At 66.7% G+C, this 227929-nt stretch carries 210 protein-coding genes and 5 pseudogenes (1 of these 215 cut by a window edge); 88 read left to right on the forward strand and 127 right to left on the reverse strand.

Translation table 11 applies throughout. From position 1 onward, the window contains the following. Positions 1-252: 252 nt before the first annotated feature. From fusA to HB681_RS08295, 8 genes are all read right to left on the reverse strand, one after another. Complete coding sequence (gene fusA / locus HB681_RS08260; protein ID WP_213954327.1) at positions 253-2352, reverse strand: elongation factor G; 2100 nt, start codon at positions 2350-2352, stop codon at positions 253-255. An 83-nt stretch (positions 2353-2435) separates the two neighbouring features. After that, the gene (gene rpsG / locus HB681_RS08265) at positions 2436-2909 is read right to left on the reverse strand and encodes a 30S ribosomal protein S7 (RefSeq protein ID WP_114968651.1); all 474 of its coding nucleotides are present in this window, start codon (positions 2907-2909) and stop codon (positions 2436-2438) included. A gap of 177 nt (positions 2910-3086) precedes the next feature. After that, entirely contained in the window at positions 3087-3464 is a 378-nt protein-coding gene (gene rpsL / locus HB681_RS08270; protein ID WP_213954645.1) for a 30S ribosomal protein S12, read from the reverse strand. A gap of 120 nt (positions 3465-3584) precedes the next feature. Beyond that, complete coding sequence (locus HB681_RS08275) at positions 3585-4754, reverse strand: D-alanyl-D-alanine carboxypeptidase family protein (protein WP_213954328.1); 1170 nt, start codon at positions 4752-4754, stop codon at positions 3585-3587. Between the two features lie 25 nt (positions 4755-4779). Next, positions 4780-5412 (reverse strand): alpha/beta fold hydrolase, encoded by a 633-nt coding sequence (locus HB681_RS08280; RefSeq protein ID WP_213954329.1) that lies wholly within the window; start codon positions 5410-5412, stop codon positions 4780-4782. A gap of 2 nt (positions 5413-5414) precedes the next feature. Further along, a complete protein-coding gene (locus tag HB681_RS08285) occupies positions 5415-5768 on the reverse strand; it encodes a (2Fe-2S) ferredoxin domain-containing protein (protein ID WP_213954330.1) in 354 nt (117 codons plus the stop codon). Between the two features lie 9 nt (positions 5769-5777). After that, positions 5778-6887: a VanZ family protein gene (locus tag HB681_RS08290; protein WP_213954331.1), complete on the reverse strand. Its 1110-nt coding sequence runs from the start codon at positions 6885-6887 to the stop codon at positions 5778-5780. 3 nt (positions 6888-6890) lie between these two features. Then, on the reverse strand, positions 6891-7328 hold the full coding sequence (locus tag HB681_RS08295; protein ID WP_213954332.1) for a CopD family protein: 438 nt from the start codon (positions 7326-7328) through the stop codon (positions 6891-6893). Positions 7329-7643: 315 nt separating this feature from the next. Here HB681_RS08295 and hemB point away from each other — a divergent pair, with 315 nt between their 5' ends. Together hemB and HB681_RS08305 are read left to right on the forward strand one after the other, a co-directional pair. Then, on the forward strand, positions 7644-8648 hold the full coding sequence (gene hemB, locus HB681_RS08300; protein ID WP_213954333.1) for a porphobilinogen synthase: 1005 nt from the start codon (positions 7644-7646) through the stop codon (positions 8646-8648). A 51-nt stretch (positions 8649-8699) separates the two neighbouring features. Continuing rightward, positions 8700-9860, forward strand: coding sequence for a magnesium transporter CorA family protein (locus HB681_RS08305; RefSeq protein ID WP_213954334.1), 1161 nt, complete (start codon positions 8700-8702; stop codon positions 9858-9860). A gap of 197 nt (positions 9861-10057) precedes the next feature. Here HB681_RS08305 and HB681_RS08310 read toward each other — a convergent pair whose 3' ends face one another. From HB681_RS08310 to HB681_RS08320, 3 genes are read right to left on the reverse strand one after another with little or no spacing between them, the layout of a single operon-like run. Next, a complete protein-coding gene (locus tag HB681_RS08310; protein WP_213954335.1) occupies positions 10058-10432 on the reverse strand; it encodes a DUF4148 domain-containing protein in 375 nt (124 codons plus the stop codon). Between the two features lie 41 nt (positions 10433-10473). Then, positions 10474-10842: an alpha/beta hydrolase gene (locus HB681_RS08315; RefSeq protein WP_213954336.1), complete on the reverse strand. Its 369-nt coding sequence runs from the start codon at positions 10840-10842 to the stop codon at positions 10474-10476. A 29-nt stretch (positions 10843-10871) separates the two neighbouring features. Beyond that, complete coding sequence (locus HB681_RS08320) at positions 10872-11009, reverse strand: hypothetical protein (protein WP_213954337.1); 138 nt, start codon at positions 11007-11009, stop codon at positions 10872-10874. A gap of 158 nt (positions 11010-11167) precedes the next feature. Between HB681_RS08320 and HB681_RS08325 the strand changes: the two genes are divergently transcribed. Beyond that, positions 11168-12082: a LysR family transcriptional regulator gene (locus HB681_RS08325; RefSeq protein ID WP_213954338.1), complete on the forward strand. Its 915-nt coding sequence runs from the start codon at positions 11168-11170 to the stop codon at positions 12080-12082. 76 nt (positions 12083-12158) lie between these two features. Here the strand turns inward: HB681_RS08325 and HB681_RS08330 are convergent, their stop codons facing one another. Together HB681_RS08330 and HB681_RS08335 are read right to left on the reverse strand one after the other, a co-directional pair. Continuing rightward, the gene (locus HB681_RS08330; RefSeq protein WP_213954339.1) at positions 12159-12842 is read right to left on the reverse strand and encodes a dienelactone hydrolase family protein; all 684 of its coding nucleotides are present in this window, start codon (positions 12840-12842) and stop codon (positions 12159-12161) included. A gap of 27 nt (positions 12843-12869) precedes the next feature. Beyond that, complete coding sequence (locus HB681_RS08335; protein ID WP_213954340.1) at positions 12870-13466, reverse strand: 2-hydroxychromene-2-carboxylate isomerase; 597 nt, start codon at positions 13464-13466, stop codon at positions 12870-12872. A 75-nt stretch (positions 13467-13541) separates the two neighbouring features. Here HB681_RS08335 and HB681_RS08340 point away from each other — a divergent pair, with 75 nt between their 5' ends. The 3 genes from HB681_RS08340 (at position 13542) to HB681_RS08350 (ending at position 15523) form a co-directional block, all read left to right on the forward strand. Continuing rightward, complete coding sequence (locus tag HB681_RS08340; RefSeq protein WP_213954341.1) at positions 13542-14288, forward strand: SDR family oxidoreductase; 747 nt, start codon at positions 13542-13544, stop codon at positions 14286-14288. Between the two features lie 22 nt (positions 14289-14310). Next, a complete protein-coding gene (locus HB681_RS08345; protein ID WP_213954646.1) occupies positions 14311-14952 on the forward strand; it encodes a MarC family protein in 642 nt (213 codons plus the stop codon). A gap of 124 nt (positions 14953-15076) precedes the next feature. After that, complete coding sequence (locus tag HB681_RS08350) at positions 15077-15523, forward strand: hypothetical protein (RefSeq protein ID WP_213954342.1); 447 nt, start codon at positions 15077-15079, stop codon at positions 15521-15523. Between the two features lie 63 nt (positions 15524-15586). Here the strand turns inward: HB681_RS08350 and HB681_RS08355 are convergent, their stop codons facing one another. From HB681_RS08355 to HB681_RS08385, 7 genes are read right to left on the reverse strand one after another with little or no spacing between them, the layout of a single operon-like run. Beyond that, positions 15587-16195 carry an HAD family phosphatase gene (locus HB681_RS08355; RefSeq protein WP_213954343.1) on the reverse strand — a complete coding sequence of 203 codons (609 nt, stop codon included), beginning with the start codon at positions 16193-16195 and terminating at the stop codon, positions 15587-15589. Continuing rightward, the gene (locus tag HB681_RS08360) at positions 16182-16667 is read right to left on the reverse strand and encodes a metallophosphoesterase family protein (protein WP_256354194.1); all 486 of its coding nucleotides are present in this window, start codon (positions 16665-16667) and stop codon (positions 16182-16184) included. Before HB681_RS08360 ends, HB681_RS08355 begins: the two co-directional genes overlap by 14 nt. Before the next feature lie 20 nt (positions 16668-16687). Next, the gene (locus tag HB681_RS08365; protein ID WP_213954345.1) at positions 16688-17353 is read right to left on the reverse strand and encodes an ABC-type transport auxiliary lipoprotein family protein; all 666 of its coding nucleotides are present in this window, start codon (positions 17351-17353) and stop codon (positions 16688-16690) included. An 11-nt stretch (positions 17354-17364) separates the two neighbouring features. Next, complete coding sequence (locus HB681_RS08370; protein ID WP_213954346.1) at positions 17365-18327, reverse strand: MlaD family protein; 963 nt, start codon at positions 18325-18327, stop codon at positions 17365-17367. Between the two features lie 10 nt (positions 18328-18337). After that, positions 18338-19132 carry an ATP-binding cassette domain-containing protein gene (locus HB681_RS08375; protein WP_256354195.1) on the reverse strand — a complete coding sequence of 265 codons (795 nt, stop codon included), beginning with the start codon at positions 19130-19132 and terminating at the stop codon, positions 18338-18340. After that, complete coding sequence (locus HB681_RS08380; protein WP_213954347.1) at positions 19129-20262, reverse strand: ABC transporter permease; 1134 nt, start codon at positions 20260-20262, stop codon at positions 19129-19131. The genes HB681_RS08375 and HB681_RS08380 overlap by 4 nt, the downstream gene beginning before the upstream one ends. A gap of 54 nt (positions 20263-20316) precedes the next feature. Then, complete coding sequence (locus tag HB681_RS08385; RefSeq protein ID WP_213954648.1) at positions 20317-21318, reverse strand: LysR family transcriptional regulator; 1002 nt, start codon at positions 21316-21318, stop codon at positions 20317-20319. Between the two features lie 111 nt (positions 21319-21429). Here HB681_RS08385 and HB681_RS08390 point away from each other — a divergent pair, with 111 nt between their 5' ends. The 4 genes from HB681_RS08390 (at position 21430) to HB681_RS08405 (ending at position 26628) form a co-directional block, all read left to right on the forward strand. Continuing rightward, complete coding sequence (locus HB681_RS08390) at positions 21430-22947, forward strand: CoA-acylating methylmalonate-semialdehyde dehydrogenase (RefSeq protein ID WP_213954348.1); 1518 nt, start codon at positions 21430-21432, stop codon at positions 22945-22947. Continuing rightward, the gene (locus HB681_RS08395) at positions 22947-23759 is read left to right on the forward strand and encodes a hypothetical protein (protein ID WP_213954349.1); all 813 of its coding nucleotides are present in this window, start codon (positions 22947-22949) and stop codon (positions 23757-23759) included. Before HB681_RS08390 ends, HB681_RS08395 begins: the two co-directional genes overlap by 1 nt. 37 nt (positions 23760-23796) lie before the next feature. After that, positions 23797-25437, forward strand: coding sequence for a GMC family oxidoreductase N-terminal domain-containing protein (locus HB681_RS08400; protein WP_213954350.1), 1641 nt, complete (start codon positions 23797-23799; stop codon positions 25435-25437). Positions 25438-25869: 432 nt separating this feature from the next. Then, positions 25870-26628 (forward strand): TSUP family transporter, encoded by a 759-nt coding sequence (locus HB681_RS08405; protein ID WP_213954649.1) that lies wholly within the window; start codon positions 25870-25872, stop codon positions 26626-26628. On the opposite strand, the gene HB681_RS08410 is transcribed toward HB681_RS08405, so the two are convergent. The 5 genes from HB681_RS08410 to HB681_RS08430 all read right to left on the reverse strand — a co-directional run bounded on the left by HB681_RS08410 (position 26620) and on the right by HB681_RS08430 (position 31965). Next, positions 26620-26934 carry a hypothetical protein gene (locus tag HB681_RS08410; RefSeq protein ID WP_213954351.1) on the reverse strand — a complete coding sequence of 105 codons (315 nt, stop codon included), beginning with the start codon at positions 26932-26934 and terminating at the stop codon, positions 26620-26622. The genes HB681_RS08405 and HB681_RS08410 overlap by 9 nt on opposite strands. Positions 26935-27103: 169 nt before the next feature. After that, complete coding sequence (gene mrdA / locus HB681_RS08415; protein ID WP_213954352.1) at positions 27104-29098, reverse strand: penicillin-binding protein 2; 1995 nt, start codon at positions 29096-29098, stop codon at positions 27104-27106. A 62-nt stretch (positions 29099-29160) separates the two neighbouring features. Beyond that, positions 29161-29682, reverse strand: a complete 522-nt coding sequence (gene mreD / locus HB681_RS08420) for a rod shape-determining protein MreD (RefSeq protein WP_213954353.1) — start codon at positions 29680-29682, stop codon at positions 29161-29163. Then, the gene (gene mreC / locus HB681_RS08425) at positions 29679-30788 is read right to left on the reverse strand and encodes a rod shape-determining protein MreC (protein ID WP_213954354.1); all 1110 of its coding nucleotides are present in this window, start codon (positions 30786-30788) and stop codon (positions 29679-29681) included. Before mreC ends, mreD begins: the two co-directional genes overlap by 4 nt. A 133-nt stretch (positions 30789-30921) precedes the next feature. Continuing rightward, positions 30922-31965 (reverse strand): rod shape-determining protein, encoded by a 1044-nt coding sequence (locus HB681_RS08430; RefSeq protein WP_213954355.1) that lies wholly within the window; start codon positions 31963-31965, stop codon positions 30922-30924. 222 nt (positions 31966-32187) lie between these two features. Here HB681_RS08430 and gatC point away from each other — a divergent pair, with 222 nt between their 5' ends. The 3 genes from gatC to gatB are packed head-to-tail and all read left to right on the forward strand — an operon-like array spanning position 32188 to position 35546. Beyond that, positions 32188-32487 (forward strand): Asp-tRNA(Asn)/Glu-tRNA(Gln) amidotransferase subunit GatC, encoded by a 300-nt coding sequence (gatC, locus tag HB681_RS08435; RefSeq protein ID WP_213954356.1) that lies wholly within the window; start codon positions 32188-32190, stop codon positions 32485-32487. Beyond that, positions 32484-34001 carry an Asp-tRNA(Asn)/Glu-tRNA(Gln) amidotransferase subunit GatA gene (gatA, locus tag HB681_RS08440; RefSeq protein ID WP_213954357.1) on the forward strand — a complete coding sequence of 506 codons (1518 nt, stop codon included), beginning with the start codon at positions 32484-32486 and terminating at the stop codon, positions 33999-34001. Before gatC ends, gatA begins: the two co-directional genes overlap by 4 nt. Before the next feature lie 48 nt (positions 34002-34049). Then, entirely contained in the window at positions 34050-35546 is a 1497-nt protein-coding gene (gatB, locus tag HB681_RS08445; RefSeq protein WP_213954358.1) for an Asp-tRNA(Asn)/Glu-tRNA(Gln) amidotransferase subunit GatB, read from the forward strand. Positions 35547-35639: 93 nt separating this feature from the next. Here the strand turns inward: gatB and HB681_RS08450 are convergent, their stop codons facing one another. Then, positions 35640-36239 (reverse strand): DUF4124 domain-containing protein, encoded by a 600-nt coding sequence (locus tag HB681_RS08450; RefSeq protein ID WP_345944646.1) that lies wholly within the window; start codon positions 36237-36239, stop codon positions 35640-35642. A gap of 88 nt (positions 36240-36327) precedes the next feature. Further along, the gene (gene pyrE, locus HB681_RS08455) at positions 36328-37005 is read right to left on the reverse strand and encodes an orotate phosphoribosyltransferase (RefSeq protein ID WP_213954359.1); all 678 of its coding nucleotides are present in this window, start codon (positions 37003-37005) and stop codon (positions 36328-36330) included. A 16-nt stretch (positions 37006-37021) separates the two neighbouring features. Between pyrE and HB681_RS08460 the strand changes: the two genes are divergently transcribed. Next, a complete protein-coding gene (locus HB681_RS08460; protein ID WP_213954360.1) occupies positions 37022-37825 on the forward strand; it encodes an exodeoxyribonuclease III in 804 nt (267 codons plus the stop codon). A 68-nt stretch (positions 37826-37893) separates the two neighbouring features. Here HB681_RS08460 and HB681_RS08465 read toward each other — a convergent pair whose 3' ends face one another. The 6 genes and pseudogenes from HB681_RS08465 to dcm all read right to left on the reverse strand — a co-directional run bounded on the left by HB681_RS08465 (position 37894) and on the right by dcm (position 45526). Next, a complete protein-coding gene (locus HB681_RS08465; protein ID WP_213954361.1) occupies positions 37894-39405 on the reverse strand; it encodes an amidohydrolase family protein in 1512 nt (503 codons plus the stop codon). A gap of 4 nt (positions 39406-39409) precedes the next feature. Continuing rightward, positions 39410-40318, reverse strand: coding sequence for a cysteine hydrolase (locus HB681_RS08470; RefSeq protein WP_213954362.1), 909 nt, complete (start codon positions 40316-40318; stop codon positions 39410-39412). Between the two features lie 596 nt (positions 40319-40914). Next, positions 40915-41999 (reverse strand): annotated as a pseudogene (locus HB681_RS08475) (IS630 family transposase). Between the two features lie 548 nt (positions 42000-42547). After that, on the reverse strand, positions 42548-43588 hold the full coding sequence (locus HB681_RS08480) for a DUF262 domain-containing protein (protein WP_213954363.1): 1041 nt from the start codon (positions 43586-43588) through the stop codon (positions 42548-42550). A 66-nt stretch (positions 43589-43654) separates the two neighbouring features. Next, positions 43655-44515: an FRG domain-containing protein gene (locus tag HB681_RS08485; protein WP_213954364.1), complete on the reverse strand. Its 861-nt coding sequence runs from the start codon at positions 44513-44515 to the stop codon at positions 43655-43657. A 12-nt stretch (positions 44516-44527) separates the two neighbouring features. Continuing rightward, positions 44528-45526, reverse strand: a complete 999-nt coding sequence (gene dcm, locus HB681_RS08490; RefSeq protein WP_213954365.1) for a DNA (cytosine-5-)-methyltransferase — start codon at positions 45524-45526, stop codon at positions 44528-44530. Positions 45527-45820: 294 nt separating this feature from the next. On the opposite strand from dcm, the gene HB681_RS08495 reads away from it, so the two are divergent. The 5 genes from HB681_RS08495 (at position 45821) to HB681_RS08515 (ending at position 49092) form a co-directional block, all read left to right on the forward strand. Next, complete coding sequence (locus tag HB681_RS08495) at positions 45821-46291, forward strand: very short patch repair endonuclease (protein WP_213954366.1); 471 nt, start codon at positions 45821-45823, stop codon at positions 46289-46291. Positions 46292-46485: 194 nt separating this feature from the next. After that, positions 46486-47727 (forward strand): MFS transporter, encoded by a 1242-nt coding sequence (locus HB681_RS08500; protein WP_213954367.1) that lies wholly within the window; start codon positions 46486-46488, stop codon positions 47725-47727. Further along, complete coding sequence (locus HB681_RS08505) at positions 47724-47876, forward strand: hypothetical protein (protein WP_213954368.1); 153 nt, start codon at positions 47724-47726, stop codon at positions 47874-47876. The genes HB681_RS08500 and HB681_RS08505 overlap by 4 nt, the downstream gene beginning before the upstream one ends. A gap of 13 nt (positions 47877-47889) precedes the next feature. Beyond that, positions 47890-48141, forward strand: a complete 252-nt coding sequence (locus tag HB681_RS08510; RefSeq protein WP_213954369.1) for a DUF2917 domain-containing protein — start codon at positions 47890-47892, stop codon at positions 48139-48141. Positions 48142-48180: 39 nt separating this feature from the next. Then, the gene (locus HB681_RS08515) at positions 48181-49092 is read left to right on the forward strand and encodes a LysR substrate-binding domain-containing protein (RefSeq protein WP_213954370.1); all 912 of its coding nucleotides are present in this window, start codon (positions 48181-48183) and stop codon (positions 49090-49092) included. A gap of 50 nt (positions 49093-49142) precedes the next feature. On the opposite strand, the gene HB681_RS08520 is transcribed toward HB681_RS08515, so the two are convergent. Continuing rightward, positions 49143-50051, reverse strand: coding sequence for a nucleotidyl transferase AbiEii/AbiGii toxin family protein (locus HB681_RS08520; RefSeq protein ID WP_213954371.1), 909 nt, complete (start codon positions 50049-50051; stop codon positions 49143-49145). Continuing rightward, positions 50048-50647 (reverse strand): type IV toxin-antitoxin system AbiEi family antitoxin domain-containing protein, encoded by a 600-nt coding sequence (locus HB681_RS08525; protein ID WP_213954372.1) that lies wholly within the window; start codon positions 50645-50647, stop codon positions 50048-50050. Before HB681_RS08525 ends, HB681_RS08520 begins: the two co-directional genes overlap by 4 nt. 339 nt (positions 50648-50986) lie before the next feature. On the opposite strand from HB681_RS08525, the gene HB681_RS08530 reads away from it, so the two are divergent. The 9 genes from HB681_RS08530 to dmpG all read left to right on the forward strand — a co-directional run bounded on the left by HB681_RS08530 (position 50987) and on the right by dmpG (position 58661). Next, a complete protein-coding gene (locus tag HB681_RS08530) occupies positions 50987-51304 on the forward strand; it encodes a hypothetical protein (protein ID WP_213954373.1) in 318 nt (105 codons plus the stop codon). A gap of 31 nt (positions 51305-51335) precedes the next feature. Next, positions 51336-51653 (forward strand): hypothetical protein, encoded by a 318-nt coding sequence (locus HB681_RS08535; RefSeq protein ID WP_213954374.1) that lies wholly within the window; start codon positions 51336-51338, stop codon positions 51651-51653. A 120-nt stretch (positions 51654-51773) separates the two neighbouring features. Further along, positions 51774-52823, forward strand: a complete 1050-nt coding sequence (locus HB681_RS08540; protein ID WP_213954651.1) for a DctP family TRAP transporter solute-binding subunit — start codon at positions 51774-51776, stop codon at positions 52821-52823. A gap of 89 nt (positions 52824-52912) precedes the next feature. Continuing rightward, complete coding sequence (locus HB681_RS08545; RefSeq protein ID WP_213954375.1) at positions 52913-53440, forward strand: PPC domain-containing DNA-binding protein; 528 nt, start codon at positions 52913-52915, stop codon at positions 53438-53440. Between the two features lie 44 nt (positions 53441-53484). Next, positions 53485-55386 (forward strand): TRAP transporter large permease subunit, encoded by a 1902-nt coding sequence (locus tag HB681_RS08550; protein ID WP_213954376.1) that lies wholly within the window; start codon positions 53485-53487, stop codon positions 55384-55386. A gap of 28 nt (positions 55387-55414) precedes the next feature. Beyond that, on the forward strand, positions 55415-55732 hold the full coding sequence (locus HB681_RS08555; RefSeq protein WP_213954377.1) for a YciI family protein: 318 nt from the start codon (positions 55415-55417) through the stop codon (positions 55730-55732). A 17-nt stretch (positions 55733-55749) separates the two neighbouring features. After that, a complete protein-coding gene (locus tag HB681_RS08560) occupies positions 55750-56541 on the forward strand; it encodes a fumarylacetoacetate hydrolase family protein (RefSeq protein WP_213954378.1) in 792 nt (263 codons plus the stop codon). A gap of 99 nt (positions 56542-56640) precedes the next feature. Further along, on the forward strand, positions 56641-57603 hold the full coding sequence (locus tag HB681_RS08565) for an acetaldehyde dehydrogenase (acetylating) (RefSeq protein WP_213954379.1): 963 nt from the start codon (positions 56641-56643) through the stop codon (positions 57601-57603). Next, on the forward strand, positions 57600-58661 hold the full coding sequence (dmpG, locus tag HB681_RS08570) for a 4-hydroxy-2-oxovalerate aldolase (RefSeq protein WP_213954380.1): 1062 nt from the start codon (positions 57600-57602) through the stop codon (positions 58659-58661). Before HB681_RS08565 ends, dmpG begins: the two co-directional genes overlap by 4 nt. 151 nt (positions 58662-58812) lie before the next feature. Here the strand turns inward: dmpG and HB681_RS08575 are convergent, their stop codons facing one another. The 15 genes and pseudogenes from HB681_RS08575 to HB681_RS08640 form a co-directional block, all read right to left on the reverse strand. Continuing rightward, entirely contained in the window at positions 58813-59715 is a 903-nt protein-coding gene (locus HB681_RS08575; protein ID WP_213954381.1) for a LysR substrate-binding domain-containing protein, read from the reverse strand. A 17-nt stretch (positions 59716-59732) separates the two neighbouring features. Beyond that, positions 59733-60437, reverse strand: a pseudogene (locus HB681_RS08580) (dienelactone hydrolase family protein); the annotation flags it as partial. Positions 60438-60553: 116 nt separating this feature from the next. Beyond that, positions 60554-61078 (reverse strand): flavin reductase family protein, encoded by a 525-nt coding sequence (locus tag HB681_RS37995; protein WP_256734887.1) that lies wholly within the window; start codon positions 61076-61078, stop codon positions 60554-60556. Then, positions 61052-62284: pseudogene (locus tag HB681_RS38705) on the reverse strand (styrene monooxygenase/indole monooxygenase family protein); the annotation flags it as partial. The pseudogene HB681_RS38705 and the gene HB681_RS37995, both read right to left, overlap by 27 nt. 21 nt (positions 62285-62305) lie before the next feature. Next, entirely contained in the window at positions 62306-63544 is a 1239-nt protein-coding gene (locus HB681_RS08590) for a styrene monooxygenase/indole monooxygenase family protein (protein ID WP_213954384.1), read from the reverse strand. A gap of 42 nt (positions 63545-63586) precedes the next feature. Then, positions 63587-64378: an SDR family oxidoreductase gene (locus HB681_RS08595; RefSeq protein WP_213954385.1), complete on the reverse strand. Its 792-nt coding sequence runs from the start codon at positions 64376-64378 to the stop codon at positions 63587-63589. A 60-nt stretch (positions 64379-64438) separates the two neighbouring features. Next, complete coding sequence (locus HB681_RS08600) at positions 64439-65212, reverse strand: SDR family oxidoreductase (RefSeq protein ID WP_213954386.1); 774 nt, start codon at positions 65210-65212, stop codon at positions 64439-64441. After that, positions 65209-65994 carry an SDR family NAD(P)-dependent oxidoreductase gene (locus tag HB681_RS08605; protein ID WP_213954387.1) on the reverse strand — a complete coding sequence of 262 codons (786 nt, stop codon included), beginning with the start codon at positions 65992-65994 and terminating at the stop codon, positions 65209-65211. The genes HB681_RS08600 and HB681_RS08605 overlap by 4 nt, the downstream gene beginning before the upstream one ends. Positions 65995-66025: 31 nt before the next feature. Beyond that, complete coding sequence (locus HB681_RS08610) at positions 66026-66778, reverse strand: ABC transporter permease (protein WP_213954388.1); 753 nt, start codon at positions 66776-66778, stop codon at positions 66026-66028. Positions 66779-66791: 13 nt separating this feature from the next. Continuing rightward, entirely contained in the window at positions 66792-67640 is an 849-nt protein-coding gene (locus tag HB681_RS08615; RefSeq protein ID WP_213954389.1) for an ABC transporter ATP-binding protein, read from the reverse strand. Continuing rightward, positions 67637-68650 (reverse strand): ABC transporter substrate-binding protein, encoded by a 1014-nt coding sequence (locus HB681_RS08620; RefSeq protein WP_213954390.1) that lies wholly within the window; start codon positions 68648-68650, stop codon positions 67637-67639. The genes HB681_RS08615 and HB681_RS08620 overlap by 4 nt, the downstream gene beginning before the upstream one ends. A gap of 60 nt (positions 68651-68710) precedes the next feature. Further along, a complete protein-coding gene (locus HB681_RS08625; protein WP_213954391.1) occupies positions 68711-69883 on the reverse strand; it encodes a nitrilase-related carbon-nitrogen hydrolase in 1173 nt (390 codons plus the stop codon). 28 nt (positions 69884-69911) lie between these two features. Next, positions 69912-70403 carry a DUF126 domain-containing protein gene (locus HB681_RS08630; protein WP_213954392.1) on the reverse strand — a complete coding sequence of 164 codons (492 nt, stop codon included), beginning with the start codon at positions 70401-70403 and terminating at the stop codon, positions 69912-69914. Beyond that, positions 70400-71629 carry an aconitase X catalytic domain-containing protein gene (locus HB681_RS08635; RefSeq protein WP_213954393.1) on the reverse strand — a complete coding sequence of 410 codons (1230 nt, stop codon included), beginning with the start codon at positions 71627-71629 and terminating at the stop codon, positions 70400-70402. The genes HB681_RS08630 and HB681_RS08635 overlap by 4 nt, the downstream gene beginning before the upstream one ends. 82 nt (positions 71630-71711) lie before the next feature. Next, a complete protein-coding gene (locus HB681_RS08640; protein ID WP_213954394.1) occupies positions 71712-72533 on the reverse strand; it encodes a GntR family transcriptional regulator in 822 nt (273 codons plus the stop codon). A gap of 1061 nt (positions 72534-73594) precedes the next feature. On the opposite strand from HB681_RS08640, the gene HB681_RS08645 reads away from it, so the two are divergent. The 3 genes from HB681_RS08645 to HB681_RS08655 all read left to right on the forward strand — a co-directional run bounded on the left by HB681_RS08645 (position 73595) and on the right by HB681_RS08655 (position 80039). Then, positions 73595-74524 (forward strand): DUF6502 family protein, encoded by a 930-nt coding sequence (locus HB681_RS08645; protein ID WP_213954395.1) that lies wholly within the window; start codon positions 73595-73597, stop codon positions 74522-74524. A gap of 8 nt (positions 74525-74532) precedes the next feature. Next, the gene (locus tag HB681_RS08650; protein ID WP_213954396.1) at positions 74533-76035 is read left to right on the forward strand and encodes a DUF5666 domain-containing protein; all 1503 of its coding nucleotides are present in this window, start codon (positions 74533-74535) and stop codon (positions 76033-76035) included. A 269-nt stretch (positions 76036-76304) separates the two neighbouring features. Next, positions 76305-80039, forward strand: a complete 3735-nt coding sequence (locus HB681_RS08655) for a Dyp-type peroxidase domain-containing protein (protein ID WP_213954397.1) — start codon at positions 76305-76307, stop codon at positions 80037-80039. On the opposite strand, the gene HB681_RS08660 is transcribed toward HB681_RS08655, so the two are convergent. The 14 genes from HB681_RS08660 to atzF form a co-directional block, all read right to left on the reverse strand. After that, positions 80040-83015, reverse strand: a complete 2976-nt coding sequence (locus HB681_RS08660) for an adenylate/guanylate cyclase domain-containing protein (protein ID WP_213954398.1) — start codon at positions 83013-83015, stop codon at positions 80040-80042. Between the two features lie 232 nt (positions 83016-83247). Then, a complete protein-coding gene (locus HB681_RS08665; RefSeq protein WP_213954399.1) occupies positions 83248-83964 on the reverse strand; it encodes a GntR family transcriptional regulator in 717 nt (238 codons plus the stop codon). Between the two features lie 9 nt (positions 83965-83973). Next, complete coding sequence (locus HB681_RS08670; protein ID WP_213954400.1) at positions 83974-84642, reverse strand: isochorismatase family protein; 669 nt, start codon at positions 84640-84642, stop codon at positions 83974-83976. A 262-nt stretch (positions 84643-84904) separates the two neighbouring features. Beyond that, positions 84905-86701 carry an ABC transporter ATP-binding protein gene (locus HB681_RS08675; RefSeq protein ID WP_213954401.1) on the reverse strand — a complete coding sequence of 599 codons (1797 nt, stop codon included), beginning with the start codon at positions 86699-86701 and terminating at the stop codon, positions 84905-84907. Between the two features lie 18 nt (positions 86702-86719). Then, positions 86720-87433, reverse strand: coding sequence for an isochorismatase family cysteine hydrolase (locus HB681_RS08680; protein WP_213954402.1), 714 nt, complete (start codon positions 87431-87433; stop codon positions 86720-86722). A gap of 462 nt (positions 87434-87895) precedes the next feature. Further along, on the reverse strand, positions 87896-88816 hold the full coding sequence (locus HB681_RS08685) for an ABC transporter permease (RefSeq protein WP_213954403.1): 921 nt from the start codon (positions 88814-88816) through the stop codon (positions 87896-87898). Continuing rightward, complete coding sequence (locus HB681_RS08690; protein WP_213954404.1) at positions 88813-89898, reverse strand: ABC transporter permease; 1086 nt, start codon at positions 89896-89898, stop codon at positions 88813-88815. The genes HB681_RS08685 and HB681_RS08690 overlap by 4 nt, the downstream gene beginning before the upstream one ends. Before the next feature lie 13 nt (positions 89899-89911). Next, the gene (locus HB681_RS08695; RefSeq protein ID WP_213954405.1) at positions 89912-91018 is read right to left on the reverse strand and encodes a BMP family ABC transporter substrate-binding protein; all 1107 of its coding nucleotides are present in this window, start codon (positions 91016-91018) and stop codon (positions 89912-89914) included. A gap of 80 nt (positions 91019-91098) precedes the next feature. Next, positions 91099-92562 carry an AtzE family amidohydrolase gene (locus HB681_RS08700; protein WP_213954406.1) on the reverse strand — a complete coding sequence of 488 codons (1464 nt, stop codon included), beginning with the start codon at positions 92560-92562 and terminating at the stop codon, positions 91099-91101. Beyond that, positions 92559-92765, reverse strand: a complete 207-nt coding sequence (locus HB681_RS08705; protein ID WP_213954407.1) for a DUF4089 domain-containing protein — start codon at positions 92763-92765, stop codon at positions 92559-92561. Before HB681_RS08705 ends, HB681_RS08700 begins: the two co-directional genes overlap by 4 nt. A 313-nt stretch (positions 92766-93078) precedes the next feature. Continuing rightward, on the reverse strand, positions 93079-93912 hold the full coding sequence (locus HB681_RS08710) for an ABC transporter ATP-binding protein (RefSeq protein ID WP_213954408.1): 834 nt from the start codon (positions 93910-93912) through the stop codon (positions 93079-93081). Continuing rightward, positions 93909-94748: an ABC transporter permease gene (locus tag HB681_RS08715; protein WP_213954409.1), complete on the reverse strand. Its 840-nt coding sequence runs from the start codon at positions 94746-94748 to the stop codon at positions 93909-93911. The genes HB681_RS08710 and HB681_RS08715 overlap by 4 nt, the downstream gene beginning before the upstream one ends. Before the next feature lie 2 nt (positions 94749-94750). Beyond that, on the reverse strand, positions 94751-95746 hold the full coding sequence (locus HB681_RS08720) for an ABC transporter substrate-binding protein (protein ID WP_213954410.1): 996 nt from the start codon (positions 95744-95746) through the stop codon (positions 94751-94753). A gap of 43 nt (positions 95747-95789) precedes the next feature. Further along, positions 95790-97514, reverse strand: a complete 1725-nt coding sequence (gene atzF, locus HB681_RS08725; RefSeq protein WP_213954652.1) for an allophanate hydrolase — start codon at positions 97512-97514, stop codon at positions 95790-95792. A gap of 213 nt (positions 97515-97727) precedes the next feature. Between atzF and HB681_RS08730 the strand changes: the two genes are divergently transcribed. Beyond that, positions 97728-99161 carry a hypothetical protein gene (locus HB681_RS08730; protein ID WP_213954411.1) on the forward strand — a complete coding sequence of 478 codons (1434 nt, stop codon included), beginning with the start codon at positions 97728-97730 and terminating at the stop codon, positions 99159-99161. A 21-nt stretch (positions 99162-99182) separates the two neighbouring features. Next, complete coding sequence (locus tag HB681_RS08735) at positions 99183-99821, forward strand: MBL fold metallo-hydrolase (protein ID WP_213954412.1); 639 nt, start codon at positions 99183-99185, stop codon at positions 99819-99821. A gap of 109 nt (positions 99822-99930) precedes the next feature. Here the strand turns inward: HB681_RS08735 and HB681_RS08740 are convergent, their stop codons facing one another. Both HB681_RS08740 and HB681_RS08745 read right to left on the reverse strand, forming a co-directional pair. After that, entirely contained in the window at positions 99931-101097 is a 1167-nt protein-coding gene (locus HB681_RS08740; RefSeq protein WP_213954413.1) for a DUF3089 domain-containing protein, read from the reverse strand. A gap of 148 nt (positions 101098-101245) precedes the next feature. Beyond that, positions 101246-102457 (reverse strand): DnaJ C-terminal domain-containing protein, encoded by a 1212-nt coding sequence (locus HB681_RS08745; protein WP_345944647.1) that lies wholly within the window; start codon positions 102455-102457, stop codon positions 101246-101248. 174 nt (positions 102458-102631) lie between these two features. Here HB681_RS08745 and HB681_RS08750 point away from each other — a divergent pair, with 174 nt between their 5' ends. Continuing rightward, complete coding sequence (locus tag HB681_RS08750; RefSeq protein ID WP_213954415.1) at positions 102632-103180, forward strand: SRPBCC family protein; 549 nt, start codon at positions 102632-102634, stop codon at positions 103178-103180. A gap of 55 nt (positions 103181-103235) precedes the next feature. On the opposite strand, the gene HB681_RS08755 is transcribed toward HB681_RS08750, so the two are convergent. The 4 genes from HB681_RS08755 to HB681_RS08770 are packed head-to-tail and all read right to left on the reverse strand — an operon-like array spanning position 103236 to position 107724. Further along, positions 103236-104888 (reverse strand): rhodanese homology domain-containing protein, encoded by a 1653-nt coding sequence (locus HB681_RS08755; RefSeq protein ID WP_213954416.1) that lies wholly within the window; start codon positions 104886-104888, stop codon positions 103236-103238. A gap of 24 nt (positions 104889-104912) precedes the next feature. Continuing rightward, positions 104913-105521, reverse strand: a complete 609-nt coding sequence (locus HB681_RS08760) for a cysteine dioxygenase (protein WP_213954417.1) — start codon at positions 105519-105521, stop codon at positions 104913-104915. Then, complete coding sequence (locus HB681_RS08765) at positions 105518-106507, reverse strand: ABC transporter substrate-binding protein (RefSeq protein WP_213954418.1); 990 nt, start codon at positions 106505-106507, stop codon at positions 105518-105520. Before HB681_RS08765 ends, HB681_RS08760 begins: the two co-directional genes overlap by 4 nt. Continuing rightward, positions 106504-107724 carry an acyl-CoA dehydrogenase family protein gene (locus HB681_RS08770; protein WP_213954419.1) on the reverse strand — a complete coding sequence of 407 codons (1221 nt, stop codon included), beginning with the start codon at positions 107722-107724 and terminating at the stop codon, positions 106504-106506. The genes HB681_RS08765 and HB681_RS08770 overlap by 4 nt, the downstream gene beginning before the upstream one ends. Before the next feature lie 128 nt (positions 107725-107852). Between HB681_RS08770 and HB681_RS08775 the strand changes: the two genes are divergently transcribed. The 8 genes from HB681_RS08775 to HB681_RS08810 all read left to right on the forward strand — a co-directional run bounded on the left by HB681_RS08775 (position 107853) and on the right by HB681_RS08810 (position 116099). After that, complete coding sequence (locus HB681_RS08775) at positions 107853-108860, forward strand: ABC transporter substrate-binding protein (protein ID WP_213954420.1); 1008 nt, start codon at positions 107853-107855, stop codon at positions 108858-108860. A gap of 30 nt (positions 108861-108890) precedes the next feature. Continuing rightward, on the forward strand, positions 108891-110012 hold the full coding sequence (locus HB681_RS08780; protein WP_213954421.1) for an LLM class flavin-dependent oxidoreductase: 1122 nt from the start codon (positions 108891-108893) through the stop codon (positions 110010-110012). A gap of 37 nt (positions 110013-110049) precedes the next feature. Further along, positions 110050-110874 (forward strand): class II aldolase/adducin family protein, encoded by an 825-nt coding sequence (locus HB681_RS08785; protein WP_213954422.1) that lies wholly within the window; start codon positions 110050-110052, stop codon positions 110872-110874. A gap of 13 nt (positions 110875-110887) precedes the next feature. Beyond that, positions 110888-111889, forward strand: coding sequence for an ABC transporter substrate-binding protein (locus HB681_RS08790; protein ID WP_213954423.1), 1002 nt, complete (start codon positions 110888-110890; stop codon positions 111887-111889). A gap of 110 nt (positions 111890-111999) precedes the next feature. Then, positions 112000-112989 (forward strand): ABC transporter permease subunit, encoded by a 990-nt coding sequence (locus HB681_RS08795; RefSeq protein WP_256354217.1) that lies wholly within the window; start codon positions 112000-112002, stop codon positions 112987-112989. Next, positions 112983-113765 carry an ATP-binding cassette domain-containing protein gene (locus tag HB681_RS08800; RefSeq protein WP_213954425.1) on the forward strand — a complete coding sequence of 261 codons (783 nt, stop codon included), beginning with the start codon at positions 112983-112985 and terminating at the stop codon, positions 113763-113765. The genes HB681_RS08795 and HB681_RS08800 overlap by 7 nt, the downstream gene beginning before the upstream one ends. 58 nt (positions 113766-113823) lie before the next feature. After that, on the forward strand, positions 113824-114981 hold the full coding sequence (locus tag HB681_RS08805; protein ID WP_213954426.1) for a cytochrome c: 1158 nt from the start codon (positions 113824-113826) through the stop codon (positions 114979-114981). A 164-nt stretch (positions 114982-115145) separates the two neighbouring features. Further along, a complete protein-coding gene (locus HB681_RS08810; protein ID WP_213954427.1) occupies positions 115146-116099 on the forward strand; it encodes an ABC transporter substrate-binding protein in 954 nt (317 codons plus the stop codon). A 220-nt stretch (positions 116100-116319) separates the two neighbouring features. On the opposite strand, the gene katG is transcribed toward HB681_RS08810, so the two are convergent. Further along, on the reverse strand, positions 116320-118569 hold the full coding sequence (gene katG, locus HB681_RS08815; protein WP_213954428.1) for a catalase/peroxidase HPI: 2250 nt from the start codon (positions 118567-118569) through the stop codon (positions 116320-116322). Positions 118570-118763: 194 nt separating this feature from the next. On the opposite strand from katG, the gene HB681_RS08820 reads away from it, so the two are divergent. Beyond that, positions 118764-119696: a CysB family HTH-type transcriptional regulator gene (locus HB681_RS08820; protein WP_213954429.1), complete on the forward strand. Its 933-nt coding sequence runs from the start codon at positions 118764-118766 to the stop codon at positions 119694-119696. A gap of 153 nt (positions 119697-119849) precedes the next feature. Next, complete coding sequence (locus tag HB681_RS08825; RefSeq protein WP_213954430.1) at positions 119850-120275, forward strand: DUF1801 domain-containing protein; 426 nt, start codon at positions 119850-119852, stop codon at positions 120273-120275. 33 nt (positions 120276-120308) lie between these two features. On the opposite strand, the gene HB681_RS08830 is transcribed toward HB681_RS08825, so the two are convergent. From HB681_RS08830 to HB681_RS08840, 3 genes are read right to left on the reverse strand one after another with little or no spacing between them, the layout of a single operon-like run. Next, positions 120309-121178, reverse strand: coding sequence for an ABC transporter permease (locus HB681_RS08830; protein ID WP_213954431.1), 870 nt, complete (start codon positions 121176-121178; stop codon positions 120309-120311). Next, complete coding sequence (locus HB681_RS08835) at positions 121175-122071, reverse strand: ABC transporter ATP-binding protein (RefSeq protein ID WP_213954432.1); 897 nt, start codon at positions 122069-122071, stop codon at positions 121175-121177. Before HB681_RS08835 ends, HB681_RS08830 begins: the two co-directional genes overlap by 4 nt. Beyond that, positions 122071-123096 (reverse strand): ABC transporter substrate-binding protein, encoded by a 1026-nt coding sequence (locus HB681_RS08840; RefSeq protein WP_213954433.1) that lies wholly within the window; start codon positions 123094-123096, stop codon positions 122071-122073. The genes HB681_RS08835 and HB681_RS08840 overlap by 1 nt, the downstream gene beginning before the upstream one ends. A 239-nt stretch (positions 123097-123335) precedes the next feature. Between HB681_RS08840 and HB681_RS08845 the strand changes: the two genes are divergently transcribed. From HB681_RS08845 to ugpC, 5 genes are read left to right on the forward strand one after another with little or no spacing between them, the layout of a single operon-like run. Continuing rightward, positions 123336-124292, forward strand: a complete 957-nt coding sequence (locus HB681_RS08845) for a TauD/TfdA family dioxygenase (protein WP_213954434.1) — start codon at positions 123336-123338, stop codon at positions 124290-124292. A 25-nt stretch (positions 124293-124317) separates the two neighbouring features. Beyond that, complete coding sequence (locus HB681_RS08850; protein ID WP_213954435.1) at positions 124318-125664, forward strand: extracellular solute-binding protein; 1347 nt, start codon at positions 124318-124320, stop codon at positions 125662-125664. Further along, positions 125661-126599 carry a sugar ABC transporter permease gene (locus HB681_RS08855; RefSeq protein ID WP_345944648.1) on the forward strand — a complete coding sequence of 313 codons (939 nt, stop codon included), beginning with the start codon at positions 125661-125663 and terminating at the stop codon, positions 126597-126599. The genes HB681_RS08850 and HB681_RS08855 overlap by 4 nt, the downstream gene beginning before the upstream one ends. After that, positions 126586-127530 carry a carbohydrate ABC transporter permease gene (locus tag HB681_RS08860; protein WP_256734867.1) on the forward strand — a complete coding sequence of 315 codons (945 nt, stop codon included), beginning with the start codon at positions 126586-126588 and terminating at the stop codon, positions 127528-127530. The genes HB681_RS08855 and HB681_RS08860 overlap by 14 nt, the downstream gene beginning before the upstream one ends. Positions 127531-127551: 21 nt before the next feature. After that, complete coding sequence (gene ugpC, locus HB681_RS08865; RefSeq protein WP_213954436.1) at positions 127552-128628, forward strand: sn-glycerol-3-phosphate ABC transporter ATP-binding protein UgpC; 1077 nt, start codon at positions 127552-127554, stop codon at positions 128626-128628. 41 nt (positions 128629-128669) lie between these two features. Here ugpC and HB681_RS08870 read toward each other — a convergent pair whose 3' ends face one another. Further along, the gene (locus HB681_RS08870; RefSeq protein ID WP_213954437.1) at positions 128670-133049 is read right to left on the reverse strand and encodes a hypothetical protein; all 4380 of its coding nucleotides are present in this window, start codon (positions 133047-133049) and stop codon (positions 128670-128672) included. Beyond that, on the reverse strand, positions 133046-133789 hold the full coding sequence (locus HB681_RS08875; RefSeq protein ID WP_213954438.1) for a RusA family crossover junction endodeoxyribonuclease: 744 nt from the start codon (positions 133787-133789) through the stop codon (positions 133046-133048). Before HB681_RS08875 ends, HB681_RS08870 begins: the two co-directional genes overlap by 4 nt. A 585-nt stretch (positions 133790-134374) precedes the next feature. Between HB681_RS08875 and HB681_RS08880 the strand changes: the two genes are divergently transcribed. From HB681_RS08880 to HB681_RS08895, 4 genes are all read left to right on the forward strand, one after another. Next, positions 134375-134899: a universal stress protein gene (locus tag HB681_RS08880; protein ID WP_213954439.1), complete on the forward strand. Its 525-nt coding sequence runs from the start codon at positions 134375-134377 to the stop codon at positions 134897-134899. A gap of 158 nt (positions 134900-135057) precedes the next feature. Beyond that, positions 135058-137133, forward strand: a complete 2076-nt coding sequence (gene acs, locus HB681_RS08885) for an acetate--CoA ligase (protein WP_213954440.1) — start codon at positions 135058-135060, stop codon at positions 137131-137133. 2 nt (positions 137134-137135) lie between these two features. Further along, positions 137136-137444: a DUF485 domain-containing protein gene (locus HB681_RS08890; protein ID WP_213954441.1), complete on the forward strand. Its 309-nt coding sequence runs from the start codon at positions 137136-137138 to the stop codon at positions 137442-137444. Beyond that, entirely contained in the window at positions 137441-139225 is a 1785-nt protein-coding gene (locus HB681_RS08895; protein ID WP_213954442.1) for a cation acetate symporter, read from the forward strand. Before HB681_RS08890 ends, HB681_RS08895 begins: the two co-directional genes overlap by 4 nt. 32 nt (positions 139226-139257) lie before the next feature. Here HB681_RS08895 and HB681_RS08900 read toward each other — a convergent pair whose 3' ends face one another. The 5 genes from HB681_RS08900 to HB681_RS08920 form a co-directional block, all read right to left on the reverse strand. Beyond that, complete coding sequence (locus tag HB681_RS08900) at positions 139258-139902, reverse strand: peroxiredoxin (RefSeq protein WP_213954443.1); 645 nt, start codon at positions 139900-139902, stop codon at positions 139258-139260. A 45-nt stretch (positions 139903-139947) separates the two neighbouring features. Further along, positions 139948-140580: an alkylhydroperoxidase domain protein gene (locus tag HB681_RS08905; RefSeq protein ID WP_213954444.1), complete on the reverse strand. Its 633-nt coding sequence runs from the start codon at positions 140578-140580 to the stop codon at positions 139948-139950. Further along, complete coding sequence (locus tag HB681_RS08910; protein WP_213954445.1) at positions 140577-141245, reverse strand: CMD domain protein; 669 nt, start codon at positions 141243-141245, stop codon at positions 140577-140579. Before HB681_RS08910 ends, HB681_RS08905 begins: the two co-directional genes overlap by 4 nt. Further along, the gene (locus tag HB681_RS08915) at positions 141242-142330 is read right to left on the reverse strand and encodes a putative FMN-dependent luciferase-like monooxygenase (RefSeq protein ID WP_213954446.1); all 1089 of its coding nucleotides are present in this window, start codon (positions 142328-142330) and stop codon (positions 141242-141244) included. The genes HB681_RS08910 and HB681_RS08915 overlap by 4 nt, the downstream gene beginning before the upstream one ends. A 126-nt stretch (positions 142331-142456) precedes the next feature. Then, positions 142457-144094 carry a rhodanese-like domain-containing protein gene (locus tag HB681_RS08920; RefSeq protein WP_213954447.1) on the reverse strand — a complete coding sequence of 546 codons (1638 nt, stop codon included), beginning with the start codon at positions 144092-144094 and terminating at the stop codon, positions 142457-142459. Between the two features lie 203 nt (positions 144095-144297). Here HB681_RS08920 and HB681_RS08925 point away from each other — a divergent pair, with 203 nt between their 5' ends. Continuing rightward, a complete protein-coding gene (locus HB681_RS08925) occupies positions 144298-145245 on the forward strand; it encodes a fatty acid desaturase (RefSeq protein WP_213954448.1) in 948 nt (315 codons plus the stop codon). 416 nt (positions 145246-145661) lie between these two features. Here HB681_RS08925 and HB681_RS08930 read toward each other — a convergent pair whose 3' ends face one another. From HB681_RS08930 to HB681_RS08975, 10 genes are all read right to left on the reverse strand, one after another. After that, a complete protein-coding gene (locus HB681_RS08930; protein WP_213954449.1) occupies positions 145662-146549 on the reverse strand; it encodes a VOC family protein in 888 nt (295 codons plus the stop codon). Between the two features lie 12 nt (positions 146550-146561). Continuing rightward, on the reverse strand, positions 146562-147320 hold the full coding sequence (locus tag HB681_RS08935; protein ID WP_256354219.1) for an ABC transporter ATP-binding protein: 759 nt from the start codon (positions 147318-147320) through the stop codon (positions 146562-146564). 98 nt (positions 147321-147418) lie between these two features. Next, entirely contained in the window at positions 147419-148291 is an 873-nt protein-coding gene (locus tag HB681_RS08940; RefSeq protein WP_213954451.1) for an ABC transporter ATP-binding protein, read from the reverse strand. Continuing rightward, positions 148275-148853 carry an OsmC family protein gene (locus tag HB681_RS08945; protein WP_213954452.1) on the reverse strand — a complete coding sequence of 193 codons (579 nt, stop codon included), beginning with the start codon at positions 148851-148853 and terminating at the stop codon, positions 148275-148277. The genes HB681_RS08940 and HB681_RS08945 overlap by 17 nt, the downstream gene beginning before the upstream one ends. Positions 148854-148876: 23 nt before the next feature. After that, positions 148877-150706, reverse strand: coding sequence for an ABC transporter permease (locus HB681_RS08950; protein ID WP_213954453.1), 1830 nt, complete (start codon positions 150704-150706; stop codon positions 148877-148879). A 23-nt stretch (positions 150707-150729) separates the two neighbouring features. Next, positions 150730-151899, reverse strand: coding sequence for an ABC transporter substrate-binding protein (locus HB681_RS08955; protein ID WP_213954454.1), 1170 nt, complete (start codon positions 151897-151899; stop codon positions 150730-150732). 167 nt (positions 151900-152066) lie between these two features. Next, positions 152067-152426, reverse strand: coding sequence for a hypothetical protein (locus HB681_RS08960; RefSeq protein WP_213954455.1), 360 nt, complete (start codon positions 152424-152426; stop codon positions 152067-152069). An 11-nt stretch (positions 152427-152437) separates the two neighbouring features. Beyond that, the gene (locus HB681_RS08965; protein WP_213954456.1) at positions 152438-153265 is read right to left on the reverse strand and encodes a MetQ/NlpA family ABC transporter substrate-binding protein; all 828 of its coding nucleotides are present in this window, start codon (positions 153263-153265) and stop codon (positions 152438-152440) included. A 33-nt stretch (positions 153266-153298) separates the two neighbouring features. Then, positions 153299-153961 carry a methionine ABC transporter permease gene (locus tag HB681_RS08970; RefSeq protein ID WP_213954457.1) on the reverse strand — a complete coding sequence of 221 codons (663 nt, stop codon included), beginning with the start codon at positions 153959-153961 and terminating at the stop codon, positions 153299-153301. Further along, positions 153954-154832 carry a methionine ABC transporter ATP-binding protein gene (locus HB681_RS08975; protein ID WP_213954458.1) on the reverse strand — a complete coding sequence of 293 codons (879 nt, stop codon included), beginning with the start codon at positions 154830-154832 and terminating at the stop codon, positions 153954-153956. The genes HB681_RS08970 and HB681_RS08975 overlap by 8 nt, the downstream gene beginning before the upstream one ends. A 223-nt stretch (positions 154833-155055) precedes the next feature. Here HB681_RS08975 and HB681_RS08980 point away from each other — a divergent pair, with 223 nt between their 5' ends. Together HB681_RS08980 and HB681_RS08985 are read left to right on the forward strand one after the other, a co-directional pair. Further along, positions 155056-155865 (forward strand): MetQ/NlpA family ABC transporter substrate-binding protein, encoded by an 810-nt coding sequence (locus HB681_RS08980; protein WP_213954459.1) that lies wholly within the window; start codon positions 155056-155058, stop codon positions 155863-155865. A 16-nt stretch (positions 155866-155881) separates the two neighbouring features. Beyond that, complete coding sequence (locus HB681_RS08985; RefSeq protein ID WP_345944649.1) at positions 155882-156859, forward strand: ketopantoate reductase family protein; 978 nt, start codon at positions 155882-155884, stop codon at positions 156857-156859. A 207-nt stretch (positions 156860-157066) separates the two neighbouring features. Here HB681_RS08985 and HB681_RS08990 read toward each other — a convergent pair whose 3' ends face one another. From HB681_RS08990 to HB681_RS09020, 7 genes are all read right to left on the reverse strand, one after another. Further along, complete coding sequence (locus tag HB681_RS08990; RefSeq protein ID WP_345944655.1) at positions 157067-159004, reverse strand: family 2A encapsulin nanocompartment cargo protein cysteine desulfurase; 1938 nt, start codon at positions 159002-159004, stop codon at positions 157067-157069. 54 nt (positions 159005-159058) lie between these two features. After that, positions 159059-159991: a family 2A encapsulin nanocompartment shell protein gene (locus tag HB681_RS08995; protein ID WP_213954460.1), complete on the reverse strand. Its 933-nt coding sequence runs from the start codon at positions 159989-159991 to the stop codon at positions 159059-159061. A gap of 60 nt (positions 159992-160051) precedes the next feature. Beyond that, on the reverse strand, positions 160052-160324 hold the full coding sequence (locus tag HB681_RS09000; protein ID WP_213954461.1) for a helix-turn-helix transcriptional regulator: 273 nt from the start codon (positions 160322-160324) through the stop codon (positions 160052-160054). Positions 160325-160498: 174 nt separating this feature from the next. Next, positions 160499-161425, reverse strand: coding sequence for a serine O-acetyltransferase EpsC (gene epsC / locus HB681_RS09005; protein WP_213954462.1), 927 nt, complete (start codon positions 161423-161425; stop codon positions 160499-160501). A 33-nt stretch (positions 161426-161458) separates the two neighbouring features. Further along, positions 161459-161938 (reverse strand): rhodanese-like domain-containing protein, encoded by a 480-nt coding sequence (locus tag HB681_RS09010; protein ID WP_213954463.1) that lies wholly within the window; start codon positions 161936-161938, stop codon positions 161459-161461. 155 nt (positions 161939-162093) lie between these two features. After that, positions 162094-163056 carry an aliphatic sulfonate ABC transporter substrate-binding protein gene (locus HB681_RS09015; protein ID WP_213954464.1) on the reverse strand — a complete coding sequence of 321 codons (963 nt, stop codon included), beginning with the start codon at positions 163054-163056 and terminating at the stop codon, positions 162094-162096. Positions 163057-163061: 5 nt separating this feature from the next. Next, positions 163062-163247 (reverse strand): hypothetical protein, encoded by a 186-nt coding sequence (locus tag HB681_RS09020; protein WP_213954465.1) that lies wholly within the window; start codon positions 163245-163247, stop codon positions 163062-163064. Between the two features lie 271 nt (positions 163248-163518). On the opposite strand from HB681_RS09020, the gene HB681_RS09025 reads away from it, so the two are divergent. After that, positions 163519-166140: an autotransporter gene (locus HB681_RS09025; protein WP_213954466.1), complete on the forward strand. Its 2622-nt coding sequence runs from the start codon at positions 163519-163521 to the stop codon at positions 166138-166140. A 5-nt stretch (positions 166141-166145) separates the two neighbouring features. Here HB681_RS09025 and HB681_RS09030 read toward each other — a convergent pair whose 3' ends face one another. The 6 genes from HB681_RS09030 to HB681_RS09055 form a co-directional block, all read right to left on the reverse strand. Further along, positions 166146-167024, reverse strand: coding sequence for a TauD/TfdA family dioxygenase (locus tag HB681_RS09030; RefSeq protein ID WP_213954467.1), 879 nt, complete (start codon positions 167022-167024; stop codon positions 166146-166148). Between the two features lie 61 nt (positions 167025-167085). After that, on the reverse strand, positions 167086-167232 hold the full coding sequence (locus HB681_RS09035) for a hypothetical protein (RefSeq protein WP_213954468.1): 147 nt from the start codon (positions 167230-167232) through the stop codon (positions 167086-167088). A 136-nt stretch (positions 167233-167368) separates the two neighbouring features. Then, positions 167369-168811 carry a hypothetical protein gene (locus HB681_RS09040; RefSeq protein WP_213954469.1) on the reverse strand — a complete coding sequence of 481 codons (1443 nt, stop codon included), beginning with the start codon at positions 168809-168811 and terminating at the stop codon, positions 167369-167371. Then, a complete protein-coding gene (locus HB681_RS09045; protein ID WP_213954470.1) occupies positions 168808-169080 on the reverse strand; it encodes a hypothetical protein in 273 nt (90 codons plus the stop codon). Before HB681_RS09045 ends, HB681_RS09040 begins: the two co-directional genes overlap by 4 nt. Further along, positions 169077-171428 (reverse strand): phospholipase D-like domain-containing protein, encoded by a 2352-nt coding sequence (locus HB681_RS09050; RefSeq protein ID WP_213954471.1) that lies wholly within the window; start codon positions 171426-171428, stop codon positions 169077-169079. The genes HB681_RS09045 and HB681_RS09050 overlap by 4 nt, the downstream gene beginning before the upstream one ends. A gap of 3 nt (positions 171429-171431) precedes the next feature. Then, positions 171432-174887 carry a type VI secretion system Vgr family protein gene (locus HB681_RS09055; RefSeq protein ID WP_256354199.1) on the reverse strand — a complete coding sequence of 1152 codons (3456 nt, stop codon included), beginning with the start codon at positions 174885-174887 and terminating at the stop codon, positions 171432-171434. A gap of 277 nt (positions 174888-175164) precedes the next feature. On the opposite strand from HB681_RS09055, the gene HB681_RS09060 reads away from it, so the two are divergent. Further along, positions 175165-176109: a hypothetical protein gene (locus tag HB681_RS09060; protein WP_213954472.1), complete on the forward strand. Its 945-nt coding sequence runs from the start codon at positions 175165-175167 to the stop codon at positions 176107-176109. A gap of 9 nt (positions 176110-176118) precedes the next feature. On the opposite strand, the gene HB681_RS09065 is transcribed toward HB681_RS09060, so the two are convergent. Beyond that, a complete protein-coding gene (locus tag HB681_RS09065) occupies positions 176119-176964 on the reverse strand; it encodes a M48 family metallopeptidase (RefSeq protein WP_213954473.1) in 846 nt (281 codons plus the stop codon). 36 nt (positions 176965-177000) lie between these two features. On the opposite strand from HB681_RS09065, the gene HB681_RS09070 reads away from it, so the two are divergent. Continuing rightward, a complete protein-coding gene (locus HB681_RS09070; protein ID WP_256354200.1) occupies positions 177001-178431 on the forward strand; it encodes an MFS transporter in 1431 nt (476 codons plus the stop codon). 47 nt (positions 178432-178478) lie between these two features. Here HB681_RS09070 and HB681_RS09075 read toward each other — a convergent pair whose 3' ends face one another. Further along, positions 178479-179582 carry a mandelate racemase/muconate lactonizing enzyme family protein gene (locus HB681_RS09075; RefSeq protein ID WP_213954474.1) on the reverse strand — a complete coding sequence of 368 codons (1104 nt, stop codon included), beginning with the start codon at positions 179580-179582 and terminating at the stop codon, positions 178479-178481. 196 nt (positions 179583-179778) lie between these two features. Between HB681_RS09075 and HB681_RS09080 the strand changes: the two genes are divergently transcribed. From HB681_RS09080 to HB681_RS09110, 7 genes are all read left to right on the forward strand, one after another. Continuing rightward, on the forward strand, positions 179779-180783 hold the full coding sequence (locus tag HB681_RS09080; RefSeq protein ID WP_213954475.1) for a GntR family transcriptional regulator: 1005 nt from the start codon (positions 179779-179781) through the stop codon (positions 180781-180783). A gap of 190 nt (positions 180784-180973) precedes the next feature. Continuing rightward, a complete protein-coding gene (locus HB681_RS09085; RefSeq protein ID WP_213954476.1) occupies positions 180974-182167 on the forward strand; it encodes a beta-ketoacyl-ACP synthase in 1194 nt (397 codons plus the stop codon). Further along, on the forward strand, positions 182164-182997 hold the full coding sequence (locus tag HB681_RS09090) for a beta-ketoacyl synthase chain length factor (RefSeq protein ID WP_345944650.1): 834 nt from the start codon (positions 182164-182166) through the stop codon (positions 182995-182997). Before HB681_RS09085 ends, HB681_RS09090 begins: the two co-directional genes overlap by 4 nt. 10 nt (positions 182998-183007) lie before the next feature. Beyond that, positions 183008-184651, forward strand: a complete 1644-nt coding sequence (locus HB681_RS09095) for an NAD(P)/FAD-dependent oxidoreductase (RefSeq protein WP_213954477.1) — start codon at positions 183008-183010, stop codon at positions 184649-184651. Positions 184652-184723: 72 nt separating this feature from the next. Continuing rightward, positions 184724-185437 carry a response regulator transcription factor gene (locus HB681_RS09100; protein ID WP_213954478.1) on the forward strand — a complete coding sequence of 238 codons (714 nt, stop codon included), beginning with the start codon at positions 184724-184726 and terminating at the stop codon, positions 185435-185437. A gap of 25 nt (positions 185438-185462) precedes the next feature. Then, a complete protein-coding gene (locus HB681_RS09105) occupies positions 185463-186647 on the forward strand; it encodes an ATP-binding protein (RefSeq protein ID WP_213954479.1) in 1185 nt (394 codons plus the stop codon). Between the two features lie 45 nt (positions 186648-186692). Further along, on the forward strand, positions 186693-187961 hold the full coding sequence (locus HB681_RS09110) for an O-antigen ligase family protein (RefSeq protein ID WP_213954480.1): 1269 nt from the start codon (positions 186693-186695) through the stop codon (positions 187959-187961). Between the two features lie 29 nt (positions 187962-187990). Here HB681_RS09110 and bla read toward each other — a convergent pair whose 3' ends face one another. The 3 genes from bla to HB681_RS09125 are packed head-to-tail and all read right to left on the reverse strand — an operon-like array spanning position 187991 to position 190013. Beyond that, on the reverse strand, positions 187991-188848 hold the full coding sequence (gene bla / locus HB681_RS09115) for a class A beta-lactamase (protein WP_213954481.1): 858 nt from the start codon (positions 188846-188848) through the stop codon (positions 187991-187993). Next, complete coding sequence (locus tag HB681_RS09120; protein ID WP_213954482.1) at positions 188845-189060, reverse strand: zinc-finger domain-containing protein; 216 nt, start codon at positions 189058-189060, stop codon at positions 188845-188847. Before HB681_RS09120 ends, bla begins: the two co-directional genes overlap by 4 nt. Positions 189061-189065: 5 nt before the next feature. Further along, entirely contained in the window at positions 189066-190013 is a 948-nt protein-coding gene (locus HB681_RS09125) for a branched-chain amino acid transaminase (protein WP_213954483.1), read from the reverse strand. Positions 190014-190206: 193 nt separating this feature from the next. Between HB681_RS09125 and HB681_RS09130 the strand changes: the two genes are divergently transcribed. Next, complete coding sequence (locus HB681_RS09130; RefSeq protein WP_213954484.1) at positions 190207-191178, forward strand: recombination-associated protein RdgC; 972 nt, start codon at positions 190207-190209, stop codon at positions 191176-191178. 33 nt (positions 191179-191211) lie between these two features. Here HB681_RS09130 and HB681_RS09135 read toward each other — a convergent pair whose 3' ends face one another. Next, positions 191212-191646 (reverse strand): glycerate kinase, encoded by a 435-nt coding sequence (locus tag HB681_RS09135; RefSeq protein WP_213954485.1) that lies wholly within the window; start codon positions 191644-191646, stop codon positions 191212-191214. A gap of 137 nt (positions 191647-191783) precedes the next feature. Here HB681_RS09135 and HB681_RS09140 point away from each other — a divergent pair, with 137 nt between their 5' ends. Next, positions 191784-192272 (forward strand): hypothetical protein, encoded by a 489-nt coding sequence (locus tag HB681_RS09140; protein WP_213954486.1) that lies wholly within the window; start codon positions 191784-191786, stop codon positions 192270-192272. 60 nt (positions 192273-192332) lie between these two features. Here HB681_RS09140 and radA read toward each other — a convergent pair whose 3' ends face one another. Beyond that, positions 192333-193724: a DNA repair protein RadA gene (radA, locus tag HB681_RS09145; protein WP_213954487.1), complete on the reverse strand. Its 1392-nt coding sequence runs from the start codon at positions 193722-193724 to the stop codon at positions 192333-192335. 118 nt (positions 193725-193842) lie between these two features. Here radA and hpaR point away from each other — a divergent pair, with 118 nt between their 5' ends. From hpaR to HB681_RS09210, 13 genes are all read left to right on the forward strand, one after another. After that, a complete protein-coding gene (gene hpaR, locus HB681_RS09150) occupies positions 193843-194280 on the forward strand; it encodes a homoprotocatechuate degradation operon regulator HpaR (protein ID WP_213954488.1) in 438 nt (145 codons plus the stop codon). Positions 194281-194309: 29 nt separating this feature from the next. Further along, the gene (locus HB681_RS09155; RefSeq protein ID WP_213954659.1) at positions 194310-194912 is read left to right on the forward strand and encodes a fumarylacetoacetate hydrolase family protein; all 603 of its coding nucleotides are present in this window, start codon (positions 194310-194312) and stop codon (positions 194910-194912) included. Next, the gene (locus HB681_RS09160) at positions 194909-195664 is read left to right on the forward strand and encodes a fumarylacetoacetate hydrolase family protein (protein WP_213954489.1); all 756 of its coding nucleotides are present in this window, start codon (positions 194909-194911) and stop codon (positions 195662-195664) included. Before HB681_RS09155 ends, HB681_RS09160 begins: the two co-directional genes overlap by 4 nt. Beyond that, complete coding sequence (gene hpaE, locus HB681_RS09165; protein WP_213954490.1) at positions 195661-197121, forward strand: 5-carboxymethyl-2-hydroxymuconate semialdehyde dehydrogenase; 1461 nt, start codon at positions 195661-195663, stop codon at positions 197119-197121. The genes HB681_RS09160 and hpaE overlap by 4 nt, the downstream gene beginning before the upstream one ends. Further along, positions 197118-198089 carry a tripartite tricarboxylate transporter substrate binding protein gene (locus HB681_RS09170; RefSeq protein ID WP_213954491.1) on the forward strand — a complete coding sequence of 324 codons (972 nt, stop codon included), beginning with the start codon at positions 197118-197120 and terminating at the stop codon, positions 198087-198089. The genes hpaE and HB681_RS09170 overlap by 4 nt, the downstream gene beginning before the upstream one ends. A gap of 1 nt (position 198090) precedes the next feature. Next, positions 198091-198426, forward strand: a complete 336-nt coding sequence (locus tag HB681_RS09175; RefSeq protein WP_213954492.1) for an aromatic ring-opening dioxygenase subunit LigA — start codon at positions 198091-198093, stop codon at positions 198424-198426. Positions 198427-198439: 13 nt separating this feature from the next. Further along, on the forward strand, positions 198440-199258 hold the full coding sequence (locus tag HB681_RS09180; protein ID WP_213954493.1) for an extradiol ring-cleavage dioxygenase: 819 nt from the start codon (positions 198440-198442) through the stop codon (positions 199256-199258). A gap of 2 nt (positions 199259-199260) precedes the next feature. Next, entirely contained in the window at positions 199261-199665 is a 405-nt protein-coding gene (locus HB681_RS09185) for a 5-carboxymethyl-2-hydroxymuconate Delta-isomerase (RefSeq protein WP_213954494.1), read from the forward strand. 5 nt (positions 199666-199670) lie between these two features. Next, positions 199671-200474, forward strand: a complete 804-nt coding sequence (hpaH, locus tag HB681_RS09190) for a 2-oxo-hept-4-ene-1,7-dioate hydratase (protein WP_213954495.1) — start codon at positions 199671-199673, stop codon at positions 200472-200474. Between the two features lie 58 nt (positions 200475-200532). Then, complete coding sequence (locus HB681_RS09195) at positions 200533-201342, forward strand: HpcH/HpaI aldolase/citrate lyase family protein (protein ID WP_213954496.1); 810 nt, start codon at positions 200533-200535, stop codon at positions 201340-201342. Between the two features lie 149 nt (positions 201343-201491). Next, positions 201492-202481 carry a Bug family tripartite tricarboxylate transporter substrate binding protein gene (locus HB681_RS09200; protein WP_213954497.1) on the forward strand — a complete coding sequence of 330 codons (990 nt, stop codon included), beginning with the start codon at positions 201492-201494 and terminating at the stop codon, positions 202479-202481. 152 nt (positions 202482-202633) lie between these two features. Then, a complete protein-coding gene (locus HB681_RS09205) occupies positions 202634-203413 on the forward strand; it encodes a class II aldolase/adducin family protein (RefSeq protein WP_213954498.1) in 780 nt (259 codons plus the stop codon). A 1-nt stretch (position 203414) separates the two neighbouring features. Then, the gene (locus tag HB681_RS09210) at positions 203415-204392 is read left to right on the forward strand and encodes a 2-dehydropantoate 2-reductase (protein ID WP_213954499.1); all 978 of its coding nucleotides are present in this window, start codon (positions 203415-203417) and stop codon (positions 204390-204392) included. A 26-nt stretch (positions 204393-204418) separates the two neighbouring features. On the opposite strand, the gene HB681_RS09215 is transcribed toward HB681_RS09210, so the two are convergent. Beyond that, entirely contained in the window at positions 204419-205138 is a 720-nt protein-coding gene (locus HB681_RS09215; RefSeq protein ID WP_213954500.1) for a hypothetical protein, read from the reverse strand. A 22-nt stretch (positions 205139-205160) separates the two neighbouring features. Continuing rightward, positions 205161-206252 (reverse strand): alanine racemase, encoded by a 1092-nt coding sequence (gene alr / locus HB681_RS09220; RefSeq protein ID WP_213954501.1) that lies wholly within the window; start codon positions 206250-206252, stop codon positions 205161-205163. A 200-nt stretch (positions 206253-206452) separates the two neighbouring features. Here alr and lplT point away from each other — a divergent pair, with 200 nt between their 5' ends. The 3 genes and pseudogenes from lplT to HB681_RS09235 all read left to right on the forward strand — a co-directional run. Further along, entirely contained in the window at positions 206453-207757 is a 1305-nt protein-coding gene (lplT, locus tag HB681_RS09225) for a lysophospholipid transporter LplT (RefSeq protein ID WP_213954502.1), read from the forward strand. A 103-nt stretch (positions 207758-207860) separates the two neighbouring features. Continuing rightward, positions 207861-208349, forward strand: coding sequence for a glutathione peroxidase (locus tag HB681_RS09230; protein WP_213954503.1), 489 nt, complete (start codon positions 207861-207863; stop codon positions 208347-208349). Positions 208350-208398: 49 nt separating this feature from the next. Then, positions 208399-209301: pseudogene (locus tag HB681_RS09235) on the forward strand (haloalkane dehalogenase); the annotation flags it as partial. 16 nt (positions 209302-209317) lie between these two features. On the opposite strand, the gene HB681_RS09240 reads toward HB681_RS09235, so the two are convergent. The 8 genes and pseudogenes from HB681_RS09240 to HB681_RS09275 form a co-directional block, all read right to left on the reverse strand. Continuing rightward, positions 209318-209716 carry a carboxypeptidase regulatory-like domain-containing protein gene (locus tag HB681_RS09240; RefSeq protein ID WP_213954505.1) on the reverse strand — a complete coding sequence of 133 codons (399 nt, stop codon included), beginning with the start codon at positions 209714-209716 and terminating at the stop codon, positions 209318-209320. Between the two features lie 90 nt (positions 209717-209806). Next, positions 209807-211048 (reverse strand): glycolate oxidase subunit GlcF, encoded by a 1242-nt coding sequence (gene glcF / locus HB681_RS09245; protein WP_213954506.1) that lies wholly within the window; start codon positions 211046-211048, stop codon positions 209807-209809. 6 nt (positions 211049-211054) lie between these two features. After that, positions 211055-212158 carry a glycolate oxidase subunit GlcE gene (gene glcE / locus HB681_RS09250; protein ID WP_213954660.1) on the reverse strand — a complete coding sequence of 368 codons (1104 nt, stop codon included), beginning with the start codon at positions 212156-212158 and terminating at the stop codon, positions 211055-211057. Positions 212159-212166: 8 nt separating this feature from the next. Then, complete coding sequence (locus HB681_RS09255; protein ID WP_213954507.1) at positions 212167-213672, reverse strand: FAD-linked oxidase C-terminal domain-containing protein; 1506 nt, start codon at positions 213670-213672, stop codon at positions 212167-212169. A gap of 10 nt (positions 213673-213682) precedes the next feature. Then, positions 213683-213853, reverse strand: a pseudogene (locus HB681_RS09260) (L-lactate permease); the annotation flags it as partial. Beyond that, positions 213798-214022, reverse strand: coding sequence for a hypothetical protein (locus HB681_RS09265; RefSeq protein WP_256354202.1), 225 nt, complete (start codon positions 214020-214022; stop codon positions 213798-213800). The pseudogene HB681_RS09260 and the gene HB681_RS09265, both read right to left, overlap by 56 nt. A 140-nt stretch (positions 214023-214162) precedes the next feature. Beyond that, positions 214163-215050: a LysR substrate-binding domain-containing protein gene (locus tag HB681_RS09270; RefSeq protein ID WP_213954508.1), complete on the reverse strand. Its 888-nt coding sequence runs from the start codon at positions 215048-215050 to the stop codon at positions 214163-214165. A gap of 4 nt (positions 215051-215054) precedes the next feature. Further along, positions 215055-215978, reverse strand: coding sequence for an SMP-30/gluconolactonase/LRE family protein (locus HB681_RS09275; RefSeq protein ID WP_213954509.1), 924 nt, complete (start codon positions 215976-215978; stop codon positions 215055-215057). A gap of 112 nt (positions 215979-216090) precedes the next feature. Here HB681_RS09275 and HB681_RS09280 point away from each other — a divergent pair, with 112 nt between their 5' ends. Beyond that, positions 216091-217107 carry a tripartite tricarboxylate transporter substrate binding protein gene (locus HB681_RS09280; protein WP_213954510.1) on the forward strand — a complete coding sequence of 339 codons (1017 nt, stop codon included), beginning with the start codon at positions 216091-216093 and terminating at the stop codon, positions 217105-217107. A 75-nt stretch (positions 217108-217182) separates the two neighbouring features. Here the strand turns inward: HB681_RS09280 and HB681_RS09285 are convergent, their stop codons facing one another. From HB681_RS09285 to HB681_RS09300, 4 genes are all read right to left on the reverse strand, one after another. Continuing rightward, positions 217183-218586: an FAD/NAD(P)-binding protein gene (locus HB681_RS09285; protein WP_213954511.1), complete on the reverse strand. Its 1404-nt coding sequence runs from the start codon at positions 218584-218586 to the stop codon at positions 217183-217185. Positions 218587-218863: 277 nt separating this feature from the next. Beyond that, on the reverse strand, positions 218864-220414 hold the full coding sequence (gene amt, locus HB681_RS09290; protein ID WP_256734868.1) for an ammonium transporter: 1551 nt from the start codon (positions 220412-220414) through the stop codon (positions 218864-218866). A gap of 34 nt (positions 220415-220448) precedes the next feature. Beyond that, entirely contained in the window at positions 220449-220787 is a 339-nt protein-coding gene (glnK, locus tag HB681_RS09295; RefSeq protein ID WP_213954512.1) for a P-II family nitrogen regulator, read from the reverse strand. 71 nt (positions 220788-220858) lie between these two features. Next, entirely contained in the window at positions 220859-221743 is an 885-nt protein-coding gene (locus tag HB681_RS09300) for a TorF family putative porin (protein ID WP_213954513.1), read from the reverse strand. A 223-nt stretch (positions 221744-221966) separates the two neighbouring features. On the opposite strand from HB681_RS09300, the gene HB681_RS09305 reads away from it, so the two are divergent. Further along, complete coding sequence (locus tag HB681_RS09305) at positions 221967-223511, forward strand: YifB family Mg chelatase-like AAA ATPase (RefSeq protein ID WP_213954514.1); 1545 nt, start codon at positions 221967-221969, stop codon at positions 223509-223511. A gap of 12 nt (positions 223512-223523) precedes the next feature. On the opposite strand, the gene HB681_RS09310 is transcribed toward HB681_RS09305, so the two are convergent. Together HB681_RS09310 and HB681_RS09315 are read right to left on the reverse strand one after the other, a co-directional pair. Continuing rightward, positions 223524-224882, reverse strand: a complete 1359-nt coding sequence (locus HB681_RS09310; RefSeq protein ID WP_213954515.1) for a M20/M25/M40 family metallo-hydrolase — start codon at positions 224880-224882, stop codon at positions 223524-223526. A 75-nt stretch (positions 224883-224957) separates the two neighbouring features. After that, positions 224958-225902: a LysR substrate-binding domain-containing protein gene (locus HB681_RS09315; protein WP_213954516.1), complete on the reverse strand. Its 945-nt coding sequence runs from the start codon at positions 225900-225902 to the stop codon at positions 224958-224960. A 114-nt stretch (positions 225903-226016) separates the two neighbouring features. Between HB681_RS09315 and HB681_RS09320 the strand changes: the two genes are divergently transcribed. Then, positions 226017-227396, forward strand: coding sequence for an amidohydrolase (locus HB681_RS09320; protein ID WP_213954517.1), 1380 nt, complete (start codon positions 226017-226019; stop codon positions 227394-227396). Between the two features lie 22 nt (positions 227397-227418). Continuing rightward, a protein-coding gene (locus tag HB681_RS09325; protein WP_256734869.1) for an MFS transporter crosses the window boundary here: on the forward strand, positions 227419-227929 show its beginning. Its footprint extends 695 nt past the window's final position; only the first 511 of its 1206 coding nucleotides appear in the window; the start codon lies at positions 227419-227421; its stop codon lies off the right edge, out of view.

A 227929-nucleotide genomic window follows, 5' to 3' on the forward strand; every position in this document is an offset into this window, starting at 1 on the left:
ACCTTTTGCCATTTTTCAATCCTTGAAAGAGCATGCCCGTGTGGGGGTTTAACGTCTGCATCGCACTGCGGGTTCCCTTGCCACGGGCAGCGAGGGGCGTGTGATCGCAGACAGATTCAAAATTTCAAATACGGGTACCGGACGCAGAGGACGCGAAGGTTCCGCGAAGGACGCAAAAAGAAAACCAAAAATGAATCTGGATTCTTTTGCGTCCTTTGCGTTTCATCGCGCCCGGTCAAGTCCGATTTATTCTTACTTCGCGCGGGCGGCGACAATGGCTTCGGCGACGTTGCGCGGAGCTTCGGCGTAGTGCTTGAACTCCATCGTGTACGTGGCGCGGCCTTGCGACATCGACCGCAGCGTGGTCGAGTAGCCGAACATTTCCGACAGCGGCACTTCGGCCTTGATGGCCTTGCCGCCACCGATCATGTCGTCCATGCCCTGCACCATGCCGCGACGGCTGGACAGATCGCCCATCACGTTGCCGGCGTAGTCTTCAGGCGTTTCCACTTCGACGGCCATCATCGGCTCAAGGATGACCGGGCTGGCCTTGCGGCAGCCTTCCTTGAAACCGAAGATCGCGGCCATCTTGAATGCCATTTCGTTCGAGTCCACGTCGTGGTACGAACCGAAGTGCAGCGTGACCTTGACGTCCACCACCGGGTAGCCGGCGAGCACGCCCTGGCCCAGCGCTTCGATGACGCCCTTTTCGACCGCGGGGATGTATTCGCGAGGAACCACACCGCCCTTGATCGCGTCGACGAACTCGAAGCCCTTGCCGGCTTCCTGCGGCTCGACCTTCAGGATCACGTGGCCGTACTGGCCCTTGCCGCCCGACTGGCGCACGAACTTGCCTTCAGCATCTTCCACCGTCTTGCGGATGGTTTCGCGGTAGGCCACTTGCGGCTTGCCGACGTTGGCTTCCACGCCGAATTCGCGCTTCATGCGGTCCACGATGATTTCGAGGTGGAGCTCGCCCATGCCCGAAATGATGGTCTGGCCCGATTCCTCATCGGTCTTGACGCGGAACGAAGGATCTTCCTGCGCGAGACGCTGCAGGGCGATACCCATCTTTTCCTGGTCGACCTTGGTCTTCGGCTCGACGGCCTGCGAGATCACCGATTCCGGGAACACCATGCGCTCAAGCGTGACGATCGCGTCCGGATCGCACAGGGTTTCGCCCGTGGTCACTTCCTTCAAGCCGACGCAGGCAGCGATGTCGCCGGCGCGGATTTCGCTGACTTCTTCGCGGTTGTTGGCGTGCATCTGCACGATACGGCCGATGCGCTCTTTCTTGCCGCGCACCGGGTTGTAGACGCTGTCGCCCTTCTTCAGCACGCCGGAGTAGACGCGCACGAAGGTCAGCTGGCCCACGAACGGGTCGGTCATCAGCTTGAACGCGAGGGCCGAGAATTTTTCGCTGTCGTCGGCCTGCCGCACCACCGGGTGCTCGTCGTCATCGGTGCCCGAGACCGGCGGAATGTCGGTCGGTGCGGGCATGTATTCGATGACGGCGTCGAGCATGGCTTGCACGCCCTTGTTCTTGAAAGCCGAGCCGCAGAGCATCGGCTGGATCTCGCCAGCGATCGTGCGCGTGCGGATGGCCAGCTTGATCTCTTCCTCGGTCAGCTTTTCGCCTTCGAGGTACTTGTTCATCAGCTCTTCGCTGGATTCAGCGGCGGCTTCCACGAGCTTCTCGTGGTATTCGTTGCAGACGTCGACCAGGTCGGCCGGGATCTCACCGTAGGTGAAGGTCACGCCCTTGTCTTCGTCCCAGATGATGGCCTTCATCTTCACGAGGTCGACGATGCCCTGGAACTTGTCCTCGGCGCCGATCGGGATCTGGATCACAACGGGGTTGGCCTTCAGGCGGTCGATCATCATCTGGCGAACGCGCAGGAAGTTGGCACCGGTGCGGTCCATCTTGTTGACGAACGCGAGACGCGGAACCTTGTACTTGTTGGCCTGGCGCCAGACGGTTTCCGACTGGGGCTGCACGCCGCCGACGGCGTCGTACACCATCACGGCGCCGTCGAGCACGCGCATCGAGCGCTCGACTTCAATCGTGAAGTCCACGTGGCCCGGGGTGTCGATGATGTTGATGCGGTGTTCCTGGAAATTCTGGCCCATGCCCTTCCAGAAACAGGTGGTCGCAGCCGAGGTGATCGTGATGCCACGCTCTTGCTCTTGCTCCATCCAGTCCATCGTGGCGGCGCCGTCATGCACTTCACCGATCTTGTGGTTCACACCGGTGTAGAACAGGATGCGCTCGGTCGTCGTGGTCTTGCCAGCGTCGATGTGCGCCGAGATACCGATATTGCGGTAGCGCTCGATGGGGGTATTGCGTGCCATGAAATTACTCCGTTAACGGCGGAAAGCCCGCCCACCACATGGCAGGTCGGGCCTCAAGCCTGGTCTGATTGAAAAGACGGTGCTTAGAAGCGGAAGTGGCTGAAAGCCTTGTTGGCTTCTGCCATGCGGTGCACTTCGTCACGCTTCTTCATCGCGCCGCCACGGCCTTCCGTGGCTTCCATCAGTTCGTTGGCCAGACGCAGGGCCATCGACTTCTCGCCGCGCTTGCGGGCAGCTTCCTTGATCCAGCGCATCGACAGGGCGAGGCGACGGACCGGGCGCACTTCGACGGGCACCTGGTAGTTCGCGCCACCGACGCGGCGCGACTTCACTTCGACCATGGGCTTCACATTGTTGATGGCCATGGTGAAAGCCTCGACCGGGTCCTTGCCCGGGTTCTTCTTTTCGATCTGTTCGAGCGCGCCATAAATGATGCGTTCTGCAACAGCCTTCTTGCCGCCTTCCATGATCACGTTCATGAATTTGGACAGCTCGACATTGCCGAACTTCGGGTCCGGCAGGATTTCACGTTTGGGGACTTCGCGACGACGTGGCATTTTTCTAACCTCTTTGCTTCAGTTGGCACCGTTTCCGGCACCGCGAGAGCTAACAAAAACTCTCACTTACTCGACCCGAACCTGGGTCACTACGTCCGATGCACCCGCCAAGGCACGCCGAACACCGCTGAATGAGAACGACAGAAGGACGAATCCTTCAAAAAAACAGAGGACCTATCAGGCCTTCTTCGGGCGCTTCGCGCCGTACTTGGAACGCGACTGCTTGCGGTCTTTCACGCCTTGCAAGTCGAGCGAACCGCGCACGATGTGGTAGCGCACACCGGGCAAGTCCTTGACACGACCGCCGCGAACCAGCACGACGCTGTGTTCCTGCAGGTTGTGGCCTTCGCCGCCGATGTAGGAGATGACTTCGAAGCCATTGGTCAGACGGACCTTGGCAACTTTGCGAAGCGCCGAGTTGGGCTTCTTTGGCGTCGTGGTGTAGACGCGGGTGCAGACACCGCGACGTTGCGGCGAGTTCTGCATGGCAGGGCTCTTGGAGTTGACTTTCTCAACTTCGCGACCCTGACGCACCAATTGATTGATGGTTGGCATGAATGAATAGTCCAAAAATTCTGCAGTGTGGACCCCTGTCGTGACACAGGGACTGCAGATGACGAAAACGTGAAACCCTTCGGAATTTTCCGAAAAGCCCACGATTATAGCAGGCGCGCTCTACTTGATCCAGAGGCGCATGGCATCCCAGGCGCGGCCCGTGATGCCGGCCTGCTCGACGCCCTCGAGCGCCACCAGAGGAACCTCCGTCACCGGCTGGTCGCCCAGCGTGACCCTAAGCGAGCCGATCGCCTGGTTCCTGGCGAAAGGGGCCACCAGCGGATCGGGACGCGCGATCTGCGTCTTGATCTTGCTGGCCGAGCCCGAAGGCACGGCCACGACGATGGGCTCGACGCGGCCGATCTTCATCGTGTTCTGCTTGCCCTTCCACACCGCTGGCGTGGCAACGGGCTGACCGCCGTCGAACAGGCGGACGGCGTCATAGGCCGTGTAGCCCCAGTTCAGCAGCTTTTGGGATTCGTTGGCCCGTGCGTTTTCGCTGGAAGCGCCCAGCAGGATGCTCAGCAGGCGACGGCCACCGGCGAGGTTGGGGAAATCGCGCTTGGCCGTGACGATCATGCAGAAGCCGGCCGCCTCGGTGTAGCCGGTCTTCAGGCCGTCCACGGTCGGGTCGCGGAACAGCAGCAGGTTGCGGTTGGTGTCGTTGGTCGAGGGCGTGCCGGGGTAGCGGTACTTCTTGATCGCGTAGTACTTCACCTCGTCCGGAAAGTCGCGCAGCAGGCGCGTCGCGAGGATGCCGAGGTCCCTTGCGGTCGTCGTGTGGCCGGGCGCGGTCTGGCCTTCCGGATTTTTGTAGGTGGTGTTCTTCATGCCGAGCGCCTTGGCCTGCTCGTTCATGAGTTCGACGAAATGCTCGACGGTGCCACCCACGCCTTCGGCCAGCGCCACGGTGGCGTCGTTGCCCGACTGCACGATCAGGCCCTTGATCAGGTCTTCCACCGGCACCTGCATCTTCGGGTCGATGAACATGCGGGAGCCGGGCATCTTCCAGGCGCGCTGGCTGACCGGCAGGGTCTGCGTCAGGGTGATCTTCCTGGCGCGCAGCGCGTCGAAGACCACGTAGGCGCTCATGAGCTTGGTCAGCGAAGCCGGTTCGACGGGGCTGTCGATGTCCTTCTGCGCAAGGATCTGGTTGGCGGTGAGGTCCAGCAGGAGGTAGCTGCGGGCCGCGACATCCGGCGGCGCGGGAACCTGGGCGGATGCCGGGATGCAGAACGGCAATGCGACAGCGAGCAGAAGCGCACGCAGCGCATTCGAAAAACGGGTCATGGAGGGACGGGGAGCGAAGGGAAAACTAGCCCGGGCGCAGATGGCGGGCGACGAGATTCTTGAGCAGCGGCAATTGTCCGTGAAAGAAATGCCCGCCTCCGGGAACCACCATGACAGGAAGTGACTGCGGGCGTGACCAATCCATCACTGCGGCGAGCGAAACCGTGTCGTCCTGTTCGCCGTGGACCACCAGCACGCGCTCGTGCGACGCGGCGGGTATCGGCGGCGGCGGCACGCGCTCGACGCTCGGGCCGACCAGTGCGATGCGCTGGATGTCGCGTGAACCCCAAAGCGACTGCAGCGCATTGATGGCGACGAAGGCGCCGAAGGAGAAGCCGGCGATCGACAAGGGCCCGTCGGGCGCGACTTGCTGCACCACCGCCAGCATGTCCTCGGCCTCGCCGCGCCCCTCGTCGTGCCCGCCTTCGCTGGCGCCGACGCCGCGGAAGTTGAAGCGCACGGCTGTCCACCCGGCGCCGACGAATGCGCGCGCCAGCGTCTGCACCACCTTGTTGTCCATGGTGCCGCCAAACAGTGGATGGGGATGCGCGATGACGGCAACGCCCTGGGGCGCCGTGCCGGCGGCCGGCGCATCGCGCAGGGCCTCGATGACCCCGGCGCCGCCGTGCAGCTGGATTCTTTCGGTCCGGGGGTTCACCTTCAGCGCCCCACGCTGGGCGGCAGCAGCAGGCGCTCGACGACCTGGCCGTTCTTCAGGTGCGAGTCAACGATCTCGTCGATGTCTTCCGTGTCGACGAAGCTGTACCAGACCGCGTCCGGATACACCACGGCCACCGGACCGCCCGCGCAACGATCGAGGCAGCCCGCCTTGTTCACGCGAACCTTGCCCTGGCCGGCCAGTCCGGCCTGCTTGACGCGCATCTTGCAGTGGTCGAAGCCGGCCTGCGCGTTGTGCTGGGAGCAGGAGTCTTCGCCGTTCTTGCGTTCATTCAGGCAGAAGAAGATGTGGCGGGCGTAGTAGCCGCTCTGTGCGGGGGGCGGAGGCGTGGGCATCGGACGATTCTAGGTTTGGCCGCCGCGGCGCGAGAGCGCCAGCACCACGTAGCCCAGCGTGGCGAAGGGCCAGAGCCAGCCGAGCCACTGCGCCAGGCCGTTGAAGCGTATGAAGCGACCCTGCTCCCAGGTCGCCAGCGTCTGGGCGAAATAGGCGCTCTCCGGCGCCTGATTGAGCAGGCTCAGGTGCACGACCAGCGCCAGGATCAGCAAGCCGCCGCACAGGCGACGCGGCGCCCACAGCAGCGGCACGCCCATCACAACGGCCGCCGCGATACCGACTTGCACCGGCAGGCTGAGCCAGGACCAGGCATGCGGCGGCCCGTAGCTCAAGGCCGCCGACAGCGCGCTGCCGGCAATTCCGGCCAGCAAGGTCAGCGACAGCAGCAGCGCGCGCTGCGCCACCGCGCGTACCACGAAGAAGCCCAGCAGGCAGGGCACCAGAGCGCCCAGCATCACGCAGAGCAGTTCGACGCCCGGCACCAGCGGCTGCAACTCGAACTGGCGCACCGGCATCCAGTCGAGGAAGGGAGTGTCCATCAGGAGTTCGGAGATGGCCGCCTCGACGCGCTCGAACACCTGCCCCAAGCCGAAGGTCACCGCCGCAGGAAACAACAGCGCGACCGGCCAGAGCGCGATCAGCACCAGCGCCCCGCGCGGCTCCTCGACGAACCATTTCGAACGGGCGGTGTGCCAGTGCGCAATCACGCCCAGGCGTTCCAGGCCGGCCGCGAGCACCGCGCCGACCAGCGCGCCGGCCGAATTCAGGCTGAGGTCCACGTTGGAAGGCACGCGCACAGGCAGGTAGCTTTGCAGCGTCTCCATGGCAAACGAGATCGCCACGCCGGCGAGCGTGGCGCGCAGCACGGCGCCGGGTGCCCCCAGTCCCGTGCGTGTGCGCATCACGGTCAAGGCGGACAGGAACCCGAAAGGGACGTAGCCCACCACGTTGACGGCGAAATCGAACCCGGTCCAGTACTTCGGCCACGGCGCGGCCAGGTAAGCCCAGGGCGCGATCCCCTGGTCGCGCCAGTCGGCAAACGGATACAGGCTGGCGTAGACGATCAGCGCCGCATAGGCCAGCGCAAGGGGGAGAGCGGTTGTCTTGTGGGCGGCCAAGGATCAGAACGGGCGCACGACCACCAGCAGGACGATCGCCAGCAAGAGCAATACTGGCGCCTCGTTGAACCAGCGGTACCAGCGATGGCTGCGCCGGTTCTCGCCGGCCTCGAAGCGCCGCAGCAGCACACCGCAGCCGTGGTGGTAGCCGATGACCACCAGCACCAGCGCGAGCTTGGCATGCAGCCAGCCATTGCCCGGCCCGCGTCCGGCGCCGAATCCCAGCCAGAGCCACAGGCCGAGGACCAATGCGGGAACGGCCAGCACGGTGGTGAAGCGCATCAGCTTTCGGGCCATCAGGAGGAGCCGCGCCCGTTCGGCGATCGACTCCGGCGGCACCATGGCCAGGTTCACAAAGATGCGCGGAAGGTAAAAAAGACCGGCAAACCAGCTTGCGACGAAGACGATATGCAGTGACTTGACGACGTTGAACCAGAGCATCCGGCGCAGTTTAGTGGGCGCACGCTCCGATGCGAGCGGGCAAAAAAAAGCCCGGCGTCAAAACGCCGGGCCAGGAAGCCCTTTTGCTGTCACACATCAAGGCACCCGCTCAGGGAGGAAAAGCGGGGGACGACAAGTCGCCCAAGACAGAATTTAACAAAGCCTTCCGACCCTTTCAACCCAGTGGTAACTATTTTTTGACGTTTGTGGCGCGCAAGATACAACCAAACGTTTCATCTCGTCGAAATCCCCGGACGAACGGTCGTGCGAAAACAACAAGCCGGCGCCGACATCACTTCAGGCACAATTTTCGGCATGACCCCCCTCGCCCCCTTCCCCGCCGGCCGGCCACGCAGGCTGCGCCGCGACGCCTTTTCGCGCAACCTGGTGCGCGAACATGCCGTGACCGCCCATGACCTGATCTACCCCGTGTTCGTGCAGGAGGGCCAGAAGAAGCGCGATGCCGTGGCCTCGATGCCGGGCGTCGACCGGTTGAGCCTGGACTTGCTGCTGCCGGTGGCGGAGGAATGCGTGGCGCTGGGCATCCCGGTGATGGCCCTGTTTCCGGTGATCGACAGCAGTCTCAAGACGCCGTCGGGCGATGAAGCCTTCAACCCGGATGGCCTGATCCCCCGCGTGGTCGCCGCACTCAAGTCGCGCTACCCCGAACTGGGCGTGATGACCGACGTGGCGCTGGACCCCTACACCAGCCACGGCCAGGACGGCTTGCTGGACGACACCGGCTACATCCTCAACGACGAGACGGTGGAAGTGCTGACGAAGCAGGCACTCACTCAAGCCGAAGCCGGCGTCGACATTGTGGCGCCCAGCGACATGATGGACGGGCGGATCGGCGCGATCCGCGACATGCTCGAAACCGACGGCATGATCCACACCCGGATCATGGCCTACAGCGCCAAGTACGCCAGCGCCTTCTACGGCCCCTTCCGTGACGCGGTCGGCTCGGCCGCCAACCTCGGCAAGAGCAACAAGAAGGTCTACCAGATGGACCCGGGCAACAGCGACGAGGCGCTGCGGGAAGTGGCCATGGACATTGCCGAAGGCGCGGACATGGTAATGGTCAAGCCCGGCATGCCGTACCTCGACATCGTGCGCCGCGTGAAGGAAGAGTTCCGCGTGCCGATCTTCGCCTACCAGGTCAGCGGCGAATACGCGATGCTGAAGGCCGCTGCGCACAACGGCTGGCTCGACCACGACGCCGTGATGCTGGAAAGCCTGCTCGCCTTCAAGCGCGCGGGCGCCGATGGCGTGCTGACCTACTTTGCGCTGGACGCCGCCCGCCTGCTCCAAAAACAATAGCGCCGTCTGCCCGATGCATGGGCAAGGGCGGGTTCGGCTCACGGAATACCGATGCGCAGCTTCGAGATCAACAGCACCCAGGTGCGCGAGCATGATGCCTTGGCGCCACTGGCCCTGCCGGGCGCCTGCGGCGGCGACAGCTACCTGTGGATTTCCCTGACGCGGGAGGAATTCCGGTCGCAGCTCGACACGGTGCAGGACGTCCTGCAAAGCCTCTGCGGCACGCAACTGGTCGACCTGCACGTGCTGGACCTGCTCAACGAGCAGTTGCCGTCTCACTACGACTACACCTCGATCTACGACGTGCTGGTGATCCGGCGCCTGGCGACGAGCCCGGGAAGCATGGGCGCTGCCGCGCAGGCGCCCGCGCCAGACAACCCGACCGCCGTGCCCGATGGGCCGTCGCTGCTCAAGCGCATCGAGACCCGCCCGGTGGGCTTTGCCGTGTTCGACCGCGTCCTGCTGTCGGTGCACCCGGAAGACGGCGCGGTGCGCGACGCCTACGCGGCCAAGCTGCTGGCCACGGGCACGCCGGGCGTGGCCACATTCGCGCCCTCCCCCGCTCCAGATGGGCGACCGGCGAGCAAGCGCCTGCCGACCGGCCCGGCCGACCTGATGCTGCGGCTGGTCAACCAGATCGTCGATGGGTACCTGGACCTGCGACGCGAGATGACGCGCCAGATCGACCACTGGCAGGCGGAACTGATCGACGTCAAGAGTCGCTTCTCCAATTGGGGCGCGCTGATGCAGGCGCGCCAGTCCCTGCATCGGCTCGACGAGATCTGCGAGGACCAGCGCGGCGCGGTGCAGGACTGGATCGACGCGCTGGAGACGCTGCCCACGCCCGACGACCCGGCCGAGCGCCGCGAGCGCGAACTGGTGATGATCCGCAGTCGCGACGTGCACGAGCACATCGAGCGCGTGCTGCACCACGTCCGCCGGCTGGAGCAGAACGCGGAGACCGCGGTGCAGATGCATTTCAGCGTGCAGAGCCATCGCACCAACGACATCATGCGGGTGCTGACGGCGCTGACGGCGGTGTTCCTGCCGCTCAATCTCATCGCAGGCATCTTCGGCATGAACTTCGAGTTCATCCCGCTGGTGCACAAGGCTGATGGCTTCTGGATCGCGATGGGGGCGATGGGGGTGATCGCGGTGGTGCTGGTGGTGGTGTTCTGGCGGAAGCGGTACCTCGCCCGCACCGCTCGTTAGGAAGGGGTGAATCTTCCTACTGCGGACGCCGATCTCGGGCCTGTGCTGCTCACCGCACGGGAGTGCGGTTCCGCTGCTCGACCCGACCTCGGCGCCCTCGCTACGGAATCTTCACCCCTTCCGGCCGGCGCTTGACTGAAAAAAAGGGCCGGGTGGTGCTGCGCACCTACCCGGCCCTTCATGCGTCCTGCGGACTCTTACATCCGGGTCGAGTTCCTGCGGACCAGCTCTGCGCGGACGTCGACCGGGTTGCCCATCGTCGACACGAGCTTGCTGTTGACGCGCGAACTTGCGTTCACGTTCTGGTCCGGGGCGGCCGCGGTGCGGACGGCCTCGGCCTTCACCACGCTGCGATCACCCGAGACCTCGACGGTCTCCGCACCGCGCGAACCGCGCGTCACGTTCTGGTCCGGAGCGCGGGCCGCACGCATGGCCTCGCCCTGCACATCCGCACGATTGAGACCGGACCGAGGCGCTTGAACACCTTCGTAGGTCTCTGCCTGGGCGCCCGTCGCAGCGATGAGCCCGACGGCTGCGAACACGACAGATGCGAAAAGATTGGAGGCTTTCATGGGAGTTCCCGGATCAGGTGGTGTGGCAGCGTGGGGACGGATCACAGCGCGGCTTGGCGCTGTGCCGCCGGGCGACGGACCGCCAGCGAACCGTTGGTGTACTGCGCCGGCACGGTGTCGCGGTAGAAAGCGCGGCGGTCGAGGCTGGCCAGCGGGTCATGCGCCTTGGCGAAGGCTTCGGCACGCATCACGGCGCGATCGACGGTGCTGTTGGTGGCAGCGACCACGCCGTCATTGGCACCTTCGGCGTAGGGGTTGGCCGAGTGGGCGGCGACGGTCGCTTCTGCCGCGACTTCGGCGCGGGCGCGCTGGTTCGTCGGCGCTTGCACGCCTTGATAGGTTTCAGCCTGGGCGCCAGCGGCGGCAAAGAGAGCGATGGCAGCGGCGGCGAGGATGTTCGAGGTCTTCATGATGATGTTTCCTTAGGTTGGGACTGGACTTACAGACGAGACGTCAACGATGCCGTGCCGGCAGCAACGGGCATCATGTGCAGCGCGCGTGCTGCGGCATACGTTTCTGCTTGCACGCGGGTGACAGTCAGCAGGGCCCTGAGTACGTCGATGAACTTGGCGGTCATTTCTTTTTTCCTTTCGAGGTTTCAACAAGAATGGATTTCTCGTCCGGTCCTTGTTTTGTCGGATTGGCAGTAGTGCGGCTCCGTGCATCGAATTTTGGACGCATTGCCTAGGTAAAAACCCTCGAAAATCGAATCACCGCGTTCACGAACTGGAAACAATGGACAGCCTTGACCTCATCAAGACCTTCAGGGAAGTGGCGGCCTGTGGCAGCTTCTCCAAAGCCGCCGCCAGGCTTGACATGTCCAAGGCCACGGTCAGCAAGTACGTGGCCGAACTGGAGACGCGCTTCGGCGTGCGCCTGCTGAACCGGTCTACGCGCTCGGTCAGCCTCACCGACGCCGGCGCCCTGCTGCTGGAGCGCAGCAAGCCGGTGCTGGAGATGGTCGAGTCGACCCAGGCCGAGATGCAGGGCCTGGCCGAAAAGCCGCGCGGGCGCCTGCGCATCTCGGCCACCCACGGCATGGGGCAGGGCAACCTGCCGGGGTTGCTGGCGCAATTCATGGGTCACTACCCTGATGTGCACATCAGCCTGCAATTGACAAACCGCACCGTGGACATGGCCGAGGAAGGCATCGACCTGGCCCTGCGCTTCGGCCCCATCACCGACGACAACCTGATCGTGCGTCGGTTGCTGCTGATGGACCTGGTCGTCTGCGCTTCACCACGCTACTGGAAGAAGCACGGCAAGCCCGTGCTCCCGTCGGATCTCGCACATCACGATGCGCTCACCAACTTCAACCAGGGCCAGCATCCGCAGTGGGGCTTCGTGGTCGATGGCAAGCCGGTCACCGTGAATGTGAAGAGCCGCATGGACGCCACCGAGGGCGCACCGCTGATCGAGGTCGCGCTGCATGGCTACGGCGTGCTGTACCTGCCTGCGCTGCTGGTGCAGTCGCACATCGACCGGGGCGAGCTGGAGCCGGTGCTGCAGACCTACGTGCGCAGCGACATGTGGCTGTCTGCGGCCTACCTGCAACGCCGCCACAACAGCGCCGCGTTGAGGGCGCTGCTGGACTTCCTGGAGACGCGGATCAAGGGGCCGGCCAGGATCGTGCGGCCGAAGAAAGCCTGACCCAGGCTCCAGCAACTGCCGGTCGCCCCGGCATGGGGGCGCGCGTTGGCGATGACGGCCTTGACGCCGTTACTCGTCAGCCGACGTGCCGGGCAAAGAAGGCCAGCGTGCGCTCGAGCGCGAGCTTGGCCGCCACGGCGTTGTACGAACCGCGCTGGTCGCAATTGAAGCCGTGGCCGCATTCGTACACGTGCACCTCGACCTCGGGGTGCGCGGCGCGGAAGGCATCGACGGTGGGCATGGGGATCCAGTGGTCGTTGTTGCCGAAATGGACCAGCACCGGCACCTTGGGTTGCAACGCGCTTTCTTCCGGCGTGGTCATGCCGCCGCCGTAGTAAGGCGCGGCGGCGGACAGGCCCGACACCACGGCTGCCGCGCGCCAGGTGAGCAAACCGCCCCAGCAATAGCCCACGATGCCGACCTTGCCGGCCTTGCCCGCGTAGTCGACCGCGGCCTGGATGTCCTGCAGCACACCCGGCGGCGGCAGGGCTTCCACGGCCGTCTTGAGCGCGAAGCCGGCCTTCATGTCGTCCTCGGTGTAGCCGAGTTCGACGCCCTGCTTCACGCGGTGGAAGGTGGCGGGCGCCACGGCGAGATAGCCCGATGCCGCATAGCCGTCGGCCACGGCGCGGATGTGCGAGTTGACGCCGAAGATCTCCTGCACGACGACGATGGCGCCCTTCGGCTGGCCCGCGGGCTCGGCCACGTACGCCGGGAAAGTGAAGCCGTCCCTGGCAGTGAGATCGATGAATTGGCCCATGGTCATTTGCTCCGTTGGTGGTGATGGTTATTGCAGCGCGCTGGCGAGGAAATCGAGCCGGTCCTGGCCCCAGAAGATCTCACCGTCGACAACATAGCTCGGCGCGCCGAAGACGCCGGCGTCGATGGCCTCTTGCGTGTACTGCTCGTAGGCTTCCTGCGCGGCCTGGCTTTGCGACTGATCGATGAGGCGCGCGGGCAGGCCGCATTCGACCACCAGCCCTTCGAGGTGCTTCGGGTCGGCGATGTTGAGTTGCTGAACCCACACCGCCGCGAATATCGCGCTGCCCAGCTTCATCGCGGCGTCGGTGCCATGGTGGAGGTCGGCGGCGATGATGAGCTTGGACGCATCGTCGGTGGCCACCGGGAAGAACTTGGGCTTGGGCACCAGCGGCATGCCGAGATGGCGCGAGAAGCGTGCAAGCTCCACCAGTCGATAGGCCTGTCGTTGTGGCGCACGCTTGCCGAGCGGCAAGCCGCCCGACACCGGGAATACCGCGCCCATGTCTATGGGCCGCACGCGCACGGTGGCGCCCGCGGCCTTCGCGATGGCGGCCAAACGTGCATGGCCGAGGTAGGTCCACGGACTTTGCGGGGTGAAGTAGTAGTCGATGGTTCGACTCATGCCGTCTCCTCGATGATGTAATCGGCGCTCGAGGGGGTTTTAACTGAGGCACGGATTCTGTGCAGGAGATGGGCTTTGAACAAGGTGCTATTGATCACTGGCGGCAGTCGCGGCATCGGCGCGGCGACGGCCCTTCTCGCCGCGCAGCGCGGCTGGGCCGTGGCGGTCAACTACGCCAGCCAGGCGGCGGCGGCTGACGAGGTGGTGCAAGCCATCCGCGCTGGCGGCGGCACCGCGATGACCGTGCAGGGCGACGTCGGCGACGAGGCGCAGGTGATGGCGATGTTCGCCCGGGTGGACGCCGAACTCGGCCCGCTCGCCGGCCTGGTCAACAACGCCGGCGTGGTCGACATGCAGGCGCGCGTCGACGAGATGAGCGTGGCGCGGCTGGAACGCATGATGCGCATCAACGTGATCGGCAGCATCGTCTGCGCACGCGAGGCGGTGAAGCGCATGAGCACGCGGCACGGCGGCAAGGGCGGCGTGATCGTGAACCTTTCGAGCGCTGCGGCGCGGCTCGGCTCGCCGGGCCAGTACGTGGACTATGCGGCGAGCAAGGGCGCGATCGACAGCCTCACCATCGGCCTGGCCAAGGAAGTGGCCGACGAAGGTATCCGCGTGAACGCGGTGCGCCCGGGCTTGATCGACACCGAGATCCATGCCTCGGGCGGCCTGCCCGACCGGGCCAGGCAACTCGCGTCGACAGTGCCGATGAAGCGCACCGGCAGCGCCGAGGAGGTGGCGCACGGCATCGTGTGGCTGCTGTCGGACGAGTCCAGCTACACCACGGCGACGATCCTCGACGTGACCGGAGGACGCTGACGTGGCCACCGCATCGCAGACGATGGACCTCATCAAGCCAATGATCTCGCTGCTGGCCATCGTGAACCCGTTGGCCATCGTGCCCTTCTTCATCCACTACACGCAGGGCTTCACCGACGGGCAGCGGCGCAGGACGATCCTGGTGTCGTCGTTCAGCGCGTTCATCGTGATCGCCACCTGCGCGTTGCTCGGCTTGCAGTTACTGGACTTCTTCGGCATCTCGATCGCAAGTTTCCAGGTGGGCGGTGGCTTGTTGCTGCTGATGAGTTCGCTGTCGATGCTGAATGCGCAACCGGCCGAGATGAAGACCACGACCGAGGAAATCCGCGCGACCGAGGTGAAGGCCTCGCTGGGCGCATCGATCGCGGTGGTGCCGCTGACCATTCCGTTGCTGACGGGGCCGGCCACCATGTCGACGGTGGTGATCTATGCCGAGAAGACGCGGCACATCTGGGAACTGCTGCTGCTCGTGGGCTACGGCGCGGTGATCGCCCTTGCAACGGCAGCCGCCTTCTCGCTGGCCCAGCCGATCGCTCGCGCATTGGGCAGGACGGGCATCAATGTCATGACGCGGCTGATGGGATTGATACTTGCGGCGCTGGCGGTGGAAGTGATGGCGGACGGGTTGGGCAAGCTTTTTCCTATCCTGCTTCGCACGCCCTGAGGCCGTCGCACGGCGGCGGAGTTAGTTAGCACTCGGCGCCTACATCGTCAAGCCCCGCAGCGGGCATTACAGTCAGTGATCCCGATGCCCATACTGGCCTTCTCTTTCCAACGAGGAGAAGTCCATGAACCTGCGTCCAATCGCGTTGAGCATGTCCGTCGCGCTACTGGCGGCATGCGCCGCGCCCCCATCCAAGGCGCCGTTGCCGCCTGACGTCAGGATCGAGGCGCCGAACGACTCCCTTGCGCCGGATATCAAGGCGTTCTCCGGCAAGTGGACCGGCAGGTGGATCAACAGCCTGACCCAGCTCGACCACACGCTCGTCGTCGAGAAGATCGATGCAACGAAGGCGACGGTCATCTATTCGGTTGGAGAGCCGACCACTTCGAACGTCAACATCACGCCCCAGTGGCGAAGGGTCACGGCGACCGTGAGCCCCGGCACACTGGAGTTCAAGTTCCCCAATGGCACGGCGGTGGTCTACAAGCTGCAGGCCAATGGCACGCTGGCCGGCACCTACACGAGCAACGGCTTCAACACGACCGCAACCCTGACACGCGCGCCGGCTTGAAGCGCAGCGCGCCAGGGAGACTCCGAGCGACGCCATGAAGGGGCTCAGCTGTTCGGAGTCTTTCTACAAGTCCAGCCGCGCGAGTGCCTCGCGCACGTCGGCCGGCGAGCGCACCTGCACCGCCTGCAACCCGGCTGCCACCGCGCCAACCACGTTCTCGACCAGGTCGTCGAAGAACAGGATGTTCGCGGGCGCGACGCCGATGGCATCGGCGATGTGCACGAAGGCTGCCGCCTCCGGCTTGCGCATGCCGATTTCGGAGGACACGAACACGCGGTCGAAAGTGGCCGCGATGCGCGGATAGGCTGCGTTCCAGGCGCGCTGGTGTTCCGCGTTGGTGTTGCTGAAGGCGTAGCACGGACAGTGCTTGCGCGCCTGCGCAACGACGTCGAGGGTTTCGCTGATCTCCACCCCGAAGATGCGATTCCAGCCTTCTGCGATCTGGGCGTCGCTCGCGCTGAGTTCGAGGTTGCGGCGCAGGCCATCGAAGTAGGCGGCCGGCGTGATCTCGCCGCGTTCGAACTGGCGGTAGGGCTCGTCGTGGCCGAAGCGCTCGCGCAGTTCGCGCAATGGAAGTGCGGAGAGCGGCGCCCAGTGCCGGATCGCATGTTCGAAGTCGAACTCGAACACCACGTTGCCCAGGTCGAACAGAAGTGCCTCAACGCGCGGCACGGGCATCCCTCGAAGTCTCCAGGTCGACGATGCGCGGCTTGATCGTGCCGCCCTCCACGATGAGTTCGCCGATCGAGATCGGCAGGCTGAATCGACGCGGCCCGGCGCTGCCGGGGTTGATGTAGAGCACGCCGTGGCGCGACTCGATCTTCGGACGATGCGAATGCCCGGTGAGCACCACTTGCACGCCGGCCGCGGCGGGGTCGATGTCGAGGTCCTCGAGGATGTGCAGCGCGTAGATGAAGATGCCGCCGACCTCGACCATGTCGGTGTCGGGCACGGCGTCGGCCCAGGGCTGGCGGTCGTTGTTGCCGCGCACGGCGGTGAGGGGCGCGATGGCGGCCAGCCGGTCCAGTACTTCGGGGCCGCCGATGTCGCCACCGTGCACGATGTGGTCGCAGCCCTTGAGGAAGGACAGCGCCTCGGGCCGCAGCAGGCCGTGGGTGTCGGAGATGAGGCCGATGCGTGTCAATTGCTTTGCTCGATGTGCTGCTACTTCAGGCCGTCGACCCATTGGACCATGTCGTTGACGGCAGCATCGGTGGCGGCGGCCAGCGCCTTGACGCCGCCAGGGGCATCGGCTGTCGCTGCCGGACGCTGCACGGTGAAGGTCTTCTGGCCGCGCACGCGGTCGCCGCCCGGCGCGCCGGTGATCAGGGTAGCCCGCAGGCGCACCAGGCCGGCGCTGGTCGAAGGCGTGTCGAAGACCTGGCTGAATTCCTCCAGCGTCACGCGCAGGGTGTCGGGCGCCTTGCCTTCGGCGCGGGTCATGCTGGCGTTCTCTTCGGCATTGAGCACCAGGCGGTGTTGCGACAGGCCGTTGCGCAGCCGCTGCCGCACCATCTGCGTCGGCGCCATGCTCCAGCGGGCCTGGCCGTAGGGGCGCAGTTCGTTGGCGTCGGCATAGCCGAGGCGGTAGAGGATCTGGGTGCCGTCCAGGCGCGGGTTGGTCTCGGGTTCGGTGAGCGCGATGGTCGGCAGCGTCGGGGCGGCGACCGGCGCGGGCGCGGTGTCGCCGGGGCCGAAGTCGTACAGGGTGATGCGCGAGGGCTTGTCGGGCAAGGCACCGCAACCGGCGAGCACGGCGCTGATGCCCAGGAAGGCGGCGGCAGCCGTGCCGCGAGCGCGATCGAAAAAGGTCTGGATGGCAGGGGTCATGCGTGTCACCTTCAGGGTCGCGCGGTCGCGGGTGGCGCGGAGAAGCCGGGCTCACCCGGGCCGGGCGCGACGCCGCCGTTGCCGTACAGCAGCGACTGCGGGTTGTCGTTGATGTTGTCCGCCGTTCGGCCAAGCCGGCGCACGGTGCGCGAGGCGTCGTCGGCCACGCGGTTGATGCGAGGCATGGTCGTGCCGCTGAAGTTCTCGACCGCGACCGCAAGCGACTTGGCGCCATCGCCGACACGCGTCAGGGCGCCGTCGGGCTGGTTGAGCCGCGCGACCGTGGTGTTGAGGTTGTTGGCCACGCGCGAGACGTCGCTGGCGGCCTTCTTCACACGGTCGAGCGTCTCGGGCATGCGCTTGAGCGCTGGGCTCAGGTCGGCCTTGATCGTCTTGTCGAGCGTCTGCGTGAGGCGATTGGCGCCGGCGGCCGCCTGCGAGATGTTCTCGAGTGCATCGCCGATGCGCTTCTGGTTCTCGTCGGCGAGCAGCACGTTCGCGCGCTTGGCCGCCAGCTCGACCTGGTTGAGGATGGCCTCGCCGCGTTCCTGCAGCGCCGCCAGCAGGGAGGGCCGCAGTGGAATGCGCGGCGGGTTGTCGTTGTTGGGCGCGAGCGACTCTTGCGACTCGCCCTTGTCGTCCAGCGCGATGAAGGCCAAGCCTGTCACGCCCTGGTAGCTCAGCGACGCGAAGGTCGACGTGGTGAGCGGCACCTTCTCGTCGACGCTGATGCGCACGCGCACATTGCCCTTCACCTTGGGGTCGAAGTCGATCGACGCGACCTTGCCGACCGCGATGCCGCGGTAGCGCACCATCGCTTGCGGCTGCAGCCCGCTGACGGCATCGCGCGTGGAGAGTTCGTAGATGTTGCGCACCGTGTCGTCGCGCGTGAGCCAGACTACCAGCGCGACGAGCGCGGCCAGCAAGCCGATCACGAACGCGCCTGCGGCAATGGCATGGGACTTGTTTTCCATGGCGACCTCGCTATCGTTTCTCGTGCAGGGCTTCCATGGCACGCTGGCCACGGCCGCCGAGGAAATACTCGTGGATGAACGGATGCGGATAGGCGATCACGTCGCGCGCGCTGCCGGTCACGATCACCTTCTTGTCGGCGAGCACGGCAATGCGGGTGCTCAGGTCGAACAGCGTGTCGAGGTCGTGCGTGACCATCACCACGGTGAGCCCCAACTCGCGGTGCAGGCCGCTGAGCAGGTCGCAGAAACCATCGGCGCTTTCGGGGTCGAGGCCGGCGGTGGGCTCGTCGAGCAGCAGCAGCGGCGGGTCCATGATGAGCGCACGCGCCAGCGCCACGCGCTTGATCATCCCGCCCGACAGGTCCGACGGGCTCTTGGCCGCCTGCTGCGGATCGAGCCCCACCATCTGCAACTTGACCAGCGCCGCGTCGCGGATCAGTTCGTCGGGGAAGACCTTCAGCTCGCGCAGCGGAAACGCGATGTTGTCGAGCACGCTGAAGGCGGAGAACAGCGCGCCGTGCTGGAACAGCATGCCGACGTTGGCTGCGGCCATGCCGCGGAAGTGGCCGGGCGGCCGGCCGAGCACGCTGACCTCGCCCTTGTCCGGATGCTCCAGCCCCAGGATCTGGCGCAGCAGCACCGTCTTGCCGGTGCCCGAGCCGCCCACCAGCGACAGCACCTCGCCGCGGCGGATCACCAGGTTGAGATCGCGGTGCACGACCTGGTCGCCGTCGGGCGACTTGAAGACGGTCCAGAGATTGCGGATCTCGACCACGTTCTCGACTGTGTTGGCCGGCCCCATCATTGGCGCAACCCGAAGCCCTTGAAGAGCACGGCGAACAGGGCATCGACAAGGATCACGATGGTGATCGAAGTCACCACCGACGATGTGGTGCCGCGCCCCAGGCTCTCGGTGTTGGGCTTCACCTTGAGCCCGAAGTAGCAGCCGATCAGCGCGATCAGGATGCCGAACACCGCCGACTTCGACAGGGCAATCCAGAGGTTCGACAGCGGCACCGCGCGCGGCAGCGCCGTCAGGAAATAGATGGGCGAGATGTCGAGCGCCGCGTTGGCCGCCATCATGCCGCCAATGAGCGCGGCCATCGAGGTCCACATGCTGATCAGCGGCATCGCGATGGCGAGCGCCAGCACGCGCGGCATGACCAGCCGGAAGCCGTGCGAGATGCCCATCACGCGCATGGCGTCGAGTTCTTCCGTCACGCGCATCACGCCGATCTGCGCGGTGATGGCCGAGCCGGAGCGCCCGGCGATCAGCACTGCCGCCAGCACCGGGCCGAGTTCGCGGATGAGCGACAGCCCGAGGATGTTGACGATGAAGGCCTCGGCGCCGAAGTTGCGCAACTGTTGCGAGGTGAGGTAGGCCAGCACCACGCCGATGAGCAAGCCGACCAGCGCGGTGATCGGCAGCGCGGTGGCGCCGAACTGGTAGAGCTGGCCCGAGAAATCGCGCCACGGCGCGCGGTGCGGCGCGCGGAAGAGCCGGACGATGTCGAGCGTGAGCTGGCCGATGATGCGCAGGAAATCGCGCGCCACGAACAGGACGCGCGGGCCGGTGTGCGCGAAGGCCCGGACGCGGTCGGCCAAGCTCTTCGGCGGCTCCTCGGGCATGCTGCAGGTGTACTGCGCGACCTGGTCGAGCACGGCCTTGTGCTGCGCGTCCATTTCCAGTTGCGCGGGCCATGCCTTGCCCCAATGGTTCCAGAGCACCTGCGCGCCAACGTGGTCGAGCGCATCGATGGGCCGCAGGTCCCAGGCCGTCGCGGAACGCGTAGAGGCCAGGCCTTGCAGCAGCGTCTGCCATGCGTTCGGCTGGGCAATCGCCATGGCGGTCCAGCGGCCACTGGCCGTGACCGTGCCGGACGTCTGTTCGACGCGCGGTGCGGTGTCAGGCGCGGGAGGCGCAACGGCGGGCATGGGCTCGATGTGTTCCGGGAAGCGCGCTGGTTGGGAGGGGTGTCAAGGCTCGCGTCATCGTAACCGCTGGGGCTGCGCGCGCGGTGTAGGAACGACCCCCACCCGGGCACCGCTGCCGAAGCCACCCGCCAGCGTTTCGCGCAGCCAGGCGACGAAGGATGCGACGGCGCGCGGCACATGGGTCGCATACGGGCGGATGGCGTAGAGCCGATCGCCGAAGGCACCGACGGGTTGCCACTGCGGCAGCACCTCGACCACCTTGCCGGACTGCAACGCGGCCTGCGCGCTGAAGTCCGGCAGCAGCGCGATGCCGAGGCCCGCGATGGCGGCATCGCGCAGCGCTTCGCTGTTGTTGGCGGCGAGCGGGCCGGTGACCGCCACCGTGACGCGCGGGGCATTCACGGGGGTCCGTCCTGTCGCCCTGGCCTCGAAGTGCCAGGCGGGCGTGTCCTGTGCGCGTGGGTAGTGCAGGCAATCGTGATCGGCGAGTGCCTGCGGTGTGTCGGGATTGCCACGTCGGCGCAGATAGGCGCGGCTCGCGACCAGCACGGAACGCGTGTCGCACAGCGTCCAGGCGACGTGCGTGTCGGGCGGCGCAGCGCTGTGGCGCACGGCGAGGTCGAAGCCTTCCATGGCGAGGGAACTGAGACGGTCGGAGAGGTCGAGTTCGATGCGCACTTCAGGCTGTGCGCGCAAGAAGTCCGCCAGCCGCGGCACCAGTTGCTGCCGCGCGAAGGCGACCGGCGCCGTCACGCGCACCAGCCCGCGCGGCACGCCTGCGAGGTCGCGCACGCCCGCGAAGCTGTGGGCGATGTCCTCGAACGGCTGCCGCATGTCTTCCACCAGGTGCCGGCCGGCGTCGGTGAGCCGCATGCTGCGGGTGGTGCGCTGCACCAGCGGCACGCCGGCGGCGCGCTCGAGTTCGGCGATGCGCTGGCTCATCGCCGCCTTGCTCACGCCGAGCCGCTGCGCCGCCGCCGTGTAGCTGCCTTGCTGGGCCAGGACCGTGAGCCAATGCAGGTGCATCCACAGCGATTCGATTTTTTGTTGCGCCATGCCTGCATTGTTCATGATGACGAACAATCAATTCAGCTTTTCATGGCTTGGCGCGCTCGGCCGGCATGCCTAAACTGCCCGCACTTCATCGACACCACCAGAGACATCGCCATGCAAATCATCAAGGCTCCGATCGATCACTTCATCAACGGCCGCATGGTCGCCAACACCTCGGGCCGGACGCAGGACGTGACCAATCCCGCCACCGGCACGGTGACCGGGGCCGCGGGCCTGGCGAGCGCAGTCGAGGTCGACGCGGCCGTGGCGGCGGCCAAGGCGGCCTTTCCGGCCTGGGCCGACACGCCGCCGATCCGCCGCGCGCGCGTGCTGTTCAAGTTCCTCGAATTGCTGAACCTGCACAAGGACGAACTGGCCCACCTGATCACCGCCGAGCACGGCAAGGTCTTCACCGACGCACAGGGCGAAGTCACGCGCGGCATCGACATCGTGGAGTTCGCTTGCGGCATCCCGCAATTGCTGAAGGGAGATTTCACCGACCAGGTCTCGACCGGCATCGACAACTGGACGCTGCGCCAGCCGCTCGGCGTGGTGGCCGGCATCACGCCGTTCAACTTCCCGGTGATGGTGCCGATGTGGATGTTCCCGGTGGCCATCGCCGCTGGCAACTGCTTCATCCTCAAGCCGAGCCCCACCGACCCGAGCCCCTCGCTGCGCATCGCCGAACTGCTCAAGGAAGCCGGCCTGCCGGATGGCGTCTTCAACGTCGTGCAAGGGGACAAGGTCGCTGTCGATGCGCTGCTGGAACACCCCGACGTGAAGGCCATCAGCTTCGTCGGCTCGACGCCCATCGCCAACTACATCTACGAGACCGGCGCGCACCATGGCAAGCGCGTGCAGGCGCTGGGCGGCGCGAAGAACCACATGGTCGTGATGCCCGATGCCGACATCGACCAGGCCGTCGACGCGCTGATCGGCTCCGGCTACGGCTCGGCCGGCGAGCGCTGCATGGCGATCTCGGTGGCGGTGCTGGTCGGCGACGTGGCCGACCGCCTGCTGCCCAAGCTCGTCGAGCGCACGCAAACGTTGAAGGTGCTCGACGGCGAGAACCTCGCGGCCGAGATGGGCCCGATCGTGACCAAGGCGGCGCACGAGCGCATCACCGGCTACATCGGCGTGGGCGAGAAGGAAGGCGCCAAGCTGCTGGTCGACGGCCGCGGCTTCGATGCGAAGAAGGCCGGCGAAGGTTGCGACGACGGATTCTGGATGGGCGGCACGCTGTTCGACCATGTCACGCCCGAGATGCGCATCTACAAGGAAGAGATCTTCGGCCCGGTGCTGGGCTGCGTACGCGTGCACGACCTGGCCGAAGCGGTGGACCTCATCAACGACCACGAGTTCGGCAACGGCGTGAGTTGCTTCACCCGCGACGGCAACGTGGCGCGCGAGTTCAGCCGGCGCATCCAGGTCGGCATGGTCGGCATCAACGTGCCGATCCCGGTGCCGATGGCCTGGCACGGCTTCGGCGGCTGGAAGCGTTCGCTGTTCGGCGACATGCATGCCTATGGCGAGGAAGGCGTGCGCTTCTATACGAAGCAGAAGTCGGTCATGCAGCGCTGGCCGGAGAGCATCGGCAAGGGCGCGGAGTTCGTGATGCCGACGGCGAAGTGATGGATGCTTCTTCCGCGCCGGTAGCGGCTGTGTTCGACCCTGTCGAAAAGGTTAGGGAAGTTCTCTTCTTTGCAGCCTCAATTCAGAACAATCCAAAGAAGAATTTTCTCTATCTCGCTCTTGACGGAAAAGCGGAGACACTTCTCGGCGACGCGGCGGTCGTCCTCAATGAAATTTTCGTTTTTGAATTCAAAAGAAATCTGTCAAATATTCACAGTGAACTCAAGAAATTTGGTATCGAAGCGCGAGAGAACGCTCACGCTGAGTTCAAGAAAATGATTGAGCGACCGCCTCCGGAGATCGGCAATGATTTCTTCAGGAGTGCAACGAATTGGAGGTATGCGGCGGCCCACACGCTTGTCACATTGGATCTCAGCGACAAGACTGACGAGATCTCGTTTAAGTGCCCGCTATCTGAGACAACTTTTCAAATGTGCTCTTACCTCCCTGGACTCATGTCTGATGACGCGCCGAGGCGAGGCATGCTTGGAGGCATCGCTAAGTCCGGCCTATTGAAGTTCGTGGAAGGCATGGGGTTCGAACCACCGATAGGCCGCGCCTACTTCGAATGGCTTGGGAAGTTGAAAGCCAAGGCCAAAGGTACTCTGGCGGCCGGACTAGATAACACGCCGTACGCCTGCTTCGTTGTCAAAGACGATGGAAATTTGGGAGTCGCCAATGTTGTCGGTCTCTCGAATCTCTTAGGTCTCTTCGACAAGATTGAAAGCCACAACGCGCCTCACCTGCGTCCTTCGGACTATGAGACGCAAGAAGACGAAGTGACCACGCGCATCGAGCAGCCGAAAGGCTGATAACAATGAAAAAACGACCTTGGTGCGACCGATTCAAATGACCGACACCACTTTCGACTACATCGTCATCGGCGGCGGCACCGCCGGCGCGCTGCTGTGCAACCGCCTCACGCAGCAAAAGCAGAAGCGCACCCTGCTGATCGAGGCCGGCCGCAAGGACGACTACCACTGGATCCACATCCCGGTCGGCTACCTCTACTGCATCGGCAACCCGCGCACCGACTGGCTCTACAACACCGAGCCCGACGCCGGCCTCAACGGGCGCAGCCTGCGCTATCCGCGCGGCAAGACGCTGGGCGGCTGCTCCAGCATCAACGGGATGATCTACATGCGCGGCCAGGCGCGTGACTACGACCAGTGGGCCGCACTCACGGGCGACGACGAATGGCGCTGGGACAAGGTGCTCCCGGCCTTCAAGAAGCACGAGGACTACTACCTCGGCGCCGACGACCTGCATGGCGCCGGCGGCGAGTGGAAGGTGGAGAAACAACGCCTGCGCTGGGACATCCTCGACGCCTTCGCCGAAGCCGCCGTGCAGGCCGGCGTCCCGCATTCCACCGACTTCAACCGCGGCACCAACGAAGGCGTCGGCTACTTCCAGGTCAACCAGAAGAACGGCTGGCGCTGGAACACGGCCAAGGCCTTCCTGCGGCCGGCCTGCTACGGCCGGCCGAACTTCGAGATGTGGGTCAATGCCCACGTCACGAAGCTGATCGTCGAGATGCAGCCCGACGGCAGCCAGCGCTGCACCGGGGTGGAGGTGTGGGACGGGCACCAGATGGTCACGGCGCATGCCACGCAGGAGGTGATCCTGTCCGGCGGCAGCATCGGCTCGCCGCAGATCCTGCAGCTTTCGGGCATCGGTCCGGCGGACTTGCTGCGGCAGCACGACATTCCGGTGGTGGCCGACCTGCCGGGCGTGGGCGCCAACCTGCAGGACCATCTGCAGATCCGGGCGGTCTTCAAGATCGACGGCGCGCCGACGCTCAACGTGCTGGCTTCGTCGATATTCGGCAAGGCGAAGATCGGCCTCGAATACCTCATGAAGCGCACCGGGCCGATGAGCATGGCGCCATCGCAGCTCGGCGCCTTCACGCGAAGCTCGCCCGCGTACGAATGGCCGAACCTGGAGTACCACGTGCAGCCGCTGTCGCTCGACGCCTTCGGTGAGCCTCTGCACGCGTTCCCCGCGTTCACCGCCAGCGTGTGCAACCTCAACCCGACGAGCCGAGGCACCGTGCGCATCAAGACCCCGCGCTGGCAGGACGCGCCGGCCATCGCGCCCAACTACCTGAGCACCGAGGAAGACCGCAAGGTCGCCGCCGATTCGCTGCGCGTCACGCGCAACATCGTGGCGCAGCCGGCGCTGGCACGGTACAAGCCGCAGGAATGGAAGCCCGGCGTCCAGTACCAGAGCGACGATGAGCTGGCCCGGCTCGCGGGCGACATCGCCACCACGATCTTTCACCCGGTTGGCACCACCAGGATGGGCGCCGACAGCGATCCCATGGCGGTGCTCGATTCGCGACTGCGCCTGCGCGATGGCCGCGGCGGCTTCATCGCGGGGCTGCGCGTAGTCGATGCCGGCGCCATGCCGACCATCACCAGCGGCAACACCAACAGTCCAACCTTGATGATGGCCGAGAAGGCCGCGGCGTGGATTCGCGCGGCGGCCTGATCGAGCGCGCACCAGCAGCGTCGCGAGAAGCTGCTTGCACGGCGGGAACCGTCGAGCATCCGCCTCTGCACGGCGCAAAGCCCGATGCGGCGGGTTGTTAACATTTGCGAACGAAAGACACAAACCTAATGCCGACGTTGCCACTGAGCAACGGGTATCCCCCAATGCACTCCGAAGGTGCTAACGCTAAAGTCTCGCCACTCGCAACGGGCCATGCCCGCTGGGCGGGGCCGAGGAGACAAAACTTCGCGACCAAGTACAACAAAATTAAAAAAGGCCTCCGTGCATTGACACTGTGTGCCGCACCTTGATAAAGCGCCGCTAGCCGGCGCTTTTTTTATGCCCGGGCGCCCTGGGCGGCCATGCACGGGCCTCATTTGCTATCAATTCGATAGCAATTCGATAGCAATTCACGGTGAGACAATGCCCGCGATGGAAATGCTGGTGGTCACGGGAGCGTCCCTCCTCGGGGGATTTGTCGATTCGATCGTGGGCGGTGGCGGACTCATTCTGGTGCCGGCGCTTTTCGCGACCTTCCCCGGTGCACCGCCGGCGACGTTGCTGGGCACCAACAAGAGCGCTTCGGTCTGGGGCACGGCGGCTGCGGCAGCCCAGTTCGGCCGAAAGGTTCAACTGCAATGGGCGTCGCTGCTGCCCGCCGCCGCGGTCGGCTTTGCAGGATCGTTGCTCGGAGCCTGGGCGATCACCGTGTTCCCGGGCGAATTCCTGCGGCGCGCGCTGCCCTTCATCCTGCTGGCGGTCCTGGGCTACACCCTGGCCCGCAAGGACATGGGACGCCACCATGTGCCGCGCTTCGCGGGCAGGCACGAGATCCTGGCCGCCTGCGCGATCGGCCTGCTGATCGGGCTGTATGACGGCTTCTTCGGTCCCGGCACGGGCAGCTTCCTGGTGTTCCTGTTCGTGCGCTGGCTCGGCTACGACTTTCTCAACGCGTCCGCCTCGGCCAAGTGCATCAACGTCGCCACCAACCTCGCCGCCTTGATGCTGTTGGCGGCCAAGGGGCACGTATGGTGGCACTACGGCCTGGTCATGGCGGTGGCGAACGTCGCTGGCAGCGTGCTCGGCACGCGCGTGGCCCTCAAGCACGGCGCGGGCTTCGTGCGCGGCGTGTTCATCGTGGTGGTGAGCGCGTTGATCCTCAAGACGGGGTACGACGCATTTCTACGTTAGGGACTTGATCAGAGTCTCCATGGCGATTGCGATCCGCCGCAGGTTCACCGATCTACACCGTGCGAGCGACGGATAACAACAGGAATCCCCAAGCAGTTCACGAACATTTTTTACAGTGAGGCGCGTGCTGGAACGATCATCGAAGGCGTTCAAAAGGGATCCATAAAAATGCGCACTCAACTCAGCACCGTCCGCACGCCAGCCGTCGCTCAACAACGGACCCCCCTCGCCGCAGCCGTGGCACGCCGGTTCGACCTCCTCTCGGCTCACCGCAGTCGCGTCAATGCCCAGCGCCGGCAGGATCATCTTGCGCACCTGGACCTGGACCAGCGCGTGCGTGAAACGGGGGAGTGGTAAACCGGCCCACCTCCGAGAGGGCGCACCCAGCGGCCCGGCAAGGGCGGTTCCGCGGGTGCTTATGGGCCTGCGTATAAATGGAGAGCGACAGTTCGGCGCAAGGCCATCAAACGCAATGTCAGGGCGTAGCGGCGGGCGCGCTGGTCGATGTACCACCTGGCGTTGACGCCGGCACAGGCCACGCGGCCTCGCTTGCCAGCCGGGGCTTGCCGATGGGCGCAGAGGCCTTGCCCAACTTGATGGCCGCCATGTCGGCCTCGCTCGGATACTGGCCGAGCAGCCAGTAGTCGAACACCCGCCGCGCGATCGGCGCTGCGGCGCCCGCACCCCAACCCGCGTTCTCCACGATCACCGCCACCGCGATCTTCGGATCGTTGGCCGGCGCGAAGGCAATGAACAAGGCATGGTCGCGCTGATGTTCCTCCAGCGCCTTGGCGTTGTACTTGGTGTTCTGCGCCTGCGTCACGGCCTGGGCCGTCCCGGTCTTGCCGGCCGCGACGTACCCGGCGCCAACGAACACGGCACGCGCCGTACCGCCGGTGATCACGGCTTGGAGGCCTTCCCGCACCACGGCCACGTTGGCCGGTGCGAAGTGGAGGTCGATGGTCGGCGGCGGCTCGACCGGCGTGGTCTTTCCGGTGACGGTGTCGCGCGTGGCGACCACCAGGTGCGGCTGATGCTTGCGGCCGACGTCCGCGATGATGGAGGTGGCCTGCGCCATTTGCAGCATCGTGAAGCTGTTGTAGCCCTGCCCGATGCCCAGGGAGATGGTCTCCCCGGCATACCACTTCTTCATCTCGGGGCGCTTGTAGGCGTTGCGCTTCCATTCGGTGCTGGGCAGCACGCCGCGCACCTCGCCGCCCAGGTCGATGCCGGTGATCTGGCCGAAGCCCATCGGCTTCATGAAGTCATGGATCAGGTCCACGCCCATCTCGTTGGCCAGCGAGTAGTAGTAGATGTTGCTCGACAGCTGGATCGAGCGGCGCATGTCGACGTTGCCGATGTTGCCCTCGGGGCTGCCGAAGCGGTGGCCGGCGAAGTTGTAGAAGCCCGGGTCGTTGATCTGCACGCTGGGCCCGCGCTTGCCGGTCTGCAGCGCGCCCATGGCCATGAAGGGCTTGTAGGTGGAGCCGGGCGGATAGGTGCCGCGCAGCGCCCGGTTGAGCAGCGGCTTGTCGATGGACTCGCTGAGTTCCTTCCAGCTCTCGCTGTCGATGCCTTCGACGAACAGGTTGGGATCGAATGTGGGCTTGCTGACGAAGGCCAGCACCTCGCCGGTCTTGGGGTCGAGGGCTACCATCGCGCCACGGCGCTCGCCGTACATGTCCTCGACCATCTTCTGCAGCTTGATGTCGAGCGACAGCATCACGGTGTTGCCGGGCGTGGCCGGATGGCCGTTGAGCCGGCGCACCGCGCGGCCGCCGGCGGAGGTTTCCATCTGCTCGACGCCGGTCAGGCCGTGCAGGGTCTTCTCGTAGCTCTGCTCGATGCCGAGCTTGCCGATGTACTCGGTGCCCCGGTAGTTGTCGTAGTCCTCGTCGCTCCAATCCTCCATCGCGGCCTTTTCGGTCTGGTTGATGCGACCGATGTAGCCGAGCACGTGGCTGGCGATCTCCCCGTGCGGATAGTTGCGGAACAGGCGCGCCTTGATCTCCACGCCGGGGAAGCGATAGCGCTGCGCGGCGAAGCGGGCCACTTCCTCGTCGCTCAGGCGGGTGCGGATGGGGATGGAGTCGAAGCTGCGTGAATCCTCGCGCAGCCGCTTGAAGCGCCGCCGGTCACGCGGCCCGACCTCGATCACGGTGGCCAGGCCGTCAATGGTGTCCTCGAGGTCGGCCACCTTGGAGGGCGTGATTTCCAGCGTGTAGGCCGAATAGTTGGAAGCCAGCACGATGCCGTTGCGGTCGAGGATCAGGCCGCGGTTGGGCACCACCGGCACGACCGCGGTGCGGTTGTTCTCGGCCTGTTCTGCCAGGTCCTCATGGCGCACCACCTGCAGGTAGGTCAGTCGCAGGCCGAGCAGGCTGAAGGCCGTCAGCACGACGAGGCCGATCGCGATCACGCGACGCTTGAAGCGCGCGATGTCGGCGGCGACGTTGCGGATTTCAGTCATCGAGGGGGCTAGAGCTTAGGCTTGTGGGATATCAATGGCAACGTCCCGCGACGGCATGCCGATCACAAGGGCCGGTTGGCGTCCGGCTCCGGCGTGCGACGTTGCGGCGCGAGCAGCAAGGCACTGACGAAGGGCCAGAGCACCGCTTCGATCAACGGCGCCAGCGCAAGGTTCCAGCCTGGAAACACGCCGCCGCCGATCATGCGGATACCGAGCTCGACGAAGTGCGACAGCGCGAACAACGGCAGCAACTGCAGCGCCTGCGAGATCACCGGGTACCACAGCAGGCGCCGATGCATCATGATCGCGAAGAAGCTCAGCGCCGTGTACGAGAGCGCGTGCTGGCCAAGCATGGCGGCCTGGTGCACGTCCATGAAAAGCCCGAACACGAAAGCCACGCCGATGCCGATGCGCGTGGGCTGGTGCACGCTCCAGAACACGATGGCCAGCGCCATCAGGTCAGGGAACCAGGCGATGCGGCCGAGCGGCAGCATGTTCAGCAGCAGGGTCAGCAGTAGGCTGCCCCAGATGAAGAGCGGGCTGACGGGCAGCAGGAGTTGCTGCTGGCCGGGACGCATGATCATCGCGCGGCTCCTTTCTCTTTGCGGTCGGCCTTCTCTGCCGCCTTGTCGGCGGCCTTGTCCGCGGCCACGTCTGCCTTGTCGGGCGGGGGCGGCGCGGCGGCCTTGGCCGGCTTGTCCGCCTTGTCGGCCTTGTCGACAGGGGCAGCCTTGTTCGTCTTGTCCGCCTTCTCGCCCTTGGCCGGCTTGTCGCCCTTCTTCTTCGCGGGAGCGACCGGCGGCGCCACGACCGGCGCCGGCTTGGGCGGCAGATTCACGTTCGCAGGCACCAGCACCATCACGTAGCGCGCGGCCGCCACGCCGCCCGCCGGCACGCAATGGATGCGCGCGAAGGCAGAATCCGCGCGTCGCTCGATGCGGTCGATCTTGCCGACCGGCAAGCCCGCCGGGTAGACACCGTCCACGCCGCTGGTCGTCAGCACATCCCCTTCCTGCACATCCGAGTTGGCCTGCATGAAGCGCAATTCCAGCCCGCCCCCATAGGCATTGGCCTCGCCGAAGGCCACGCTGCGCGCGCCCGTGCGGGTGTTCTGCACCGGGATGGCCAGGTCGCGGTCGGTCACCAGCGTGACCTCGCTCGTGAACGGCTGCACCTGCGTGACCTGTCCGAGCACGCCGCGCTCGTCGATCACCGGCGAGCCGGGCAGGATGCCGTGCGTCATGCCCTGGTCGAGGATCAGCTTGCGGGTGTAGGGGTCGGCCGCGTCATAGAGCACCTCGGCAACGCGGCCCGGCGTGGTGGTGCTGGCCCGCAGTTCGAGCATCGAGCGCAGCCGCGCGTTTTCCTGGGCGAGGGCGTCGGATTGGCTGGCGCGCTCCGACTGCAGCGCGAGCGATTTGCGGGCCTCGGCCTCATTGCGCTGAGCCGTTTGCAGGTCCTCGACATAGCGGGTGCCGCCGAGCACGAACTGCACCGGCTTCATCGCCACCCATTGCACCGGGTACAGCACCGCACCAATGGCCGCGCGCACCGGCTGCACGATGTGGAAGCGCGCATCCGCCACCATGAGAAACAGTGACAACGCGCTGAAGAAGATCAGCTTGCTGAGCGCCGACGGCCCCTGGTTGAAGAGGGGCGGCGCGGTGCGATCGAGGGTGCCGAGTGGCATGGAGGAGTTTTACGCCAGAAACGCCCGAGTTCGTGAGGTGCCGCGAAAACCGGCGCCTGCCGGCTCGCTGGCGCCACCCCCACATGGCGGCGGGAGCGCCGCAGAATGTACGCCCGCCGGAAGCGGGCCGCACTCACTCGCTCGTGAAGATGCTTCCGAGACGGTCCATGCGCTCCAGCGCGATGCCGCAGCCGCGCACCACGCAGGTCAGCGGGTCTTCGGCCACCAGCACCGGCAGGCCGGTTTCTTCCGCCAGCAGGCGATCCAGGTCGCGCAGCAAGGCGCCGCCGCCGGTCAGCATCATGCCGCGCTCGGCGATGTCTGCGCCGAGTTCGGGCGGGGTCTGTTCCAGCGCGTTCTTGACGGCCGAGACGATGTTGTTGAGCGGATCGGTCAGGGCTTCCAGCACTTCGTTGCTGCTGATGGTGAAGCTGCGCGGCACGCCTTCGGACAGGTTGCGGCCCTTGACTTCCATTTCCTTGACCTCGGAGCCGGGGAAAGCCGAACCGATGGTCTTCTTGATGACTTCGGCCGTCGGCTCGCCGATCAGCATGCCGTAGTTGCGGCGGATGTAGTTGATGATGGCCTCGTCGAAGCGGTCGCCGCCGACGCGCACGGAGCCCTTGTAGACCATGCCGCCGAGCGAGATCACGCCAACTTCCGTGGTGCCGCCGCCGATGTCGACGACCATCGAGCCACTCGCTTCGCTGACCGGCAGGCCGGCGCCGATGGCCGCGGCCATGGGCTCCTCGATGAGGTAGACCGAGGTGGCGCCAGCCGCTTCGGCCGCGTCCTTGATGGCGCGGCGCTCGACCTGGGTGGAACCGCAGGGCACGCAGATGATGATGCGCGGGCTCGGCGTGAACAGCGAGCGCGGGTGCACCATCTTGATGAACTGCTTGATCATCTGCTCGGTGATCACGAAGTCGGCGATCACGCCGTCCTTCATCGGGCGGATGGCTTCGATATTGCCGGGCACCTTGCCGAGCATGGCCTTGGCCTCCGCACCGACCGCCTGGATCACCTTCTTGCCGTGCGGACCGCCTTCATGCCGGATCGCCACAACCGAAGGCTCGTCCAGCACGATGCCCTTGTTGCGCGCGAAGATCAGGGTGTTGGCTGTGCCCAGGTCAATGGCAAGGTCGGTCGAGAAATATCGACGGAAAACTCCAAACATTTTGCGGAATCCTTGTGGCACGGCATGCGCTTCGGCATGCGGTCGCCTGTAATCTTGTGGGTCGACTGACGGGGATGAATAGAGGTTTTTGCGGCAAAAGCCGGCGCGTTCGCGGGGGTTGCGGCAAAGGCGGGATAATAACCGATCCCCTCCGCCTCGCGCGCCAGCACCCCTGCCGCAAGTGCGATTGCGGCGGTTTCCCTCCCGATTCCAGACCTTTCCATGTCCCTTACCGATTCCGATATCGCGCGCATCGCGTCGCTCGCCCGGCTGCAGCTCGGCAGCGAGGAGAGCACGCGCATGCTGGGCCAGATCAACGGCTTCTTTGCGCTGGTCGAGCGCATGCAGTCGGTCGATACAACCGGCGTCGAGCCGCTCGCGCATCCCGTGGCAACCATTGAAGACATTTCGTTGCGACTGCGCGATGACGTCGTGAGCGAGCCGAACTGCCGCGAGGCCAACCAGCGCAGCGCGCCGGCGGTGGAAGCGGGACTCTTCCTGGTGCCGAAGGTGATCGAATGAGCCGCCCCGACCTGCATCAGATGGGTGTCGCCCAACTCGCGAAGGCGCTCGCTGCGCGCGAGGTGTCGGCGAATGAAACGGCCCAGCACTTTCTGGGGCGCATCGCATCGCATGGCGCGCTCGGTGCGTTCGTCTCGCTCGATGCGGACGTGACCCTGGCCCAGGCCCGCGCGGCGGATGAGCGACTCGCCGCAGGCGGCGCACCCGCGCTGGCGGGCGTACCGATCGCGCACAAGGACATCTTCGTCACGACCGATTTCCCGACCACCGCGGGCTCGAAGATCCTCGCGGGCTATCGCTCGCCCTTCGACGCGACGGTGGTGCGCAAGCTGGCCGAGGCCGGCGCGGTCACGCTGGGCAAGCTGAGCTGCGACGAGTTCGCGATGGGCTCGTCGAACGAGAACGTCGCGGTGCCGGCGGTGGGCTTCGATGCCGCGACGCCGGTGCGCAATCCGTGGGACGCGTCGCGCATTCCCGGTGGTTCGTCGGGCGGAAGCGCCGTGGCGGTCGCGGCGCGACTGGCGCCCGCCGCGACGGGCACGGATACCGGCGGCTCGATCCGCCAGCCGGCTTCGTTCTGCGGCATCACTGGCATCAAGCCGACCTATGGCCGCGCCTCCCGCTACGGCATGGTGGCCTTTGCATCGAGCCTCGACCAGGCGGGGCCGATGGCGCGCTCCGCGGAGGATTGCGCGCTGTTGTTATCGGCCATGTGCGGCCCGGACGTGGACCGCGATTCGACCTCGATCGACCGGCCTGCCGAGGACTTCTCGCGCAACCTCGACGGCTCGCTCGAAGGCCTGCGCATCGGCGTGCCGAAGGAGTTCCTGGGCGATGGCGTGGCGCCGGGCGTGCGCGCGGCCATTGACGCCGCATTGGCGGAATACGAGAAGCTCGGCGCAAGGCGCGTCGCCGTTACCTTGCCGCGCACCGAACTCTCGATCCCGGTCTACTACATCATTGCCGCGGCCGAAGCCTCCAGCAACCTGAGCCGCTTCGACGGCGTGAAGTTCGGCCACCGGGCCAAGGACTTCTACGATCCTGCGAACACGAAGAAGAGTGCGCTCGAACAGATGTACGAACTGACGCGCGAAGAAGGCTTCGGCGACGAGGTGAAGCGCCGCATCATGATCGGCACCTACGTGCTGAGCCACGGCTACTATGACGCGTATTACCTGCAAGCGCAGAAGGTGCGCCGCATGATCGCTGACGACTTCCAGCAAGCCTTCAAGGAATGCGACGTGATCGCCGGGCCGGCCGCGCCGACCGTGGCATGGAAGCTCGGCGAGCACGGTGACGATCCGGTGGCCGACTACCTGGCCGACATCTTCACGCTGCCGGGTTCGCTCGCCGGACTGCCGGGCATGAGCCTGCCTGTCGGCTTCGGCGAAGGCAACATGCCGGTGGGACTGCAGTTGATCGGCAACTACTTCAACGAAGCGAAGTTGCTGAATGCGGCGCACCGGTTCCAGCAGGCGACAGACTGGCATGCGCGGACGCCGGAAGGCTTTTGACCGTCGCTGCGGCTGCCCCGCAAGAGAACATGAGTTGGAGCAACAGAGATGAGTGATACAGCAGTCGTGAACCCATTCGCCGAAGCGCAAGCCGGCCGGCCCACGGGCCCGCTGGTGCAGGGCTTCGAAGTCATCATCGGCTTCGAGACGCACGCACAGCTTTCGACCGAGAGCAAGATCTTCAGCCGTGCCTCGACGGCGTTCGGCGCGGAGCCGAACACACAGGCCTGCGCGGTGGACCTGGCGCTGCCCGGCACGCTACCGGTGATGAACAAGGGCGCGGTCGAACGCGCCATCAAGCTGGGCCTGGCATTGGGCTCGCACATCGCGCCCCGCAGCGTGTTCGCACGCAAGAACTACTTCTACCCCGACCTGCCCAAGGGCTACCAGATCAGCCAGTTCGAGATTCCCGTGGTGCAAGGCGGTACGGTGAGCTTCTTCGTGGGCGATGAGTCGAAGAGCGTGCGACTGGTGCGCGCGCACCTGGAAGAAGACGCCGGCAAGTCGCTGCACGAGAACTTCATCGGCCAGTCGGGCATCGACCTGAACCGCGCCGGCACGCCACTGCTGGAGATCGTGACCGAGCCCGACATGCGCTCCACCGCAGAGGCCGTGGCCTATGCGAAGGAACTGCACAAGATCGTGACGTGGATCGGCATCTGCGACGGCAACATGCAGGAAGGCAGCTTCCGCTGCGATGCCAACGTGTCGGTGCGCCGCCCCGGCGAGCCGCTCGGCACGCGGCGCGAGATCAAGAACCTCAACAGCTTCCGCTTCATGCAGCAGGCGATCGACTACGAGATCCGCTGGCAGATCGGCGAGATCGAGGATGGCCGCAAGATCCAGCAGGCCACCGTGCTGTTCGACCCCGACACGGGTGAGACGCGCGCGATGCGCACCAAGGAAGACGCGGCCGACTACCGCTACTTCCCCGACCCGGACCTGCCGCCGCTGGCGATCGCGCAGGAGTGGATCGATCGCGTGAAAGCCGGCATGCCCGAGCTTCCCCGCGCGATGGCCGAGCGCTATGTGCGTGACCATGGGCTGTCGGAATACGACGCGGCGCAGCTGACGCAAAGCGTGGCGCTGGCGCGCTACTTCGACGAGGCTGTGAGCAAGGGCGCGACGCCCAAGCTGGCCAGCAACTGGATCACCGGCGAGATTGCGCGCCGCCTCAACGCGCAGGACCTCGGCATCGAGGCCGCGCCGGTGAAGGCCGCGCAACTCGGCCAGCTGATCGCGCGCATCAGCGACGGCACCATTCCCAACAGCGCGGCGCGCGTGGTGTTCGATGCGCTGTGGAGCGGCGAAGGCAGCGATGTCGACGCGATCATCGTGGCGAAGGACCTGAAGCCGATGAACGACACCGGCGCGCTGGAGAAGATCATCGAAGGCGTGCTGGCCAGCAACCAGAAGAACATCGACGAATACCGCGCCGGCAAGGACAAGGCCTTCAACGCGTTGGTCGGCCAGGTCATGAAGGCCAGCCAGGGCAAGGCCAATCCGGCGCAGGTCAATGCGCTGTTGAAGTCGAAGCTGGGGTGATTGGGGGCTGAGGCAGCGGCGACTTTGGAGGTCGCTTGCCCTCACCCCAGCCCTCTCCCCCCAGGGGAGAGGGAGCAAATGCAGGGGCGCGTTCTACTTGCGGATGACTTCTGGTGCCCAGAGCTGCTTCAAGCGGACGCGCTCGTCATCGAAACGCTGGTTGACGCGTTTCTTCTCGTCTTCCTGCTCGCCGATGAAGCGGCTCTGCACCGCGATGCTCTGGTTGCTCTCCTCGACCTGCCGCCGCAACGAGGGCGGCGCCTTGTTGAGGTCGTTGCGGTAGAACTCCAGTTCGGCGTCGAGCTTCTTTCGTTCTTCGCCAAGTTCGCCCTGCCGCTTGCGTGCAGACTGGATCACCGCGTCGATCTGGCCGATGGCTTCGGTGCGGTCGCGCTCGTGGGCGGCGTCATTGGGATAGCGCATGAGCAGCGCGCGCTCGCGCCGGCGTTCCTCGATCTGCCTGGAGGCCGCGATCTGGGCTTGGCGCGCGCGCTCGTCGCGCTCGGCCTGTTCCCTGGCCGTGTAGCTGGGCTCGACGCGGCGGCGCACGGTGCCGCTGGAGTTCAGCTCGCGCTGCTCGCGGTCGAGGCAATCGGGAATGGGACGATCGGAGGTGATGGTGCGGCCAGAGGCATCGACGCAACTGAAGATGCCCGCGGGGTTGGCCTGCTGCTGCGCCGGTTGCGCTTGCACGGCGGACGCGGCGAGCCCGAGGGCCAGTGGCAATCCTGCAAGAACAAAGGCAAGGCGCACAGCATCGACCCTTTTGATGCGACCCTCCTCAGACAGCGCCGTAGCGTGCCCGGTAGGCCAACACTCCCTCGCGATGGGTGTCCAGCGAGTTGTCCGGACGGCCCGAGAGGTAATGTAACAAGTCGCCGAGCGTTGCGATGGCCATGACCTGCAGGCCAAGCTGGTTCCGGACATATTGCACAGCGCTGTGGTCCACGTCGACGCCGTTCTCGGTCGCCTTCTCCTGCCGGTCGAGCGCGATGGCCACGGCATGCGGCGTGGCACCGGCGGCTTCGATGATGGCGATGGATTCGCGCACCGCGGTGCCGGCCGACATCACGTCGTCGACGATCAACACGCGGCCCTTGAGCGGCGCGCCGACCAGGCTGCCGCCTTCGCCATGGGCCTTTGCTTCCTTGCGGTTGTAGGCGAAGGGCACGTTGCGGCCGCGCCGCGCCAACTCGGCCGCGACCGTGGCGCCGAGCGGGATGCCCTTATAGGCGGGGCCGAAGATCATGTCGAACTCGAGGCCGCTTTCGAGCAGCCGCTCTGCATAGAATTCGGCCAGCCGCGCCAGCTTGAGGCCGTCGTCGAACAGGCCCGCGTTGAAGAAATAAGGGCTGATCCGGCCCGACTTGATCTTGAACTCGCCGAAGCGCAGCACGCCTGAATCGAGCGCGAACTGCACAAAGCGCTGGGCCAGATCTTCTCCACCCTTTTCTGCCATATCGGGAATCCCTTTCGTGTTCAAACTGACCAGCCTCAACCTCAACGGCTTGCGTTCCGCCGCCACCAAGGGCGTCGCCGACTGGGTCGCCGAACTGGCGCCGGATTGTATTTGCATGCAGGAGATCCGCGTCCAGGCGAGCGACATCGAGGGGCGCTTCGAGGAGATGGCGGGGCTGAAGGGCCACTTTCACTTCGCCGGGAAGAAGGGCTACGCCGGCACCGCGATCTACACGAAACATGCGCCAAGCGATGTGGTGGTCGGCTGGGGCGACAGGGAGTTCGATGCCGAGGGGCGCTATCTGGAGCTGCGCTTCGACACGCCGCAGCGCAAGTTCTCGGTGATCAGTTGCTACTTTCCGAGTGGGTCGTCGGGCGAGGAGCGGCAGGCCGCGAAGTTCCGGTTCCTGAAGGGGTTCTTCCCGCACCTGATCGAGTTGAAGAAGACGCGCGAGTTCGTGCTGTGCGGGGACATCAACATCGCGCACCAGCAGGCCGACCTGAAGAACTGGCGGGGCAACCAGAAGAACAGCGGCTTCCTGCCGGAGGAACGTGCGTGGATGACGCGGCTGCTGGATGCGGGCGCGGAAGGCGCGGGGCTGGTGGATGTGTACCGGTTGCTGAAGCCGGACACCACCGAGGAGTGCTACACGTGGTGGAGCAACCGTGGACAGGCGTATGCGAAGAACGTGGGGTGGCGGCTGGACTATCACCTGGCGACGCCGGAAATCGCCGCGCTGGCGCGCCATGAGGCGATCTACAAGACGATCAAGTTCAGCGACCATGCGCCGATCACGGTGGATTACGAGTTCACGTTGTGACGAATCGTCGTCACCAGCGCGTTCTCCGGCGTGCTCGATTGGCCTGACTGGCGGCGACCGGCAAGCCGTCAGGTGCAGCAGTCGCCCATCCCGTCGCGATAGAACGGCGCAAGGTCTTCTCCTAGCGCGCGCACGGTGTCGAGCCAGGCCGGGTGCCTGGCGTCCGCCGCGAGAGCGGCGCGGGCGCTCGCAATCAATTCCGCGCGCAGCGCCGGCTCGTCGATGCCTTGCACGCGACCGGCCTCCACCACCGTCCTGCCGCCGACGATCACCTTCGCGATGTGCGTGCCGTTGGCGCGCGCGAGCAGCAGGTCGAGCGGGTCGACGTCGGGGAACAGCATGTCGTCGTCGAGCTTGTCCCAGTCGAGCACGACGATGTCGGCGGGTGCGCCGGGAGTCAGGCGGCCGGTGGCGATTGCGCCTGACCCACTGACGCTGCGCACGCCGTTGCAGGCTGCGAAGCGCCACAGCTGCTCGCGCGTCATCGTCCGCTCGAAGCCCCAGCCGCGGTGCAGCTGGTAGGCGATGCGCATCTCGCGCAAAGCGTCGTCGTCTTCGTCGAAGCCGGTGCTGTCCAGGCCCATGGCTACGCGGCAGCCTTGGCGGAGCATCTCGGGCACTGGTGCGATGCCGGACTTCAGGTAGAGGTTGGAGCTGGTGTTGACCGCGATCGTCACGCCGCGCTCGGCCAGCAACGCGAGTTCGTCAGGGCGCGCCATGGCGCAGTGCGCGAGCGTGAGGCGGGGGCTGAGCAGGCCGATGTCATCGAGGAAGCGGACCATGCCCTGCGGATGGTGCTTGTCGGCCCAGACGCGCTGGTACGGGGTTTCGAGGCAGTGCATGTGGATCGGGCGACCGGTGTCGGCCGAGGCGCGCGCGATCGCTTCGAGCAAGGGTGTGCTGCACCAGTGCACTGCCGCCGGGCCGTATTGGGCGGTGACGTGGTCGGTGTAGCCACCCTCCTCCAGCATCCGGGCCACCTCGTCGACCTGTTCGAGGTACTGTGCGGGAGGGATGGTCTTGACGGAAAGGCGGCCTGCGACCGCGTCGCGGATGCCGGGTCGCAGCGCCTGGAGGACGGACGCGTTGTCGGCATAGGCGATGCCGTTGCGTTCGCGGATGGAGACGGCGAAGCCGATGCGCACGCCGACGTCCTTTGCTGCGCGTGCAACGTGCCTGGCCTCCTCGACGTAGGGCATGCCGCCCTGCACGCCGGTGTAGTGGACCATGAGGTTGGCCACGCCGTGCCGCACCGAGCGGGCGAACGATGTGGCGGCGCAGATGTACGGGTCGAGCCCGGGCACCGTGCCGAGGAAGGGGAGCCAGCTTTCGAGCGGCTTGTCGAAAGCGCCGAGGGTGGCGCTGCGGAAGGTGCGGCCGTGGTCGTGGGCGTTGGACAGCGCCGGCAGTGCGAGTTGGCGTGGGCCGGGGGCCTTGGCGCCGATGGGCGCGATCGAGGCGATGCGGCCATCGGCGCCGATGGCGATGCGCATGTCGGCCTGCGCCGCTTGCGCTCCCGGGTCCTGCAGCAGCCAGGCGCAGTCGATTTGTTGCGCTGTCGTTGTCGTGGCGGTCGTCATCGGTTCAACGGGCCTTTGCGGTTCGGGTGCCGAGTGCGGCGATCAGCGATTCTGCGGTCGCCACGAAGCCATGCAGTTGCTGCACGATGAAATGGATGCCGCGCGTGACGTAGGCCGGCGACGGCGTGCTGCACGCATCCTTCAGCAGCACGCAGTCGTAGCCGAGGAAGGCCGCGTCCTGCAGCGTGGAGAACACGCAGCGGTCGGTGTTGATGCCGGCGAACATCAACGTGGTGACGCCTTGCTGGCGCAGCAGCGTGTCGAACTCGTTGTCCCAGAAGCCGCTGAGACGGTGCTTGTTCACCGTGATGTCGGTGGGCGCGACGGCCAGTTCGTCGATGACCTGCGCGCCCCACGATCCCTGGACCAGCGAGGGACCGTGGTCGATGGGGGAATGTTCGGCATAGCCGACCCCGTCGGCGCTGCGCTTGCCCTTGAACTGGATGGTCGGGCTCAGGTTGCGCTTGTCGGCGCGGATGCCCCAGTTGCACCACACGACCGCGCCGCCGGCCTTGCGCCATGCTGGCAACAGTTGCGCCAGTGTCGGGATGGGCTTGCGGCAGGGCTTGATGTCGATGCCCTTCTGCGCGAACCAGCCCTGGGGGTGGCAGAAATCGTTCTGCATGTCGATGACGACGAGGGCGGTGCGGGCGAGGTCGAATTCGATGGATTGCGGCAGCGCGGGAAGAGGCACCGGCCGGGGCCGCTTCGGTGCGCGCACGAGGCTGACGGTGTCTCCTTCGAGGGTCCATGCGTTGTGGGCTGCGGGGCCGCAGCGCGCGGGAGCCTTGGCCTTGCGTGCTGGCGCGTCGGTGGCTTTTTTCGCGCGAATCTCGCTGGCGGCCCTGGCCAGGGGCGCGGCGCCGATCGGGGTCTTGGAAGCGGTACGGAGTGCGGCGGTCTTGGGTGTCATGCCCGCAAGCATGCACTGCGCGTGCCAGCAGGCATTGCGCATCGGCTTGCGGACTCGCCGGACCGCGTCGGGAAGTCAATCCCTGCTGTTGCACCGCCGACACTCGTCATGGCTGGACCGCGATCCCCGGCGCCGCAGCCGGTGCGGTCGGGCACCCACCAGCGCCTGCATGGCCATCGTGCCGGACTGCTCCGCCAGCTTGGCAACAGCCTCCACGCCGAGCCCGCCGTAGCGGACGCTGCCTTGCACTAAAGGCGGCTGGCCGTCGGACAAATGGTCGCTGTGCGCGCAACGGGCGCGGGCCAGGACGCGCGCAAGCAATCGCAATAACGCATGCACTGATGGCGCCAGTCGAAGGCATCGACGCAGGCACGGTGCGCGTGCCGGGTCAGACCGCAGGGTGCCATCGGCTGGCCTGCCGACCGCCAGATGGTGACCAATCGCCTCGCTCGCCTGCCGCTGCGGTTCCTGCCACAGGCCGGGCGACCCGGGGGTCGCAGGGACGCACTGACGCCTGTAGCCATGCAGGTCAGCGGCACTCGCGTGCGGCTGGGCAGGCTTGCGGTCCCGGACCCATGACACTGGGCACGGAGGTGCTAGTGCAGTGTTCCATTCTGTTTGGAACTTAAGCGGCGATTTGCACGGATGACCTTCTGTAGGATGTCGCGAGCGCTCGTGGTCCAGATGAATGGCTTGGGGTTGGTGTTGTGATGTGCGACGTACTCATCAATGGCGGCGACGAGTTCGGGCACGCTGGTGAACACGCCCCGGCGCAGCCGCTCGGTGGTGATGTCGCGGAAGAACCGCTCGACCATGTTCAGCCACGACGCCGAGGTGGGCGTGAAGTGCATGTTGAAGCGCGGATGCTTGGCCAGCCACGCCTGCACGGCCGGATGCTTGTGCGTGGCGTAGTGGTCGGCGATCAGGTGCAGCGTCTTGTTCTTGGGCGTCTCGCAATCGATTTGGCGCAGGAACTTCAGCCATTCGATGTGCGTGTGATGCTGCTGGCACTGTCCGATGACCTGGCCGTCCAGCACGTTGAGCGCGGCAAACAAGGTGGTGGTGCCGTTGCGCTTGTAGTCGTGCGTCATGGTGGCCGCACGCCCCTTCTTAAGACGCAGCCCCGGCTGTGTGCGGTCCACCGCCTGCACCTGGCTCTTCTCGTCGCAGCACAGCACCAGGGCATGCTCGGGCGGCGACATGTACAGCCCCACGATGTCTTCGAGCTTCTGCACGAGCTGCGGATCACGCGACACCTTGAAGCCGCGCACGATATGCGGCTTCAATCCGTGGGCGTGCCAGTGGCGCATGACGGTGCTGGCACTCACCCCCAGCTCGGCAGCCATCTTGCGCGTGCTCCCGTGTGTGGCCGCCGCAGGCGTGCTCTGGGTCGTCAACTCCACCAACCGCGCCGCGTCCACCTTCACCGGCGGCGCGCCGCGCGGCAAGTACGCTCGATGCCGCTCAGGCGCGCCTGCACAAAGCGCTCACGCCAACGTGCGACCTGAACGCGTCCGATGTCCAACTGTTCGGCGATCTCCTTGTTCTGCGCCCTATCTGCGGCCAGCAGAACGATGCGCGCGCGTTGCGCCAGCCTCACGCTGGTGAGCTTGGAGCGAACCAGCCCCGTCAGGTCGGCGCGCTCCTCATCGCTCAACACTACTTCGGGGGCAACTCGCATGGGCTCTCTCCAACCGGGGGTGGCAGTAGAGCATGGGAGATGCCTGATTCATATAGGTTCCTTCAAGAATGGAACACTTCACTAGTCTCCGGGTCGCTGCAATGGCGCCACGCTGGCCGGCAGCATGTGAGGGTCGACCCGTCATCCGACCCGCTCGGGCATGTACGCGACGCGGTCCCCGAAGGCTATGCGCAGGGGCTTGGCGGCGGGTCGCTCAGTCCCCACTAGGGCAGCAACCTGCAACTCGACGTGCAGGCGCGCGTGGTAGATGGCTGTTCGCTCGACTCACGGACGCCGCACTCTGCGCGCACGACGTGGAGGTTCTGTTCCTCGTTCCCATGACGCGCGAGTGCGGTTCGTCGCGTGAATGCTTCGCTCTGGCGATCGCCATCCAAGGGATGAATTACCGATTAATTTCTAGAGCTTTTGGACACGACCTCGACGGGCATAAAAGAGTCTTAGAAAGAAAGCTCTCAAGAATTAATTACCGACGACTCACACTTCGGCAACATCGAAAGGGCATTTTACGCCACAAAGATCTCCGATTGTCAACGGCGCCCGGGCCGCCTGAATTCTGCGAACCTCTTTCTGAAAATTTTATATCTAGTTTCCAAACTTGATTGATCATTGGTTGTCCGAGCGGCGGTGTAGTACGCATTTAGTTCTCGGCTACCAGCGTCAGGATCGGCTCGCTGCACTCGCACATTCTCCAAAAGTGCAGCCGAGAACTCAAGAATGAAATCCCTCAATTCATTAATCCACCTAGGCTCTTCCCTTGCAATCCAATAGTAAATTGGAATTTCTCCTTGACGCGCGAGCATCCTATCGTTCTCCTCAAATTCACCGCTCAATCGCTCGAGGACAACATATGCCTTGTCACGAGCCGCGTAGTATGGATTGCTAGGTAGCTCGTCAACATTATCTTGGGCGTCAAACCAAGTTGCAGCCTGCTTTGCAAAGTCATCCAGGTTTTTTGCTTTTGAATCAGCAAAGCCATCTTTGAATTCAAACAACAGGATTTTTGCGATTAAGTTGTGCTCCTGCATTCGCTTTGTAGTAAAGCGAATTTTCTTAACAAAAAAAGGATGCAGACTTAGCTCTCTAGTGATGACAGGGATCGGCCCCCCCATCGCGTTTCTCCGCTCTGCCCCGGTTGTAGCCTCCCCCATGTTTAGTCTAACAAAAAGCTCCTCAAGCTTGTGCTCCGTCTCCGCTGCCACATCCATTACCGTTGGCAAATATTTATCCACCTTATCGGCAATAGCGGGATATCGTGAAACCAGATCGCTGTACTTCATTCCTCCAAGCTTGATGGACGGATCGTCATCCAAAACACAAGTCGGATTCAACGGCAACTGATCGGCAAAAAACTCGAATATTGCCCCCATTCTTTGCTTTCCATCAATAATCGCATATGCGCTCTTTTTTTGATTCAGCCCTTGCGCTACTCCAACAGAAAAATTGGCAATGTAAAATTTGGGGATGTCAAAATCATTGATGATTGAATCGATCAAATGACTTTTTTTCCATTTGCTCCATATATCGGCCCGTCGTTGATAGGTGGGACTCATGTCGATGCGCTTGTTCAAGTATTGCTCATACCACCAACGTAGTCCGCGAGGCTCGTGCGAAGTCACTTTTAACATCATTAAACCCTAAAGCCGCGCAAGCGTTTTTATTTCCATCGCAAGACCATGCATATCCGGATAGGAAACTGAATCCGTGTAGCCGAGATGGAGAAGCAATTTGAGCAACGCTCCAATTTTCTCCTTCGGAATAATAAATTTAATCAAAGATTCGCTTGCGTGCTTGAATTTCCGAAATTGCTCTTCCATCGACCCGGTTTCCCTGCCAAAAATCGTAAACACCCCACGCTGAGCGAACATCCGCGCGTTATTTGCGATCCCCACGCAGCAAGCGCACTGTTCGTTCAAGGTCGTCATTGCAGTAGGCTCCAACCTGTCGCCGACAAAGAGTTTTCGCGGGCCATAGCCCTTTACAGCGTCTCTTGATGAAAGTGCGCCCGCATCGCCGTGAGAACTGTGCTCCAAAGCAATGGCGTTCCATTTGACCGGATTAAGGACCCAAACAGCGGCATCGTGGGAATAGCCAGCAGGAGAATTGTCGGGGTGAGCGGATGTCAGCGCGAAATATAATGCGATAAACGGATTATTACTCCAGTCAAGCAATCGGGTTGGCACACTATAATGCTGCATATAAAAGAGAGCCCGCAGGTCATTGTCATCGCCATGAACGGCCAGTTCGGACGGCATCAAAACCCCTTGCCGGCGAAAGTCCTCCAACATCTTCGCCTCAATTGTAATTAGCTCCTCAATATTCCTTAGATTTGGATGTCTAAAAAGACTCGGCACAAGCGTATGAGCCACACTGCCAATCCCGCGGTACCAATGACCCTGGAATATTGAACCGGTAGCAATTGCTTTCTCGACGTGCAACTCGGTGTGCTTAGTAAACTCCGCAAGTGTGGAAATTTTGATGGTTTTTGGATCGGCCATGAAGTTTCCCCCTCAGCCGCAAATCTTTAAAAAATCCGCGATTGACGAAGCCACGGCGTGAGCCATTACTGGTGGCACTGCGTTTCCGATCTGATGGACACTGCGCGTAGCCGCAAAAGGAAAGACAAAATTATCTGGGAAAGTTTGCAGCCTCGCGCACTCTCGAACGGTAAGTCTCCGCGGTAGCTCATAGTGAAACTGAACGCGCGATTTGGCGTTAGCCCTAACCGTATAGCCGGGCGAATCTCGGGGGCTAATTTCATCGCCCTGGCCGTGACCTCTTTTAGCCACTGCGGCTCTAAAATATTGGCTTTGATTAGGCACACTTTCGTCACATATTTCCAAAAGATCAGCGATTGCCCACTCAACCGTCGGGCCATTAATCAAATGGATTTTCTTAGGCGGTTGCGGACTGCCCTTTATGTCGGAACGAACAAACACCAGTATTACTCTGTTCCTGGCTTGCGGCACTCCATAATCCGGAGCGTACAACCGCCAGACAATGCCGCGATAGCCCGCATTAGCGAAGGAACGCAAAATCCCTTTTAGATCAGCCCCTTCGTTTAGTCGCGTCAAATGTGAAACATTTTCGGCGACTACAATTTTTGGTCGCCAATGCCGAGCGTATCTTGACATCGCTTTAAACAACATGCCACGAGCACTTTTAGTGCCGCCAAGGGGCCCGCAAATTGAAAACTCTTGACACGGGAAGCCGCCGATCAGAACGTCTGCGGCAGGCATCCGCTTAACGTCGGCTCGCGACAGATCTAAGAGCTCAAACGGTGGCTTAAGATTTTTTTCGTAAGTGGCCTTGCAGTACTGATCAATATCGTAGGCCTTCAAAATCCTGAATGCGTGGCGCGTGTAACGTTGATCTCTATATTGAAATCCGCCTTCAAATCCTAAATCCAACCCTCCGCAGCCCGAAAAAAACGAAATGACGCTGGCACGTGATTTTTCATCTTCCAGTGTAGTTACGTCGTCTTCTTCAAGTGTTCGTTCTCGCCCCATCTCCACCTCTTAGATTTGTTTAAGATCACATTGTGACCGCAGTAGGTGGCCAAGCGGTGAGGAATATCGTCTCTAGGAGAGAGGATGTAAGAGCGACGTGCCTTCATTCGAAACGACTCAAGCACTACTCTGCCGCGTCGGAAGGTGCCCCGCAGATACTGCGAGCAGACCTTGTCGGGTCAGTTTCTAAAACCCCGTTGACACGGGGTCAGCGCCAAGGCGCCGTTGCCATACCCAGCATCTCTCAGCCGTCGTTGGGCACGCATCGGACATTTCCCTCAACGGAGTGACACCGTGGACAAACTCTCGAAGGAGCAGCGCTCTGCAGTCATGCGGCAAGTTCGGCGCATCAACACCGCGCCGGAACTGGTAGTACGACGAGGATTGCACCACCGCGGTCTACGATTCAACGTGGGCGACAGTAGCCTGCCTGGCTCACCAGATATGTCGTTCCCGCGATTCCGGGCGGTCGTGTTCGTCCATGGCTGTTTTTGGCACGGGCATAGGTGCCGTGACAGCCTGAGTCCGCGCTCCAATGCAGAGTTTTGGAGCGCCAAGATCACAGCGAATCAGGTGCGAGATGCCAAGAAGGAAGCACTTTTGCTTAACAGCGGTTGGCGGGTATTCACCGTGTGGGAATGCTGCTTGGTGCCGGGCGTCAGCTGTGATCAATTGCTGGACAACCTTGCCTGCGCCATCAGAAATGAAGCTGCCTTCCTTCCACCCAAGCATTCGCGAATGGCGCACGTCCCCATCGGCGAATGAAGAAGAGCGAAGACTGTGCCGCTCCACCTCGCTAACCGCAATTGCCATTCCGATATAGGCGCCGTTGAGGAAACCTGGCAGTCCAGACCCTCATGGCAGCCCTGCAAAGAAGTCGGGCCACGACCGGCCCGGCCTGGGTTCAATCGTCGATACGCGGGACGCCGACGGCGCCGCGAAATCGAAAGGAACTCCATATGCGCCACGCCAGCAAAGGCGGTCCCGGCAACATCCTCTGGGCAGTCATCTGTGGCGGCTCGATCATGGGCGCCGCGCTCGGCGCGCGCCACGTGCAGGGCCTGTTCCTCGTCCCCATGACCCTGGACCGCGGCTGGTCGCGCGAATCCTTCGGCGTGGCGATCGCGCTCCAGAACCTGGTTTGGGGCGTCGCACAACCGTTCACGGGCATGCTGGCCGACCGCTTCGGCTCGGTGCGGGTCATCGCGCTGGGGACGCTGCTGTATCTGGTCGGCCTGGTCCTGATGTCGCTCTCCGTCACGCCCACGCAACTCACGCTGAGCGCGGGCTTGCTCATCGGCGTCGCGCTGTCGTGCACGGCCTTCGGCACGGTGTACGGCGCCATCAGCCGCATCGCCGAGCCGTCCCGGCGAAGCTGGGCGCTGGGCATCACCGGCGCGGTGGGTGGACTGGGGCAGTTCGTCATGGTGCCGGTGACCCAGGGGCTCCAGCACTGGCTGGGGTGGGCCGCTGCGCTGGTGGTGCTGGGCCTGGCGATCGGCTTGCTCGGTCCGCTGGCCTTGGCCCTGGACGACAGGGCTTCGACTTCATCACCCGCATCGGCAGCGCCCGTCCGCGTGCAGTCGATCCGCGAAGCGGTGCAGGAAGCCTTGCAGCACCCGGGCTTCTGGTTGCTGAACGCGGGCTTCGTCGCCTGCGGATTCCAGCTGGCCTTCATCGGCACGCACCTGCCGGCCTACCTGCTGGGCCGGGGGCTGCGCGCGAGCGACGCGGTGGCGGGGCTGGCGATCATCGCGCTGGCCAACACGGTGGGCACCTTCGCCTGCGGCTACCTCGGGGACTTCTACCGCCGCAAGTACCTGCTGTCGGGCATCTACCTGGCGCGCTCGACAGCGATGGCGGCGTTCTTCCTGCTGCCGCTGAGTGCCGCCAGCCTCTATGTCTTCTGCGCGGTGATGGGCCTGCTCTGGCTGGGCACGGTGCCGCTGACGAGCGGGCTCATCGCGCAGGTGTTCGGCGTGCGGTACATCGCGACGCTGTTCGGCCTTGTCTTCTTCGGTCATCAGGTCGGCTCGTTCCTCGGCGTCTGGCTGGCGGCCCACGTCTTCGACGTGACGAAGTCCTATGACCTGATCTGGGTCGGCTCGATCGCACTCGGCTTGCTGGCCGCGGCGCTGCATTGGCCCATCGACGATCGGCAAGTGGCGCGTGGCGTCGTTCCCGCAGGGGTGATGGCATGAAGACCTCGACGACAACAACGAGACGCGGGCTGGCGCTCGGCGGCGCGGCCGTGCTGGCCGCCGTTGTCATTGCATGCATCGCGCTGCGCCTGTGGCTCGAACCATCGCGCGCCGTTGCGCTCGTGGAACTCGTTTCGTTCTGCCGATGAGGAGGCACGCACCATGAAACCGAACGACCTTCCGCACGACGTTCTCACCGTCGTCTACCGGCAGCCGCGCAGGATCGAACCGCTCCGCGAAACCGTGTGCGTGATCTGCCAGTCGGGCACGGCATGGATCACGATCGAGGGGCAACGCGATGACGTGATCCTGGTCGCTGGCGACTTCCATTGCGTGCAGCCCGGCCAGAAGGCGCTGCTGGCCGGCATGCCGGAGTGCCGCGTGGTGATCGATGCGGGAGGCCGCATGCAATGAGGCGTGCGGGGCCGGCTATCGCTGGCTAGACTGCCACGCATGTCCGTTCCGCTCGTCCGGCTTTCCTCGCTCGACCTGATCCGGGGCTTTGTCGCAGTCGGCCGTCGCATGAGCATCACGCAGGCGGCGGACGACCTGTGCCTGACGCAATCGGCGGTGAGCCGGCAGGTGCGCGCGCTCGAAGAACAACTCGGCGTCACGCTGCTGGAGCGCAAGAGCCGCGGCGTGCAGTTCACTGCGGCGGGTGAGCGCCTGTTCCGCAGCGCCGACGGTGCGGTGCAGCAGTTGCAGGACGTGCTCGGCGAGATCCGGCGCGACAGCGCGCAGCAGCAGGCCGTGACCATCTCCGCCAGCATCGGCATCTCGGGCCTCTGGCTGCTGCCGCGGCTGGGCCGCTTGCAGCAGGCGCATCCCGGCATCGAGGTGCGCCTGTCCGCGACCAACGAGGTGGTCGACATGACGCTCGGCCAGGTCGACCTCGCGTTGCGCTACTGCCCGCGCAGCGTGGCGCCGGCGGGCGCCGTCTGGCTGTTCGGCGAGCGGGTGGTGCCGGTGGCGCATCCGTCGCTGGGCCTCCGGTCGTTGCAAGGGCCGGATGCGCTGCGCCAGGTGCACTTGCTCGAGTTCGACGACTCGCGCCCATGGCTGCAATGGCGGCCCTGGCTGCGCGAGCGGGGATGGCAACAGGCCAGGCCGCGCGGGGTGCTCCGCTTCAACCAGTACGACCAGGTCATTCACGCGGCGCTCGCCGGCCAGGGGATTGCGCTGGCCAGGTTCGAACTGGTGCGGCCATTGATCGACAACGGCCAACTCATCGCCGTGGCCGCGCCGCCCGACAAGGCGGAGACGCCGATTGCCTATTGGCTGATCCGCGCCGAAGCCAAGCCGCGCGAACAGGTGCAGCGGGTGGCCGCGTGGATCGAGGCGGAAGCGGCGGCGGTGCGGGGTTGACGGGGCGCGGTTGACGGGGCGCGTGGCCTGGGCACGCAAGCTTGCGCTGCTCAGTCCGTCCAGGTCGCGAGCAATGGAATCCATTCCTGGGCGCCCTTGTCCGCCTTCTTGGCGGCCGCCTCTGTTGGGAGCCAGAGCAATCGGCCGAGCAGATTGACTACGTCGCCCAGCGAACCCGAGGTCAAGCGGTTCTTGGTCAGGAAGGCCAGCCATTGGCGCTCTTTGACGGGGTCATCACTGAACACCGTTGTCAGCGCAAGCGGCTTCGTTGTCGGCAATGCCGTCGAGCGCCGCGCAAAGGTTGCCGCGATGGCGTCACTCAACGTGGCGAGGTCCAATTCCGTGCGCCGGGCGATCACCGCCAGATCGTAGAAGTCCTTCAGGCGCGTGTTGGCCTGCCCCAGCATCACCATGGCCTGGTACTTCTCGGCAATGACGGTGTAGACCGGATAGGCGCGGAGCACTGGCGCGTCGAAACCGTCCAGCAATGTCGGGAACGCAACCGCTTGCGCCGCAGGCGTCACGGCGTCGCCGAAGCCTACGTCGATTTGCAATCCACAGCGCGCCGAACCAAGCCTCGCCTGCAAGGTGATGCGCATGCCGCCGTAGGCGTTGTCTTCGCGAATGACCTGGGCGCGCACCGAACGGGGATCGAAAACGATTCCGTCATCCTCGACCATCGCCGCGAGATCGCGGAAGACGGCGGTGAGGCTCTCGGCGTCGGCGGGACCAAAGCCAAGCAGGTCCGCATCGCGGGTCGGGCGATGCGGTTCGTCGTACCAGAGCGCAAACAGCAGCGCTCCCTTGAGAAGGAACCGATTCGCATGCGCGGAGGTGCTGATGCGGAACAACAGGCGTTCCAGCGCGAACCGGTTCAACAGCAGGTTGTAGTCGTCCCCCCGCTCCTTCGCCAGCGTCAGCAGGCGCGCCAGGATGGACACAGGCAGGCCTTTGCTCATGCGACGATGGCCTCGAGGTAAGGCTGCATGACTCTTTCGACCCGATTGATCTTGGCGAAGTGCGCAATCCCGGTCATGTCGACCTTGCGTTCACGCCATGCGTCCTTCAGTGCTTCCATTGCCACGTCGAGCCCGATCTTGTTGCGAAACTTGAAGCAGTCCGTCACCGTCTTGGCGGCGCTGTAGACGCGAATCGGCGCGCCATGCTCCAACACGGTCAGGACGCCCTCCGTGTAGGCGTCCCCTCGCAGGCGCGCGATGCGCAGTGACGGATAGCCCAGCGCCGGTGCTTGCGTCCCTTCGGGCAGCGCGATCCAGACCTGATGAGGCGCCTGCGTGCCGATCTCGTGAAACTGCAGTGCGGACAGCAGGCAAACCACGGCTTTCGGCACGCGCGCACAAACTTCCATGAGCGTCTGGTGCTCGGTGATTTCGACATCCAGCAGGCTGTAGACGCCGCGGGCAACGCGTTGCAATTTGCCGGCCTGATGCAGGCTGATCAACTGCTGGGGTGACCAACCGTGCTCCCGAACGTCGGCGGCGCGCAGCATGCGCCGACGCTTGGCAAGCTCAAGAATCTGGTCTGCGTCTGTCATTTGGTGTATTTTAGTATCCGCATTACTTTTTCTCAAATAATGCGTATTTCAAGATGCGCATTGACCCGAAGCCACGGTCCCCTGCCCTGCCGTGCGCAAGGGCAGATGTGGCCGCTATCACGCAACAGCGGGGAGCCGACGGCCCTGTCGAGCACCCGCCCAAGTCCATTGGTGTTTTCCCACCATCCCTTGGCACTCGCGGAATGGCTGATATCTCCGTTTGACGCTTCCTCGCGCGGCGCGCTGTTTCTAAGCTTGGCTTGTCAATTTCGAATAGGTCGAAGTTGCAGCGGCAAGGCCCGATTCGCCAGCCGCCATCAACATGAATGAGGACATCCAATGCCGTTGTTTCTGAATGAAGTCTGGTTGGGCGACATGACGCCCTCGGTCATGGCGGAAGCCGTCGAGTTTTTCGGCAACCTGAGCGTCGGCTCCAAGCCCGACAACCTGCCCAACGATCTGCGGATGGTGGCGGGCCCGTGGCTCTCGGCTGAGGAGACCAAGGTGATGTTCGTCTTCGAGATCAACGACCCGTCGGACATGTTCGACGCCTATGCGGAGCGGGTCGTCAGCGGTCTTTTTTCGCATCGCAAGCTCACGCTGCTTTCCAGCTGGGAAGGCATGAAAGCCTATTCCGACCGCGTCAACGCGATCTAGTTCTTTCCCCCGAATTCCAAGGAGAAATTCAATGCCGGTTTTTTTCAATGAAGTGTGGCTGAAGGACATGAGTCCGCCGGTCATGAAGGGCGTGACCGATTTCCTCGGCAAGCTGCGCGAAGGCGTCAAGCCGCACAACCTGCCGGAGGACCTCAAGCTCCTCGCAGGCCCCTGGCTTTCCAACGAAGAGGCCAAGGTCTATTTCGTCTTCGAGATCGACGACCCGACGAAGACCTATGAAGCGTTCGCGGAACGCGTGGCGGAAGGCCTCTTCCTGCGCCGCAAGCTGACGCTGGTGCAGAACTGGGCCGGCGCCCGCTCCTTCGCGGCGCACCTGGCCCGCAAGTAGACAGCCTGCCGGTCCTTGCCGATGCGCAGCCGACAACCCCGATAACGAACCGACAGAGACAACACCGTGACCCAGACAAATACCAACCCAGCGCCCTTCACCGCACCTGCCTCGGACACGGTGGCACACGGAGGCCCGACCTCTCATGCGAGGCGCCAGTCGTTCCGGCAGTTCGCCGCGCTCGGCGCCGCGGCGCTCGCGCCCTCGCTGCTGCTGAAACCGTCCACGGCCAACGCCGCAGGCGCAGAGTTCTCGTACAAGCTCGGCATCGCCCTGGCCCCGTCGCACCCGACGACGGCCGGATTGCAGGAGGCCTGCGCCACGATCCTGCGCGAGTCCAAGGGGCGGCTCTCGATCGAGGTGTTCCCGAACAGCCAGTTGGGCAGCGACACCGACATGATTTCCCAGGTCCGCTCGGGCGCCATCGATTTCGTGAGCACGGCCGGCCTCATCTGGGGCACGCTGATCCCCGGCGCTTCGATCAGCGGCGTGGGCTTTGCCTTCCCCGACTACGACACCGTCTTCAAGGCCATGGATGGCGAGTTGGGCGCGCAAATCCGGTCGGGTTTCGCCAAGGCCGGCCTGCTGCCCCAGGCCCGGATCTGGGACCACGGCTTCCGCCAGGTGACCAGCAGCGGCCGGCAGATCAAGACGCCGCAGGACCTCGCCGGGTTCAAGCTGCGCGTGCCCCTCAGCCCGGCGCTCACGTCCCTGTTCAAGGCGTTCGGCGCCGCCCCCGCGGGCATCAACATGGCGGAGGTCTACACCGCGCTGCAGACCAAGATCGTCGACGGCCAGGAGAACCCGCTGACCATCGTCGACACGGCCAAGCTGTACGAAGTGCAGAAGTTCTGCTCGCTGACCTCGCATGTGTGGGATGGCTTCTGGCTGGTCGCCAACCTGCGCAAGTGGAACGCGCTGCCGGAAGACCTGCGCCAGCTGGCGTCCACCACCTTCGACGCGCAGGCCCTGCGCCAGCGCCAGGCGATCCGGGCGCTCAACGTGCGGCTGGGCGATGAGCTTAAGAGCAAGGGCATGACCTTCAACACGCCGGACCTCGCGCCCTTCCGCGAAGAACTGAAGAAGTCGGGTTTCTATGCCGACTGGAAGAAGAAGTTCGGCCCCGAAGCCTGGGCCACGCTCGAGAAGTACGCGGGCAACCTGTCCTGATCCAACTTCAGCAAGCCGTTCGTTGACGTGGTGCCTCCGGCACCCCGTCGGCGGGTGCCTGCGCCATCCCACAGAAACGAGACATGCACATGAAACCGATCCGACTCCTCGGCCTCGCCGCAGCCCTGGCTGCGCTGGTGGCCACCGCCCTCCCTGCACGCGAAGCACAGGCCCAGGACCTCAAGGGCAAGTACGTCAGGACGCCGACGGGCTACCTGATGGTCCTGCGCAACGGCGACGACGTCATCGCGAACCTCGAGCGGCTGGCCGTGGTGGAGCGGATACCGAGCGCCAGCTTCGTCGGCATCGGCTTCATGCGCGAAGCGACGTTCGGCTTCTACGACTTCAGCCGCAAGGCCTTCGATCCCAAGACCTTCAACAACGTGGAGGTTGCCAACCTCACCGGCACCATCGCGTGGAAAGAGGGCAAGCCTTCCATCCACGCGCACGGCCTGGTCACCGACGGCAGCTTCATGGCCAGCGGCGGGCATCTGCTCGGCCTGACGGTCGGTACCGGCTCCTCGGAGATCACCGTGCTGCTGCACCCGGAGAAGTACGAGCGCTTCGTCGATCCCGCCATCGGCGCGAACGTTCTCGGCCTGCCGGGGCACCAATGAACACCGCGGCCATCGTCCGGTCCACGTTACATCCAGGAGGCTCCATGCACAGCCAACCGCAGGCCATCGTTGCGCCCATCCCGGAGCTCCCGGGCCAGGACGCTTCCACCGCGTCGAGTCCGGCGTGGCTCGCCCGGTGCGAGAAGTTCCTCGGCCATCTCACCGAGATCCCGGCGGCGCTGCTCGTGCTGGCGGAGATCTGCGTGCTGTTCGCCGGCGTCACGAGTCGCTACCTGTTCCACACGCCCATCATCTGGGCCGACGAGCTGGCCTCCCTGCTGTTCCTGTGGCTGGCCATGTTCGGCGCCGCCGTCGCGTTCCGGCGCGGCAGCCACATGCGGATGACGGCCTTCGTGGACAAGGCCTCGCCAGGCACCCGGTCCCGCCTGGACCTGTTCGCGGTGGTGGCGGCGCTGGCCTATCTGGTGCTGATCGCGCATCCGGCCTACGAGTTCGCGGTGGACGAGATGATGGTGACCCTGCCGGCGATGGACATCTCGAACGTCTGGCGTGCGGCGGCCATCCCGGTCGGCGTCGTGCTGATCATGGCGATGGCCTTGCTGCGGCTGGCCAGCTTTGCCAACCGCAAGCAGGCGGCGCTGGTGGTCCTGGCCGTTGCCGTGCTGGTCGGCGCGTTCCTGGCCGTGCAGCCGATGCTGGCGAGCCTGGGCAACCTGAACCTGCTGATCTTCTTCGTGGGTGTCGTCGGCTTGCTGGTGTTCTCCGGCGTGCCGATCGCGTTCGCATTCGGGTTGGCGACGCTGGGCTACATCGGCCTGACGACCTCGACGCCGGTCGGCGTGGTGATCGGGCGCATGGACGAGGGAATGTCCCACCTGATCCTGCTGTCGGTCCCGATGTTCGTGTTCCTGGGCCTGCTGATCGAGATGACCGCCATGGCCAAGGCGATGGTCGACTTCCTGGCCAGCCTGCTGGGGCACATCAAGGGCGGCCTGTCATACGTGCTGATCGCCGCGATGTATCTGGTGTCGGGCATCTCGGGATCGAAGGCCGCCGACATGGCCGCGGTCGCCCCCGTGCTGTTTCCGGAGATGAAGCGCAGGGGCGCCAAGGAGGGCGACATGGTGGCCCTGCTGTCCGCCTCCGGCGCGCAGACCGAGACCATTCCGCCCAGCCTGGTGCTGATCACCATCGGCTCGGTCACCGGCATCTCGATCGCGGACTTGTTCACCGGCGGCCTGGTCCCCGGCGTCGTGCTCGCGATCATGCTCAGCGCCGTGGTGTGGTGGCGCTACCGGTCGGGCTCGCACGCGGTCGATCGCAAGGCGGCATGGCGCGTCATCGGCAAGACGCTGGTCATCGCCGCCCCGGCGCTGGCATTGCCTTTCGTGATCCGGGCCGCGGTCATCGAGGGCGTGGCGACGGCGACCGAGGTGTCGACCATCGGCATCGTCTACTCGGTGATCGTGGGCTTGGTCATCTATCGCAAGTTCGACTGGCGCCGGGTCGGTCCGGCGCTGGTGGAGACGGCTTCGTTGTCGGGCGCCATCCTGCTCATCATCGGCGCGGCGACCGGCATGGCATGGGCGCTGACGCAGTCCGGGTTCTCGCGGCAACTGGCGGAAGTCATGACGCACCTGCCGGGCGGCGCCGCGGGCTTCCTCGCGGTCTCGATCGTCGCCTTCATCGTGCTCGGCAGCGTGCTCGAAGGGATTCCGGCGATCGTGCTGTTCGGGCCGCTGCTGTTCCCCATCGCCAAGCAGTTGGGCATCCACGAAGTGCAGTACGCGATGGTGGTGGTGCTGTCGATGGGCATCGGCCTCTTTGCACCGCCCTTCGGCGTGGGCTACTACGCGGCTTGCGCGATCAGCCGCGTGAGTCCCAGCGAAGGCATCAAGCCGATCGCCGGCTACATGCTCGCGCTGCTCGCCGGAACCATCCTGATCGCCGTCTTCCCGTGGTTCTCCATCGGCTTCCTCGGCTGATCGCTCTTCTCCATTTCAAAGGACTCCCATGAAGTTTTCCTGCTGGATCACCTACGCCCCGGATGCGGCAACGGTGGCCGAACTGCGGCCCCGACACCGCGCCTATCTCGCCAGCCTGCTGGCCCAGGGTGAGCTCGTGCTGGCCGGCCCATTCGCCGACGGCAGCGGTGCCCTGTTCGTCTACGAGGCAGCGGACGAAGCCGCCGCCATGCACCTGATCGGCCAGGACCCCTTCTTCACCGGCGGCGTGTTCGCGCAGGTGCTGGTCAAGCCCTGGACCGCCGTGTTCTGCAACCCCTCTGCCTTGCAGCCAGCGCTCGCCTCGGCAGCGCTGGCCTCCTCCTGAAAAGAAAGCGATAGCACATGACCACCATGCCTCCGTCGATCGCCGACATCGCCACCCGCCTCCGGGTCGCGGCCCAGACCGGCATTGCCATACCGCCCATCCGCGATGAACTGAAAGACGGTGGCGCCGATGCGGCCTACCAGATCCAGGAAGCCAACACCCTGTTCCACCTGGGCCAGGGTCGGCGGCTGGTCGGGCGCAAGATCGGACTCACGTCCAAGTCCGTGCAGTTGCAGTTGGGCGTCGACGCGCCCGACTTCGGCATGCTGTTCGCGGACATGGAACTGGATGCCGGCGAGGAAGTGGCCCTCGGCCGCGTGATGCAGCCGAAGGTGGAAGCCGAGGTGGCCATCGTCCTGAAGCGCGACCTCTCGGACGAAGGGCTGACGCTGTCCCGGCTGATGTCCGCCGTGGCCTACGTGCTGCCTGCCGTCGAGATCGTCGGCAGCCGCATCCAGAACTGGGACATCCGCCTGCTCGACACGATCGCGGACAACGCGTCATCCGGCCTCTATGCGCTCGGAACCGAGCCGCGCAAGCTCGACCAGGTCGACCTGCGGCTGTGCGGCATGGTCATGGAGCGGCGCGGCGATGTGGTCTCGGTCGGCGCCGGCGCCGCGTGCCTGGGCCATCCGCTGAACGCCGCGCTGTGGCTCGCCAGGAAGATGGTCGAAGTCGGAAGGCCGCTCAAGGAAGGCGACGTGATCATGAGCGGGGCGTTGGGGCCGATGGTCGCGGTGGCGCCGGGCGACTCGGTGGTCACCACCATCGGTGGTCTTGGCAGCGTCACCACCCAGTTCGCCGCCTGAACGCGTGGCTTGAACTCGCCACTGAATTCGCTGCCTGCATTCGCCGCCTGAAGCCACGCCAGCTTCACGCCCCAATCATTCATTTGTTAGGAACCAACCATGCCTCCACACAAGCTCAAGGTCGCGATCATCGGCCCGGGCAACATCGGCACCGACCTGATGATCAAGGTCATGCGCAACAGCCAGCACCTCGAGATGGGTGCGATGGTCGGCGTCGACCCCAAGTCCGATGGCCTCGCGCGGGCCGAGCGCCTCGGCATCGCGACGACGGCCGAAGGCATCGAGGGCCTGCTGCGCCTCGATGTCTTCGAGGACATCGACATCGTGTTCGATGCCACCTCCGCGAGCGCCCACAAGCACCACAACGCGCTGCTGCAGGCGCACGGCGTGCAGGTGATCGACCTCACGCCGGCGGCCATCGGCCCGTATGTGATCCCGGCCATCAACCTCGAGGCCGAGAACGCGAGCAACATGAACATGGTCACCTGCGGAGGCCAGGCGACCATCCCGATGGTGGCGGCCGTCTCGCGCGTGGCGAAGGTGCACTACGCGGAGATCGTGGCATCGATCTCCAGCAAGAGCGCGGGGCCTGGCACGCGGGCCAACATCGACGAGTTCACCGAGACGACGAAGGCGGCCATCGAGAAGCTCGGCGGGGCCGAACGCGGCAAGGCGATCATCGTGCTGAACCCGGCGGAGCCGCCGCTGATCATGCGGGACTCGGTGTTCGTGCTGTCCGAGCTGGCCGACCAGGCGCTGGTGGAAGCCAGCATCGAGAAGATGGTGGCGGCCGTGAAGGCCTACGTGCCGGGCTACCGGCTGAAGCAGCGCGTGCAGTTCGACGTCATCGCGCCCGAGCATCCGTTGAACGTGCCCAGGCTCGGGCCGCGCCACGGCCTCAAGACCTCGGTCTACCTGGAGGTCGAGGGCGCCGCGCACTACCTGCCGTCGTATGCCGGCAACCTCGACATCATGACCTCGGCCGCGCTGGCCTGCGGCGACATGATGGCCCAACGACGCATCGCCAGCGGCATCGCCCGCGGCCTGAAGGAGACAACATGAATCCCGGCAAGAAGCTCTACATCAGCGACGTGACGCTGCGCGACGGCAGCCACGCGATCCGCCACCAGTACAGCATCGCGCACGTCAAGGCGATCTCGGCGGCGCTCGATGCCGCCGGCGTCGACAGCATCGAGGTCGCGCATGGCGACGGGCTCGAAGGCTCCAGCTTCAACTACGGCTTCGGTGCCCACACGGATGTGGAATGGATCGCGGCGGTGGCCGAGACGGTCAAGACGGCGAAGGTGGCGACGCTGCTGCTGCCGGGCATCGGCACCACGCACGACCTGCGCAATGCCTACGACGCCGGCGCGCGCATCGTGCGCGTGGCCACGCACTGCACCGAGGCGGACGTCTCGCGCCAGCACCTGGAATACGCACGCGAACTCGGCATGGACCCGGTGGGCTTCCTGATGATGAGCCACATGACCACGCCGAAGAAGCTGGCCGAGCAGGCGCTGCTGATGGAAAGCTACGGGGCGACCTGCGTGTACGTGGTCGATTCCGGCGGCGCGCTGGGCATGGGCGACGTGCGGGACCGCTTCCGCGCCTTCAAGGAAGTACTCAAGCCCTCGACGCAGACCGGCATCCATGCCCATCACAACCTGAGCCTCGGCGTGGCGAACTCCATCGTGGCGGTCGAGGAAGGCTGCGACCGCATCGATGCAAGCCTGGCCGGCATGGGCGCGGGTGCCGGCAACGCGCCGCTGGAAGTGTTCATCGCCGCGGCCGAGCGCCAGGGCTGGCATCACGGAACGGACCTCTACCGGCTGATGGACGCGGCGGACGACCTGGTGCGGCCGCTGCAGGATCGCCCGGTGCGGGTCGACCGCGAGACCCTGGCGCTCGGTTATGCGGGCGTGTACTCGAGCTTCCTGCGCCACGCGGAGGCGGCCGCCAAGAAGTACCGGCTGAAGACGGTGGACATCCTGGTTGAGTTGGGCGCACGCAAGATGGTGGGCGGGCAGGAGGACATGATCGTGGACGTCGCGCTGGACCTGCTCAAGCGCTCGGCGCATGCGCACGACCATGCACAGCCGGAGATGAGCGAAGCGGCGTGAAATCAACCCACCCCCGAATGCGCCGGCGGCGCCTCCCCCTCAACGGGGCGCACCCGGCGGCTCGGCAAAGCGGGTTCCACGGGTGCCCACGAACATGCTTCGCTGCGCTTGCACCGGCTCCATGCGGCGCGGGTGGCGCGCTTCGCCGGCGTCAGTCCTGTTTCAGCTCCCGGCCGATTTCGCGAATGAGCGAAGCCACGGCCCTGCTGGCCAGCGTCATCGGCCGGTGCACGCTGGTGGAAAGCACCAGCGTGCGCGTGAGGGCGGGCTCCACGATCTGGGACACCTGCAGGCGCTTCTGCGCCAGCTCGAAATGCACGGCTTGCCGGGTCAGGATCGTGTAGCCGGAGCCGCCGGCCACGATCTCCTTCATGGCCGTGAGGGAGTCGACTTCCACGGCCACGTGGATCGGAACCTCGAATTTCCTGGCCGTCTCGGCCAGCATCAGGCGCAGCCCGTCGGGGATGCCGGGCAGCACCAAGGGCAGGTTTGCCAGGTCGGCGAACTTGATCTGCGGTTGTGCGGTGAGCAGGTCGCCCGCCGGTGCAACCAGGTAGAGACCGGCGGTGTTCAGCGCTTCGTCGGTCCTGGCGGCATGGACTCCCTCGTAGCGGGCGAGCACGCCGACGTCGGCTCGGCCGTTGGCCAGCCACTCCTCGATGCTTCCAGAAAAGCCCTCCATCAACCTCAGCTCGACTTGCGGATAGTCCCTGAGCACCCGCTGGAACAGCGCACCGACGACGAACTGCGTGATCGAGGTCTGCATGGCCAGGCGAACGGGGCCGCTGGGCACCCCGGCATGCGCGCGGATCTCGTCCCTGAGCGCATCCGCCTCGGACAGGATGCTGCCGACGCGCGGCATGATCGCCTGCCCGAATTCCGTCAACACCAGACCGCGGCCCGTGCGATGGAAGAGCTTGGCGTCGAAGTCGCGCTCCAGCGCCGCGATCTGCTTGCTCAACGCCGACTGGGCGATGCCCCGCGCGGCGCAGACCTTGCTCAGGCTGCCCGCTTCGACCAGGTCCACCAGGAGCTGAAGCTGCTTCAGGTCCATGGAGGCCGGCGCTATTGCGGCCCTATCGCCGCCCGCAACGCATCACGGGTGCGCTGGTTCGCCAGCGTCGCGGCAGCCTCGTCGAAGTGGTCGCCGCCCACACGCGCGAACGCATGGTCGACGCCGGGGTACGAGAACACCTCGATCCGCTCGCGCCCGGCCAGCGCCTTCTTGATCGCCGCCTGCGCTTCGGGCGGGCAGAACTGGTCCTTCTCGGCGATGTGCAGCACCAGCTTGCCGCGGATCTTGTCGGCCTCGCCGAGCGCGCTCTCGATGCCGACGCCGTAGTAGCCCACGGCGAGGTCGACATCGGTGCGGCAGCCAGCCAGGTAGGCCAGCTTGCCGCCGAGGCAGTAGCCGAGCGTGGCGGTCTTGCCGGGCAGCGTTTCCGGCCGCTTGCGCAAGGCATCCAGCGCCGCCTGGATGTCTTCCACGCCCTTGGCTTCGTCGAAGCCCTTGTAGTAGCCGAAGGCGCGTTGCCAGTCGGCCTCGGTGTAGCCCAGTTCCACGCCCGGCTCCTGGCGCCAGAACAGGTCCGGCACCAGCACGGTGTAGCCCTCGGCGGCATAGGAATCGGCAGCCTCCTGCATCGTCGAATTCACGCCGAAGATTTCCTGCGCCAGCACCAGGCCCGGTCCCTTGCCGGCCGGGGGCACGGCGAGGTATGCACGAAAGCTGCCGCTGCCGTCCGCGGCGTCAACGTTGATCCACTGTCCAGCCATCTGAAATCCTTCCAGGTTGATGTCGATTGAAAGCCCCCCGGGGCCGGGCCTTGCCCAGCCCGCCCCCCCGAGGGGGTCAAGTCGAGATGGCAAAGCCACATCGACTTGAGAGGGGCTCATTGTGGGAGTTCCGGGTGCCGCGTGGCCACCCGATAGAACCCGGAGTGAAAAACCAGCGGCTCGCCGTCGAAGCGCTCGTAGTGCTCGACTTCGCCGATGAAGATCAGGTGGTCGCCGCCCTCGTACTGCTTGACGTTGCGGCAGACGAAGCGGGCGATGGCGCCGTTGAGCAGCGGCACACCGCCGATGCCTTCGCAGCAGTCCACGCCGCTGAACTTGTCGGGCAGCGCGGTGGAGAACTGGCGCGACAGGTGGTGCTGGTTCGCGGCCAGCACGTTGATCGCGAAGTGGCTGCCGCTGGTGAAGTCGGGCAGGCTGGCCGCTTCCTTCGCCAGGCTCCACAGCACCAGCGGCGGGTCCATCGACACCGACGAGAAGGAGTTGGCTGTCATGCCGATGCGCCGGCCGTCGATGGCACGGCTCGTGATGACGGTCACGCCGGTGGCGAACTGGCCGAGCGCCCTGCGGAAGTCGCGCCGGTCGAAGCGGTCGCCCGCCGCTTCCCTTGCCTTGGTGTCCAGGAAGCGGTCTGCCTCCAGCGCATCGAACCACCAGGGATGGAAGATGCGCGGATCGTCGAAGCCGTTGACGATGGTGCTCGCCACCGCGGGCGCGCTGGCGGCGCTTTGCAGCAGCTTGAGCACGTGCGGGGGCGGCGCGCCAAGGAGGCTGTTGGTCCACTCCGTCGCCCAGGCGGCATAGCCCTTCCAGTAGCGGTCGAAAGTCTGCTGCATCCACTCGGTGTTGAAGGAATCGCCTTCGTGGTCGAGGATGCTCTTGAGGTAGATGTCCGCGCACTTGGCGGCATTGTTCGAGCCCTGGCCGGTGATCGGGTCGTTCAGCACCAGCGTGTCGGCCATGCCGAGCACGCAGCGCCCCGAGGGCAGCCTGGCGACGGGCTTGCGCACGGTGGGCGTGAAGCGGCCGGTGAGGATGCCGTTGTCGTCGGTCAGCGCGATGTCCTTGCAGCGCTCGGCCTCCCAGGGCAGGAAGGTGTCGAGGATCCACTTGCTCTTCGCGAGGTGCTCTTGCGGTGTCCTGACGTCGTCCCAGCAATCCATGGGGCCGCCGGGCACGCCCTCGAACACCATGATCTCGCAGGGGCCGGTGGTGGTCAGCGCCGGGAAGACGAAGTATTCGCCCACGCCGGGAATCAGGTTGAAGCACACGCGCGGGTACGGCTGCGCGGGCTTCATGCCTCTGACGTAGGTGAGCGCGAGCGCACGCTGCGGCTTGTCGAAGAGCGACTTCGCGGCGTCGCGTTCGAACAGCCCGCTGATCTCGCCCTTGCCGCTGGCCACGATGACGAGGTCGTGCGTCTGGCCGTAGGCCTCGATGTCGGCGATGCCGGCCTCCTGGATGACCAGTTCACCGCCGCGCTGCTCGAACTCGGCCATCCACGCCGGGACCTTGAGGCGTTGGTCGACGGACTTCGCGGGGCTGTCGAGCGGCGCAGCCCAGTCGATGGCCTTGCCGCCGCCGGGCGCGGGCACCGCGAGCCCGATGCCCTCGACCGGCGGGCAGTCGTCGTTCCACCAGTCGAGGCCGAGTTCGCGCTCGGCCTGCAGCGCGGTCTCGAACATGCACTGGCTCGACATCACCGGCCCCAGGCGGATCTCCTGCGCGCTGCGGTTGGAGACGACCGTGACTTCATGTCCCGCACCCAGCAGGCCCAGCGCGAGTTGCATGCCGGACTGGCCGGCGCCGATGATGGCGATGCGCTTCATGTCCGCTGCTGCCGCCGGCCTCTACGCGGCAGCCGCCCACTGGCCGATGAAGCGCTCCGACTCGGCCGGGTCGGCAAACCACGGGAAGAAGGTGCGCGGGTCGTCGAAGCCGTTGACGATGGCGGTGGCCAGCGGCGGAATGGCGCCAGCGGCGCCGAGCAGGTTGAGCACGTGCGGCGGTGGCGGCAGCAGCAGCATGTTGGTCCACTGCGTGACCCACTGCGAATAGCCGTACCAGTAGCGGTCGAAGGTGTGCTGCATCCAGACGTGGTCCACCGGCTTGTCGCCATGCTCGACGATGCTCTTCAGGTACACGTCGGCGCACTTGGCCGCGTTGTTCGACCCCTGGCCGGTGATCGGGTCGTTCAGCACCACCACGTCGGCCATGCCCATGATCTTCCTGCCCGAGGGCAGCGTGGCCACGGGCTTGCGCACCGTCGGCGGAAAGCGGCCGGCCAGGATGCCGTTGTCGTCGGTGAGCTGGATGTCCTTGCAGCGCTCGGCTTCCCACGGCAGGAAGGTGTCGAGGATCCACTTGCTCTTGGCCAGGTGCTCCTCGGGGGTCTTCACGTCGGCCCAGCAATCCATCGGGCCGCCGGGGATGCCTTCGAACACCATGATCTCGCACGGCCCGGTGGTGGTCAGCGCGGGGAACACGAAGTACTCGCCCACCGTCGGGATCAGGTTGAAGCACACGGCGGAGAAGGGCTCGCGTGGGCGCATGCCGGTCACGTAGGTGAGGGCCAGCGCGCGCTGCGGCTTGTCGAAGGTGGACTTGGCGGCGTCGCGCTCGAACAGCTTCGATATCTCACCCTTGCCGCTGGAGACGATGACGAGGTCGTGGCTCTTCGCATAGGTCTCGAGGTCATCGACGCCCGCGTCCTTGACGATGAGCTCGCCGCCGGCCTTCCTGAAGGCGTCCATCCAGCCGGGGATCTTCACGCGCTGGTCCACCGACTGCGCGGGCGAGCGCAGGCGCGCACCCCAGTCGATGAGCTTGGCGCCCTTCTGCTCCGGGTTGGGCACGACGAGCGAGATGCCGTCGACGGTCGGGCATTCGCGCTCCCACTGATTGAGGCCGAGGTCCCGCTCGATCTGCAGCGAGGTGTGGAACATGCACTGGCTGGACATCACCTTGCCGGTGCGGATGTCCTCGCCCGTGCGGTTGGTGACGAGCGATACCTCGTAGCCCGCGGCCAGCAGGCCGAGCCCGAGTTGAAGTCCGGACTGGCCGGCACCGACGATCATGATCTTGCGCATGCGATTTCTCCAGCAGGGATTGAGAAGCGGGGTTCCTGGGATTCAGGACATCAGCTTGGGGATGGCGGGCTCATGGGACTCCGGCCCCATCGCCGAATAGCCACCGTCGACCGCATAGTCGGCGCCGGTCACGAAGCTGGCCAGGTCCGAGCAGAGGAACAGCACCACGTTGGCCACCTCCTGCGGGTCGCCCACGCGGCGCAGCATGTGGAAGGGCGCGGCCACGCGGTCGGTCTTGGCGCGGTCGCCGTTGGTGAGCTGGTTCATGATGGCCGACCAGGTCCAGCCGGGCGACACGCTGTTCACGCGGATGCCTTCGGTGGCCAGGTCCATCGCCATGTTGCGGGTGAGCTGCACCATCGCGGCCTTGCTCACCGGATAGAGCCAGCGGCCGGTCTGTGCGCACTTGGACGAGATGCTGGTGAAGTTGACCACCGCGCCCTTGCCCGCCTTGTTCATGTGCGGCCGCACCGCCTTGAGCATCATCACCGCGCTGGCCACGTTGACGTTGAACGAGGTCTGCCAGTCGGCGCGCGAAGCGTTGATGCCGTCGTCGACATAGGAGCAGGCCAGGTTGACCAGGATGTCGACGCCGCCATGCAGCTGCACCGCTTCGTCCACGCAGGCCTGCACCTGCGCGTCGTCCGTGATGTCCGTGTGGCGGAACACCACGCCGCCCGGCACGCTGGCCGCCACGGCCTTGCCGCCTTCCGCGTCGATGTCGGCCACCATGACTTTCGCGCCGGCCTGCTGGAACGCGCGCACGACACCGGCGCCCAGCAGCGTGGCGCCGCCCGTCACGATCACACTCTTGCCCGTCAATCCGCTGAACATGGGAATCTCCTTCTTTGGCTGTTGTTGCTGTGGTGTTGATTTGTATGTTCGACCCCGCGCCTAGCTCGCAATCGAAAACCCGCCCCCGGAGACATCGAGCAGTGCGCCGGACACGAAGGACGCGGCATCCGAAGCGAGCCAGAAGATGGCCTCGGCCACCTCTTCCGGCTGCGCGACGCGGCCCATGGGGATCGAGCCGGCGATGCGCCGGGCATAGGCCTCGTCGTGCGCGAAGGCGCCGAGCATTGGCGTTTCAGTGGCTCCGGGCCGCACGGCGTTGATGCGGATCTTCTCCGGCGCCAGTTCGCGCGCCAGGCCCTTGGCCAGGCCGTCGACCGCGCCCTTCGACGCGCCGTACACCGTCTTGCCGACCCGCCCGCCGATGGTGGCCGCCATCGACGACACCAGCACGATGCAGCCCCCCGCGCCGCCGCCGCTCGTGCCCATGCGGCGCGCGGCCTCGCGACAGCACCACATGGTGCCGAGCACGTTCACGCGGACGATGCGCTCGACGTCCGCATCCTCGATCTTTGCGATGGACACCGGCCACGCCGTATCGACGCCGGCGGAATGCACGAGCGCATCGACGCGGCCGAATTTCGCGATCGTGGCGTCGAACAGGGCCGCGACCTGCGCGGGGTCCGAAACGTCGGCTGCCAATGTGATGCATTCGCCGCCGGCATCGCCGATGTGCGCAGCCACTGCCCGGGCGGCGCTGTCATCGCCGACACAGTTGATGGCCACCTTGTAGCCCGCCCCGGCCAGGCGCCGCGCGGCGGCCGCGCCGATGCCCGAGCCGCCACCTGTCACCAGGGCGATCTTCGGCTGCGTCATGGCCGCAGGGCCTCAGCGGGCACGGGCTGCGGATGTTGCGCCAGGTACAGCGGATTGCGCGTCGGCGAGATGACGATCTCGTTGACGCAGGCGCGCGCCGGCAACTCCGCCACCATGCGGATCACGCGGCCGAGGTCTTCGGGCAGCAGGAAGGACTGGCGCTCCTCGTCGGTGGGCGGCCGGGGCCGCTGGTCGAGGAAGGGCGTGGACACTTCGGCCGGGCAGATCGTGCAGGCACGGATGCCGTTGACGCACTCCTCGACGTTGATCGCCTCGGTCAACGCGACGACGGCATGCTTGGCCGCGGTGTACGCGGCGCCCGCGGCACGCACCACGTGCTTGCCGCCCCAGGAGGCGATGTTGACGATCAGGCCGTCGCGCTGCCTGCGCATGGCCGGCAGCACGGCCTGCGCACAGTACAGCGCGCCGCTCAGATTGACGTCGAGCATCCTTTGCCAGTCCGCGACATCGAGTTCGTGGAGGAAGCGGCGCGGCACATTGAGCCCCGCACAGTTCACCAGGATGTCGACCGCGCCGTGCCGCCCGAGGATGGCCTTGCCCGCGGCTGCCACCGCCGCGGCGTCCGCCACGTCGAGCAGGACCGAATCGCACATCGCACCGTCGTTGCGCAACGCGCGGGCGGCGGCCTCGAGCGCGTCGGCCTGGTTGCCGCTGATGACGACCTTGGCACCGCCGTCGGCGAGCGCCTTCGCGGTCGCGAACCCGATGCCGGTGGCGGCGCCGGTGATCCACGCCACCTTTCCGTGAAGACTCTCGCTCATCTGCATCTCTCCGAGGTTTGGAAGCCGTGCTTCATTGCCATGCCAGCAGCCTGGCTTCGAGCCGGTTCATGCTCCACGTCACCAGCGAGCCGACCAGCGCCAGCAGGAGCAGCAGCCCCATCACGCCGCTCATGTCGAAGGTAGAGGTGAGGTAGGCCACCTGCTGACCGAGGCCGTGTTCCGACGCGAGGATCTCGGCGCCGACCACGCCGAGCAGCGAGTACACGAGTCCCAGCCGCAGGCCGGAGAACATGACCGGCGTGGCGCTGGGCAACGTCACCTTGAAGAACAACTGCCCCGGCCTGGCGCCCAGCGTGCGCGACAGCGTCAGCCAGTCGGCGCTCACGGCGCGCATGCCGGCGATGGTGCTCGACAGCACGATGAAGAAGGTGAGGCTCACCCCCACCGCGATCTTCGAGCCGATGCCCAGGCCGAACCACAGGATGAACAAGGGCGCCAGCGCGATGCGGGGCATGGCGTTGATGGCCGAGAGGTACGGCTCGCAGAACTTCTCGATGGCCGGGAAGTTGATGAACAGCAGCCCGGCCAGCACGGCCAGCAGGCTGCCCGCGATGAAGGCCAGGAAGGTCGCGCCGAGCGTCCAGCCCAGGTCGACCAGCAGGCTGCGGGAGACGAACAGGCCGTCCCACAGGAACAGGAAGATCGCGCTCGGCCGGCCGAACGACGTCGGCGCGAGCCATCCGGCCCGCGACGCGTATTCCCACGCGCCAAGGAACACGGCGAGGAACACCGCGTGCGCGGCGGGCATCCGAAAGCGGTTCATGTGCTGCTTCTCCTCAGTGCTCGGCGCCATGCATGGCCTGGTCGAGCGTGTTCCACAGTTCCGCATAGAGTTCGTGGAAGCGCGGGCTGGATTGCAGCTCGCGCACGGAGCGCGGGCGCGGCAGGTCGATCTTCACTTCTCGCACGATGCGCCCGGGGCGTGGCGTCATGACGATCACGCGGTCCGACAGGGTGATCGCCTCGGCCAGGTCGTGCGTGATGAAGACCACCGTGCGCTTCTCGCTGTCGTACAGGCGCATCAGCGTGTCGTGCAGCATGATCTTGGTCTGCGCATCGAGCGCACCGAAGGGCTCGTCCATGAGCAGCAGCGGCGAATCGAGGCAGAAGGTGCGGGCCAGCGCGACGCGTTGGCGCATGCCGTGCGACAGGGCCTTGGGCAGCGCCTTCTCGAACGAGGCCAGGCCGACCTGCGCGAGCAGGTGCCGCGCCTTCTGCTCGGCCTGCGCGCGCGGCACGCCGCGGATTTCCATGCCGTAGCAGGTGTTGTCGAGCGCCGTGCGCCAGGGCAGCAGGCAGTCGCGCGCCAGCATGTACGACACGGCCGGATTGCCCAGCGCCGGCTTCTGCCCGAACAGGCTGATGCGGCCCTCGTAGGGCTTGTCGACCAGCCCCGCGAGCAGGTTGAGCAGCGTGGTCTTGCCGCAGCCGCTCGGCCCGATGACCGACACGAACTCCTGCTGGGCAACGTTCAACGAGGTATCGGCGAGCGCCTGCACGCCGTTGCCGAAATCGAGCGAGACGTGATCCACCTCGACGGCATGCGGGCCTGTCGCCGGCGCGCGGCCCGGCCTGGCATGCGCAGCGGAATCGATGGGTACCACCTTGAGGGCCGCCGTGTTCATCGCGGGTCGAGCAGGAGGGTGGTGGTGTCGAAGCGCTGCGGCAACTGCTTCTTGTTCAGCAGGTGATCGGCATTCGCCTGCAACGCGACCTTGTCGAGCTTGAACACGGCCGCCGGCACCGACGCCTTGATCGCGGCGGCCAGGATCTTGTCGCCCTGCGGCTGGTTGAGCTTGAAATACTGCTGGTGGATCTTCAGCACCTCGTCGAAATTGGCCGGGTCCTGGTAGAAGGTTTCGGCATCGGTGAAGGCGCGGCGCAGCGCCTCGATCACCTGCGGTTTCTCCTTGGCGTACTGGGCGCGGATCCACAGGGGCGCGGCGGCGCCGTTGAGCTTGCGCAGTTCGGCGCTGCCCTCGCCGCGCCGCATGTCCACCACCATCCTGCACGTCTTGAGCACTTCGCAGAACGCGGCCAGCGGCTCGAAGCTCAGCACCGCGTCGACCTGGTTGTTGGTGAGCGCGGGGTAGGCGGTGTCGGGCGCGCCGACCGCGACGAAGGTGACATCGGTGTTCGCCATGCCCGCGCCGGCCAGCAGTTCGACGAATTGAAGTTCGGCGCCCGAGCCGCGCGCGGTCACGCCGATCTTCTTGCCCTTGAGGTCGGCCATCACGGCCGGGTAGCCTTTGGCCAGGTTCGGCAGGTTCACCGTGTTGTTGGCGACCAGGAAGAAGTTGGTGTCGCGCAAGGCATTGCCGAGCACCTTCAGGTCAGCACCCTTGGCCGCCGCCTGCATGCCGACCTCGGCCGCCGCGCCACCCACGTCGATGCTGCCGCCGATGAGCGCTTGCAGCACCAGCGGTGCACCGGGGATGGTTTGCAGCGTGCACTTGAGCCCGTACTTCTCGCACAACTGCTTGGCCACCACGACGCGGGCCAGCGGATTGCCGACGCCCGGGTAGTCGTTGATGCGCACCGTTTCGCCGCCGCCCAGGTTGGCTTGCGCCATGCACGTGGCCGCTGCTGCGAACAGGCCGAAGCCGGCAAGGATCGAACGCGAATATTTCTTCATGACATGTCCCTCGGTTCAGTTGTGCGTGGCCCATCGCCCTCGGGCGCGGGCTTCGTCGAATCAGCTGGCGCGCGCCTTCGGCGAGCGCTTGGCGTGAGCTTTCGCCTTTGAAGGCGCCTTCGACGATGGCGATGGCTTCGCGGCAGGTGTCGGCGCCGGCTCTTGTGGCTCCAGCGCCGAGCGCGTGAACACGCCGCGCGCTTCCAGCTTGCGCACGGTCTGCGTCATCACTTCCTCGGCGGCTTCGCGCCGCATGTGCTTGGTCTTGAGCGTCATGTTGGCCGGCCACACGCTCTTCTCGTAGATCAGGCGGAACAGCTCCGAGCGGATGTGCGGGATCCAGTTGAAGTTCTTCGCGTTGCTGCGGTGGTAGCGCAGCGCCTCGATGTTCAGCGGCGCCGACACGAAGCAGTCGTCATGCGAGTCGTTGAGGTGCATCAGCGAGCCGCGGTAGTCGACGATCATCGACTTGCCGCCGCAGAAGAAGCCCTGGCTCTGCTTGTCGTCGATGAAGTGGCGGCCGGTGTTGGGCGCGAGCACGTAGCAGGCGTTGTCGAGCGCGCGCGAGCGGTTCTGGATCTCCCAGGCGCCCTGCGTCGTCTTGTTCTCCATCGAGCTGGGGCGGTAGATGATCTCGGCGCCGTTCATGGCCACGCCGCGCGCGGTCTCGGGCAGGTTGCCTTCCATGCAGATGCAGGCGCCGATGTTGCCGATGGGCGTACGCGCCACCGGGAAGAAGGCGTCGAGGTCGTCGCCGAACATCTCCACCCACTGGTCGTACACGTCGTGCGGCGTGGTGCTGTGCTCGATGGTGAAGATGATGTTCTTGCGATGCTGGTGAATGATCTTGCCGGCCGGGTCGATGATGAACATCGTGTTGAAGAAGCGGTCCGGAAACTCGGGCATGCGCGCCTTGGCCTGCGCAATGATGTAGATGCCCCACTTCACCGCGCGCTCGGCCAGCACGTCGGTCACGGGGCCGGGAATGTCGATGGCGCCGCGTGCGGCATAGGCGGCGGTATCCCAGTCGCGCAGTTCGTCCGGAAAGCCCTGGATCGCGCCTTCGGCCAGCGCCAGCAGCTTCACCGGGTTCTCGATCGACGACAGCACCGCCACGTCGATCATGTTGCAGATGTGGTCGAGATTGCGCTTGAAGTTGGGCGTGTCGCTCAGCGAGTACATGCAGTCGAAGGTGCGCGTCTGCAGGCCGATGGCGGTGTAGATGGGGATCATGTCGTGGGTCCTTGCGAATCGTTGTCTGTCAGGCGGAGGCGCTGCGGGCGGGGCCGTGCACGCGCTGCGTGCCGGGCGCGAGTTCGGCGGTACTTTCGATCTCGTCGGCATCGAGCAGGCGGATGGTCATGGCCTCGGGGTCGATCTCGACCATGGCGCCATGCGCGATCTGCGCGGTGATGTCGCCATCGAAGCCGGCCAGCATCGTCACGTCGCCGAGGGCCGCACCCTGCGCGAGGATGGTGTTGACGGTGTTGAAGACGATGGCCACCGGCGCCATGTGACGCGAGCGCATCTCGTGCAGCATCCACGCGGTGGCCACGCCGCCCTTGGCGGTGTCGAGCACCAGCACGCGGTTGACATAGGACTGCCCTACCAGCTTGTGCGCCGGCCGCGAGAACACGCCCTGCAGGCGGTTGAGGTCGTAGCGCGCGGAAAAGCCGTCATGCGCGACCAGGGCCTGGCCGACGACGCGGCGCCCCATCGCATGGCGCGCCTTGAACACGGTGTTGCTGCTCATCGGAGGACCCCTGTTTCTGCAGCCTCGACGCAGCTGCGCATGGAGGCGAGCATCGGCACGTAGCCATAGCCGCCGAGGATGTTGACCAGCTTCGCGCTGTTGGTGGCCAGCCGCTTCCATCCCTTGGCCTCGCTCATCTCGCGCGCATACGACTGATAGAAGCACATGCCCGACAGCACGCTGCCACCCGCGTCCTCGATCGCCTCGGTGTAGCCGAAGCGGTCGCAGTCGGGCTTGACCTGCGGGCTGGTGACGGCGAGCAGCGGTCGCTTGAAGCGCCGGCCTTTGCACATCGCGGCCAGTTCGCGCAATTCGTAGATGCTCAACTGCGGCGCGGAGAACACGACCACGTCGATGGCGTCGTCCACTGCATAGCTCTGGCGCAACGCAACGATGTCCGATTCACCGATGCGATGCGCAACGGGCAGTTTGTCGCCGCCGACATCCGACAGGCGCTGCGCCTCGGGCGTGATGCCGACCAAGTGGAACAGCGCGGTCGAGCCGAAGCTCGCCATGGCCGCGCCGAAGTGCTTCAGCTCGTCGGAGGTTGGCGCGCGATCCAGTCCTTCGACCACCGGCACGGCCCAGTAGTTGCCTGCCAACCGGCCAATGACGCCGCCGAGCGCGCCCCAGTCGTTCAGCTCGCGCGGCGTCCAGTCGAGCCGTATGCGCAGCGTGGCCTGCCGCTGTGCGTCCAGGTGATAGCCGTAGCGCGGCGTGCGGCCGGTGAGCCCGGCCGCCAGCGCCGACGGACCGCCTTCGAAGTTGGAGCGCGCACCACCGACGGAATTCGAATAGATGACCACGCCGGTGTCGCCGAAGGCCACGTGCTCTCCGCGCGTCGCGGCCAGCACGGTCTGGTAGTTGATGCAGGTGTCCGTCATGCTGACGCCGAGGCGCTTGAATGCGCCGATCGCGCGCTGTTCGAGTTCGAGCATCCAGTCGGCCTGGCCCAGCATCGAGGCCTTCGAGAAGTCGGTGCCGCGCGGATCGGTGATCGTCGGGATGCGCACGCCGCCTTCTCGCGCGTCGGCCAGCTTCTCGAGCCAGACCACGCCGGCCTGCCCCAGGCTTTCGGTGTCGGCCATGATGTGCGCCTGCGTCACCGGCACGAAGTCGCGCGCGCCGAAGAAGTTACCGACCTTGATCTGGTGCTCGATGGCGGTCCGGGCCACGGTGCCGGCCTCGCCGGCGAGCATGGCCTTCTCTTCGTCGTTCAGGGTCATGGCGCCTGAACCGGGCGGGACGGCCCGGCGTGGCTGATCGGGCGGCGCGACGCCGCGCTGTAGGACTTGTGCATGCAAGGGCTTATCTCCTGGCGGTGCGCGGTGCGCGCGTGGGGTGTGAAGCTGCGACGGATGCGCCCGGCGCGGTGGGCCGCAGTGCGCTGGTCAGTTCCATCGGGCCCGGCACACTGAGCTTGAAGGTGTAGCGCTCCGGCACGATGTGGATGCGCATGTGTTCGCACGCCGCGCCTGTCACCGAGTACGACGTCCTCTGCATCAGCATCACGTGGCTGCGGGCGTCGAGCCCCAATTCGGCCGCCACCTTATTGCTGGCCCGCGCGCACTGGATCGACACATCCGCGCTGCCGATGCGCACGCCCAGGAACTGCTGCAGGATTTCGTAGACGGCCAGTTGCTTCGCGCGCTCCTCACCCAGCTGGGCCGCTTCGGCCGGCAGGTAGGCTTCGACGACGGCGAAGGGCTCGCCGTCGACACAGTAGCGGCGGCGCAGGCGCACCGGCAGGTCGAGGCCCTGCGGCAGGTCGCGGTCGACACGCCCGCTGGAGGCGGAGAACTCGAGCAATTCGGTTTGCGGCTTGATGCCCTGGCTGCGCAGCGCATCCTGGAAGCCCTGCAGCGTGCTGAGGTCCTGCTGGATGGCGGCACGCGTCACGAAGGTGCCCTTGCCGCGATGGGACACCAGCTGGCCATTGCCGGTGAGCAGCTGGATGGCCTGCCGCACGGTGACGCGGCTGATGCCGTACGTGGCCATCAGTTCCGCCTCGGTCGGCACTTTCTGCCCGGGCGCAAGGCGCGCGCTCGAAATCTCGTCGGCCAGGCGGTTCGCCAACTGCACGTAGAGCGGCTCGTGGCTCGACGCCTCGAGGGGCCGCGTATCGGGCATGGAAGAGCGAAGGTTGGCCGCGGACACTGGTAAGTTGTATTAAATCGTCTTAATACATTGAAGCACAACAACATCCGATGAGCATCCGGGTTTCACCTGACGCGTCTTAGACCGTCGTCTCCGCCGTCTTATCTCGCCGTCTCTTGCTGCGCCGGGCGCTTCGCCTTGCGCCTGCCTCCATTCCGGATCAGAGGTGCCCGGGAGCGTCGTTGGCGTTGTGGCCAGGTGCGTCGTCCGCGGCATGGCCGACACCATGAGGCGCTGCGTTGGCGGCGTCGTGACCTGGCGCGTCGTCTGCGGCGTGACCCACGCCATGAGGTCCCGGGGCGTTGGCGTCATGGCCCGGTGCGTCGTCTGGCGCATGGCCTACGCCGTGACCGGCCCCCTGGGCTGCGCCGTGGCCGCCGTGGCCGGTTCCTGCATTGCTCGCGCTGGCGCTGCTGCTTGCGGCAGCGCCCGAACCGCCGGACGATGCTCCGGCTCCGCCCGAGCCCGAGCCTGAGCCTGAGCCTGAGCTTGAGCTTGAGCCCGAGCCGGACCCGCCTGACCCTGACCCAGAGCCGCCCGATCCGGCCGAGCCGCCGGAGCTACCCGACCCACCGGATCCACCAGCCCCCGCGGATCCACCTGAACTGCCTGATCCACTCGACCCGCCCGATCCGGCTGAACCACCCGAGGCGCTCCCGCCTGCAGAGCCACCCGATCCACCGGAGGAACCCGACCCGGCCGAACCGCCCGATCCACCCGAGCCTCCTCCGCCCCCGCTACCCCCGCTGCCTCCGCTACCTCCGCTACCGCTTCCACCGCCACCGCCCCCACCACCGCCGTGCGCCAGTGCCGCACTCATGGTCATACCCAACGCCAATGCCACGATGCCGGCCGAGGCCGTCCTTCTGAATTTGTCCATGCTGCTCTCCATCAAGGTTGATGACGTGTGAAATTTACCCACGCCTGAATCGGAGACTATGTGGGAAATTTACCCACGTCAATCTTTTGTGTGATTATTTCCCACGAGTTTCAACTAGACTCATTTGCCGGCCCTGCCTTGTTCTCCTGTGCCCATGCCCGAAGACACCCCCCCTTCCAACGTCACGCCACCGCGCGCATTCGTGCAGGCGCTGCGCCATGCGCTGCGGCCTCTGGTCAAGCTCATGCTGTCGCGCGGCGTGACGTTCACCTATGCGAGCGAACTGTTGAAGTCGCTGTTCGTCGAGGTGGCCGACCGCGATTTCCGGCTCGATGACAAGGTGCCGACGGACAGCCGCGTGAGCCTCGTATCCGGCGTGCATCGCAAGGAGGTGAGCCGCCTGCGTCTGGCGATGGAGTCCGGTGAGGAGACCATTCCCGAAGTGGTCTCGCTGGGTGCGCAGGTGGTCGCGCAGTGGATGGGCGCGCCGCCGTACATCGACGAGGCCGGCGCACCCCTGCCGCTGGCCCGGTTTGCTAGCGAAGGCGCCGAACTGTCGTTCGAGGCGCTGGTCGCGCGCGTGAACCGCGACATCCGCCCGCGCGTGGTGCTGGACGAGTGGCTGCGCCTGGGGGTCGTGCACATCGACGACGCGGGCCACGTGTGCCTGAACGCCGGCGCTTTCGTGCCGACCAAGGGCTTCGATGAAATGAGCTTCTACCTGGGACACAACCTGCACGACCACGCCGAGGCGGCAGCGCACAACCTGATGGGGGGCCAGCCGCCGTTCATGGAGCGCAGCGTTCATTACGACGGGCTCGGCAGCGAGGCTGTTTCGAAGTTGGCAGAGCAAGCAGGCACGCTGGGGATGCAGGCGCTGGTCGCGGTCAACAAGAGCGCGCTGGCATCGGCGAAGCGGGCCGGCGGCGGCGATGCTTCCACGCGGCAGCGCATGACTTTCGGGGTGTACTTCTATGCCGAGGATTCGGCGCCCGCGGTTGCACCGCCCGCAGCTGCTGCGCTGGCGGCATCGGCTGCATCGGCTGCATCGGCTGCGAAGAAAAAAGCAAAGGGTCCGAAATGACCGGGCGCATGCCTCGCTCGCTTGCAGCGGGTGCGCTGCTCGGCCTGGCGCTGCTGCTGCCGGTCGTGGGAGTGCATGCGCAATCCGCCAACATCTGCGAGCGCGGTGCATCGTTGGTGAACCCGACCGCGCGCGCTTCGCTTGCGTCGGGCGGCGACAGCGGTGACAGCGGCGGCAGCGGCGGCATAGGCGGCATAGGCGGCATAGGCGGCACGGGCATCACGGCACGCGCCAGTGGCGAAGGTGCCACGGGTGGCATCGGCGGCACGGGTGTCACGGCCCGCGCGGGCGATCCGACCGGCGGCATCGGCGGCACTGGCATCGTCGGCGTGATCACGGGCTTCGCGAGCATCTGCGTCAACGGCGTCGAGGTGCAGTTCGACACGCGCACGCCGGTCTCTGACAACGGCCAGTCGACGAGCGCGCGCGAATTGGCCGTGGGCCAGGTGGTCGCGGTGCGCGCGACGGGCGCGGGCAACGACATGCGTGCCCAAGGCATTGCGGTGATGCACGCGCTGGTCGGGCCGATCGAAGCCATCGATGGCGGCGCGGGAACGGTGCGCGTGCTCGGGCAGACGGCAAGGGTGCGTCCGGCCGACGCGCTGAACGGCAAGCGCATCGGCGATTGGGTGCGGCTCAGCGGACACCGGCAGTCGGACGGCCTGCTCGTGGCTTCACGGATCGAAGTGCGGGCCGCCACCGTCATGACCCGACTGGCGCAGGTCGCGGGTCGTGTGGAGGCGGTCACGCCCGATGCCATGCAGGTCAGCGGCACGCGCGTGCGGCTGGATGCGCGCGCGGCACCACGCAATATCGAGCGCGGCGCCGAAGTGCTTGTCACCGGCCGCTGGATCGGCGACGCGCTGGTGGCGCAACACGTGACGGTCGACCCGACGGCCAACCAGTTGGGACAGGTGCGCGACGTCGTGCTCGAAGGCTATGTGCGGGAACTCGGCGGCGGGTCGATGAGCCTCGACAGGGGCGGCAGCCTGCAACTCGATGCACAGGCGCGTGTGGCGGGGGGTAGCCCGGCTGATCTCGTGGTGAATCAGTTCGTGCGCGTGACGGGCCGCATGGATGCGCAGCGGCGCATCGTGGTGAGTCAGGTCTTGATCGAGGCGGGCGGGCCGGGCGGAGGGGCTGGCGGCGGCTCGGGTTCATCCAGCACTTCCGGTTCGTCGAGTTCGGGGCATGGGTCGAGTGGGTCGAGTGGGTCGAGTGGGTCGAGTGGGTCGAGTGGGTCGGGTGGTTCGGGTGGTTCGGGTGGTTCGGGTGGTCCGGGCAGTGACTCCAGCGGCTCTGGCGGCTCTGGCGGCTCTGGCGGCTCTGGCGGTTCAGGAACCTCGGGCGGATCGGGAAGTTCCGGCGGTTCCAGCGGCGGCAGCGGCAGCGGCGGTGGCGGTGGCAGTGGTGGCAGTGGTGGCAGCGGTGGCAGCGGTGGCGGCGGTGGCGGCGGTGGTGGCGGCGGTGGTGGAAGCGGAGGCGGCGGAGGCGGCGGTAGCGGCAAGTAGCTGACCATCCCCACCCCGGCGCGACGATCCGGCGCACGCCGACCTCCCCCGCATTGGGGGTGCCATCACCGATGCCTTGTCCCACCATGTCACCCCGCCGTCCGTCACCAACCGATCCGCACGCCCGCCTCCCGGGAGCCTCGTCATGGGCTTCCGCCATTGACGAGCGCCGGCTTTGTCACGACAACTGCGGGACACCACAGGGGGTCATGCGCGACCGTGCAACCCGTCAAGACGACGGCGCGGCGCGCACCACAAGGAGCGCGGAAATGGGGCCAACAACGATCAAGCGAAGCACCGTCCTTGGCGGCATCACCAACCTCTCGGTGCTGGCGCCGGTCAAGAAAGGCATGGTGATCGGCTTCGAGCCCATCAGCTATCTCGAACGTTTGCGCAAGGTGCTCGACGCGCTGTACTCGGCGCGCCAGAACGTGCGCGAATCGGAGCTGCTGCAGCCGGTGTTCCCTGATTCGGTCGGCCAGTTCGGCATCATCGACCACTTCCGCTATGCCCTGGTCCCGCCGGTGCCCGGCCTGCCGCTCGACGAGGCGCAGCCGGACGACGGCACCTGGCGCCTGTCGCTCAACGTGACCTTCGACGGCGGCTGGGAGCCCTACATGCGGGTGATCTACCGAGACCTGGGCGAACTGCTCGACCTGCTGTTCTGCAACTGCGACGACTACCCCGGCTCCAAGACCTCGCGCTACGAGGACTATTGCGCCTGGGTGCGGCGCAACGAAGTCGCGGGCGGCACCTTCTATGCCGATTCGGTGATGCCGCTGGGCGACCACGAATACCTGGCGGAAGTGGAGAAGGCGCAGCGCGAAGGCGGCGGCGACGCGACCACCGACGCAGCCATCGCCAGGCTGGCCCTGGCCTCGGAGCCGAAGGCGCGCAAGGACGCGCAGGACCGCGCGCTGAGCGGCGGGCTGAAGACCGTCGTCAGCGCGCTGGTGCTGCCCTTGCGCACCCTCACCGGCCTGTACCGGCTGTCCGTCTACTTCCCGCCGGGCGACGCTGCCAACCACGATGGCGACCGGGGCACGCTGCGCCGTTTCGCCCAGTCGGTGCTGCGAGGCTCCATCGACCTGATGACCTTGCTGGACAAGCCCAGCACCCCGGGACATGCCGATTGGGTCGCTGCCCAGGCCAAGCTGGTGCCCTACGCCGACCAGCTGAAGTGGCTGCTGGGCGCGTCCCCCGCGACCTTGCCGGCGCCCGCCGACCCGCCCTTCGATCCGGCGCGGATCCAGAGCCACATCCTCACCAACAAGGAACCCGTCACGCATGCCTGCGTCGTGTTGCTGCGCGTGAAGGACCCCGCGCTGGCGCGCAGCTCGCTCTCGGCGCTCGCGCCCCGCTGCGGCGTGCTGGCCGGCACCGGCATCGCCTTCACCGTCGGCTTCACGCATGCGGGGCTGGCGGCACTCGGGATCGCGAAGTCCCGCCTCGCGGGCTTTCCGCAGGAATTCGCCGAGGGCATGGAGGCGCGCAGTTCGCTGCTCGGCGACGTGCGCGCCAACCATCCGGACCGCTGGAACCGGCCGCCGGCCTGGCGCCATGAAGACAGCGGGAACCGGGTCGACATGAAGGCCGTGCACGTGCTCGTGCACCTGCGGCTGCGGGACCCGAAGAATTCCTCGTTCGGGTTGCACCCGCTGCTGGCGGCCGAGGTGGACGCACTGGATGCGAAGTCCGGCTTGCGTGTGCTCGCCGTCCAGCCGACCTTCGCCGTGCGCAATGCGCAGGGCGAAATGGCGGGCCACCTGAACTTTGCCGATGGCATCAGCCAGCCGAGGATCGACCCCACCATGGCCCCTGCGGCGGACCCGCCCCCGCCATTCGACGATCGGGTCTGGCCCGGCGAAGTGCTGCTCGGCCATGCCAACAACCGCAAGGACCCGGCGAACCCGGGCATCGACCCGTTGCGGCTGGACGGCACCTTCGTGGCGGTGCGCAAGCTGCGCCAGAACATGGACACGCTGGACGCCGCCATGTCCTTGCACACGCAGGCCGAGCGCGACGACCTGCTGAGCCGCATGATGGGTCGGCAACGCGACGGCACGCCGCTGGTGCCGCTGCCGCCCGGGGCCGGCCAAAACGACTTCAACTACGACAAGGCCAGCGACGCCTGCCCCTATCACTCGCACATCCGTCGCGCCAACCCGCGCGACCGCCGGCAATACACGCCACGCATCATCCGCCGGGGCATGTCCTATGGCCCGCCGGTGGCCGCCGACCCGTCCGCGGAGCGCGGCCTGGTGTTCATGGCCTATTGCGCCAGCCTGTCGGAGCAGTACGAGACGCTGCAGCGCTGGATCACCGGCGGCAACAGCAGCGGCGTGGGCTCGGCGCAGGGCGACGCCTTCCTGCGCGTGCCGCAGATCGGCGAGAAGTACACCTTCCGCTACCTCGACAAGAACGGCAACGTGGCCCGCTTCGTCCTCGATGACAAGCCGCTGGTGCACCTGGAGTGGGGCCTGTATGCGTTCGTGCCGTCGCTGGCCGCACTGTCGACGCTCGATGCCTGGCAGGCGGAACTGCCGAAGGCCTGCAAGCCCGCCGATCCGCCCCCGCCGACCGCGGAGCAGCTCGAAGAGGCCGAGCGGGAGCAGGTGCGGCAGCGGCTGGACGACCCGGACAGGGCGCCGGCCGCCTGGAAGCTCGTGCGCGAGGGCGCCAAGGACGCCCCGACCTGCACGGCCTACGGCCACCTGCTCGGCACCTACGCCGAGGTGCTGGACGTCATGAAGGACGATGGCGTCCGCTACTCGGTCCAGGGCTACGGCGATCGCATGGATCAATCGATCGGCCTCAACCTGCTGGGCCTGGACGGCGCCAGGCACACGGCGCAACTGGCCCTCAACACGGCTGTCCTGAACATCGATGAAAAGACCGCCTACAACCGGACACTCGCCGTGGTGAAGGGCCTGCTCGCCGACGCCACGAAGTTCCCGGACCTGCCCTCGCCCCTCAAGGATGACGTGGTCCGGCGACCGGTCGACACGTTGACCCTCGCAGACTACGTGATGGCCGCGCTGTGCACCCACTGGATCGGGCTGCCGGAGGCGCACGGCACGTACATGGTCCCCGGCGGCCGCGTCGAGGAGAACCCTCCGACGCCGCGTTGCCCGGGCAACTTCGCCACCGCATCGCGCTACATCTTCTCGCCGCAGCCGCGCGAGGGGGTGGAGAAAGAAGGCCGGGCCCAGGGCGAGGCGGTCCTGAAAGCCGTGCAGGACTGGCTCCGCGAAAACGGCGCCGCCGGATTGGGCTCGCTCGCCCAGGAGATCCTCGCCGGCCTGAACAAGACCTCCACCACGCCGGTTTCCGTCACCGATCCGATCTTCGCGCTCAACCTGGCCGGCGTGCTGCTCGGCTTCCCGCCCACGGTGGAAGGCAACTTCCTGCGCACCATGGAGACCTGGATCAAGGAAGAGACCCTGTGGGAATTCCAGCAGGCGCTGTTCGACGCCACCGGCGGTGCGGAACCCAGCTACGACCAGGCCAACGCGGCGCTGCGCAAGCCGCTGCTGGCCACCATGCGCAAGCGGCCCGTGCCGGAGATGCTGTGGCGCTGCTCGGTCGACGCCAAGGGGGTGGTCGACAAGCAGCCGAAGAACCACGTCGTGCTGGGCCTCACCTCGGCCTTGACGGACCCCGCGGCGCCCGATGCGCTGATGTTCGGCCGCAACCAGCCCGACGAGGCCGGCGGCAGCCCGTGCGCGCCCAACGAGACCGTGCATGGCTGCCCCGGCTACTACATGGCGATGGGCGTGATGCTGGCCATGTTCGCGGGCCTGCTGAACGCCGGCTCCCTGCGGCCGACCGGCTCGCCGGTGCTGCTGATCCTGACGCCGAAGCCGACGCCGACGCCGACCCCGCCGCCCGCCGGGTTGCCACCGACGACCGCACTGGTGGCCGAATTGGTATCGCTGGCCGCATCCGCACCCGCCATGGGCACGACTTCCGCCGCAGCCGATGAGACGCCTACCGACTGCTGATTAGCTGGCCGCGCTCAGGGCCGCCCCGGCGGGCGCCGTCTCGCGCTCGTCGCGCTTGCCCGCCTCCATCGCCGACTGCAGCCACAGCGCTTCCGCGAGGTGCCAGCGCATGCCCATGCGCTCGAACCCGGCGATGGCAGCGTCGAGCAGGGCGTTCTCGCGCTGGCCGCGATGCTGCCAGGCGATCTCGGCGGCGCACAGTTGCGTGACCGCGATCTCGTGCGCCGAATCGCGTGCACGCCCCGCCTGCATCGCGCGGTCGAGGTAGTGCTGCACGCGCTCCGGGCGGTGCGCCGAGACGCCGCGGGCCAGCGCGCGGTAGCTCATGGCCGCGCCCAGCAGGTCGCGCTGGCGGCTGCGCCGCAATGCCAGCGCGGCATGGCGGCGGACCTCGGCATGGCGTCCCGCATGTGTCAGGCCTGCGGCCAGCCAGCCGTGGTTGAGCGAACGGAACAGGCCGCTCTGGCGCGGCTGCAGCCACGCCGTCACGTCGATGATGGTCTGCAGGCATTCCGGCCGGCGCGTCAGCATCCAGCTGGCGAAGGCATCCATGGCGCGCGCCACCGACAGCTGCGTGAGGCTGCGCGTAGCCTCGGCAAAGCGCCCGGATTCCCTGGCAGCGGCGCTCGCTTCCTCCCAGCGTCCCTGCCACAGCAGGACGGCGGCGTGCAGGCCATGGACCGTGTTGCCGATCTCGTGGGTGATGCCGGTGATGGAGCCCAGCGCTTCGTCGAAGCATTCATGCGATTCGGCGAACTGCCCGCGATCGCCGAGCAGGAAGCCCCGGCAGGACAGCGAGAAGGCCAGCCCGACATTGACGTGGCGGCTGCTGCGGTGCTGCTTCTTCACCGCGATGGCCTCGTCCAGCAGCGCCAGCGCGCGGTCGTAGTTGGCGGCGGCGTGGTGCGCTTCGCCGAGCGCGGCCACCACCTGCACCACGAGCTTTTCGTCCTGCGTCGCCCGCGCCTCGACCAGCGCCCGCTCGCAGTGCGCGACTGCCGCGCGGCCATCGCCCAGCCCATAGCTGATGTAGCCCAGCCAGTAGTGCGCGTGCCCGATGATCGACGCGTTGCCATAACGCTCGGCCAGTTCCACCGCGCGCACGTAAAGGGCCAACTCGCTGCGCACCGGGTCGAACACGCAGACACGGCCCAGCCGGTGCGCGATGGAGACCCAGTGCAAGGCCACCGCCGGGCTCTCCGGCAGGCGGTCCAGTGCGGCCAGCGCCACCCGGTACAGCGCGCGGGCGCGGTCGAGCGCGGAGGCCGACAGCGCCTTGTCGCCCGCCAGCTCGGCATAGCGGGCCGCCTGCACCGCATCGCCGCCGGCATCGAAGTGCATGGCCAGCGCCTCCAGGGCCTCGTCCTGCGCTTCTGTGGCGCTGTGCGCCTGCATGGCCTCCGCGATGCGCAGGTGCAGCGACTGGCGCAGATGCAGGCCGACCGATTCGTAGATGATGTCGCGCGTGATGCCGTGCTTGAAGCGCAGCGTTCCGGCCCGCTCGCCGGGGAAGATGAAGTCCTGCTCGGCCAGGCCCAGTTGCAGGGGGCCATCCGCGCGCTGCCCGGTGATGCTTTCAAGCAGCCAGGCGGGGATCACGTTGCCGATCACCGCGGCTGCGCGCACCAGCTCGATCTGCGGCGCCGACAAGTGCTGCACGCGCGATTCGACCAGCCGGTTCAGCCAGCCGGCGCCCTGCGCCCGTCCCAGGCGCCGCCCGCCATCGCCGCGCGCGGCGGAATGGCACAGCTCTTCGAGGAACAGCGGGTTGCCATTGGCATGCCGGCAGATCTCCTCGGCCACGAACGGGTCGAGCACGTGCAGCCGCGCCGCGATGGCGCGCCGGGCTTCATCGTCGGACAGCGGCGCCAGCTCGATGGTCTGGTCGGCCGCGACGGGCGCATTGGCAGCCGATGTGATGCGCGTGGACAGTACGACCAGCAAGCGGCTGTCGGTGCGCTTGCGCAGCGCGGCCAGCACCTGGTGCGAGGCATCGTCGGCCCACTGCCAGTCGTCGACGAACAGCAGCAGCGGCCGTTGCCCGGCCAGCCGGGCGAACAGGGCATCGAAGGCGTCCGGCGTGTGGGGCTGCGCCTCGTCGGCCACCGCCTGCAGCATGTGGTGGAAGGGCTGCAGCGGCTCGGCGCCGAGTGCGCTTTCGCAATAGCCGCGCAGCACGGTGCACCCGCGCTGCACCACCCGGCTCAGGAAGTGCTCGACCAGTCGCGTCTTGCCCATGCCCGGCGGCCCGGCCACGGCCACCGAACGGGTGCGCCCCTCCATGGCGTCGTCCATGGCGCGTTCCAGCAACGCGAGTTCCGCGCGGCGTCCGACAAAGGCGGTGGACCCGTGGCGCGACGAGGCGCTGAAGCTCTCCGCCAGGCTGGCGCGGGCGTCGACGCGGTACACCAGCAGGGGTGCGGCGCGGCCCTTGACCTGCAGCAGTTGCGGCGGCCCGGTCACGAAGAAGCGACTCGCCGGACCGAGCGTCTCCTCGCTGACCAGGATCTCGTGCGGACCCGCGGCATCGGACAGGCGCGAGGCGACGTTGGGCACAGGCCCCAGCAGTTCGAAGCGACCCAGCTCGACGTCGCCGGTGCTCATCAGCACCAGCCCGGAATGGATGCCGGTGTGCAGGCAAAGGTGCCGCCCGGCCGGCAGGTAGGGCCGCAGGTCGCGGATGCGCTGGTGCATCTCGAGCGCTGCCGCGACGGCGCCGCGCCCGTCGTCCTCGCGCGTGACCGGATAGCCGAACATGGCCAGCAGGCCGTCGCCCTGCACGCGCACGACGATGCCGCCATGGCGCGGGATGGCATCGTGGTAGACCTTGCGCACGGCGGCGAGCACGGTCGCGTAGTGCTCGGCCTCCATGATCTCGGCCAGTTCAGTCGACTGGGAGAGGTCGGCAAACAGCAGGGTCAGGTAGCGCCTGCCCAGGGCCATGCCGGCCTTCTCCCCATGCGCATCGTCTTTCATCGGAATCGGTATCCCACGGCTTCGGTGCAACGGTCGAATGGATCGACCGCCCGGCACGCTGTTGCTTGTTGCGCCAAGGGTCCGCCGGAATTTGCCACAAGTCAATCGGCTGTGCATCCGGCGTTTCGCGAGTCCGCGTCGGCGCAAGCCAGTTCGCGCGCGGCGCAGAAGGTGTGAAGATTCCGTAGCGAGGGCGCCGAGGTCGGGTCCGCAGTAGGAATATTCACACCTTCTACAAGGCGGAGTGGCGGGCTAGGTGTACCTGATGCAAGGTGATCTTGCGCACCTCGGCCTGGCTGGTCTCGATGTGCGCGCGCAGCAGCATCGCGGCCTGGTCGCCGCGGTTGGCGCGGATGGCCTTGAGGATCTTGGCGTGTTCGTCGTAGGTGGCTTCGATGCGCGGCTGCATGGTGAAGTCGAGCCTGCGGATGATGCGGATGCGGTCGGTCAGGTCGCGGTGCACGCGGGTCATCTCGGCATTGCCGGCGGCCGCCACCAGCGCGCAGTGGAAGGCCTCGTCCCATTCCGCGACCTGGGCGTTGTCGGAACTGCGTTGCGCCTGCGGCACCAGCCAGATGGTGCCCAGCGCGCTGAGCATCTGGCGGTTGATGCGGCGATCGGTCTCGCAAAGGCGGTGCACGGCCGTGGTCTCGAGCACCATGCGCAGGTCGTAGAGCTGCTCGAACTGGTCGAAGTCGAAGGGCAGCACGCGCCAGCCGCTGCGAAACAGCACTTCCACGAATCCCTCTTGCTGCAGCCTGAACAAGGCCTGCCGCACAGGGGTGCGCGAAACGCCCAGGCGCTCGCTGATCTCGTTCTCGGTGAAGCGATCGCCGGGGACCATGCGGAACTCTGCGATGTCGCGCTTGAGTTGCGCATAGACCTCGTCGGCGCGTGTGCGGAACACGACGACGTCGGTGTCTGCGGTGGAGGCGTAGACGGCGGTCACCGAGGGATCTTAGGCGGGGTTCCGCAGGGCAGCCAGCAATGATTTGCTCGGCGCCGTCCAGCCGACGATGGCGCCTTGCGCGCGGATCATCTCGACGGCGGCGGCCTTGAATTCGGGGAAGTAGCTTTCGGTGCAATCCTCGAGCAGCAGGCTGTCGTAGCCGCGATCGTTGGCTTCGCGCATGGTGGTCTGCACGCACACTTCGGTGGTGACGCCGGCGAACAGCAGGTGGGTGATGCCGCGCGCCTGCAGGATCTCGTGCAGGCCGGTGGCGTAGAAGGCGCCCTTGCCGGGCTTGTCGATGACGAGCTCGCCGTCGATGGGCGCGAGCGCGTCGATGATCTGGTTGCCGGGTTCGCCCATGACGAGGATGCGGCCCATGGGCCCTTCGTCGCCGATGCGCAGCTTGGGATTGCCGCGACCGCGCTTGGCGGGCGGGCAGTCGGACAGGTCGGGCTTGTGCGCCTCGCGGGTGTGGACGACGAGGCCGCCGGCCTGGCGCCACGCTTGCAGCACGGCCTGCGTGGCGGGCACGATGGCTTCGAGGAGCTTGACGTTGTTGCCCAGGGTTTCGCCAAAGCCGCCGGGCTCGATGAAGTCGCGCTGCATGTCGATGATGACGAAGGCGGTCTTCTGGATGTCCAGGGGATACGGGAAGGGAGCGGCTTCGATTTGCACTTTCGTCCTTTGGAGGTGGTCAGGCGGGCTGGTCAGTGGCGCGGCGATGGTTCAAGGTGCGGTCGCTGTTCCATGTGACGTTCGGGTGCGGTGAGGCTCGGGGTGCGGGGACTGGGGTCAGTGACGTTTGGGGGTACAGGGACCGGGGGCAGTGACGTTTGGGGTGCGACGGCGGGCGGCATGCGAAGTGCTCCGGGCGCCTTCACTGTGCGGCTGCCCTGCAGTGCTCGCGTCCGGCGGGGTCCACATGAACTCGCTTCGCTCAGACAGCATGTGGCCCTGATCCGCCGAACGCTGCGCGCTTCGGCGGCACAGAGGCGGCGCCCGGAGCACTTCGCATGCCACCCGCCGCCGTGGGTACGCTCGTGGGTGTTACTCCGTCTCCCTCCGGGAGAGGGCTGGGGTGAGGGCCGGGGCCGTCGGCCACCACGGCGCCGTGATGTTGATGTTCCCCACCGCCCATGTGCGCGCCGAGCACATGCCGCTCGGCCGTGGCGGCATCCGTCTCGTACACGATGCGGCCCTCGCTCATCACCACGATGCGGTCGGCCAGCTCCAGCAGTTCGTCTATGTCCTCGCTGATCAACAGCACGGCGCCACCCTTCTCGCGCACCTGCACGATGCGGGTGTGGATCTCGGCGACGGCGGCAAAGTCCAGGCCGAAGACGGGGTTCGCGGCGATCAGTACGTTGATGTCGCCGGCGAGTTCACGCGCCAGCACGGCGCGCTGCACGTTGCCGCCGGAGAGGCTGCGGATCGGCGCGCCCTCGCCCTGCGTCTTGACGCCGTACTCCGCGATCCACTCGCGTGCGCGGCTGCGCCACTTCGGGAAGCGCAGCATGCCGCCGCTGGCCAAGGGGGGCTGGTCGAAGTCGCGCAACGCCATGTTCTCGGCCACGCTGAGGTCGCCGACGCAGGCGTTGCGCAGCGGTTCCTCGGGCAGGCTGCGGACCTTGAGCCTGCGGTTCTCCTCGCGCTTCGCGTCATAGCGTTGGCCGCGCACCGTGACCTTGCCGGAGAGGCGCGGGCGCTGGCCCACGAGCGCCTCGACCAGTTCGCGCTGGCCGTTGCCCGACACGCCGGCCACGCCGAGGATCTCGCCGGCGCGCACCTGCAGGCTCAGCTCATGCACCGCCAGCGTGCCTCGGTCGCCCTGCGCGACGAGCTTGTCGACGCTCAGGGAGATCGCTGCATCGGCGGCCACGGGCTTCACGCCGTGGATCGCGCGGCCGCTGAGCGCGGCCTTCTCGCCCTCGTCGCCGAGGGCCAGTTCGGGTGGCGGCGCATCGCTCTCGCCCATCATCGCGGCGGCCAGTTGCTTGGGGCTGGTCTCGGCGACGCTGCAATGCTTGACGGCCTTGCCACGGCGCAGCACGGTCACGTTGTCGGCATAGGCCATCACCTCGCGGAACTTGTGCGTGATGATCAGGACCGTGCACTGGCCGCTGCGCGCGAACTCGCGCACATGGCCCAGCACCTCGTCGGCTTCCTGCGGCGTCAGCACGGAGGTGGGCTCGTCGAGGATCAGCAGGCGCGGCTTCAGGTAGAGCTGCTTGAGCAGTTCCAGCTTCTGCTTCTCGCCGGCCGCGAGCGAGGACGGGGTCACGTCCAGGTCGAGGCTGAAGGGTGTGGTCGCGAGGAATGCCTTGAGCTCCGCGCGCTTGGCCTTCCAGTCGATCAGCGCGGGCGTCTTGCCGCCGGCCAGCAGCAGGTTCTCGGCCACCGTCATGCCGGGTGCCAGCGTGAAGTGCTGGTAGACCATGCCGATGCCGAGCTCGCGCGCGATGATCGGGTTGTTGATGTGTTCCTCGCGGCCATCGATCAGCACCGCGCCCTCTTCGGCCACCTGGAAGCCGGCCACGCATTTCACCAGCGTGCTCTTTCCTGCCCCGTTCTCGCCGAGCAGCGCATGCACGGTGCCGGGCTCGACGCGCATGGTCACGCTGTCCATCGCGGTGAAGGCGCCGAAGCGCTTGGTGAGCTGGAAGGTGTCGAGCGCAAGCGCACCGGTGCCGCGGGGCAAGGCGCCGATGGGTTGGGTGGGGGTGTCGTCAGCCATGGTGTCCTTCAGTCTTGGTCACGCGACGACCGCCAGCAGCGCGGTGGATTCGGCATGTGCGCCGAAGACTCCGCCCTGCATGGTGATCATCTTCAGCGCGGCGAGGTGGTTGCCGTGGTCGGTCGCGGCCGTGCAGTCCGACAGCAGCAGGCATTCGAAGCCGCGGTCGTTGGCGTCGCGCATGGAGGTGTGCACGCAGACGTCGGTGGTGATGCCGGCGAGGATGAGGTTCTCGGTGCCGCGCGTGCGCAGGATCAGCTCCAGGTCGGTCGCGTAGAACGATCCCTTGCCGGGCTTGTCGATGACGACCTCGCCGGGCAGCGGCGCGAGCGCGGGGATGATGTCCCAGCCCGGTTCGCCGCGCACGAGGATGCGGCCGCACGGCCCGTCGTCGCCGATGCCGACGCCGTTGGCGCCGATCTGCCGCGAGCGCCAGCGCTTGTTGGCGGGCAGGTCGGCCAGGTCGGGACGGTGGCCTTCGCGCGTGTGGATGATGGTGTAGCCCAGCGGCCGCAATGCCGCGAGCGTGCGCGCGATGGGCTCGATGGGTGCCTGCACCAGGGACAAGTCATAGCCCATCACGTCGACGTAGCCGCCCTTGCCGCAGAAGTCGGTCTGCATGTCGATGACGATGAGCGCGGTGTTGTCGGGGCGCAGGTCGCCGTTGTACGGCCACGGGTAGGGTTGCGCGGCGACGTGCCGTTCGGTGTGGATCGCGGTGATGGCGTTCATGGCGTGGTCGTCACTTCATCGGGTTCGCGCGCGGCCATGTCCAGGTCGTCGGTGTGAAACGGAAGCGAGTTGCGACCGGGGCGAGTGCCGAGGGCACTGGGTATCCCCCTCCGCGAATGTCCCCCGGCCTGCGGCCTCCTCCTTTATTTCGCTGCGGGGGACACCCAGCACCCTCGGCACAGGACACGTCGCGCCATGCCGGTCGATCACCGACAGCGCGTATGGATCACGCCGATGGTGTGCTCCCCGCAGCGAAATAAAGGAGGAGCCGGCAACCGCAGGTTGACGGCGGGGGACATTCGCGGAGGGGAGTACGCCGTCGGCGTGATCCCGCCCCCAGTCCGCAACCGAATCCGAATCCGAATCCGAATCCGACAACATAGCCAAGCCGAGGGGCCGCCTCACGTCAAGGCCCCCTCGAAGGGAGTCCGGCCAAGCGAAGCGAGCAAGCATCGCGCAGACCTATCGCGTCGACGACAACTCGCCCGGGCTGCCGATCGCCACGCTGCCGGGCTTGCAGGTCAGCACAAGGATCACCAGCGTCAGCACATAAGGCACGGTGTTGAACAGGTGATAGCCCCAGCCCACGCCCACCGATTGCAGGGCCGGCCCGAGCGCGCCCGCGCCGCCGAACAGCAGCGCCGCGCCCACGCAGCGCAGCGGACTCCAGCGCGCGAAGATCACCAGCGCCACGGCGATGAGGCCCTGGCCGCTGGAGATGCCTTCGTTCCAGCTGCCCGGATAGAACAGCGTGAGCGATGCGCCGCCGAGCCCGGCGATCGCGCCGCCGGCGGTCGTCGCCGCGATGCGGATGCCCGACACCGAATAGCCCAGCGCCCGCGTCGCATTGGCCGAATCACCCGCCATGCGCACCAGCAGCCCGGCACGCGTGCGCGCGAAGGCCCACCAGAGGAAGACCGCGAGCACGATGCCGATCGGCACCAGCGCATTCACCTGCAGCGCGGCGCGCACGGCCGAGTTGTCGCTCCAGTCGCCCAGCGGAATCGCCGGGATCTGCGGCGCCTGTGGCTGGATCAGCGGCTTGCCCAGGTAGAAGGCCAGGCCGGTGCCGAACAGCATCAGCGCGATGCCGGTGGCCACGTCGTTGACGCGGTCGAGCGAGCACAGCAGGCCGTGCAGCAATGCGAGCGCCGCCCCGGCCGCCGCGCCGATCAACACGCCGAGCCAGGGCGAGCCGGTGAGATACGCACCGCCAAAGGACGACATGGCCGACAGCACCAGCACGCCTTCGAGGCCGAGGTTGATGCGGCCCGACTTTTCCGTGAGGCATTCGCCCAGGCTCACGAACAGGAAGGGTGCGCCCACGCGCAATGCGCCGCCGACGATGCCCGCAACAAGCGCAATCCATTGATCGGCGGTCATGCGTGGCCCTTCAGTTTCAAGAGCTTCGGTTGCATCGGATGCGGCATCCGGTTCTTGATGAGGTTCTTCCAGTCCACCAGGCGCAGACCCTCGCTCGCGAGGATCAGCACGAAGGCGATGCCCTGCAGCACCTGCACCGACGCATCGGGCAATCCGAGACGACGTTGCAGCAGGCTGCCGGCCGCGCCGAACCCGCCGAACAGGATGGCCACCGGGATGATCGCGATCGGGTTGTGCCGCGCGATGAAGGCGACCAGGATGCCGGCGTAGCCGTAGCCCGCGATGAGCGATGCGTTGGCATTGGTGTGAACCGCCGCCACTTCCACCGCGCCGGCCAGGCCCGCGCAGGCGCCGCCGACGGCGCACGCGCCGAGGATGAGTTGCGTCGCGGGCAGGCCGACCAGCTGCGCGGTGCGCGGGTTGCCGCCCACCACCCGCACCGAGAAGCCCGATGCCGTGACGCGCAGCCACAGCCCCAGCGCCACGCAGGCCACCACGCCGATGGCCAGGCCCCAGTGCACGTCCGAACCCATCATGCCGCCGATGAGCATGCCTTCGTTCAATGGGTAGGTGGAAGGCTTGTTCAGGCTGGACGGATCGCGCAGCGGCCCCTCGACGATGTGCTTGAAGATGCCGATCGCGATGTAGGCCAGCAGCAGGCTGCTGATGGTCTCGTTGATGCCGCGGTACTGGCGCAGCCAGCCGGCCAGCATGATCCACAGCGCGCCGGCAATGGCGCCTGCGATGCAGACCAGCACCGTGCCGATGATGTTGCCCGGCAGCGGCACCGCATGGGCCAGCGCCGCGCAAGCCAGCCCGCCCAGCACCAGCGCGCCTTCGCCACCGATGATGATGAGGCCGGCGCGCGCCGGTATCGCCACGCACAGCGCGGTGAGCATCAAAGGCGCCGCGCGCTGCAGGGTGTTCTGCCAGGAGAACCAGTCGCCGAACGCGCCCTTGAACAGGGTGACCCAGACGTCGACCGGGCTCACGCCGGCAAACCACACGAGGATGCCGAACAGCAGCAGCGCCGCCGAGATGGCGATCGCCGGCAGTGCGATTTCCTTCAACCAGTTGGGCATGGCTTCTCGTCGCTCAGAGGCTGCCCAGGACGCCGTCGACCAGGTAGTTCATCTTCTCGAGCTCGAGGTCGGTCTGCTTCAACGTCTTTGGCACCACGACCGTGCCCTTGCCGTCCTTGAGGCCGGCCGTGAAGATGTCGAAGTTGCCCGCGATCATCTTGGCCTTGATGTCGTCGGCCTGCTTCTTCGCGGCGTCGGTCACCATCGGGCCGTAGGCCGACATCTTCACGTAGCCTTCCTTCAGGCCGCCGCGCAGGAAGTTGGGATGCGGCTTGTCGTTCTGCGCCGCGTCGATGATGGTCTTGTAGGCGGTGAGCCAGTTCCATTCGGCGCCGGTGAGGTACGCGTTCGGCGCCAGCTTGGCCTGGCTCGCGTGGTAGCCGCAGACCATCTTGCCGCGCTTGGCGGCTGTCTCGACGATGACCTTGGGGCTGTCCACGTGCATCGTGAAGACATCGCAGCCCTGGTCGGCCAGGCTATTGGTGGCTTCTGCTTCCTTCACGGGCATCGACCAGTCGCCGGTGAAGATCACGTTGCAGGTGATGGCCGGGTTGACCGAGCGTGCACCGAGCGTGAAGGCGTTGATGTTGCGCAGCACCTGCGGGATTGGCTTGGCCGCGATGAAGGCGATCTTCTTGCTCTTCGTCATGTGGCCGGCGATCACGCCGTTCAGGTACTGGCACTCGTCGATGTAGCCGAAGTAGCTGCCGACGTTCTTCGGATGCTTGCCTTCGGTCCACATGCCGCCGCAATGCGAGAAGCGCACGTCGGGGTTCTTCGGCGCGAGCGCGAGGATGTGCGGGTCGAAGTAGCCGAAGGAGGTGGGGAACAGCACCTTGGCGCCATCCTGCGAGATCATGCCGGTCATGGTCTTCTGCACGGCCGCGGTCTCGGGCACGTTCTCTTCCTCGACCACTTTCAGGCCGGGCATCTTCTTCACTTCGGCAGCGGCCTGGGCCTGCGCCTGGTTGTAGCCGTAGTCGTCACGCGGGCCGACGTAGATCACGCCGATGGTCAGCGGCTTCTGCGCGCCCGCCAGTGAGCTCAGGCCGCCGAGCGTGCCGGCGGCGCCGAGTGCGGCGAGGGTCTTGATCGATTCGCGACGGTTCAGTTGGGACATGTTGGGCTCCAGTAAGTGAAGGAGGTATCCGTTCTTGGATACAAGACGGTGTGCATAAACCGTACCAACCGGGGTTGGGACTACACCAGCGCGGCGACGGGCGCATGCACGACACCCGCTGCCTCCAATGAAGCGGCCACGCGCAGCACGTGGTCCTCGCGCCAGGGCGCACCGATCACCTGCACGCCGATCGGCAGGTGCGCATGCGCGCCCCACACCGGAACGGCGCAGACCGGCAGGCCGATGCACGAAATTGGTTGCGTCAGAAGCCCCATGTTGGGCCGCACCGGCAGGCGCTGGCCATGCAGTTCGAACCATTCGGCGCCGATCGGCGTGGCGGCGCAGGGCGTGGCCGCGGCGAGCAGGATGTCGAAGCGCTCGAACACGCGGGCCACGGCTTCGGCATAGGCGCGGCGCACGCGTTGCGCACGCGCGACCCAGGCGGCGGGCAGCAGCGCGCCGGCGAGGAAGCGGTCGCGCGAGAGCGGCTCGAAGTCTTGCGGACGCGTGCGCAGGTCGTGCAGGTGCAGCGCGGCGCCCTCGGAATTGGTGATGAGGAAGGCGGCGGCGCGGCCGGCCTCGACCAGCGGCAGCTCGACCGCGCGGGTGGCGCCGAGGGCCTCGGCCACGCGGTCGACGGCCAGCAAGGCCTCGGGCTGCACATGCTCGCGGAAGTAGCCGGTGAGCACGCCGATGCGCAAGCCGCTCGTGCCGAGCGACAGCAAGGGCGTCACGGCTTCGATGGCGCGCTGCGCGCAGCCGGGATCATGCGGTCCCGTGTCTTCCGGGCCTTGCATCGCGTCATAGCAAAGCGCGAGGTCACGCGCCGATCGCACGAAGGGGCCGAGATGGTCCAGGCTCGACACGAAGGGGTAGCTGCCGGTGCGAGGCAGTCTTCCGAAGGTCGGCTTGAGCCCGAACACGCCGCACAGTGAGGACGGCACGCGGATGGAGCCATTGGTGTCGGAGCCCAGCGTGATCGGCACCTGTCCCGCCGCCACCGCCGCGCCGGAACCACCCGAGGAGCCGCCCGCGATGCGCGTCAGGTCGTGCGGATTGTGGGCCGGGCCGACGTGGCTGTTCTCGGTCGTGAAGCCGTAGGCGTACTCGTCCATGTTGAGCGCGCCGACCAGCACCGCGCCCGCGGCTTCGAGCCGGTGCACCAGAAGTCCATCGCGCACCGCCGGGGCCGCGCCGCGCTCGATCCTGGAGCCGGCCAGGGTCGGCAGGCCGGCCACGTCGAACAGGTTCTTGACGGCGAAGGGCACGCCGAGCAACGGCAGCGCGCGCGTTCGATCGCCGGAAGACGAAGCGAGCGACGCATCGGCCTGCGCGGCACGCCGCAGCGCCCGCTCGCGCACCACGTCGGTGAAGGCGTTGACGCGCTTGTCGGTGGCGTCGATCCGGTCGAGGCTCGCTTGCACCAGCGCGGTGGCAGTGGTCGCGCCACTGCGCACCGCGTCTGCCATGGAGGCAGCGTCCTGGGCCAGCAAAGTGTCAGCCAGCGTGCCCGGTGGGCGTGTGCGATCCGGCACTGCGCTCATTGCTCCGGCTCCTGCGCTTCGACCGGCACAAAGGTCGTCGCCGCCTCGTGATGCGGCTGCAGCGGCACCGCGTCGACGATGTCCGCGAACTCCGACGCGAGCGTGAAGTAGCGCAATACGCCGGGTCGATGGTCATTGCGCAACCGCAAGCCGAGCGCGGCGGCGGCGGCGTCGACGTACGCTGAGACTTGTGCAGGGGTCATGTCAGTTGCTCCGGGGCGTGGGCCGAGGACATCGGGTATCCCCTTCCGCGAATGTCCTCCGGCCTTCGGCCTCCCCCTTTATTTCGCTGCAGGGGACACCCGCTGCCCACAGCCCCGGACACGCCGCGTCGTGCGGGGCCGATCGACCACTGCGCGTCAGGATCACGTCGATGGTGTGCTCTGCGCAGCGAAATAAAGGAGGAGGCCGAAGGCCGGGGGACATTCGCGGAGCAGAGTACGCCGTCGGCGTGATCCCGCCCACCAACTATGGACCGCAGACTCTTTCGGAGGTGGGCTTGATCCAAGGAAGGATTCACCGCCGTACCTCGCGTTGAAAGATGTCGAGACTGAGCTTCTTCATCGCCACGAAGCTTTGCGAACTCAGCGTGTCGAGCGTCCGCGGGCGCGCCTCGCCGTAGCGCAGGATCTCGGCCACCCTGGTCGGCCGCTTGGTCAGCAGCAGCACCTGGTCGGCCAGGTACACCGCTTCCTCCAGGTCATGCGACACCAGCAGCATCGTGGTGCCGGTCTGGATGAAGACCTCCTGCAACTTCTCGCGGATGAACAGCGTCATCTCGAAGTCGAGCGCGGAGAAGGGTTCGTCGAGGAACAGCACCTCCGGGTTGGGCGCGAGCGCCCGCATGATCGACGCGGTCTGCTGCTGCCCGCCGGAGAGTTCGTACGGGTAGCGGTTCAGGTCGAACTTCACGTCGAAGGACGCGACCAGTTCCGCCATGCGCCGGTCGACCTCGGCCTTGCTGCGGCCCTCCAACTTGAGCGGATAGGCGATGTTGTCGATGGTGCGCATCCACGGGAACATCGCCTCGCGGTAGTTCTGGAACACGTAGCCGATCTTGGTGTCCTTCAGCGACTTGCCGTCGAACAGGATCTCGCCCGCATCGATCGGGACCAGCCCCGCGATCATGTTGATCAAGGTGCTCTTGCCGCAGCCGTTGGGGCCGAACACCGAGACGATGGCGTTCTTGGGGATGTCGAGGTCGAAGTTCTCGTAGAGCGGCCAGCCCGCGAAGTATTTGGTCAGGCCGCGGATCGTGATGTGCGTGCCCGAGGGGCCGGGAACGAACAGGGGCTTGGGCACATCGGCATACACCGGGCCGTTGAGGACGACGTCGGAGGTGGCTCTCATCTTCCACTCCAGTGCACGATGCGGCGCTCGGCGACGAGAAACAGGATGTTGAGTGCGTAGCCCAGCGCACCGGCGGCCAGGATCGCCGCATACATGCTCTTGACGTTGAGCACCTGTTGCGCATCGATGATGCGATGGCCGAGCCCCGCGTCGGAGCCGATGAACATCTCGGCCACGATGACGATCACCAGCGCCATCGACACCGCGGAACGCAGGCCCACGAAGGACGGCTGCAGGCTTTCCCAGATCAGCACGTCCTTGAACACCTGCCAGCGCGAGGCGCCCATCACCTTGGCCGCCATCACGCGCTGCTTGCGCGCGTTGATGACCCCATAGGCGCTGTTGAACACCACGATGAGGAAGGCGCCGAAGGCCGCGATCGCGATCTTGTTGATGTCCGACACGCCGAAGATCAACAGGAACAGCGGGATCAAGGCCGACGATGGCGTGGAGCGGAAGAAGTCGATCAGGAACTCGACACTGCGGTACAGCCGCTCGTTGCTGCCGAGCAGCACGCCCAGCGGCACGCCGACCACGGCCGCGATCACGAAGGCCTGCACCGTGCGCCACACCGTGACCGCGAAGTCGGTCAGCAGCGGCCCGCCGGCCAGGCCGGTGATGAGCGTCGACACCGTGTCGGCCGGCGCCGGCAGCAGGATCGGCTTGATGAAGCCGAGCCGCACCACCAGGTCCCAGAGGATGAACAGCACGATGGGGCCGATGGCGGGAATCCAGCGCTCCCATTGCGGCTTCTTCGGCACGGCGCTGGCGGCGCCAGCGGTGGCAGCGGGCGGCGCCCAGGGGGCGGCGGCGGTGGTGGCGGCGGGCTCGGCCATGGCTAGGCCTTGTAGAGCAACGGATCGACAGCGACCTTCTTCTCGAAGATGCCCTTGTCCGTGAACAGGTCGTAGAACTTCTGGAAGTAGGCCACGTCGCTCGGCTTGAACTCGTGATGCAACATGTACGAGGCCAGCGGCACTTCGGCGGTGAGCGGGCCTTCGATGGCGGTGTAGCCCTTCATGTACTGCCGCGCCTCGTCGGGCTTGGTGCGCACCAGCTCGACGCCGCGCGCATAGGCGGCGATGTACTTCTTCGCCGCGTCGGGGTTCTTCTTGATGAACTCGCTCGTGAGGCTGGCGGCGCCGCCATGCCACGGGGCCATCGGGTCGCCGAGGATGTACTTCGCCACCACACCCGCCTCGATGACGCGCGTGGTGCCGTTCATGCGGCCGATGGTGCCGGTCGGCTCCAGCGTGTAGCAGGCGTCGACCTGGCCCGCGACCAGCGCGGCCACGTGCTGGCCGATCGGCAGTTCGCTCACCACCGCGCCCTTGGCGCCGGCGCGCTCCAGCATGGTCTTGGCCAGCGTGACGTTCTGGATGCCGGGGCCGGAGGCGACCTTTTTGCCGGCGAGTTCGGCCGTCGCCTTGACCGGGCTGTCCTTGGCGACGATGAATTCGTCGAGCACGAACTTGGCATTGCTCGGGTTGGTGCAGAAGATCTTGAACAACCCCGGCTGCGCGATCTCTCCGATGGCCAGGTTGGCCGAGCCGGTGCCGTTGGAACTGCCGTCGCCGCGGCCCGAGAGCATCGCTTCCATGACCTGCTGCGCGCCAGCGAACTTCAGCGGCTCGACATCGACGCCGGCCTCCTTGAAATAGCCGCGCTCGATGGCCGCGAAGAAGGGCAGGCCCGCTGCCACGGGCCAGTAGCCGATGCGGATCTTCGTGGCGGCCTGCGCGCGCACGATCGCGGGCGCGGCGAGCACGCCGAGTCCGGCAGCGCCGGCCTGCAGCAGCTTGCGTCGCGAGGTGGAGGGAGAGGTGTTGCGCATTGAAAGCTCCTGCAAATGGAATGAACGAGGGACGTTGCGGGCATCACCCCGCAGGGGCTTGTCTCGATGCGATGTACCGGCGCCAGCCGCCGTGATGGGTGATGTCTTCCGCGCCCTCGAGCGCCAGCGGCTCGCAGACGAAGCCCTGCACGCTGCTGCCGTCGGCCAGCGTCACGGTGCCGATGCCCAACGGCGCGGGAATGAGCGCGACGAAGCTGCCGTAGTGGCTGCTCGGCATCTCCCACACTTCCAGCCGGATCGCGGCGCCCGCGCCCGGTGCGACGCGCAGCATGCCGGGCTTGGGCGGAACCGTGCCGGCCAGGGCGTAGAGGCGGTAGTCGGGCGCGGTCTCGGTCTCGACCAGAAAGCGTGCACCGCGCTCGCGCAGCTGGCCATTGAGCGGCATGCCCGACAAATGGGCGCCGACAACGGCGACGCGCACCATGTCGGCCCCGAGCGGCAGCGCCATCGGCGGCGGCAACGCGCGGCCCGTGGCGCCGAGCGTGAGGCCGGTCGCATGGTGGAAGCGCTGACCCAGCTCGGCCAGTTGCAGGTCGCTGCCGCAGGGCGCGATCAGGGTGATGCCGAAGGGCAGGCCGTCGGGCCGGATCGAGCTGGGCACCGACAGCGCCGCATGGTCGAGCAGGTTGACGAAGTTGGTGTACGCACCGAGTTCGCGATTGCGCACAACCGGGTCCGCACGCATCTCGTCGATGGTGCAGTGGCAGGGCGCGGTCGGCACCAGCAGCACGTCGATGGTGCGCCACATCGGCGCCACGCGCTGCGCGATCTCCCGCAGGCGCAGTTGCGCGTCGAACAGGTCGGCGGCGCTGTACTGGCGGCCGCTCGCAAGGATGCCGCGCACCGGCTCCATCACTTCGTCCTGGTGCGCGTCGAAGAACTCGCGCACCGCAGCGTAGCGCTCCGCCACCAACGCGCTTTCGTAGAGCAGCGAGGCGGCTTCGGCCAGCGGCGCGTAGTCGATGGCCACGCGCTGGCCGCCGAACGATTCCAGGCGCTCGATGGCCTCGTCGAAGGCCTCGGCCGCGAGCGCGTCGCCGAAGAATTCGAGCGTAGCCGGCACGCCGAAGTTGAAGCGCGCAGGAAAGGGCATGCGCCGCAGCTGCAGGTTGCGCGAGAAGGCGTCCTTTGCATCGAAGCCCATCGCCGCGTGCAGCACCTTCACCGCCATCGCGACCGTGGGCGCGAAGATCGACACGCAATCCACGCTCTGCGCCGCCGGCACCACGCCGTGCGTGCTCAGCAGGCCCTTGCTCGGCTTCAGCCCGACGATGTTGTTGAGGCCCGCCGGCACGCGGCCGGAGCCGGCGGTGTCGGTGCCGAGCGCGAAGTCGACCTGCCCCGTGGCGACCACGTAGGCCGAGCCCGAACTGGAGCCGCCCGACACATAGCGCGAGTCGAAGCTGTTGGGCACCGCGCCGTAGGGCGAGCGCGTGCCGTTGAGGCCGCAGGCGAACTGGTCGAGGTTGGTCTTGCCGAGCAGCGCCGCACCGGCATCGAGCAGGCGGCCCACGACGTGTGCGTGCTGCGCAGCGGTGCGCGCGAAAGCGGGGCACGCAGCCGTCGTCTCGACGCCGGCCACGTCGATGTTGTCCTTGGCGGCGAAGCGCAATCCCGCCAGCGGCCCGCCGGCGACCGCGCCCTTCATCGGCGCATCGAAGCGCGTGATCCAGGCAGCAGCAGGCGTTGCGTCGGTCGCCTTCGTCGTCGAATCGGGCTCGGCCAGCGAGACCTTGTCGTGCACCATCATCAAGCATCCTGTCTTGTGTACAAGGTGTGATGCAAACGGCGTGCCAGAGGCAAGGCAATGCATTCGCGCATCCGGCTGCTTTTTCCGGGATGATGCGAACCGTCGGTCCCAAGGACGGAGAACGCATGACCCAACGCCGGTGGTGTCTCGCTGCGCCCAAGCTGGCCCGCGCTGCCATCGGGTTCCAGTTCCCATGGCGTGGAGCGGTCCATGGATGAGGCCGTGCGGGCGCGCCAACGCTGGACCTTCACGGTGCAAACGCCGCTCGGCGAGACGCATTCGACCTACGCCATCACGGACGTCGCGCTGATCTACGAATCCGACGATCCGCTCGCGGGCGACGGCGCCGCCGTGCGCTGGAGCACCATCCGGGAGGGCAGCACCGCCGCCATGGAAGGCATGGGCGGCCGCGGCGGGCCGGACCTGCCGACCTGGGTGCCGGCACAGATGGAATGGCTGGTGCTCACCCGCATCGACGAGGTGGAAAGCAGCTTCATGCGCCGCCTGCCGCCGCCCGGCGCCGACCGCGAGGCCCTGCTGGCCGCCGTGCGCGAACGCCTGGGCACGCGCTGGCTCGGCGAAGGCCTGCCGCTGAAGGAGGCGCAGCAGCGCATGGGCACGCATTCGCAGGAATGGAGCGGGCTCAAGGTGGCCGGCATCGTCGTCGCGGTGCTCGGCATGCTGGTGCTGGCGATCCTGCTGCTGGCGCTGCTGCTCACGCCCTTCGTGCTGGTTCCCGCGGGGCTGGTGGCCGGCGGCTGGCTGCTGCGCCGCGGACTGCGCATGCTGCGCGATGCCAAGGCGGCAGCGGGCATGGCGGTGGCGCAGGTCGGCCGGGCCAGGATCGGCCTGGTGCACATCGAGGCGCCCGCCGAAGCGGCCACGCCGACCCGCGCCGCCATCACCGGACGCGCGTGCGCCTGGTGGGACGTGGCGGTGTGGGTCTGGTACGAGAGCGACAGCGAGGACAGCGGCGGCTGGCGACGCGTGGCCTCGCGCCATGGCGGCAGCGCCGAGTCGATCGACATCGGCGATGAGACGGGCAGCGCGACGGTGTGGCTCAACGGCGCGGAACTGCTGCTGGAGTTGCGCAGCTGGGAATCTGACAAGGGCGACAAGGACGACAAGGACGCGCTGCCACCGCGCGGCGTCGCGCTGCTCGACACGCTGGGCTTCCCCTGGCGGGGCGGGCAACGGCTGCGCGTGACCGAGGAGTGCGTGGAGGTCGGCGCCACGCTCTACGTGATCGGCACGCTCGACCTGCGCCGCAACGTGCCCGAGTCGCAGGCGCCCGGCTGGCTGGAGCGCACCGTCGACGCGATCCGCACCGGCGCATGGCGGCGCAACGTGGTCGCTGCCGCGCCTGCGCCCATGCGCGTGGTGCTGGCGGTGTTCATCGGCTTCATCGACATGTTCACCGGCATCGGCGCGGCGCGCATGCGACCGCGCACCTCCCGCGACGGCCCGCCACCCGCGCTTTCGCCCAATGCGCGCATGGTGTGGAAGGGCCACGGCGACCGGCCCTTCATCGTGTCGGACCGTCCGGAGCAAGGCGCGCTCGCGGCCTTGCGCAAGCGCGCGTGGATCACGGGCGGCATCGGCGCGGCGATCCTCTGCTTCGTGCTCTATGAGCTGGTGTCCTGACCGTGCATTTACGATCGAAGGATGCTCCGTTACCAGACCGTCCCCGTCACCCCCTTCCAGCAGAACTGTTCCATCGTGTGGTGCGACGCCACGAAGAAGGCCGCGATCATCGACCCCGGCGGCGACCTCGACCGGCTGCTGGCTGCCATCGACAAGCTCGGCGTGACGCTCGAGCAGATCTGGCTCACCCATGCGCACATCGACCTTGCCGGTGGCACCGGCGAACTCGCGAGAAAGCGTGGGCTGCCCATCGTCGGCCCGCACCCGGGCGACCAGTTCTGGATCGACGGCCTCGCGCAGCAGAGCCGCATGTTCGGCTTCCCGCCGGCCGAGCCCTTCGTGCCGACGCGCTGGCTGGCCGATGGCGACACGGTGTCGATCGGCGAAGAGACGCTGTCGGTGCGCCATTGCCCGGGCCACACGCCGGGCCATGTGGTGTTCCATTCGGCGAGCGCGCAGCGCGCCTTCGTCGGCGACGTGCTGTTCGCCGGCAGCATTGGCCGCACCGACTTTCCGCAGGGCAACCACCAGCAGCTGATCGACAGCATCACGCAGCGGCTATGGCCGATGGGTAATGAGACGGTGTTCATTCCGGGGCATGGCCCGGAGAGCAGCTTCGGGCGCGAGCGGCGCAGCAATCCTTACGTGGCCGGGACCTGAAATACGACTTTGCAATCAGGCGCAGAACAAGGCGGAGCGCCGCAGACAGTGCTGTAGCACGGCAAGGCGATCCAACGCAGTTATGCGTTTGATTGCGAAGTCGTATGAATCACTGGCGCGCGAGGTAGGCCGCCGTCTGCCGCTCCAGCAAAGCCAGCAGGTTGCCCAGCGTGAGGTTCACGTCGACCAGGTGCAGGCCCCAGCCCTTGAGCACAACACCTGCCACGACGACATCGCCAGGGATGTGGTCGATGCGCTGGTCGACGGCGTCGGCATGGGTCGTGACGGCCAGGTAGTCGCCCTGCGCGTTCGACACGCATTCGGCGCTCAGCAGGCCGGGCGTGGTGACGAAGGGCGTGCCCAGCTTGTCGCCGTTCTTCAGCCACGAAGTGACGCGCGACGGCACGCCCGTGATGTCGACGTCGCCACTCGAGAAGTACGGCATCAATGCGCCCTCGCCTCCCGCGAGCGCCGCGGGGTTCACGCAGGCCGCGACCTGCCCCGGTGCAGCGACCTTGCCGAACAGCGTGCGGTCCGGCGGCGGCGATTCGGCCCTGAAGCTCGCGTAGGCCACGACGCAGCCGGTCTGCGTCAGCTTGCGGCACAGCGGCACGTGCTGGAACGCACCACCCACGTCAGCGCCCTTGGGCACCGCGAGGTTCGTGCCCATCAGCAGCGCCGACACCATGTGCGACTGCACCGGCTGGCCGTCGATCTCCTCCCGGATCAGGCGCGTGAGCCAGCGCGCGCCCTGGCTGTGGCCGATCAGGACGAAGCCGCGGCCCTGGTTGTCGCGGGCCAGGTAGTCCTGCCAGGCGGCCTTCACGTCGGCGTAGGCCACGTCGCCCTCCTCCTCGAGCCGCTCGCCGAACACCGTGGTGACGAGGGCATGCAGCGTCAGCTGTCGATACAGCGGCGCGTAGAGCCTGCAGCGCGAGGCGAAGCGGGCGAACTGCTGGTTGGCGACTTCGCGTTCCGCCTGGGTCGCGGCCAGCGCGCTGTTCATCGTGCGCTCGCGGCTCACCGTCGGGTAGACGTAGAAGCAATCGATGGCCGGCGCTGCGGCGGGTTGGAAGGGCTCGATGGTGCGTCGTCCATCCGCTTCGACGCGCGTAGCGATCTGGTCGCGGCTGCAGGCATCCGTGCGGCCGGGACGGCAGAGCCAGGATGCGTCGGCCTTGTAGTCGACCCCGGCGGCGACGGCCGGCTGGGCGCTGGCACCATCCGCACCGAAAAGCACAACCCACAGCGATATGAAGAGGAAGCGCTTCGTCATTCGCGCACTGTAGTGCGCAAGCAGAACGCGGCCAATCGGTCTGGCCTCGCGCGCGCAATGCCGATTCGCTCGAACTCGTCCGTGGCGAAGATTCGCGAAGACCCGAGCCGAAGTCGCGCAGTCCGCGACAGACCTGTTCAGGCTCGCGTCAAGGCGCGCGCTTGGACATCCCGCGCTCCCACGCGCGCAATTCGCTGTTCCATGCACGCAGGCGCTTGTCCGATGCGGGGCCGCCATCCCCCGACGTCGTCGCCAGCAGCTGGTCGAGCAGGATCTCCTGGTCGGCGGTGAGGTGATCCGGGAAGATCGGCTGCACCGTCACCTGCTGGTCGCCGCGGGGACCACCGCGCGACACGGGAAAGCCATGGCCCTTGAGGCGGTAGGACACCTGGTCGCGCTTCAGCTTCATCGATTGAAGGCCGGCCACGGTGGGCACCTGGATCGAGCGGTTGGCGATCCATGCGAAGCCGTCTACCGGGATCTCGCAGTGGATGGTGCCGTCGTCCTCGAGCCTGAAGAATTCGTGCTCCGCGAACTCGACGCGGATCTCGAGGTCCGCCGGCGCACTGCCCTTGCTCGCGCGCCGTGCATCGACATGCAGGAGGTCGCCCGACCGCACGCCCGCCGGAATGCGCACGCCCACCTTGTAGGGCTGCGGCGTCGCCTTGCCGGCGCCGGCGCAGGCCTTGCAGGGCCGCCGCGCGATACCGCCGCCCAGGCAGTCCGTGCATTCGTAGTAGCCGGTGGGCCAGCCGAAGAAGGAGCGCTTGGGCATCGCCCCCGAGCCGCCGCACTGGGCGCAGTTGCCGCCCAGCACCTGGTGCCCGGCGCCGGCGCAGACCGCGCAGGTCTCGGTGATCTTGCCCTGCATGACCTTGATGCAGCCGACCGCGGCTTCTTCCAGCGTCAGCTTGACCTTGCGGAAGATGGGGCGCCGCTGCGGGCCTGCATCGGCTGTGCTGTCGGATGTATGGCTGGATGCATTGCCGGACGCATGGCCGGATGCACTGCCGGAAGTAGCGCCGGATGCGTTGCCCGACGCGGCATGGCCATTCGCACGCTGGCCCGTCTTCCTGTTGTCGTCCGCGGCAGATGCGCGGGTGGACTCTTGCGCGGGCTTCCTGGGCTTGGCGCTCTCGGCTGCCGTCGAAGCGGGGCGGGTGGCGTGCGCCGGGCGCGGGCCGGCATTGCGGATCTCCTCGAATGCCCGGTTGATGCGTTGCATCCGGGCCACCGCGTCGGCGCTGCTGTTGCGATCCGGATGCCACTGCGAGACCAGCCGGCGCCAGGCAGCCTTGACCTCCGTGTCGGTCGCGTCAGGTGCCAAACCCAGTTCGGCGAATGCGTTGTCGGTGCCCACAGTATCCAAATCCTCGTCCAGGCCAGCCATTCGGGGCGGAATCCCGACACGGGCGACGGCCTCAGGTGTGAATGTTAGCTGCTGCCCGCGCAAGAAATACGCCAACGGAAGCCGTTTTCTGCCAAGAATGCGAAGGGCCGCGGGCCGTGGGCCGCGCCCGCATGGAGGTCGATCATGGAACGCTCGACGTCTCGCGCCTGGAAACGATGGGTCGGCGCCGCCCTCGTGGTGGCGGTGCTGGTGGGGGCGCTGTTCGTGCCGATGCCTGCGGGCGTCACCCGCATCGTGTCCGTCGTCGACATCGCGCGGCCTCCGGCGGAGGTCTACGCCTATGTGACGACGCCCGCCAAGTGGCCGCTGTGGCATCCGTCCTCGCTGGCGGTCAGCGGCGACGCGGGCCATTCGCTGAATGTCGGCGAGACCGTGGGCGAAGACTTCCAGGTCGCCGGTCGGCGCGGACGCACGACCTGGCGCGTCACCGCGCGCGAGCCCGACCGCCTGTGGCGCATCGCTGGCCAGATCAACGGACGCGACGCCGGCATCGTGAGCTATTCGGTCTCGCCCATCGCCGGCGGTGGCACGCATTTCGTGCGGGAGTTTTTGTACGAGGCGCACAGCCTGCTGTTCGCGTTTCTCAATGCGGTGACGCTGCGGCGACAGATCGAGGACGAGTCGGCGCAGGCCGTGCGGCAACTCAAGGCGAATCTGGAACGCGAAGGCTGATGCCCGCTACGCGCCACCCGCGCCGCCGCAGACGCATTCGGGGGTGGGCTTCACTTCACAGCACGTTGAAATGGTGCGTGCCGTCGCGCGCCAGTTGCGCCACCAGGCCGAACTCCCAGTCCAGGTAGGCCTGCATCGCCTCGGCCGGCGCGTCGGTGCCTTCGTAGGGACGGCGATAGCGATCCGTGCGCGGCGTGGCGAGGCGCGTGTCGCCGGTCTCGGTTGGCAGGCCGGCAGCGAACCATGCGGCATTGCCGCCGGCGAGCACGCGCACGTCGGCATCGGGCTGGCCACGGGCGTCCAGCGCGGCGCGCAGGTCCGCCGCGGCATAGCGCGCGAGCAGGCTGCTGCCGCAGGTCAGGACGTAGCGCGACGCGGGCGGGATGCGGTCGAGCGCCTGCGCGAACTGCGCACGGATCGCGAACCAGGCGCCGGCGATGTGGCGCTTCGCGTAGTTGACGCCGGTCGTGACGTCGATGACGGCCGTGCGTTGCAGGCTGTCGGCCAGTTCGGCGACGCCGATGGTTTCGTGCGATGGCGCGGACGGATACGCGGCGGCGGGCTGGCCCTTCTCGACGAAGTCCCGGCGCGCGCTGTCTGCGTCGACCACATGCACGTCCCAACCCATCTGCGCGAGCCACGAGGCGGTCATCGGCGCGCGCACGCCGTCGTCGTCGACCAGCACGATGCGGGCGCCGCGCACGGGCACCTGGTGATCGGTCTCCTGCACCAGCTGGCCGCCGGGCGCATTGGCGAAGCCGGGCAAGTGCGCTGCCTCGTATTCCTCGGGCGTGCGCACGTCGAAGCGGTACAACGTGCGGCCCGGTTCGCGCAAGGACGGCAAGGCGTCGAGCGCGATCCATCGAACGCCGGCGCGCTGCGCCACGCTGCGTGCGTCGGCCTTCGCGCGCGCGAGGTGGGCTTCATCGACCAGCCCGGGCGCGCGGCGTACGGCGCCGTGGTCCAGCACCTGCCCCGCGAGCTTCCAGCCGATGGTGCCGTTGCGCAGTGCCGCGACCGGGTTGGGAATGCCCGCGTTCACCAGCGACTGCGTGCCGATGATGCTGCGCGTGCGGCCCGCGCAGTTGACGACGACCTGCGTGGCCGGGTCGGGCGCCAGTTCGCGCACGCGCAACACGAGTTCGGCGCCGGGCACGCTGGTGGCCGACGGGATGCTCATGGTCTGGTACTCGTCGAAGCGGCGTGCATCGACGACCACCACATCGGCCTTCGCATCGATCAGCGCCTTCACGTCCTGCGCCGACAGCGAGGGCGTGTGCCGCTCATGCTCGACCAGTTCCCCGAAGGACTTGCTCGGCACGTTCACGTCACGGAACAATTCGCCGCCGGCATCGCGCCAGCCGTCGAGGCCGCCTTCGAGACGGCGCAGCTGGGTGTAGCCCAATGCCGAGAGCGTGGCTGCGGCGCGCGGCACCAGGTCTTCGCCGTCGAGCTCGCCGTAGAGCACGATGAGCGCGTCGCGCCGCGGGATGCGGCGCCACGCGTCGAGCTCGATGCGCGAGAGCGGCAGGTTGGCGGCCCACAACGGATGCGACTGCGCGAACGGGTCTTCCTCGCGCAGGTCGATGAAGGCGGTTTCCTCGCGTGCCAGCAGGCGGGCGCGCACGGCGGCGGCGGAGATGCCTGGCAAAGGCGGCGCGGCGCGGGCAGGGACGGGCCGGTCGGTCAGGAGTGCAGAGTCGGTCATGTGGAGGCGGTTACGTAAAAGCAGTCATGCGGGGCTTCGGAGTTCGGCGGAACGGTCCCAGAGATTGGGCAGCACGGTGTTGGAGTAACCGGAGATGAAGGGCTTGCGGCCGCCTTCGTCGGGATAAGTATGGCGCCGCACCGCGCCGATGTTGGCGCCGTACACGTGGATGCTGATCGACACGCGGTCGTCGAAGGCATTGCGCACGCGGTGCACGTCGCCGATGGTGGGCGACACGGCCTCGACCTCGCCGGGATCGAGCCGCACTTCCTCCGCGTGCGGATACAGCAGCCCGCCATGCGCCGAATAGCCCTGGCTGAACTCCGCGCCGCGGAGCATGCCGATCAGGCCCCACACGGTGTGGTCATGCACCGGCGTGGCCTGCCCCGGGCCCCAGACGAAGCTCACGACCGAGAAGCGCTCGGTGGAGTCGGCATGCAGCAGGTACTGCTGGTAGCGCAGCGGGTCGGGCTGCGCGAAGGCCTCGGGCAGCCAGTCGTCACGGGCGACCAGCCAGCGCAGCATGGCGCCGCCGTCGCGCAGCACGCGGCCTTCGTCGGGGCGGTTGTCGAGCAGGCGGCCGAAGGCGGTGACGAACTCGCGCAAGGGTGCGATGCCGGGCGCTGCGCTCATGCGGGACGCCGCCACAGCTCGGCATCCGTGATGGCGCGCACGTCCACCCGCACCGGCAGGATGCCATCACGCGCCGAGCGGTCGGCCACGTTCTGCAGCGCGGCGATGTCGGCCTCGCTCACCGGGCGGCCGGCCACGGTCGAGCGCGCCGTGATGATTCGCGACGCTTCGATCGGCAGGCGCGTGAGTTGCGTGTAGGCCTGTGCATAGGCCTCGGGGTTGGCGAGGGCCCAGTCGCCGGCGCGGGCGAGGCGGTCGAGGAACTGCACGATCGCCGTGCGCTTCGCCGGGTCCGCGAGCGCGGCCTCGCTGGCGGTGATGAAGCCGAGCCCCGTGTTGATGCCGCGACCATCCCGCAGGATGCGCCCGCCCTGCTGCGTCGCGATCGTGTAGTACGGGTCGAAGACGGCCCAGGCCTCGATCTGCTTCGAGGCGAATGCCGCCGCCGCATCGGTCGGCAGCACGAACTTGATCGTCAGGTCCTCGCGCTTGACGCCGGCCTCCTCCAGCGCGCCGTAGAGCTGGTATTGCGAGATGCTGCCGCGCGCCGACGAGACGATCACCGTCTGCCCGCGCAAGTCTGCGACGCTGCGGATCTTCGATTCCGCCTGCACCACGATGCCGAGCGACTCGGGCTTGCCGACGCGCGTGGCGACGATCTTCAGCGGCGTCTTGCCGACAGCTGCGGCCAGCACCGGCAGGTCGCCGGCCATGGCCGTGTCGACCGCGCCGCTGCGGTGCGCCTCGAACAGCGGCGCCGCACCCTGGAAATTGGCCCAACGCCAGGCGAAAGGCGCGCCTTCGAGCGTGCGCGAGGCTTCGAACAGGGCGCGCAGGCCGCCGGCCTGGTCGCCGAGGACGAGCGAGGTTTGCTGCAACTGCGGCTGCGCGAAAGCGGGCCGCGAGACGAGGCTCGCCGTGCCGATGGCCGCAGTGGCCTGGAGCAGCCTGCGGCGGGAGAGTTTGCGGGCGTCGTAGGGCGTCATGCGGTGGCTTTCTGCAAGGCCCGCTTGCCGGCCGCGACCAGAACCGCATCGTTCTGCGGCGTGTGGATGCGGCCGCACAGCACGTCGCGCAGATGGCGCTCCAGCGGGTTGTGGCGTGTGAGGCCGTGATTGCCGCTGAGTTGCAGCGCGAGTTCGACCGCGCGGATCGCGTTGTTCGTCACCGTGTATTTGAGCAGGCCGCTGTCGACGGCCGATGGCGTGCGGCCCTGGTCGACGGCAGTGGTCGCGTGATCGAGCAGCACGTGGTTGACGTGCAGCAGCGCATCGATCTCGCCGACATGCTCCTGCACGCGCGGCAGGCTTGCGAGCGGCGCGCCGAGGCCGCTGGGCGCGCGCTGGTTCAGGAAGCCGACGAGCCAGTCGCGCGCCGCGTGCGCGACCGCGTCGTAGAGGCTGCCGAGCAGCACCACCATCCAGGCCTGCTGCGTGGCGTGGGCATCGATGTCGGTCTGGCTGCCGGCATCGGGGGCCCATTCGGCGGGTGCGCGCAGGTCCACGGCATGGGCCAACGGGATCGCCACATCCTCGAAGATGACTTCATGGCTGCCAGATGCGCGCAGGCCCAGGTGGTCCCAGCTTGCGACGATTCGAACACCCGGTGCATCGCGTGGCACGAGGAAGGTGCCCACGCGTGGCTCGGGTTCGTCGGTGCGGCCCCAGACCGCGAGCCAGTGCAGGCCCTCGATGCCGGTGGTGTAGAGCTTGTGGCCGTCGATGCGCCACCCGTCGCCTTCGCGGCGCGCGACTGTCGCGGGCAGGCCGCCGCGTGCGGGCGAGCCGAGCAGCGGTTCGACGCGCAGCGCGTTGATGAGCGCGCCATGCGCCACCGCATCGCGCGCCACGCGCTCGCGCAGCGCGCTCGGCCAGCGGTTGTCGCTGCGGCCGAGCGCATGGTGCTGCAGGTAGGTCATCGTCAGGATCAGCGCGGTGGCGGGCTCGCCGCGCGCGACGGCGGCGATCACGCTGCGAGCGGCTTCGAGGCTCGCACCGCCGCCGCCGAATTCGCGCGGCGCGACGAGCGCAACCAGGTCATGGGCCTGCAGCACTTCGAAGTTGGCATGCGGATACGCACCGCTGCGATCGAAATCCTCGGCAGTGCTCGCGAACTGCTGCGCGAGCTTTTCAAGCAGCGCCGCATCGGGGGCGATGGACGCGGGGAGATCGGGCGCCGAGCGGCGCAGGGGTAGTGCACTCATGCAGCGAAGTTAAGCGGGCATGGCGCGCAGGCGAACGACCGATCCCGCATATCCAAACTCGTTTTTCTGCGTTCGCTTCCGGCGTGCCGGCCGGTACGGTTCACCCTCCTCAACGTCCGACAGACCGCATGAACATTGCATCCTTCAATCGCCGCGAGTGGCTGCAGGCCGCAGCCGCCTTCGGTGCGGCGGGCCTCGGCGCGACCGCATCGCGCGCAGCGCCGTCGCAACAACGGCAAGACCTCAGCGGCGTCACGCTGCGCGTCGGCACGTACAAGGGCCTGTGGCGCCCGCTGCTCACGGCATCGGGGCAAGCCGACACGCCCTACAAAATCGATTGGCGCGAACTCAACAACGGCGTGCTGCACATCGAGGCGATCAACGGCGATGCGCTCGACCTCGGTTCCGGCAGCGAGATCCCGGCGGTGTTCGCGGCGCGGCAGAAGGCGCATGTGCGCTTCGTCGCGGTCACCCACGAAGACCTCAACAACCAGGCCACGCTGGCGCGCACGGACGCGCCGATCAAGTCCATCGCCGACTTCAAGGGCAAGCGCATCGGCTACGTGCGCGCCACCACCTCGCACTACTACCTGGCCAAGCAACTGGCGGAAGTCGGGCTTTCGTTCAACGACATCACGCCGGTGAGCCTGACGCCGGCCGATGGCCTCTCGGCCTTCGCGCGCGGCGACCTGGATGCCTGGGCCATCTATGGCTACAACGGCCAGTTGGCGCGCACGCAGTACGGCGCACGCACCATCAAGACGGGCGTGGGCTACCTCTCCGGCAACTTCCCGATCTATGCCAACCCCCGCACGCTCGATGACGCGCCTCGGCGCGCCGCCATCGCGGACCTGCTGCAGCGGCTGCAACGCTCTTTCGCGTGGATCAACAGCAACTACCTGGCCTATGCGCGTGCGCAGTCGGCCGAGACGCGCGTGCCGGTCGGCGACATCGTCGAACTCTTCAACGGCCGCAGCGGCGACTACAGCCTGGCCGCCATCGACGACAGCGTGATCCGCAGCCACCAGGACGTGGCCGACACCTTCCAGAAGCTCGGCGTGCTCGACGGCCCTGCCAACGTGCGGCCGCTGTGGGACCGCAGCTTCGAGACCCTTCTTCGCGCGCACGGCGCCTGAGCCTTTACTTCTTCACCAAAGGAACTTCACATGAGCCAGCCACAACACCACAACGACGTCGAATTCATCGGAATGATCCAGGGCCAGAAGGTCTCGGAGATCCATGCCGCCAAGGGCCCCGCGATCGACCGCGACTACGTGCGCGCCTTTGCGCAGGCGCACGAGCAGGCCGGCTTCGACCGCGTGCTGGTGCCCCACCACTCCACCGGCCCCGACGCCACGCTCACCGTGGCCTATGCCGCCTCGGTGACCGAGCGCATCCACTTCATGCTGGCACACCGGCCCGGTTTCGTGGCACCGACTTTGGCCGCGCGCCAGTTCGCATCGCTGGACCAGTTCAGCGGCGGACGGCTCGGCGTGCACTACATCTCCGGCGGCTCGGATGAAGAGCAGCGCCGCGATGGCGACTGGCTCGACCACGACCAGCGCTATGCGCGCACCGACGAATACATCGACGTGCTGCGCAAGGTGTGGACCAGCGACAAGCCTTTTGACCACGAAGGCGCGCACTACCGCTACCAGGGCGCCTTCTCCGAAGTCAAGCCGGTGCAGACGCTGAACGGCAAGCCGCATGTGCCGGTGTACTTCGGTGGCGCATCGGAGGCCGCGATTCCCGTCGCCGGCAAGCATGCCGACGTGTACGCGCTGTGGGGCGAGTCGCTCGACCAGGCGCGCGAACTGACCTCGCGCGTGCGGGCCGAGGCGGCGAATCACGGGCGGCAGGTGCGCTTCTCCGTCTCGTTCCGGCCGATCCTGGCGGAGACGGAAGAACTTGCTTGGGAGCGTGCGGATCGCATCCTGGCCGAGACCAAGCGACTGCGCGTGGTGCAAGGCTTCGGCCGTGGGGGTCCGCAGCAGAGCGAGGGCGCGAAGCGGCTGCTCGCAGCTGCGGAGAAGGGCACTCGGCTCGACAAGCGCCTGTGGACCGCGGTCGCGCAGGAGATCGGCGGCCGCTCGAACAGCACCGCCCTGGTCGGCACGCCGGACCAGGTGGCCGACGCGCTGCTCGACTACTACGACCTCGGCGTGACCACCTTCCTGATCCGCGGCTTCGACCCGCTGGAGGACGCCATCGACTACGGCCGCGCGCTGATCCCGCGCACGCGCGAACTCGTCGCGCAGCGCGTCGCCTCGCAGCGCAAGGCGGCTTGAGCCGTTCATGCACCCACTCGCCATCAAGAGAGACCGAATGAGCGCTGTCCTTTCCATCGGCCGCGGCGCGAGCACGCGCCTGCAACTCAACCCGAACCCGCAGCAGAAATACTGGTTCGATCCGCCCGAGGAACGCACCAGCGTCGAGGCGGAACGCCGCCACCGTCAGGAGCGCCTCGCAGGCGCCGTCCGCCTGTTCGCGCGCTTCGGTTTCGCGCAAGGCCTCGCGGGCCACATCACCGCGCGCGATCCCGAGCTGACCGACCACTTCTGGGTCAACCCGCTGGGCATCCACTTCTCGCGCATCAGGGTGTCGGACCTGTTGCTCGTCAATGCGAAGGGCGAGACCGTGATCGGCGACAAGCCGCTCAACAAGGCCGCCTTCGCGATCCATGCGGCCATCCACGAGCACAACCCGAAGATCATCGCCGCCGCGCACACCCATTCGACGTATGGCAAGGCCTGGTCGACGCTGGGCCGAAAGCTCGACACGATCACGCAGGACAGCTGCGCGTTCCACGGCGAGGTGGCGCTGTTCGACGACTTCACCGGCATGGTGGTCGACGAGAACGAGGGGCTGCGCATCGCGAAGGCGCTCGGCGACGGCAAGGGCGCGATCCTCAAGAACCACGGCATCCTGACCGCCGGCCCGACGGTCGAGGCCGCGGCGTGGTGGTACATCGCGCTCGACAACGCTTGCCACACGCAACTGTTGGCAGAGGCCGCCGGCACGCCGCAACCGATCGACGAGGACGTCGCGCGGCACACGCACAGCCAGATTGGCGGGCCCGACGGCGCGCGCCATGCCTTCGAGAGCCTCTACGAAGGCCTGGTCGAAGCCGAGCCCGAACTCCTGCAGTAAAGCGAGCAACACCATGAACACTTCACTTTCACGCCGTGGCGTGCTGGCGCGCGGCGCCGGCGCTGCGGCCGTCCTCGCCTCGAGCGGCCTGCTCGCCTCGCGCGCCTGGTCGCAGCCGCGCAAGCTCACCTTCGCCTGGAACGCGACGGCCTTCTGCCTCTCCCCGGTGGTGGTTGCGCAGGAGCGCGGCATCTTCGAGAAAAACGGGCTCAACGTCGAACTGATCAACTACACCGGCTCGACCGACCAACTGCTGGAGTCCCTGGCCACGGCCAAGGCAGATGCGGCGGTGGGCATGATCCACCGCTGGCTGAAGCCACTGGAGTCGGGCTTCGATGTGAAGATCGTCGGAAGCTCGCACGGCGGCTGCGTGCGCATGGTGGGCGTGAAGGAAGCGGGCGTGACCGACCTGAAGAAGCTCAAGGGCAAGACCATCGGCGTGTCGGACATCGCGAGCCCGGGCAAGAACTTCTTCTCGATCCTGCTGAAGAAGAACGGCATCGATGCCGACACCGACGTGACCTGGCGCCAGTACCCGGCCGACCTGCTCGACATCGCGGTGAACAAGGGCGAGATCCAGGCCATTGCCGATGGCGACCCGACGCTCTACCTGATCGAGAAGCGCAACAAGGGCCGCTATGTGGAGCTGGCCTCGAACCTGTCGGGCGAATACAAGGACAAGGTCTGCTGCATCGTCGGTGCACGCGGCGAACTGGTGCGCAACGACAAGCCGACCGTGGCCGCGCTGGTGCGCTCGATCGTGCAGGCCTCGGACTATGTGGCCGAGAACCCCAACGAGTCGGCGAAGCTGTTCGCGAAGTATTCGCCGAAGGTGCCGGTGGAGGACCTGCAGGCGCTGCTCGGCACCTTGACGCATGCGCACCACCCGACCGGCAAGAGCCTGCGCGACGAGGTCGAGTTCTATGCGCGCGACTTCAAGTCGGTCGGCGTTCTGAAGAGCACGACCGACCCGGTGCGGCTGGCCAACCATGTGTCGGTGGATGTGCTCGCATGACGACGGTTGACGACGTCCTGGGCGCGCCGTTGCAGCGTTCATCCGCGGCTGTTGCGACGCGGCCTGCGGCGGCGCCAGCGCCGCGCTCGCAGCGTGCAACTATTGCCAGCATGGTGCCTGCCTCGCTGCAGGAAGCGCCTTTCACTGGGATCTGGCGCACAGGCATGATCGCCTCCGTGGCGTGGGCTGGGCTCGGCGTGCTGACGCTGGCATGGCCCAACAAGGAGGTCGGCTTCAGCGACTGGAATTTCACACGCGAGTTCGGCATCTCGGCGCTCGTCGTGGCGGCGCTGGTGCTCGCCATTGCCTTGCTCGGTGGACGCGCGGGCCGCGTGGGCCGGACGCTGCGGCCTGCGGGGCAATGGCTGGTGGCCGCACCGTTGCTGCTCGCGCTGTGGGAGCTGGCCACCGCCAAGCTCGGCCTGCTGCCGCCGCCCTTCTTCGCGCCGCCGCAAAGCCTGGTCGACGTGGCCGTGGAAGACTGGCAAAGGCTGGGCCTGTCGACCGCGCATTCGCTGCGCCTGCTCGCCCATGGCTTCGTGCTCGGCACGCTGGTCGGCTTCGGAACGGGCGTGTGGATCGGCTGGTCGCGCATCGCGGGTTACTGGGTGCATCCGCTGCTGCGCTTCCTCGGGCCGGTGCCTGCTTCGGCGCTGCTGCCGCTGGCATTCTTCTTCGCGCCGTCGAGCTACGCGGCGGCCGTGTTCCTCATCGGCCTGGCCACCTTCTTCCCGGTCGCGGTGCTGACCTGGTCGGGCGTGGCGTCCGTCAACAAGAGCTACTACGACGTGGCGCGCACGCTGGGCGCGAGCGAATGGTTCCTGGTGCTGCGCGTGGCCATACCCGCCGCATTGCCGCAGGTGTTCGTCGGGCTCTTCATGGGATTGGGCGCATCGTTCTCGGTGCTGGTGACGGCCGAGATGATGGGCGTGAAGGCGGGCCTCGGCTGGTACCTGCAATGGGCGCAGGGCTGGGCCGCCTACGCCAACATGTACGCGGCGCTATTGGTGATGGCGGTGCTGTGCTCCAGCCTGATCACGCTGCTGTTTACGGTGCGCGACCGCGCGCTGTCGTGGCAGAAGGGGACGGTCAAGTGGTAGACCTTGCAAACCCCGTCGAGACGGGCGCGCGCATTGGCGTGCACAACGTCAGCCACTGGTTCAAGCAGCAGAGCGGCGTGCTGCAGGTGCTGGACGACATCAGCATCGATGTGCGACCCGGCGAGTTCGTCGCGCTGCTCGGGCCGAGCGGCTGCGGCAAATCGACGCTGCTGCGACTCGTCGCCGGCCTCGAGCCCGCGACCGCCGGCACCATCACTCAGGACGACGCGCCGATCACGCGACCCGACCCTTCGCGCATCGTCGTGTTCCAGGACCCGACGCTCTTCCCGTGGCGCAGCGTGTGGGACAACGTGGCGCTCGGACTGCAGGCGCGCGGGCTGCTGAAGTCGCAGCGTTCACGTGTCGACGATGCGCTCAGGCTGGTCGGTCTCACCGAGTTCGCGAAAAGCTTTCCGCACCAGTTGTCGGGCGGCATGGCGCAGCGCGTGGCATTGGCGCGCGCGCTGGTGAACGACCCGCAACTGCTGGTGCTCGACGAGCCGCTCGGCAAGCTCGATTCGCTCACGCGCATCGCGATGCAGAGCGAGTTGGTCAACCTGTGGCAGCGCGCGGGCTTCTCGGCCTTGCTGGTCACGCATGACGTGGAGGAGGCGCTGTTCCTCGCCAACCGCGTGATCGTGCTGAGCGACCGGCCGGCGCGCATCACGGCGGAGTTGATCGTCGACCTGCCCTATCCACGGCACCGCGGACATCCGCGACTGGCGGAGTTGCGGCATGAGGCGCTGCGGCACCTCGGGCTCGACGCGACCTGGTGACGAGCGCTCGGCCCAAGGCCGTTGCGGGCGGCCTTGCGCAGCGGCCCCGGCCTGAACCATGAACATCCCGAGCGCCGATTGGGTCAACCCGCTGATCCAGCTGCTGGAGGCCGTGCAACTCGCCGTGCTGCGGCTGTTGTCGTGGGCGGGTCTGGCAGGCGCCAGCGAGGGCCAGGCGGCATGGCCATGGACTGTGCGGCTGACGGGCGAGAACCTGCTGATCGACCTGGGACAGGCGCGGCGCCTTGCATGGACGCTCGGGTTGCTGGCGCTTGCTTTCATCGTGCTGCTGCTCGCGCTGCTGTGGCGGCGGCGTCGGTGGTGGCTCATCGCCACGGTGCCCTTGCTGCTGCTGATCGCGCCCTGGCCCGACGCCGGCGTGCTGCTGTCGCCCGCGCAGCCGACGAGCTTTCATCGCTCGCCCACCGGCTTCAGCGCGGCGTCGATATCGCAAGGCCGCGCGCTCTATGCGCAGCACTGCGTGGCATGCCACGGCGCAGACGGCCGCGGCGGGCCGCTCGCGTCGGCGCAACCCGTGTGGCCGCCGAACCTTTCCGGCCCGCTGCTGTGGCGGCGCGCCGATGGCGATGTGCTGTGGCGCATCCTGCACGGCACGCACGACCGGCGCGGCCACGCGACCATGCCGGCCTTCGCCGACAGCCTCGATGCGCAGGACGCGTGGGCGCTGATCGATTTCATGAAAGCCAATGCCGCCGGCCAGAGCCTGCGCGCGACCGGCGCATGGGCACAGCCCGTCGCCCTGCCCGGCACGACGGTGCGCTGCGACGGCCGTGCGCCGAGGGCGCTTTCCAGCTGGCGCGGCCAGCGCGTTCGCATCGTGCTGGCCGATGCATCGAGCGCACTGCCACTCGAAGACCCGCGCCTCGCAACCGTGGTCGTCCGCACCGCGCCGCGCTTGCCTTCGACGCCAGCAGCCGACTGCGAAGTCGACGATGCCGAGCTACGCGACGCCCTCGCGCTTATCGCCGGCAGCGACGCGCTCCCCGGCCTGCAACTGATTGCCGACCGCGATGGATGGCTGCGCGCACGCAGCGGGCCGGGCCAGGCCGCATGGTCCGAAGACGACTTGATCTGCCGCACCGATCTCGCACCCCGGGCCGCCGAACGCGCACCCGCCAGCGATGGCCTGGGCGCACTCATCGCACGCATCGATGCCGAGCCGGTGCGTTTCGTCAAGGGCGGGTTCATTCACTAGAAGTCATGAATCTTTCTACTGCGGCCACCGATCTCGGGCCCGCGGTCCTCACCGCACGAGAGTGCGGTTCCGGTCCGCAGACCCGACCTCGGCGCCCTCGCTACGAAATCTTCACGACTTCTGCCGCTTCCACTTTCACTTGCACTCAACCAAGGACTTCGCACATGACTTCATCCAGCCACACCTCGCGCCGCCACTTCATCGCCGGCACCGCCGCCGCGCTCATCGCGTTGCCCACGCTGCATGCCCAAACCCGCCCCGTGCTCAAGGCCGGCGATCAGAAGGGCGGCCTGCGCGCGTTGCTCGAAGCGGCCGGCGGCCTCGAAGGCGTGAGTTATGACATCCAGTGGTCGGAGTTCCCGGCCGCCGCGCCGCTGGCCGAGGCGCTGAACGCCCAGGCCGTCGACTCCGGCCCCATCGGCGATGCGCCCTTGATCTTCGCGCTGGCGGCCGGCACCCGCGTGAAGGCCATCGGCGCGAACCGTTCGGACTCCTATGGCACGGCAGTGCTGGTGCGGCCCGATTCGACGCTCAAGACCGCCGCCGATCTCAAGGGCAAGAGCATCGCCACCAACCGCGGCTCCATCGGCCATTACGTCACGCTGAAGGCCATCACCTCGGCGGGCCTGAAGCCGGAGGACGTGAACATCCGCTTCCTCGCACCCGCGGATGCCAAGCTGGCGCTGACCCAGGGTTCAGTGGATGCTTGGGCAACGTGGGAGCCCTACACCGCGCTGGCCGAAACCAGCCAGCATGCGCGCGTGCTGGTGAGCGGACGTGGCCTGCTGCCGGGCCTGAGCTACCTGGCCGCGACCGATGCGGCCATCGCGTCCAAGCGTCCGGTGCTGCAGGACTTCCTGCAGCGCGTGGTGAAGGCGCAAGTCTGGTCCTACCGCAACGTCGATGCCTACTCCAGCACGCTGGCCCGCATCATCGGCATCCCGCCCGAGGCGGCCAAGCTCCAATTCGAGCGGCGCCAGCAGCAGTGGATCGCGATCGACGCCAAGGTGATCGCGGACCAGCAGGCCACCGCCGACTTCTACGAGCAGGTCGGCCTCATCAAGCAGCACCTCGACGTGCGCGGGACCTTTGATACGGGCTTCGGGACCAGCGCATAAGCGACAAGTCGAGATGGCTCTGCCTTTCCGACCAGATCTCGCGCCGGCCCCGAGGGTAGGAAGATTTCGTAGCGAGGGCGCCGAGGTCGGGCCGCGGAGCGGAACCGTACTCCAGTACGGTGACAACGCAGTTGCGGCGAGGCTGACAATTGCGCGAAGCGCTTGTCATGCCGGAGCCAACACCACAGGCCCGAGATCGGTGGCCGCAGTAGAAATATTCCTACCCTCGAAGGTCGAAGCGGTCCAGGTTCATCACTTTGGTCCAGGCCGCCACGAAGTCATCGACAAACTTCTCCTTGGCGTCCGCACCGGCATAGACCTCGGCAACAGCGCGCAGCACCGAGTTCGAGCCGAACACCAGGTCCGCGCGCGTCGCGGTCCACCGGGTCTGGCCTGATTTGCGGTCACGCCCTTCGAACTCGTCCTGGCCGCCAGCGACCGCCTTCCACTCCGTCGCCATGTCGAGCAGGTTGACGAAGAAGTCGTTGGTCAGCGTACCCGGCTTCTGCGTCAGGACGCCGGCCTTGGACCCCCCGGCATTCGCCCCGATCGCACGCAGCCCGCCAACCAGCACGGTCATCTCCGGCGCCGTCAACGTCAGCAGTTGCGCCCGGTCGACCAGGAACACTTCCGCCGGCACGCCGTAGCGCACGCTCGTGTAGTTGCGGAAGCCATCCGCCACCGGTTCCAGCGGCGCGAAGGACTCCACATCGGTCTGCTCCTGCGACGCATCGGTGCGTCCTGGCGTGAACGGCACCTTCACTTCGCGGCCCGCGGCCCGCGCCGCCTGCTCCACACCCGCGCCACCGGCCAGCACGATCAGGTCGGCCAGCGAGATCTTCTTGCCGCCCGCGCCGTTGAACCCGCTGCGGATGCCTTCCAGCGTCTGCAGCGACTTGGCCAGCTGCGCCGGATCATTCACGGCCCAGTCCTTCTGCGGCGCCAGCGCGATGCGTGCGCCGTTCGCGCCGCCACGCTTGTCGGAACCGCGGAAGGTCGAGGCCGACGCCCATGCCGTCGACACCAGCTGCGCCGGCGTGAGGCCCGAGTCCAGCACCTTCTTCGTCAGCGACGCGACATCCTGCGCATCGACCAGCGGATGGTCGACCGCGGGCACCGGGTCCTGCCAGATCAGCTCTTCCTTCGGCACTTCCGGCCCGAGGTAGCGCGCACGCGGCCCCATGTCGCGGTGCGTGAGCTTGAACCAGGCCCGCGCGAAGGCATCGGCGAACTGGTCGGGGTGCTCCATGAAGCGGCGCGAAATCTTTTCGTAGGCCGGGTCCATGCGCAGCGACAGGTCGGTGGTCAGCATGGTCGGCACCAGCTTCTTCGATGGATCGTGCGCGTGCGGGATGGTCGCGCCTGCGCCCTTGGCCACCCATTGCTGCGCGCCGGCGGGGCTCTTGCTCAGTTCCCATTCGTAGCCGAACAGGTTCCAGAAGAAGTTGGTGCTCCACTTCGTCGGCGTGGTGGTCCAGGTGACTTCCAGGCCGCTGGTGATGGTGTCGCCGCCCTTGCCGGCGCCGAAGCTGTTGTGCCAGCCCAGCCCTTGCGCCTCGATGCCGGCCGCCTCGGGCTCCAGCGCCACGTTCGATGCCGGTGCCGCGCCGTGGGTCTTGCCGAAGGTGTGGCCGCCGGCGATCAGCGCCACGGTCTCCTCGTCGTCCATCGCCATGCGGGCGAAGGTGTCGCGGATGTCATAGGCCGCCGCGATCGGGTCGGGGTTGCCGTCCGGGCCTTCGGGGTTCACGTAGATCAGGCCCATCTGCACGGCGCCCAGCGGGTTCTCCAGGTCGCGCGAATGCTTCACCTCGCTGTCGTCGTCCTTCACGAGCACGCCGTGAGCCTCGTCGACGCCAGGCGATCCCCTGGAATAACGCACGTCACCGCCCAGCCATTTTTCCTCGCGGCCCCAGTAAACGTCCTGGTCGGGCTCCCACACGTCGGGTCGGCCGCCGCCGAAGCCGAAGGTCTTGAAGCCCATGGTTTCCAGCCCGACGTTGCCGGCGAGGATCATCAGGTCGGCCCAGGAGATCTTCTTGCCGTACTTCTGCTTGACCGGCCAGAGCAGGCGCCTCGCCTTGTCCAGGCTCACGTTGTCGGGCCAGCTGTTGAGCGGCGCAAAGCGTTGCTGGCCGCGGCCACCGCCCCCACGTCCGTCGCCGATGCGGTAGGTGCCAGCGCTGTGCCAGGCCATGCGTACGAACAGCGGGCCGTAGTGGCCGAAGTCCGCCGGCCACCAGTCCTGCGAGTCGGTCATCACGTCGGCGAGATCCTTTTTCAGGGCGGCGTAGTCCAGGCTCTCGAACTCCTTCGCATAGTCGAAACCATCGCCCATCGGGTCCGACTTGGCGGAGTGCAGGTGCAGCAGGTCGACGCGCAACTGTCGGGGCCACCAGTCGCTGTTCGTCGTGCCGCCACCGGCTGCCTGGCTGAAGGGACACTTTGCCTCGGTCTTCTCATTGGCCATGGAATCTCCTGTTGTTGCATGAGGGGGGATTGATTCTGTGGCAGACGCCGCGCGAGGGGAATAGAGCAAATCAATGTTGGCCATAGCGTGCCGACCAAGGGTTTGTCATCTCCGTGCCAAAGACATTTCGCTCATTTGGAATCAACAAATCGTTCGTTCCTGAAATGAAGCGCGCCCGCCAGAATCGCCCCATCATGAATTTCCAACAACTTCGCTCGGTGCGAGAAGCCGTGCGAAGCGGCTTCAACCTGACAGAGGCCGCGCAGACACTGCACACCTCGCAACCCGGCGTGAGCCGCCAGATCCGCGAACTCGAGGACGAGCTTGGCATCGAGCTGTTCGTGCGCGCCGGCAAGCGGCTGACCGGACTCACCGAGCCCGGCGGCCATGTGCTGCCGATCATCGAGCGCGTGCTGATGGAGAGCACCAACCTGCGCCACGCAGGCCAGGAGTTCGTCGCACAGCAGAGCGGCGTGCTCTCGGTCGCGGCGACGCATTCGCAGGCGCGCTATGCGCTGCCCGTGGCGGTGCAGGAGTTTCGCGCGCACTACCCCAACGTTCGGCTGCACCTGCACCAGGGCTCGCCGAAGCAGATCGTGCAGATGCTGCTGGAAGGCGAGGTCGACGTGGGGATCGCGACCGAGGCGCTGGCCGACTATCCGCAACTGCTCGCCCTGCCCTGCTACCGCTGGACCCATTCGGTGATCGTGCCGCCGGGCCACGCGCTGCTGGATGCGCCGCTGACGCTGGACGCGTTGGCGCAGCACCCGCTGATCACCTACGACACCGGCTTCACCGGCCGCACGCGCATCGACGATGCGTTCGCGCAGCAGGGCCTCACGCCCAACATCGCGCTGGCCGCGATGGATGCGGACGTGATCAAGACCTATGTGGGCCTGGACATGGGCGTGGGCATCGTGGCCAACATCGCCTACGAGGCGGAGCGCGACACGCAACTGCGCGCGATCGACGCAGGGCACCTGTTCGGCATCAACCTGACCAAGCTGGCGGTGCGGCGCGGGAGCTACCTGCGCGGGTATGTCTATGCCTTCATCGAGTCGTTTGCGCCGACCTTGACGCGCGCTGTGGTGGACCAGGCATTGAGCGACGAGGCCACGCTGGCATAGAGCCCTCCGTCGATACGGGTGCTTCCTGCGCGTGGAGAGCCTGGCGCTTCTCGCTGGACCGGACCGGCCTTAACATCGCGCCTCCGAACTCTTACAGCACCATCCGTCATCGTCTTTCAGGCGCAAGGCGGGTGAGCATTCCAGGATGCGCGCATGACGAAAAAGCCCGCCGCGAGTGAAGGGGCCTCGGCACCCGAACTCATCTCCAAGCGAATCGCCGAACTCGGTGACTGGCGCGGTGAAACGCTCGCGCGGATGCGCAAGCTTGTTCACCAGGCCGACCCGGACGTGGTCGAGGAATGGAAGTGGATGGGCACGCCGGTCTGGGAGCACGACGGCATCATCTGCACGGGCGAGTCGTACAAGGACAAGGTCAAGCTGACCTTTGCCAAGGGGGCGCATTTGAAAGACCCGGCCAAGCTCTTCAACTCCAGCCTCGACGGCAACCTGCGGCGCGCGATCGACATCGCGGAGGGTGAGGAAGTGGATGCAACTGCCTTCAAGGCGCTCGTGCACGAGGCGATCGCGCTGAACAAGCTGAAGCCGGCGAAGAAGACGAAGGCCAAGGCAAAAGCCTGAGCCGTCGGCAGGCCCGATACGGCCTGCCCGCCCTCAGCGCTGCTGCCCCCACTTCCGCACTGTCAACCGCTCCAGCGTCGCGAACCCCAGGCTCTCCACCAGCAGCCCGATCAGCACCACCATCGCAAGCCCCGCAAACACGCGGTCGGTGTACAGCTCGTTGCGGTTCTGGAAGATGTACCAGCCCAGCCCGCCCTTGCCCGACGACGCGCCGAACACCAGTTCCGCCGCGATCAGCGTGCGCCACGCGAAGGCCCACCCGATCTTCAACCCCGACAGGATGGCCGGCAGCGCAGCGGGCACCAGGATCTGCAGCACATAGCGCAGCCCCTTCAAGCCATAGTTGCGCCCCGCCATGCGCAGCGTCTCCGGCACGCCCTGGAAGCCCGCATAGGTGTTGAGCGCCAGCGGCCAAAGGACAGAATGGATCAGCACGAAGACCAGGCTGCCGCGCCCCAGCCCGAACCACAGCAGCGCCAGCGGCAGCAGCGCAATCGCGGGCAGCGGATTGAACATCGAGGTCAGCGTGCCCAGCAGGTCGCGGCCGATCTGCGTCGACACCGCCAGCGTGGTCAGCGCGAAGGCGAGCAGCACGCCGGCGACATAGCCCTGCAGCAGCACCGCCATCGAGATGCCGACCTTCTCGACCAGCTCGCCGCTTGCCAGCCCTTCGACCAGCGCCTTCGCGGTGGCCGTGAAGGTGGGCAGCAGCAGGTCGTTGTCCTGCCAGCGCGCGGCCAGTTCCCACAGCACGGCCAGCACGACGAGGATCAGGCCCTTGCGCAGCCAGCCCTGCGCCCACAGCCGCGTCGCGAAGGGCAATGCACGCTCGACCGGCAGCTCGGTGAAGGGCGCGAGCTTCAGTTCGTATTCCGGCCGCACGGGCGGGATCAATGCGCTCATGAAGCAGCGCCCTCTTCCTCGAACAGCATGCGGTGGATGCGTTGCGCGGTCTGCTGGAAATCCGCGCCGCCCAGGCTGTCGAGCGAGAAGCCGTGGCTGTTGATCTCGGCGCGCATGCGGCCCGGATGCGGCGACAGCAGCGCGATGCGGTTGCCCACCACCAGCGCCTCCTCGATCGAGTGCGTGACGAACAGCAGCGTGAAGCGCACCTCGTCCCACAGCGCCAGCAGTTCTTCCTGCATCTTGCGCCGCGTCAGCGCGTCGAGCGCGGCAAAGGGCTCGTCCATCAGCAGCACGCGCGGCTGCATCGCCAGCGCACGCGCGATGGCCACGCGCTGCTTCATGCCGCCCGACAGCTGGTGCGGATGCACGTCGGCGAACTTCAACAGGCCCACCTTGTCGAGGTAGTGCAGCGCGCGTTCGGCGGCCTCCTTGCGGCCCAGCGTGCGCGAGGCCAGCAGCGGGAACATGACGTTCTGCTTCACCGTCTTCCACGGCGGCAGCTGATCGAACTCCTGGAACACCACGATGCGGTCCGGCCCTGGCGCGGTGACGGCGCGGCCATCGAGCCGGATCTCGCCTTCGACCGGCGCGATGAAACCGGCGATGGCCTTGAGCAGTGTCGACTTGCCACAGCCGGATGGCCCGAGCAGCACGAAGCGATCGGCGGCATGAAGGTCGAAGCTCACGCGATGCGTGGCGCGCACCACGCGTTCCGGCGTGCGGTATTCGAGGCTGACGCGGTCGACCTGCAGCAATGCGCCTTCGCTGGTTGCCAATGTGCCAGATGCCGATTCGCCATCGGAAGCATCGAGAGACCGAGCCGGCCGCACCGGCGGCGCAACAGCTTGCGGCGCAAACGGCGCGCCGACCCGCAACGCGCTTTCCGCCATCAATTGCCCGCCGCGTTCTGCGCGTCGTCGAAGAAGTAGTCCTTCACCGAGGCGGGCTTGTTCTTGATCGCGCCGACACGATGCATGAACTCGGCCAGCTGGAAGGTGTTCTGCGGCGTCGTCTTGAACTGGACCTCGGGGCTCTTGATGATCTTCAGCAGCAGGTCGCGGTCGATCTTCGCATTGCTCACGCGGATGTAGATGTCGGCGGCCTTGTCGGGGTTGGCGGTGACGAACTGCGCCGCGTCGTTCAGGCCGTCGATGAAAGCCTGGTAGGTCTTCGGGTTCTCGTTGCGGAATTTCTCGGTGGCGTAGAGCACCGTGGCGGACGCCGGCCCGCCGAGCACCTCGTAGGAGTTGAGCACGATGTGCGCGTTCGGGTTGCCGGCCAGCTCCTGCTCCTGGAACGGCGGGTTGCCGAAGTGGCCGGTGATCTCGGTGCCGCCCTTGATGATGGCGGCGGCCGCGTCGGGGTGCGGCAGCGCGACGCTGATCTTGTCGAGCTTCGCGAACTCCTTGTCGCCCCACAGCTTGGCCGATGCGAGCTGCAGCACGCGCGACTGCACCGACACACCGACGGCCGGCAACGCGATACGGTCCTTGTCGGTGAAGTCCGCGATGGTCTTCACGCTGGGGTTGTTGCTGACCAGGTAGTACGGGAAGTTGCCAAGCGAGGCCACGCCCTTCACGTTCTGCTTGCCCTTGGTGCGGTCCCACAGCGTGAGCAGCGGGCCGACGCCGGCGCCGGCGATCTCGATGTTGCCGGACAGCAGCGCGTCGTTGACGGCCGGGCCGCCCGAGAGCTTGACCCATTCGACCTTGGCGTCGACACCGGCCGCCTTGGCCCGCTTCTCGATGAGCTTCTGGTCCTGCGCCACGTTGAGCAGCAGGTAGACGATGCCGAACTGCTCGGCGATGCGCAGCTGCCCTTCGGCGTGTGCGGCCAGGCTGCTGCCCAACAAGCCGATGGCGGTGACGAATGCGGCGGCCTGGCGGCTCCACGGGCGGGTATCCAAACGGGGCATGGTGTTGTGTCGACTCAAGGACGAAACGATCGACTCTAGGGCGACGGCAGCGCGAACGGAACGAATGATTCGTGGGTTGCTTACTACTCAAACATCTGAGCTTCGATGGTGCGTTCGCATGCGCGAAAAGCGAATTTGGTTATCTGGATTGCTTCGTAGCAAAGCGCGTTCTTCAGCGACTCGCGCCCATAGCATTCGTGCCCCATACCGATCCCACGCATCCGCAGGAGCACAAGACCATGAGCACGCAGACCCCGTCCGCCATCGACGACACCTTCAACGCCTTCAAGGTCCGCCGCGTGGCCGGCAACATCGGCGGCGAGGTGCTCGACCTGAATCTCTCGTCCACCTTGCCCGACGCCACGCAGGACGAGATCACGGCCGCGCTGGTCAAGCACAAGGTGCTGTTCTTCCGCGGGCAAAGCCAGCTCGACGACAGCGAGCACCAGGCCTTCGGCGCGCGCTTCGGCAAGACCGTCGCGCACCCGACGGTGCCTTCGCCGCAAGGCACCAAGCTGTTCGAACTCGACGCATCGAAGGGGGGAGGACGCGCCGATTCGTGGCACACCGACGTGACCTTCGTCGATGCCTTCCCGAAGATCTCGATCCTGCGCGGCGTGACGATCCCGGCCTATGGCGGCGACACCGTCTGGGCCAACACCGCCATCGCCTACGAACGCCTGCCCGACAACCTGAAGCGCCTCGCCGATTCGCTCTGGGCCGTGCACAGCAACGACTACGACTACGGCGCCGACCGCGTGCAGGTCGAGGAAGAACGGCTGCGCCATCACCGCAACGTGTTCGTGTCGGCCGTGTACGAGGCCGAGCATCCGGTGGTGCACGTGCATCCGGTGTCGGGCGAGCGCGCGCTGCTGCTGGGGCACTTCGTGAAGAAGCTGGTCGGCCTGTCGAGCACCGAGTCGGCGCGCATCTTCGAGCTGCTGCAGAACCGTGTCACGCGGCTGGAGAACACCGTGCGCTGGAACTGGCGGCAGGACGACGTGGCGATCTGGGACAACCGCGCCACGCAGCACTTCGCGATCAACGACTACGGCAAGCAGCCGCGACTGGTGCGGCGGGTGACGGTGCATGGCGAGCCGGCCGTATCGGTCGACGGCCAGCGCAGCCGCACGCGCAGCCGGCCCGAGGCGACGAATGACGAGCGCATCGACGAGCTGATCACGGCAACAGCCTGAAGCCCATCACGCACGCGAGGCAAACATGCACAACGATTTCAACAACGGCCGCCGCGGTCTTCTCAAGGCCGGCGCGGCACTCGGCGCAGGCGCACTCCTTCCCGGCCTGGCCGCAGCACAAGGCGGCGCGAAGAAGTTCGACGGCGTCACGCTCAACGTCTCGACCTTCAGTGCCGCCTACCCCAAGCTGCTGCAGCAATGGCTGCCCGAGTTCGAAGCGCTGACGGGAGCAAAGGTCAACTACGACGCGCCCTCCTTCCCCGTCTACAACCAGCGCGCGGACCTGGAGCTGTCGACCAAGGGCTCGGCCTACGACGTGGTCAACGTGACCTTCATCTATTCGAGCCGCTGGATCAACTCGGGCTGGCTCACGCCGCTCGACGACTACATCAGGAATCCCAACCTCACGCCGGCCGACTTCGACCTCAACGACTTCCTGCCCGGCGCCCGCGCGCCCGAGACCGGCAAGGACGGCAAGCTCTACGGCGTGCCGTGGACCGCCGAGGCGCTGCTCACCGGGTCGTCGCGCTTCGACCTCGTGCAGAAGGCCGGGCTCGCCTTCCCCGACACCACCGACGACCTGGTGAAGGTGCTGCGCGCCGTCAACAAGAAGGAGCGCGTGGCCGGCTTCGTCGCCGACAACCACTACGGCTGGACCTTCGTGCCCTACCTGCATGCCTTCGGCGGCGATGTTTTCCGCAAGGCGCCCGACGACCTGTTCCCCACGCTCGACACGCCCGAGGCAATTGCCGCCGGCGAGTACTACGCCAACCTGCTGAAGGAGTTCGGCCCCGACGGCGCCGTGACCTACCAGCCCGACCAGGTGACGCAGGCCCTCAAGCTCGGCCGCGTGAACTTCACCGATGCGGGTCAGCTGTACCTGGCGCAGCTCGGCGATCCGGCCACGAGCAAGACGATCCAGACAGTGAAGTTCGGCCTGATCCCCAAGGGTCCGGCCGGGCGCTTTCCGGGTACTGCGGTGCACGCCCTCGGCATCCCTGCCGGCTCGAAGAAGAAGGAGGCCGCGTGGGCCTTCATCCAGTGGGCCCTGAGCAAGCAGACCACGCGCCGCGCAGTGGCAGCAGGCTACGGATCGCCCGCGCGCCGCTCCGACATCGACTCGCCCGAGTACCGCCAGAAGCAGGTCATCAACGGCAGCGACCTGGCCAAGCTTTCGCTGGAATCGATCGACCTTGCCGCGAAGACCGGCCACATGAAGTACCGCACCGTGTCGGTCTATCCGCAGGTCGACCAGCAGCTCAACAAGGCGATCGAGTTGATCGTCACCGGGCAGCTGTCGGCCAAACAGGCGTTCCAGCAGGCGCAGGCCCAGTCCATCGCGGAACTGAAGCGGGCAGGCCTGAACCTGTGAGCGCCATTGCCGTTGCACGCGGTGGCCGCACGGCCGGCGGCAAGGACGGAAGCTGGGAGGCCGAGCGCCGCCGCGCCTTCCTGATCGGGCTGTCGCCTTCGCTGCTGGTGCTGCTGGCGATCACGCTGGTGCCGGCCGTGGCGCTGCTGGTCGCGAGCCTCACGCCGCTGAGCCTGACCGATCCGGCCAACACCTTCCGCTTCGACGACCCGCTCGGCAACTACCGGCACCTGCTGGAAGACAAGCGCTTCCTCGCGTCGATCGCGGTGCAGCTCAAGCTGTCGGTGGTCAGCGTGGCGCTGCAGCTCGGCGTGGGGCTGGGGCTGGCATTGCTGCTCAACGGCAAGTCGAAGGTGCTCGGCGCGACGCGCACCGTGTTCCTCATCCCGATGGTGCTGCCGCCGATCGTCGTCGCGCTCATCTGGAAGATCATCTACACGCCCGACGTGAGCCCGATGCACAGGCTGCTGGAGGCGGTCGGCCTGCCGGTGCGCTCCCTCATCGCCAACCCCGACACGGCGCTGTGGGCGCTCACGGTGGCCGACACCTGGCAGTGGTTCCCTTTCACGATGCTGATGGTGCTGGCCTCGCTGCAGATGATCCCGGACGACCCGCTCGAAGCGGCCAGCCTCGACGGCGCCAACCGCTGGCAGCTGTTCCGCTTCATCGTGTTCCCGTACATCCGGCCGGTGCTGGTCGTGTGCGGCCTGTTCCGCCTGATCGACAGCTTCAAGGCCTTCCCGCTGATCTACGTGCTGACCAACGGCGGGCCCGGCTCGGTCACCGAGGTCACCAACTACTACGGCTTCATCCAGGCCTTCAACTTCTCCTACTGGGGCTATGCGAGCGCGATCGCGATGGTGATCCTCGCGGGCGTGTTCATGCTGAGCTGGCTGGTGGGAAAACTCGGGTGGAACGACCATGCAGAGCGGTAGCCACGCGATCGATGGCGGCATGCTGGTGGGCGGGCACGACGAGGGCGTGTTGCTCCCCGTTGCGCCCGCGCCCACGACGTTGCGGCCTGCTGCGACACGGCGCCGCACGCACACGAAGAAAAAGTCGTGGCTGCGCCGTCATGCGCGCCCCATCGTCGCGGTGCTGCTGATGCTGCTCGTGCTGTCGCCCTTCCTCTGGTTGGTGCAGCTCGCCTTCAAGCCCGCGGCCGACATCTTCGAGGACAGCCTGCTGTTCGTGCCCACGCTCGACAGTTTCAGGAGCCTGCTGCAAGGCAACTTCCTCAAGTCCTTCGGCAACAGCCTGCTGGTGAGCACGCTCTCGACCGGCATGTCGTTGCTGATCGGCGTGCCGGCCGCCTATGCGCTCACGCGCTGGCAGTTCAAGGGCCGCGACCGCATCGCGCTGTGGATCCTCGTGACGCGCATGGCGCCGCCGATCGCCTTCACGATTCCGTTCTTCCTGGCGTACCAATACCTCGGCCTGCAGGACACAGTCATCGGCCTCGCGATCGTGTACCTCACCTTCAACCTGGCCATTGTGATCTGGTTGATGCAGACCTTCTTCGAGGCCGTGCCGGTCGCGCTGGAGGAGGCCGCGTGGATCGACGGCTGCGGCATCTGGCAGGCCTTCTGGCGCATCACGCTGCCGCTCAGCGCGCCGGGGCTCGCAGCCACCGCGGTGCTGTGCTTCATCTTCTCGTGGAACGATTTTTTCTACGCGCTGATCCTCACGCGCACCAACGCCATCACGGCCCCGGTGGCGATCGTCAACTTCCTCCAGTACGAAGGCTGGGAGTGGACCAAGATCGCCGCGAGCGGCACGCTGGTGATGCTCCCGGTGATCGTGTTCACGGTGCTGGTGCGGACCTACCTCGTGCGCGGCCTCACGGCCGGCGGCGTGAAAGATTGATTGATTGAACGAAAAGAAGCCATGTCCTCTTCCATCAGCATCCGCAACCTCGTCAAGGACTTCGGCAGCACGCCCGTGCTGCGCAACATCGACATCGAGATCCACGAGGGCGAGTTCCTCGCGCTGGTCGGGCCATCGGGCTGCGGCAAGTCGACGCTGCTGCGCATGATCGCGGGGCTGGAGAGCATCACCAGCGGCGAGATCCGGCTGGGCGACGAGACCATCAACGACGTGGCGCCGCGGGACCGCAACATCGCGATGGTGTTCCAGAACTATGCGTTGTATCCGCACATGACGGTCGCGGAGAACCTGGGCTTTGCGCTGTCGATGCAGGGCATCGACCGCAAGGAGATCGCGCAGCGCGTGGGGCACGCGGCCGACATCCTGGGCCTGGGGCGGTTGCTGGCGCGCAGGCCGAAGCAGCTGTCAGGCGGCCAGCGCCAGCGCGTGGCGATGGGCCGCGCGATCGTGCGCCGGCCCGAGGCCTTCCTGTTCGACGAGCCGCTGTCGAACCTCGACGCCAAGCTGCGCGTGCAGATGCGGACCGAAATCAAGGCACTGCATCAACGGCTAGGGACGACGACCGTGTATGTCACGCACGACCAGGTCGAGGCGATGACGATGGCGGATCGCATCGTGGTGCTGAAGGACGGCGTGGTGGAGCAGGTCGGCGCGCCGCTGGCGCTGTATGACCAGCCGCGCAATGCGTTCGTCGCAGGGTTCATCGGGTCACCGGCGATGAACTTCATTCCGGGGCGCTTGCAGCTGGATGGGGCTTCACCGCCGCATGTGGTGACGGACGACGGGCTGCAGTTGCCGCTGGCGCGGCCTGCGCGGGGGGCGCATGGGGATCGGGTGCTGTATGGGGCGCGGCCTGAGCACTTCACGCTGGATGCGAGCCGTGGGGCGGGGGCTGATGTGATCGTGGTGGAGCCGACGGGGTCGGAGACGCAGATCGCGGCGCGGTTTGCGGGGCAGAACGTGATTGCGGCGTTTCGGGATCGGATCAGTGCACGGCCGGGGGATCGGCTGCCGCTGTGGCCGCTGGGGGAGGCGGCGCATTTGTTTGATGCGGGGAGTGGGGTGCGGTTGAATTGAGGTGGTTGCACGTTCGAACAATCGGCGGCTCCAGACTGATCTCAGTCACTCACGTCAGTAGCCGAACGGCAGCGATGCACCCGCGTCGCAGCCTTGGCACAGCTTGAAACGTCAACGACACAGATTTCCGGCTGCGGGCCCGAAAGCGATGACTCCCGGATCGTTGCCGCCAAAGCGCGCAGCCGCTCTACGACGGCCTCGAAGTTCAGGAACGTTCCGTCGGTCAGTTCCCATCCTTTCGGCCGCCGCGTCTGATGCACGAGTAAGAGGATGCCTTCTCGGCCATCTTGGGCGCGCAGATATTGGCCGCAGAGTTGTTTGACGAGGGCGTCTTTAAGCTGTGGCAGCGTCCAACTTTCCGCCACCTTGATCTCGGTTGCGACGTTGGCATCGCTGGCCTTAGCCCTGAAGCGCAGGTCCGGCTCCTTCTCTTCGGCGACGTGCGGCTCGCGCTCAATCGAATAGGCCGTTCCTTGTACGTGTCGAAGCCGGTCGGCCAACCAGTTCTGAACTGCAGGTTCGTCAGGTAGAGCGCTCAAGGTTGTACCCTGCCGAAAATCACCATGGATCAGGTCATGCTCCAGGTCTTCCAAGCGTTGCAGTGCGACGAGCTGCAGTTCCCGTCCCGTAACGGGCGGGCGCTCAAACCGCTCTTCAACCTGGCGCGCTTCTCCTGCTGTCCATGCGGTGTGCTCGGCGTCTTCTGCCGCGCGATCGTGTACCAAGGCACGCAGGCGCGATGCCGGTATCGGGAACCCAGGCGTGTCTATCAACCGCAGGATCGCCTCGAAAGTCGCGGCCCCGGGCATGCTGACCAATGCCTTGAATGCCGCCGATCGCGCCTCCTGGGCTTCGTCCCGTTCGTCCGGTGAGTACACCCCCTTCTTGGCGCGATCACGGTCATCTTCGATCCGCACGATGCGGTATGCCAGCAGGACGAGGCGTTCCAGTGTGGCAAGGTCAAGTGCAGCAGCCGATGGTTCTGAGCGCCCCCAACGCGAGCCGACTATCTGAGGTAGGGCGCGTTCGACGAGAGCTGTCTTCTCAGCTTCGCCAAGTCGGTCAAGCTTCGCGACCAGGGCGTCCGTTGCGCCTTGCGCGTTGATCGCATAGGCCGCGCCGAGATACTGCGCGCAGACCTGGGGATCGTCGGTGCCCTGAAACCTATAGAGAACAAGCGTGTACAGATCACCTTTTTCAACTTCGGGCAGACCGCGCACGAGGATGGGCAGCAAGGGTCGCAGGGCCAGTTGGTTCAAACCAGGCCTGGTCTGCAGCTCGCGCCATAAGGCGAGGGACATCAGTCGCGCGAGGTTTTCCGGGCCACGATATATGTCTTCCAGGGTTTGGTAGTGGACGCCCGGCGTTGGGTTGTCGAGATCACTGCCCGCTTCCTTGGCGAGCACCTGTTCGACGGCGGCGGGCCAAGCCGCGGCCAATGCTCCAATCCACTTGGGAAAGCCGTTGATTTCGAGTGTCGCGTACTCGGTGGCGCGAACGGCTTGCTCTTTAGTCAGCTGTGCTGCCCAGTTCGGCCGCGATGCCGCTTCGATTGAGACGCCAGCGATGCACATGCTATCGATCATGCCGATCTGGTTGCGCTCGTTCGGTGCGCGTTCGCTATGCAGCGTTGGCTTCCAGCTTCGCCAAATTTCGGCAAGCCTGTCGGCAAATGCTGTCGCGACTTCCTGCCCAGCAATCTCGGCGATAGGAGCGACGGTGTCGATGGCGTAGTGCGAACTGCCGCGAACGGCCTGGCGCAGCAGTTGCCATAGGTCATACACCCGTCCGTCAACGGTATTGGGTGCCGTGGGCAGGAGCTGCTGCAGCTTCACCGGATCAGCGCGCATTTCGGTGACGAAATCGACCCATGACTGTTCCCGCTGGGCCTGCGCTTGCTTGCCTGCCCGCTCGGATTTAGCCAGCTCTTCCTCGCTCTTGATCTCTTCTGCAGACTTGACTCGCGGCGTAATCCACTCGGTGTAAGCCGCCTGCATGTCGCTGTCGGAGGCGGCAACAGCAGCAATGCGCGCCTTCAGCGCCTCATCTTGTTGGTCTTCGTTGAACCACAGGCTGAGTGCTGCGTTGATTGCCAGCTGCCGTTCTGTAGCGCGGTCCCTGCCAGGTGCATCGGCGAGCAGCCAGTCGATATCGACTAGAACAAGTCCCGGCGGCCAGCCGAGGAACTTCATCTGGAAGGCATGGAGCAGCGGACGACCAGTAAGGATTCTGTGATTGCCGAGACGGTCGGCTGCCCGCCAGAAGGCCGCACGCCGGCGCTCCGGCGTCCGGTGCAGCTGCTCAACAGCGTCCGCTCCCTTCTTGAGCCGCCGTTGTGTCCGATCGAAGCGGCGATCGCCGATTCGCAGCACGGCGTCGATTGCTGCCTCGGGTGCGGCGTTCGGCGGCGACAGTTCGAGCAGTTGCTCCGCCGAGGTTGCAAGCGTTGTCGCGTATTGCGCGTCTCGCGATGAACTGTCGTCGGCGTCAGGATCGGGCGGCTCCGGTGCCAGCTGACTCAAGAGCCCGTCGATCAGCTTGGTTAGATCGGCAGCGGTTGCCAGTTTCGCGGCGAGGTCAGCGCCGTGCCAATCCAGATTGAAACCGCCGCCCTCACCATCACCAAGGTGCACGACCGCAAGAATGGCGAGCAAGTCATCGACATTGATCAGCCGCGGGAACAGGTCTTCCACGGCCTCCCATACGACGGTAGCCGGGATCGATGCACAGTTCCGCCTGACGTATTCGGCGTAGTTCGTTCGCTGACGATCGTCGCCGGCCGCAAGCAGCGCCCGGCCAGCCGTGATTGCGGTGTAGAGATCGGGAAATTGGCCGAATGACGCGGCCTCCGCGATGCCGGCGCATTCACCAAGTTTGCCAAGCCAGATCAACCGGAGGACGAACCGGCGAATTTCAGCGTTGCCCTTATCGGTCTCCCAGATGGCGCGCAGCGCGGGCGCGATATCCGGCTGGGTGAACCGTGCCAAGCTGCCGATGCCCAGCAGCGGGGTTTCCTCATCCCTGCGCATCCGCTCGATAAGTGCCGTCAATACGGCCTGGCGCGTCGCCGGAGGCAGGCTTGCCGGGTCGCCAGCGGTGAAGAGCAGAAAGGGTGCACGACGTATGACTTCGGTTGCCACGCTCTCATCCCAGAGGCTCAACCAAGCCGCTGTTTCGAGCATGGAGGGCTTGATCAGCTCGACCCCGTAGGTTCGCGAAAACAAGAAATCGTGCAGCCGGCGCCGAGGCAGATTTGCTTGTCGCAGTCGGTGCAGCCAGCGTGCAGCAAGATAGGCGCGTACTACCCCCTCGTTGTCGTTGTGCAGCCTGGCACGCCCGAACGTGGCCGGGTCGAATGCCGGTCTTGTCAACAACTGCAGCCGGTCTTCGCTCGGCCAGTCCGGCAATACGTCATCGATCGTGGCCGCAGGTCGGGCATCTTCGAGCGGCGCATCCCTGTCCGGTATGGCGATGGTGGTCTGCCGACCGAATACCAGTGCAGCCCCGATTCGTTCCAGCCCGCGATGCGCACGCTCGGCATCTAGAGAATCGCGACGAGCGCGGTCGGGGTCCACTTCCCGCACACGCTCACGCAGGCTGGCCTCGATCATCGCCATGAAGCTGCCGAGGCGGCCGTGGTCGCGCCAGTTGCGCACGATCCAGTCTAGGTCTAACGGCCGTCGCGCGAAGTCCCACATGTTCGCCGCTTGAATCGCATCGATGAGGCTATCCATCTCAGGCGCATTCTTGGCGGCGGCATATGTCCGCACCTTGTCGGCATCGAGCGAGGCCATTACGACGATCAATGGCGTCTCTGCCGGTGTCGGCTCCGGTGGCTTCTCATGGCGCAGCACGCGGCGGATCAGCTCATCGAGCGGTGGAACGGGTTCGGCCACGCTCTCACGTGGTAGTGGCAACTCCTCGTTCAGCCGGCGTGCGTCGCGGGCGAATTCCCAATCGGTGTGACGGCCGGAGAGCACGATATGAGCACGGCCCTCCGCGCCAACTATTCCGTTGGCGATCTGTCGCAGGGCGCGCTCAAGCCGAATGTTGTCGAGCTTTGCTTCGTCAATCGAGTCGATGAAAAACCAACCCGATTCGCTGCTGGAACGCCAGGCGTTCAGACGCGCCCCGTCGGCCGGGCGCAGGGCGCTTTCGAGCCCCTCTCGGCCAACATCCTGAACAGTCGCATAGAAGGCAAACTTGCCTGCGGCAGTTTGCAGGCACGCTTGCTCTGTCAGCTCTTCGGTCTTGCCGCTGCCGGCTTCGGCCAGGATGACGACGCGGCGCTTTGCGAGCAGGTCAGGCCATCCGAGCCTGCCATCCGAAAGGCCGGCGGCTGCGCGGTATCGCGAATGGGCAAGCCCATCGGCATCTTCGCGCCATTCGTAGAACCGGCGATCAAGCGCTACCGTGGTCACTTGTCAACTTGCTCTGCGATTCCGGGGTCGTGCAGTGTCCAGGTCTTGAGTGGGACAAGCTCAAATCCCGACTGCTCGACTCGCGTGCGATGGAAGCCCATCAAGATCGGCGACACGTACTTGCCGTGCTGGAAAGCGCGGAACTGCGGCAGACCGGCCTGACGCAGTTCGTGACGCAGGGTCCGCTTGCGCCGGGTCATGTCCGCCAACGCGTGCGCCAGGTCAAAGGTCTGTTCCACCGAAACGGCTTGCAGCCCTTCCGTCGTCCATGCCTGTTCAGACAGCGGGTAGTACAGGCCGTCCGGCATCTCATAGAAGCGCAGGGGCAACGGCATGAAGTCGTCTGGCGAGGCCTTGATCGCCATCTCAAAGCGCGCGCCACGTGGCACATCGACCCATGAAATGTCGATGTGCTGGACTTGGCAGTCGTCGATCAGCAGACCGCCGTGGCCCTTGATCGTGTCGAGCAACTGCTTGGCATGGTTGTCGATATCGCCATAGGACGGCGTTTCGAGCATCTTCTGTTCATCGAGGTAGAGCACAACTCGAAGCGAAATCTCGCCGACGAAGACGTACTTGTTGGTCAGCTGCTCGCGGACCATTGCCTTGAACGCGGCGCGGGCGTTGCCAGCGTTAGCGTATGAGACTGGCTCAAGGTCGAAGGTCTGCTGCCACTCTCCGAACATCGGGTCGATACCCGCGGCTGCGCCTCGGCGCTCAATCTCAAATGGCTCGTCCATATCGTCCTCAACTGCTACCCCTCGTATGCGTCTCTTTACCAGGGCAAGTCGCGGTGCGATCGCAGCTTCGCGCTACGCCGACGTACCAGGCCAAGATTGCCATGCGCGAATTGTGCCGTGAATGGGGTCGGATGCGGGGCTTAAAGACCGGCAAGTAGTTGATTCATAAGACACGAGCGCCGCGCCGAAAGTCTCATAAGCGCTTTGAACGGCCGGTGTTCTCGCAAGCGGTCAGCAGAGACATCGGGTCCGAGCGACAGCCGTCGCTGCATACCTGCCGCCACATAGTCATGAGTACAACGGAACGGGGCCCGGTTCCAATCGCGCGCCGAAACTAGTCCCGCCAACGCACCTCGCCACGCCCCGCAGGTCCGGAGCCCCCTCGCCTATCCGGCTGTTGCAGCGAATCGATCACGTGCAGCATTCCGTCGAAGTTGCGGCCAGATGCTGGCCCGACAGGTGATGGTTGCGCAGATCAACTCTTCGGGTCGATGAAAAGACGGTGCCAGCCGCCCCAACTCGGTATCCCACCGCACAGATCCCCCCGCCCAACAAGCCTACAACCGAGTGTTCCCAGGAGCACTCATGTACCAGCGAATCCTCGTCCCCCTCGACGGAAGCCCCACCTCCACACGCGGCCTGCAAGAGGCCATCCGTGTAGCCCAACTCACCAAGGGCCGCCTGCGGCTGATGCATGTGATCGACGAGCTTTCGTTCGCGTTGGGCATGAGTGCCTATGCAGGCTACGGCGGCGACTGGCTCGGCCTTCTTCGCGAAGCCGGGGCGAGCGTGCTGGAACAGGGCAAGTCGGCCGTCGTGGCCTCGGGTGTCGGCGTCGAAACGCTGCTGGAGGACCACCTGGCGGGCCCGGTGCACGTCATGGTGACGGCCGAAGCCATCCGCTGGCCGGCGGACCTCATCGTGCTCGGCACCCACGGGCGGCGCGGCATCGGGCGCACGGTGCTGGGAAGCAGCGCGGAAAACATCCTGCGTTATTCGACCGTGCCGGTGCTGCTGGTGCGCGATCTGCCGGAGGCCAAGGCGGCTGCCGCGGCTTCGGGGGAGAGCGTGCGCCTTCACGCGCCCTCTGGCGCGGTCGCCATGCAATAGCCGGTCGCGCCAGCCGCGCGCGCCATGCAGGCGCCGGGGTGCGATGCCGCTCGGTGTGCCACCGCACAGACCGCGCAGCAAGGTGGGTTCAGGGTAGGAGGCAGCCAGGAGACAGGGAGGAAGGCGGATCCATCCATCCACAGAGAAAAGACATCACCATGAAGACAATCAGCCACGACGCTGCGGTCGCGCTCGGCGGCAAGGTCCCGCGCTTTGCAGCGAACGACAACAGCGACGACGACAGCAGCACCGCCAACCCGGCCCATGCGGCCGCAGGCAAGATCCATCTCCACCCCGTGCCGGAGTCCATCCTGAAGCGGGCGTACGTATCCGGCATGCCTGCCTACCAGAAGCTGGTGGCGGAAGCCGATGCCGACCACGCCGCCTACTGGGCCCGCCTCGCGCGCGAGTTCGTCACATGGAAGACGCCCTTCGCCCGCTCGCTCGATCACACCAAAGCGCCCTTCTTCAAGTGGTTCGAGGACGGCACGCTGAACGTCTCGTACAACTGCCTCGACCGCCAGGTCGAGCGCGGCCTCGGCGACAAGGTCGCCATCCGCTTCGAGGCCGACGATGGCCAGGTCAGCCGCGTCACCTACAGCGAGCTGCTGGCGCGCACGTGCCGCCTGGCCAATGCGCTGAGAGCGCGCGGCGTAAAGAAGGGCGACCGCGTCGTCATCTACATGTCGATGAGCATCGAGGGCGTGGTCGCGATGCAGGCCTGCGCCCGCGTCGGCGCCACGCATTCGGTGGTGTTCGGCGGCTTCTCGGCGCAGAGCCTGCGCGATCGCATGGAAGGCGCCGGCGCGGTGATGGTGATCACGGCCGACGAGCAGTTGCGCGGCGGCAGGCAGCTGCCGTTGAAGGCAATCGTCGACGAGGCCATCGCGCTCGGCGGATGCGATGCGGTCAAGGACGTGATCGTCTACCGCCGCACCGGCGGCAAGATCGAATGGCACCCGTCGCGCGACTGCTGGATGCATGAAATCACCGCCGACCAGGCCGACACCTGCGAGCCCGAATGGGTCGGCGCCGAGCACCCGCTGTTCCTGCTGTACACCTCGGGTTCCACCGGCAAGCCCAAGGGCGTGCAGCACTCGAGCGGCGGCTACCTGCTGCATGCGGCGGTCACGACGAAGTGGACCTTCGACCTGCACGACGACGATGTGTTCTGGTGCACGGCCGACATCGGCTGGGTCACCGGCCACACCTACATCGCCTACGGCCCGCTGGCCATCGGTGCGACCCAGGTCGTGTTCGAGGGTGTGCCGACCTACCCCGACGCGGGACGCTTCTGGCGGATGATCCAGGACCACAAGGTCACGGTGTTCTACACGGCGCCGACGGCGATCCGGTCGCTCATCAAGGCATCGACCGCCAACGACGAGGTGCATCCGAAGTTCTACGACCTGTCGAGCCTGCGCATCCTCGGCTCGGTCGGCGAACCGATCAATCCGGCCGCGTGGGAGTGGTATCACGCGAATGTGGGCGGCGGCCGGTGTCCCATCGTCGACACCTTCTGGCAGACCGAGACCGGCGGCCACATGATCACGCCGCTGCCCGGCGCGACACCGCTGCTGCCGGGCTCCTGCACCCTGCCCTTCCCCGGCATCGCGGCGGCGATCGTGGACGAAGCCGGCAATGACATGCCCGATGGGCAAGGCGGCCTGCTGGTCGTCAAGAAGCCGTGGCCGGGGATGATCCGCACGATCTGGAACGAGGAGGAGCGCTTCAAGTCCAGCTACTTCCCCAGCGAACTCAAGGGCTACTACCTCGCGGGCGACGGCGCCATCCGCAATGCGGACAACGGCTACTTCACCATCACCGGCCGCATCGACGACGTGCTCAACGTGTCGGGCCACCGGATGGGGACCATGGAGATCGAATCGGCCCTGGTGTCGTGCACCGAACTCGTCGCCGAGGCAGCCGTGGTGGGCCGCCCGGACGAGACCACCGGCGAGACCATCTGCGCCTTCGTGGTGCTCAAGGGGCCGCGTCCGACCGGCGATGAGGCGAAGCGCATCGCGATCGAACTGCGCAACTGGGTCGGCAAGGAGATCGGACCGATCGCCAAGCCAAAGGACATCCGCTTCGGCGACAACCTGCCCAAGACCCGCAGCGGAAAGATCATGCGGCGCCTGCTGCGCCTGATCGCCAATGACGAGCCCATCACGCAAGACATCTCGACGCTCGAGAACCCGGCTGTCCTTGAACAGCTGATGGAAAGGAACTGACCATGCAAGACGACCTCACGACGCGCATCCTGCGCGATCCGAACTACCAGGAGCTCAAGTCGACGCGCTCGCGCTTCGGCTGGTGGCTGGCCGGCGCGATGATGATCGTGTACTACGGCTTCATCCTGCTGGTGGCATTCGACAAGACTTTCCTGCTGACGCGGCTCGGCGCAGGCGTCACCACGATCGGCATGCCGCTCGGGCTCGGCGTGATCGTCTTCACCGTCGTCATCACCGGCATCTACGTGCACCGCGCCAATGGGCGCTACGACGCGCTGACGGCCCTCATCGCAAAGAAGGCGCGGACATGACCCACCCCCGAACGCGCCTGCGGCGCCTCACCCTCGAGGGGGCGCACCCAGCGGCCCGGCAAAGCCGGTTCCGCGGGTGCCCACGAACATGTTTCGCAGCGCTCGCACTGATTTCCTCCTTCGCGCAAGCAGCCGGGGCGGACTTGGGCCAGCTCGAGAAACAGCCGACCAACTGGACCGCGATCAGCATGTTCGCGGCCTTCGTCGTCGGCACCTTGTTCATCACCAAGTGGGCGGCGGCGAAGACCAAGAGCGCGGCGGACTTCTACACCGCGGGCGGCGGCATCACCGGCTTCCAGAACGGCATGGCCATCGCGGGCGACTACATGTCGGCCGCATCCTTCCTCGGCATCTCGGCCGCGGTGATGGTGGGCGGCTTCGACGGGTTGATCTACTCGATCGGCTTTCTCGTCGGCTGGCCGGTCGTCACCTTCCTGCTGGCCGAGCGGCTGCGCAACCTGGGCAAGTTCACCTTCGCCGATGTGGCGGCCTTCCGCTTCGGGCAGACGCCGGTGCGCGTGTTCGCGGCGTCGGGCACGCTGGTGGTGGTGGCCTTCTATCTCATCGCGCAGATGGTCGGCGCGGGGCAGCTCATCAAGCTGCTGTTCGGGCTGGAGTACTGGATCGCGGTGGTGATCGTCGGCGCGCTGATGATGGTGTACGTGCTCTTCGGCGGCATGACGGCCACGACGTGGGTGCAGATCATCAAGGCCTGCCTGCTGCTGGCGGGCGCCACCTTCATGGCCTTCATGGTGCTGTGGAACTTCGGCTTCAGTCCGGAGGCGATGTTTGCCAAGGCGGTCGATGTCAAGACCGAACTTGCGACGGCGGCGGGCCAGTCGAAGATGGACGCGGCGACCTCGGGCTTCTCGATCATGGGGCCGGGCGGCTTCATCAAGGACCCGATTTCGGCGATCAGCTTCGGCGTGGCGCTGATGTTCGGCACCGCGGGGCTGCCGCACATCCTGATGCGCTTCTTCACCGTGCCCAATGCCAAGGAGGCGCGCAAGTCGGTGCTGTGGGCGACGACGTGGATCGGCTACTTCTACGTGCTGACTTTCATCATCGGCTTTGGCGCGATCACCTTCGTGCTGACCGACACGCAGTTCCTCGACCCCAAGGGCGGGCTGCTCGGCGGCGGCAACATGGCGGCGGTGCACCTGGCCAAGGCGGTGGGCGGCAACGTGTTCCTGGGCTTCATCTCGGCGGTGGCCTTCGCGACGATCCTGGCCGTGGTGGCCGGCCTGACCTTGTCGGGCGCGTCGGCGGTGTCGCACGACATCTACGCGACGGTGGTCAAGAAGGGCAAGGCCGACAGTGCGTCGGAACTGAAGGTGTCACGCATCACCACGGTGGCGCTGGGCATCGTGGCCGTGGTGCTGGGCATCGTGTTCGAGAAGCAGAACATCGCGTTCATGGTGAGCCTGGCCTTCGCGATTGCCGCGTCGGCCAACTTCCCGGTGCTGCTGATGTCGGTGCTGTGGAAGGACTGCACCACGCGCGGCGCAGTGATCGGCGGCTTCCTTGGACTGATCTCGTCGGTCGTGCTGACCATCGTGTCGCCGGCCGTGTGGGAAGCGACGCTGGGCCATCCCGCAGGCTCTGCGCTGTTTCCGTATGCATCGCCTGCGCTGTTCTCGATGACGATCGGCTTCGCGGGGATCTGGCTGTTTTCCATCCTGGACAAGAGCGCGCGCGCCGTGAAGGACCGCGGGGGCTTTCTGAGCCAGCAGGTGCGGTCTGAGACGGGTATCGGCGCGGAGGGGGCGTCGGGGCATTGAGGCCGAGTGGCTTCAGGCGCCAGCGGCCTTCATCATCTGTTGGGTTGCGGCGTGATGCGCAGGTAGGACCGCACCGCCGTGTAGCCCTTCGGAAAGCGCTGCGCAATCTCCACCGGATCCTGAAGGCTCGGCACGATCACCACGTCGTCCCCATCGCGCCAGTTTGCCGGTGTCGCGACCTTGTGGCTGTCGGTGAGTTGCAGCGAATCGATCACGCGCAGGATCTCGTCGAAGTTGCGGCCGGTGCTGGCCGGGTAGGTGATGGTCGTGCGGATCACTTTCTTCGGGTCGATGATGAAGACGCTGCGCACGGTCGCGGTGGTGGACGCGTTCGGGTGAATCAGGTCGTACAGGTCGGCCACCTTGCGGTCGGCGTCGGCCAGGATCGGGAAGTTGACCGTGGCGTTCTGCGTGTCGTTGATGTCGCCGATCCACTGCTTGTGCTTGTCGACGGGGTCGACGCTCACCGCGATGGGCTTCACGCCGCGGCGGGCGAACTCGGTGCCCAGCGCCGCGGTCTTGCCCAGCTCCGTGGTGCACACCGGCGTGAAGTCGGCCGGGTGCGAGAACAGCACCACCCACGAATCGCCCGCCCAGTCGTAGAAGTCGATGGGGCCGTCGCTGGAGTCTTGCGTGAAGTCGGGCGCGGTGTCGCCGAGGCGAAGTGTCGTGGTCATGGAGATGCTTCCGGTTGCGTTGAACGAGTGAATGGACAAAAAAGTTCAGTGCGATGGCGATGCCGGCTCGCCCAGCGACAGCATCAGCCGGTTGGCCCAGTTGAAGAAGGCCGCGCCCTGGATCACGTCCGCGATGGCAAGGTCGTCCAGGCCCGTCGCGCGCAGCCGCGCGACGTGCGCCGGCCCGAAGGTGATCGGCGTGGCCGACAGCGCCACCGACGCTTCGACGATGGCGTTCCAGCGCTCGCCGTCTTCCTCGTCTTCTCCGAAGTGCACCTTTGTCACGCCTTCATCGAGCAGGCGCTGCACGTCCTCGCTTCGCTGCGAGAAGTGCGACGCGAAGCGCGCATGCACCGACGCGCAATAGATGCAGCCGTTGAAGCGCGAGGTGGCGGCAGCGGCAAGCTCGCGTTGCGCGCGTGGCAGTCCCGCCTCGGGGTTGTAGAAGATGTCCTTGTCGGTGCGCGTGCGCGCGCCGAGGATGTCCGGGTCGCGCGCCAGCAGCATGAAGTACGGCGACTTCGCGCGCGAGGCATCCACGAGGCCGGCGTGGTGCCGCTCGGTCAGCTCGCTCTCGGGCAGCGGCGCCAGCCAGGGCAGCCATTCGAGTTCGCGTTGCGTGAAGGCGTTGGGCGGCACGTTGGCCGGGTGGTCGATGGTGGTCGTCGTCGCGCTCATGATGCAAGCGCCTCCGCCGCCGGCGATGACGCCGCGGCTTCGTCGTGATCGCTGCTGCGCTTCAACACCTGAAGGCCCACGACCACGCGCAACTGGAACGCCAGGAAGGACACCAGTTGCGAGAGCGTGACGATGTCGGTCTCGGACCAGCCGGCATCGAGCAGCGCCTGCAAGGCCTGCGCACTCGCATCGCGCGGATGGAACACCAGCAGGTGCGCATGGACCAGCGCTGCAGACAGCCTTGCGCCCAGCACGCCGGCCGATGCCTTGCTCACGCCGTATGAAAGCCCCGGCGCATCTTCCACGCTCAACGGGCCTTCGGGGTATCGCCCGTAGGGCCCCGATGCATCACCAGCCGCCGCCTCGGCCGCGATCGCATTGATCAGCTCGCGCGAGGCGCCGTGGCTGGCCAGTCCGTCGGCATAGAAGCGCGTCGCCTGCGACTGCCCATGCAGCAGCGCCACGAAGGTCGCGACGGCAAAGCGCTGCACCAGCGTGAAGGCGTCGGCGGGCGGCGGCGATGCGGGCTCGAACAGCGCCAGGTAACTCTGCTGGCTGTGGAGGCGCGCCTGCGCGCGTCCGGCGCGCGTCGCGTCGAGCGCGTGGCCGGGCACGATGCCCGCCAGCTGGTCGATCACATCGGGTCTGGAGAGTGGGGTGGTCATGCGGCGAAGGGTTGGAGTGAGGAGGGTTGAGACAAGGAAGCGTCGGTGGGCGACTGGCCGGTCCAGCCGAGCGCAGGCGCCACGCGCGTGGCGATCAGTTCGATGCTGCGCAGGATCAGCGGATGCGGCGGGTCCACCGAATGCACCTGGAACACCATGTCGGTCACGCGTTCCAGGGCGCTGTCGGCACGCAACGATGCGATCACGTCTTCGGGCGTGCCGACGTGCACGTCGTAGCCGGCGATCAGTTCCTGCAGGCTCGCCTCCGGGCCCGGCCGGGTCGGATCGGCCAGGCGTGCCACGCCGTTGCGCAAGCCCAGCTCGGCGTAGCGAAGTGCCTCGCGACGATCGTCCGCGACGAAGACCGAGCGCGAACCCATGATGCGCGGCGCGCGGCCTTCGGGCAGTTGCTGCAGGTAGGCATCGATGATGGGATGCTGGAGTTCCGACAGAGTCGCATGCGGCGCATCGGCCGTGCGCGGCTGCGTCCGCGAGAGCATCAGGCCATCGCCGGCCGCACCCGCGCGCGCACCGCCGGCCACCGAGAAGGTGGCTTGCCAGATGCGGTCGAGTAGCTGGGGCGACGAGGGGTAGATCTGGTCGCCACCGGGCAACGGCCGCCCTGCCCATGCGTCACGCACCAGCGACAGGTGTGCGGCGAACACCTCGGCCCGCTTCTCGCTCGTCTGGCCGAAGGCAGCAAAGGCCGATGGCGTGCCGCCGGTGCCCACGCCGAACTCCAGCCGATGGCCCGACAGCAGGTCCAGCACCGCCGCGTCCTCCGCGACGCGCACCGCGTTCTCCAGCGGCAGCGTGACCACGCCGGTGCCGATGCGGATGCGGCGGGTGAGTGCGGCCACGTGCGCGAGGAAGACGAAGGGCGATGGCAGGCCGCCTTCGGCCTCGTGGAAATGATGCTGCGCGACCCAGGCCGAATCGAAGCCGAAGCGCTCGGCATGGGCGATCTGCTCGGCGACGAGGCGGTAGCGTTCGGCGGCCGGCGCGTCGTCGAGCAGGCGGCTGAAGAAGCCGAGCCGTCGGGGCGCGCGCGGGGCTGCGTGAGGGTGTGATGAAGGAGCGGGCAAGAGCAGGTTCTCGGTGGAGGCGCGCAGGCGGCGCCGCTCGCAAAAATGCTACCGGGATCGGGCCTGTTGCATGCATCGAATTGGTCGCATGGATATCTGGTGAACAGATATGCGATGCGGGCGCTGCTATGAGGCGCGCGACGTGCCTGCGGGGTCGGGGAAGTTGAAGCGGACGGTGGGGTCGCGCATGACGCGTGCGGACAGGGCGCGCTCCCATGCGAGGTAGTCGCGCCATGCGGATTCGCGCTGGTCGGGGCGGACGCGCATGGTGGAACCCCAGTCGTCGTCGAAGGGGGTGAGCAGGTCTTGCGGCGTGTGGTCGGAGGTGGTGGGCCTGGCTTGCGCTGCCCAGGCTTGGATGCCGCCGACGAGCCAGTGGAAGGCGCGTGAATCCGGCCACGCGCGCCTGGCATCGCGGGCCGCGATGCGCGATGCGGCGCCATCTTCTGAAGTGAAAACGATGGGGCGGCCTTGCGCGACCAGCGGCGCGAGCGGGGCCATCGACGCGGGGAGCAGGTAGCGGGCGCCGGGCACATGCCGGCGTTCGAAGTCCTCGCTGGGGCCGACGTGGACGACGATGACCTCGTGCCTAGCGAGCCGGTCCTGGAGCGCTGGCGCGTCGATGCCTTGAGATACGGCGTCGTCTTCGGCTTCGCGCGTGATGTCGACTTGCGCAGGCCGGGGCGGCGCCTCGCCATCGAGCACCGCGACCTCGCATTGGTTGAACTGCCGCAACCAGAAGGCCGTGACCGCCGCACGCAGGCCATGTGTATCGTCCACCAGCACGACGCGTGCGTTGCGCGTGCCGACCAGTTGCTCGAAGTGCATGAGCACCTGGCCACCGGGCACGTGGCGCACATCGCCGGCCGCCGCGCTCGCCGCGGAGGGCACGGGGCGCACGTCGAACAGGTAGAGCGTGCGCTGCGAGTCGGCGCGCCAGCGGGCGAGTTGCGCGCCGTCGATCACCTGCAGGCCGGCGCGCGCGCGCAATCGGGCGGCGCGTTCGGCCAGCACTGGCGCGGGGGCAGGCGGCAGGTCGGCCGCCGCTTGCGCATGGCTCGCCACCGCGCCACCGTTCAGGCGCCACGCCATCACGCCGTCCTCGACGAATGCGGCATGGCGATGACCGAGCACCGCCAATGTGGTGGCGCCCAGGAGCCCTCGGGTGCGGCTGAAGCATTGGATGGCCCACAGCGGGCGATCCGCGCTGCCGTCGTCGATCGCGAAGTCCCGCAGCGCCAGCTCGGTACCGGGATGGTTGCGTGCGCCCTCGATCGACAGGAAGGCGAACTCATCGGGCGGTCGCACATCGACGACTGCGATCTGCGCGTCCGATGCGCGCAGCGCCTGCAACGCAGTCACGGACAGGACGCGCGTGGCGTAGTGCAGTCGCACGCAGTCGCCAAAGGTCTTGATCAGCGTGTTCCATCCATCGATCGACGGCAGGCCCTGCGCCGTCCAGGCCTCGAGGCCGCCTTGCAGCACGCGGACGTCTTCATGGCCGAGTCGCTGCAGCAGCGCGCAGGCTCGGTCGGCCGCCGCGCCCGGCTGGCCTGCATCGTCATACACCACGACCGTCGCGCTGCGCCGCGGCACGAAGTCGGGGACCTGCAGTTCCAGCCCGCTCAGCGGCGCGCAGCGCGCGAGGTTCAAATGCCCCGCATGAAAGGCACGCGCCTCGCTCACGTCGAGCAGCGCCAGCTCGCCATCGGCCAGGAGCAGCGCCTGCAACGCATCGGGGGCGATCGTGGGCGGGTCGGTCACTTATGCACTCTATGAGCAGCGACGCGGATCGGTCGAGCGATTTCCGCATATCCACATGCGCATTGGTCGCATGCAAACCGCGACGGGTTTCCTACCATCGACGCGCGCCCCCCTCGCTTGCCTCCTTTGCTTGACGCGCTTGCTTGAAGCCTTCGCATCCGGTCAAGCCCGATCCCGCATTTGCAGTTCCTCATCAGAGACACATGACGACCGCATCCACCGACTCGGCAACTCCTCCTCGCCAAGCACGCCCTGCCCGCCTGGTCTGGTGGCGCCACTACGAAGCGCCGACGCTGGCATTGGTGGCCGCCTGCTATGCCGCGTGGGCTGCATTAGTCTGGTGGCACGCATCGCTGCCGGGCTGGCTGCTGTTCGTGCTGGGCGGCTATGTCGCGCAGCTTCATTCGTCGCTGCAGCACGAGAGCATCCACGCGATGCGCAACCTGCCGCGCTGGCTGCGCCAGGCCATCGTGTGGCCGCCGCTGAACCTGTGGCTGCCGTATGCGCTGTATCACCGCGGGCACAGCGCGCACCACGTCAACTTTCACCTGACGCATCCGGACAAGGACAGCGAGAGCAACTACCATTCGGCGCCGGCGTGGCAGCGCTACGGGCCGTGGCGGCGTGCGCTGTACTCAGCAAACCAACTGCTGTCATTCCGCCTGCTGGCGGGGCCGGCGATGCGCCTGTGCACGCTCGTGCGCGGCGAGTGGCGCCGGGTGCGCGCGGGCGACTTCTCGCATGCGCGGATGTGGCTGGTGCACGCGCTCGGCGTGGCGGGCGTATTCGCCTTCGTGGTCGGCGTGTGCGGCATGAAGGTCTCGACCTACCTGCTGTGCGTCGTCTACCCTGGCATGATGCTGGGCCTGCTGCGAAGCTTCACCGAGCACCGCTGGAGCGACACGCCGCACGCGCGCGTGGCTATCGTGGAATCGAACTGGTGCGTGGGGCTCATGTACCTCTACAACAACCTGCATCACGTGCACCACCGCGCGCCGAGCATGCCGTGGTATGAGATCCCGCCGTACTTCCGCCGGCACCGCGCCGAGGTGCTGCAGGGCAACGGGCATTTCTACTACCGGGGCTACGGGGAGATCGTGCGGCGGTTCCTGTTCCGGCCGGTGTTCGCGCCTGTGCATCCGAAGTGGTGAAGGTGCCGACGCCTTTGTGACGGCGGCGGGCTTTCGGTTTTTCACGACGGGATAGCACGATCCGCGATGTACGGAACTCGAAAGACGCAGGTGCTGGGTTCAGCAGTGCGTGCCGAGGACACCGGGTATCTCCCTCCGCGAATGTCCCCCGGCCTTCGGCCTCCTCCTTTATTTCGCTGCGGGAGACACCCGATGCCCTCGGCACGTGGAACTGTTCGTTGCGTTCCTGAATTCGGTCGATCAACCGCAGCGCGTCTGGATCACGTCGATGGTGTGCTCTGCGCAGCGAAATAAAGGAGGAGGCCGAAGGCCGGGGGACATTCGCGGAGCAGAGTACGCCGTCGGCGTGAGCCTGCTCGCAACGCCTCCTGTTCAGTGCCACGACAGGCACGGAACGTCGCGTTCGTCGTCAGCATTCAAGCCGGTTCAGCAAGCGCGGCAGCTTGTGCGAAATGAAGGTGGGAAACCGCCGCAGCGCCTTCCAATTCGAACTCGATGCTGGCGCCGTGCGTGCGCGCGAAGGCGGGCGTTGCCGCATCTGCACGCGTGGTGCGCAGCGTCAGGTGGAACGGGCCTTCGCCGTGCGCGGCAAGCCGGCGCGCGATGGGGTCGCCGTCTTCGTCTTCGGTGCTGTCGTCTGCGTTGACCGCGCGCCGGGTCGAACTCAGCACTAGCGTGCTCTCGCCCAGGGTGATCAGCGCGATGCGGTCGTGCCGCGCATGCAGCGTCACGGCGCGGCCGACGTGCGTTCCTTGCGCCTCGCCGAGCAACGCGCGGTAGCGTGCGAGGGTTGCGTCCAGGTCCTGCACCGCGATGGCGAGGCTGGCGACGCCTGTTGCGCCGTTGGCATGCACGCGGGCATCGCCTTCGGGCACGCGCAGCGCACGGGGCGTGATGTCACCGCAAAGGAAGGGCAGGTCGTGAGTGGTGGGCCGCGCGGTCTGCCACACCAGGCGCTCGCCATCGGGACGCAGGCGGCCGCCGTCGAGCGGGCCTTCCAGCTTCAGGCCACGCTGCGCGGCCTGCGCCACCGTTTCGCCTGTGTCGGCAGGCAGCAGCGCGAAGTCGACGAGGCCTTCGCCGCGGCGCTGCAACAGTTGCCACCAGCGCTCCTGCGGCGCCGGGGACTTCCATGCGATGAGCTCCAAGTAGCTACCGTCTGCGAAAACGACCAGCGCGTTGTGCGTGCTGCGGCCCGGATGGTCGCCGCCGCGCTGCACGTTGAAGCCCAACGCGGCGTAGTCGGCGATGGTGGCCTCCAGGTCATGGACGGCGATGACGATGTGGTCGAGTCTGAGTGACATGGATGTTGGCTTTCAGGAAGCGGTGCTGGCGGCATCGCCACCACCGAGATAGGCGTCACGGATGCGCGTGTCGGTCAGCAGTTGCGCGGCCGGGCCCTGCAGCACGATGCGCCCGGTCTGCAGCACATAGCCGTAGTGCGCGATCTGCAGCGCGAGGCTGGCGTTCTGCTCGACCATGAAGACCGACACGCCCTGCCGGTTGATCTGCGCGATGAGCTCCAGCACCTTGTCGACGTAGAGCGGCGACAGGCCCATGGTCGGCTCGTCCATGCAGATGAGTCGCGGCCGGCCCATGAGGGCGCGCGCCATCGCGACCATCTGCTGCTCGCCGCCGGAGAGCGTTCCGGCCTGGAACTCGATGCGCTCTGCCACGCGCGGGAAGAGTTCGAGCATGCGCTCGAGGTCTTCCGCGATCGCCTTGCTGTCATTGCGCGCATAGGCGCCCATCAGCAGGTTCTCGCGCACCGTCATCGCGGGGAACAGTCGCCGCGCCTCCGGCACGGAGCCGATGCCGCGGCGGATCACCTGCGGGGTGCTGAGGCCGAGCGTGGACTGGCCGGCAAAACGCACCTCGCCGGAGCGCGGCTTCTGCAGGCCGAGCACGACTTTCATGGTGGTGGACTTGCCGCTGGCGTTGCCGCCGAGCAGGCTCACGATCTGGCCGGTGCGCACTTCGAGGTCGAGGTCGAAGTGGGCTTGGACGGGGCCGTAGAAGGTGTTGACCTTGCGGAGTTCGAGCAAGGGGTGCGACGTGGAGGGGCCCTGGATCATCGCCGCGGCTTCTCGGCGCGGCGTGCCCTCACCCCAGCCCTCTCCCCGCAGGGGAGAGGGAGCGGGGAAACCGGTGCGGGCGACGGTCGAGAGGATCGTCATGCGGCGAGTGCTTGCGGCGCGGGCGCAAGGGCCTTCGCCGCGATGGTCTGGCCGACGTTGCGGCTGCCCAGGTAGGCCTCGATCACCTTGGCATCGTTGCGCACATCCTGCGGCAACCCTTCGGCGATCTTGCGGCCATCGTCCAGCACCACGACGCGGTCGGACAACTGCATCACCAGGTCGAGCTTGTGCTCGATCAGCAGGATGGTCTGGCCGCGCGACTTGAGGGTGCGGATGATCTCCAGCATCTCGGCGGTCTCGCTTTCGTTCATGCCGGCGGTCGGCTCGTCGAGCAGCAGCAGGCGCGGCTGCAGCGCCAGCGCACGGGCGATCTCGACGCGGCGGCGATTCGCATACGACAGGCTGTACGCGGGATGGTCGATGCGCGGCGCCAGGCGTTCGCCGAACAGCGCGATGATCTCCAGCGCTTCCTCACGCAGCTGCGCTTCCTCTCGCGTGACCGATGGCGGTTGCACCAGGGCCAGCGCAAGTTCGGCCAGTGCGCCCACGCCCGGCACGCCGCCCAGGCGCGGACGCACCGCGCGCAGCCGCGTGTGCGCGCCGACCAGCACGTTGTCGAGCACCGTGAGGTTGGCGAACACGCGCCCGTGCTGGAAGGTGCGCGCGAGGCCGCGTTGCGCGAGCTTCGGCGCGGGCCATCCCGTGATGTCCTCGCCTTCGAAGCGCACCGTGCCGCCGTCGGGTTGGTCCAGGCCGGTGACGAGGTTGAACAGCGTGGTCTTGCCCGCACCGTTCGGGCCGATCACGCTCACCAGTTCGCCCTCGCCTACCGCGAGGTCGACCGCGTTGACCGCCGTCAAACCGCCGAAGCGCCGCGTGAGGCCCGAGACTTCAAGCAGCGAGGGCATCCGCGTCCTTGGTCGCCGCGTTGGCGGCGGTCGCTTTCGAATTGACCAGCTTGACCTCGGCGCGGATCGTCTGCGGATTGCGCAGCAGGTTGAGGATCGGGCAGGTGCGCTCCACCGCTTCGAACAGCGCGTCGATGTCTTCGCGCGGCGCCGGCGAATCGATGTTCACCGTGTAGGCGATCTCGTGCGGCCAGATCGGCGTCTGCTCATGGCCGGGCTTGCCGCCGCGCGGGTCGATGATGCCGGTCACTTCCACGTCCAGGCTTTCCAGCGGCACCTGCCGTTGCGCTGCATGGATCAGGAAGATGTGCGTCACGCAGGTGCCCAGCACGCCCAATTGCAGTTCTGGTGAACTCGGGCCGAGGTTGTAGCCGGCGAAGTCCGGCGGGCTGTCGCTGATGACCTGATGGTCGCGGATGCGCAGTCGCCGCACGCCGCTGCGGCCTTCGGCGCGCACGTTGGCCTTCAGTTGCAGCGGCTGGGCGGTGCCGGCCTCGATGGCGGCATCGCGTGCGAGCACGGCGGCGCGTTTCTCGGCGAGATAGTCGTTCAGGTGGCTCATCGAAATTTCCTTTGCATGAAGGTTCAAACAGTGCCCAGCAGGCCCTGCGGACGGAAGCGGATCAGCAGCAGCAACGCCACGCCATAGATCAACATGCGGTACTCCGCCGTCACGCGGAACAGCTCCGGCAGGCTGACCAGCGCGACCGCGCCGAGCAGCGCGCCGCTGATGTTCCCGAGCCCGCCCAGGATCACCATCGTCAGCGCGAGGATGGAGATCTGCGAGGTGAAGGTCTCGTGGTTGATGTACGAATACAGGTGCGCCGTGAAGGCCCCGCTCACGCCGGCCGCGAAGCCGCCGAAGCCGAAGGCCATCGCCTTGTAGCGATCGGGGCTCACGCCGTAGGCACGCGCGGCCACCTCGTCCTCGCGCACCGCGCGGAAGGTGCGGCCCAGGTGCGACCGCAGCAGCCGCCATTGCAGCAAGGCCAGCAGCACCATCGCGGAGAAGGAGGCCCAGTAGAACGAAGCGTTGGACGAGGCGTCGTGCCCGAACAGCGACAACGGCGGAATGCCCGAGATGCCGATCGGCCCGCGCGTCAGGCTTTCCCAATTCAGGATGGTGAGCGCCACGATCTCGCCGATGCCCAGCGTCGCGATCGACACATAGTGCCCGCGCAACCGGAACGCCGGAAAGATCAACGCGGTGCCGATCAGCGAAGTCAGCAGCCCCGCCACCACGATGCTCGTGCCCACCGGCAAGTGCAGATCCAGCACCAGCAGCGACGACGCATAGGCACCGATGGCCAGCAGCCCCGCATGCCCCAGCGAGATCTGCCCGATGGTCCCGGCCACCAGCGTCAGGCTCAGCGCCAGCGCCGCATAGAGCCACGAGTTGGTCAGCACCTGCAGCAGGTAGGGGGAAGGGTTGAACAGCGGCAGCACCGCGGCGATCACGAACAGCGCGGCCAGCAACGGCGGCGGCACGCGCCACGGCTTGCTCGGCGCGATGAAGGTGCCGGTCAGCGGCTCCGGCGGCAACGCGCGCTTGCGGCCGAACAGGCCGTTGGGCTTCCACACCAGGATGAGCAGCAGCAGCACGAAGGCGAACAGGTTGCGGTACGGCGTGCCGAACATCGCCACGCCATAGCTTTCGGTGAGCCCCAGCAGCATGCTGCCTACGACGGCGCCCGGCACGTTGCCGACGCCGCCCACCACCGTCGCGACCACGCCCTTGAGCGTCGCCTGGAAGCTCATGGCCGGGCTGATGTTGTTGTAGTACATGCCCACCAGCACGCCCGACAGGCCGCCCAGCGCGGAGGCGATGGCGAACACGCTCTGGTTGACGCGGTTCACGTCCACGCCCATCTGCTGCGCGGCGTCGCGGTCCTGCGCCGTCGCACGCACGGCCCAGCCCAGCTTGGTGAAGCGCAGGAAGCCGAACAGCAGCGCGGCGCTCGCGATGCCGATGCCGGCGATCAGCAGGTCCAGCGCGCCGATGGTGCCAGTGCCGATCTGCAGGCGCCAGTCGGGCAGCTGCGTCGGCAGCGCGCGCGGGTCGGGGCTCGCGAAGAGCTGCACCAGGATGTCGAGCACGAAGCTGATGCCGATGGTCGCGAGCAGCGGCGCGATGCGGGCAGACCCTTGCAAGGGCCGCAGTCCGACACGCTCGATCAGCATGCCGAGTGCGCCGGAGCCCAGCACCACCAGCAGCAACGTAATGGGCAGTGGCGTGTGCAGGAAGGTGATCGATGCCCAGCCGATGTACGCACCGACCGTGTAGACAGACCCGTGCGCGAAGTTGATGAGGTGCGACACCCCGAAGATCAACGCGAGGCCGACGGCCAGCATCGCGTAGATGTTGCCGATGATCAGGCCATTGACCGTGTAGTCGAAGAACGAGGTGAAGCTCATGCGCGCTCAGGGGTCGCAGTGCTTCAGCGGGCCGAAGCCACCGAGGCCTTGCCCTTCACGTCGCTGAGCGCCCACTTGCCATCCTTCACCACCAGGTCGACGCTCTTCACGCCGATCACGCGGCGCGACTGCGGATCGAAGTTGGCCTTGCCGAACACCACGCTCGGCACGTCCTTGATCTTGTAGAAGGCATCGCGCACTGCGGTGCGATCGCCCGTGGGGCCGGCCTGGTTCAGCGCGGCGGCGGCGATCTGCACGGCGTCGTAGGCATAGGCATTGAAGGCGTCGGGCTCCTTGCCGAACTTGGCCTTGAAGCGCGTGACGAAGGCCTGCACCTCGGCGCGCGGCTCCTCAGGGAAGAAGGCGGTGTTGCTGTAGACGCCGTTGACCGCCGCGCCGCCGAGCTCGATGAACTTGGGCGAGTAGACCGAGCCGCTCGCCGCGATCGGCTGCTTCAGGCCGACGTTGCGCACCTGCCCTGCGATGAGCGCGCCGTCGGGGTAGTAGGAGATCAGCACCAGGCCATCGGGGTTGGCGTCGCGCACGCGCACCAGCGTCGAGCGGAAGTCCTTCTCGTCGGGCTGGTAGCCCTCGGCGATGACCACCTGCGCACCACGCGCCTCGGCCGCCTTCACGAACACGTCGCGGCTGGTGCGGCCCCAGTCGGTGTTGAGGAACAGCACCGCCACGCGCTTGAAGCCCAGCGTGGTGACGGCCAGGTCGGCCAGCAGCGGCTGCGAGTCGGCCTGGCTGATCGAGGGGCTCCAGATGTAGTCGCCGCCCTTGGTGTAGTCGGGGTGCGAGTTGGTGAAGCCGAGTTGCACCAGGCCCGCGCGCTGGTAGATGGGCGAGGCGGCCATCGAGGCCGGGCTGGAGAAGTCGCCGAGCTCGATCTGGATGCGCTTGTCGTTGACGAACTTCTGCGCGAGGCCGACGGCCTGGCGCGGGTCGCTCTGGCTGTCCTCGAAGGTGTAGGCCAGCGGCCGGCCGTGGATGCCGCCCTTGGCATTGATGTCGTCGAGCGCGAGGTCGAAGCCGGCCTTCCACTGCGCGCCGTACTGCGCGTTCTGGCCGGTCAGCGGGCCGCTGACACCGAACCAGACGGGCTCGCCCGTGGCCGGTGCAGCGCTCGCGAGCATGGGGGCCAGCAGGATGACGCCGGCGAGGCGAAGGAAGAGTTGGCGGCTAAGCATGAGAGTGCGCTCCAGGGCAACAGGAAGACCTTGATTCTTCGATCCGCGCGCCTGCAAGGGAACGAAGAAAAAGGAGCAGGCTTAGTTGCTATCCGACTATCCGTTGCACCTCGGAACTGCAGCATCGCGGCATTGGTTCACTGCTGCATCGCCGCACCGCTGCAGCGTCACTCGTCGTCTGCGGACTCGTTGCCGGTGAGTTCGAGCATGGTCTCGATGAAGGTGTCGAGCGAGGGGAGGTCCGGCCATGCGCCGAGCGGCTTGTCGCGGCCCGGCGCGGGCGCATTGCCGGCCTTGGCTTCGATCCAGTCGCCGGGCTCGCAGAGCACGCCGGCAAAGCCGTCGCCGGCGCGCAGGTAGAGCAGGCGCGTCTTGGCGAGTGCGGCATCCGACTGCTGCCTCGCGCGCCGCCGCGCACGCGGTCGCCACGCAGCGCCCAGCTCGGCCAGGCAGCGCGCGATCTCGCTGTCGCACACATGGGTCTCGCCCCAGTTCCCTTGGGCGTCGAAGCTGACGAGTACACCCATGGCTGCCGCGCCTACTGCAGGAAAGTCGGCTTGGCGTAGCCCTGGAATTTGCTGTCCACCACGGTCTGGAAGTCCTTCGAGTGGTATGCCTCGACGATGTCCTTGGCCCACGGCGTGTCCTTGTCGGCGCGCTTCACGGCCACGACATTGAGGTAGTGGTCCGGTGTCTTCTCCAGCGCCACCGCTTCCGTCAGCTTGAGGCCCGACGAGATCGCGAAGTTGCCGTTGACGATGGCGTACTCGGTGTCGTCCAGCGAGCGCGGCAGCTGCGCGGCTTCGAGCGGGATGAACTTCAGCTTGCGCGGGTTCTCGGCCACGTCCTTCTCCGATGCGCGGATCGGGTCGATGCCCGGCTTGAGCGTGATGAGCTTGTTCTGCTCCAGCAGCACCAGCGCACGGGCCAGGTTGCTCGGATCGTTCGGCAGCGTGACGCGGTCGCCCTCCTTCGCCTCCGCGATGGTCTTGCGCTTGTGCGAGTACACACCCAGCGGTGCGATCGGGCCTTGCACCAGTTCGACGATGTCGAGCTTCTGGTCGGCCGCGAACTTCTGCAGATAGACGCGATGCTGGAAGAAGTTGGCGTCGAGCGAACCTTGGGCGAGCGCCTGGTTGGGCTGCACGTAGTCGTTGAACTCGACCAGCTTCACCTTGTAGCCCTTCTTCTCGAGGATGGGCACGATACCGGCCTTGAGCTGGTCGATGTTGGAGCCGGCGGTGCCGCCGATCACCAACTCCTTCTTGGTGGCGGGTTGTGCGTGGGCCTGCAGCGCGAGGCCGCCGACAGAGAGCACGGCGATGGAGAGGGCGAGGACGGAGCGGCGGAGGAGCGAGGTGGTCATGGAAGATCCGGTGATTGAAAGGGAATAGAGGGTTCAGCGCTTGTCGAGCCGGCGCGCCGCCGTGTTGCCGACGAACTGCAGGATCTGCACAAGCACGACCAGCAATGCGACGGTCAGCACCATCACGTCGGTCTGGAAGCGGTAGTAGCCGTAGCGGATCGCCAGGTCGCCGATGCCGCCACCGCCCACCACGCCGGCGATGGCGGAGTACGACAGGAAGCTCACCGATAGCACGGTGAACGCGAGCACCAGGCCCGAGCGCGCCTCGACGATCAGCACGCGCCAGATGATCTGCAGCTCCGACGCGCCCATCGCATGCGCCGCCTCGATGACGCCGCGCGGCACGTCGCGCAGGCACTGGTCGACGAGACGCGCGAGGTAGGGGATGGCTGCCACCGACAACGGCACCGCTGCCGCGAGCGGGCCGATCGACGTGCCGGCGATCACCCGCGTGAACGGCACCAGCGCCACCAGCAGGATGATGAAAGGAAAGGAGCGCACGGTGTTCACGATCCAGTTGAGCACCAGGAACACCGGCCTGTTGGCAAGCGACTGGCCGGGGCTCAGCAGGAACAGCAGGATGCCCAGCGGGCCACCGATCAGCAAGGCGGCGCTGAGGCCGATGCCCAGCATGAGGAAGGTCTGGCCGATGGCGATGCCCAGCTCGGGCAGGATGGCGGCGATGTTCTCAGGCATACGCCACTCCTTGCTGCGGTGCGATGTGGCGTTGCACTGCCGGGCGCGTGGCCTGCTGCGCTGCTTCGCGTTCGCGGCGGCGCACCAGTTCATCGATCTCCCGGCCCAGTGCCGTGGCACGTTCCGCCGCCGGCGGTGCATCGACCTCGAACTGCTCCACGAGCCGGCCCTGCTCCAGGATCGCGACGTGGCGGCACAGCGCCTCGACCACCGACAGCTCGTGCGTCACGATGACGATGGTCACGCCGATCTTCTGGTGGATGTCGCGCAGCGTGTCGAGCAGTGCGCGCGTGGTCTCGCTGTCGAGTGCCGACGTGGGCTCATCGCACAGCAGCACCTTCGGCCGCGGCGCCAGTGCGCGTGCGATCGCGACGCGCTGCTTCTGCCCGCCCGAGAGCTGCGCCGGGTAGCTGTCGATCTTCTCGGCCAGGCCCACCAGGTCGAGGCACTCGCGCACGCGCGCCCTGATCTCCTCGCGTGAGTGACGACCATGGATCTTCAGCGGGAAGGCCACGTTGTCGAACACCGTCGCGTTCTGGATCAGGTTGAACTGCTGGAAGATCATGCCGATCGACTGGCGCGTGTCGCGCAGTTCGCGGCGCGACAGCGTCGTGAGGTCGCGTCCGTCCACCAGCACCTTGCCGGCGTCGGGGCGTTCGAGCAGGTTGATGAGGCGCAGCAGCGTCGACTTGCCCGCGCCGCTCTTGCCGATGAGGCCGAAGATGTCGCCTGCGTGGATGTCGAGCGAAAGCGAACGCACGGCGTCGAACACCTCGCCGTTGGGGAGCTTGAAGGACTTCTGGACGGCTTCCAGGCGGATGACGGGTTGCTGCGTGCCCGGAGGGGCTTCGGCGATGGATGCGGATGTCATGAGCGATGCGGCCGCACGCTGTGCGGGCCATGCAAAGCCGCGAGTATCGGAACGCAGCGTCGGAATGGGAACGACGCAATTGGCGGGTGCTTATCTGGTCAGCGCATAAGCGGCCATGCCGCGATCGCCAAAGTTTTCCGCATATCGCTGCGCGAATTTCTTCGTTCGCGCAGGCGGCATGCGCGCGCAAAGTCGCCGCTCCATCTTCAACGATCCGTTCGCCATGCACTTCCCCTTCCGCCGCCGCACCGCCATCGCCGCCCTCTCTCTCGCCTTCGCGGTCGCGCTGCCCCTCCATGCCCAAGACAGGAAGACCGTCAAGGTCGGCGTCTCCGTCGGCAACGGCGAGCAGATCTTCGAAGTGGTGAAGAAGGTGGCGGCGCGCGACGGCCTGGCGCTCGACGTCATCGTGTTCAACGACTACCAGTTGCCCAATGCCGCGCTGGCCGCGGGCGACCTCGATGCCAACGCCTTCCAGCACCAGCCCTTCCTCGACAACCAGAACAAGGCGCGCGGCTTCGACATCGTGCCGGTGGCCCTGACCATCACCGCGCCGCTGGGCTTCTATTCGCACAAGATCAAGGCTATCGATGCGCTGCCCGACGGCGCCTCGGTCGGCATCCAGAACGATCCGTCCAACGGCAACCGCGCGTTGCTGCTGCTGCAGCAGGCCGGCCTCATCACGCTCAAGCCCGAGGCGGTGAAGAACAACACCGCCACGCCGCTCGACGTCGTGACCAATCCGAAGAAGCTCAAGCTGGTGCCGCTCGATGCCGCGCAGCTGCCACGCTCGCTGGACGACCTGACCATCGCCTCCATCAACAACGACTATGCCGAGAAGTCGGGCCTGTCGTTCGTGAAGGACGCGGTGATCAAGGAATCGCCGAAGGGGCCCTATGCCAACCTCATCGCGGTGCGCCGCGTCGACAAGGACAAGCCATGGGCGCAACAGCTGGTGAAGGCCTATCACTCGCCCGAAGTGAAGACCTTCATCGAAACCAAGTTCAACGGCGCGCTGGTGCCGGCCTTCTGACAGCGCACGCAGCCTTATGTCCAAGACGTCCGACATGAAGTTCCTCGTGGTCGGTGCCGGCGCGGTCGGCAGCTATTTCGGTGGCCGCTTGCTGCAGGCCGGGCACGACGTGAGCTTTCTCGCGCGGCCCGGCCGTGCGGCGCAGCTGGCCGCGCGCGGGCTTGCGATCCGCAGTCCAACGGGCAACCTGCAACTGCCCTCTCCAACCGTTCTCGCAAGCCGGCAGATCCAGCAGCCATACGACGTGGTCATCGTCGCCTGCAAGGCCTACGACCTCGAGGCGGCCATGGTCGACTTCGCGCCCGCGGTTGGCGCGGACACCGCCATCCTCCCGCTGCTCAACGGCATGCGCCACCTCGACCTGCTGGTCGAGCGCTTCGGGCGCCGCAGCGTGCTGGGCGGAGCCTGCGTGATCGCTGCATCGGTCGACGAGACGGGAGCCATCGAGCATGCCGGCCCGGAGCACACGCTGTTGTTCGGCGAACTCGAAGGCGAGCGCACCGCGCGCATCGACCGCATCGCGCAGGCCTTCGGGCAGGCCCGCTTCGAAGGGCAGGCCAGCGACCGCATCGTCCAGGACATGTGGGAGAAGTGGATCCACATCGCCACGCTCGCCAGCCTCACGGCGCTGCTGCGCGCCAACGTGGGCGACATCGTCAGCGCCGGCGCGCAGCACATCGCGCTGGACCTGCTCGACGAGTGCTGCCGCATCGCCGCCTTCAACGCGCATGCGCCGCGAGAGAAGGCCATCGTACGCACGCGTGCGGCCCTGTGCATGCCGGGCTCGGTGCTGACGGGATCGATGTACCACGACATCGAACGTGGCGAGCCCACCGAGAGCGAGCACATCCTCGGCGACCTGCTGCGACGCGGCCGCTGGTCCACGGCGGACACGCGCCTGCTGCCCGTGGCCTATGCGCAGTTCAGGAGCCATGAAGCGCGCCGTGCACGCGAGGCGCAGGAAGCAGCGCGACCCCGGCGCCTGGTGGCCTGAACGGAGCCCACCGCCAAACGCGCCTGCAGAGCGCCGCTCCTCAGCCATTCAAGGGGCGCGTGTGGCGAACGGTGAGCCCGGCCCATCCCTCTTCGCATGAAGCCGCACGTCGGTGCTGGCAACGTCTTGCGCGACCTCAAGAAAAAGCGGGGCCCGCAGGCCCCGCAAATCGTCGCGCACGAGCGACGAGGAGACAACCCCAATCCTTCAGCGTTTCAAAGCCCTGTGTCCCGACAGCCGCCGCACCACCGCCACCATCCGGTCGATCTCATCGAAGGTGTTGTAGAACGCCAGCGAAGGCCGCACCGTGGTCTCGACGCCGTTGCGCCGCAGGATCGGCTGCGCGCAGTGGTGCCCGGTGCGCACCGCGATGCCTTCGTCGTTCAGCGCATGGCCCACTTCCTCGGTCGTGTAGCCATCCAGCACGAAGGACATCACGCTCGCCTTGTCCGCCGCCGTACCGATCAGCCGCACGCCCGGAATCGCGCCCAGTTCCCGCATGCCGTACACCAGCAGCTCATGTTCGTAGCGCGCGATGTTCTCGATGCCGATCCTGTTGACGTAGTCGATCGCCGCGCCCAGGCCCACCGCGTCGGCGATGTTGCCGGTGCCAGCCTCGAACTTGCTGGGGATCGGCTGGAACACGGTCTTCTCGAAGGTCACGTCGGCAATCATGTTGCCGCCGCCCTGCCACGGCGGCATGTCTTCCAGCACCTCGCGCTTGCCCCACAGCGCGCCGATGCCGGTCGGGCCGAACACCTTGTGGCCGGAGAACACGAAGAAGTCGGCGCCGATGTCCTGCACGTCGACGCGCATGTGCGAGACCGACTGCGCGCCATCGACCAGCGCCACGGCACCGGCGCGATGCGCCAGCTCGACGATCTCCTTCACCGGCACCACCGTGCCCAGCGCATTCGACACCTGCGTGACGGCGACGATCTTGGTGCGGTCGTTCAGCAGCTTGCGGTATTCGTCGAGCAGCACCTGCCCCGAGTCGTCTACCGGAATCACGCGCAGCTTCGCGCCCTTGGCGGATGCGAGCTGCTGCCACGGCACGATGTTGGCGTGGTGCTCCAGATGCGACACGATGATTTCGTCGCCCTCGCGCACATGCTGGCCACCCCAGCTCTTGGCCACGAGGTTGATGGCCTCGGTGGTGCCGCGCACGAAGATCACCTCGTCCACTTCCGGCGCGTTGATGAACTTGCGCACCCGCTCGCGCGCACCCTCGTAGGCATCGGTCGCGCGCGCCGCCAGTTCGTGCGCGGCGCGGTGGATGTTCGAGTTCTCGTGCTCGTAGAAGTAGCTGATGCGATCGATCACCGATTGCGGCTTGTGCGTGGTCGCGGCGTTGTCGAACCAGACCAGTTGCCGGCCGTTCACGCGCTCCTGCAGCACAGGGAAATCGCGCCGCACGGCATGCACGTCGAAGGGCTGTCGCTGGCCTGCGGTTGCCACGGGCACGTCGCCGCCGTGCGGTGATGGCTTGGCAGGCGTGACGTAGCCGCTGGACAGGCGCACGGCGTCGACGAAGTAGTACTTCGGCTCGGTGGAAGGCGTCGGTAGCGAAGGTGCCGATGGCGATGGCTTCGCCAGCGAGCCCTGCACGTCGGCACCCTGCGGCTGCGCGAACGGGAAGTACGCCAGTTCATCGCTGATGCGCGGCGCGCTGTCGGTGCCCCGGCCGCCAGGCGATGGCTGGCCGTAGGTGTCCCCGAGGAAATAGAACGGCGATGCGCCGGCACCGGGGTGCGTCGCCGCTTGCGACGGCGTCACCGCTGCAGCCTCCGGCACGCCGATGGCGGCGGTCGCCAGGCGCGGCTCATACGCCGGCAGCGCAGCGAACACGTTGTCCGGTACGCCATTGCCGGCCACCGCATTCGGCAGTTGCGACGGCAGGCGGTTCGCGAGCGACGGCAGTTGGGTCGGCGAAGCCGGCAGCAGGTTGCTGCCCGGCACCTGGCCTTGCGGGATCGGCGTGCCGGGCACGCTCGGTCCGAAGCCCACGGGGCTCACCAGCGGCGAACCCGGCGGCGCGAGTTGCGATGGCGCCTGCGCGCCCGGCGGCACGTAGTGCCCCGGCAAGGCCGCGAACAACTGGCTCGCCATGCGCGCCAGCACCTCGGGATCGAACGGCGCCTCCACGCCGTGCGGCAGGCCGGCGCCGGTGGGGGGAGAGATTGGGCTGCTCACCGCGGCCTACTTGTAGGTGTCGGCGTAGTCGTGGTACTTGCCGACCTCGACATCGTCGAGCACGGCCAGCGCATCCGTCGTCAGAACCGCGAGCGAGCAATACAGCGAGATCAGGTAGGACGCGATCGCATGGTTGTTGATGCCCATGAAGCGCACCGACAGGCCCGGGCTCTGCTCGCCGGTGAGGCCCGGCTGGAACAGGCCGACCACGCCCTGGCGCTTGTCGCCCACGCGCAGCAGGATGATCTTGCTCTTGCCGTCGGCCACCGGCACCTTGTTCGACGGGATCAGCGGAATGCCACGCCAGGTGATGAACTGCGAGCCGAACAGGCTCACCGTCGGCGGCGGGGTGCCGCGGCGCGTGGCTTCGCGGCCGAACGCCGCGATCGCGAGCGGGTGGGCGAGGAAGAAGGCCGGCTCCTTCCAAACCTTGGTGAGCAGCTCGTCGAGGTCGTCGGGCGTGGGCGCGCCGGTCAGCGGAAAGATGCGCTGCTCTTCCGTCACCTGCGCCAGCAGGCCGTAGTCGGGGTTGTTGATGAGCTCGCTCTCCTGGTTCTCCTTGATCGTCTCGATCGTCAGGCGAAGCTGCTCCTTGATCTGGTCGTGCGGGCTGCTGTAGAGGTCGGAGATGCGGGTGTGCACGTCGAGCACGGTGCTGACCGCGTTGAGGAAGTATTCGCGCGGGTTCTCCTCGTAGTCGACGAAGGTGCGCGGCAGCTGGTTCTCTTCCTCGCGCGATGTGCAGGTGACCTTGATCGACTCGGGGTTCTTGACCTTGTTGAGGCGATAGATGCCTGCCTCCACCGGGACCCATTGCAACAGGTGCGTGAGCCAGCGCGGACTGATGGTCTCGAGCTGGGGGACGGTCTTGGTGGCATTGGCGAGCTGGCGCGCTGCGTTGTCGCCAAGGGCGGTGGTTCCACCGACTGTTGCACTCATGGGGGGCTCCGTGGGTTGAGGAAAGGACGAAGCCAGTGTCCTGTTGCCAAGGGTTATCCCTCAACAGGCTATAGCCATCAAATTGATGCGTTTGGCCAACACCTGCGACTCCAGCTCCTCGCAGCGCGCGAGCAGGCCCGAGGTGTTGAGCTTCAGCGCGTCGGCCAGCTTGCGGGCAGTGACGATCGACGGAATGACGCGGCCCCGCTCGATCTCGCCGACGTAGGACCGGTTCAGGTCGGAGTGCTCGGCCAGTTGCTCCTGCGACCAGCCCTGCTGCTCGCGCAACCGCCGCACCGCGACGCCGAAACTCTCGATGAGCGCTGCGGTCATTTGCGCCCCCACGCTCGGCACTTCGTGTCCTCGCTGCCCCCCGAGGGGGCGCGAGCTTGCTTGGGGCGGCCCGGCGCTGCGCTCATTTGCACCCCCACGCTCGGTACTTCGTGTCCTCGCTGCCCCCCCGAGGGGGCGCGAGCTTGCTTGGGGCGGCCCGGCGCTGCGCTCATTTCAAGCCCGCAACGCCAGCCGCGGCTGCGGCGCGTTCTGCAAGCTGGCCTGTGTCACGCTCGTGCCGGCAGGCACGTCGTCGGTGACCCAGACATTGCCGCCGATCGTCGCCCCTTTGCCGATGGTCACCCGTCCGAGGATGGTGGCGCCGGCGTAGATCACCACGTCGTCCTCCACCACCGGGTGCCGCGGCAGTCCCTTCTGCAGGTGGCCGGATGCATCGGTCGGAAAGCGCTTCGCGCCCAGCGTCACGGCCTGGTAGACGCGCACATGCCGCCCGATCACCGCCGTCTCGCCGATCACGACGCCGGTGCCATGGTCGATGAAGAAGCCGGGCCCGATCCGCGCGCCCGGATGGATGTCGACGCCGGTCTGGCCATGCGCCAACTCCGCCACGATGCGCGCCAGCAGCGGTAGCCCCAGCGTGTAGAGCGTGTGCGCCAGCCGGTGGTGGATCATGGCCAGCACGCCCGGATAGCACAGCAGCACCTCGTCCACGCTGTGCGCGGCCGGGTCGCCCTGGAATGCAGCCACCACGTCGCTGTCGAGCAGCCGGCGGATGTCGGGCAAGGCATCGCCGAATTCCCGCACCGCCTGCGCAGCGCGCGCATCGACCTCGTCCGCCGCGGCAGGGGCATGCCTGCCGACGTACTGCAACTCCAGCCGGGCCTGGTCCAGCAGCGTGTGCAGGGCCGCGTCGAGCGTGTGCGCGACGTAGTAGTCCTCGCCGTCCGGGCGCAGGCTGGGCGGCCCCAGGCGCAGCGGAAACAGTGCGCCCTTCAACTGCTCGACCACCACTGCGAGCGATTCGCGCGACGGGAACTCGCGTCCCGCCGGCTCGCGTGAACGCTTCTGCGCATCGCGCCATTCGCTGCGCACGCCGCGCAGGGAACTCGCGATGCGGTCGATGTCGAGGCGTGCGGGCATGGCGTCCTTTACGTTCGTTGGCCGGGATGCCGGTCAGTCCTGCACCCAGGGCAGTTGATGAAAGCGCCAGCCGTCGGCCACGCCGCGGTGCTGGTGCGCATCGATCTCGCCCTCGAAGCCTTCGAGGACGTTGTAGACGTTCGCAAAGCCGGCCTTGGCAGCGGCCTCCGCCGCCAGCGCCGAGCGCTTGCCGCTGCGGCACAGCAACAGCACCACCGCCTCCTTGCCGCCCTCCTTCGCCACCTTGGCTTCCAGCTCGCGCACGAAGCGCGGGTTGCGCGTGAGCGCGGTGCCCGTGGCCCATGGCACGTGCAGGCTGTCTGGCACATGGCCGACGAACTTGCGTTCTTCGCCGGAACGCACGTCCACAAGCACGGCCTGTGCCTGCTGCACCAGTTGCCACGCCACGAACGGCGTCACGCCGCCCGCATAAGGAAGGTTCTGCTGCGCCGCGAGGTCACGGGCCTGCTCCAGGGCGTGGGGCAATTCAAGGGTTGCTGCATCGAAATTCATGAGGGAGGTCTCCGCTTTCTTGTGGGGATCGAGGACTCGCCGCGATGATGGCGATAGACAACTTTAGGTTGGGTGCCTGCCAACTCAAACGACTGAGAATTCAGTTCTTAAGCACCGAACTGTCTATGACCGCGTTGGTGCCACGCGGCGCACATTCAAGCGCCGGGCTCGAACAGCGTCACGGCCAAGGTGTCGACGCGACGCGGCAACAGCTTCTCGGCAAGGAAGGCATCCGCGATGCGCTGCTGCTCGGCCAAGCCTGCGTGCACCACAGGGCGCACCTGGTAGCTGCGCCGCGCATTCGCCTGCTCGATGGTCGCCGCGTCCAGGCCCCACACCGGTGCGAGCACGGCGGCCGCTTCGGCCGGGTTCTGCTTGATCCAGCGACCGGCCTTCTCCAGCTCCGCGTAGACCGCGCGCAGCACATCGGGCCGCGCCTGCGCATAGCGCGTGCGTGCGAGGTAGTAGCGCTGGTACGACGCAATGCCGGTGCCGTCGGCCAGCACGCGCGCCTGCGTCTGGCGCTGCGCGGCGGCGAGGAACGGGTCCCACACCACCCAGGCGTCGATGGCGCCGGTCTCGAAGGCCGCGCGACCGTCCGCCGGCGTGAGGTAGGCCGGCTCGATGTCCTTGAACGACAGGCCGGCCTTCGCGAGCGCGGCGATCAGCAGGTAGTGCGAGCCGGCCGCCTTCGCGAAGCCGACCTTGCGGCCCTTGAGGTCCGCGACCTTCCTGATCGGCGAATCGGCCCGCACCAGGATTGCCTGCGCCGACGGCGACGGCGCCTCCTGCGCGACGAAGGTGAGCTGCGCGCCGGCGGCCTGCGCGAACACCGGCACCGTGTCGGCCACATCGGCGCTGAAGTCGAGGTTGTCGAGGTTCAGCGCCTCCAGCAAGGGCAGCCCGCTGGTGAACTCATGCCAGCTGAGCTTCACGCCCAGCGGCGCGAGGCGTTTCTCCAGCGTGCCTTGCGCCTTGAGCAGCGCGATCAGCGTCGATGATTTCTGATAGCCGAGTCGCAAGGTGTCGGAAGCCCCACCCGCCTGCGCCAGCGCCTGCGTTGCCGCGAGCGAACCCAGCAAGCCGAGCACGCCCCGGCGCGTGAATGCGTGCGCCATCGCCGTCACCACGAGTGCGCCAGCAGCACGTGCGACGGTGCGTTCGCGGGCGCATTGAAGCGCAGGCGCTTCAGCATGCGGATCGATAGCGAACGACGCGGCGCACGCGGCGCCACATGCCAGGCCGATGCCGTGACGGCAATCACCCGGTGTGCCCGGTCGACGGGCGAAATCTCTGCAAGCTGTGTCATCGTGACTTCCACCTGAAGCGGGCCGGCGGCCCGCGCGTCACGAGATTCTGCGAAGGTGCGCCCGCAAAGCCAAAGAAGGAATTCGGCTATGCAGATTCGGTTTGCGAGGGTCGTCGGGGGCGGCAAGCAAAGCATTCGGTTACCGTTGCGGAGGGCCCGGGCGAGCGGGTTTTCGCTCTACATTCGTGGCCCCTGGGCCGAGTCGGCGCGCTGGCCAGCCAATGGCCGCCGCTCGCCGTGACCCTGGGCCATGCCAATTGAAAAGGGTTCGATGAACAAGAAGTCCGGGCGCATTGCGCTCGCCATCCTTTCGGGTCTCGCGGGTGCGACGCACGTCTTGCCGGTCGGTGCGCAATCCGCCGCACCACCAGGCAACTACGCGAGCGATCGTGCGGCCGGCAAGGTCGCGAGCGCCGAAGCCATCGGGCGCGAGGCTGGCTGGCCACGCACCATCAAGACCGCGGGCAACGTCACGCTCATCGTCTTCGAGCCGCAACTGGACAGTTGGGACGGCGCCAACCTGGTGGGTCGCTCGGCGGTGCAGGTCGAGATCGGCACCGACCGGCCGGAAACGCGCTACGGCATCGTCAGCTTCAATGCGCGCACGCTGACCGACAAGGGCACGCGGGTGGTCACCGTCGACAGCGTGCAGTTCGCCAAGGTGGACTTTCCCTCGTCCACCGCGGCGCAGACGAAGGCATGGAGCGATGCGATCGCGAAGGACCTCACCGGCCGCTCGCGCACCATCGCGCTGGACCGGCTGGAGGCCGCGTTGTCGATCACCGAGGAACAGCGGCCGCAGCAACGACAGCCGCTGCGCAACCAGCCGCCGCGCATCGTGTTCTCGAGCGTGCCGGCGATCCTCGTTTCCGTCGATGGCGAGCCGCGCTACGGCGCGATGCAGGGCACGCCGTTCCAGCGCGTGCTCAACACCCGGCCGCTGGTGCTGCGCGACAGCACCGGCACGCACTACCTCAAGGTGTTCGACGGCTGGATGAGCGCACCGGCGCTGGCCGGGCCGTGGCAGGTGCTGAACGCGCCCGCCGCCTCGCTCGCCCGCGCCTTCAAGCAGGCCAGCGACGCGCATGCGATCGACCCGCTGACGGGGCAGAGCACGGCCGACCGGCCCGCGCCATCGCTGTCGGGGCTGGTGCCGTCGATCGTCGTGGCGCAGTCGCCCACCGAACTCATCGTGACCGACGGGCCCGCGCGGCCCGTGCCGCTGGCCGGCACGCAGCTGCTCTACGTCGAGAACACGACCGGCAACATCTTCAAGGACATGCTCGACAACCGCACCTATGTGCTGGTCGCGGGTCGCTGGTTCCGTGCGGCATCGGAGGCGGGCCCGTGGGAATACGTGGCGGCGAATGCCTTGCCACCGGAGTTCGCGCAGATCCCCGACGACAGCCCGAAGGAGAACGTCAAGGCCTCGATCGCCGGCACCTCGCAGGCGCGCGAGGCGGTCATCGCGGCATCGGTGCCGCAGACGGCGGCGGTGAAGGTTTCAGGCACTGCGCTGAAGCGACCCATCTTCGACGGCGCGCCGGTGTTCAAGCCCATCGAAGGCACCGCGCTGTCCTACGTCGCCAACTCGCCCACCGCCATCATCCGCGTGAGCGACAACGCCTTCTACGCGGTCGAGAACGGCGTGTGGTTCACCAGCGGCTCGGTGACGGGGCCATGGTCGGTCGCGCGCTCGGTGCCGGCGGCGATCTATGCGATCCCGTCGAGTTCACCGCTGCACTACGTGACCTTCGTGCGCATCTACGAGGCCACGCCCGACGTCGTCTACACAGGCTACTCGCCGGGCTACATGGGCTCGTACGTGGACCCGGTCAGCGGCGTGGTGGTGTACGGCACGGGCTACTACTACGACCCGTGGATCGGCAGCTACTGGTATGGCGCGCCGGTGACCTACGGCTATGGCGCCGCGGTCGCGTACACGCCGTGGACCGGCTGGGCGGTGGCCTTCGGCCTGGGCTGGGCCTGGGGCGCAGCGACCGTGGCGACGGGCTGGGGCTGGGGGCCCTACCCCTACTGGGGGCCGTGGGCGGCGCCGGTGTGGGGCGGCGCGGCTTTCGGGCCGCGCGGGGGCGCCGTCGCGTGGGGGCCGGGCGGATGGGCGGGCTACTCGGGGAACATCTACAGCCAGTGGGGATCACGGGCCAGCGTGTCGCGCGTGGGCGGCGGCTACAACGCCTGGACCGGCAATGCCTGGGCCGGGCAGGTCGGATCTTCCTACAACTCGCGCACCGGCATCGCGTCGGCGGGGCAGCGCGGTGCGGTCGGCAATGTCTACGCCGGGAACTACGCGGCAGGTGCGCGCGGCGTGGCGGCCGGGCCGGGCGGTGCTGTCGCGGTCGGGGGGCGCGGCACGGCGGGCAATGCGTACACGGGCAACGAGGTGTCGGGCGGGCGTGGCGCGGTCTACAACCCCAACACCGGCAATGTCACCGGCTACGCACGTGCCACGGGCGAAGGCGGCGGCACCGTCGCGCGCGTCGGCAACGACGTCTATGCGGGGAAGGACGGCAACGTCTACCGGAACACCGGCGATGGGTGGCAGCAGCACACGCAGGGTGGCGGCTGGTCGTCGGCGAGCGGACCGGCCATGCGCGAGGGCGGTGCGGGTGCTGCGGGTGCTGCGGGATTTGCTGGCGCGGGCGGCGGGGCCGGCGGGACGGCTGCGGGAGGTGCGGGCGCCAACAGTGCCCGCATCGAGCAACTCAACCGCGACCTCAACGCCCGCGACTTCGGCGGGCAACGCGCGCAGAACCTGCGCCAGTCCTCCATGGGCATGGACCACTCATGGGGCGGCGGCGGCGGGCAGTTCCGTGGTGGCGGCGGTGGCGGCTTCCACGGCGGGGGTGGCTTCCGGGGCGGTCGTCGCTAGCGGGGCTAGTACGGCAGATCGCCCTGGATCGTCGTGCGATACAGCTTCCGCCGCAGTTCATCCGGCGTGCCCGCCGCGAGGTGCATCAGCGAGCGGTTGTCCCAGAACACGAGGTCGTGCGGCTTCCATTGGTGGCGGTAGACGAACTCGGGCTGCACGCTGTGCGCGAACAGTTCGGCCAGCAACGCATCGCCCTCATCCCTCGGCAGGCCGACGATGCCGGTCGTGAAATGCTCGCTGACGAACAGCGCCTTGCGGCCGGTCTCCGGATGCGTGCGCACCACGGGCTGGATGGCCGGCGCGACCTTGTCGATCTGCTCCTGCGAGAGCTTCGGCCGCCACGGGTTTTTTGAGCGCAGTTCCTCGTACTTCGCCAGGTAGCTGTGCTCGGCCTTGAGCGGCAGAAGGCGTTGCTGCATCGACGGGCTCAAGGCTTCCCAGGCCAGATGCTGGTCGGCGAACAACGTGTCACCGCCTTCGCTCGGCAACTCCTGCGCGTGCAGCAGCGAGCCGAGGCTGGGCTTGTCCTTGTACGAGATGTCGGAGTGCCAGTACGCGCCCGCGTCGCCGAGGCCGATCGGCTCGCCGTTCTCCTTGATGTTGGAGACGATGAGGATCTCGGGATGGTTCTCCAGGTGGTACTGGTGCAGCACATGGATCTCCAGCGGGCCGAAGCGGCGGCTGAAGGCGATGTGAGCCTCGGGCGAGACGTCCTGGTCGCGGAACACGACGACATGGTGATCGAGGTGCGCGCGGTGGATGCGGGCGAAGTCGGCGTCGTTGATAGGCCTGGAGATGTCGAGGCCGATGATCTCCGCGCCCACGGGCGCGTCGAGCCGGCGGACTTCGAAGGCCTGCGCGGGGATGGAAGCAATGGCGGTCATGCGGGAAAGTCTAAGGCGGCAGCGCGCTGGCTGCCGAGGGACGCGGGACTGCGCGGCTTGCTTACACGGTGCCTGAGAGGAAGCCCCCGATCAACGCGGCGGCCGCGACGACCAGGATGCTCAGCGCCAGGTCGCGCAACGCGGTGCCCAACGAATGGCGCTCCTGCGGATCGGCGGCGAAGTCTTCGGTGCGAACGGGGGAAAGCATGGGCGGATTCTGCGGATGGCCGGGACTTTGGGGAACGATGGAGTTGTCAGTTGCATATAACTGAAACGACCGAGGCGAGGGCTCCACGTGCAGGGGACGATGGCCCTGTGGCCCGCTGGCCCGGTGCACGCTTGGCCTATCTTGGGGCCGATGGCAACTCAGGGTAGGCCCGCATGGCCCACGCATCAAAGTCAAAGGCCTTGAAGAATTCCTCCTTGGTCTTCCACTTCACCACCCCGTCAGGGGTGCCGTAGGCCATCTCGGCATCGTCCAGGCGCTCGTTGCGCATGGCCGAGCCAAGCTTGGTATTCCAGCCAATGGCGACCAGCTCGGGATTGCCGGCATCGTCGTAGTCCCAGACGCGATAGTGGAGCTTGTTGGTCTTGACTTTCAAGCCGACAAGGCCACTCAGCCTTTCATCGTAGAAGCCGCCGCTGTTCTTGTACTTGCCGACAAAGCCGAGATTGATGACGCGCTTGAGCCTGCCTTGGTCATCGTATTTTTCCTGGCGAATGGTTCGGTCGAAACCGGTATAGAAGCGCTCGCGCAGAACATGCACGTTTGCCGGATAGAACTCCACCAGCTTGACGCCTGAAAGCACATCTGTTTCGCGCCTGCGGTCATGCCGGTAGAGTTGCTCCATGTCGGTGAGAACCGATGCCGGGACCGGCTGCTTGGTGAAGTAATACTCGATGGGAGGCAACTTGCCACTGTCATACGGGTACTTGGTGTTGTCGCTTTGGTCTTTGGGCCCAACTCGCACACCACCCAGGATTTCTACCAAGCCCTTGCCTGATTCGACTTTGGCGTAGCCGGTGTAGGGCTGCGCATCGTCTAAGGGACCGACAAAATCAATTCGATCTTCCCACGTGCCGTCTTTGCTGGCGTAATGCTGCTGCGCCCAAACAGTCACGGGCTCGCCCTTGTAGTCGGCATAGCGAAACGCGCGCCAATAGTCCTTGAGGTCAGGATCACCCGTGGGGCAAACGTCGCGCGTGTTGGCCGCAACGTAGAGCAGTAGTTGGTTTTTTACGTTGTAACGAAAGCATTGACGGTCAAATGTCTCCGTTGGCAAGGGCAACACTTTGAAAGTCTCCTGAATTCTCCCAACCTTGTCATATAGAAAGACCGTTGCACTCCCAAAATAGTGAGACTGCATAAGCGGGCGCAGACTCGCATTGCCGGATTGGTACTTCGCCGTTTGAGCGATCTTCAATGGATCCGTCGACTCATCCCTCGCACGCCACTTCTCTTGGCGGCAAATTCTCCAATTGCCTTTCGAATCAAGTTCGTAATATGAAATCCAGCCTTCCGTGTTCGCGGGCAACGTCCCATCGCTCCTTTCGAGCATTTCGGGGGGCGGTGGGGGAGCAAAAGGTTGGAAGTTCTGGCCACTGGAAGGATCGCCTGCAAACTGTGTACCAGATAACGACTGTTGATATCCGATCAGCATCTTCACTCCTACCTTGGGTGATTCCAACCAATTTGCCGGATTGTTGCAGGCCGCCATCACGGGGCCGCAGATCAGCATCACTGCGATCGCAGCCAACTTGAAAAAAATGCCGATTGTTGCTCTCATGTGTGTCCGCCCTCCCGAGGCAAGGTCTGGTGGTTGTCCTGGGCAATGTCGATGGACTTGTACTTGAAGACACCGCCGTCCACGTCTGCGCCTTCCCCCCAATTGAGCGGCATCAGAACAAAGAAGCCGCAAACGTTGCTCTTTAAATGGCCGATCGCCTTGTCGATGTCGTGCACTGTCCTGCGTTCGTAGGTCACATAGCGATGGGCGAAATCGCTTTTTGGTATGCGAAGGCTCTCTCGCTGGTTCGGCATCAAGTTCGAGGTCATAGCGGGGGCACCACGCCACGAAACTCCTCGCTCATGCGCTCGATCTGGACTTCGATTCGCTGGAGAATTGGTCTATTGGTCGCTGACCCGATGCCCAATGAACGCGCACTTTCCTTTGGGGGCTCCCATGTCGCTCGTTGCTTTTCGTAGACATTCAATCGATCCAGTGCGTCACCTGCTGCTGCTGCCGGATAGGGTTGGTTGTAGCAGGCCAAGACATCCTCGAATCCGCGCATGCTGTTGCGAGGTATTTGCGGAAAGACAGCTTCGAAGGCACGAGCGTTGCCTTCGGCAATCGTCTGAATGGCTTTCACAGATGCCGGGTGACACGGCCTATCTAGTACTGTTTGCCAGTCGACGTCCGTGGTATCCCTGAATTTCTTTGGTGTGGTTTTCAGCTTCGGAGGATTCTGCTGAATCGGCTCCAAGTTCAAATTCTCACGCTCTGCACGCTTGGTTGATTCGAAGTATTTTTTGTCGTCCAAAGCAAACCCGAAGTGCTTCTCCCACAAACTGCGCCGCAGTTCCCTCGCAAACTTGCGCGTCGGTACTGTGTGAGCTCCGCCCAGATCCTTGACTTCTATGCCATCGTTGTCCACGACAACAGCAGCGATTTCCGTATCGCCATTGCCCGTCAGGCTGCGATCATTTATGTTGGCACTTCCTACGATGGCGACCGCGTCGTCAACGATCAGCAGCTTGGAATGGATGTAGACCTGCTCGGTGATGACGTACCGGCCAATCTCGCGCGAGAAGTCCTCGCGCCACGTCTTCGGGTCTCGCGCATATTGCACCGCTACCCCATAACTGCGCATGTTGAGCACCGTCAGGTAGCGATTCCAGCCCTCGTTCTGGCCGGTATGTTTCTTGATCGCACGCTTGATCTGCCCGATGAGACTCTTTTCGCCGTGGTGGATCGTTGCGAGCGCCAGCCAGTGTTGTTTCCAGACCGAGCCATCCGTAATTGCGCCTTCGGGATGCACCGGCAGCACCAAATACACATGGAACGGGGTGCCCGCGGCGATGTGCGCCTCGATGCGCTCCGCAAGCACATCCACGATGGTGTTTTTGATCCCGTCGTTCTCATTGCCGGCCTTGCTGCTGTCGACCTTGCCACCGCATGCAGTACCGAACCTGGAGATAAAGAACTGGGTTTCGATATAGACGTAGCAGTCGGCGCTGCGGATGCAGTTGACCATCGCATTGAGGATGTTGGCCTGATGCTCGGTTCGCCACTCCAAAATTCCTCTCCCCACTCGTGCGCCCAAGGTCTTGTCCTGAAACAGTTGGACATCGTCAGGGACACCCTCCAAGGATTCCTGTGCCAGATGCCGATTGGACACTGACCGCACGATTTGCACCGTCGCCCCGCCCGGCTTGGAATTCTGCGAGTCGCGAAGCAAGCCAGCGCCGCCGCAGGCTTCGAGCCAAGCAATATCGATCCGGCCGGGCTTGCTGACGGACTCGCGCTTGAAATCAGGCAAGGCAGAACGGCCGACCGATCTGCCTCGCGTGAAATAGGCGCCGACACCGACACGGGCGTTCCACCGTCTCACAAAATTTCGATGCATGTCCACGACCGCCGGTCCCACGAGCTTTATGTGCACGTCCTGCCATGGCATGCGCGGTTGGCACCCTTCGTCGATCAGGTTCTCGTAGGACTTTGAAAAACCTTGCGCTACCAACTCCTCCTCATGAGGAGCCATGCCGCGGAGCTTGGTCGCACACGGGTTGTACATCTCGTTCAGCACATAGCGGGATGGGTCAACCACGACGTCAAACTCTGGTGTCGAATAGCGGCCGTAACTCAGATCAATGCCGCCGATAAATCCTGTATTGCCATCGATGACTACAAATTTCTGGTGATGGGAATAGTCGATCGAATCCTGCTGGGCGCTTGTCGGAGCCTGAAGCAATACGATGACCTTGCCTGGATAGCTGTTGTTGTTGATTGCGTTGATCTGGCTCGAGACCATGCCATCGCGAGTGCCCGGCGCCATCGCGTCCGCAAAGCTTCTATAGAGCAGCACCCGTATCTGCACTGGCTTGGTTTGGACGATGCTTTTGATGACTTCGATCAATCGCCCCGGGTGACCCTTTTCGCCACGCTGAGCCAGTTCGACATCAAAGGCCATCTGCCAGTCGGCGATCCAGATGAACCGTTCCGCTGACTTCATTGCTTTCAGGATCTGCGCGAACGCCTCAGCGCCGGAATCCAGGCGTTCCACCTTGTTGCCAGGCATCGGCAGGGCAAACTGCCGTTCGTTGCAAAAGTACTGACCTGAATCGGCCAATTTGGTATCGAGATCGAGCGACAGGGTCGCCTGCTGGGGCAGTGGTGCATTCATGCGTCAGGCCTTGATTTCGGTCTTCGGGGCCGCCCTGAGCGAACACTCGTAGTCTTGCTCGACCCATGCACGGGAAACTTCTTTCTGAACATCGGATTGAAGTTCTTGCGACGTGGGTGCGTAGTTGAGGGCGTCCAGGATCTTTCGATGTTCCGTGTCACCGAGACCGCTTGTGAACGAGTCAAAGGCAAGCGGCGTTGCATTGGCGCCCGACACCAGCCACACCGCGCCGCTCCCACGTTGCACAGCGGCCCAAATGCTCTTTCTCTGGTACTCGTTCAGCACGCATTCGCCCTGCGCTGTCGACACGCCGTTTGCCATCGACTCGCGCCACATTTTTCGGTTCAAGGCCATGAGCCTGTCCTCAGGGTCAACCGCCCCTTTCAGCAAGACCACCGACCACTCACGATCCGGCAATGGAACTCCTTGCTTGCCGGGGATGTCCTTGAGAGTCAGGCCGAAATTTGGCTTCTCTGGCGGCAACCCGCTTTTCGAGAAAGACGGCAATGAATAGGCCTTGTTCGTCGGCCCAGCCAACTTCCTTTGCAAGGTGTAGTACGTAATCGTCCCCGGGCACTGAAACGTGATGTCCCCGTTCTCCATCACGATCGAAGCGCCTTGCGCGGTCGCCACCCTGATCTTCTTCTTGGCAGCGATCTCCACGGTCTTCGACGTGCTGGCGATCTTCAGCTTGTCTTTCGCCTGCACCTTGAGTTCATCGTGCTGGGCCTGGAAGTCCAGGTCGTCCTGGGCCGCGATGATGGCGAGCCCTGCCTCCGCATCGGCCTTCTGCGCACCCGCGAGGACGCCGATGGCCTGGCCACTGTGGATGCGCAGCACGTCGGTCAATGCGAAGTTCAGGTCGCCTCCCGTCGCGAGAGTCGCGGTCTCGCCGGCCACCATCTGCACATGCTGCCCGGCTACCATCGCCAGCCCGCCCTTGGCCGCCATCGCGATCACCGCGTCCGTGGCATGCGGGACCTTGTCCTTGCCCGTCGATGTGTTCTTGTCAGCCGCGTCGGCGCTGGCATCTTCCAGGCTCTGGCCGGCCACCATGCCGCTGACGGCCTGCTGCATGGCCGCGAAAGGGGCCCTGGCCTTGTCGAGGATGGATTCGTCGGGCTTCGTCGCGCCGACGTGGCCGGCCATCTGCACGGTGAGGTGGGTCTTGGCGGCACCGCTCAGGGCCTGGCCGAGTTGGCTGACCTGCTTCATCAAGGCCATGCCGGGGGCGAAGTCACCGGTGGGTTCCAGCGTCGTGCCGCCCTGGCCGTGGTAGGTGCTCAGCAGGACGCCCTTGCCGCCTCGCAGCGACGCGTAGGCATCGGTGCGCAGTTCCAGGCCCTGGCCGCGGAAGCTGCCGCGGTAGTTGTCCTTCTGGTGGATGAGGTGGCCCAGGTTCAACTGGCTGTGGGCGGTGCTGGCGTGCAGTTGAATCCGCAACTGGCTGTCGGAGTCGTCGAAGACGAGTTGGCTGAAACCCGCGCCGCCGAATTCCTTGGTCTTGAAGCCGGTGAGCGCTGCCGTATTGCGGTGTCCCTTGGCGTCGGCGCTGGCGCCGTGCCAGGCGGGCGCGTTGCCGGTGGACTCCCCGTTGGCGAGGTTGGCCTGCCCGCTCGCGGCGGCGTCGCTGGCCTGGGCGAAGACGCTGGTACTGCCTTCCGCCTTCGCTTCGCCTCCGGGGGAGGGAGCGGCGCCGCCTTCGCCGCGGCCGTTGTAGACCCCGCCGACGACGATGGGCTGATCGATGTCGCCGTCGACGAAGCGCACGAGCGCCTCCTGGCCGATGCGCTGGAGCCACTGCCAGCCCATGCCGGGGCCGGCTTGGCGCTGGGCGCTGCGGACCCACCGGGTGGTCTTGTTGTCGTCGCGGGCTTCCTCCGGGCGTTGCCAGTGGAAGCGAACGCGGATGTCGCCGCGGGCGTTGCAGTAGAGCTCGTCGGCGCCGCTGGGGCTGGTTTCTCCAGCGGGGCCGACGACGATGGCGCTCTGGACGCCGTGCACGGTCGGCTTGCTGTGCAGGCGGGCGCCGTTGGCGGCGAGGACTGCGGGACGCCAGGGGCGGGCTTCGTGTACGCCGGTGAAGGCGTTGGCGTAGCCGGTGGTCTGGGCAGTGGCGAGGGAGCGGGGGTCGGGCTGGATGTCGGGCAGGGAGTTGACCTGCAAGTTGGGCCGTGGACGGGCTTCGCTTGGGTCGGATGACTGGACCTTACGGCCCATGGGTACGAGGCCGAAGATATCGGCTTCAGCGGTGACGCCATGGAGTGCGTGCGTGTTCGTCCCCGGTGTATCGAAGACAAGGTACGGCAGCAGGCCGCCGAGCTGAGCGGCAATCGACGCGGCGGTGTCGCGCGGCAGGTTGTTGATGCCCACGTGTTCCACGGCATCGAGCAGCAGGTGCGGGGGCTTGGCCAGGCCCAGGGCGGGGGCCTGGGTGATCTCGATGCGGGTGCCCGCGCGCATTGTGCGCACGGTGCTGTGGCCCAGCAGCATGTCGGCGCGGCATTCGGCGGCTTCCATGAGGAGGTCGGCGTAGCGCTGCACCGTGCGGCCATCGTTCCAGTTGCGGGCCTGGTCGTTCAGGCCATGGACGTCGTCGTATTCGAGGCGCGGGGCGTGCGGGCCGCCGACCGGATATCGGGTGGGAGCTGCGCCGTTGATCTGGCGCTTGCTGTCGACGTGCCAGGTGCTCAGGTGGACCTGCGCGACAGGTTGGCGCAGGCGTCGTCCCAGGGCCTGGATGGCGTCGCTTTGTTCCTGGGAGCTTTTGCGATGGAAGCGGATGGGGGAGGAAGGGTCGGCCGGTTGCTCGTTGGCAGAGAAGATGATGAGCTTGTGGCCCAGGGGGGCGGACGGGTCTTCCTCGATACGCCAGGCCAGGCCTTCTTCGGCCAGCAGGCGGGAGAAGAAGTCGAAATCGCTTTCCCGGTATTGGGTGCAGTACGTTCGTTCGGGTGCGTCGGCGAGGAAGCCGTGTGCTTCGGGGGAAAAGTCCCAGGCGAGGTCGCTCGCGTAGGGGGCGAGGATCTGCTCGATGATGTCGCCCACCGTGCGGCGCTGGAAGACCTGGCTGCGCGCTTGCTGGGTGGCCAGCCAGAGGGCGGGCACGACGGTGAGGCGGTAGCGGGCCAGGCCCCCGTCTGCGCCGAGCGATTCGGCCGCGCGGATGAGACCGCTGCGGCGCACCACCTGGCCGTTGGCCAGGACGCTGAGGAGGGTGAGCGATTCGCCGACGAGGGCCTTGTGGGCGAGGTGCGCGTCCAGGCTCAGGCAGACGATACGCAACTGGAACAGGCCGCTGATGGCTTCGCGCTGGACCCAGCCTTCGACGCGCAGTGCATCGATGGAGGTGGACTGGTTGCTGCCGCCGGATTCGAGCCGGTACAGGCGGTTGGCCTGGCTGAGTTCGGCCCAGACGCTCGCAACGTCAATGCCGGCCACTGGCATCGGCTTTTGCATGACTTCTCTCCCTGATACGCACGGTGCCGGGGGCGGCCCGTGTCTTGGAGGCTGAGTCTAACTTCGCGGGGAGAGAACCTTTTGCCTCCTTTTGAGGAGGCGCCGAACCCGTTGCGCAGAAGTACCGGGAATTTGCAGGCGGGCAGCCTGCGCCCCTCCGGCCAGCCCCTTGATGGGTCTTACCACCCCGGCACGCGCGCCTCGATTAACCCCGTTCAACAGGCCCGCCCGTACAAGCTCCCACGGTCAATGTCGACCGGCCTGCGAGGAGCCCTTCATGTCCCATCCTGTCGCCGCCCTGCCGCCCTGCGCGGCCGGCCTGTTGAACCGCCGCCTGCTGCTCGGCCTGCCCGCCGCGGGCCTGCTGGTGGCCTGCGCGATGCCGACATGGTCGCGATCGCAACCGGATTCGAGCTGGCTGCGCGTCGAGGTGCAGGACCGCGACAGCGGCGCAACGCTCCCGGTCTACACAGCCGCCGACGGCCAGCGCTACGTGGCCGGCCGGACCGGTGCGCGCTACGGCGTCACGCTGCGCAACCTGCGCGGCGAGCGCATCCTGGTCGTGATGTCGGTGGACGGCATCAACGTGCTGAATGGCAAGACCGCCGGATGGGACCAGGACGGCTACGTGCTGGGCGCGCGTGCCGCCGGCCAGATCGACGGATGGCGCAAGAGCGATCGCGAAGTCGCGGCCTTCGAATTCACCGCGCCCGGCGACGCCTATGCCTCGCGCACCGGACGCCCGTTCGACCTCGGTGTGATCGGCCTTGCGGTGTTCGGCGAGCGGCGGCCCGAGCCGCGCCCGATGCCCAGGCCACCGATGATCCCGGCCCCGATGCAAAAGGACAGCAGCGCCGCAAGCGAGGCCGCGCCTTCTGCACGCGCTGAAGCACCGGCCGGCGCCCCCCAGCCATCGGCCGCTGGCGCCGCCAACGACGCGGCTGCGCCTTCCACGCTGGCCCGCCGCGATCGCGCACCGCTGGAAGACCAGAAGCTGGGCACCGGCCACGGCCAGCGCGAGGAATCCATCGTCACGCACACCCGCTTCGTGCGCGCACGCAGCACGCCCGACGAGGTGATTGCACTGCGCTACGACAGCCGCGCCAACCTGATCCGCATGGGCGTGATTCCCGGCCCGGACGACCGCCAGGCGCGCCCGCCGCGGCCATTCCCGCAGAACCCGCAGGCGAGCTACGTGCCCGACCCGCCGCCGCGTTATTGACCGGGGTGCTCAGCGCTTTGCAGCGCGGTAGAGGCCTTCGACCTTCGGCACGTTGGCTTCGAGGATCTTGATGCGGTCGGTGCCGCTCGGGTGGGTCGACAGGAAGCTCAACCCGCCCGACGACTTGCTCGCCTCCGCCATCTTCTTCCACAGCGTGATCGAGGCCTTCGGGTCGTAACCGGCGCGCGCCGCGATCTCGAGCCCCACTAGGTCGGCATCGGTCTCGTCATTGCGGCTGAACTTCAGCGTGATGAGCTGCGTCGCGCCGCGCGCCGCCAGGTCGCCCATCTGGCCCAGGCCCAGCAGTTGCGCGCCGATCGACAGCGCCGCGCCCGTACCCGCGTTCTTCGCCATGCGCGCCCGGGCGTGCTCGCGCAGGGCATGCGCCATCTCGTGACCCATCACCATCGCGATCTCGTCGTCGGTGAGCTTCAACTGGTCGATGATCCCGGTGAAGAAGGCAATCTTGCCGCCCGGCATGCAAAAGGCGTTGATCTGCTTGCTGCCGATCAGGTTGACTTCCCATTTCCACTGACGGGCGCGCGGATTCCACTGGCCGACAAAAGGAATCAGCCGCGCCGCAATGGCGCGCAGGCGCTGCAATTGCGGATTGCCGTCACCGGCCAACGCGCCCTTGGCACGAGCCTGCGCCATCAACTGGCTGTATTGCTGCGTGCCGGCCTGCTCGATCTCGTCCGCCGACACCAGGTTGCGCGCCATCGATGCCTCGCCGACATTGACCTGCGCGAGCGCGGGCCCGGCGATGGAGGCACCTCCCGCGAGCAGGAATGCGCGGCGCGCGAACAGCGGACCTTCGGGATTGCCGGTGGAATTGAAATGGCGGCGTGAACACATGCGGGAATAATAGTCAGCACGCCCTGCTCGCCATTCATGTCCCTACCTTCCGCCGACCCCACCCTTCCCGCTTCACAAGTCGATGTGGCTTTGCCATCGCGACTGGATCCCCCGCGAGGGGCGGGCCGGGCACAGCCGGGCGCTGGGGGCTCGGAAGATCGCAAGCTCCCTTGGCGCGACACCCTCAAGGTCTACCTCGAACCGGCCACGCTGCGCATGCTCGCGCTGGGCTTCTCGGCGGGGCTGCCATTGCTGCTGGTGCTCGGCACGCTGAGCTTCCGGCTGCGCGAGGCCGGCATCGACCGCGCCACCATCGGCTTCCTGAGCTGGGTCGGTCTGGCCTATGCCTTCAAGTGGGTGTGGGCGCCGCTGGTCGACCGGCTCCCGCTGCCGCCGCTGACCACGCTGCTCGGCCGGCGCCGAGGCTGGTTGCTGTTCGCGCAGGGGCTGGTGGTCGCCGGCCTGGTCGGCATGGCGCTCAACGACCCGCGCGACGGCTTGCATCCCCTGGTCTGGTGCGCGTTGCTCGCGGCCTTCGGGTCGGCCACGCAGGACATTGCGCTCGACGCCTTCCGCATCGAATCGGCCGCCACGCGCAAGCAGGCCGCGCTCGCCGCGGCCTACCAGACCGGCTATCGCCTCGCGATGATCTGGGCGGGTGCCGGTGTGCTGTGGGTGGCGGCATGGGCCGAGGCGAGCGACGCCGCCGGCTACCAGAACGCCGCGTGGCGCACCGCCTACCTGGTGATGGCGGCATCGATGTCGGTGGGCGTGCTGACGGTCCTGTTGTCGCCCGAGCCGGCGCCCCGCGTGCTCGCGCCGACGAAGAATGCCGCCGAGTGGCTGCAAAGCGTATTGATCGAACCCTTCGCCGACTTCATCCGCCGCTACAAGTGGCAGGCCGCGCTGATCCTGTCGCTGATCGCCATCTATCGCATCAGCGACGTGGTGATGGGCATCATGGCCAACCCGTTCTACGTCGACATGGGCTTCACCAAGGACGAGGTGGCCACGGTCAGCAAGATCTTCGGCGTCATCATGACGCTGGTGGGCGCATTCGTCGGCGGCGTGCTGTCGATGCGATTCGGCGTGATGCGGGTGCTGATGCTCGGCGCGGTGCTCAGCGCGGCCAGCAACCTGCTGTTCGCCTGGCTGGCCACGCGCGGGCACGACCTGCGGGCGCTGGTGGCGGTGGTGTCGGCCGACAACCTCGCGGGCGGTATCGCGTCGGCCGCGTTCATCGCCTACTTGTCGAGCCTCACCAACATCAACTATTCGGCCACGCAGTACGCGCTGTTCAGCTCGATGATGCTGCTGCTGCCCAAGTTCATCGCGGGGTATTCGGGCGTGTTCGTCGACAGCTACGGGTACTCGACCTTCTTCACCGCCACCGCGCTGCTGGGCGTGCCGGTGCTGGTGCTGGTGGCGCTGGCTTCCAGGGCGCGGACCGCTTCCGAAAAGGGCTGATCAGAGCGTCCAGCCGCCGTCGATCCGCAGTAGAAAGATTCGACCCTTCAGCTGTGCAGCTTGCGGTGGACGGTGTGGTGCTGCAGCTTGTCCCAGTCCCAGTCGATGCCCAGTCCAGGCTCGCTGGACGGAATCGCCTGCCCGTTCTCCACGCGCATCCCGGTGTGCGTGACCAGGTCCAGTTGCGGGATGAACTCCAGCCAGCGGCTGTTGGGCACGGCGCAGCACAGCGCCACGTGGATCTCCATCAGGAAGTGCGGGCACACCGGCACGTTGAAGGCCTCGGCCATGTGCGCCACCTTGAGCCACGGCGTGATGCCGCCGATGCGGCCGACGTCGGTCTGCACGATGGAGCAGGCGCCGCTTTGCAGGTAGTCCTTGAACTGCGACAGGCTGTACATCGATTCGCCCACCGCGATCGGCACCGTGGTCGAGGCGCACAGGCGCTGGTGCGCCAGCACGTCGTCGGCGTGGATCGGCTCCTCGAACCAGGCGATGTCGTAGGGCTCGAAGCAGCGCGCGCGGCGGATCGCCTCGTCCAGGCTCAGGCCCTGGTTGGCGTCGGTCATCACGTCCCAGTCGTTGCCCACGGCCTCGCGCACGGCGGCGATGCGGCGCACGTCCTCGCCCACATGCGGCTTGCCGACCTTGAGCTTGGTGCCGCCGAAGCCGGCTTCCTTCGCCTTGAGCGCCTCTTCCACCAGTTGCGCCTGCTCGATGTGCAGCCAGCCGCCTTCGGTGTAGTAGAGCGGAATGCTGCTCTTGGCGCCGCCCGCGACGATGTGCAGCGGCAGCTTGGCCTTGCGGGCGCGCAGGTCCCACAGCGCCGTGTCGATGGCCGCCATGGCGATCGAGGTGATCGCGCCCACGGTGGTGGCGTGCACGCGATAGAACATGTCGCGCCAGATCTTCTCGACCTCTCCGGCTTCGCGGCCGAGGAGCATCGGCGCCAGATGGTCGTCGATCAGCTTGATGACCGACGAGCCGCCGGTGCCGATGGTGTAGCTGTAGCCGGTGCCGACCACGCCGTCCGCGTCGCGGATGCGCACCATGGGCGTCTCCTGGCACTCGAAGCTCTGGACGGCATCGGTGCGGACGACCTTGGGCTTCAGGTCGACCTTGAGCACCTCGATGGAAACGATCTTGGCCATGGAGACGGTCCTTTGCGGAATGAATTCTGGAGTAAACGTACTTTACATGCCATGTACGTTTACATCAACGCTTCATGAGCCAGAGTTGTCCTCTGTACAAAGTCAAGAGACCAGCGTATATATTGGATTCAGCGTGCAAGATACAAAACCAAGCCCCTCACTTCGACGGACTTCGCTCCCACCGCGGCGTGCCCCCGTGACGCCACCCGAAAGTTCGTCCGCTCCGCTGCTGGCAGACACCGTCTACCGCGTGCTGCGCCGGCACATCGAGGAGCGCCGCCTGCCCGAGGGCCTGGTGCTGGGCGAGGCCAACATCGCCAAGGAGCTCTCGGTGAGCCGCACGCCGGCGCGCGCAGCCTTGCAACGGCTGGCTGACGATGGCCTGTTGGTGGCGCATGACGGCCGCGGCCTGTTGGTGCGCTACGACGCGCCGTCGCCCGAGGCGCTGCGCATGGACTTGCGCGAAGCCGGGCTCAGCCTGGTCACGGCCGACGAAGACCACCTCGACTCATCGACCACGGCAGACCGCATCTATCCGAGCGTCGAGAAGGCGATCGCATCCTGCATGGCCTTCGGCCGCTTCTGGGTCAACCAGACCGCCCTGGCCAACCACTTCGGCATCAGCCGCACGGTGGCGCACGACGTGCTCACGCGGCTGGAGAAGGTGGGCGTGGTGTCGCGCGACCGCAATGCCCGCTGGTATGTCGAGCCGCTGACCCCAACCAAGGCGCAGGAGCACTACACCTTGCGCGCACTGCTCGAACCCGAGGCCCTGCTGCTGGCGTATCCACGCATGGGCAAGGCCCGCATCGAGGAATGCTGGCAACGGCTCATCGCCTCCATCCAGGCGCCGGCCACGCTCGACGCCGCCGGCTTCGACCACATCGAGCGCGACCTCCACGTCGACCTGATCCACCTTTGTCCGAACGCCCAGATGGTCAAGGTGATCCAGGAAAGCCAGATGCCGCTGATCGCCACGCACTACACGATCGAGCGCTACGGCGATTCGGAGCAGATCGGCCAGTCGATGCTGCAGCATCTGTCGGTGCTGACGCCCCTGATGGAGCAGAACCCCCAGCGCGCGGCTGAGGCGCTGCGCTACCACCTGCAACAGGCCGCCGAGGTGACGATCCCGCGAATCGCCAACCTGCCCGCCTTGCGGCCGGACCAATACCCGGGCTACCTCTCCCCCGCAGCCTGAAACCCACCTCCGAACGCGCCTTCGCCGCGCTCGCACTGGTTTCATGCGCCTCGGAAGAGGCTCGGCATCATGGCGCACTGATCGGGAGCCCGGGGCCTTGGGTATGGCAAAACACCCACGCAGAAAGCCTTCGTGAACTGGTACCCTTTCGGGCTACCTCCCTCCGGCTTTCCCCTTTACCTCCTACCTCGTGCCCTCCAGGATTCCGCCACTTCACATCAGCGCCTTCACCGCCACCTCGGCGCTCGGCGTCGGCAAGGCGCCGCTGCTCGCCGCGCTCGAACAAGAGCGCAGCGGCCTGCGCGCCAATGACTTCGGCGATGCCCCGCTGCCCACATGGATCGGCCGCGTCGACGGCCTCGAAGACATCCGCCTGCCCGAGCCGCTCGCGGCCTGGGACTGCCGCAACAACCGGCTGGCCTGGCTCGGCCTGCATGCCGATGGCTTCATGGAGGCAGTGGCCGCCGCGCGCGCGCGTCATGGCGCGGCGCGCATCGCGCTGATCCTCGGCACCTCGACCTCGAGCATCGGCGAAACCGAGTTCGCGTACACCCAGCTGACCGCAGACCGCCAGTTCCCGCCCGAGCAGCGCCGCGCCGCCGTGCACACGCCGCATTCGCTGGCGATGTTCGTGCAACAGGTGCTGGAACTCGAAGGTCCTTGCGAAACCATCTCGACCGCCTGTTCGTCCAGCGCCAAGGTGTTCGCCTCCGCGGAACGCCTGATCCGCCTGGGCCTGGTCGATGCGGCCGTGGTCGGCGGTGTCGACACGCTCTGCGGCAGCGTGCTGTTCGGCTTCAACTCGCTTGAACTCGTGTCGCCGCAGCCCTGCCGTCCCTTCGACGCCGCGCGAAACGGCATCAGCCTCGGCGAAGGCGCGGGCTTCGCGCTGCTGGAGCGCGGGCCGGGCGCGCTCGAATTGCGCGGCTATGGCGAATCGAGCGATGCGCACCACATGTCGACGCCGCATCCCGAAGGGCTCGGCGCCGAACATGCGCTTGACGACGCACTGGCACGCGCCGGCGTCGGCACCGACGCCATCGACTACATCAACATGCACGGCACGGCCAGCATGAAGAACGACGAGGTCGAGGGCGCGCTGGTGTCGCGGCGCTTTCCGGCGAGCGCCCATGCCAGCTCGACCAAGGGCTTCACGGGCCACACGCTCGGCGCCGCCGGCATCGTGGAAGCGGTCATCAGCCTGCTGGCCATCGAGACCGGCCTGAAGCCCGGTACCGTCAACTGCAAGGAACTGGGCACCGGCTTCGGTCCGCAGATCAAGCGCGGGCCTGAGCACGGCGACGTCCGGTATGCGCTCTCCAACTCCTTCGGCTTCGGCGGCAACAACTGCGCGCTGATCTTCGGCAAGGGAGTGGCAGCGTGAGCGAACCCATGAACGGCGCAACGGCCATCACGCCGCCCACCCTCTACATCGAAGGCCCGGCTTTCTGGGCGCCTACCCTGCCCGGCTGGGATCTGGCGCGCGCCGCCTTCCGCGAGGAAGGGGCGCTGACGGATCCGCCAGCGAAGCGGCCGTCGCCGCAAATGCTGGCACCCGCCGAACGCCGCCGCGCGCCCGACACCGTGGCGCTCGCGCTCGAAGTCGCGACCGCTGCAGTCGCCGCCTCCGGCCGCGACGCGAAAGCGCTGCCCTGCGTCTTCGCCTCCGCGCATGGCGACCTCGGCATCAACGACTACATGTGCAGCACGCTCGCCACCGATCCGTCGGTGCTGTCGCCCACCAAGTTCCACAACTCGGTGCACAACGCCGCCGTCGGCTACTGGAGCATCGGCACCGGCTGCATGGCGGCCAGCAACTCGGTGAGCGCCTTCGAAACCAGCTTCGCCGCCGCGCTGCTCGAAACCGCCACCCAATGCGCGGCGGACCAGCAAGCCATCCTGCTGGTCGGCTTCGACGTGCCGGCCGTCGGCCCGCTGGCTTCGGTCACCACCAGCCGGGGCCTGATGGCGACGGCATTCGTGGTGTCGCCGGTGCGCACCGAGCGCGCGGTGGCTTCGTTCGACTGGTCGCTGGAGCCCGGCCCCTCGCAGGTGCCCGCGCTGCATTCGCCTGCCGCGAAAGTCCTGGACACCAACTCCATCGCCGACGCGCTCCCGGTGTTCGAGGCGCTGGCGCGCGGCAGCACTGCCCCGCTTCGACTGCCGCTGGCGCCGACGATGTCGCTGCGCCTGCTGCTTCATCCCCTGGACTGAGACACACCCCATGACCCCAGGCGCCCACCCGATACACGACGTCGTGATCATGGGCGGCGGCCTGGCAGGCCTCACGCTGGCCTTGCAACTCAAGAACCGCTTCGAGGACCTCGACGTGCTGGTGCTGGAGCGGCGCAGCCATCCGGTGCCGCTCGCGGCGCACAAGGTGGGCGAATCGTCGGTCGAGATCGGCGCGCACTACTTCGACACGGTGCTGGGCCTCAAGCCCCACATGCAGCAAGTGCAGTTGCGCAAGTTCGGCTTCCGCTTCTTCTTCAGCGAGGGCCGCCGCGACATCGACCGCGTGACCGAAATCGGCGCCAGCCGCTTCCTCTCGGTGCCGAGCTACCAGATCGACCGCGGCATCTTCGAGAACTACCTGGCGGAGGAGGCCGCGCGCCGCGGCGTGCGCTTCGTCGACGGCGCCGTGGTCGGCGGCGTCGACCTGGGCGGCAGCGACGATACGCCACACCGCCTGCACTGGACTGTCGACGGCGTGACCTACGTCGCGCGCACGCGCTGGCTGGTCGACGCCTGCGGGCGCGCCGGACTGCTCAAGCGCAAGCTCGGGCTCGCGCGGCCCAATGCGCACGACGCCAATGCCGTGTGGTTCCGCATCAGCGAGCGCATCCATATCGACGAGTGGAGCGACGACCCCGCATGGCGCGCGCGCTGCGACCCGCAAGCGCGCTGGCTGTCGACCAATCACTTGGTCGGCGCGGGCTACTGGGTGTGGCTGATTCCGCTGGCCTCGGGCTCGCACTCGGTCGGCATCGTGGCCGATCCGAAGCTGCATCCGCTCGACACCATGAACACCTTCGACAAGGCGATGGACTGGTTCAGGACCTGGCAGCCGCGCCTCTACGACGAACTCGACGGCAAGCGCGACAAGCTGCAGGACTTCATGTTCTTCCGCAAGTTCTCCTACGGCTGCAAGCAGGTGTTCTCTGCGCAGCGCTGGGCCCTGACCGGCGAGGCCGGCCTGTTCCTCGATCCGTTCTATTCGCCCGGCAGCGACTTCATCGCGCTCAGCAACACCTACATCGTCGACCTCGTCGCACGCGACCGCGCCGGACTGCGGCTGCAGGCGCGGGCGCAGCTCTACGACCAGATCTACCACTCGTTCTACGAAAGCACCCTCACGCTCTACCAGGACCAGTACCCGCTGTTCGGCGACCCCGAGGTGCTGCCGGTCAAGGTGATCTGGGACTACACCTACTACTGGGGCGTGTTGTCGCAGATGTTCTTCCAGCAGAAGCTGACGCACCTCGCCCTGCTCGGCGAACTCCGGGAAGACCTGGTGCACTGCCAGCGGCTCAATGTCGCCATGCAGGCCTTCCTGCGCAACTGGTCGGACGTGAGCGAGAAGCGCAACCCCGCCGTGATGCTCGACCAGGCCGCGCTGCCCTGGTTCGCCGAACTCAACCGCAGCCTGAACGACAAGCTCGACGACGACGGCTTCCGCGAGCGCGTGCGCGCCTCGACGGCGTTGCTGCATGCGCTGGCGCGCGAGATCGTCGAGCGCGCGGTACAGGCCCATCCCGGCCTCGACAGCGGCGGGCTCGGCCGCCTGCTGGACGAAAGAAAGGCCGGCGCACCGGACGAAGCTGCTCGGCCCGCCATGCTGTTCCTCGCCGATTCCGCAGTGGGTTAGCCTCGCGTTTCGGTTTACGCAACTTTACCCAGCCTACAAGCCCGCTTGGCCGGGCTGCACCACGATCCTTCCATGAGCAATCCGCAACTCCTGATGATCGAAGACGACGCCCGGCTGGCGCAGATGGTGAGCGAATACCTCACCCAGTCCGGCTTCGGCGTCGACCACGCGCTGGACGGCATCACCGGCATGGACCTGTTGCAGCAGCATGCGCCCGACCTCGTCATCCTCGACCTGATGCTGCCCGACATCGACGGCCTCGAGGTGTGCCGCCGCATCCGTTCGCTGCCGGGCCCGCTGTCGAAGGTGGCGGTGCTGATGCTCACCGCCAAGGGCGACCCGATGGACCGCATCATCGGCCTGGAGATCGGCGCCGACGACTACCTGCCCAAGCCCTTCGAGCCACGCGAGCTGCTGGCCCGGATTCGCGCGGTGCTGCGCCGCCGCAGCGAGCCCGGCGCCGCCAGCGCGGCCGCCACGGTGATGCGCTTCGGCACGCTGGAGATCGACCGCAACGCGCGCACCGTCACCGTGGGCGGCGCGCTGGCCGACCTCACCTCCTACCAGTTCGACCTGCTGGCCGCGATGGCCGAGCGCGCCGGCCGCGTGCTCACGCGCGACCAGATCATGGAAGCCGTGCGCGGCCGTGAACTCGAAGCCTTCGACCGTTCCATCGACGTGCACATGGGCCGCATCCGCGCGGCGATCGAGGTCGACGCGAAGAACCCGAAGCGCATCCTCACGGTTCGCGGCGTCGGCTACGTTTTCGCCAAGCAGCAAGACTAGGCCTGTCCGAGCCCTGGAAGTCCCGGTGATCAACCTCTATTCCCGCCACCTCTACGTCCGCATCTGGCTGGCGGTGGTGGCGGGCGTGGTCATCCTCACGCTCACTGCGAGCTGGATGGTGCGCTGGGCGGCGGACAACGAGCGCGAGCGCCTTTCGACGCTGCCGCGCACGGTGATCGTGCGCGATGCGGACGATCGCATCATCGGCACCGGCCAGGCCACGCGCGTGCCCGGCCAGGGCATGGAGTTCGACCTGACCCTGAGCGACGGCCGCGCGCTCACGCTGCAGATGCCGCCGCGCGACCAGAACCCCGGCCCGGCCGGCCGTGCGCCGCCGCCACCATGGCGCACGCCGTTCGGCTTCACCTGGATGATCGTGCTGGTCGGGCTGGCCGTGGCGTTGGGCGTGTACCCGATCGTGCGACGCCTGACGCAACGGCTGGAGACGCTGCAGCGCGGCGTGCAGCGCTGGGGCGAAGGCGACCTGTCGGTGCGCGTGCCCGAACAGGGCCAGGACGAAGTCGCCGACCTGTCGAAGAACTTCAACGCGGCGGCGGCCCGTGTCGAGACGCTGGTGCGCTCGCACAAGTCGCTGCTGGCCAATGCCTCGCACGAATTGCGCTCCCCGCTGACGCGCATCCGCATGGGCCTGGAACTCGGTGCCGCCAACGGCGCGGCGAAAGAAGAGATCTCCCGCAACATCGCCGAGCTCGACCAGCTCATCGACGAGATCCTGCTGGCCAGCCGGCTCGACGCGCACGAAGCCGACATCGGCACCGTCGAGTCGGTCGACCTCACTGGCCTGGCGGCAGAGGAATGCGCGCGCGTCGGCGCCGAACTCGACCTGGCCGACGGCACCAGCAGCAACAGCCTCAACGTGCCCGGCGTGCCGCGCCTGCTGCGCCGTGCCGTGCGCAACCTGCTGGAGAATGCGCGCCGCTACGGTGCAGGCGAGATCAGCGTCGAGTTGAAGACCGATGCGCGCAACGCCGAAGTGCGCGTGGGCGACCGCGGCCCGGGCGTGCCGGCGGCACTGCGCGAACGCATCTTCGAGCCCTTCTACCGGCTGCCCGGCGCGAGCGAACGCAACGGCGGCGTCGGGCTCGGCCTGGCGCTGGTGAAATCGATCGTCGAGCGGCACGGCGGTAGCGTGCGTTGCGAGTCGCGGGTTGGCGGCGGCGCCAGCTTCGTGATCGCATTGCCCCGATAGGTGACAGGCGTACGCGCGTCGGGCCGAGTCCTAGAATCGCGCCCCATGCTCAGGACACGACTTGTCCGCTACACGGCGGCCTTCTGGGGATTCGTGGTCTACATGCCGGTGGGCGTGAACTACGGCGCCACGGTTTTTCTTTTTCTCGCGATGCTGCTCGGCGGCAGCTTGCGCGAGCGCGGGGCCCGGCTGCGCGCCAGCCCGATGTGGTGGCCGATCGTCATCTACCTGGCCTGGACGCTGGTGGTGCTCGCCGTCGGCCAGCACTATCCAGAGACTGCCGAGAACCTGTTCCACGGCATCCGCATCGCCTCCACCATGTTGATGGCGATGGCCCTCACGCGCGTGGAAGCGGTGTGGGCGCTGCGCGGCTTCCTGCTGGTGTCGATGATCAATCTGGTGCTCATCGTGCTGAACGAGGCGCACGTCCTGCCCGACCAGCAGATCTGGCGCGCCGTCGTCTCGCTGCAGGGCAACAAGTCGATCAACGACGCGCTGCTGTTCACCGTGCTGGGCGCGTCGACCGCCGTGCTCGGCCTGGCGCACCTGGCCGATGCGCGACGGTGGCACTGGGCCGGCCCGGCCTTCGTCTTCACCGTGCTGATGGCGCTGATCGTGACGCTGGTCCTGCCTTCGCGCACCTCGCTGGTGGCGATGCTGGTGTGCGTGGTCGCGGCCTGCGTGCACCAATGGCGCAGCCATCCGCGCCTGCTGGCCGGCGCGTTGGCTGCGGTGTTCGTGGTGGCAGGCTTGCTGGTCTGGCAGGCGCCGGCTGCGATGAAGGAAAAATTCGAGCTCGGCCTGCACGAAGTCGAGCAGGCGCAGGCCGGTGAAGTGTCGGAGGCCAGCATGATCACGCGCTACATCATGTACCGCGAGACCACCGCGATGATGCTGGAGAAGCCGGTCATCGGCCTGGGCATCGGCGCCTGGACGAGCGAGTGGAAGAAGCGTGGTCCGAAAGTGCTCGACTACAAGAACATGCCGCACAACGACTACCTCTGGATGGGCTCGCAGGGCGGCATCCCGGGCTTCCTGTCCTTGCTGTTCATCATGGTTGCCGGCGTGTGGGTTTGCTGGCGCCGCCCCGACCTGACCGGGCGGCTGGGCTTCGTCGCGATGCTGACCCTGCTGATCGCCGCGAGCCTCAATTCCGCCTTGCGCGACGCGCAGATCGGCCTGTGCCTGCCGTGGATCTGCTTCCTCTACCTGCGGCTGGCCGAGGAAAGCGGCAGCCCGTGGCGCGAGGTGCTGCCGCAGCGCCTGTCAGGCGTGTTCGTCAGCGCGGACGGCAGTCCCACGCATTCGCTCTGAAATCAAGCCCGCCCCGATGCGATTCGACTTCAGGCCGTGAGCGTGCGAACCGCGATGCGGGCCGCAGAGGCCACCACCTCGTTCCGGGTGGTCGCGTCCTTGCGGTCCTGCGTGTAGTAGATCGCCAGCACCAGCGGCGCGCGGTTGCCCGGCCAGACCACACCGAGGTCGTTCGTGGTGCCGTAGTCGCCGGAGCCGGTCTTGTCGGCCACCGTCCAGTTGCCGGTCGCGGCGCGGATGCGCTGGCCGCCCGTGGTGTTGTCGCGCATCCAGGCCTCCAGCTGGCTGCGTTGCGCCTGCGGCAGGCCGTTGTCGAGCACCAGGCGCTGCAGGTTGCGCGCCATGTCGCCGGGCGTGCAGGTGTCGCGCGGATCGCCGGGCACGGCGGTGTTCAGCGCGGTCTCCCAGCGGTCCATGCGGAAGGTCTCGTCGCCAAGGGTCCGCGCGAACGCCGTCACCGCCTCCAGCCCACCCGCCTGGCGCGCCAGCAGGTTGCCCGCAGTGTTGTCGCTGTACTGGAGTGCGGCGGCGCACAGTTCCCCGAGGGTCATGCCGTCGCCGACATGCTTTTCGGTGATGGGCGAATAGCTGACCAGGTCCAATCGCGCAAAGCGCACGCGGCGCTGCAGCAGGCCGGGTTCGGTCACGCTCTGCCGCAGCACGGCAGAGGCGGCAAGCACCTTGAAGGTGCTGCAGAAGGCGAAGCGCTCGTCGGCCCGATGCTGGATGCGACGCCCGGTGCCGGTGTCGATGCCCATGACGCCGAGGCGCCCGCCGACATCGCTTTCCAGCTTGTCCAGTGCTGCCTGCGGCGCGTCGAACACGGCGCACGCACTCAGCACGGGCGCAGACAGGGCGCCGAGCAGCAACGTGCGCCGCGCGGTCAATGCCGGTGCCCGGCGGTCTCGCCGGCCTTCAGACGATAGACCGTGCCGCAGTACGGGCACTTGGCCTCGCCGGTGCGGGCCACGTCGAGGTAGACCTTCGGATGGTTGTTCCAGATCGGCATGTCGGCCTTGGGGCTCGGGCAGTACACGCCGCCCTGATGGTTCAGTTCCTTGCCGAGCAGTTCGACGACGGCGACGGGAGTGGTGGCCATGGTGTTCAGACTTTCGTGAGCCAGTGGGCGTATTTGGGATTGCGGCCGTTCACGATGTCGAAGAACGCGCTCTGGATCTTCTCGGTGATCGGGCCGCGCGAGCCTTCGCCGATCTCGATGCGGTCAAGTTCGCGGATCGGCGTGACTTCGGCGGCGGTGCCGGTGAAGAAGGCTTCGTCGGCGATGTAGACCTCGTCGCGCGTGATGCGCTTCTGGATCACCTCGAGGCCGAGGTCCTTGGCAATGTGCAGGATGGTGTTGCGCGTGATGCCGTTGAGCGCACCGGCCGACAGGTCCGGCGTGTAGATCACGCCGCCCTTGACCACGAAGATATTTTCGCCCGCACCCTCGGAGACGAAGCCGCTCGCGTCCAGCAGCAGCGCTTCGTCGTAGCCGTCGTCCAGCGCTTCCATGTTGGCCAGGATCGAGTTGCTGTAGTTGCTGACCGCCTTGGCCTGCGTCATCGTGATGTTGACGTGGTGGCGGGTGTAGCTGGAGGTCTTGACGCGGATGCCGCGCTTCATGCCTTCTTCGCCGAGGTAGGCACCCCAGGCCCAGGCCGCGACCATCAGGTGGATCTGGTTGCCCTTGGGGCTGACGCCGAGCTTCTGCGAGCCGATCCAGGTGAGCGGGCGCAGGTAGCAGCTTGCCAGCTTGTTCTCGCGCACCACCGTCTTTTGCGCCTCGTTCACTTCTTCCTTGCTGAATGGGATCTTCATGCGCAGGATCTTGGCGCTGTTGAAGAGGCGCTCGGTGTGCTCCTCCAGACGAAAGATGGCTGTGCCGTCGACCGTGTCGTAGGCACGCACACCCTCGAATGCACCACATCCGTAATGCAGCGTGTGGGTCAGCACGTGGATCTTGGCATCGCGCCAGTCGACCAGTTGGCCGTCCATCCAGATCTTGCCGTCACGGTCGGCCATCGAAGGCGCGGGGGGAACGAGGGCGCTCATTTGTTGTGTCCTTGGGGAGGTTCGCTGAGCCGGCGATTTTAGGCGAGGCCATCGTCTCGCCGCAGTGATGCCTATCGGGGAATTCGCCGGGTGGCGCCCCCGACGACCGGCGGGTTCGGCGCCGCGCGGGCAGCGACAATCCCCCGCTCCGCCAAAAAACCGCTTTTGCCCAACGCTTCAGGAAAGAGTGCCAGTGTCCTTCTTCAAGAACGTCATCGTCTACCGCATCGAATCTTCATGGTCTGCCACGCTCGAGCAGGCCGAACTGGCGCTCGACGCCCATCGTTTCACGCCCTGCGGCGCCACGCAGGAAAAATCCGCCGGCTGGATCGAGCCGCGCGGCCAGGCCAACGGCGCGCTGGTCGAGGCCGTCGGCGGCCACTGGCTGCTCGAGTTCATGATCGAGGCCAAGGCGGTGCCGGCATCGGTCATCCGCCGCAAGGTCGACGAGCGCTGCGCGCAGATCGAGGCCACGACCGGCCGCAAGCCAGGCAAGAAGGAAAAGCGCGATCTCAAGGAAGACATCGCGCATGAACTTCTGCCGATGGCCTTCACGCGCCAGGCCAAGGTCACGGTCTGGATCGACCCGGAGTCGCGCCGGCTGGTGATCAACAGCTCCAACGTTTCGCGCGCCGACGAGGTGGTGACCGCTCTGGTCAACGCCTTCGAAGGCTTTGCCGTGGCGCAGATCTCGACCACCGTGGAGCCGGCCGCGGCCATGTCCAACTGGCTCTCGACGCAGGAGCCGCCGGCCGGCTTCACGATCGACCGCGAGTGCGAGCTCAAGGCCAGCGACGAATCGAAGTCCGTGGTGCGCTATGCCAAGCATGCGCTGGACATCGACGAAGTGCGCCAGCACATCGAACAGGGCAAGCGCCCGACGCGCCTGGCCATGACCTGGGACGACCGCGTGTCCTTCGAACTGACCGAAGGCATGACGCTGCGCAAGATCGTGTTCCTCGAAGGCACCGACAGCACCAGCGCGATCAAGGACGGCAAGGAAGACAACTTCGACGCCGACGCAGCGATTGCCACAGGCGAACTCGGCCAGCTCGTGCCGGACCTGCTGGAAGCGCTCGGCGGGGAGATGGCGCTGGGCGTTGCCGCGCCGGTGGAAAGGGCCGACGCCCCATCCGAAGCGGAAACCGAAGACGCGCCGTTCTGAAAGCCTGAAGCGCCTATCGACTCAAGCTCTGGCCTACGACGCTGGCGGTTGGACTGGCTGCCCCGCGGCAGCATCCACCGCGTCGGGCCGCGTCAGCGACCATTGGCGCAGCTTGCCGTCCATGAACTCGAGATCGACCCATGAGCCGCCGCCATCGGTCCAGCGATAGCGCTCGGGCTGCTCGTCCTTCGGCGATCGCAGTTCACCGAGCGAGCGCGTGAGCGCCATCACGTGCATCAGCGTCACGCCGGGCTTGAGCTTGGCGTTCAGCATCACCGCGCTGTCGACGTAGCCGATCGGACGGTTGGCCGCACGCCGCAACACGGCCATCGTGCGGTTGAAGTGAAGCAGCAGGAACATCACGATCGCGCCCGATACCACGGCCACGCCCTGCCAGCCGTATTGGTTCCACGCAAAAACGAGCAATAACAAGCCGAAGGCCGGCACCAGGTACTTGCGGAAATTCATCAATGGATTGTCGTTGGTAGCCAAGCCTCGCTACCGTTAGGCCCGCGTTTCGATACTTTGCAGGGAAGCGATGCGAGAAGGTACACCGAGGCGGCACATTTCGTTCACGGGCTTGTGCCCGGGCCACCCCGAAGTGTATGAATCGCGTCTTCTCCGCCCGTGTTTCCACTGTTCTCCTGTCCGTTGCCACCGCGGTCGCCGCAGCGACCTTGAGCGGCTGCTACGTGGTGCCGATGGCGCCGCCCGCGCAAGTCGGGCCGCCGCAGCAAGCCATTGCGCTGTCACCCGTGCCGCCGGCGCCGCCCGCGCCGCCCGCACCGACCAGCCAGAGCTTCCCCGCACGGCTCTACCCGAGCAATGCCGAAGCGGCCCGCTACGGCGCGGTGACCGGCGTCGTGACGAGCGATCTGAACGGCCGCGGCCATTTCAGCGCAGTGATCGGTGGAGAACAGTTCCAGGGAGAAGCCACGCGCACTGCGGGTTCGCAACGCAACGGCATTGCCAATGCCGCCGGTGCGAAAGGCGGGATCTTGAGTTGCCGGTACACGATGAACTCGACGACGCTGGGCGCAGGCAACTGCACGCTCAACGGCGGACCAGAGTTCACGATGCATATCGGCGGATAGGGAGGTCTGCCCGGATTCGCGATCGTCCCCCTCGCGGTCCGGGCGTTTTTTGACCCCCCGCTATTGCAACTGACGAACCACGTCCATCGCTTCCTCGATGCGCTCCACGGCGTGGATCGTCAAGCCTTCTATCTCCTTCGCGCCCTTCCGGGGCGCGTTGGCCTTGGGGACGACCGCGATGCTGAAGCCGAGCTTGGCGGCCTCGCGCAGACGCTCCTGTCCGCGCGGCGCCGGGCGCACCTCGCCGGCCAGCCCGACTTCACCGAATGCGATGAAGCCCTTGGGCAAGGGCTTGCCGCGCAAGCTCGACGTGATGGCGAGCATCACCGCCAGGTCGGCCGCAGGCTCGGTGATGCGCACGCCGCCGACCGCGTTGACGAACACGTCCTGGTCCATGCAGGCGATGCCCGCGTGACGGTGCAGGACGGCCAGCAACATCGCCAGGCGATCGCGGTCCAGGCCGACGCTGAGCCGCCGCGGACTCGGGCCACCGTCGTCGACCAGCGCCTGGATTTCCACCAGCATCGGACGCGTGCCCTCCAGCGTGACCAGCACCACGCTGCCGGGCACGGGCTCCGCATGCTGGCTCAGGAAGATGGCGCTCGGGTTGGCGACACCCTTCAGGCCGCGCTCGGTCATCGCGAAGACGCCGATCTCGTTGACAGCGCCGAAGCGATTCTTGATGGCGCGCACGAGCCGGAAGCTCGAATGCGTGTCGCCTTCGAAATACAGCACCGTGTCGACCATGTGCTCCAGCACGCGCGGACCGGCCAGCGCGCCTTCCTTGGTGACGTGGCCGACCAGCACCACCGCCGTGCCGCTGGTCTTGGCAAAGCGCGTGAGGTGCGCGGCGCATTCGCGCACCTGGGCGACGGAGCCGGGCGCGGAGGTGAGCTGGTCTGAGTACACCGTCTGGATCGAGTCGATCACCGCGATCGCGGGCCGGTTGGCATCCAGCGTGGCGATGATTTTCTCCAGCTGGATCTCGGCCATCACCTGCACCTGCGAATAGTCGAGGCCGAGCCGCCTGGAGCGCAACGCGACCTGCGCGCCGCTCTCCTCGCCGGTGACGTACATCGCGTTCTGCCCCGCGCGCTGCAATGCGTCGACGGCCTGCAACAGCAAGGTCGACTTGCCGATGCCGGGATCGCCGCCGATCAGCGTGACCCCGCCTGCGACGATGCCGCCGCCGAGCACCCGGTCCAGCTCGTCGATGCCGGTGGGCGTGCGTGCGATGTCGGTCGCCTCGATCTCCGACAGGGTGGCCAGCTCCGACGAGCCGGCCAGCGCCGCGAAGGGCGCGCTGAATCGGTTGTTGCCCGCGCCGCCGCCTTGCACCGCGACCTGTTCGACGAGCGTGTTCCATGCGCCGCAGCTGGGGCACTTGCCCAGCCATTTCGCGCTGGTGCCGCCGCATTCGCCGCAGACGTAGTTTGTTTTTTCCTTAGCCATGGATCGAGTGTAGGCAGCGTTGGAGAGGCACTGGCCGCGCGAACCCGGGTAAACCCCTTCGTAACGGCTTGTGCAGGTACTTGTCAATCATTTAACAAGTTAAATAATGTCGATCCTCATGAGCACCACACCCTTCGTCCATCGCAACCTGCCGCGCCTGCTGCTGCAGGCGCGTGAAGCGGTGATGGCGCACACGCGGCCCAGCCTGCGCGAGCACGACCTGTCGGACCAGCAATGGCGCGTGCTGCGCGTGCTGGGAGAGCACGGCGCCGTCGAAACGGGGCGCGTGGCGCGGGAGGCCTTCATCCTCGGGCCCAGCCTCACCGGCGTGCTGGCGCGCATGGAGCGCGACGAATTGATCCGGCGCAGCCGCGATCCGGAAGATCAGCGCCGCACGTTCATCGAGGCCACGGCCCGGGGCAAGCGGCTGGTGAAGAAGCTGTCCGGCACCATCGAGGCCCACTATGCGTGGCTCGAAGGTTCGTTGGGCAAGGACAAGCTCGGGCAGCTCTACCAGTTGCTCGACGAACTGATTGCATTGGAGCAACCATCGTGAGCAACGAGCGCCCTGTCGCGGCGACCTTCATGCCGGGAGGCACTGTGTACGGCGTGCTGCTCAACTTCCGCGAGGAGGTGGAGGCGTGGGCGCCGCGCATGGGCGAGCCGCCATACAAGGCGCCACCCAAGGCGCCGGTGCTCTACGTCAAGACCGCCAACACGTGGAGCCCGCATGACAGCGCCATTGCGATGCCGGAGGGCGTGGGCGAAGTCGAAGTCGGCGCGACAATCGCCATGGTCATGGGTGAAGGCGGCAAGGCGGCGGGCTACGTGCTCATGAACGACCTGTCACTGCCGCATGCGAGCTTCTTCAGGCCGCCGGTCAAGTTCAAGTGCGTGGACGGTTTCCTGGGCATCGGCCCCGCGATGCGCGCCGGCGGCGATCCAGATGGCTTTGCGCTGGAAGTGCGGATCAACGGCGAGCTGCGCCATGCCGCCGACTTCTCCCAGCTCGTTCGCAGTGCTCCCCGGTTGCTGGCCGACGTGAGCGAGTTCATGACCCTGGGTCCAGGCGATGTGCTGATGCTCGGCTGCAATGCCGGACGGCCCCTGGCACAAGCCGGCGACCGCATCGAGATCACTGCGCCCGGCTTCGAGACCTTGATGAACACGCTCGCGGAGGTCGCATGAAGCACGCCCGTGTGCGCTACCAGGGCGCGCTACACGAAGCCATCGAGCGCGACGGCGCTTTGCTGCTCGCGGATGGCCGGGTCGTTGCGTTCGACGCAGCCGAGTGGCTGCCGCCCTTCGCGCCGACGACGCGACCGCGCACCATCCTCGCGCTCGGCCTCAACTATGCAGACCATGCGAAGGAACTGGAATTCAAGGCCCCGGAAGAGCCGCTGGTGTTCGTCAAGGGCGAAGGCACCTTGATCGGCCATCGGCAGTTCACACGCCGGCCCGCGGGCGTGCAGTTCATGCACTACGAATGCGAACTGGTGATCGTGGTCGGCCGCACCGCGAAGAAGGTCCGGCGAGACGACGCATACGACTTCATCGGCGGCTACACCGTCGCCAACGACTATGCGATCCGCGACTACCTCGAGAACTGGTATCGCCCCAACCTGCGCGTGAAGAACCGCGACACCTGCACGCCGATCGGGCCGTGGCGCGTCGATGCACGGGACGTGCCCGACCCGATGGCGCTCGCCTTGCAGACCACCGTCAACGGCAAGGTCACGCAGTCGGGCAACACGCGCGACATGATCTTCGACGCGCCCTTCCTCATCGAATATTTCAGCCATTTCATGACGCTGCAACCGGGCGACCTGATCCTCACCGGCACGCCCGACGGCGTGGTGGATTGCCAGCCGGGCGATGTGGTCGTGACGGAGATCGAACGCATCGGCGCACTCGTCAACACCATCCAGGGAGCTTCATGAAGATCGATCACCTCATCAACGGAAAGCCGGTGGCCGGCAGGGACTACTTCGAGACCGTCAACCCCGCGACGCAGGAAGTGCTGGCCGAAGTCGCGTCCGGCGGCGAGGCGGAAGTCAATGAGGCCGTCGCCGCCGCGAAGAAAGCCTTTCCGAAGTGGGCCGGCATGCCCGCGCCGCAACGCGCGAAGCTGATCCGCAAGCTCGGCGATCTCATTGCGGCCAACGTGCCGGCCATCGCGCATACCGAGACCAACGATTGCGGCCAGGTCATCGCGCAGACAGGCAAGCAACTGGTGCCGCGCGCGGCCGACAACTTCTACTACTTCGCCGAGATGTGCACGCGCGTCGACGGCCACACCTACCCGACCGAGACGCACCTCAACTACACGCTGTTCCATCCCGTCGGCGTGTGCGCGCTGATCTCGCCGTGGAACGTGCCGTTCATGACGGCGACATGGAAGGTCGCGCCTTGCCTGGCGTTCGGCAACACGGCGGTGTTGAAGATGAGCGAGTTGTCGCCGATGACGGCTGCGCGGCTCGGTGAACTGGCGCTCGAAGCCGGCATTCCGCCGGGCGTGTTGAACCTCGTGCACGGCTACGGCAAGGATGCGGGCGAGCCGCTCGTTGCGCATCCCGATGTGCGCGCGATCTCGTTCACCGGGTCCACGGCCACGGGCAACCGCATCGTGAAGAGCGCGGGCTTGAAGAAGTTCAGCATGGAACTCGGCGGCAAGAGTCCGTTCGTGATCTTCGAGGATGCCGACCTCGACCGGGCGCTCGACGCGGCCGTGTTCATGATCTTCAGCAACAACGGCGAGCGTTGCACTGCGGGCTCGCGCATCCTGGTGCAGAAGTCGATCTATGCGGAATTCGTTTCGAGGTTCGCCGCGCGCGCGAAGCGCATCACGGTGGGCGACCCGCTGGACGAGAAGACCATCGTCGGCCCGATGATTTCGCAGGCCCATCTGGCCAAGGTGCGCAGCTACATCGAGCTGGGACCGAAGGAAGGCGCGACGCTGCTGTGCGGCGGGCTCGATGCACCTGATCTGCCCGAGCGCGTGAGGAAGGGCAACTACGTGATGCCGACCGTGTTCGCCGATGTCGATAACCGCATGAAGATCGCACAGGACGAGATCTTCGGGCCGGTGGCCTGTCTCATTCCGTTCGATGACGAAGCCGATGCGATCCGGCTTGCCAACGATATCCAGTACGGCCTGAGCAGCTACGTGTGGACCGAGAACATCGGCCGCGCGCACCGCGTCGCGGCTGCGGTGGAGGCGGGCATGTGCTTCGTCAACAGCCAGAACGTCAGGGACCTGCGCCAGCCCTTCGGCGGGACCAAGGCCTCGGGCACTGGGCGCGAGGGCGGCAGTTGGAGCTACGAGGTGTTCTGCGAGCCGAAGAACATTGCGGTGTCGATGGGCTCGCATCACATTCCGCATTGGGGCGTGGCATGAATTCGTCACGTCGCCTGTTCCTGCAAGGCAGTGCCACCGCCCTTCTCCGGCCCTTGCATGCACACGCGCAGAGTTGGCCCGGCAAGCCCATCCGCATCGTCGTGCCATTCACGCCGGGCGGCACGACGGACTTCGTCACGCGCCTCGTCGGCGTCGAACTCGCGAAGTCGCTCGGCCAACCCGTGATCGTCGAGAACAAGCCCGGCGCGGGCACCGTCATCGGCGTCGATGCGGTCGCGAAGTCCGCGCCGGACGGCTATACCTTCGTTTGCGTGGCCAACAGCTTCGCGGCCAACCAGACGCTGGTAAAGAAGCTGCCTTACGACACGCTCAAGGACTTGCGGCCGGTGGCGTTGATGGGCATGTCGGAGCATGTGCTCGCGGCCAATCCGGCGAGCGGCATCAAGACGCTGGCCGACCTGCGCGCGCAAGCGAAGGCCAGGCCCGGCACGCTGAGCTTTGCGTCGTTCGGCAATGGCACGTCGGCGCATTTGTCGGGCGAGATGCTCAAGCTGCAGATCGGCCTGGACATCGTGCATGTGCCCTACAAGGGCCAGGGTCCGGCGCTGGCCGACTTGCTGGGTGGTCAGGTCACGGTGATGTTCGGCAACTGGCCGGAGTTCCGCAGCCAGATCGCCGCCGGCAAATTGGTCGCGCTCGGCATGGCCACCGCGAAGCGCTCGCAGTACGCGCCCGAGATTCCGACGCTGGCCGAGCAAGGCGTGCCGATCGAATCCAACTCGTGGAACGGCCTGCTCGCGCCGGCCGGCACACCGGACGCGGTCGTGCAGCGCATGAACGACGAGGTGAACCGCGCGCTTGCCAGCCCGGCGGTCGTCGAGGCCTTCCACAAGGGCGGCATTGCATCGCTGTCAGGCACGCCAGCGGAGTTCGCGGCGTTCGAGCAGCGCGAGATCGCGAAGTACGCGGACGTGATTCGCAAGGCCAACATCGCGTTGGAGGGGTGAAATGAGCCTCTACAGCATGCAGAAGTTCCTCTACGCGCTGAACCGCGAGCCGGAGGTGCAGCGCCGCTACCGCGAAGGCGGTGCGGAGCGCGACGCATTGCTTGCCGGCTACGACCTGGTGGACGAAGAGCGCGACGCCATCCGCGACGGCGACATCGGCAAGCTCTATGTGCTCGGCTGCAACGGGCAGTTGCTGATGCACTTCGCGCCGCTGCTCGGCATGCCGTGGGCCGACTACCTCGAGGCGATGCGCGAGGGCGTGCGCAAGTACGGGCCGGTGCGCGCCGGCATCTATGCGATGACGACGTCAACCGAGGACAAGGTGGCGGGGGTATGAACGGAGGATCGTCATGAGCCTGGTCTTCGCAGGCGTCTGCAGCCACGCCCCCGGCATCACGGGCCGCGCGCACCTGGCCGACCCCGCCGTCAAGGATGAATTCCATGCGCAGTTCCATCGCTTCGGCGAGGCAATGCGCGCGACCCGGCCCGACGCGGTCATCGTGATCGCCGCCGAGCACTTCGCCAACTTCTTCATGAACAACATGCCGGCTTATGCGATCGGCATGGCGGACCGCTATGAAGGGCCGATCGAGGACCCGGCATGGCTCGGCATCGCGAAGACTTCGGTGCCCGGCAATGCGGCGCTGTCGCAACGCCTGATCCGCGAAGTCATGCAGACGGTCGACGTGGCCTATGCCGAGGAGTGGAAGTTCGACCACGGCATCATGGTGCCGCTGAACTTCCTCACGCCGCGGTACGACCTGCCGGTGATCCCGGTCAACATCAATTGCCAGGGTCCGCCGCTCACGCCGCTGCATCGCGCATGGGCCTTCGGCGAAGCATTGCGCCGCGCCTGCGACAAGGCGCCGGAGCGCATCGCGCTGGTGGGCACGGGCGGCATTTCGCACTGGCCTGCGACGCCGGACTCGGGCAAGGTCAACGAGGCCTGGGACGCCGCCTTCATGCAGCGCTGGTGCGCCAACGACAAGGCTGGCATGCTCGACTACACCGATGAAGCCACCTACCGCGACGCGGGACAGGGCGGCTTCGAGATCCGCACCTTCATCACCGTGGCCGCCGCGGCGCGTGGCCGCGGCGAGATCCTGCACATGAAGGCCATTCCCATCTTCGCGGTGAGCTGCACCGCCGCCACCATGAGCGTCCTCTAGCCATGCCCCACCTCGTCATCCTCTACACCCCCAACATCGAGGCGCAGACCGACATGAGCGCGCTGTGCCGGTCGATGGCCGACACCATGCTCGCGCAGCGCGACGACGACGGCAAGCAGGTCTATCCGACCGGCGGCACGCGCGTGCTGGCCTTTCCGGCGGCGCACTATGCAGTGGCAGACGGCCATGGCGACTACGCCTTCGTCTATCTCAACGTCCGCATGGCGGCCGGCCGTCCCGATGCCGTCAAGAAGCGCATCGGCGACGCCCTGCTGGCCTGCGCGAAGCAGCACTTCGATCCGTTGATCGCGCAGCGCCCGATCGGCATCACGCTACAGATCGACGAGGCGCCGGGACAGGTCTACGACGGCAAGCTCGGCAACCTGCATCCCCTGTTCAACAAATAGCGCCCATGCTCTCCACTGAAGTCATCCAGCAACTCGCAGGCGAACTGCACCGGAGCGAGCAATCGCGCATGCAGGTCGAGCATTTCTCGAAGCGCTATCCGCAGATGACCATCGAGGACGGCTATGCGATCTCGCGCGCCTGGGTGAAGACCAAGCTGGCCGAGGGCCGCGTCGTCAAGGGCCACAAGATCGGCCTCACCTCGCGCGCGATGCAGCAGGCCAGCCAGATCAGCGAGCCCGACTACGGCACGCTGCTCGACGACATGTTCTTCGAGCAGGGCGGCGACATCCCGTTCACGCGCTTCATCGCGCCGCGCATCGAGGTGGAACTGGCCTTCGTGCTGGGCAGGAAGCTCGAAGGCCCGAAGGTCACGATCTTCGACGTGCTCGCGGCCACAGACTATGTGGTGCCGGCCATCGAGATCATCGACGCGCGCATCGAGCAGTTCGACCGCAACACGAAGCAGATGCGCAAGGTGTTCGACACCATCGCCGACAACGCGGCCAATGCCGGCATCGTCATGGGCGGCCGGCCGGTGAAGCCCGATGCGGTGGACCTGCGCTGGGTCAGCGCGCTGCTGTTCAAGAACGGCGTGATCGAGGAGTCGGGCGTGGCCGCGGCGGTACTCAACCATCCGGCCACGGGCGTCGCCTGGCTCGCCAACAAGCTGGCGCCCTGGGGCGAATGTCTGGAGGCCGGCGAGGTGGTGCTGGGCGGCTCCTTCACGCGACCCACCACCGGCGCGCCGGGCGACACCTTCCATGCCGACTATGGCCCGCTGGGCTCCATCTCCTTCCGATTCGGCTGACACTCATCGACTCGTCCCCCATCCGCGGCAACCGCGAACCACGACCGGAACTCTCTTCATGCAAACACCCGTCAACCCCTTCAAGCAAGCCCTGATCGAAAAGCGCCCGCAGATCGGCTTCTGGCTCGGCTTCGGCGATGCCTACAGCGCGGAGATCTGCGCGGGCGCCGGCTTCGACTGGTTGCTCATCGATGGCGAGCATTCGCCCAATGGCCTGCAATCGATCCTGCAGCAGGCGCAGGCGATTGCCGCCTACCCCGGCGCGAATGCGATCGCGCGCGTGCCGGTGGGCCACGGCGACGTCGGCACGACGTATATCAAGCAATACCTCGACCTCGGCCTGCAGACGCTGTTGGTGCCGATGGTCGACACGCCCGCGCAAGCCGCGGCCATCGTGCGTGCGATGCGCTATCCGCCGCACGGCATCCGCGGCATGGGCGGCGCGCGCGCTTCCCGCTGGGGCCGCTACGAGAACTACCCCAAGGAAGCCAACGACAACGTCTGCCTGCTGGTGCAGGCCGAGACCCGCGAGGCGCTCGACAACCTCGACGAGATCGCCGCCATCGAAGGCGTGGACGGCATCTTCATCGGCCCAGCCGATCTGTCGGCCTCGCTCGGGCATCTGGGCAATCAGGGCCATCCGGAGGTGCAGGCGGCGATCGAGGACGCCATCGCGCGCATCCTGCGCGCCGGCAAGGCGCCGGGCATCCTGACGCCGGACGAGACGCTCTCGCGCCGCTACCTGGAATTGGGCGCGATTTTCGTGGCGGTGGGCCTGGACACCAACTTGCTGGTGCGGCACACCAGCGCGCTGGCGGCGCGCTTCAAGGACAACGTGGCGGCGGTGAAGCCCGGCAGCGCCTACTGACTTACGCCCAATTCAAGGTATGGCAAATTCATCGTACGTTGGCGCAGGCGCGCACATGAAGTCACTGGACGTGAGGTAAACGCGAGGACCCAAGACCGGCTGTCGCTGGAACAATCCCGACCGCACTCAACCCTGGAGACACACATCTCATGACAATCACCCGTCGCCACATCCTGCAATCCACCGGCGCCGCCGCGCTGCTCGCCAGCATCGGCCAGCAGGCTTTTGCGCAAGCGCAGATCGAGACCGCGCGCCTCATCACCGGCTTCGCGGCTGGCGGCACCTCCGACACGCTCTGCCGGCGCGTCGCCACCAAGCTCGGCCCGCCGTATGCCACCACCTGCGTGGTCGAGAACCGCACCGGCGCGGGCGGCCAGATCGCCGTCACCTACGTCAAGAGCCAGCCGGCCGATGGCGCCACCATCCTGCAGACGCCGACCTCGATCCTCACGATCTACCCGCACATCTACAAGAAGCTGCCGTACGACCCGCTCGTCGACCTCACGCCGGTGACCATCGCCTGCATCTTCGACTTCGGCTTTGCCGTGGGGCCGGCCGTGCCGCTCGACGTGAAGACGGTGCCGCAGTTCCTGGTCTGGGCCAAGGCCAACCCGGCCGGCGCCAACTTCGGCTCGCCGGCCGCCGGCTCGACGCCGCACTTCATCGGCGCGCTGCTCGGCAAGAGCGCGGGCGTCGAGTTGAAGCACGCGGCCTATCGCGGCACGCAGCCGGCCATGCTCGATCTGCTGGGTGGCAACATCTCGGCCGTGTCCGGCCCGATCGGCGACATCACGCAGCACCTGCCCACCGGCAAGGTGCGCATCCTCGGCGTCTCGGGCGAGAAGCGCAGCCGCTTCGCACCCGACGTGCCGACCTTCGGCGAGCAGGGCATCAAGGACATGGCGCACAGCGAGTGGTTCGCCTTCCTGCTGCCGGCCAAGGCCTCGCCCGAAGTGGTCGCGCGCCTGAACGCGGCCATGAAGACCGCGCTCACGTCGAAGGAAGTGATCGACGGGCTCGGCACCTTCGGGCTGGAGGCGATGACTTCCACGCCGGCCGAACTCACCGAGTTGATCAGGAAGGACACCGCCAAGTGGGCGCCGATCGTGAAGCAGGTCGGCTTCACCGCGGAGGCATAGAGCTCTCCCCCAGGTTGCTCGCACTTCGTGCGAGCGTCCACCCCCTCACCGGGGGCGACACCAGGGCCCGGCAAAGCCGGTCCCGCGGTGTCCCTGGAACGAGAGGCGGCGCAAGGTGCGCAAGGAACATTGAAAGTGAAAGGAAGATCCAGATGAACACCCGCCTCGACACCCCCGACGCCACGTTGATGCATCCGGACGAGCGCGCCGCGCGCCTGCAACTGGCGGCCTGCTACCGCGTCTTCGCGATGCTGGGCTGGACCGAGATGATCTACAACCACATCACGGTGCGGCTGCCCGACAGCGTGACCGGCGGTGACAAGCAGTTCCTCATCAACCCCTTCGGCCTGCACTACACCGAGGTCACGGCCAGCAACCTGCTGAAGATCGACCTGGAGGGCAAGGTGCTCGACGGCGGCGCGTATCCCGTCAACCCGGCCGGCTTCACCGTGCACGCCGCGATCCACGACAACATCCCCGACGCGCACTGCGTGATGCACATGCACACGACGGCCGGCGTCGCGGTGGCCTGCCTTCAAGGCGGCCTGCAGCAGACCAACTTCTACACCGCGCAGCTGCACGGCATGGTGGCGTACCACGACTTCGAGGGCATCACGATCCATGCCGACGAAGGGCCGCGCCTCCTGAAGAGCATCGGCGGCAAGCCCGCCGTGATCCTGCGCAACCATGGCTTGCTGGCCTGGGGCCAGACGCTGCCGCAGACCTTCGCCATCCTCTGGACGCTGCAGCGCGCCTGCGAGATCCAGCTGGCGACCTTCTCGATGGGCGCGGCCATCCCGATCAGCGAAGATGTCGCGCAACGCTGCACGCGCGATGCGCTGCAGTTCAATCCGAACCACGGCGCCGGACGCGATGTGTTCGATGCGCTGGTGCGGCAGGTCGATCGCATCGACGACAGCTACAAGAATTGAAATGAAGATCTGCATCTACGGTGCCGGCGCCATCGGCGGCTGGATCGGCGTGGCGCTGTCGCAGGCCGGCGAGCGCATCAACGTGGTGGCGCGCGGCGCGACGCTGGAGGCGTTGCAGCGCGACGGCCTCTGCCTCATGCGCGGCGATGTGCGTACGCGCGTGCCCGTGAATGCCGTAGCCGATCCGGCCGAGCTTGGCGAGCAGGACCTCCTCGTCGTGGCCGTGAAGGCGCCCTCCCTGGCCGGCGTGGCGGCGCAGATCGCGCCGCTGCTGGGGCCCGACACGCTCGTGCTGGTCGCGATGAACGGCGTGCCATGGTGGTTCCTGCAAGGCGGCTTCGGCGGCGAGGTCGCGGGCCGGCGGCTCGCGGCGGTGGACCCCGATGGCGCGATCGCCGCAGCCATCCCCGATCGGCACGTGATCGGCGGCGTGGTGCATTGCAGTTGCTCGCTCGATGCGCCGGGCGTGGTGCGCCACCACTTCGGCAACGGGCTCATCATCGGCGAGCCTTCCGGCGAGGCCACGCCGCGGGTGCGGGCGCTGCTGGACTTGCTCATGCGCGCCGACATCGATGCCAAGCTCTCCGCGCAGATCCAGAAGGACGTGTGGTTCAAGCTGTGGGGCAACATGACGGTGAACCCGATCAGCGCCCTCACCCGTGCCACCACCGACCTGATCCTCGGCGACGAACTGGTGCTCGGCTTCATCTCGACCGTGATGCTGGAGGCCAAGGAGATCGGCGCGCGCATCGGCATCCCGATCGCGGACACCCCCGAGGATCGCCATGCCGTGACGCGGCGGCTCGGCGCCTTCAAGACCTCGATGCTGCAGGACGTGGAAGCCGGCCGCGCGGTCGAGCTCGACGCGCTGGTGAGCGCGGTGCGCGAACTGGGCCAGATGACGCGTGTGCCGACGCCATTCACCGATGCGCTGCTCGGCCTGTCGCGCTTGCAGGCGCGTCAACTCGGCTTGTATTGAGATCGACTTGAGAGCCGAGGCGCCTGTCAGCGCCCGAGAATCATCCGCACGGCCTGCGGCAAGGTCGCCGCAGCGGGCAGGAACACATCGATCGCCGCGCCCAGCACCACCGCGCAGATCACCGCACCGAGCAGCGGCTTCCACGTGAGCTTCACCGCGGCCGACAGCCAGCCGGCGCGCGCCAGCCGCACTGTGGCGCGCGCGGCAACGTAGGAGAAGGCGATTTCGAGCGTGACGGCCAGCAGCACGTCGGAACCGAAGAACAGCATCACGAGCCAGCCAGCGCCCAGCACGACGGCGATGCCGATCAGGAAGATCGCGATGACCGGCACCACGATGAGCTCGCCGTCGGCCGCGCTCGCAAGGTCGAGCGAGCCGCCCGGCAGGTCGCCGAGCCCGGTGCCGTCGGCGCGCGCCAGCGCGGCATAGCCGGTGTCTGTGTCGAGCCCGCCCCCGGCATCCGGCAGGTCGAAGTCCGCGTCCCTGCGACCCTCCACCAGGCGCTGCGCCCACCAGCGCAGGATCAGCAGGTAGGCGATGTAGCCGACGCCCAGCGTGAACACATAGCGCACCGCCAGCGAGTGCGTGCCCAGGCGCCGCACCATTTCCGCGACACCCCACATCAGCAGCAGCGTGACGATGCCGATCAGGATGCCGTAGGCGCGCAGGCTGTGGCGACGCCGCAGGTCGCGTTCGTACACGCTCTCCCACAACCGGACGGAGCGCCAGTTGGAGAGGACTTTCATGCGCTGGCGAACACGTGGACCGTCATGCGACGATCGTAGGCACCCGCAAGGCCAGGGCGCACATGAGTTCGTAACCGACCGTACCCGCGGCACGCGCCACTTCATCGATCGGCAACACGGCGCCGTTGACGGCCGAGCGCCCCCACAGCACCACCTCGCTGCCGAAGCCCGCATCCGGCACCGGCGTCAGGTCGACCGTGATCATGTCCATGCTCACCCGCCCGACCATGCGCGTGCGCACGCCGTTGACCAGCACCGGCGCGCCGGTGTCCGCGTGGCGCGGATAGCCGTCCGCGTAGCCGACCGCGGCGATGCCGATGCGCATCGGTTGCTCCGCCGCAAAGCGGGAGCCGTAGCCCACCAGCGCGCCCGGCGCCAGGTCCTGGATGCCGATGAGCCGCGTGGCCAGCGTCATCGTCGGTTGCAATTGCCAGTGCGCCGCATCGTGCGCGGGAAAGTCGGGTGCGCTGCCGTACAGCAGGATGCCGGGGCGCACCCAGTCGGCGCGCGTGGCTTCCGAGTGTCTCAACAATGCGGCACTGTTGGCGATGGAGCGCTCGCCGGGCAGGTCTTCGGTCGCGCGGCGGAATGCGGCGACCTGCGCCTCGATGCCGCGCGGACCGTCGGCGTCGCTGAAATGCGTGACCAGCGAAATCTCGTCGACCTGCGGCAACGCGTTCAGGCGCGTCCATGCGGCGCGGTAGCGCTCGGGCGTGAAGCCCAGCCGGTTCATGCCGGAATTCATCTTGAGGAACACGCGCTGCGGCTGCTGCGTCTTGTGCGCGGCGAGCATGTCGATCTGCTCGTCGCAATGCACGGTGTGCCAGAGGTCCAGGCGCGAGCACAGTTCGAGGTCGCGCGCATCGAAGACGCCTTCCAGCAACAGCACCGGCCCGCGCCAGCCGAGTGCGCGCACGCGTTCGGCCTCGGCCAGGTCGAGCAGTGCAAAACCGTCGGCGCCGCGCAGGCCTTCAAAGGCCCGCTCGATGCCGTGGCCATAGGCGTTGGCCTTGACGACCGCCCACACGCGCGCGTCGAGCGCGGCGCGGCGGGCGCGGTCCAGGTTGTGGCGCAGTGCGTCGGTGTGGATGGTGGCGAGGATGGGGCGCGGCATCGGCAGGGCGTGGATGTGAGGTGGAGGATGAGGTGGGGACAGGCGCGCAAAACGACACGATCGGGGCGCGGGTGAACCCGTAGCAACAGCCCGATTCTGGCATTGGACCCCCATGCTATAACCGCCTGTCCGCCCGAGCGGCGGCGACTATTTCCACTATTGCCAGCGGCCTTTTTCCCCACTGGCCAGCATGCTCATCGATGAAGCGCGGTTTTTACACCATCATGTCGGCCCAGTTCTTTTCGTCTGTGGCCGACAACGCGCTTTTCGTCGCCGCCATCGAACTGATGAGAAGCACGGGCGCGGCCGAATGGCAACGCGCCGCGCTGGTGCCGATCTTCGCCATCTTCTACGTGGTGCTGGCGCCGCTGCTGGGCGCATTCTCCGACGCCTTGCCCAAGGGCAAGGTGATGTTCATCAGCAACGGCATCAAGGTGGCCGGGTGCGTGATGATGCTGTTCGGCTCGCATCCCTTGCTGTCCTACGCCATCGTCGGGCTGGGTGCGGCGGCCTACTCGCCTGCCAAGTACGGCATCCTCACGGAGCTGCTGCCGTCCTCACAACTGGTCAAGGCGAACGGCTGGATCGAAGGCCTCACCATCGCGTCGATCATCCTGGGCATCCTGGTGGGCGGGCAGCTCGTGGGGCACACGGTGTCGCACTTCCTGCTGCGCTTCGACGTGCCGTTCATCGACACCGGCATCGATACACCGCCCGAAGCCGCCATCAGCGTGCTGATCTTCGTGTACCTGATCGCCGCCTGGTTCAACACGCGCATACCGCACACCGGCGTCGAGATGCGGCCGCTGCGCTCCAATCCGCGCAAGAGTTTCATGGCCAACATGGTGGCGCTGCTGCCTGACTTCTGGCACTGCAATTCGCGCCTGTGGCGCGACCGGCTCGGGCAGATCTCGCTGGCCACGACCACGCTGTTCTGGGGCGCCAGCGGCAGCCTCAAGTACATCGTGCTGGCATGGGGCACGCTGGCTCTCGGCTACAGCACGGCGCAGGCCACCGCGCTCACCGGCGTGGTGGTCGTAGGCACCGCCGTCGGCGCGGTGGTGGCGTCGATGCGCATGAAGCTCGACATGGCCACGCGCGTTATACCGATGGGCATCGGCATGGGGCTGCTGCTGATCTCGCTGATCTTCATTCACAACCTCTGGGTGGCGATTCCGTTCCTGGTGTTGCTGGGCGGCCTCGGCGGCTTCATGGTGGTGCCGATGAATGCGCTGCTGCAACACCGCGGCCACAACCTGATGGGTGCGGGCCGCTCCATCGCCGTGCAGAACTTCAACGAGCAGGCCTGCATCCTGGTGCTGGGCGTGTTCTACAGCGCCTGCACCGGCGCGGGCCTGTCGGTGTACATGGCCATCGCGGCATTCGGCGGCCTGGTCGGCGGCGTCATGTGGATCATCCAGCTCTGGTACAGCTACAACTGCAAGAAGTACCCCGAGGAAATCGAGCATCTGCTGCAGATCGCACGCAGCGACAAGCACCACTGAACGGGCTTCGCATTGCTCGCCCTGAGACGCGCATCGCCACCGCACTGACATGTCTGGCCGCCCGGACTAGGATGCTCGCCTTTACCCACAGCAAGGAATGGCGATGGCAAGCATCTACGACTTCAACGCGACCAGCATCGACGGCAAGCCCATGGCACTCAAGAAATTCAAGGGCAAGGTCCTGTTGATCGTGAACACCGCGAGCAAGTGCGGCTTCACGCCGCAGTTCGAAGGCCTGGAAAAGCTGCATGAGAAGTACGCCGCCGAGGGCCTCACGGTGCTGGGCTTTCCGTCCAACCAGTTCGGCGCGCAAGACCCGGGCACCAACGAGGAGATCGGCGCGTTCTGCACCAAGAACTACGGCGTGAGCTTTCCGATGATGGAGAAGATCGACGTCAACGGCAGCAACGCCGCGCCGCTCTATCAATACCTCACCAAGGAAAAGCCGGGGCTGCTCGGCATGACCGCCATCAAGTGGAACTTCACCAAGTTCCTGGTGGGGCGCGACGGCACGGTGCTCAAGCGCTACGCACCGCTGGACACGCCGGCGTCGATGACGCGCGATATCGAGAAAGCGCTGAAGGCAGCGTGATCCGCATCTTTCGAATCGCAACCGAGGAGCAACCTGCATGACGACATCACCTGTGCGGCCCGACGCGGTGCGCACGCCCGACGAGCGCTTCGGCGACCTGCCCGGCTACCCGTGGGCGCCGAACTACATCGCGGACCTGCCCTCGCTCGCGGGCTTGCGGATGCACTACCTCGATGAAGGTCCGCGAGATGCCGCGTCCACCTGGTTGTGCCTGCACGGCAACCCGACCTGGAGCTATCTGTACCGCAAGATGATTCCGATCTTCCTGCAGGCCGGGCACCGCGTGGTGGCGCCCGACCTGATCGGGTTCGGTCGCAGCGACAAGCCGACGGACGAAAGCGCGCACAGCTTCACCTGGCATCGGCAGGTGCTGCTCGAATTCGTCGAGCGGTTGGACTTGCGCGACGTGGTGCTGGTGGTGCAGGACTGGGGCGGGCTGCTGGGCCTGACGCTGCCGATGGCCGCGCCGCAGCGTTACCGCGACCTGCTCGTCATGAACACCGCATTCGGCACCGGCGATGCGCCGCTCGGTGCGGGCTTCCTGGCATGGCGCGAGATGTGCGCGAAGAATCCCGGGTTCGACGTGGGCCGGCTCTTCGCGCGCGGCAATCCGCAGATGAGCCCCGGCGAATGCGCCGCCTACAACGCGCCGTTTCCGGACGCTGCGCACCGTGCGGCGCTGCGTGCCTTTCCGCCGATGGTGCCGGAGTTCCCGGACGCGAACGGCGCGGCCGAATCACGCGCGGCGCGCGAGTTCTTCAGCCAGCAGTGGCGAGGTCGGACGGTGATGGCGGTCGGTGCGCAAGACCCGGTCATGGGAGTGCCGGCCATGCGCAGCCTGCAGAAGCTGATCCGGAATTGCCCGGACCCGCTGGTGCTGGAGCAGGCTGGCCACTTCGTGCAGGAAATGGGAGAACCCGCCGCGCTGGCCGCGGTGCAGGCGTTCCGTTGAAGTTGTAGCAGTCGCGCTAGAAGCGGAAGTCCACCGTCTTCGGCGCACTCGCGATCGTCACGGGCATGTTCTTGGTGACGCCGCCGCTGGTGGCCTGCACCGTGTAGGCGCCGGTGGGCAGGTCGACCAGGCACAGCGGGCCGCGCGCACGAAACACGTAGGCAGGGGCTGCCGTTGTCGCGTCCTGGATGGTCACGTCCACGTCCGCGAGGAAGGCGCCATCGGGTCTCGCGAACATCAGCGAGAGCGGATGGTCCTTCATCTGCGAGCGCATCGCCGCCGACTCGTCCGAGCCGATGCCGCCGCAGATGTGGGTAGGCCCATCGGGCTGCGCCCAGACGCCGGTGGCCGCAGTGGCGATTGCGCAGGCGGCGACACCGCGGCGCAGGAAGCTGGAGGAAGCAAGGGAAACCATCTGGAACTCCTTCCTGAAGATCAGGTTGGAGCCATGGTGGGGCGCGTCGGGCCTGCAGCGGGTCGGACCTGTCCTGCAATGCACGTGCGATCAGGCCGATGTCAGGGCAGGCGCAAGCGCCGCGTCGAGCAACTCGACCCAGTGCCGCACTGGCGTCTCGCTGCCGCTTTGCAGGTGCGTGATGCAGCCGATGTTGGCCGAGACGATGGTGGTCGGCTGCAGCTGGTTCAGGTGCCCCAGCTTGCGGTCGCGCAGCGGGTACGCCAGTTCGGGTTGCAGCACCGAGTAGGTGCCGGCCGATCCGCAGCACAGGTGCGACTCGTTGCGAGCGACCTGGATGTCGAAGCCTAGCGCGCGCAGGTTCAGCTCGACGCCGCCACGCAGCTTCTGGCCGTGTTGCAGCGTGCAGGGCGGGTGATAGGCGACCACGCCGGCAGGTGCCTTCACACGCGGCTTGAGCGCCTTCACCAGGTCCGGCAGCAGCTCGCTCAAGTCGCGGGTCAACGCGCTGATGCGTGCGGCCTTGGCGGCATAGGCCGCGTCGTCCTTCAGCATGTGGCCGTATTCGCGCACCGTCACGCCGCAGCCCGATGCGTTCATCACGATGGCCTCCACCGCGCCGCTTTCCACCTGCGGCCACCAGGCGTCGATGTTGGCGCGCATCTGCGCCTTGCCGCCTTCATGGTCGTTGAGGTGGAACTTGACCGCGCCGCAGCAGCCCGCCTCCCTGGCGATGACGGTCTCGATGCCGGCCGCATCCAGCACGCGCGCGGTGGCGCTGTTGATGTTCGGCATCATGGACGGCTGCACGCAACCGGCGAGCATCAGCACCTTGCGTGCATGCTGGCGCGTGGGCCAGGCGCCGGCGTCCTGTTTCGCCGGCACCTTGGCCTTGAGCTTCGCGGGCAGCAGCGCGCGCACGCTCTGGCCGAGCTTCATCGCGGGGCCGAACAGCGGCGAAGGCAAGCCCTCCTTCAACAGCCAGCGCGCGGCCGACTCCATCGGCGCACGCGGCACTTTTTCATCGACGATCTTGCGGCCGATGTCGACCAGGTTCCCGTACTGCACGCCGCTGGGGCAGGTGCTTTCGCAGTTGCGGCAGGTGAGGCAGCGGTCCAGGTGCATCTGCGTGCTGCGCGTGGGCGGCTTGCCTTCGAGCACCTGCTTGATGAGGTAGATGCGTCCGCGCGGGCCGTCGAGTTCGTCGCCGAGCAGCTGGTACGTGGGGCAGGTGGCGGTGCAGAAGCCGCAATGCACGCACTTGCGCAGGATGGCCTCGGCCTCGCGGCCATCGGGCGTGTTCTGGAATTCGGGGGCGAGTTCTGTTTGCATGGCAGATCAGGTTGCGTTACCGAGGTGGCCGCGGTTGAAGACGCGATGCGGGTCGAACTCGTGCATCAGGTTGCGCTGCACGCGCGCGAGGGCGGGCGACAACGCATCGAATCGGGCAGGCGCGGCCTGCTGAGCGGCGCTGCCCGGCTTGAACAGCGTGGCGTGGCCGCCCGCGGCCTTTGCCACGGAACGGATCGCGGCGCCCTGTCCCGGCGCAGCACGGTACCAGCGCTGGGCGCCGTGCCATTCGATCAAGGGTGGCTCGCCGTCGATGGCCAGCACCGGCGCGGTCTGCGGCACCGAGACGCGCCACAGGTCGTGCGTCGCGGTAGGGTCCTCGAACCACGGCAGGCACTGGTCGCGGCAGGCATCCCAATCGGCGGCGACCTGTGCGTTGTCCAGCCGCTCGCCGCCGAGGTGCTGGCATGCGGCTTCGACAGCGGCCACCGCGCCGCGCAGGCGCAGGTACAGGACTGCGTGGCCCGCATCCTCCACCCAGCAACTGGCGTTGAGCGGCAGCGGTTGACCGCCCCAGGCATTCAGCAGGCGCAGTGCATCGGCCTGGCTGCAGTCGAAGCGCAAGGTGGCTTCCGCCGGTGACGCCGGCAGCACCTTGAGGCTGACTTCGGTGATCACGCCGAGCGTGCCCAGCGAACCCGCGAGCACGCGCGAGACGTCGTAGCCCGCCACGTTCTTCATGACCGTGCCGCCGAAGCGCAGCAACTCGGCCTTGCCGTTGAGCAACTCCGCGCCGAGCACATGGTCGCGCACCGAGCCGACGCTGGCGCGCGCAGGCCCGCTCAGGCCCGCGGCCACCATGCCGCCGACCGTGCCGCCGGGCGCGAAGCGCGGCGGCTCGAAAGCGAGGCACTGGCCTTCGGCGGCGAGCAGCGCCTCCAGCTCGGCCAGCGGCGTGCCGGTGCGCACGGTGACGACCAGTTCGCTCGGCTCGTAGTTCACGATGCCCGCGAGCGGCGCGGTGTCGAGCGTGTCGCCGGTGATCGGCTCGCCGTAGAAGGCCTTGGTGTCGCCGCCGCGGATGCGCAGCGGCGTCGCGGTCGCGGCCGCGGCGCGAACGCATTCGACCATCGATTGCAATGCGGTGTCCATGGTGCTCATCAGAAACGCGGGAGGTCGGCGAAGGGCATCTGTGCGCCGGCGCGGAAGACCTGCTTGCCGTACTCGGCGCAACGCTGCAAGGTCGGGATCACCTTGCCGGGATTCAGGTTGCCGCCCGGGTCGAAGGCGCGCTTCACGCCGAACATCTGCTCGTTCTCCGCCGCGGTGAACTGCACGCACATGCTGTTGAGCTTTTCCACGCCCACGCCATGCTCGCCCGACACCGTGCCGCCCATCGCGACGCTGGTCTCCAGGATGTCGGCGCCGAACAGTTCGCAGCGGTGCAGCTCGTCCGGGTCGTTCGCATCGAACAGTACCAGCGGGTGCAGGTTGCCGTCGCCCGCATGGAAGACGTTGCAGCAGCGCAGCTTGTATTTCTTCTCCATCTCCTGGATCGCCAGCAGGATGTCGGCGAGGCGCTTGCGCGGGATGGTCGAATCCAGGCACATGTAGTCGGGGCTGATGCGGCCGGAGGCGGGGAAGGCGTTCTTGCGGCCGCTCCAGAACCTGAGCCGTTCGTCCTCGCTGGTGCTGACCGCGATGGCGGTGGCGCCGCAACGGCGCAGCACCTCGCTCATGCGGCCGATCTCTTCCTCGACTTCTTCCGGCGTGCCGTCGGATTCGCACAGCAGGATCGCGGCGGCCGTGAGGTCGTAGCCTGCGCGCACGAAGTCCTCGACGGCGGCGGTCATGGGCTTGTCCATCATCTCCAGGCCGGCCGGGATGATGCCGGCCGCGATCACCGCCGCGACCGCGTCACCGGCCTTCCGCACGTCGTCGAAGCTGGCCATGATGCAGCGCGCGAGTTGCGGCTTGGGCACCAGCTTGACCAGCACCTCGGTGGTCACGGCCAGCATGCCTTCGCTGCCGACGACCAGCGCGAGCAGGTCCAGGCCCGCGGCATCGAGCGCCGCGCCGCCGAACTCGACAGGCTCGCCATCGGCCATGAAGCCACGCACGCGCAGCACGTTGTGCAGGGTGAGGCCGTACTTGAGGCAATGCACGCCGCCCGAGTTCTCGGCCACGTTGCCGCCGATGGTGCAGGCGATCTGGCTCGACGGATCGGGTGCGTAGTAGAGGCCGTAGGGCGCGGCGGCCTCGCTGATCGCGAGGTTGCGCACGCCGCACTGCACGCTGGCGGTGCGCGCGACCGGATCGATCTCCAGGATGTTGTTGAACTTGGCGAGCGACAGGGTCACGCCCGCGGTGTGCGGCATGGCGCCGCCGGAGAGGCCGGTGCCGGCGCCGCGTGCGACCACTGGCACAACGAGCCGGTGGCAGGTCTTGAGCACGGCCTGCACCTGGGCGGCCGTCTCGGGCAGCGCGACGACCAACGGACGGGCGCGATAGGCGGTCAGCCCGTCGCATTCATAAGGCGTGGTGTCCTCGGCCTGCCAGATGAGCGCATGTGCAGGCAGGTCCGCCTGCAACGCGCGCACCACCTGCGACTGGCGTTCGGACTTCGACATCTCGGCGTGCTGCGTGGGCGTGACAGGAGCGTTCATGGCGTGATTCTCAACGAACGACCATCAAGGTGAACGGCCAGACATAGGCCTGCATGGTCACGTAAAGGCCCACCAGCGACGCCAGCGCGATCGAGTGGAAGAACACGTAGCGCAGGATGTCGCCTTCATGGTCGAACCAGCGCGTGGCGGTGGAGGCGACCACGATCGACTGCGCATCGATAGGCGAACACCGCGACCGCCAGCGCGGCCAGCAGGCCGAGCCCCGCGGCGATGTGCGCCTTGATGTGGAAGAAGCCGAGGCACGCCAGCATCACCACCACCGGGATTGCGGCCAGCGCGGTGGAAATGATCATGTTGCCGAACGGGTCGTAGATCTGCTGCCAGGTCATGCGTTGTGTCTCCGGATGTTGTGTCCGTGACTCTAGGCACTTGCGCGCCGCGCGGGTTGAGCGATTTTTGCGTTGCCCTTGAGGAAATTTTGCGGCCCTGAAGACCGCAGGCCCGCGATCGGTGACCACGGCCGAAAGACTCACACCTTCAGCGCAGCCCCTATCCAGTCCACGAACGCCGCGCATTGCCACCGCTCCAGCGCGCCCGGCTGCCAGCAGATGTAGTGCTTGTGCGGCGACAGCACCGACCGGTCCGACAGCGCAACGAGCCGCCCCGATTCGAGCCAGGCCGCGCCCAGCTTCAGCCGTACCAGCGCCACGCCGAAGCCGCTGGCCGCCGCGTCATAGACCAGCCCGAGGTCGTTGAACTGCGAGCCGACTTGCGGCTCCGGCTGGACCAGGCCGCAACTCGCGAACCAGGTGCTCCAGGGCTCCAACGGGCTGCGGATCAGGCGCGCGCTGGCGATCTCGGCCTCGGTGCGGAACCCGTCGAACGGGCCGAACTCGTTGAGGTAGCTGTGGCTGCAGGCCGGCACCACCGGCTCCTCGATCAGCAGGCGGTGTTCACAGTCGGCATACGCGCCGGGGCCGTAGCGCACCTCGAGTTCGGCCTGTTCGCCGGTCACGTCGAGCAGCGGGATCGACACCTGCAGCACCAGGTCGATGTCGGGGTACAGATTTCGGAACGCTTCCAGCCGCGGCATCAGGAACTGACGGCTGAAGGTCGGCGTGACCGCCACGCGCAGGCGCGTCGCGCGCTGCGTGGACTTGCTGCCGCCCGGCACGGCCTGCAATGCGGCCAGCCCGGTGCGCACGTTGGCCAGGTAGGCCGCGCCGTCGGCCGTGAGGCTGAAGTCGCTGCGTCCGAACAGCTTGAGGCCCACATGGGATTCCAGCTGGCGGATGCGGTGACTGACCGCGCTGGCGGTCACGCAGAGTTCATCGGCCGCACGGCCCGCATGCCGCAGCCGCGCCACGGCCTCGAAGGTCAGCAGGCACTGGATCGGCGGGATGTGCTGGAGGGACATGCCATCATTCGTCGAAGAAATTGACCGGCAGGCCTGTGGCTTCGACACGCTGCATGACGACGCAGCCCGAAGCGGGCAGGCGCTCCAGCTCGGCGGCCGGCCGCCCCTTGCGCGCACTCGTGACGAACAGCGTGCGCAGGTCGTCGCCGCCGAAACACGGCATGGTCGGGCATTGCACCGGCAGCGCGATGGCTTCACGCTGCGCGCCGTCGGGCGCCAGGCGCAACAGTTGCGCGCCTTCGAACATGGCCGACCAGTAGTCGCCGGCCGAATCCACTGTCGCGCCGTCAGGCCGGCCCTGGTACGGCACGCCGCTCTCAGCGCTCCAGCCGTCGGGCTTCGCGGCGAACTGGTGGAACACGCGCTCGCGCGAGAGCGTGTTGCTGTCGCCGGCCCAGTCCCAGGCACGCACCACGTGCGCGGCGGTGTCGGACCAGTACAGCGTGCCGGCGTCAGGCGAAAAACCAAGGCCGTTGGCGGTGGTGGCGTCATTGGCCATCTTCGACACGACTGGCGTGCGCCCGCCGCGTGCGTCCAGGCAGTAGAGCGTGGCGTTGCGCTGCGTCTTGGGCTCGTTCAGCGTGCCGGCCCAGAAGCGGCCGAGCGGGTCGCACTTGCCGTCGTTGAAGCGCATGGTCGCGGTGTCGTAGTCGGCGGCCGCCATCAACTGGAGCGCGCCGCCCCATTCCCGGGCACGGTAGATGCCGCTGCGCAAGGCCATGACGAGGCCGCCGCGGCGGGCCGGCGCGATGCAGCCGGGCTCCTCGGCCAGCGCCCAGCGCTCGACGCCCACATCCGGCCCGATCGCGCCGCGCGTGCGCAGGATGCACCGGCCGGGAATGTCGATCCAGTAGAGGGACTGTTCCTGGGGATGCCAGAAAGGCGATTCGCCAAGTTCGCAAAGGGTGCCGGGGAGGGTCTGCCACATGATGCAGGCATTGTGGGGGCAAGCGCGGCGCATGCCTCTCCCCTACAGAGCCCTTGCGCACGCGGACCCGACGCCTATGATGCGGCTGCCAAAACCTGACTGGAAGCTGACCATGAAAACTCCCCCGTCGAACACCTCGCTGTCGCGCCGCAGTGCGCTGCAACTGTGCTTGGGGGGCGCCGCCAGCGCCCTTCCGGGCTTTGCCTCCGCCCAGGGCGCCTGGCCGAACAAGGCGGTGACGCTGGTGGTGGGTTATCCGCCCGGCGGGCAGACCGACTTCGCCGGCCGCGTGCTCACGGCGGGCATGCAGACCAGCCTGGGCCAGGGCGTCGTGATCGACAACAAGCCCGGCGTCAACGGCAACATCGCGACCGACTACGTCGCCAAGTCGCCGCCGGACGGCTACAGGCTGCTCGTGGGCAACGGCAGCAACATGGTGCTGAACCCGCACACCTACCGCAACACGCCGGTGGCTGACCCGCTCAAGATGACGCCCATCGGCCTGCTGCTGACCTCGTCGCTGATGCTGGTGGTGCCGGCCAGCCTGCCGGTGAAGAACGTCGAGGAATTCATCGCCTGGATCAAGGTGGAGGACAAGGCCGGCAAGACCGTCGACTACGCCTCGGGCGGCCCGGGCAGCCTGGTGCAGACCGCGATGGAACTGTTCCGCGAGCGCATCGGCAAGCCGAAGATGAGCCATGTGCCGTACAAGGGCAGCAGCCCTGCCATGATCGACCTGATCGCCGGCCGCATCCCGTGCATGTTCGACGCCTCGTCGGTGGTCGCGCCCATGCTCAAGTCCGGGCAGCTCAAGGCGCTGATGTCCACCGGCGCCAAGCGCGTACCGGCCTTTCCCAACGTGCCGACCGCGAAGGAAAGCGGCATCAAGGACTTCGAGATCATCTCCTTCATCGGCCTCTACGGCCCGGGCGGCCTGCCGGCGGACATCGTGAAGAAGACCAACGACGCGATGAACAACGCCTTCAAGGACCCCAAGGTCCAGCAGACCATCGCCGACCGCGGCGATGAGGCCGGCGGCGGCACGCCCGAGCACCTGGCCAAGCTCACGAAGGACTACTACAAGCTGCTTGGCGACGTGGTCAAGAACAACGACATTCGCGCCGAGTAGCGCGCATTCGTCGACCCGCAAGAGCAGCCGGCGCTGGCGGTCGCCCCAAGCGCCCCAGGCGCATCGGGGGTGGGCTCATGTCATGAGCAGCTCCGGCAGCCGCGCGGCCGCCTGCTTCGTCGCCGTGCGATAGCGGCGCAGCAGCGCCTGCCGGTTCGCATCGCTTTCATCGATGCCGCGCACCATGTTGCCGAGCGTGTTGAGCCGCGCGCGGCCCAGCCACTCAGAAACGGCCGGATGCCTGGCCCAGCGCTGCCCGTTCGCCAGACCGATGGCCAGCATGCGGAGCCAGTCGGCCGGCACGCTGGGCGGCGGGATGCTGGCGCAAAGAGCGTTCTTCTCCGTGTCGTCGATGTCCAGGCTTTCCACGAACCCGATCAGCGCCGAACTGAAGGCCGGCAGGCAGGTGCGCACGATCAGCAGGTTGACCGTGTCGCCGTCGAACACGCGCGTGACTCGCGGCGCGGGTATGCCGTTGGCGGTGCAATCGATGTAGAGCCAGTCCGATGCGGCCGGCACGGCGCCGTGCACTAGCACGATCCGCGTCGGCTCGATGGACCGGACGTGTCCGAGGCGCACGATGTGCTCGATACGCCTCACCTCCCGCATCTCGGCGGCCGCGACGGTGGCGCAGCGGTACATCGTCGGCTCGATGGCCGGCGACAGGCGCAACACCTGATTCGCCGCCTCGAGTCGAAGGAACAGGTCGGAAATCGAGGTGGCATCGGCGACCGCCTCCATCTGCCGGGCCAAGCCGAGAAAGGTTGGGTCGAAGCTGTCCATGCCGGGCTGCACCGCGGCGCGATCCAGGAACCACGCGTCGCGCGGCACGATCCAGCGAATCGCGCCGGGCGCCACGCCGCTCTGCAGCAGCCACTGGCAGGTGTCGATGCCGGTCTTGCCCGAGCCGACCACCACGTAGGCCGGGTGCGGCCGGCCGATCTTCGGCAGTTCGTTCGGCGGCACGCAGCGCACGCCCGGCGCGACCGGATAAGGCGGTGGGCGGGTGGAAGGCACTTCGGTGCGCGCGTGGGTCGCATCCACGATCTTGCGGCGCACCGTCACCTCTTGCCTCGCGCCCGTCAGCAGCGAGCTGAAGCCGGAACGCCCGCCGCCTGCATCGACCTCGCACATCGGGAAGTAGCGCACCCGCCCCGAGGGCAGGAAGCGCTGGTTCATCAACTGGTCGAAGTAATCCACCACCTCGGCGCCGGAAGCCAGTTCCGACAGCCCCTGGTTGAGCCCCACCAGGTCCTTTCCGCCCCTGCCCAGTTCGCGCGAGTTGACGCCGTAGAAAGCGGACGGTGAATGCAGCCGCACGAACGGATATGCATCATTCCAGTGCCCGCCCGGCCCGTGGTGCCGGTCCACCATGACGATGTCGGCACCGGTCTCGTCGAGCAGCGTGTCGACGAAGGACATGGCATTGGCGCCGGCGCCAATCACCAGGTAGTCGGTTTCCAGCACGGCAGCATCCATGCGCGCACTCTATGCCCCGCCCGCCCCAGTGCCTATGAACCAGTTCACTCCCCTCCAAAAGCAAGAGCCACCCGAAGGTGGCTCGATGCTCGTTCGTGAAACACCGCGGATCCGGCTTTGCCGGGCCGCTGGTGTTGCCCCCGGTGGGGGGTGGGCGGCCTACACGAAGTGAGGCCAACCTGGGGCGGAGCAACATCCTTGCGGAACCGGCTTTGCCGGGCCGCTGGTATCGCCCCCAGCAGGGGGGAGGTGGCGCGGCACGCGCCACTTCGGGGGGTTACCGGTTATATGCCGTTTCGCCGTGCGACGAGATGTCCAGGCCTTCGCGCTCTTCTTCTTCCGTCACGCGCAGGCCGATCGTCAGGTCGGCGATCTTGTAGGCGATGAACGAGACCACGCCCGACCACACGATCGTCAGCACCACGGCCTTGAGCTGGGTCCACACTTGCGGGCCGATCTCGGTGGTGGCCACGGTGGCCGTGACCCAGTCGCTCACGGCGCCGGGGCCGCCCAAGGCCTGGGTGTTGAACACGCCGGTCAGCAGCGCGCCGACGATACCGCCGACACCGTGCACGCCGAACACGTCCAGCGAGTCGTCCGCCTTCAGGATCTTCTTCAGGCCATGCACGCCCCAGAGGCAGGCGAAGCCGGCGACGAAGCCGATCACGATCGCGCCCATCAGGCCGACGTTGCCGGCGGCCGGGGTGATGGCCACCAGGCCGGCGACTGCACCAGAAGCGGCGCCCAACATCGAGGCCTTGCCCTTCATCAGTGCTTCGCCAATGGACCATGCGAGCACGGCCGCGGCGGTCGCCGAGAAGGTGTTCATGAAGGCGAGCACGGCGCTGGTGCCGGCTTCGAGGGCCGAACCTGCGTTGAAGCCGAACCAGCCCACCCACAGCAGCGAGGCACCGACCATGGTCAGCGTCAGCGAGTGCGGCGTGAAGGCTTCCTTGCCGTAGCCGACGCGCTTGCCGATCAGGAACGCACCGACCAGGCCGGCGACGGCCGCGTTGATGTGCACCACGGTGCCGCCTGCGAAGTCCAGCGCGCCCCATTGCCAGATCAGGCCGGCCTTGGCGTTCACCGCATCGACCACTTCCTTGCCGGTGTAGGCGTCCGGGCCCATCCAGAACCAGACCATGTGCGCGATCGGCGCATAGCTGAAGGTGAACCACAGGACCATGAATAGCAGCACGGCCGAGAACTTGGCGCGCTCCGCGAAGGCACCGACGATCAGCGTGCAGGTGATGCCGGCGAACGTAGCCTGAAAGGCGGCGAACAGCAGCTCGGGGATGTAGACGCCCTTGCTGAAGGTTGCGCCCGGCGCGAACACGCCGGTGGCCGGATCGAACATCCCCTTCATGAAGAGCCGGTCGAACCCGCCTATGAAGGCATTGCCTTCCGTGAAGGCAAGGCTGTAGCCGTAGATCATCCAGATCACCACGATCATCGAGAACGTGACCATGACCTGCATCAGGATCGACAGCATGTTCTTGCTGCGGACCAGGCCGCCATAGAACAGCGCCAGGCCAGGCACGGTCATCATGATCACCAGCAGCGTGGAGACCATCATCCAGGCGGTGTCGCCCTTGTTGAAGCTCGGTGCTGCGGCGGGGGCCGCGGCGGCGTCAGCGGCAGGTGCGGCCGCGGCGGGGGCTGCGGCAGCCGGAGCTGCAGCGGCAGGCGCCGCGGGCGTGGCTGCGGGGGCAGCGGCCGCGGCGGGCGCCTTGGCTTCGGCGGCTGGCGCCGGCGACTGCGCGAAGCCCGAGACGCTGGCCGTCAACAGGCCCACGCCCAGCGCGAGGGAGAGGAGGAACTTTTTCATTGGGGTGTTCTTTCGTGCCATGAAATGCGTGAAATCAGAGGGCTTCGCGGCCGGTTTCGCCGGTGCGGATTCGCACGACCTGCTCCAGGTCGTACACGAAGATCTTGCCGTCGCCGATCTTGCCGGTGCGGGCTGCGCCCTCGACGGCTTCGATCACGCGCTCGACCAGGTCGTCCGCCACGGCGGCCTCGATCTTGACCTTGGGGAGGAAGTCCACCACGTACTCCGCGCCGCGGTACAGCTCGGTGTGGCCCTTCTGCCGGCCGAAGCCCTTGACCTCCGTCACGGTGATGCCCTGCACGCCGATGGTGGAGAGCGCCTCGCGCACCTCGTCCAGCTTGAAGGGTTTGATGATGGCTGTGACCAGCTTCATGGTTTTGCTACTCCTGAGGAAGATATGGATGGCTCGACCCCTGCAAGGGCCGGGCCTGCTTTTCGTTTTTCTTAGAACGTCTTGGTCAGCGTCGCGATGAAGCGTGCCTTGTTCGGCGAGTAGGTCGTCGCGCCGATCGGGCCGAAGCCGAGGTCGAAGCCGGGGTGGTTCGCCACGGCATAGGCATCCTCGTGGTTGGCGCCCTGGACCGAGCCGGCCAGCGACAGGCCACCGCCGAAGTCCCAGCTGGCGCCGACGTTGTAGTCCAGGTAGTTGCGGTAGCCGAGGCTCTTGATGTCCGACGACATGAAGGTGTAGCCGACGGCGGCCTTCAGCGTGAGGCTGGTCAGCACGGTCTTGCTGTACGACAGGTTCAGGTAGCTGGTGTTCTGACCCTTCTGGCCCGAGCCCGCCTTGTTGCCGGCGTAGTTGAAGTAGTCCTTCGACACGGTCCACGAGTACTTGGCGGTGAAGCTGCCGAGGACTTCGTCGGCCCAGGTGCCCGCGCCGTAGAGTTCGGTCGTGTTGCCGGCGGTATTGCCCGAGTAGTAGTACTGCAGCACGCCGAAGTCGAGGTCGACCGGGCCGGCCTTGAACTTGTAGCCGCCGTAGAAGTCGCTCTCGATGCTGTTGCCCGGCAGCCAGTTGACGCTGGAGTTCCAGTTGCCGACGTAGAAGCCGCTCTCATGCGCGTAGTCGAAGCCGCCCTGGATGGCGGGCTTGAATCCGCTGGTCTTCACCGGGCTGGTGAAGCTGTTGCTGATCATGTCCTGGTCCTGGCCACGGAACTTGTAGTTGGTGGTGAAGGAGACATTGGCCGTGAGCGGCGAGACGACAGGCGCGGGGGTGGCAGCAGCCGGATCTGCCGCGGGGGTGCTCTGGGCAAAAGCGGCGCCCGACGTCGCGAGCGTGGTGGCCAGTGCAACCAACGCCGTGGCAGTGTTACGGTGCATCATCGAGAAACTCCTACGTGTATTTGAAAGGGTGGGAACCCGTTCAAAGCAGGGAGCGTGCCAAATGGTTGCGGAGGGTGCTGGAAAACCCGGAGGCTCATTCACAAACGTACACAAAAGGTCGGATAAATAGTCACACAAGTGTCTTCTTGAACAACGGTTGAATCGAAAAGAAAACAAGAGCGCACCACCGAGGTGGGTGCACCGTTTTGGTGAGGGAGTGGAAATGAGTTTGTCTTTGGTGCAAAGCCGTGCTTTGCTGGGCCTGGAAGCGGCCAGCGTCACGGTCGAAGTGCATCTGGCCAATGGTTTGCCCAGCTTTACGCTGGTCGGGCTGGCCGATGTGGAGGTGAAGGAAGCGCGCGAACGCGTGCGATCGGCCATTCAGAACGCGGGGCTGGAGTTTCCGAACAACAAAAAAATCGTCGTGAACCTGGCGCCGGCGGATTTGCCGAAGGACTCCGGGCGTTTCGATTTGCCGATCGCGCTGGGCATCCTGGCGGCGAGCGGGCAGGTGGACGCGGCCCAACTGGCGGGGCACGAGTTTGCCGGCGAACTGTCCTTGTCGGGTCACCTGCGGCCGGTGCGCGGGGCGCTTGCGATGGCGCTGGCGCTGCACAGCCGGGGCATCGCGACCCGGTTGGTGCTGCCGGCCGACAGCGCGCAGGAGGCGGCGCTGGTGCCGGGATCGGAGGTGTATGGCGCGCGTCACCTGATCGACGTGGTGCGGCACTTCCTGCCTGCGGGAGCGGATGCTTCCGTTTTGCCCGAGCCTGAGGTCGACGGCTGGGCGCGCATTCACTCGGAAGCCGGCACTTACATTCCAAGCTATCCGGACTTGTCCGAGGTGAAGGGCCAGGCCGCCGCCAAGCGCGCATTGGAGATCGCCGCTGCCGGCGGGCACAGCCTGCTGATGGTCGGGCCTCCGGGGTCCGGCAAATCGATGCTGGCGCAGCGCTTTGCCGGATTGCTGCCGGCGATGACGGTGGACGAAGCGCTGGAGAGCGCGGCGGTGTCGAGCCTGTCGGGGCGATTCGGGATCGAGAAATGGGCCGTGCGGCCGACCTGTGCGCCCCACCATTCCGCCAGCGCGGTGGCCCTGGTCGGCGGAGGATCACCGCCGCGGCCCGGCGAAATCTCGCTCGCACATCACGGCATCCTGTTTTTGGACGAATTCCCGGAATTCCAGCGGGCCGCGCTGGAGGCCCTGCGCGAACCGCTGGAGACCGGCACGATCACCATCGCCCGGGCAGCCCGACGCTCCGAATTCCCCGCGCGATTCCAACTCATCGCGGCGATGAACCCCTGCCCTTGCGGCTTCTCGGGCTCGCCGCTCAAGGCCTGCCGCTGCACGCCGGACCAGATCGCGCGCTACCAGGGCAAGCTCAGCGGCCCCTTGCTGGACCGCATCGACCTGCACATCGAGGTGCCGGCCGTGTCGGCGCAGGAACTGCTGACCGCGCCGCCAGGCGAAGCGACGACCGGCATCCGCGACCGCGCGGCCACCGCGCGCGAACGCGCCATCGCGCGGCAGGGCGTGCCCAACCAGGCGCTGCGCGGCGCGCAGATCGACGTGCATGCAGGGCTCGACGACGCCGGCATGCGTTTCATGCAGACGGCGGCCACCAAGCTGGGCTGGAGTGCGCGCTCGACGCACCGCGCGCTCAAGGTCGCACGCACCATCGCGGACCTGGCCGGCGCCGGGCAGGTGCAGTCCGCCCATGTGGCCGAGGCCGTGCAATACCGGCGGGCGCTGCGTGACGCCGGATGACGGGACTTTTGATCAACGCGTCCGTATCGGGCGCTTTTGCAACAAGGGCTCGCTGATTCCTTGCACGCCGACCAAGCCCAGCACCGTCAGCAGCGAGGCTTGCGCGCCTTTCCATCCGTCCGTCACGTCGATCCATTCGGTCAGGGCATGGAAGCCACCCGTCTTGCCGCCACCGCCGACGATGATGGCCGGAATGCCGAGCGACATCGGTACGTTGGCGTCGGTGCTGGCGCCTGCGAGCAGCGTCTTGTTGCCGAACGCGCTGTTCGCCCGAACCGCGGCCTCCACGATCACCGAGTCGGCTGCGGTCTGCCCACCGGGACGATCCCCGATGAGCTTGTTCGTGACCGTCAGCGTGTTCACGCCCCAACGCTTGTTCTCCTCGACGACGCCCTCGTCCACGGCGGCCAGGACCTTCTTCTCGGTCGCCATGAGTGGCTCGTTGGCATCCGAGCGGATGTCGACCGCCATGCGTGCGTCCGGCGAGATGGTGTTGACGGAGGTACCGCCGCCGACCGTCCCGACGGTGAAGGTCGTCTTGGGAACCTCGGGGGTCTTGATGTCGGCAATCCTGGCAATGGCGCGACCCATGCCGTGGATCGCGCTCGGGACCTGCCCGAACGCCGCGTAGCTGTGGCCGCCGGGGGCCTTGAAGGTGAACTCGTAGCGACGACTGCCTGTGCCCAGGACCAGTACGCTGCCGTCAGGGGCCGGCTCGAGCCCCACCATGCCGTCGATGTCGCGGTGCTCGGCAAAGATGTGCTTCATGCCTCGCAGGTTGCCCAGCTCCTCTTCGCCCACGTTGCCCACGAACAGCAGGTCGCCCACCGTCTCGATCTTGTTGTCATTGAGAACCTTGAGCCATGACAGCAGCACCGACAAGCCGCGCACGTCGTCGGAAATCCCGGGCGCATAGAGCTTGCCGTCGCGTTCCTTCACCTTGACGTCGGTGCCGGCCGGAAACACCGTGTCCAGATGCGCCGAGATCAACAGCTTGGGCCCGTTGCCCGTGCCCTTGCGCAAGCCGACCGCGTTGCCTTCGCTGTCGATGCGTGCATCGGCGAGGCCCAGCGCCTTCATGCGCGCAACGTAGGCCTCGGCGCGCTTTTGCTCCTTGAACGGCGGCGCCTCGATCTCGGTCAGCATCTTCAGGTCTTCGATCGAGCGCGCATGGTCGGCCTTGACGGCGTCGAGCAGCGTGGCAATGGCCGGCGCTTGCATGAGTCGCGTGTAGGCCAGGTCGACCGCCGGCTTGACTTGCGCCGGCGTCGGCGCGACCGCGTTGAAGCTCTGGGCCTGTGCAGCACTGGCGGCCAGCAATGCGACGGCCGGGACCAGGGAGGCAAGCAGGGGAGAGAAGTTGCGGGACATGGGATCTCCGGGAGGGACAGCAAGCCGCATTCTTTCGCTTCCTGGCGCGAGCGGCCCCGATTTATTTGCAACCGATCAGGTATGGATCGACGCAACGAGGAAATCGATCAGCACGGCCAGTGAGCCCTCGGCCTCGCTGCCTCGAAAAAGCATGCCCAGCGGCTCGATCGGCGCATGCAGTTCAAGTGGCAGTTCCACGATCCCATGACGCCCAAGCCGGTCGAGCAGCGAGTGCGGCACCGGCACCACCACGTCGGGCTGCGCCAGCATGCTGCGCAGCAGGTGCGGCGCCAGCGTCTGCACGTTGTGCGCGCTCGGCGGATGCGCCTCCTGCGCCCACAGCGCATCGAGCGCACGTCGCACCGCATAGTGCGCGGGCGGCAGGATCCAGCGCGACTGCGCGAGGTCCGCCAGCCGCAAGCGGCGTCGGCGCGCCGCCGGGTGCGCGGTGCTGGCGACCACCACCACGCGGTCGCTGCGCAGCGCGACGAAGCGATGCCCGGGTTCGAGTTGCACCGGCTCGCGCACCAGCACCATGTCGAATGCGCCGTTGCGCAGGCCCGCGCTCAGGCGCTCGATGTTGCTTTCCTCGATCTCCAGGCGCAGTTCGGGATGGGCGGCGAGCAGGGGCAACAACACGGGTTCCAGCACGCTGGCGATGGCAGCATCGATGGCGCCGATCCGCAGCGGCTGCACCTGCTGCGAGGCGAGCGCGGTGAGTTCCTCGGTCGCCACGCGCAATGCGTCGATCGACATGCGCGCATGCCGTGCCACGAGCCGGCCAGCCTCGGTGATGCGCATGCCGCGCGCGTGGCGCTCGAACAATGCCATGCCCAGCGTGGCCTCGAGCTCGCGCAGCATCTGCGTCGCGGCGGGTTGCGTCATGTGCACCGCCGTTGCCGCGCGGCGCAGGTTGGCCTGTGTCGCGAGCGCATCGACCAGCTTCAGGTGGCGCAGGCGCAGTCGCGCGAGCAGGCGTTCGAGCAGCAGTTCGGCGGCGGTGACGTCGGGCGAGTTCATCGAAGCGATAAGGCCGGATTATCGAGCGATGGAAATCCGATTGGCCTGGCGCGCACGCTGCCCCTACGCTCCAAGGCTTCGCCCTCCTCTCAACCCTTCTTTCGCATCACCACCATGTCCACACGCTTCCGCTCCACCGCACGGCTGTGCCTGCCCGTCGCCCTCGCCACTGCCGCGCTGTGCGCGAGTGCCCAGGACAAGTCCGCCGCACCGTCCGCGACCGCACCCGCCGCCGCGCAGGCGCTGTATCCGCAGATGGCCGAGCGCCTCAAGGCCGTGGAGCCGAAGGTCATCGCCTGGCGCCGCGACATCCACCAGCATCCCGAGCTCGGCAACCAGGAGAAGCGCACCGCGGCGCTGGTCGCGGCCCACCTGAAGGCCCTGGGCTTCGAGGTGCGCGAAGGCGTGGCCGTGACCGGCGTCGTCGGCATCCTCAAGGGCGGCAAGCCCGGCCCCGTGGTGGCGCTGCGCGCCGACATGGACGCGCTGCCGGTCAAGGAGCAGGTCGACCTGCCCTTTGCCTCGAAGGCGCGCGCAACATGGGCCGGCAAGGAAGTCGACGTGATGCACGCCTGCGGCCATGACGGCCACGTCGCGATGCTCATGGGCGTCGCGGAGGTGATGGCATCGATGAAGGACCAGTTGCCCGGCACCATCAAGCTGATCTTCCAGCCGGCGGAGGAGAAGCTGCCCAACGCCGAGATCGGCGGCGCGCGCCGCATGCTGGCCGAGGGCGCCTTCGACGCGCCCAGGCCCGACGTGGTGTTCGCGGCGCACCTGGTGTCGAACCTCAACACCGGCGAGATCGGCTACAAGGCCGGCCCGATCACCGCGGCATCCGATGCCTTCCGCGTCAGCGTCAACGGCCGCCAGACGCACGGCTCCGCGCCGTGGAGCGGCATCGACCCGATCGTGCTCGGGTCGCAGATCGTGCTGGGCTTCCAGACCATCGCGAGCCGCCAGGTCAACGTGACCAAGGAGCCCTCCGTGCTCACCGTGGGCACCTTCCAGGCCGGCACGCGCTACAACATCATTCCCGATTCTGCGGAGATGAGCGGCACGCTGCGCACCTACGACGAGCCGATGCGCAAGTTCATCATCCAGCGCATGGGCGAAACCGCCGAACTCATCGCCAGGAGCGGCGGCGGCAGCGCCCATGTGCACATCGAGGAGGACGGCTACGCCGCCACCATCAACGACGCGGCGCTGACCGAGAAGATGGCGCCTAGCCTGGCCCGCGTGCCGGGCGGCAAGGCCATGGTCGTGCAGAAGGGCACCGGCGGCGAGGACTTCTCGTTCTTCGCGCAGAAGGTGCCGGGCCTGTACGTGGTGATCGGCAACACGCCAGTGGGCCAGGATGCGAGCAAGGCCGAGGCCAACCACTCGCCGCGCTTCTTCGTCGACGAGGCCAGCCTGGCGATCGGCACGCGCACGCTGTCGCAGTTGACGCTCGACTACTTGGCGATGGGCAAGTCCGCAAGCTCGGCGCTGTAGGAGTCCATAGAATCCCGGCGACTTGAACTCGCCGCCCGAACGCCCCGCCTACGATCGCCGCATGGTGGGCTGGCTGTCGGTCGGGCAGCTGATCACCTGGGGCAGCGTGTTCTACGCGTTCGCGCTGTTGATGGAGCCGGTCGAGCAATCGCTGGCCCTGACGCGGGCCGAATCGTCATTGGCCTTCAGCCTCGGCTTGCTGGCGGAGGGCGTGATGGCCTGGCCGGTGGGACGCTGGATCGATCGCGGCCATGAGCGCGCAGTGATGACGGGCGGGTCGCTGGTGATGGCGGGCGCATTGCTGGCCCACAGCGTGGTGCAGGACGCCGCCGGCTTCTACGCCGTGTGGATCGTCCTCGGCGCGGCGCTGGCGGCCACGCTCTACACGCCGGCCTTCGCCATCGTGACGCGACGCTTTCCCAGCGACTTCCGGCGCGCGATCATCACGCTCACCTTCCTTGGCGGACTGGCCAGCACGGTGTTCATCCCGCTGGTTGCGTGGCTCGTGAACGCGCTGGGCTGGCGGCACGCGC

Origin of the sequence: Variovorax sp. dw_954 (assembly GCF_018449755.1) — a bacterium.
Lineage (GTDB): Bacteria > Pseudomonadota > Gammaproteobacteria > Burkholderiales > Burkholderiaceae_C > Variovorax.

Bases quoted from the DNA above. Each gene is read 5' to 3' on its own strand.
- fusA (WP_213954327.1), bottom strand. From the start codon at position 2,352: ATGGCACGCAATACCCCCATCGAGCGCTACCGCAATATCGGTATCTCG.
- rpsG (WP_114968651.1), bottom strand. From the start codon at position 2,909: ATGCCACGTCGTCGCGAAGTCCCCAAACGTGAAATCCTGCCGGACCCG.
- rpsL (WP_213954645.1), bottom strand. From the start codon at position 3,464: ATGCCAACCATCAATCAATTGGTGCGTCAGGGTCGCGAAGTTGAGAAA.
- HB681_RS08275 (WP_213954328.1), bottom strand. From the start codon at position 4,754: ATGACCCGTTTTTCGAATGCGCTGCGTGCGCTTCTGCTCGCTGTCGCA.
- HB681_RS08285 (WP_213954330.1), bottom strand. From the start codon at position 5,768: ATGCCCACGCCTCCGCCCCCCGCACAGAGCGGCTACTACGCCCGCCAC.
- HB681_RS08295 (WP_213954332.1), bottom strand. From the start codon at position 7,328: ATGCTCTGGTTCAACGTCGTCAAGTCACTGCATATCGTCTTCGTCGCA.
- hemB (WP_213954333.1), top strand. From the start codon at position 7,644: ATGACCCCCCTCGCCCCCTTCCCCGCCGGCCGGCCACGCAGGCTGCGC.
- HB681_RS08305 (WP_213954334.1), top strand. From the start codon at position 8,700: ATGCGCAGCTTCGAGATCAACAGCACCCAGGTGCGCGAGCATGATGCC.
- HB681_RS08310 (WP_213954335.1), bottom strand. From the start codon at position 10,432: ATGAAAGCCTCCAATCTTTTCGCATCTGTCGTGTTCGCAGCCGTCGGG.
- HB681_RS08315 (WP_213954336.1), bottom strand. From the start codon at position 10,842: ATGAAGACCTCGAACATCCTCGCCGCCGCTGCCATCGCTCTCTTTGCC.
- HB681_RS08320 (WP_213954337.1), bottom strand. From the start codon at position 11,009: ATGACCGCCAAGTTCATCGACGTACTCAGGGCCCTGCTGACTGTCACC.
- HB681_RS08325 (WP_213954338.1), top strand. From the start codon at position 11,168: ATGGACAGCCTTGACCTCATCAAGACCTTCAGGGAAGTGGCGGCCTGT.
- HB681_RS08330 (WP_213954339.1), bottom strand. From the start codon at position 12,842: ATGGGCCAATTCATCGATCTCACTGCCAGGGACGGCTTCACTTTCCCG.
- HB681_RS08335 (WP_213954340.1), bottom strand. From the start codon at position 13,466: ATGAGTCGAACCATCGACTACTACTTCACCCCGCAAAGTCCGTGGACC.
- HB681_RS08345 (WP_213954646.1), top strand. From the start codon at position 14,311: ATGGACCTCATCAAGCCAATGATCTCGCTGCTGGCCATCGTGAACCCG.
- HB681_RS08350 (WP_213954342.1), top strand. From the start codon at position 15,077: ATGAACCTGCGTCCAATCGCGTTGAGCATGTCCGTCGCGCTACTGGCG.
- HB681_RS08365 (WP_213954345.1), bottom strand. From the start codon at position 17,353: ATGACCCCTGCCATCCAGACCTTTTTCGATCGCGCTCGCGGCACGGCT.
- HB681_RS08370 (WP_213954346.1), bottom strand. From the start codon at position 18,327: ATGGAAAACAAGTCCCATGCCATTGCCGCAGGCGCGTTCGTGATCGGC.
- HB681_RS08375 (WP_256354195.1), bottom strand. From the start codon at position 19,132: ATGATGGGGCCGGCCAACACAGTCGAGAACGTGGTCGAGATCCGCAAT.
- HB681_RS08380 (WP_213954347.1), bottom strand. From the start codon at position 20,262: ATGCCCGCCGTTGCGCCTCCCGCGCCTGACACCGCACCGCGCGTCGAA.
- HB681_RS08385 (WP_213954648.1), bottom strand. From the start codon at position 21,318: ATGGCGCAACAAAAAATCGAATCGCTGTGGATGCACCTGCATTGGCTC.
- HB681_RS08390 (WP_213954348.1), top strand. From the start codon at position 21,430: ATGCAAATCATCAAGGCTCCGATCGATCACTTCATCAACGGCCGCATG.
- HB681_RS08395 (WP_213954349.1), top strand. From the start codon at position 22,947: ATGGATGCTTCTTCCGCGCCGGTAGCGGCTGTGTTCGACCCTGTCGAA.
- HB681_RS08400 (WP_213954350.1), top strand. From the start codon at position 23,797: ATGACCGACACCACTTTCGACTACATCGTCATCGGCGGCGGCACCGCC.
- HB681_RS08405 (WP_213954649.1), top strand. From the start codon at position 25,870: ATGGAAATGCTGGTGGTCACGGGAGCGTCCCTCCTCGGGGGATTTGTC.
- HB681_RS08410 (WP_213954351.1), bottom strand. From the start codon at position 26,934: ATGATCCTGCCGGCGCTGGGCATTGACGCGACTGCGGTGAGCCGAGAG.
- mrdA (WP_213954352.1), bottom strand. From the start codon at position 29,098: ATGACTGAAATCCGCAACGTCGCCGCCGACATCGCGCGCTTCAAGCGT.
- mreD (WP_213954353.1), bottom strand. From the start codon at position 29,682: ATGATCATGCGTCCCGGCCAGCAGCAACTCCTGCTGCCCGTCAGCCCG.
- mreC (WP_213954354.1), bottom strand. From the start codon at position 30,788: ATGCCACTCGGCACCCTCGATCGCACCGCGCCGCCCCTCTTCAACCAG.
- HB681_RS08430 (WP_213954355.1), bottom strand. From the start codon at position 31,965: ATGTTTGGAGTTTTCCGTCGATATTTCTCGACCGACCTTGCCATTGAC.
- gatC (WP_213954356.1), top strand. From the start codon at position 32,188: ATGTCCCTTACCGATTCCGATATCGCGCGCATCGCGTCGCTCGCCCGG.
- gatA (WP_213954357.1), top strand. From the start codon at position 32,484: ATGAGCCGCCCCGACCTGCATCAGATGGGTGTCGCCCAACTCGCGAAG.
- gatB (WP_213954358.1), top strand. From the start codon at position 34,050: ATGAGTGATACAGCAGTCGTGAACCCATTCGCCGAAGCGCAAGCCGGC.
- pyrE (WP_213954359.1), bottom strand. From the start codon at position 37,005: ATGGCAGAAAAGGGTGGAGAAGATCTGGCCCAGCGCTTTGTGCAGTTC.
- HB681_RS08465 (WP_213954361.1), bottom strand. From the start codon at position 39,405: ATGACGACCGCCACGACAACGACAGCGCAACAAATCGACTGCGCCTGG.
- HB681_RS08470 (WP_213954362.1), bottom strand. From the start codon at position 40,318: ATGACACCCAAGACCGCCGCACTCCGTACCGCTTCCAAGACCCCGATC.
- HB681_RS08485 (WP_213954364.1), bottom strand. From the start codon at position 44,515: ATGGCCGATCCAAAAACCATCAAAATTTCCACACTTGCGGAGTTTACT.
- dcm (WP_213954365.1), bottom strand. From the start codon at position 45,526: ATGGGGCGAGAACGAACACTTGAAGAAGACGACGTAACTACACTGGAA.
- HB681_RS08500 (WP_213954367.1), top strand. From the start codon at position 46,486: ATGCGCCACGCCAGCAAAGGCGGTCCCGGCAACATCCTCTGGGCAGTC.
- HB681_RS08505 (WP_213954368.1), top strand. From the start codon at position 47,724: ATGAAGACCTCGACGACAACAACGAGACGCGGGCTGGCGCTCGGCGGC.
- HB681_RS08510 (WP_213954369.1), top strand. From the start codon at position 47,890: ATGAAACCGAACGACCTTCCGCACGACGTTCTCACCGTCGTCTACCGG.
- HB681_RS08515 (WP_213954370.1), top strand. From the start codon at position 48,181: ATGTCCGTTCCGCTCGTCCGGCTTTCCTCGCTCGACCTGATCCGGGGC.
- HB681_RS08520 (WP_213954371.1), bottom strand. From the start codon at position 50,051: ATGAGCAAAGGCCTGCCTGTGTCCATCCTGGCGCGCCTGCTGACGCTG.
- HB681_RS08525 (WP_213954372.1), bottom strand. From the start codon at position 50,647: ATGACAGACGCAGACCAGATTCTTGAGCTTGCCAAGCGTCGGCGCATG.
- HB681_RS08530 (WP_213954373.1), top strand. From the start codon at position 50,987: ATGCCGTTGTTTCTGAATGAAGTCTGGTTGGGCGACATGACGCCCTCG.
- HB681_RS08535 (WP_213954374.1), top strand. From the start codon at position 51,336: ATGCCGGTTTTTTTCAATGAAGTGTGGCTGAAGGACATGAGTCCGCCG.
- HB681_RS08545 (WP_213954375.1), top strand. From the start codon at position 52,913: ATGAAACCGATCCGACTCCTCGGCCTCGCCGCAGCCCTGGCTGCGCTG.
- HB681_RS08550 (WP_213954376.1), top strand. From the start codon at position 53,485: ATGCACAGCCAACCGCAGGCCATCGTTGCGCCCATCCCGGAGCTCCCG.
- HB681_RS08555 (WP_213954377.1), top strand. From the start codon at position 55,415: ATGAAGTTTTCCTGCTGGATCACCTACGCCCCGGATGCGGCAACGGTG.
- HB681_RS08560 (WP_213954378.1), top strand. From the start codon at position 55,750: ATGACCACCATGCCTCCGTCGATCGCCGACATCGCCACCCGCCTCCGG.
- HB681_RS08565 (WP_213954379.1), top strand. From the start codon at position 56,641: ATGCCTCCACACAAGCTCAAGGTCGCGATCATCGGCCCGGGCAACATC.
- dmpG (WP_213954380.1), top strand. From the start codon at position 57,600: ATGAATCCCGGCAAGAAGCTCTACATCAGCGACGTGACGCTGCGCGAC.
- HB681_RS08575 (WP_213954381.1), bottom strand. From the start codon at position 59,715: ATGGACCTGAAGCAGCTTCAGCTCCTGGTGGACCTGGTCGAAGCGGGC.
- HB681_RS08590 (WP_213954384.1), bottom strand. From the start codon at position 63,544: ATGCGCAAGATCATGATCGTCGGTGCCGGCCAGTCCGGACTTCAACTC.
- HB681_RS08595 (WP_213954385.1), bottom strand. From the start codon at position 64,378: ATGTTCAGCGGATTGACGGGCAAGAGTGTGATCGTGACGGGCGGCGCC.
- HB681_RS08600 (WP_213954386.1), bottom strand. From the start codon at position 65,212: ATGACGCAGCCGAAGATCGCCCTGGTGACAGGTGGCGGCTCGGGCATC.
- HB681_RS08605 (WP_213954387.1), bottom strand. From the start codon at position 65,994: ATGAGCGAGAGTCTTCACGGAAAGGTGGCGTGGATCACCGGCGCCGCC.
- HB681_RS08610 (WP_213954388.1), bottom strand. From the start codon at position 66,778: ATGAACCGCTTTCGGATGCCCGCCGCGCACGCGGTGTTCCTCGCCGTG.
- HB681_RS08615 (WP_213954389.1), bottom strand. From the start codon at position 67,640: ATGAACACGGCGGCCCTCAAGGTGGTACCCATCGATTCCGCTGCGCAT.
- HB681_RS08620 (WP_213954390.1), bottom strand. From the start codon at position 68,650: ATGAAGAAATATTCGCGTTCGATCCTTGCCGGCTTCGGCCTGTTCGCA.
- HB681_RS08625 (WP_213954391.1), bottom strand. From the start codon at position 69,883: ATGATCCCCATCTACACCGCCATCGGCCTGCAGACGCGCACCTTCGAC.
- HB681_RS08630 (WP_213954392.1), bottom strand. From the start codon at position 70,403: ATGAGCAGCAACACCGTGTTCAAGGCGCGCCATGCGATGGGGCGCCGC.
- HB681_RS08635 (WP_213954393.1), bottom strand. From the start codon at position 71,629: ATGACCCTGAACGACGAAGAGAAGGCCATGCTCGCCGGCGAGGCCGGC.
- HB681_RS08640 (WP_213954394.1), bottom strand. From the start codon at position 72,533: ATGCCCGATACGCGGCCCCTCGAGGCGTCGAGCCACGAGCCGCTCTAC.
- HB681_RS08645 (WP_213954395.1), top strand. From the start codon at position 73,595: ATGCCCGAAGACACCCCCCCTTCCAACGTCACGCCACCGCGCGCATTC.
- HB681_RS08650 (WP_213954396.1), top strand. From the start codon at position 74,533: ATGCCTCGCTCGCTTGCAGCGGGTGCGCTGCTCGGCCTGGCGCTGCTG.
- HB681_RS08655 (WP_213954397.1), top strand. From the start codon at position 76,305: ATGGGGCCAACAACGATCAAGCGAAGCACCGTCCTTGGCGGCATCACC.
- HB681_RS08660 (WP_213954398.1), bottom strand. From the start codon at position 83,015: ATGAAAGACGATGCGCATGGGGAGAAGGCCGGCATGGCCCTGGGCAGG.
- HB681_RS08675 (WP_213954401.1), bottom strand. From the start codon at position 86,701: ATGGCTGACGACACCCCCACCCAACCCATCGGCGCCTTGCCCCGCGGC.
- HB681_RS08680 (WP_213954402.1), bottom strand. From the start codon at position 87,433: ATGAACGCCATCACCGCGATCCACACCGAACGGCACGTCGCCGCGCAA.
- HB681_RS08685 (WP_213954403.1), bottom strand. From the start codon at position 88,816: ATGACCGCCGATCAATGGATTGCGCTTGTTGCGGGCATCGTCGGCGGC.
- HB681_RS08690 (WP_213954404.1), bottom strand. From the start codon at position 89,898: ATGCCCAACTGGTTGAAGGAAATCGCACTGCCGGCGATCGCCATCTCG.
- HB681_RS08695 (WP_213954405.1), bottom strand. From the start codon at position 91,018: ATGTCCCAACTGAACCGTCGCGAATCGATCAAGACCCTCGCCGCACTC.
- HB681_RS08700 (WP_213954406.1), bottom strand. From the start codon at position 92,562: ATGAGCGCAGTGCCGGATCGCACACGCCCACCGGGCACGCTGGCTGAC.
- HB681_RS08705 (WP_213954407.1), bottom strand. From the start codon at position 92,765: ATGACCCCTGCACAAGTCTCAGCGTACGTCGACGCCGCCGCCGCCGCG.
- HB681_RS08710 (WP_213954408.1), bottom strand. From the start codon at position 93,912: ATGAGAGCCACCTCCGACGTCGTCCTCAACGGCCCGGTGTATGCCGAT.
- HB681_RS08715 (WP_213954409.1), bottom strand. From the start codon at position 94,748: ATGGCCGAGCCCGCCGCCACCACCGCCGCCGCCCCCTGGGCGCCGCCC.
- HB681_RS08720 (WP_213954410.1), bottom strand. From the start codon at position 95,746: ATGCGCAACACCTCTCCCTCCACCTCGCGACGCAAGCTGCTGCAGGCC.
- atzF (WP_213954652.1), bottom strand. From the start codon at position 97,514: ATGGTGCACGACAAGGTCTCGCTGGCCGAGCCCGATTCGACGACGAAG.
- HB681_RS08730 (WP_213954411.1), top strand. From the start codon at position 97,728: ATGGATGAGGCCGTGCGGGCGCGCCAACGCTGGACCTTCACGGTGCAA.
- HB681_RS08735 (WP_213954412.1), top strand. From the start codon at position 99,183: ATGCTCCGTTACCAGACCGTCCCCGTCACCCCCTTCCAGCAGAACTGT.
- HB681_RS08740 (WP_213954413.1), bottom strand. From the start codon at position 101,097: ATGACGAAGCGCTTCCTCTTCATATCGCTGTGGGTTGTGCTTTTCGGT.
- HB681_RS08750 (WP_213954415.1), top strand. From the start codon at position 102,632: ATGGAACGCTCGACGTCTCGCGCCTGGAAACGATGGGTCGGCGCCGCC.
- HB681_RS08755 (WP_213954416.1), bottom strand. From the start codon at position 104,888: ATGACCGACTCTGCACTCCTGACCGACCGGCCCGTCCCTGCCCGCGCC.
- HB681_RS08760 (WP_213954417.1), bottom strand. From the start codon at position 105,521: ATGAGCGCAGCGCCCGGCATCGCACCCTTGCGCGAGTTCGTCACCGCC.
- HB681_RS08765 (WP_213954418.1), bottom strand. From the start codon at position 106,507: ATGACGCCCTACGACGCCCGCAAACTCTCCCGCCGCAGGCTGCTCCAG.
- HB681_RS08770 (WP_213954419.1), bottom strand. From the start codon at position 107,724: ATGAGTGCACTACCCCTGCGCCGCTCGGCGCCCGATCTCCCCGCGTCC.
- HB681_RS08775 (WP_213954420.1), top strand. From the start codon at position 107,853: ATGAACATTGCATCCTTCAATCGCCGCGAGTGGCTGCAGGCCGCAGCC.
- HB681_RS08780 (WP_213954421.1), top strand. From the start codon at position 108,891: ATGAGCCAGCCACAACACCACAACGACGTCGAATTCATCGGAATGATC.
- HB681_RS08785 (WP_213954422.1), top strand. From the start codon at position 110,050: ATGAGCGCTGTCCTTTCCATCGGCCGCGGCGCGAGCACGCGCCTGCAA.
- HB681_RS08790 (WP_213954423.1), top strand. From the start codon at position 110,888: ATGAACACTTCACTTTCACGCCGTGGCGTGCTGGCGCGCGGCGCCGGC.
- HB681_RS08795 (WP_256354217.1), top strand. From the start codon at position 112,000: ATGGTGCCTGCCTCGCTGCAGGAAGCGCCTTTCACTGGGATCTGGCGC.
- HB681_RS08805 (WP_213954426.1), top strand. From the start codon at position 113,824: ATGAACATCCCGAGCGCCGATTGGGTCAACCCGCTGATCCAGCTGCTG.
- HB681_RS08810 (WP_213954427.1), top strand. From the start codon at position 115,146: ATGACTTCATCCAGCCACACCTCGCGCCGCCACTTCATCGCCGGCACC.
- katG (WP_213954428.1), bottom strand. From the start codon at position 118,569: ATGGCCAATGAGAAGACCGAGGCAAAGTGTCCCTTCAGCCAGGCAGCC.
- HB681_RS08820 (WP_213954429.1), top strand. From the start codon at position 118,764: ATGAATTTCCAACAACTTCGCTCGGTGCGAGAAGCCGTGCGAAGCGGC.
- HB681_RS08825 (WP_213954430.1), top strand. From the start codon at position 119,850: ATGACGAAAAAGCCCGCCGCGAGTGAAGGGGCCTCGGCACCCGAACTC.
- HB681_RS08830 (WP_213954431.1), bottom strand. From the start codon at position 121,178: ATGAGCGCATTGATCCCGCCCGTGCGGCCGGAATACGAACTGAAGCTC.
- HB681_RS08835 (WP_213954432.1), bottom strand. From the start codon at position 122,071: ATGGCGGAAAGCGCGTTGCGGGTCGGCGCGCCGTTTGCGCCGCAAGCT.
- HB681_RS08840 (WP_213954433.1), bottom strand. From the start codon at position 123,096: ATGCCCCGTTTGGATACCCGCCCGTGGAGCCGCCAGGCCGCCGCATTC.
- HB681_RS08845 (WP_213954434.1), top strand. From the start codon at position 123,336: ATGAGCACGCAGACCCCGTCCGCCATCGACGACACCTTCAACGCCTTC.
- HB681_RS08850 (WP_213954435.1), top strand. From the start codon at position 124,318: ATGCACAACGATTTCAACAACGGCCGCCGCGGTCTTCTCAAGGCCGGC.
- HB681_RS08860 (WP_256734867.1), top strand. From the start codon at position 126,586: ATGCAGAGCGGTAGCCACGCGATCGATGGCGGCATGCTGGTGGGCGGG.
- ugpC (WP_213954436.1), top strand. From the start codon at position 127,552: ATGTCCTCTTCCATCAGCATCCGCAACCTCGTCAAGGACTTCGGCAGC.
- HB681_RS08875 (WP_213954438.1), bottom strand. From the start codon at position 133,789: ATGGACGAGCCATTTGAGATTGAGCGCCGAGGCGCAGCCGCGGGTATC.
- HB681_RS08880 (WP_213954439.1), top strand. From the start codon at position 134,375: ATGTACCAGCGAATCCTCGTCCCCCTCGACGGAAGCCCCACCTCCACA.
- acs (WP_213954440.1), top strand. From the start codon at position 135,058: ATGAAGACAATCAGCCACGACGCTGCGGTCGCGCTCGGCGGCAAGGTC.
- HB681_RS08890 (WP_213954441.1), top strand. From the start codon at position 137,136: ATGCAAGACGACCTCACGACGCGCATCCTGCGCGATCCGAACTACCAG.
- HB681_RS08895 (WP_213954442.1), top strand. From the start codon at position 137,441: ATGACCCACCCCCGAACGCGCCTGCGGCGCCTCACCCTCGAGGGGGCG.
- HB681_RS08900 (WP_213954443.1), bottom strand. From the start codon at position 139,902: ATGACCACGACACTTCGCCTCGGCGACACCGCGCCCGACTTCACGCAA.
- HB681_RS08905 (WP_213954444.1), bottom strand. From the start codon at position 140,580: ATGAGCGCGACGACGACCACCATCGACCACCCGGCCAACGTGCCGCCC.
- HB681_RS08910 (WP_213954445.1), bottom strand. From the start codon at position 141,245: ATGACCACCCCACTCTCCAGACCCGATGTGATCGACCAGCTGGCGGGC.
- HB681_RS08925 (WP_213954448.1), top strand. From the start codon at position 144,298: ATGACGACCGCATCCACCGACTCGGCAACTCCTCCTCGCCAAGCACGC.
- HB681_RS08930 (WP_213954449.1), bottom strand. From the start codon at position 146,549: ATGTCACTCAGACTCGACCACATCGTCATCGCCGTCCATGACCTGGAG.
- HB681_RS08935 (WP_256354219.1), bottom strand. From the start codon at position 147,320: ATGATCCAGGGCCCCTCCACGTCGCACCCCTTGCTCGAACTCCGCAAG.
- HB681_RS08940 (WP_213954451.1), bottom strand. From the start codon at position 148,291: ATGCCCTCGCTGCTTGAAGTCTCGGGCCTCACGCGGCGCTTCGGCGGT.
- HB681_RS08945 (WP_213954452.1), bottom strand. From the start codon at position 148,853: ATGAGCCACCTGAACGACTATCTCGCCGAGAAACGCGCCGCCGTGCTC.
- HB681_RS08950 (WP_213954453.1), bottom strand. From the start codon at position 150,706: ATGAGCTTCACCTCGTTCTTCGACTACACGGTCAATGGCCTGATCATC.
- HB681_RS08955 (WP_213954454.1), bottom strand. From the start codon at position 151,899: ATGCTTAGCCGCCAACTCTTCCTTCGCCTCGCCGGCGTCATCCTGCTG.
- HB681_RS08960 (WP_213954455.1), bottom strand. From the start codon at position 152,426: ATGGGTGTACTCGTCAGCTTCGACGCCCAAGGGAACTGGGGCGAGACC.
- HB681_RS08965 (WP_213954456.1), bottom strand. From the start codon at position 153,265: ATGACCACCTCGCTCCTCCGCCGCTCCGTCCTCGCCCTCTCCATCGCC.
- HB681_RS08970 (WP_213954457.1), bottom strand. From the start codon at position 153,961: ATGCCTGAGAACATCGCCGCCATCCTGCCCGAGCTGGGCATCGCCATC.
- HB681_RS08975 (WP_213954458.1), bottom strand. From the start codon at position 154,832: ATGACATCCGCATCCATCGCCGAAGCCCCTCCGGGCACGCAGCAACCC.
- HB681_RS08980 (WP_213954459.1), top strand. From the start codon at position 155,056: ATGCACTTCCCCTTCCGCCGCCGCACCGCCATCGCCGCCCTCTCTCTC.
- HB681_RS08985 (WP_345944649.1), top strand. From the start codon at position 155,882: ATGTCCAAGACGTCCGACATGAAGTTCCTCGTGGTCGGTGCCGGCGCG.
- HB681_RS08995 (WP_213954460.1), bottom strand. From the start codon at position 159,991: ATGAGTGCAACAGTCGGTGGAACCACCGCCCTTGGCGACAACGCAGCG.
- HB681_RS09000 (WP_213954461.1), bottom strand. From the start codon at position 160,324: ATGACCGCAGCGCTCATCGAGAGTTTCGGCGTCGCGGTGCGGCGGTTG.
- epsC (WP_213954462.1), bottom strand. From the start codon at position 161,425: ATGCCCGCACGCCTCGACATCGACCGCATCGCGAGTTCCCTGCGCGGC.
- HB681_RS09010 (WP_213954463.1), bottom strand. From the start codon at position 161,938: ATGAATTTCGATGCAGCAACCCTTGAATTGCCCCACGCCCTGGAGCAG.
- HB681_RS09015 (WP_213954464.1), bottom strand. From the start codon at position 163,056: ATGGCGCACGCATTCACGCGCCGGGGCGTGCTCGGCTTGCTGGGTTCG.
- HB681_RS09020 (WP_213954465.1), bottom strand. From the start codon at position 163,247: ATGACACAGCTTGCAGAGATTTCGCCCGTCGACCGGGCACACCGGGTG.
- HB681_RS09025 (WP_213954466.1), top strand. From the start codon at position 163,519: ATGAACAAGAAGTCCGGGCGCATTGCGCTCGCCATCCTTTCGGGTCTC.
- HB681_RS09030 (WP_213954467.1), bottom strand. From the start codon at position 167,024: ATGACCGCCATTGCTTCCATCCCCGCGCAGGCCTTCGAAGTCCGCCGG.
- HB681_RS09035 (WP_213954468.1), bottom strand. From the start codon at position 167,232: ATGCTTTCCCCCGTTCGCACCGAAGACTTCGCCGCCGATCCGCAGGAG.
- HB681_RS09040 (WP_213954469.1), bottom strand. From the start codon at position 168,811: ATGAGAGCAACAATCGGCATTTTTTTCAAGTTGGCTGCGATCGCAGTG.
- HB681_RS09045 (WP_213954470.1), bottom strand. From the start codon at position 169,080: ATGACCTCGAACTTGATGCCGAACCAGCGAGAGAGCCTTCGCATACCA.
- HB681_RS09050 (WP_213954471.1), bottom strand. From the start codon at position 171,428: ATGAATGCACCACTGCCCCAGCAGGCGACCCTGTCGCTCGATCTCGAT.
- HB681_RS09055 (WP_256354199.1), bottom strand. From the start codon at position 174,887: ATGCAAAAGCCGATGCCAGTGGCCGGCATTGACGTTGCGAGCGTCTGG.
- HB681_RS09060 (WP_213954472.1), top strand. From the start codon at position 175,165: ATGTCCCATCCTGTCGCCGCCCTGCCGCCCTGCGCGGCCGGCCTGTTG.
- HB681_RS09065 (WP_213954473.1), bottom strand. From the start codon at position 176,964: ATGTGTTCACGCCGCCATTTCAATTCCACCGGCAATCCCGAAGGTCCG.
- HB681_RS09070 (WP_256354200.1), top strand. From the start codon at position 177,001: ATGTCCCTACCTTCCGCCGACCCCACCCTTCCCGCTTCACAAGTCGAT.
- HB681_RS09075 (WP_213954474.1), bottom strand. From the start codon at position 179,582: ATGGCCAAGATCGTTTCCATCGAGGTGCTCAAGGTCGACCTGAAGCCC.
- HB681_RS09095 (WP_213954477.1), top strand. From the start codon at position 183,008: ATGACCCCAGGCGCCCACCCGATACACGACGTCGTGATCATGGGCGGC.
- HB681_RS09100 (WP_213954478.1), top strand. From the start codon at position 184,724: ATGAGCAATCCGCAACTCCTGATGATCGAAGACGACGCCCGGCTGGCG.
- HB681_RS09110 (WP_213954480.1), top strand. From the start codon at position 186,693: ATGCTCAGGACACGACTTGTCCGCTACACGGCGGCCTTCTGGGGATTC.
- HB681_RS09120 (WP_213954482.1), bottom strand. From the start codon at position 189,060: ATGGCCACCACTCCCGTCGCCGTCGTCGAACTGCTCGGCAAGGAACTG.
- HB681_RS09125 (WP_213954483.1), bottom strand. From the start codon at position 190,013: ATGAGCGCCCTCGTTCCCCCCGCGCCTTCGATGGCCGACCGTGACGGC.
- HB681_RS09135 (WP_213954485.1), bottom strand. From the start codon at position 191,646: ATGAATTTCCGCAAGTACCTGGTGCCGGCCTTCGGCTTGTTATTGCTC.
- HB681_RS09140 (WP_213954486.1), top strand. From the start codon at position 191,784: ATGAATCGCGTCTTCTCCGCCCGTGTTTCCACTGTTCTCCTGTCCGTT.
- radA (WP_213954487.1), bottom strand. From the start codon at position 193,724: ATGGCTAAGGAAAAAACAAACTACGTCTGCGGCGAATGCGGCGGCACC.
- hpaR (WP_213954488.1), top strand. From the start codon at position 193,843: ATGAGCACCACACCCTTCGTCCATCGCAACCTGCCGCGCCTGCTGCTG.
- HB681_RS09155 (WP_213954659.1), top strand. From the start codon at position 194,310: ATGCCGGGAGGCACTGTGTACGGCGTGCTGCTCAACTTCCGCGAGGAG.
- HB681_RS09160 (WP_213954489.1), top strand. From the start codon at position 194,909: ATGAAGCACGCCCGTGTGCGCTACCAGGGCGCGCTACACGAAGCCATC.
- hpaE (WP_213954490.1), top strand. From the start codon at position 195,661: ATGAAGATCGATCACCTCATCAACGGAAAGCCGGTGGCCGGCAGGGAC.
- HB681_RS09170 (WP_213954491.1), top strand. From the start codon at position 197,118: ATGAATTCGTCACGTCGCCTGTTCCTGCAAGGCAGTGCCACCGCCCTT.
- HB681_RS09175 (WP_213954492.1), top strand. From the start codon at position 198,091: ATGAGCCTCTACAGCATGCAGAAGTTCCTCTACGCGCTGAACCGCGAG.
- HB681_RS09180 (WP_213954493.1), top strand. From the start codon at position 198,440: ATGAGCCTGGTCTTCGCAGGCGTCTGCAGCCACGCCCCCGGCATCACG.
- HB681_RS09185 (WP_213954494.1), top strand. From the start codon at position 199,261: ATGCCCCACCTCGTCATCCTCTACACCCCCAACATCGAGGCGCAGACC.
- hpaH (WP_213954495.1), top strand. From the start codon at position 199,671: ATGCTCTCCACTGAAGTCATCCAGCAACTCGCAGGCGAACTGCACCGG.
- HB681_RS09195 (WP_213954496.1), top strand. From the start codon at position 200,533: ATGCAAACACCCGTCAACCCCTTCAAGCAAGCCCTGATCGAAAAGCGC.
- HB681_RS09200 (WP_213954497.1), top strand. From the start codon at position 201,492: ATGACAATCACCCGTCGCCACATCCTGCAATCCACCGGCGCCGCCGCG.
- HB681_RS09205 (WP_213954498.1), top strand. From the start codon at position 202,634: ATGAACACCCGCCTCGACACCCCCGACGCCACGTTGATGCATCCGGAC.
- HB681_RS09210 (WP_213954499.1), top strand. From the start codon at position 203,415: ATGAAGATCTGCATCTACGGTGCCGGCGCCATCGGCGGCTGGATCGGC.
- HB681_RS09215 (WP_213954500.1), bottom strand. From the start codon at position 205,138: ATGAAAGTCCTCTCCAACTGGCGCTCCGTCCGGTTGTGGGAGAGCGTG.
- alr (WP_213954501.1), bottom strand. From the start codon at position 206,252: ATGCCGCGCCCCATCCTCGCCACCATCCACACCGACGCACTGCGCCAC.
- lplT (WP_213954502.1), top strand. From the start codon at position 206,453: ATGAAGCGCGGTTTTTACACCATCATGTCGGCCCAGTTCTTTTCGTCT.
- HB681_RS09230 (WP_213954503.1), top strand. From the start codon at position 207,861: ATGGCAAGCATCTACGACTTCAACGCGACCAGCATCGACGGCAAGCCC.
- HB681_RS09240 (WP_213954505.1), bottom strand. From the start codon at position 209,716: ATGGTTTCCCTTGCTTCCTCCAGCTTCCTGCGCCGCGGTGTCGCCGCC.
- glcF (WP_213954506.1), bottom strand. From the start codon at position 211,048: ATGCAAACAGAACTCGCCCCCGAATTCCAGAACACGCCCGATGGCCGC.
- glcE (WP_213954660.1), bottom strand. From the start codon at position 212,158: ATGGACACCGCATTGCAATCGATGGTCGAATGCGTTCGCGCCGCGGCC.
- HB681_RS09255 (WP_213954507.1), bottom strand. From the start codon at position 213,672: ATGAACGCTCCTGTCACGCCCACGCAGCACGCCGAGATGTCGAAGTCC.
- HB681_RS09265 (WP_256354202.1), bottom strand. From the start codon at position 214,022: ATGACCTGGCAGCAGATCTACGACCCGTTCGGCAACATGATCATTTCC.
- HB681_RS09270 (WP_213954508.1), bottom strand. From the start codon at position 215,050: ATGTCCCTCCAGCACATCCCGCCGATCCAGTGCCTGCTGACCTTCGAG.
- HB681_RS09275 (WP_213954509.1), bottom strand. From the start codon at position 215,978: ATGTGGCAGACCCTCCCCGGCACCCTTTGCGAACTTGGCGAATCGCCT.
- HB681_RS09280 (WP_213954510.1), top strand. From the start codon at position 216,091: ATGAAAACTCCCCCGTCGAACACCTCGCTGTCGCGCCGCAGTGCGCTG.
- HB681_RS09285 (WP_213954511.1), bottom strand. From the start codon at position 218,586: ATGGATGCTGCCGTGCTGGAAACCGACTACCTGGTGATTGGCGCCGGC.
- amt (WP_256734868.1), bottom strand. From the start codon at position 220,414: ATGAAAAAGTTCCTCCTCTCCCTCGCGCTGGGCGTGGGCCTGTTGACG.
- glnK (WP_213954512.1), bottom strand. From the start codon at position 220,787: ATGAAGCTGGTCACAGCCATCATCAAACCCTTCAAGCTGGACGAGGTG.
- HB681_RS09300 (WP_213954513.1), bottom strand. From the start codon at position 221,743: ATGATGCACCGTAACACTGCCACGGCGTTGGTTGCACTGGCCACCACG.
- HB681_RS09305 (WP_213954514.1), top strand. From the start codon at position 221,967: ATGAGTTTGTCTTTGGTGCAAAGCCGTGCTTTGCTGGGCCTGGAAGCG.
- HB681_RS09310 (WP_213954515.1), bottom strand. From the start codon at position 224,882: ATGTCCCGCAACTTCTCTCCCCTGCTTGCCTCCCTGGTCCCGGCCGTC.
- HB681_RS09315 (WP_213954516.1), bottom strand. From the start codon at position 225,902: ATGAACTCGCCCGACGTCACCGCCGCCGAACTGCTGCTCGAACGCCTG.
- HB681_RS09320 (WP_213954517.1), top strand. From the start codon at position 226,017: ATGTCCACACGCTTCCGCTCCACCGCACGGCTGTGCCTGCCCGTCGCC.